Below are 230,686 nucleotides of genomic sequence, written 5' to 3' on the forward strand. Positions count from 1 at the left end.
AGGGCGGCCTGACGAGCTTGCAGACCGACCAGCACGTCCGCCACCGTGTCACCGGGATCGATGAGTACGCGCACCGGCACCGTATTGATGAACAACCCGACCATCGCATCGACACCGATGATCGACGGCGGCCGACCCGACACCGTGGCACCGGCGATCACATCGCGGCGGCCGGTCGTTACGGCCAATGCCATTCCCCAGCCACCTTGCACGATGGTGTTCACGGTGACCCCCAGCGCCGAGGCTTGCCTGCTCAGCGCCGAAGCCACGGTCGCGGACAGGGGCACTTCGACCCGCTCGACGCCGACCTCGGGAGAAGTACCGCCGACTGTGTCGGCGCCGTCGGCGAGGAGGGTGGGTTCCCGGACGCCTCGTAGCTCGTGGGTCCACGCCTCGAGACCGGATTGGGAACCTTGGCGGTGCAGCCATTTCAGGAAGTCCGTGTACTCCGGACCCTGCGACATGGCGGTGCTGTCGCCGTCGGAACCGTAGAGGCGCAACAGGTCCTGGATGAGTAGCGGCAACGACCAGCCGTCGAGCAGCACATGATGGGCGGTGACCACCAGCTCGCTCCGTTGATCGGTCATCGGTACGAGCGTCAAGCGCAGCAGGGGTGCGACGGCGGTGTCGAAGTGCGCGTTCTGGTCTTCGGTCAGCACCCGATCCAAGGCTGCGGCTCGTGCGCCGGGGTCGATATCGCGCAGATCGATTATCCGCCAAGGCAATTCGACGCCATCGACTACTACTTGGATCGTGTTTCCGGCACGATCGTCGGTGAAAGCCACCCGCAGGTTGGGATAGCGGTCCAGCAGAGCCTGCCCGGCTACCCGCAATCGGGCAGTGTCCACTCCGCCGGTCAGGCCGAAGACGACCTGCATGTGGTAGGCGTCGAAACCCGACCCTGCCATCTCCTGGTGGAACAGCAACCCCGACTGCATCGGCGTCAACGGCCACACATCCACCAACCCCGGATACCGCTGTTCCAATACCTCGATCTCGCTTTGATCCAGGTCGACCATCGACAAGTCGGACGGCGTCAGACCGCCCGCCGCCGCGGTCGTGGCGTGGCGAGCCAGACCGAGCACCGCGCTGTGCCACAGCTGCGCCAACTCCCCGATCTCGTTCTCCGACAGCACTCCCGTCGGCGCGGCGAACACCGCCCGCAGGACCGGTCCGTCCTCGGTGTCGACGACCATCGCGTTGACATCGAGTACCGCCAATGCGGGCATCGCCGACGTCGCCGGATCCAGCGGGGTGATCAGCTGTCCGGCATCCACCGACGGCGTCCAGCCCGCGCCGCGCAGTCGCTGCGGCAGCAGATCGGTGGAGGTGAAGCGCCCCAGATAGTTGAACCCGATCTGGCCGGCCGAGAACCGTCGCAGATCAGCAGCGGTGTCCGGATTCAAATACCGCAGCATGCCGAAGCCGATGCCCTTGTCCGGCACCGCGCGCAACTGCTCTTTCACCGACTTGACCAGCGTGCCGACAGCGGGACCGCCGGCGCAGACCTGGTCCCAGTCCGTCGAGTCCGCACGGAACCGCACCGGGAACATGCTGGTGAACCAACCCACGGTGCTCGACAGATCGGCACCGGTGACAGCGCCTTCTTCGCGACCGTGACCTTCCAGCCGGACCAGCACCGACTTCTCGTCCACGCCCCTGCCACGGCGCCAGCGGGTGACCGCCGCGGTCAAGGCCGCCAGCAGGCCGTCGTCGACACCACCGTGGAACAGGGCGGGCACGGTGGTCACCAAGATTTCGGTCTCGGCCGGCGGAATCCGCACGCCGACATTGCGGGCGGTGGCCATGACATCGACAGTCGGATCCAACGGCCTGGTGCCCAGCAGCGGATCAGGCCCGTCCAGGGTCGCACGCCACCAAGCCAGTTCCGCCACTCGCTCCGGTCGGCTCGCCTGCTCGACCAAACCATGTGCCCACCGCCGCAACGAAGTTCCGGCGCCCACCGTGCTCGGCACCGACCCCGCGGATGCGGCCTGCCAGGCCATCGCCAAGTCCGGCAACAGGATTCGCCACGACACCCCATCGATGGCCAGGTGATGCGCCACGATCGACAACCTGCCCGGCTGCGCGGGTCCGGCATCGAACCACACGAACTGCACCATCACCCCCGCCGAGGGCGCCAATCGGCCCGCGGCCGCCGCCAGTTGCTCGACGACCGCCGCGGCACCGTCGTGCCGGTCCAGGACGCGGTGCAGCAGCCGGTCGACGTTCACCGCTCCCACGGGCGCCACCTCTAGTCCGGCGCCACGCTCGTCGTCGACCAACCGCGACCGCAGCACGTCATGACGATCGAGCACCGCCGTCAATGTGGTCACCAGTCCGGGCCGGTCTATGCCGAGCGGCAGATCGAGCAGCAACGATTGACTGAAGCCGTCGAATCCCGCCCCGCCCATGTCACGGACGAAGCGCGCCACCGGCAGCAATGGCATCCATCCGACCCCGCCGCCGGGCAGCTCCGCCAAAACCGGCGCCGAACCGGCCCGGTCGATCGATATCGCGGCCAATGCCGCTGCCGTCCGGTGCTCGAACACCTCCCGCGGGCTGATCTCCACCCCCAGTTCCCGTGCCCGCGACACCACTTGAATCGACCGGATACTGTCTCCGCCCAGTTCGAAGAAGCTGTCGTCCACGCCGACGCGTTCGAGTCCGAGCACTTCGGCGAAAACACCCGCCAAGACCTGTTCGTGTTCGGTGCCCGGCGCGCGATAGTGCGCCGACGAACTCAATTCCGGCTCCGGCAGGGCAGCGCGGTCGAGCTTTCCGTTCGGCAGCAACGGCACCGACTCGATCACCGTCACCGCCACCGGCACCATGAAGTCCGGCAGCAGCTCGGCCACGAAGGCGCGCACCAGTTTCGCGTCGAGCCCGACCACGCTGGTCCGATCGGCGACCACATACCCCAGCAGTTGCTTACCGGCGCCGATGTCACGAGTGATCACCACCGCTCGTGATACCGACGGGTGTTGTGCCAGTGCGGTTTCGACCTCGCCGGGTTCGACACGGAACCCGCGGATCTTGACCTGATCATCGGCTCGGCCCGCGAACTCCAATTGCCCGTCGGCGTTCCAGCGCACCACGTCGCCGGTGCGGTACAGCCGACCGCCACCGGTGGCGTCGAAGGGATCAGCGACGAACCTGGCCGCGGTCGGACCGGGCTTGCCGTGATATCCGCGCGCCAACTGCGCACCGGCGACGTACAACTCACCGGCCACTCCGACGGGCACCGGCGCCAACCACGAATCCAGGACATAGACACGCGTATTGGCCACCGGGGCACCGATCGGCACCACCGGGTTCACAGTGTCGGTGGGCACCACCAATGCCGTCACGTCGACCGTCGCCTCGGTCGGGCCGTAGAGGTTATCGATCCGAAGACCGTCGCATCGGGCTGTCAGTGCCTCGACCAACCCGCGGGTCAACGTATCGGCCCCCGTGTTCACCTGTCGCACAGTGCGCAGCGGATCACCTGGCACCGACCCGAGGTGCTCGACCACTGCGCCCAGCAGCGGCGGGGTAGCGAACATCATTGTCACCGAATGGTTTTGGATCAACCGGGTGATCTCCACCGGATCCGATCGCTGCTCGCTCGCGATCACCAACGTCGCGCCACCGCACAGCGCGGGCCAGATCTCGTAGGTGGAGGCATCGAAGGCGACCGAGGAGTGCATCAGCACCCGATCCCCCGGCCGCGCCGTCCATGCCTGAGCGATCAGATTCGCGACATTGCGGTGGGTGATGCCAACGCCTTTCGGCACGCCGGTGGAGCCGGACGTGTAGATCACGTACGCCAAGTTCTGCGGTGCCGCCACGGCGAACAGGCTCATTCCCTGTGCCACGTCGATGGTGTCGATGGTGTCGAGGCAGAGGCGCGCAACGGCATCGGGCAGCAGATGTGCGGTGACGGTGTCGGTGACCACGACGACCGGGGCGGCGTCGGTGAGGGCGAACGCCACCCGGTCGGAGGGGTAGGCCGGGTCGATCGGTAGGTAGGCGCCGCCGGTTTTCAGCACTGCCGACAAGGCCACGATGATCTCTGGTGACCGGGGCAGGGCGACCGCGACGATGGTGTCGGGGCCTACGCCGCGCTGCCGCAGGATGTGTGCGAGCTGCTCCGCGCGTGTGTCGAGTTCGCGGTAGGTGATTTCGGTGTCCGCGTATATCACCGCGACCGCGTTCGGAGTGCGCGCGACCTGTGCTCGCAACAGCTCGTCCAGGGTGCGGTCCGGGACATCGAGGGTGGTGTCGTTCCAGCGATGCAGCACCGCGTCGCGTTCCTCGGCGCCGAGAAGGTCGATCGACCCCACGGGTACGCCCGGATCGGTTGCGACTTGCCGCAGTATCCGGGCCAACCGCGCCGCGATCGCCTCGACCGTGGGTCCGTCGAAGGCGTCGGTGCGGTATTCGAGGCGCAGTTGCAGGGTGGGGTTCGCGGCGGCGAAGACGGTCAGCGGATAGTGCGTCGGAGCGTCCGAGCTCAGATCGGCGATGGCGATGCCGCTGGTGGTGGCCGCCGCACCGATTCCGGCCTGGTCGACGGGATAGGACTCGAATCCGATCAGCGTGTCGAACAGGACGTGCAGCCCGGTCGCCTGATGGATGTCGCTCAATCCCACATGGTGGTGATCGAGCAGGGCGACCTGACGGGCTTGCAAGCCGGTCAACACCTCGCCCAGGGTGTCGTGGGGACCGAAACGTACCCGCACCGGCACCGTGTTGATGAACAACCCGACCATCGCATCGATATTCGCGATCGACGGTGGACGACCGGAGACCGTGGCGCCGACCACGACGTCGTGCCGACCGGTCAACGCGCAGAGCAGAATTCCCCACGCGGCCTGCACAACGGTGTTCGCGGTGACCCCGAGCTCGCCGGCCCGCTTGCTCACCAGGGAGGCTGTTTCCGCGGACAGGGGTACCTCGACCCGTTCGACGCCCGCATTCTCGGCACCGCCGGTGTCGACCGCCAGCAGGGTGGGTTCATCGACACCGTCGAGTTCTTCGGTCCAGGCCCGCACCCCTGCGTCGGGGTCCTGACTGCCCAACCACTTCAGGAATTCCTGGTAGTCGGGCGCCTGCGGCATGTCCGTCGCATCGCCACCGGAGGCGTAGAAACGCAACAGGTCTCGAATGATCAGCGGCAGCGACCACCCGTCCATCAGTGCGTGGTGGGAGGTCAACACCAGTTCCGCACGGTGGTCGGCCATCAGCACCAGTGTCAGTCGCAGCAACGGCGGCGCTGCCGTATCGAAATGCGCGTCCCGGTCCTCGGCCAGCAATCTCCGCAGGGCCGCGTGGCGATCGGCGTCGTCGCGGTCACGCAGATCCAGGACATGCCAGGGCAATTCGACGTCGTCGACGACAACCTGCACGAGCTTGCCCCGAGAGCCTGCGACGAAGCCCGCCCGCAGATTCGGATACCGGTCCAGCAATGCTTGTCCGGCCGTGCGCATCCGGGCGGCGTCGACTCGGCCGGTCAATCCGAAAACGACCTGCATGTGATACGCATCCGCCATCGCCTGGTGGAACAGCAGGCCGGACTGCATCGCGGTCAACGGCCACACATCCACCAGGCCCTGGTATCGCTGCTCCAGCACGTCGATCTCGCCTTGACGCAGATCTACCAAGGGAAGGTCCGAAGGCGTCCAACCGCCCGGCGACGTCGTGGCGTATCGGGCCAAACCGAGCACCGCGCTGCGCCACAGGTCGGCCAGCTTCTCCGTGTCGGCCCGCGCCAGCACTCCATCAGGTGCCGTGAATCCCGCTTGCAAGACTGGACCCTCACCGGTATCGACGACGAGGGCGGTGACGTCGACCACCGACATCACCGGCATCGCCGGATCCGGGGCAGCGTTGGCTCCTGTCCCGACCGGGGTCCAGCCCGCTCCGCGCAGGCGTTGGGGCAGCAGGTCCGCGGCGGTGAAGCGACCCAGATAGTTGAATCCGAGCTGACCGGTCGAAAACTGTCGCAGCTCTGGGGCGGTATCGGGATTCGTATACCGCAGCAAGCCGAAACCGAGGCCTTTGTCGGGCACCGCACGCAATTGCTCTTTGATCGACTTGAACAAGGTCCCCGCTGCGACGCCGCCGGCACACACGTCGTCCCATTCCGGCGTGGTCGCGGTCAACCGCACCGGGTACACACTGGTGAACCAACCGACAGTGCTCGACAGGTCCGCCCCGCTGACAGCGTCCTCTTCGCGACCGTGACCTTCGAGTCGGATCAGCACAGAGTCTTCGTGCACGCCGCTGTCATAACGCCAGCGACTGACCGCCGCGGTCAACGCCGCCAACAAGCCGTCCTCCACGCCACCGTGGAACAGCGCGGGCAGTGTGGTCAACAATGCCTCGGTATCGACCGCCGAGAGCTCGACACCGACGCGGTGCACGGTTCCCATGACATCGACGGCCGGATCCAACGGGCGGGCGCCCACCAACGGGTCGGGTCCTTCCAGCGTCGAACGCCACCACGGCAATTGCGCCACCATCGCAGCCGACGCTGCCCGGTCGACCAGTCCGTGTGCCCACCGCCGCATCGATGTTCCCGCGGCCGACAACACCGGCGCCGACCCCGTCGACACCGCCTGCCACGCCGAAGCCAAGTCCGGCAACAGGATTCGCCACGACACCCCATCGATCACCAGATGGTGCGCCACGATCGACAACCTGCCCGGCTGCGCGGGTCCGGCATCGAACCACACGAACTGCACCATCACCCCTGCCGACGGCGCCAACCGACCCGCGGCGGCGGTCACCTGCGAGGCAATCGCACCCTGATCGTCGGACTCTGTTGCGACAGTGTCGATCTCGACGCGGCGGACGAGCCCGTCCACGTCGATCGCCCCGACCGGCGCCACCTCGAGTCCCGCGCCACGTTCGTCCTCGACCAACCGCGACCGCAGCACGTCGTGGCGACCGAGTACCGCCGTCAACGTCGCCACCAGCAGTGCCCGGTCGATACCCACCGGCAGATCCAGCAGCAGCGACTGCGTGAATCGATCGAATCCGGCGCCCGATTCGCGCACGAATCGAGCCGTCGGCAGCAATGGCATCCAGCCCACCGCGCCACCGCTCAACTCCGCCAACGGTGCGTCCGCGCCGTCACGGCCACGTGCGACGGCCGCCAATCCCGCCGCTGTGCGGTGCTCGAACACCTCACGCGGGCTGATCTCCAGCCCTGCTTCCCGCGCCCGCGACACCAGCTGAATCGAGCGGATGCTGTCCCCGCCCAATTCGAAGAAGCTGTCGTCCACGCCCACCCGGTCCAGTCCGAGTACGTCGGCGAACACGGCGGCCAGGATCTGTTCCCGGTCAGTACGCGGCGCCCGATAGCGCGCCGACGCGGTGAACTCGGGATCCGGCAAAGCGGCACGATCGAGTTTGCCGTTCGTGGTCAGGGGGAGCGCGTCGATCACCATCACCACCGCGGGCACCATGAACTCCGGCAATCGGTCGGCGGCGAAACCGCGCACCTGGGCACCGTCGAGTGCATCGCCGGACGGGCCGGCCTCGGCCACCACGTATCCGATCAGCTGATCGCTGTCGGCGACGACCACCGCCTGGGAGACCGAACGATGTTGTACCAGTGCGGCTTCGACCTCGCCCAACTCCACTCGGTATCCGCGGATCTTCACCTGATCATCGACACGGCCCCCGAACTCCAACTGCCCGTCTGTCGTCCAGCGCACGATGTCGCCGGTGCGATACATCCGGCCACCACCGGTCGGATCGAACGGGTCGGCCACGAACCGGGCCGCGGTCAGACCCGCCCGCCCCTGGTAGCCGCGTGTCACCTGCGCCCCGGCCACGTACAACTCGCCGGGCACACCGATGGGCACGGGCGCCAGCCACGCGTCCAGCACGAACACCCGGACGTTGCCCAAGGGCCGCCCGATCGGCACCGTTCCGTCCAGGTCGAGCTCTGCCACATGGTCGGTCACGCATGCTGTCGTCTCGGTGGGGCCGTATCCGTTCACCACCTGGATATCGGCGTACTGAGCGTGTACTCGGCGAACGATCGCCGCTGTCAGCTCGGCACCGCCTGCCACGACCCGCCGCAGACTGCGCAACGGACTGCCCGGCACGGATTCGGCGTGCTCGAGCAGCGCCGACAGCAGCGGCGGTGTGGCGAACATCTGTGTGACCGAACGCGATTCGACCACCTGGACGATCTCGTCCGGATCCGAGCGCTGCTCAGCGGCGATCACCAGCGTCGCGCCACCACACAGCGCGGGCCAGATCTCGAAGCCCGATGCGTCGAAGGCGACCGAGGAATGTGCGAGCACCCGGTCCCCCGGCTCCATCTGCCATGCCCGGGCAACGAGATTGACCACGTTCCGATGCGTGACCCCAACACCTTTCGGCACACCGGTGGACCCGGACGTGTAGATCACCTGCGCCAAATTCCGCGGGTTCACCGCAACGCGATCGAGGACAGAGCGGTCCCCTCGGTCGACACTGTCGAGCGTCGCGACGAGATCGGGGGCGTCGAGGCAGACCTGTGGCACCGTCGTGGGCGGCAACAACGCCGCGGTCCGCGAATCGGTCACCACGACGACCGGTGCGGCGTCGGCGAGGATGAACGCCAACCGATCCGAGGGGTATCCGGCATCGATCGGCAGGTACGCGCCGCCTGCCCGCAGGACTGCCGAGATGGCCACGATCAACTCTGTGGACCGCGGCAATGCCACTGCGACGACGTGATCCGCGCCGATCCCGTATGCGACCAGAACGTGCGCGAGCCGATCCGCACGGGCACCGAGTTCCCGATAGGTCAGCTCGGTGTCACCGCAGACGACCGCGACCGCATCGGGAGTCAGGGAAACTCGCGCCCGGAACAGGTCGATCAGGGTGGTGTCGGGGGTTTCCCCGGCGGTGTCGTTCCAGCGGCGCAGCACCGCATCGCGTTCGTCGGCATCGAGAACGTCGAGCGCTCCGACCACGGCATCGGGCTCCGACACGACCTGATGCAGCAATCGCACCAACCGGGCCACCATCGACTCGACCGTGGACCGATCGAACAACTCGGTCGCGTATTCGACCAGACCACTCCACCGATCGCCCGCGACACTGTCGGCGATGTTGAAGAACAAGTCGAACCGTGACGCCGCAACAGACGCGCCGTAGGGCTCGAATCCCGCGCCCGGCAGATCCAGGGCGGGCAAGGAGTTGTTCTGGAAGGCCAACGACACCTGGAACAGGGGATGGTGCGCCGCCGAACGAGGCGGGTTGAGCAACTCTACGAGCAATTCGAACGGAATATCCTGATTCTCGTAGGCCGACAAGGCCTTCGCTCTGACCTGACCGAGGACCTCGGCGAACGACATCGTCGCCGAGACCCTCGCGCGCAGCACCCAGGTGTTGACGAAGAAGCCGACCAGATCGGCGAGGTTCTCGTCGGTCCGGCCCGCGATCGGCGAGCCGAGCGGAATATCCTCGCCCGCACCGAGTTTCACCAGCAAGACGACCAAGGCCGACTGCAACACCATCGACACCGTCGCGTTCTCACGGCCCGCCAGACGCTCGACGGCGGCACGGAGCTCGGGATCGATGTCGAACGCCACCACATCGCCCCGGTGGCCGGCGACCCGCGGGCGCGGGCGATCCGTCGGCACTGACAACTGTTCGGGCAAACCTGCCAGTTCAGCGCGCCAGTAGTCGAATTGCCGCGACAGCATGCTGTCGGGGTCGGCCGAGGAGCCCAGCATTTCCCGCTGCCACAGTGTGTAGTCCACGTACTGGACCGGCAACGGTGTCCACTGTGGTTCCCGACCGGTCGAGCGGGCCGCGTAGGCCACGGAGAGATCGCGCAGCAGCGGGCCCATCGACCAGCCGTCACCGGCGATGTGGTGGATCAGCAAGACGAGAATGTGCTCGTCGTTGCCGCATCGAAACACGTCGGCACGCAACGGGATCTGCGATGCCAGGTCGAAGGTGTACCGCGCCGCGGAGGTCACCGCCGCGTCGACCTCGGCAAGGTCGGGTTCGGCGACGGTGAAGGGGACCTCGACGCTGTCGGTATCGAGGACCTGCTGGCGGGGCACACCGTCGGTATCGACGAAGACGGTGCGCAGACTTTCGTGGCGAGCGACGACATCGCCGATCGCCGCCCGCAAGGCCGCGACATCGAGCCCACGCAACCGCACCGCCAGCGGGATGTTGAACGTCGCGGAGGGGCCCTCCAGCCGGTGGATGAACCACAACCGCCGCTGCGCGAACGACAGCGGAACCACCTCCGGTCGAGGTAGCGCCGCCACAGGTGGGCGCATCCGAATTCCCGCATCGAGGCGGGTCGCCAACTGCGCCACTGTCGGAGCGTCGAAGATCGTTCGAATCGCGACCTCGGCGCCCAGTTCCACCCGGATCCGGCTCGCCAGGCGGGTGGCCAGCAGGGAATGGCCCCCCAGAGTGAAGAAGCTGTCGTCGACCCCGACCCGGTCGAGCCCGAGCACACCGGCGAACAACTCCGCCAACTTGCGTTCCTCGTCAGTGCCCGGCGCGCGGTAGGGCACCGACGATCCGAGCTCCGGCACGGGCAACGCGGCGCGATCCACTTTGCCGCCTACGGTCAACGGCACCGCGTCGATCACCATCACCACCGCGGGCACCATGAAGTCCGGCAGCCGTTCGGCCACGAACCGGCGCACCTGAGCGCCGTCGAGCCCGTCGTTCCCGTCACGGTCGGCGACCACATACCCGACCAATTGCTTGCCACCGGTGTCGGTGTCACGGGTGACCACCACGGCCTGAGATACCGACTCGCAGTGGGCCAGGACAGATTCGACCTCGCCCAACTCGACCCGGAACCCACGGATCTTGACCTGATCGTCGCTTCGGCCCGCGAATTCCAGCGTGCCGTCGGCGTTCCAGCGCACCACATCGCCGGTCCGGTACAGCCGGCCGTCTCCGGCCGGGTCGAACGGATCGGCGACGAACCGGGCAGCGGTCGATCCGGGTCGTCGGTGATAGCCGCGAGCCAGCTGCGCACCGGCCACATACAGCTCGCCGGCCACCCCGACGGGTACCGGCGCAAGCCACGAATCCAGCACGTATACCCGCGTATTGGCGACCGGCGCGCCGATCGGCACGACCGCGTCCACGTCGCCGGCCGGCACACGGTAGGACGTCACATCGACCGTCGCCTCGGTCGGGCCGTACAGATTCTCGATTCGGATATCGCCGAAGGTGGCGCGTATCGCGCGCACCAGGCCCGGGGTGAGCGTGTCAGCCCCGGTGTTCACCTGCCGCACACTGCGAAACGGGTCACCCGGTGTGGATCGCACCTGCTCGACCAAGGCCGACAACAACGGCGGCGTCGCGAAAAGTTCTGTCACCGAGCGGGTTTCGACCAACCGGGTGATCTCCGCCGGATCCGACCGTTGTTCACCGGCGAGCACCAAGGTCGCGCCCCCGCACAGGGCGGGCCAGATCTCATAGGTCGAGGCGTCGAAGGCGATCGAGGAGTGCACCAGCACCCGATCCCCCGGCTCCACCGTCCACGCCTGAGCTACCAGGTTCACGACATTGCGGTGGGTGATCCCGACTCCCTTGGGCACACCGGTGGAACCGGACGTGTAGATCACATACGCCAGGTTGTGCGCTCCCGGCGCATTCCGGGCGCCGGCACCGGCCGCGTCAGCTTCCGAGGGCTCGACGTCGGTGAGGTACAACTGCGGAATATCTTGGTGCGGCAGCAGATTCGCCGTAGCCCGGTCGGTCACGACGACAACCGGTGCGGTGTCCGCGAGGACGAACGCCAACCGATCCGACGGGTACGCCGGGTCGATCGGCAGATACCCACCACCTGCCTTCACCACCGCCACCAACGCCACGATCAGGTCCGCGCTTCGCGGCAAGGCGACTGCGACGATGCTGTCGGCGCCCACCCCCCGGGCGACCAAAGCCCGCGCGAGCAGTTCAGCCCGGCTGTCGAGTTCGCCGTAGGTCAGCTCGGTGCTACCGCAGACGAGCGCGACCGCCTCCGGTGTTCGGCCGACCCTGGCCTCGATCAACCCCGCGAGGGTGGTCTCGGCGAGGTCGACGGTGGTCTCGTTCCACCGATGCAGCACGTCCTCGCGTTCCTCGGCGTCGAGCACGTCGATCGCGCCCACCGGCCGGTCGGCGTCCACGGCGATCGAGCCCAGTATCCGCACGAACCGCGCCGCCATGGCCTCGACGGTGGTCCGATCGAACAGATCCGTCGAGTATTCGAGGTGCACGTCCCACCCGGGAGCGTCACCGCTGCCGGACACCGAATCGGTGATGGTGAAGGTCAGATCGAAGCGGGATGTCGTGGCGGGCATGGCATAGGGCTCGAACCCGACTCCCGCCAGCTCCAGGGTGGGTGCGGTGTTGTTCTGCATGCTCAGCAGCACCTGGAACAGGGGGTGGTGTGCTGCCGAGCGTGCCGGGTTGAGCAATTCCACCAGTAGTTCGAACGGGACATCCTGATTCTCGTAGGCGGCGAGGGCCTTCGCGGCGACCTGGCCGAGGATCGCGGTGAACGACGTCCCCGGCGAGACCCGCGTCCGCAACACCCACGTGTTGATGAAGAACCCGACCAGGTCGTTCAGTGCGTCATCGGTGCGGCCCGCGATCGGTGACCCGATCGGAATATCTTCTCCGGCACCGAGTTTGAACAACAGCACCGCCAAGGCTGCCTGCAACGCCATCGCCGCGGTCGCGCCTTCTCGGGCCGCGCAACGTTGCAGTCCCGCCCTGATCCGGCCGTCGATGCCGACGACCACCAGATCGCCCGCGTAGCTCGCCACCCGTGGCCGTGGTCGGTCTGTCGGCAGTCGCAGCTGTTCGGGCAGATCGTCGAGTTCGGCTCGCCAGTAGTCGAATTGGCGCGACAGTACGCTGTCGGGGTCGGTCGGCGAACCCAGCAGTTCCTGCTGCCACAGCGTGTAGTCGACGTACTGCACCGGCAGTGGCTCCCACTGCGGCTGCCTGCCCGCTCGACGTGCCGCGTACGCCTGCGACAGGTCACGCAACAGCGGCGTCATCGACCAGCCGTCGCCGGCGATGTGGTGAATCAGCAGCACCAGCACGCACTCGTCGGCGCCACACCGGAACACGGTGGTGCGTATCGGGATCTCGCAGGACAGATCGAAGGCGTAGCGCGTGGCCGCGGTGACGGCCCGGTCCAACTGCTCGGCCGCGACATCGGTGACCGTCACCGGCACCTCGACGCTGTCGGTGTCGAGTACTCGCTGGGTGGGCACGCCGTCGGCTTCGACGAAGATCGTGCGCAGGCTTTCGTGCCGGGCCACGACATCACCCACCGCGGCCGCGAACGCCGATGCGTCGAAGACACCGGCCAATCGAACCGTGACCGGCATGTTGTAGGTGGCGGAAGGCCCTTCCAGCCGATGGATGAACCACATCCGGCGCTGGGCGAACGACAACGGAATCATGACTAGCTCACCTCTCGATTCATCCTGCGCAGAGCTGGTCGCCGAGTGGGAGCCAGTTGGGACCACCTGGCGGCGAGTTCGGCCACGGTGGCAGCCTCGAACATCACCCGGATCGGTACTTCGACGCCGAGCACCGACCGGATCCTGCTGGTCAGTCGAGTCGCCAGCAGCGAATGCCCGCCGAGGGCGAAGAAGCTGTCGTCGATGCCGACTCGGCCCACGCCCAATATCTCGGCGAACAGTTCGGCCAGGGTCTGTTCATGGTCGGAGCGTGGGGCCCGATACTTGCCGGCCGACACCCATTCCGGGGCGGGCAGCGCCGCGCGATCGAGCTTGCCGTTGGTGGTCAGCGGCACCGAGTCGATCACCATCACCACCGCGGGCACCATGTAATCGGGCAATCGCTCGGCGACGAACGCGCGGACTCCGGCAGGAAGCAACGTGTCCTGCGGGTTGTTGGCGTACTCGCCCGGCTCGCCCACGGCGGCCGACGGCAGGTACACATCGGTCAGTGCTCGCCCCTGCGCGGAGGTGGCTTCGAGGAAGACCGCCTCCATCCGGCCGGGCTCGGCCGACCAGGTGACCGCGGTCCGGTATCCGAGTTCCTGGCCCAGCGCGTGCAGGTCTTCGGGCAACAGCCCGTCACCCTGCCGGTCGGCAGCGTCGAGGGTTGCTTCGAAACCGGCGCCGAGCAAGACGGTCCGCTCACCGGCCGACACCGGACACCCGGCCCGGATCCGGTCCGCCACCGCGATCTGACCGATGAGTCCGACGTGCGGGATCCCGGTGACGCGAACACCACCGGGATGTCCGTCGCGCAGCAGCGTGTCGAGTGAATCCCGGTCGCAGAACGCGACTCTCGGGGTCTCGGCGACCGAGAGCGGCTCCTCGGCGGGCTTTCGCAGGACGACGTCGTAGCGGTATCGGGTCAGCTCGTTGACCGAGAAGCCACGCTTGAGCTCGATATCGACAGCGCCGATTCCCAGCTCGCGACCCAGCGCGAGGAAGTACTCCGGTGCCAGCAGGAGTTCCTTCTCCGCAGCGATGTCGCGGCGGACCCGGTCCTCGACCACCGCGGGGTCGTCGCCACCCTCACGGGTGACCTGCACGGCGGTGGTGAACTGCTCCAGCAATGCCAGGTTACGTACGTCGCCGATGAACACCGCGCCGCCGGGAGCGAGCAGTCGCAAAATCTGCTCGATCACTCGCCGCAGATAGCGTTCGCCCGGGAAGTACTGGGCCACCGAGTTCACCACCACGGTGTCGAAATAGTTCTCCGGCAGCCCCGCCACCTCGTCTGCCGCGCGGACGCTGAGCGACACTCGACCAGCGAACTCCGCGTCGAGTGCGTCCAGTTGCTGTTGCAGCGTGCTGATGGTCGCGGCCGAGAAGTCCGTCGCCCAGTACTCGGCGCAGTCCGGCGCCAACTGCGACAACAGCAGCCCCGAGCCCACCCCGATCTCGAGCACCCGATCCGGCCGCAGGGCGCGAATCCGGTCGACGGTGGCCGAGCGCCATTCCCGCATCTGCTCCAACGGAATCGCCGCCCCCGTGTAGCTACTGTTCCAGCCGCCGAAATCGGCGCCGAAACCCGTAGTCGCGCGCTCGAGGTTCGCGCCGTCGGCGGCATAGACGTCGTCGTATACCTGGCGCCACTGCCCCACCAGTTCGTCCTCGCCGATGACCGGGCCCGCCCGGTCGGCGACCACGTATCCGACCAGCTGGGTTCCGCCGACGTCGCCGCCGTGCGCCACCACCACAGCGCGAGACACCGCCGGATGTTGCGCGAGAACAGTTTCGACCTCGCCCGGTTCGACGCGGAACCCGCGAATCTTCACCTGATCATCGACCCGGCCCGCGAACTCCAGCACGCCGTCGGCCTTCCAGCGCACGACGTCGCCGGTGCGATACAGCCGCCCACCACCGTCCGGGTCGAACGGATCGGCGACGAACCGCGACGAGGTCAGCCCCGCGCGTCCCTGGTATCCGCGCGCCAATTGTGTTCCCGCCACGTACAACTCGCCTGCCACGCCGACAGGCACCGGCGCCAACCACGAATCCAGCACGAACACGCGGGTATTCGTCACCGGAACACCGATCGGCACGGCGCCGTCGTCCTCGCCGCCCGCGTGGTAGTCGGTCACACACGCTGTCGTTTCGGTGGGCCCGTAACCGTTGATCACCTGGACGTCGGGGTATTCGGCGTGCAGCCGGTGTACGAGAGCCGCGGTCAGCTCGGCGCCACCGGCGATGATCTCGCGCAGACTCCGCAAGGGGTTGTCGAGCTGGGGTTCGTCGTGATCGAGCAGCGCCGAGAGCATGGGCGGTGTCGAGAACATCTTGGTCACCGACCGGGATCGCACCAGGTGGGTGATCTCGGCCAGGTCCGAGCGCGGCTCGGCGGTGAGCACCACCGTCGCACCGCCGGTCAGGGTGGGCCAGATCTCATAGGTGGAGGCATCGAAGGCGATCGAGGTGTGCACCAGCACGCGATCGGCCGGGTTGATCGCCCATGCCTGAGCGACCAGGTTCACCACGTTGCGGTGGGTGACGCCGACGCCCTTCGGCACACCGGTGGAACCGGACGTGTAGATCACGTACGCCAGATTCTGTGGTGCGGCACCGACGACCCGGCCGACGTCGTCGGGCACAACAGCCGTGTCCGAGCAGAGGAGGTGCTCTGCCCGGTGCGGCAGCACGTTCGCGGTAGCCGAATCGGTGACCACGACCACCGGTGCGGCGTCGGCGAGGACAAAGGCCAGCCGGTCCGAGGGGTAGGCCGGGTCGATCGGCAGATACCCGCCGCCTGCCTTCAGCACGCCGAGCAGGACGACGATCAGTTCCGCGGTCCGGGGCAACGCCACCGCGACGATGCTGTCGGGCCCCACCCCGCGCGAGACCAGGGAATGGGCGAGCCGGTCGGCCCGAAGGTCGAGCTCGGCGTAGGTCAGTTCGGTATCACCGCAGACGACCGCGAGCGCATTCGGCGTTCGTCGGGCCTGTGCCTGGAACAGGTCGACGACAGTGGTGTCGACGATGTTGTGGGCGGTGTCGTTCCACCGCCGCAGTACCCGCTCGCGCTCCTCGGCATCGAGCACATCGATCGAACCCACCGGGCTGTCCGGAGCCGAGGCGATCTGGCGCAGAATCCGAACGAACCGCGCCGCCATCGACTCCACGGTGGACCGATCGAACAACTCCGTCGCGTACTCGACGTAGGCGTCCCACCCGGCGCCGGCCGGCGCGTCGGCGATATTGAAGAACAGGTCGAACCGCGCCGCCGCGATGGACGCGTTGTAGGACTCGAACCGCACGCCGGACAGTTCCATGGCGGGCAGCGTGTTGTTCTGGCATGCCAGCGACACCTGGAACAGCGGGTGGTGCGCTGCCGAACGAGCGGGGTTGAGCAATTCGACGAGCAGTTCGAACGGCACGTCCTGGTTCTCGTACCCGGCCAACGCCTTCGCCCTGACCTGGGCGAGGACTTCGGTGAACGAGGCTGCCGGCGCGACCGCGGCACGCAACACCCAGGTGTTGACGAAGAAGCCGACCAGATCCGACAGGGCGTCGTCGGTGCGGCCCGCGATCGGCGAACCGATCGGAATATCCTGCCCGGCACCGAGTTTGAACAACAACACCGCCAGGGCCGACTGCAACACCATCGACACCGTCGCGCCCTCGCGACTCGCCAATCGCTCGACGGCGGCACGGGTCTCGGGATCTATCCCGAACAGCGCCATGTCGCCGCGATAACTCGCCACGCGTGGGCGCGGCCGATCCATCGGCAATCGCAACTGCTCGGGCAGCCCGTCGAGTTCGGTCCGCCAGTACTCGAACTGGCGAGACAGCACACTGTTCGGATCGGTGGCCGAACCCAGCAATTCCTGCTGCCACAACGCGTAGTCCACGTACTGCACCGGCAGCGGCGGCCACTGCGGTGCGCGGTATTCCAGCCGGGCCGCGTACGCCTTCGCCAGGTCTCGCAACAACGGTGTCATCGACCAGCCGTCACCGGCGATGTGGTGGATCAAGAACACCAGCACGCAGTCGTCGACGCCGTGGCGGAACACGTTGGCGCGGATAGGCAGTTCCGAGGACAGATCGAATCCGTACCGCATCGCCGCGGCCAACTGGCCGTGATCGACGACTGTGGTGTGCATATCGGTCACCGTGACCGGAACGTCGATATCGGTGGCGGCGAGCACCCGCTGGGCCGGGACACCGTCGGTTTCCTCGAATACCGTCCGCAGGCTTTCGTGCCTGGCGATCACGTCGCCGACCGCCGCGGTGAACGCCGAGGCGTCGAACGCGCCGGTCAGTCTGACCGTCAACGGCATGTTGTAGGTCGCCGACGGGCCTTCCAGCCGGTGGATGAACCACAACCGCCGCTGCGCGAACGACAGCGGAACCACATCGGGGCGTGCCCGCGCGGACAGTGCCGGGCGTACCTGGGCACCGGGGTCGAGCCGGGTCGCCAGTTGCGCCACCGTCGGGGCGTCGAAGACGGTCCGGATCGGCACCTCGACGCCGAGGACCGCCCGAATACGGCTGGTCAGGCGGGTGGCCAGCAGGGAGTGGCCGCCCAGTGCGAAGAAGTCGTCGTCGGCGCCGACCCGGTCGAGGCCGAGGACTTCGGCGAACAGATCGGCCAGGGCCCGCTCGCGCTCGGTGTCGGGCGCGCGGTACTGCCTGGTAGCGGCGAACTCCGGATCGGGGAGCGCGCCGCGATCGAGTTTGCCGCCCGCGGTCAGCGGCATCGAATCGAGCACCGTCACCGTCGCGGGCACCATGAACTCCGGCAACCGTTCGGCCGCCCAGCGACGCACATCGGCGGCCAGCAGACCCGCTCGCGGGTTGTTCGCGTATCCGGTGGGAGAGCCCTTGGTGGCCGGTGGGAGGTACACGTCCGTCAGTGGACGGCCCCGCGTCGCTTCGGGTTCGACGAACACGGCATCCATCAGGCCAGGCTCGGCGGACCAGGTCACGGCCGTCGTGTAGCCGTGTTGCCTGCCGAGCTCGTACAGATCCTCCGGCAGCAGGCCCGGCCCTGTGCTGGTATCGAGCAGCCCTTCGGAACCGACGTCGAGGGTGTCGACGCCGGGCAGGCCCGCCTGGATTCGCCGTGTCACTTCGATCTCGTCCGTCAGCCCGGCGTGCGGAATGCCGGTGACACGGATGCCGTCGGAATGGCGAGTGGACAAGAGTGTGCTCAACCAATCCTGATCGCGGAAGTTGACATTCGGCGCGGTGGCGACCGAGAAGGGGTGCGCCGCGGACTTGCGCAGGACGATGTCATACCGGTAGCGCGTCAACTCGTTCACCGAGAGTCCGCGCTTGAGGCGAATATCCACGGCATTGAATCCGCCTGCCACACCGCACAATCCGGAGAAGTACTCCGGCGCCAGCAACAACTCCTGCTCAGCGGCGATGTCGCGCCGAACCCGATCACCCACCGCGACCGGATCGTCCCCTCCATTGCGCCTGACCTGTACCGCCGTGGCGAACTCCGTCAGCAACGCGAAATTTCGCACATCGCCGACGAACACCGCACCACCTGGAGCCAACAACCCCGACGCCCGCTCCAGAACCGTCCGCAGGTAACTCTCACTCGGGAAGTACTGAACGACCGAGTTCAACACCACGGTGTCGAAATAGCCGCTCGGCAGCCCCTCGATGTCGTCGGCCGCCTGCGCGCGCAACACCACGCGGTCGACCCAGTCGGTGTCGAGCTCCCCCAACTGTTCACGCAACGCCGAAATCGTGGCCCCGGACAAGTCTGTGGCCCAATACTCCTCGCACTCCGGCGCCACCTGCGACATCAACAACCCCGACCCCACACCGATCTCGAGCACCCGGCCGAGATCCAACTCACGAATCCGATCGACCGTCACCGACCGCCATTCCCGCATCTGTTCCAACGGAATCGGCGCACCGGTGTAACTGCTGTTCCAGCCACCGAAATCCGAACCGAACTCGGGTGCGGGCTCGACGTCGGACCGGGCGCTGTCGTCGTTGCCGATGTCGGTTCCGGAGTAGAGGTCGTCGTATATCCGACGCCACTGGCCGACCAACTCGTCCTCCCCCACGGCGGGCCCGGACCGGTCGGCGACGACGTACCCGGCCAGTTGCTTGCCGCCGGTATCGGTGTCACGCGCGACCACCACTGCCCGGGAGACCGAAGGATGCTGTGCCAGTACGGTTTCGACCTCGCCTGGTTCGACTCGGAAGCCACGGATCTTGATCTGGTCATCGCTGCGGCCGGCGAACTCCAACTGGCCGCCGGCATTCCAGCGCACCACATCGCCGGTCCGGTACAGCCGACCACCGAGCGGGTCGAACGGGTCGGCGACGAATCTCGTCGAGGTCAGCCCGGCCCGCCCGTGGTAGCCGCGGGCCAGCTGCGCACCGGCCACGTACAGCTCACCGGCCACCCCGACAGGGACCGGTGCCAGCCATGAATCCAGTACGTACACCCGGGTATTGGCGACCGGCACGCCGATCGGCACTGTCGCGCCCGCTTCGTCCGCATCGCTGGGAACGGCGAAGCTCGTCACGTCGACCGTCGCCTCGGTCGGACCGTACAGATTCTCGATCCGGGCGTCGGCGAACCCGGATTTCATCGCGCGCACCAGTCCCGAGGTGAGCGTGTCAGCACCGGTGTTCACCTGCCGAACGCTCCGAAACGGGTTGTCCGGCAGGGTTTGCGCGTATTCGAGCAAGGCCGAGAGCAACGGCGGTGTCGCGAACATCGCCGTCACCGATCGGGTCTGGACCAAGCGCGCGATCTCGACCGGATCCGAACGCTGCTCACCGGCGATCACCACACCGGCGCCACCACACAGCGCGGGCCAGATCTCGTAGGTGGAGGCGTCGAAGGCGACCGACGAATGCACGAGCACGCGGTCACCCGGGTTCACCGGCCATGCCTGGGCAACCATATTCACCACGTTGCGGTGGGTGATCGCCACGCCTTTCGGCACACCGGTGGAACCGGATGTGTAGATCACATAGGCCAGATTCTGTGGTGACACCACGACATCGCAGCGCGGCTGCGCCTCGTCGGGATCGGTGTCATCGAGATGGACGTGCGGCACCCCGGTGGGCGGCAACTCCCGCGCAGTGGCCGGGTCGGTCACGACGACGACCGCCGCGGCGTCGGCCAGGATGAACGCCAGCCGGTCCGACGGATAGGCCGGATCGATCGGCAGATACCCGCCACCGGCCTTCAACACACCGAGCAGTGCCACGATGAGCTCCGCGGATCGAGGCAACGCGATGGCGACGAGGGTGTCGGGCGCCACCCCCTGCGAAACCAGCGAGCGCGCCAACCGAGCTGCACGAGAGTCCAATTCGCGGTAGGTGAGCTCGGTGTCGGCGCAGACCACCGCGACCGCATCCGGGGTTCGACCGACCTGTGCCTGGAACAGGCCGACCAGGGTGGTGTCGGGGACAGCGACGGTGGTGGCGTTCCAGCCATCGAGCACCAGCGCGCGTTCGCGCCCGTCGAGGGCGTCGATCGCCCCGATCGCAACACTCGGATCCGCGACCATCTGCCGCAGCAACCGCACCCATCGGGTCGCCATCGTCTCGACAGTGGACCGATCGAACAACTCCGTCGCGTACTCGACGAATCCGTCCCACCCGGCACCGGCGGGCGCGTCGGCGATATTGAAGAACAGATCGAATCGTGAGGCCGCCAGCGACGCGGGGTAGGGCTCGACATCGACCCCGGACAGCCGCAGGTCGGGCAGCGTGTTGTTCTGAAAGGCCAAGGACACCTGGAACAGTGGGTGGTGGGCCGCCGAGCGGGTGGGGTTGAGCAACTCGACGAGCAACTCGAACGGAACGTCCTGATTCTCGTAGGCGGCCAAGGCTTTCGTCCGTACCCGGTCCAGGATCTCGGTGAACGATGCCGCCGGTTCCACGTGTGTGCGCAGTACCCAGGTGTTGACGAAGAAGCCGACCAGGTCGGTCAGGGCGTCGTCGGTGCGACCTGCGATCGGGGCGCCGATCGGAATATCTTCCCCCGCACCGAGTTTGAACAACAGCACCGCCAAGGCCGACTGCAAGACCATCGACACTGTCGCGCCGGTACCGGCGGCCAGCCGCTGCACCACGAGACGTGTCTCGGCGTCGATCTCGAACGGCACCGTGTCGCCGCGGTAGCTCGCCGCCCGTGGCCGTGGCCGATCCATCGGCAACCGCAACTGCTCGGGCAGACCGTCGAGTTCGGTGCGCCAGTATTCGAACTGATGAGCCAACACGCTGTCGGGATCGGTCGCCGATCCGAGGAAATCCCGCTGCCACAGCGTGTAGTCCACATACTGCACCGGCAGCGGCGCCCAGGCGGGCGCCCGGTCCCGCAGGCGTGCCGTGTACGCCGCCGACAGATCGCGCAACAACGGTGTCAGCGACCAACCGTCACCGGCGATGTGGTGGATCAGCAGGACCAGCACCGACTCGTCGGTGCTGTGCCGAAAAACGCTGGCGCGGATGGGAATCTCGTCGGACAGGTCGAATCCGTACCGCGCGGCGGCGGTCACCGCCGCGTCCAGGTCGGCGCAATCCTGCGTTTCCGCGAACGGCACCTCGACGCTGTCGGCATCGAGCACCCGTTGCGATGGCATGCCGTCGACGTCGACGAAGACGGTGCGCAGGCTCTCGTGCCGGGTGACGACATCACCGATCGCGGCGCGCAACGCCGACGAATCCAGTCCACGCAGCCGGACCGCGAGGGCCATGTTGTAGGTGGCCGACGGCCCTTCGAGCCGGTGGATGAACCACAGCCGCCGCTGGGCGAACGACAACGGAACCACCTCGGGACGCTGCCTGGCCGACAGCATCGGACGCACCCGAACGCCGGTATCGAGCCGCGTCGCCAATCGGGCCACGGTCGGTGCGTCGAACACTGTCCTGATCGGGACCTCGACCCCCATGACGGCCCGGATCCGGCTGGCCAGTCGGGTCGCCAGCAGCGAATGACCGCCCAATTCGAAGAAGTTGTCGTCCAGGCCGATTCGCTCGCGTCGCAGTACTTCGCCGAACAACTCGGCCAGTGCTCGCTCGCACTCGGTGCCCGGCGCCCGATACCCCGCCGAGGACACCAGTTCCGGTTCCGGCAAGGCCGCGCGATCCAGTTTCCCGTTCGCGGTCAACGGCACCGTCTCGATGACCGTCACCACCGTAGGCACCATGAACTCCGGCAATCGATCGGCGGCGAAGCGGCGCACTTCCTCGCCGGTGAGAAGGGCTGGTCCGTTGTCGCCGACAGAGTCGGCCGGTTCGGCGACCACGTAGCCGATCAATTGTTTACCGTCGGTGTCGGTATCACGTGCGATCACGACCGCCTGGGACACCGAGGGATGCTGCGCGAGCGCGCTTGCCACCTCCCCCGGCTCGACCCGGAATCCTCGGATCTTGACCTGGTTATCGGCTCGCCCGACGAATTCCAGCACACCCGCCGCGGTCCAGCGCACCACGTCTCCGGTTCGATACAGCCGGCCACCACCCGCCGGGTCGAACGGATCGGCCACGAATCGCTCCGCGGTGGGCGCGGGGCGGCCGTGATAGCCGCGCGTGACCTGGTCACCGGCCACATACAACTCGCCGGGGACTCCCACGGGCACCGGCGTCAACCATGAATCGAGCACGTAGGCAGCCATATTCGCCAAGGGAGACCCGATCGGCACCGAGGTTCGGCCGGTCGCGCGCCCGTCGGCCGTGAACATCGTGGCGAAGACGGTGGTCTCGGTCGGTCCATAACCATTGGCGACCACGACATCGCCGACGTGGCTCTTCAGGCGACCGACCAAGCCAGAGGGAAGTTCCGCGCCGCCGACGATCACGTGCGTCAGGCTCTGAAAAGAGTTCTCTGGCAGCGATGCCGCGTAGTCGAGCACTGCCGAGAGCAGGGCCGGTGTCGCGAACATCTTGGTCACCGCGTGTTCGGCGATGAGTTCGGCGATCTCGGCCGGGTCCGAGCGCTGCTCACCGGCGATGACCAGGGTGCCACCGCTGATCAGCGCGGGCCAGATCTCGTAGGTCGAGGCATCGAACGCGATCGAGGAATGCACGAGGACTCGCTCGCCGGGACCGGCAGACCACCGCTGCGACGCGAGATTGGCGACGTTACGGTGGGTGACTGCAACGCCTTTGGGCACACCGGTCGAGCCGGACGTGTACATCAGATAGGCCAGTTCGGCTGGACGCACCGTGGTGGACCGGTGGCGCGCAGCCACCTCGTCGATCGCGAGTGTGTCGAGGAGCAAGGGCGGCGTCGCGGTGCGGGGCAGGACCGGTGCGGTGGCGGCATCGGTCAGGACGACGGCGGGGGCGGCGTCGGCGAGGATGAACGCCAGCCGATCCGAGGGATAGGCCGGATCGATCGGCAGATACGCGCCGCCCGCTTTCGACACCGCGAGCAATGCCACGATCAGGTCCACGGACCGGGGCAGCGCGACAGCGGCGACGACACCGTGGCCGACGCCCTGTCCGATCAGTAGCTGGGCGAGGCGATCAGCACGGTCGTCGAGCTCCCGATACGTCAGCTGCCTGTCCGCGCGGACAACGGCCACCGCGTCCGGAGATGCAGCGACCTGCGCCCGGAACAACTCGACGACGGTGGAGTGCTCACCGAGCGGCACGGCGGTGCCGTTGCGCCTGTGCAACAACAATTCTCGTTCGTCGGGGTCGAGAACGTCGATGGACCCCACCAGGATGTCCGGGGCGAACGCGACCTGGCGCAGTATCCGTACCAACCTCGCCGCCAACGCCTCGACCGTGGACCGATCGAACAGTTCGGTGGCGTATTCGATGAAGCCGTCCCAGCCGGTCGGGCCGTCGCCGATATCGAAGGTCAGGTCGAATCGCGACGTGGTGGTGGACGGCGTGCGGGATTCGACCTCGACGCCGGGGAGGGCCAGCGCGGGCAGCGGGTCGTCCTGCAAGGTCAGCAGGACTTGGAACAGTGGATGATGGGCCGCCGAACGGGCGGGGTTGAGCAACTCCACCAGCAACTCGAAGGGTGCGTCCTGATTCTCGTACCCCGCCAGCGCTTTCGCCCTCACCTGGGTGAGAATCTCGGCGAACGAGGCTCCCGGAACGACCGAGGCCCGCAAAACCAAGGTATTGACGAAGAAGCCGACGAGTTCGGTCAGCGCGTCGTCGGTACGGCCGGCAACGGGTGTCCCGATCGGGATGTCTTCGCCGGCACCGACTTTGAACAACAGCACGGCCAAAGCCGACTGCAACACCATCGAGACCGTCGCGCCCGACTCAGCGGCCAAGCGCTGTACCGCGCTACGGATCTCGTCGTCGATCTCGAAGACGACCATGTCGCCGCGATAGCTCGCCACCCGCGGACGCGGCTTGTCGATCGGCAATCGCAACTGCTCGGGCAGGCCGTCGAGTTCCGCACGCCAATATTCGAACTGTTGCGCCAGTAGGCTTTTCGGATCATCTGGCGCACCGAGCAACTCCTGCTGCCACAACGCGTAATCCACGTACTGCACCGGCAACGGCGACCACCCCGGCGCGCGATCCTCGAGGCGCGCGGCATAAGCCGCCGACAAGTCCCGCAACAGCGTGGTCGCCGACCAGCCGTCCCCGGCGATGTGATGGATCAACAGCACCAGCGTCCAGTCCTGCGCACCACACCGGAAGACACTGGCCCGGATGGGCAGCTGCGCGGACAGGTCGAACGGGTATCGCGCCGCCTCGGCGACGGCCGCCGCCACCTCGGCGGGATCGATGTCGATGACGGTTGTCGGCACCTCGACGCTGTCGATATCCATTACCTGCTGGGCAGGGACGCCGTCGGTTTCGACATATACCGTGCGCAAACTCTCGTGCCTGGCAACCACATCGCCGATCGCGGCGGCGAAGGCAGCCGCGTCGAAGGCGCCGGTCAGCCGTGCCACCAGCGGGACGTTGTAGGTGGCGGAAGGCCCCTCCAGTCGGTGGATGAACCACAATCGCCGCTGCGCGAACGACAACGGAACGACCTCGGGACGCTGCCTGGCCGACAGCATCGGGCGCACCCGGACACCGGTATCGAGCCGGGCCGCCAACCGCGCCACAGTCGGCGCGTCGAACACCGTCCGGATCGGGACCTCGATCCCCAGGACCGCCCGAATCCGGCTGATCAGATGAGTCGCGGACAACGAGTGTCCGCCCAGTTCGAAGAAGCTGTCGTCCGCCCCGACCCGGTCACGGCCGAGTACTTCGCCGAACAGCCCGGCCAACACCGGTTCCCGGTCGCCGCGCGGCGCACGGTACCGCGACGACGACACCATCGACGGATCCGGCAGCGCGGCACGATCGAGCTTCCCGTTCGCGGTCAACGGCACCGAGTCGATCACGGTCACCACCGCGGGCACCATGAACTCCGGCAGCCGTTCGGCCGCGAACCGACGCACCTCCCGGCCGAGCGCGACCGCGCCGTCGGCGCCGCGGTCGGTCACCACATACCCGAGCAACTGCTTGCCGCCGTCGATGTCTCGCGCGACCACCACCGCTCGTGACACCGCGGGATGTCGAGCGAGCACGGTGGCGACCTCGCCGGGCTCGACCCGGAAACCACGAAGCTTGATCTGGTCATCGGCACGACCGACGAACTCGAGCACGCCTTTCGCGGTCCAGCGCACGACATCGCCGGTGCGATACAACCGACCGCCTCCGGACGCGTCGAACGGGTCCGCGACGAACCGCGCCGCGGTCAGTCCCGCTCGGTTTCGATAGCCGCGGGCGAGCTGCGCACCGGCGACATACAACTCACCCGCGGTGCCCACCGGGACCGGCGCCAATCCCGAATCCAGCACGAACACCCGCATATTGCCCAATGGCGTCCCGATCGGACTGCCGCCCCGAGTGTCTTGTGCCGCAACCAGTTCCAGTTTCGTCACGTGCACAGTGGTCTCGGTGATCCCGTACATATTGACCAGCGTCGGCCCCTCGCCGCCGTCGGCGGAATACCAACTCCGCAAGTGGGCGGGATCGAGAGCTTCGCCGCCGAACACCACCGTGCGCAGCGCGGAATCGGCGTTGCCGCCGACCGCGCGAGCTTCGGCCAGCGCGTGAAAGGCCGACGGCGTCTGATTGAGGATCGTCACCCCCGCGTCGATCACCAGTTCCCACAGTTGTGCCGGGGTACGCACCACGTCCCACGGCACGACCACCACCCGGCCACCGTGCAGGAGTGCGCCCCAGATCTCCCACACCGAGAAGTCGAATGCCGCGGAGTGACACCACGCCCAGACATCATCGGCGCCGAACTCGCACCACTGCGCGGTACTCAGGAACAGCGACGCGACGTTGCCCTGGGTGACGGCGACGCCCTTGGGTATTCCGGTGGATCCGGAGGTGTAGATCAGGTACGCGAGGTTGTCGGGCCGTGGCGTCACGGTGCGGGCGGGACCGGTCGGGGTCGCCTCCGCTTCCTCGAGCAGGATCCGCGGAACACCACTGTCCGGCAGCGTTCTCGATGTGGCGCAGTCGGTGAGGACCGCGACCGGTGCGGCGTCGCCGAGGACGAACGCCAGCCGCTCCGGCGGATACGTCGGGTCGATCGGCAGAAACGCGCCACCGGCCTTCACCACGGCCACGATCGCCACGATCAGCTCCACCGACCTCGGCAGGGCTACCGCCACGACACTGTCCGGGCGCACACCGTGCGAAATCAGCGTTCGCGCGACCTGTTCAGCTCGGCGGTCGAGCTCGTGATACGACACTTCCACCCCACCGGACACCACCGCCACCGACTCCGGCACCTGGAACACCCGGTCTTCGAACAAGCCGAGCAGGGTGGCCTCCGGTTCGACCGCGACTGCTGTGTCGTTCCACATCCCGAGCACCCTGGCGCGCTCCGCACCGAGCAGGTCCACCGCCCCGATCGGGGCTGCCGGGTCGGCTACCGCCTGCTCGAGGTAGCGAGCGATCGATGCCAGATAGCCGTGCAGATCATCCTCGGTGTAGAGCTGCGCGTCCCCCTCCAACCGCAGGTAGCCACCCCGAGAAGCCTGTCGTTCGTAATAGAACACGATCGACAGATCGCCGCTGCTGCCTGCCGAGAAGAGCTGGAGATCGGCGGCACCGCCCACCATCCGCAATGCACCGAAGAACGACATGATGTTGACGACCGGACCGAGAGCGACAGCCTGAGCGTCGGACAACTTCAGATCTCGGCGGATGTTCGACATCCCGTAGCGCAGATGATCTTTGGCGCTGGAAACGCTGTCCCGGATCCGCTCGGCGAGCTCTCCCAGCGAGAGGCTTCGGCTCGAATTCACCAGCAGCGGCACAGTATCCGAGAGCTGACACGGAGTTCGCCGGGCAATCGCCATCTGATTGGACACCGGCATCTGCACGCAGAATTCGTCTCGCGCCGAATGCCGGGCAATAGCGGCTGCCGCCACCGACATCAACAGATACGGCAGCCGGACACCGATCGATTCCGCGGCGCCCAACAAGTCCTCCAGTTCCGCACCGGAGACACTGCGTGTGCAACCGACTCGCCCTGGCTTCGCACCGTTCTCGGCATTGCCCGGAAGTCGCAGCGGGTCGATCTCGGCCGGGATCTGTCGGCTCCAGTACGCACGATCGACCGACTGCTGGTCGCGACGGTAGGACCGGTCACTGTCGAGGACATCGTCGATGCTCACGAATCCGGCTGGTGCGACGGGGGTCTCGCACACCGAGGCGCAGTAGACATCGAGCACTCGCTGCGCCCAGGTGGCTACGCCGACGCCGTCCATGATGATGTGGTGGAAGCACATCGACAGCAAGTACTGTTCGGCACCGATTTTGAGCAATGCCACTCTCAGCAACGGGTCGAGCTCCAGATCGAAACCCCGCTCACGTTCTCGGGACATGAATTCGAGCGCGGCTGATTCAGGATCGTCTCGGTCGGTGAGGTCGAGAGATGTCGGCGCCCAATCACCGATTTCACGCTGAACCTGCATCGGCCCATCGGCATCGTGGACGAAATTCACTGCGAGCGATTCCGATTCGGCGAACACTCGATGGAGCGCGTCGACAAATCGGCCGAGTTCCAACTCGGCACGGATGTCGACATAAACGATGCAGTTGTTGGGAGTGTCGGAGAGTTCGTGGGCCAGCCACAGTTCTTTCTGAATCGAAGTGAGATTGCGCAGCAATGAATTCTTACCGGGTCGCATGGCAGTTTCCCCTCGCTTATCACCTTGGCTGAGCGATACTGATCGTCGGCCGGCCGATCACGTACGTAGAGCAGGACTCATACGACGGTGGTGGTCTCCGTCCCACACACCGACGGTAAGCAGTGCTGTACACCAAAACTGTTGCGTTGCTTGAGAACCCAGCGGCAGCAGCTCGGATGGCACGGCGGCACGCACTCGCTCGAACCATCCGGGATCCGGTGGATCACGTCGCGGCCACAGGCGGCGACGTCGGGACGAAAAGCCTCGGCCGACACACCCATCGACCGGGTTTCCAAAATGGACACTTGATCACTACTGGCCGAACTGTTGAAAATTGGACAGTCGATCGACCGGCTCTGAAGCCGAAGCCCCGGAATCATGTCGCAGCTCACCCGATCAGTATGTCTCAGTTCGCGCAAATCTCGATGTACTACCGCCTAATTCGCCGGACGAAGTGGTAACTATTCAGCGTCCCGGCGATTACATGACACGTAAATTTCGGCCATACCGAATGGCCGGTTCGCTCACTCTCGCCCAGGCCGTGAAATCGTATCGGCCGACCGGCCCATCGGGCGGCGCACCCTTGTGGAGATGAAACCGGACGGTAACGATCAGAACACCCTCGACCCCTTCCACCACGGCATCCGAGCGCTATCGATATGTCAGCAACTGTGCGGCAGCGGCCCCGATTACCTCGTACACCGCCTCGTGGCACGACCGGAACATCGACTCCGGCCGCGGCACCCACGCCACCGCATCGGCGCTTCGGCGACGGCGTCGCGAGTACCGCGGTGCCGGCGCGGCACACCTCACCGCGCATGGACTCAGCGTAGGCGCGCGGAGATGACGGTGGCGATGTCGATGGTCTTGGCGCACACGTCCCAGTCGACGCCGGTAGCGATCCCCGGCGCGGCGGTCCCGAGGTAGAACGAGCCACCGGAGGGCACCGCTACGCGCACACTGCAGCTGCCGTTTCGGCCATCGGGACGAACCTCGGGTTTCAACACCGCGCGCTGCCCCGTGATCGTGATTTGCTGTTCGGACGGATTCGTCACCCTGCGCTGCGCGAGATCGGTGAGGTCGCTTTCGGCCGGTTCGAATCGGATGTTGAAACTCCCCGACAGCGACGTCTGGATCGAGAACCACGAACACGCGGGCAAATCCTGCGGGGGTGTGTCGGCTCTAGCGGCGGGGTCGAGCACGAAACGCGCGAGATCCTCGCTGTCCAGCACGCTGCACGGATGGTAGGTGAGATCGGCCAAGGTCCACGGCTGCGGTGCCAACGCGGGAGCTTGCGAGGTCGGTGTACTCGCCGTCGTCACTGCCGCCGGCTCCGAGCCGACACCGATGCCACACCCGGCTGTCGCTACGACAACCATCCCCACCGCCGACCATCCCAGCCACCACGGGCGGGCACAGGAACCTATCGCCATCAGACATCCCTCCCACCACAATGAAACCAGAGCTCGCTCCTTGGCGCACAGATCGCCTCTCCGACACCGTTTCCGGTGCGGCAGCAACGATCCCGAAGCAGCCGAATGCCCGAATCGCGCTGCCTGCCGACAGCGCGCGCACCACGACCGCAGCACGTCCGGGACGGACGGCTACCTGAGTCGCTGCACGTTGTCCCGGAAGTGCTGGTTGTTGTCGCCCATCATGTTGCCGGCCGGGTTGTACTGGGCGACGACGTATTGCCCACCTCGTCCGCCGGTGTTGCAGGCGACCCCGACCCCGAGCTTCGTGCTGGCCTTCCAGACCACCTGTGTGAAATGCCCGGTCTGCAGAGAGAACCCGGTCGGTGTGTCGAAGTTGTAGTCCTTGATCTCGTCGTACCAGGCTTTCGTCGCCGAGTATCCGGTGTGCCTACCGCCCCACATAGCAGCGATGTTCTCACCGTTGCCCGAGCCCTTCGAATGCGCGAAATTCTGTGTGTTGGCCAGATTCTCGGCCCACTTCTGGGCCGAAGCCGACACCGCCGGATCGAGCACCATCTTCGGCGAGCCGTGTTTTGCCCGGTACGTGTTGTGGGCGTTGAGCATATCTTGGGCGAACGACGCCCCGCCGCAGGTGGAGTCCACTCCGGCGGTGGCCTCACCCGCCCCGCCGAGCGCGGCGGCCATCAGCACAGCCACACCAGCCGACAAAAACCGTCCACAACGCATACCGATCTCCCGGGTGAGTAGGCGAGACGAGCAGGAAGCCAACGATTCAGCAGAAGACCACCGGTAAATCCGGCAAAAGCGCTCAGATGTTCGGCGATCACCCTACCGTGGCTGCTGGCGGAACCGCCGACGAAACACCGCCCCGATGAAGCCCGGACCGGACACCCGCGGATAACCCTCACCCTCGAACCCGCAGGTCTGCGGCTCCGCACACATCGTCGACGCCGTTAGGTAGCGGGCTGGCAGCAGCGACCCGAACCTGGCAGCGGCAACCGCCCGACCCGATGCCAGTGGATCAACCCGGCCACCCTCGCACCACATCCTCCGGAAAGGGACCACGATGAACACCGACGCACATTCGCTGACTGCCAGAGACATCGAGTTCCTCGGCCGCCCCCTCTACGGGTTTCTGACCGTGGCCGCCGGGCCGACACCGCCCCAACCCCGGCCGGTGTGGTTCGAGGTCACTACCGAGCCCACGATCCAACTGTTCACCCACCCGGATTCGGTGAAGGTCTCGCGATTGCGGAGCGACCCTCGCGCCTCGATCGTCGTCGCCGCCCCCGTGGGTGAACGCGAGCGCTGGGTTTCCGTCGCCGGCCACACCACCGTCTCACCCGACGGAGCCCACGATCTGCTCTCCCGCCTGGCCGCTCGCTACTGGGACCTCGACGACGACGGCCGAGCCGACGACCTCACCGCGATGCTGGCCGAGGACTGGGTGCGCATCACCATCGAGCCGGAGAAGGTCAGCCGGTACATGATGTGACGGCCATTTTCCCGCCACTCACAAGAGCGCCGGCGCAGTTGGGTGCGCCTGGTTGATCGGAGATCGTCGACTGCGGTGGCACCGACCGGTTCGGGGTTCCGAACCACCGACGAAGATGTTGTGGCGGTTGGTAGTGCAGCGCTGCTACGACGAGAAGACAGGACAAGCCCGCAACCATCGACACCTGTCAGTGCGTCCGCCGCAGTGCGCGTTGGGCCGCGTTGGCACCGCACATGCCGTGCGCGCCGGGGCCTGGCGGGGTCGCGGCCGAGCACAGATAGTGACCGGGCAGGCCGATGTCATAGGGCTGCAAGGTTTTTCGGGGTCCGAACAACAGTTGGGGGATGTTCTTGGCGCCGGTCATGATGTTGCCGCCGACGTAGTTGGGGTTGTATTCGGCGAATTCTGTTGTGGTGCGGGTGGTCAGGCCCACTACGCGCTCCCGGAAGCCTGGCGCGAAGCGTTCGATCTGGGCGATGATCGCTTCGGTGGCATCACCGGTGTAACCGTGGGGAACGTGCGCGTAGGTCCACACCGGATGTACCGTCCCCGCGGAGCGCTGAGGGTCTGCGAGGTACTGCTGGCCCACCAGAACGAAGGGACGCTGCGGCATTCGGCCCGCATGGATGTCGCGTTCGCCCGCGGCGATCTCGGCGAAGGAGCCACCCAAGTGCACTGTGCCCGCGCGGCGGGCGGCCTCGCCGGCCCACGGGACGCCACCTTCGACGGCGAAGTCGACCTTGAAAGCGCCGGGGCCGTACCGGAATCGGCGGTAGGCGCGGGCAATTCGTGTGGGGAGTAGGTCGCCGAGGATCTCCGCGACCGCTGTCGGGGCGAGGTCCCAGATGGTGATGTCGGACGGCGGCAGGTCGGCGAGGGAGCGCACACGGACGCCGGTCTCGACCTTTCCGCCGTGATCGGCCAGAACCGCGACCATGCTGTCGGCGATCTGCTGGGACCCGCCGACCGCGACCGCCCAGCCGTATCGGTGCCCCGCCGTCAGGATGCCGAGCCCGATGCTGGCGCTCAACGGGCGCTCGAGGGGGTGGAAGGCGTGTGCGGCGACACCGCCGAACAGCGCCCGTCCCGCTTCGGTGCGGAAGGCTCGCGCCAGCAGCGCGGCCGGCGCGGTCGCTGGAATACCGAAGCGCGCCAGGCGGATCGGATGGCGGGGAATCCGCAGCAGGGGGCGCATGATGTCGGCGCCGATCTCGTCGTAGTTCGCGACCGGGCGTTCGAACAGCGCGCGCCACAGCCGTTCGTCGGCCCCCAGGCCCGTGGCGGTCTCGGCGACCGAGCGATGCAGCACTGCGGCCGTGCCGTCGTCGAGCGGATGGACGCAGTCGAGTTCTGCCCACGCCCACCGCAATCCGTACCGTTGCAGGTCGATGCGCCGCAGGAACGGCGAGCCCACGGCCATCGGGTGGATGGCCGAACAGTGGTCGTGCAGCAGACCGGGCAGGATCGCCTCGCTCGAGCGGGTGCCGCCCCCGATCGTGTCCGCCGCTTCCAGGACTGTCACCGCCACCCCCGCACGGGCCAGGGTGATAGCCGCGGCCAGTCCATTGGGGCCACTGCCGACCACTGTCGCCGTTGTCATCGACTTTCCTTTCGTGTGTTCGAGATACCCTGCGGTACCGGCCTATTCGGCCGGAGCCACCACGTCCTGGTGCGGTGCGGCGACCGCATGGGTGATGTCTTCACGCCGCCAGGTCACGGTGTGCGGAATCGGTCCGTCCGGCAGCCACGGCATCGCCTCGACCGCGTCGGCGACCTTCCATGTCCCGCGTTCGATGACACCGAGAGCCGCGTCGATGACCATGTATTCCTGGGTACTCTTGTGCACCGGCTGCGATTCCACCCACACTACGATCCACTCCCCCGGGGCGAACCCGACCCGGGCCTGGACCGCGTTGATGAGGTCGAGGTTGTGCAGGTGGCCGTCGCCGAAGTTGAAGCCGATCAGCGAGTTGCAGGCGAACTCGGCTTCGCGCACGGTCCGGCGATCGATGTCGGGGAGGTGCTTGTACAGCAGGGAGAACAAGCCGCGGCCCTGACTGTGCATGGAACGCCAGGCGATGGTCTGCTGCATGGTGATCTCGGCGACCGCGGGCGGATACCCCATGGCCAGCAACTGGTCGACCTGGTTGTCGGCAGGGCGGTGCGCGATGGTGTTCAGCTTGGCCTCGGCCCCCGGTGCGAAGGCCCACAGTGCCGAGGCCCAGTTGCCGGCGTACTGGCGCATGGACGGCAGGAACGACACCAGGTCGGGGCGCAGGTTACCCAGTACAGGGAAGAAGGCGAGCCCTGCCGCGATCACCACCGTCAGCCACGGAGACGACATGTCGAATACGCCGTACCCGTGCGAGTTCGGGAAGCCGAGGAACAGGAACACGGTGAGGTAGGCGAACAGGATGTTCCACTCCAGTGGCACGGCCAGTGGGAAGGTGGAGGTGATGAACAGGTGGAAGATCACCATCATCGCGACACCGGCCAGGGTCAGCCAGTGGTTCGTCGAGAACAGCAACACGATCGGGACGATCACCTCGATGGTGGTGCCGCCGACGTGACCCATGAGCGAGGCAACGCGCGAGGGTCGGATATCGCGCGGGAAGTCGCGGTAGTGGGCTCGCTTGATCGACCGGAACGGCATCGACGGGCTGTTGGACACCATCGGGGGCACCACATTGGTGAAGTGCTTGCCGAACTTGGAGGCACCGGCTCCGACCCACACGATCACGATCAGCAGTTTGGCCGCGATGATCATGTCGGTGAACGGCAGCACGGCGAAGAACAGCAGGGCGGGCAGATACTGTTCGCCGCGAGCCGCCAGGAAGATCGTCTTGTCCCGCAGCCCGCACAGGATGTAGAGCGCGATCGGCGCGATCAGCAGCGCGGGTCGGACCAGGCCGGAGGTGTTGTCCGGCAGGGCTTCCAGCAGCGAGGCGGTAGTCCGGCCCGGTGCCAGCAGCGCGACCAGCAGGGATGCGAGGAAGCCGAGATACAGCCCCACATCCAGCAGGGTGCGTGCGTCACCGTTGGTGAACGGCACCCGATGCCACGGTCGCAGGCGGATGCTGCCCGGCCGGGCGAAGTACGCAATGCCGCCGGTCATCGGCTTGAATTTGCCTGCCAGCGGGCCCCACGAGCCGGCGATATTGAGCGCTTCGAGCAGCACGGTCCACAAGACCAGCTTCTGGTAGACGATCGGCTGGTTCCACCACTGCGCCACATCCCAGAACGGGCCGGTGCCAGAGGTGGAGGTAGCGACTAGGACACCGCCGAACATGTACAGCACAAGCAATTTCGCGATGTAGATGGTGTGGATCATCTTCGGTGTGCCGAATCCGTACTCGGCCCAATGCAGTGCCAGTGTCCGAACACGTTCCCGCAGGGGTAGGTCCAGAAATGTGTCGGTGTCCACCGGCGGGAAATCTCCCGTCTTGAATCCCATGGCTCGATCCCTTTCTTCCTGCTTCCGGGCGCGAGTGATCGCGACCGAAAGACTGTCTTTCGTTCGAATCGGGTTGTGCGGATCCGCTCAGGCGCGCGCGGCCATGACCCGTAGCTGCTTCTTGTCGATCTTGCCGACCGGATTGCGTGGCATCTCCGCGGTCAACACGATCGCGGCGGGAACTTTGAATGCCGCGAGTTCCGCACGGCAGTGCTCGATCAGCTCTTCGACGGTGACCGTGGCCTGTGGCGCGGCGACCACGTGAGCGACCGGCACCTCGCCCAGCACGGCATCGGGAACACCCACCACCGCGGCTTCGTGGACGGCCGGATGCCGGTAGAGCGCGTTCTCGATCTCCTTGGGGTACAGGTTCTCACCGGCCCGGATGATCATGTCCTTGATCCGGTCGACCAGGACCAGGTAGCCGTCGTCGTCGAAATAGCCGACGTCGCCGGTGTGCAGCCAGCCGTCGACCACGGTCGCGGCCGTCTCCGTCGGCTTGCCGAGATAGCCGCGCATCACGTTCGGGCCCCGGACTACCACTTCGCCTGGTTCGCCGAATACTGACAGCTGGCCGTCGGGGTCCATGATCGCCACCGTCTGGCCGGGCAGCGCAAGCCCGACAGTGCCCGGCTTCCGTTGGCCCGCTACCGGATTGAGGGTCGACGCGCAGGTTCCCTCGGACAGACCGTAGCCCTCGACGATCGGCACACCGTAGCGCTGCTCGAAGCGGGCGATGAGCTCGGCAGGCATGGGGGCAGCGCCGCAGATCGCCAGCCGCAGCGACGACGTATCAGGACGCTCTCCGCCGGGCTGGGCTACCAGCATCGCGTAGATGGCGGGCACCGCCGAGAAGTAGGTGGGCCGGACCCGGTGGATGGTGTCGAAGAACCCGGACGCGGAGAACTTGCCCGCGAGGGTCGTGCGCCCGCCCGCCAGCAACGGGGAGAGCACGCTGACAACGATGCCGTTGACGTGGAACAGCGGCAGAATCAGCAGGCTGTGATCGTTCTCGTCCAGGACCAGAGCGTCGATGATCATCGTGCACATTGCGGCGAGATTGTCGTGCCCGAGCACCACGCCCTTGGGTCGGCCCGTGGTCCCGCTGGTGTAGATGATCAGCGCCGGGCCGTTGGACGGCGCGGCGACCGCGACCGAGCCCGTCGGCTCTGCCAAGGCGGCGACATCGAGGGTGACCGCGACCCGATCGGGTTCACCGATCACGACCTCGGCGCCGGAATCCTCGATCTGGTAGGAGATATCGTCGTCGGTGAGCCCTGGGTTCACCGGAGTGACCGCGGCGCCGAGCCGCCAGGCGGCGAACAGGGTCACCACCAGTTCCACGCGGTTCGGCAGGACTACCGCGACGACATCGCCGGCCCGTACGCCCGCCTCGCGCAAAATCGAAGCGGCAGCATCGACGCGCACCCGGAACTGCGCGTTCGACAAGGCGACGGTCTCGTCGGCCACGCTGTGCCCCTGCGGGTCGGCGGCGGCTCTGACGTCGGGCAGTTCGGCGATGTGTCGCATGATTCCTCATCGAAGACGTATGTGATCTGGATTACATATCCCAAGCTAGGGCTCGGAGACGAAGCCAGCTACGGGCCACCGAACCAGCGTTGCGGCGACATGTTGTGCCACGAGCACAAACGGCGCCGCCCGACCGCGCACCGGGGGTACTGTCTGCGCCCATGGCTGCCGACAACGATCCGCTCGTGCGGGAGGTGGCGTCCCGGATCAAAGCCGACCTCCACCGGCTGGCACCGACGATGATCGCGATGTTCGTCGAGGTCATCCCCGAATTCCGGCACGACGACGAGGCTCGCAGGCTGATGGTCGCCAGCACCGAGTCCAACCTCACCGCGATCCTGGACATGCTCACCCTGGCCATCGGCCTCGACGACATCACCGTGCCGCCCGCCGCGGCCGAATACGCCCGCCGCTTCGCCCAGCACGACCTGTCACTCGAGGCGCTGCTGCGCGCGTATCGGCTCGGCGAGAACATGTTCGTCCAGTGGACGATGACGCAGCTGATCGAGCTGAACCCCGCCACCGACGTCGCCCTGGCCGCCGCGGCGCGGATGGCCGACGTGGTCAACAGCTATATCGATCAGGTGATCGAAGGCTTGATCGACATCTATGCGAGCGAGCGACGTCGCTGGGACGCGCGGACCGACGTTGCCCGCGTCGCGCAGGTGCGCGCGGTCCTCAACGCTGACGACCTGGATGTGGCCTCAGCCGAACAGATGCTGTCGGTCTCGCTGCGCGGTTGGCACCAGTTCGCGATGTTGTGGACGCCGCCCGAGGCGAGCGATCCTCGCGCATCACTTCGCGCAGGCACAGCACTACTCGCTGCCGCGACCGGCAAGACCCCGATGACTGTCGAGGTCGACGACCACAACCGGTGGGTGTGGATCTCCTCGGTGGCGCGACCGGTGCTCGACACCGAACAGCTCGCCCATGACCTACGCACTCACTCGAAACTGTCCATCGCACTGGGCGATCCCGCGACCGGCCTCCAGGGATTTCGCCAGACCTACCGCGACGCCCAGCAGGCTCGTGCGGTCGCGCTGACTGGGCACGGACATGGCCTCACCGCCTATGCCGACGTGGGATTGGCCGCCTTGTTCGCTGACCGTATCGCCGACGCGCAAGCGTGGGCCGTACGCGTGTTGGGCGCGTTGATCGGCGCCGACGAGACCGCTGCCCGGTTGCGCGAGACCGTTCGCGTGTTCCTCGCGGCCCGCGGCAGCTACACCGATGCCGCCACCCGACTGCACGTACACAAGAACACCGTCCACTACCGGGTACGCAAAGCCGAAGAGCTACTGGGGCATCCGCTCAGTGAGCGCAGACTCGACATCGAGGTCGCTCTACTGACCTGCGCGCAACTGGGCATACCCGCGATGGGCCACACCCACTTCGATCGAGGTCGCAGCTAGCCTGGCGCGCTCACAACCCCGGAGAGCTATCGCATGCAGCAAGCCGACCATAATCCCATCTGCCGAGCGCAGAGCAGAGAATCCTCCTCCGACGCAAATCAGTTCTTCCCCTTCCATCTTCGGATTCGCACCTGTGAACTTGGTGCGGACGACGTGGAAGCGGCGACCCGGTCGTTCGGTAAATCCGGCTGGATCCCAAGCGTCCCCCAGGAGGGCAGGTAGTTGTCTACAGTGCGGAGGTGGCCGTGGACATCGGTCGGTTGACGGCCCGGGGCTACGGACTCGAGACCGGTACTCGCCCCTGAGTATTCAGGACTCGCACCGGCCCCGACCAAATTCCTCATCGACGCGACAGCACCGCGATCTGTCGGCCGGATACTAGGCCGCCTTCTCCACCGGGTGACGTCCGCGCGAAGCGATCGGCGTACCGATCAGCGGCCGTCCGGTAGCGACCGCCAGCGCGGTACCGACGACACCGAACAGTCCGCGCCGACTCGGCGCCGAGATGCTCGACGACAGCACGGTTCGTGTGCTCGGTGGCGCCAAGGGCTCGGCAGCGATGCGGTCCGACAACCAGCCCAGACTCAAGGGGGTCGACAGCGGAAGCAACGTGAAGTGGTCGCTCAAGCGGTCGCGTACGTAGGTGACGTGCGTGCCCGCGGCCCGGTACCGTTCGACCTGCTCGTCCACACTGCCGCAATGGATCACCTGATCATTGACCGGCTGCATCACCAGCAACGGGCAGGCCGGGGCGGACAAACCCAACCGCAGATCGTCGAGCACCGCTCGAACCTTCGGCTCGGCGAGAATCTCCTCGAGCGGGCGTCGTAGATGGTCGTCGAAACTCTGCCCCGACATCCGCAGCAGCGCGACGATCGGCGGTAGCTTCTCGACGGCTGCCAGCAACGCCTGCCCCTCGGGCAAGATATCGGCATCGAGGGCGGCGTCGAGGTCCGGATACAGCCGACGCAGTGCCGCCACGACCATCAGCGGAAAACCGGAATATCGGCTTCCGTGCAGCCGAAGGAACACCTCACCGGGATCGCCTACCGGTGCGCCGAGCACCGCACCGACCAGGTTCAGCTCGGGCGCGTAACTCGGAGCCATCTCGGCGGCCCACGCGCTGGCCATGCCACCACCCGAGTACCCCCACAGCGCGATCGACGTTCGCGGATGCAGACCGAGCGGCGCGAACGACAGCGTGGCCCTTGCCCCGTCCAAGCTGCGATAGCCCGGTTCCCGTGGCGCGCCGAAACTTCCCTTCATGCCGCCGTGATCGGCGATACTGACCGCCCAGCCACGACGGAGCGCGTTCGCGATCAGGGGCCATTCGAGGCGGGTGATCGAACCCGGTGCTCGCGTATGGTGGCGCAACACGTAGGACGGCGCGCAACGCTCGGTCACCGAGTCGATCGCGGACTGGAACAACAACAGCGGGCGGTCCTGGTCGGGGACGGCACCAGCGGGGAGCACAACGGTTGTTATCGCGATCTCCGCCCGGCCGAACAGGTCGTTGCTGCGGTAGGCCAACTGCCAGGCTTGGACCTGCTGGCGGACCGATCCGAACAGCGACAGTTCGACTCGCCTGCTACGGATCAGCGCGCCCGGTGCGTAGGCGGCGATATCGCTGGGACAGCGCATGAAGGGGTCGACAGAGAGCAGCTGCGGGACATCCCACAGCAGTCCTGTAGTTCTCGGCCCTTGCGAATGATCAGTTTCTGACACGATTCCACGGGTCTTCCTGGGTTCGATAAACGAGCTGTGCGATATCGGAGCCCAGGTCCACAGACCTCATCTCACAAACGGCCGAAGGCGACCTTGCCCACTACCGAGCCTAGGCAGCTCCCACCCACTTCGTGGGACGCCTGACATCAATTGTGTTACCTCACAACATGTTCAGTGAGGCACTTGTATCGCGACGCAACGTTCATCCACACAGCGGTCTCGCGTGCCCATTACGCCCCAGGGCGCATGAAAGGCAACGGTTCGCTTCCGGCTGACACGTAGCCCTCGCTGACTCCCCCGCCACGGGCACCCCGGTCGCGGCGTTTCATGACGGCGGACCCGGCCCAGATCATCTGCCGGCGACGGCATCGCCGTGTGGACCGCATCGTGGTCTCCCATCGATCCTCACTCCGGCGGCACCGCCGCCATCCGGGAACGCGCTCACCTTCCCTGTTTCGCCCGGGAGGGCGCCGGACTCACCATGAACTCGACCAAACAACGTCGAGGTCGTCGAAATCGGCACACCCACAGTCGGTACGTGGAGGATCGACGTGATCGCCACCGCCTCTGGCACTCTCGCGCCCGCGAACCTGATGATCATCGCAGCCGCCAGATGTCGCTGAAATCAGCGCTTCCAGTCACACAGCAGTCGGCTGTCATGCCCGCAGTGCTGCGGTCATGGGGGGACTGCCGCAGGGCTAGTGACAACCGAGATGGCTTGCCGAGAGGCAGGCTCGAGAGGATGTCGCAGTGCCCGAGCCGTATCCGAAAGAGTTCCGCGACGAGTCGTGCGGGTCGCCTGAGAATCTGTTCGACGAATCGGTTGTGGAGCGCGACCGGCAGGCCTCGGCGCGGCAAGGACGGCAAACCAGGGCCGCCCGTCCATGACGACACGGGTACAACGCAAATTCCGCAATGGCGCACCGAATCAGTTGTGGCTCAGTGGTATCACCGAATATCAGACCGGCGAAGGCAAGCTGTACTTGTGCGCGATCAAAAGGCGTCTTCTCCGATCGGATGACGTGTCCGGTTGCCCGGTGCACACCGACGGCGGATCTCAGCGCACCTACCGCCGGCGTCGCCGACAAGCCCGACTGGGCCGGTCGACCCCGATCGAATTCGAAACCATCATGTTTCCAGCAGTCCGCCAGGCTGCTTACGCTGTCACCAGATCCTGCAGCAGCCCCACGGCCCCGGCGAGCGTGGCTACTGTGCGAAACTGCCGAGACCAATCCAGGTTGCTGTCATGACGCTTTGTGGACCGGCGGCGGGGTCCAGGTTCCGTCGAGGGCTTCGGCGTCGGGCGCGTAGAGGCGCAAGGTGATACCCATCGGGCCGGCCGGCGCGGGCAGCCAATTCGATTCGCGATCGGGGCCCGGGTTCTTGTGTGAAATGTAGATGTCGAGCGATCCGTCGGAGTTGTAGTTCAGCGGATCGCGGTCGCCGAGGGCGTAGCGGTCGAGTTCATTGGCGATCTGGAAGCCCTCGAGGTCATACATCGTGACCGACCAGAACGCCGCGACCGGCGGCAGCTTCCCGGCATCGAAGTGGAGCACGTAGTCGTCGCCGCCGGCAAGCGGGTTGCCCGCCGCGTCATGTACCAGCAGCGGGTAGATCGCATCCTCGGCGGGATTGGCACCGAGGCCGACCAGAGTGATCGCAGACCTGCGAAAGTAGTCGTTGCCGTAGACGCCGATGGCGTACAGGATGCTCATCCAGCCGTCGATGGGCGGGATCATCGTGGTCCGCGCGGCGAGGAGATCGACACGCGCCGCACTGACGCCCGCGTCGATCTCGGCGAGGTCGGCGGCGGAGAACCGGTTCGCGTCGAAGTCCTGGCCGACAACGATACCGAGCAACGAGATGCGCGCGAGGATGGAGAAGTCGGTCGGGTGAGCGGGGATCGTCTTCAACACGGCGGCAGCGTGGCTGAAGAACTCCGTCGCGGTCATCTCGTTGACCTTGCGCAGCGGTTCGATCTCGCTGACCAGGGCCGGATCGGGTACGAATGGCGGCCGATCGCCGAGCTCGGTAATCCGGAGTCCGGCCTGGAACTCGTTGACCGACGCGTAGTCATCGGGGCCGTTCGCCTGAGTTCGCCCGATCACCCACACGATCGGGGTCGGCGCCTGAATCACCGGGATGCCGGCGGGTAACTGTCCGCGATAACTCGGCCCGACGACGACATAGTCCTGCGCCTCGGTGCCGGTTGTTCGCTTCCCGGGTGTGGCGAACGCGTCCGTCCAGGCGTCGAGCATCGGCATCATGTAGTACCGGCCGTGACTGTCGGGAATATGAATGTGGACCGGACCGGCGGTGAGGTCCAGCCACGCCGACGAGTACAGCGTGTCGAAGTTCGGGCGTACGACCGCGCGGAAAACTACATCAGGCAATTCGCGCATGTGATGGAACTGGTTCGGCGGTCCGAAACCCGGGGTCGAACCGGCCGGAGAGTTCGTCTGCTGCCGCCGAGTGACATCCATCGTCACCAGCGAGTACAAGTAGACATACGCCCCATAGCTCAAGGTTTTCAGATCGCTGGACAACACGCTCATTACGCCTCCATCGCAGATCATGATCCCGGTGAGATCAGCCGCATCCATCGTCGGTGTCGGCCCCGCGAGAAACATCACCCACAGGGGGTGAATTGAGCGAAGGGGTCCGCGCCATCGACAGCTTCTGGTCACTGCGAACCGGGCACCAGCGAGTACACCCGTCCGCTCGCCGCGACGTCGCCGCGGCGAGCAGGTGGGTGAGGCGGGCCGCGACCGCCGACTGGAAGCCGCCGGTGGTGTGCAGGGTCGACGATCCGTTGCGGCAGGCATCCCGCACCTCGCCCAGGAGAGGGCTTCGAGAGGCAGCGCGTCACCAGTCGCACAGCGGCTTCGATGCGATGATCGCGGCTGGCGGGCGTAAGGGGTTCGACGGCGTCCCGGCAGTAGGGCACGTCGCCTTCTGTGGGTCGGCTAGCCCGATTTACCCTGGCCGAGCCCGCTAGCGGTTGTTCACCTCGCTGAAGCACTCCACGACACTGGACCGCGAGAAGCGGCCCTGCGTCGTCACTCTCGGTGACACCGGATTCGCCGCTACCCCGGCCCAATCCGAAGCGTGAGCGAACCGCTCCATCCCGGCATTGAATCTTGTTGCGCTGAAGAGAGCGCGCCGGTTCCGCGTGGACGTGGCGAACATGACTCACCGCGTATACGGCGGCGCCTCAGGGCCAGGCTCAGCAGGTGCCGTTCTGCACCGGAAAGTGGATGACGACCGCACCACCGGTGGCGTAGTTGGCGACATCGGCAGCCGCCTGCTTACCCTGCGGAGACGCCCTCGCCGCAGTCATTGCCGCAGCGTCAGCGAACTCGGCCTCGAAGATCGCGAAGTACGGCGTCTGTCCCTGTGTCGCTGCCACCTCGAAGCTGTAGCGGAACGCCAGCAGGCCGGGCATGAGCCTGACCAGCGGAAGATGGTTGTTCACGTAGTAGTCGCGGAAGTGGTCGGGATCGGCGGGTTGTGGATACAGGACCATCAGCTTGTGCATAACAACCTCCGTTGAGCGGCGAGCGACCAGCACGGTGGGTACGTCGAAGTCGGTGGACAACACCCCCGGAGTGCGCGATCAATGCGAGGTGGACAGTAGGTCAGACTTCACGCCAAGTTCAAGCGCATTGCGAATGAGCCGCTCATCGGACCGGCGGTCATGCCGATGAGCGGGTAGCTGAGCCCGCACTACGCGGCGGTCACGCTCCGGCTCAGGTTGACCAACCACATGACGACAAGCTGGTCATGATCTGGCTGGTATCGGCCAGTGTGTTCCTCGGGGTGTGCGACGGCCCGCTGGATCGCACAAGTTGCTCAGGGCGACTGTTACCGCGTGCGGTTGCATGATCGGTGGAATCGGTGGCGCGTGGGCGGTGACAGGCGGTTGTGGATTCGGCGCGGGCCCTGCCGGTTCTGCGGTTCCCGAGCTCACTGTCTCCATAGCGTCGCTCACTGGATACTGCTCTGGGCTGTCGCTGGGCCTATCCACCGGCAGAGCCCAACCTCGTGAAGCTTGTACGACGGTTCGGTACTGGTGACTTGATGGCCACGCCGCGGTTCGAGTACGACGACGCGGGTTTTGGCGGCGAGCAGGCTGCTGGGTGTCAGGCCGCACATCGCATGGAAGGTATTGCTGAAGTGCGACGGGCCGGCGAAACCCGCATCGGAGGAGGCGGTGGTGAAATCGGCGCCTGCAACGATTGCGCGCCCGACACTGAGCATGCGTGATTCGGTAGCGCCGAAAGCTTGTCCCGGCATGGGCGGAGAAGACCCGGCGACGTAGCTGTACCCCGAAGTCGCGCACAGTCATCATGACTCGACGCAGCCAGGAATCGGACGCTGCCAGCCGATGCCCGACTCGGATGGATCAGCGCGACGTGGTCGCATCCGGGTTCAAGTCGAGACGGCGCAGCAGCTGTGCGTTGACAGCGACAACGACCGTGGAGGCGGACATGAGCAGCGCGCCGACCTCCATGGGCAGCGTGATCCCCCAGGGCGCAAGCACCCCCGCAGCGAGGGGAACGGCGATGACGTTGTATCCAGCAGCCCAGGTGAGGTTTTGGATCATCTTGCGGTAGGTCGCTTTCGACAACGTGATGACCGAGACCACCGAACGCGGGTCGTCGCTGGCCAAGACGACTCCGGCCGAGGCGATGGCGACGTCGGTGCCCGCACCGATGGCGATGCCGACGTCGGCGCGGGCAAGGGCCGGGGCGTCGTTGACGCCGTCACCGACCATGGCGACCTTGTGACCGGCGTCCTGCAGGGCTTGGACTTCGGCGCCTTTGTCTTGTGGCAGAACTCCGGCGAAGACTTCGTCGATGCCGAGCTTCGCGGCCACGGTGTGGGCAACGGGTTCGGCGTCGCCGGTGATCATGGCGACGTGGATTCCGTGATCGTGCAACGCTCGGATCGCCTGAGCGGATTCAGGACGGATCTCATCTGCCAAGGCCAGGGCGCCCACGACCTCGCCGTCGCGCAGGACGTGCAGAACAGTCGATCCCTGCTCAGCCCATTTCGCGGCTTCTGGTGCGGGGCTGAGGTGGCGCTCGGTGAGCATTCCCGGTCCGCCGACGCTGACCGTCGCCCCACCGACGGTAGCCGTGACGCCGATACCGTTGCGGGCGGTGAAGTCGGTGGCCGAGGCCACGTCGAGGCCGCGATTGGACGCGGCGGTGACAATGGCACGGCCCAAGGGGTGTTCACTGTCGCCTTCGGCCGCCGCGGCCAGTGCGATGACCTCGTCTTCGCCGGTTGACGTCGTGGTAGCGGTCGCGGCCACGACGGCAGGTTCGCCGCGGGTCAGGGTGCCGGTTTTGTCGAACAAGACCGCGTCCACGGTGCGCATCTGTTCGAGAGCGCGGCGGTCGGTGATCAGGATGCCTGCCGTGGCCGCCCGTTCGGTCGCGATGGAGACCACCAGCGGAATCGCCAAACCGAGAGCGTGGGGGCAGGCGATCACCAGAACGGTAATGGTGCGGGTGATCGCGGCTTCGGGTTGACCGAGGATCATCCAGGCCACCGCGGTGATGACCGCGGAACCGGAGGCGAACCAGAACAGCCAGCCCGCGGCGCGGTCGGCCAGAACCTGAGCGCGCGAAGTGGAGTTCTGAGCTTCGGCGACCAGTCGCTGAATGCCGGCCAAGGCGGTGTCGTCGCCGACGGCGGTGATACGCACCCGCAGTGCGGAATCGGTGGTGACGGTTCCGGCGACGACGTGGTCACCGGGTCCGCGGCGCACTGGCCGGGATTCACCGGTAATCATGGATTCGTCGACGTCGGCGGTGCCGGATTCGACCTCGCCGTCAGCGGGCACCCGTCCTCCAGGCCGGACCACCACCAGATCGCCGGTCTGCAATCCGCTTGATGCGACGGTGCTGACCGCCCCGTTGTCGTCGACACGTTCGGCTTCGTCAGGGAGCAACGCGGCCAGCGATTCCAGCGCGCTCGATGCCTGCCCGAGCGAGCGCATCTCGATCCAATGCCCCAGCAGCATGATCACGATGAGCAGCGCCAGTTCCCACCAGAAGTCCAGCTCGTGAGCCAGCAACCCGAGCGTGGAACCCCAGGACGCGACGAAGGCCACGGTGATCGCCAACGCGATCAGCAACATCATCCCGGGCTGTCGCGAACGGATCTCCGACACCGCACCGGTCAGGAACGGGCGCCCACCCCACAGGTACATGACCGTGCCGAGGACGGGCGATACCCATGACAACGCGCCCGGCACGGTGTAGCCGATCAGGTCGGCGAACATCATGTCCGCGGTCACCACCGGAATCGCGATGACCAGCATCACCCAGAACAGTCGCCGGAACACCGCGACATGGTCACCGTGTCCGGCGTGCTCGCCGTGACCAGAGTGCGAATCATGACCGGCCGAGCTTGTCTCGAGTTGGTGGCCGGTGTGACCAGGCTTGTTGTCGTGAGACAGCGCGGGCATCTCACGACCCTCGTGTCCGTGATGCTCGTGGCCGATATCAGGCGAGTCTGAGCCGCCGCCGGAGGATGAGGAATCAGTGGACATAGTCGCGACTATATACCCTAGGTGGGTATATACGCAGGGATGACCCAGGTCGAGCGGCCTGCCGAGGTCGCTACCTGACTCGCGACGAGAGGAGTCGGTCGCACCCGAAACGGGCGATACCAGTTTCGCTGGTTCACTGCTGTTCCGATAGAAGCCGAACAGTTGCGCAACATCGTGGCGATCAGCACCGCGGCGAGCACGACCAGGGTCGCGGCAACGGTGAGCGCGTAGGCGAACCCTTCGGTCGAGGCCTGCTGGCGTCGATTGCCTCGGGAAAGTGCGTCGCCGTGGCGCGTGGCGAGGTTGACCAAACCCGCCAAACCTACTGCGCCGCCTAGTTGTTGGACCGAGCTCAGCAGGGCGGAGCCGATTCCGGCATTGTCCTCGGTGGTGCCGGTAAGCGGTAACCGTCAGGGCGGGCAGACTCATTCCGCAGCCGAGTCTGGTGACGAGCAACGCCGGAAGCACTCCCCAGGCGTAAGTGTCGGCGCGGTCGATGCCGGACATCAGGAGCAGGCCCGCCGCGCTGATCAGCAACGACATCACCAAGGCCAAGCGGTCACCGAGCCTGTTCACCACCCGGAACGACAGCCACATCCCCGTGAGAATGCCCGCGGCGAACGGGAGATACGCCCAGACCAGCGGTGAACGGCTCGTAGCCGAGGACGGTCTGGATGTGCAGCATCAGCAGGACGCCATGGCGTAGAACGCCGCGGCAAACAACAACGTTGCGCCATTGGCCACGGCTCGAGGCCTGCCCAATACCGAACGGTTGACCGAGACCGAGATCCGCAGGCTCATCGGATCACTTGGCGACGTTCGGCTCGTGCTGGCCAACGGTGCGCCGGCGCACAAGCAGGAGCTCTAGGAAACAATGATGCTCCAGGTGCGGTATTCGCCCCTGGAGCATCGAGTTAATATATGTGCACACATAGTTGTGTTGAGCACTGGTGTCCGGAGGGGGACTTGAACCCCCACGCCCTAATACGGGCACTAGCACCTCAAGCTAGCGCGTCTGCCATTCCGCCACCCGGACTTGCTGGTGTGCCAAAAGATTATCCGACGCACTGTCGGAAACCAAATCGCCTAGATGACCTGCTGTTTTGTGTGCAGCCGGCACACTCCGCCGATCCGTCTATACGCCACCCTCGAGGGCTGCCGAGGAGGGTCGAGGGGCGGATCCGTTCGTCGGATGGGCAGTCGCCGAGCCAGAGCCCCCGCGGGGTGACCTGGCCCGGCAACTGCCCTCAGCCGGCGGCCCTATTCGCCAGGGGCCCCGGGTTTGCCCTTGCCCTTGCCCTTACCTTGCCCCTTGCCCTTACCTTTGCCCTTCCCCTTGCCTTCGGCGTCTTTTCCGGACTTGGCGCCGCCATCGCCTTCGTCCGCACTGATTTCGGTCGCGCGTAGGCCATCATTGCCGTTTTCGGTGCCGACGCTGTGTGGCAGCGGCGGCTGAGCGGGTGTGTGCGGCTGGGCGGTCGCGGTGCCCGCGGCCAGGAGGGCGGCGATGGCGCCGATTGCGGCGGTCGTCGCGATTTTGTGTGTCAACAACGTGTAAGCCCCTTCTCGTCATGGAAGTGCTACGTGTGTGATGAACCGATCCAGCCTACAGACGACAGCGTTCGGCGCGTGGATCTCTCCCGGTCAGGAAGCGTTCCTATATGCCGCGACGACAGGGATGGTTTGCGCGAACACCGAGGCGATATCGGAGGGATGGTTTCCGCCGCGCCGGCCGAAGGATTCGCCGTCGACGGTGACGTCGGGGTTCGAGTAGTAGGGCTTGCGCTGACATTTCGTCGTACACAGGGGTGAATTGTTGTAGGCCATGATGTCCACGTGACCGGCGGCGGTGACATGACCGTGGCGTTCGGGGTGTGCGCCTCCGGTGCCCGGGGTGGTGCCCCAGTCGTGCATCCCCCCGAGGTTGTGGCCCAGTTCGTGGGCGAAGACTCCGGCCTCGCCGCGAGCGAGATCGGGTTCGAGCCAGTCGTTTCCGACGACGCTCCAGGCCGCGCCGGACGATGCCTGGCTCACCGGCACGCTGGGCAGATTCGCGACACCTTCTCCCCCGGTGATAACCAAGGAGACGAGGTCGGCTTTGTACTCGTCCCGGGCTTGCTGAACGGCCGTGTTACCACGGAGCCAATCCAGGGCCGTACCACCTCGGCCGGTGACGGCCTCGCCGCTACCGGCCTTCAGCGCATGCGTGACGCGCACCTGACCGGCGATCTCGCTGCGAGACAGTGCGTCGTTCATCCCCTGCACGCTGCTGTTGATCGCGGTCAGGACGGCCTGCTCGCTGCCACGCGCCGCGAGTACCTCCGGCGTGTAGAAGACGAGCAGATCGATGACCGGTCCGCCGACTACGGGGTTCGAGCTCCCCGGTGACCCCGACCCGGTGTCGAGTCCGCCGGGAGCGGCAGACGCTGCGCCTCCCAGGCAGACCGTGGCCGCCAGCGTCGCCGCCAGCGACGCACCGAACCGGGCTAGATGTGACCTGGAAACATTTCTCATTCGTGACCTTTCGTAGCGATGACCGACAACGGTCGGTTGGCGCACGAAACAGTAGTCGGACCAGGGCACGTCAACGCCAGAATCAGAAACATCAACATTTACAATTCTCGGACGACGCACTTCTGCGCTGGTCAGGGCTCGATACGCACCGATGACCGAACCGGGCGGTCGAATACGTCACGCGCCTGGTTGAGCGCGAAGATCTTGTCGGCGACATCGCTGGCGACGACCCGTTCGGGCAGGGAGAAACCTTCCGGGATGTCGGTGCGCCGCTTCTCGAGTTCGGGGTCGGAGTAGAGCGGCGGATTGTCCAGCGGCAGGTACCCGACAAAGACGCCGGCCGGGCCGAGTTCGTCGTGGAGATGTTGGGCGAGCATGCGCAGCGCTGCCTGCGGGGTACCGATGAGCCCGGTGCCCGCGTACGCGTTCCGGTCGGATCGACCGCTGGTGAACAGGACCGAACCCTTGGCCTGCTCGAGGAACGGACGCCCGGCTTGCACTACGGCCAAAGCGCTGACCACGCGCAGAGTCAGGAAACTCTGCAGCGCCGACAGCGGGGTGTCGATGATCGGGCCGTAGGCCTCGCGCAAGGGCCCTGGCACGTTGTAGACGAGCACGTCGATCCCGCCGAGCTCTCGGCCCAATTCGGTGACCGCCGCGGCCAGTTCCTGCGGCTCGTGCGCGGTGGCGGCGGTCGTTGCGACGTGAACTCCCAGTGTGCGCAACTTTGCAGCGAATGCATCGAGTTGTTCGACGTTGCGGCGGATGAGACCGACCGCGTACCCGGCCCGGCCGAACCGCTCGGCGGTTTCGTACCCGACTCCCGGCCCCGCTCCGATGATGATGATCGTTGGCTGCGACATCGGCTTGTCCTCCTACTGATTCGGATCGAGTGATCGATGATGGCTCTCGACCATCTCCACAATGGCACAACGTGCCAACTAGGCAATTTATGCCTAGAGTGGGGTGATGGACCTCACCCAGCGCCGCAAAGCCGAGACCGAGCAGCACATCGCCCGCGTAGCGGCGGAACTGTTCGCGGCGAAAGGCGTCTCCTCGACCACGGTCGAGGAGATCGCCGCCGGCGCCGGTATCGGCGTTCGCACCTTCTATCGCTACTTCCGGACCAAGCAGGAAGCGGTCGGTCCGCTTCTCGCCTTCGGCGCTCGTCGGTGGCGGGAGCTACTGGCAGCCGTACCGCCCGACGTCGAGTTGCCCGCCGCGCTCGAACAGGCGGCGCGCCGGTCCATGGCGGAATGCGATGCCGACACGGCAGCGTCGTTCGCCCGAACCCGCGGCCTGCTCGCGGCCGCCGCGGCAGACGCCGAGCTGCGCGCGGTGTGGGTGCGGGTCAACGACTCCTCCGAGCGACAACTCGTCCGGGTGATCACCGAACGCGCGGCATCGACCTACGACGCCTTCGACATCGCGCTGCTCGCCGCCGCGGCGACCACCGCGATCCGGGTAGCGATGGAAACCTGGGCGGGCGACCCGAACGGAACCGCCGACACCGCTGCCCAGCTGACCGGCGGGGCCGTGCGGACGCTCACCGCGGGTTTGCGCAGATGAGCGCGACCCGGACTTCCCGCTCGCTGTGTTACCGCCCGTGAGCGGTGCCATGGCGACGCGGTCGCGCCAGGCGTGGCGGGACACCGCGACACCCCCGAGACTCCATGCTCGGTCGATTGAGACGACGATCACCCATACTTTGCCGTGACGATGTCCTGCGTGTCGGTGTCCATCACAGGAACAGCGGAGGAGGTGCCGTGTGACTACGACGTCACCCGCGACCGAGACAGAGCTGGATGACGCGACCCTCGCAGGTCGGGCGCGCGACGGCGATGTCCGCGCATACGAGCAGCTGGTGCTGCGCTACCAGGGACCGATGTTTCGTTTGGCGGCCAAGATGCTGGCCGACCGCGCCGAGGCCGAGGACGTCACCCAGGAGGTCTTCCTCAAAGCCTGGCGAACGATCGGGCGACTACAGGACGACGGCGCGTTCGCCGGCTGGCTCTACCGGATGACGACCAACCGGTGCCTCAACGTGATCCGAGCCCGCCGGCCGGCTTCCGAGGTCGATCCCGAAACGACGGCCTCGACCCACACCGATACCCGCCCCGACCACGCCACCGAGGTGAGCAGTCAGATGGCGGCGCTGACCGAAGCGCTGCAGCTGCTCACGCCCGAACAGCGGGCCTGCTGGCTGCTGCGCGAAGTGCACGGCCGCTCCTATGACGAGATCGCCGAGATCGTCGGCGCCAACAGCACAGCGGTGCGCGGGCGGATCGCGCGCGCCCGAGCCCAACTGGCAGAGGTGATGAAGCCATGGCGGTGACCCACAGCACCGACAACGACTACCTGCTCCCGTGCGGACGCGGGCTGGAACAGGTATGGGAACGACTCGACGACGGCGATACCGACGCCCACGAATCGTCGTGCCCGCACTGCGCGGCGGCCAGGGAAAGCCTGCTGACGTTGCGGTCGGCCACCCGCGAACTCATCGAGGAACCCGATCCGCCACCACCGGACCTGTTCGGGCGCATCATGTCCGCCGTGCGCGCCGACGTGCGCCGCGGGCGAACCCTCGGTGTCGACACCCCACATCCCGGCGCGATCCAGGTCAGCGAACAGGCCGTTGCCGTGGTCCTGCGGTTCGCGGCCGACACCGTCGACGGGGTGCGGGCTCGCGGCTGCCGCGTACAGAGCAGCGACACCGACGAGAACGGCGAGCAGGTGATCGCCGTGGACATGTCCCTGTCCGTGCGGCACGGCGGGCCGAGCATCGACGACATCGTCTCGGTGGTGCGGGCCCGGGTGGGTGCCGCGGCGACCGCCCGGATCGGCGTGCGGCTCGGCGCGTTCGACGTCACCGTGGTCGATATCTACCAGGAGGACCGGTGACCGGCACCCTGCCCGAGACCGAACTGATCGTCGGCGACGCCGTGATCGCCGGGGTGGCCGCCCGGGCGGCGATCCTGGTGCCGGGGGTGGCTCGGCTGGAGCCCGGTGTGCTCGGGCTGGTCGGCCACTTGGCCCGCACCGGCCGCCAACTCTGGATCGGGCAGGAGCCGGTCCCCTCTGCCGGGGTACGGATCCGGCGCGCCGGTGGGCTGCTCGCCATCCAGGTCGATCTGGCGTTGACGGCCTCGGGGCACGTCGGCGAGGTGGGCCGAGCCGTGCAAGAGGCTGTCGCCGGCGCGGTGACCGAGCAGACTGGCGCCGACGTCGACGAGGTGACGGTGTGGGTGCTCGATATCGAACCGGGGCGATCGTGATCAGTGAGACCGAATTGATCGACCGGATCGTGGCCACGGTCGATGCCGTCGACAACGTGTATCCCGCGGTCCCGATGGGCCTGCAGAACAGCCGGTGGTTGCCGTGGAACGCGGGCAGTGCCGCCGTCGACCTCGGCGACACGGTGGTGGAGATCCGAGTCGTCGCCGCGAGCTTGCCGCTGAATCCCCTGCTGGATGAACTCGACGCCGCGGTACGGCCGCTGCTCGACGGGACCCCCTGGGCCACCGCACGATTGCGGATCCACGTCGTCGACCTGCACACCGACGTGTTCGCCGATCGTAGCGATCCAGATCACCATCTCGGCCCGTGACGAATCCCTGGCCGCGGTGTCCTACCAATGTCCGTTCGACAACTGTTGGAGCACAACACAACCGGGAGTAGCTATGAGCAGCACGACCACCGAGAACAGCAGCAAGGCCGTCGAGAAGACCGCCGAGGCGTCGAACCGCCCCGGCGCCCTGGTGACCGATCAGGGCACGACCACCATCGCCGACACCGTGGTCCAGAAGATCGCGGGTCTGGCGGCGCGGGAGGTGCGCGGAGTCTACGAACTCGGCGGTGGCACCGCTCGCGCGATCGGCGCTCTGCGCGACCGCATTCCGGGCGCGTCCTCCAGCATCGGCCAGGGTGTGTCGGTGGAGGTCGGCGAGAAGCAGGCCGCGGTCGATCTGGAACTCGTCGTCGACTACGGGGTCGCCATCGCCGAACTGGCGCGCGCGGTGCGCCGCAACGTGATCACGGCCATCGAGCAGATGACCGGACTCGAGGTCGTCGAGGTCAACATCAACGTCAACGATGTCTACATCGAAGACGACGCCGACCAGCAGCAGCCGACCCGCGACCGGGTGCAGTGACATGAACGCCACCATGATCTGCCTCGTCATGGGGCTGTCGCTCGGATTCGCCGCCGCGTTCGGCGGGCTCGGCGCTTTCGCGGTCGTGCTGATCTTCGGTGGCCTCGGTCTGCTGATCGGGCGCTGGCTCGACGGTGAAGTCGACCTGTCCGGCCTCCTGCGTTCGGCGCAGGATCGGAGCAGGCGATGACCAGCGCCGCCGCCGAGTTGCCCGGCGCGACCACGATCGACGAGCGCGCCGTTCGGCGCATCGCCGCTCGGGCCGCGACCGAGGTGGCCGGGGTGGAGCGGGACGTGCAGGTGAGCGCCCAGGTCATCGGGGCCGGCGCCACCCTGCGCGTCCGACTCCCGATCCGCTATCCGCTGCCGGTCGCGCGCGTCACCGACGAGTGCCGCGCGCATCTGATCGCCCGGACCGAGGAACTGACCGGACTGGCCGTGCCGCAGGTCGACATCGAGGTGTCGGCCTTGGTCCCGGAACCGCCGGAGAGGAGAGTTCGATGACACGCCATCCCCGCCGGGTCGTCCCGGCTGTCATCGTCGCGCTGCTGCTGTGCGCGGCCGCGGTGCTCGTCGCGGTGTCGCTGATCCAGCGGCTCAGCGGCGCCCGGGAGTGGGTCTCCTACGACAGCATCGCCGCCCGGCTGCACGACACGTCGTGGGGCAGTGTGTGGGTGCTGGGCACGGGCATCGTCGTGGTCGTGCTGGGGCTGGCGCTGTTGGCGACGGCGGCGCTCCCCGGTAAGCCGGTGCTGCTCGCGCTGGAGCCCGGCGACGGGATCGACGCGGGTATCGCGCGACGCAGCCTGCGACACGCGCTGGCCGATGCCGCGGGCGGCGTCGACGGTGTCGACAAGGCACGAGTTCGGCTGCGTCGCAACAAGATCCACGTCACCGGACACACCCGGTACACCGCGGAACAGACCGCGCGGGACGTGGGCGAGGCCGTGGCCACCAGGTTGGACCACATCAAGCCTGCCCATGTTCCCCGCCTGCGCACCAGTCTGCGCACGATCGGGCCCGGAGGTGCACGATGACCAGCGCCAACCGGCCCGCCCGCCTGAATCGTGGTCTGCTCGGGCTCCTCGGCATTCTGCTCGCCGGGGCGGGTGGGGTGCTGATCGCGGTGCATCTGGGCGCGTTGGGCGGGGTTTCGCGCGATTCGCCGCTGGTCCCCGGCACCGAGGAGCCACCGCGCTGGGTGTTCTACCTCGCCATCGTCGGTGCCGTCGTCCTCGGGCTGGCGATGCTGCGGTGGCTGGCCGCTCAGTTCACCCGGCTGCCCAAGCGCACGGTGTGGCAGCTCGGGCAGGCGGGCGAGCAGGGCCGCACGCAGCTCGGATCCAGCACGGCCGCCGAACCGGTGGTCGCCGATATCGAGAGCTACGACGGAGTCCGGTCGGTCACCGCCCGGCTCTCCGGCAACGCGCTCGCACCCGATCTGCACCTGCTGGTCAGCACCGACCCCGATACCGATCTGACCGCGTTGCGCAAACAGATTCTCGGGCACGCCGTTTCGCGACTGCGTACGGCATTGGACCTCACCGCTGTTCCGGTGACGGTCGAATTCCGGATCGCCGATCGCGGGCGCACTGCACGCGCGCAGTAGTAGCCGACCCGACCAGCGAAAGCCCCCGTGCTCACCACAACAGTGGGCACGGGGGCTTTCGCCTCGCGCCGCCCTGGCGTCTGTGTCACCTGCTCGCGTCGAGAACTTCACGCAGCGTGCGCGCGAAGGCTTCGGGCTGACCGGGGTATCCGAATTCGCCGCCGGCGAATCCGCCGTGGTGGCTCGGGAACACCGTCGCCTGTTGACCGAGCAACTCGGCCACGGCCACGGCGGTGCGAGCGGTGAAGGTGCCCGCGGATTCCTCCCCGGCGGCGATCACGATCCGGGTCGGTGCCGCGGCGAGTGCGGCGATGTCGGGGCGATAGCTGCTCACCGCCCAGGACAGGTCCGACAGCAGCGGGTCCTCGCGTAGGCCGTCATCCTCGGTCGGCAGCCCGAACTGAGCGGGATCCGGGTCGGGCTGGGCGAAGTAGTCCTCGGTGAACTCCCCCTGCCACGAGGTCATCGCGATGAAGGCCGCCATCCCGGCACCGAAGCCCTTGGCCATATAGGCATCCCGAAACCCCGTGCGAGCCCGCTCGGCCGCCGCAGCGTCGGGAAGTACCGGGATCAGCGGCGGCTCGTGCGCCACCAGCGTCGTCACATCGGCCGGGTAGGCGGGCACGAGCGCGAGCGCCACGATCGCCCCGCCGCTGCTGGCGAACATCTCGACCGAGTCGACGCCGAGCGCCCGGATGACGGCGTGGACGTCGTCGGCGTGGACCGAGGGGATGTTGTCGATCCGCCCGTCGTTACGGGTGCTGCGGCCCATACCGCGGGGATCGTAGGTGATCACCGTGCGATCGCCGAAGTACGAGGTCAACGTGGTGAAGCCGCTGGCGTCCATCGGCAGACCGATCATGAACAGCGGCGGCCTGCCGTCGGTGGTGGGCAGCGGCCCGTGCACGTCGTAGGTGAGCAGGCTGTCGCCGGTGTCGAGCGTCTGTGTGGTCATGTCAGTATCGACGTCTTCCGCGCCCGAAACTCATCGGCGGCTCGGGCGCGTGACTGCCGAGGAACGTCAAGGCCGACTCGGCGGGAGCGGATTTCTCAGACCGCCTCCCGCGGAATCCGGCGGTGCCGGTTCCGGTAGTACGCCCGTCTATTCAGCGCCCTCTGGTCCGAATCGGGGTCCTCGCGCTCATCAGTGGGTGTGCTCGCCTGTTTCGACGAGATGCGCTCGGGTATCGCCCGGTTGTAGCTCGAACCACAGACCGCCACCGGGGACGGGATGGCCGAACTCCTGACCGGCTGGCGAGCGGTTGCCGGAACCAGCGCGTCCTCGCCTGGACGCTGTCCCTGACGACGGTCCCGGCAACCGCTGTCCACCGAGGCCGACCGGGCCCGGATTGAGACCCACGGCTTCGGGTAAGGCCACCTCATACCCGACTAGCCGGAGGGAAGACTGATGGCATCCTCGAATCAGGATCATGGTCCCTTGGACAAGAAGACCGAAGGGGCGGGCGGTGGAGTCCCCGACCACGCTCGCACGACCCGCAGTCACGCCGGTGAGGGCCTCGAAGACGGCTACAACTTCCCCGGCATCATCCTGTGCGCGATGGGGATCATCGCGTTGGCACTGTGCCTGACCGCCACCGGATACGGATTCGCCGGCTGGGCCACCATCGGCGCGATCGCCGCGGTGACGCTCGCCGGAGCGGGCATCACGTGGTTGCTGCTCGAGCATCGGCGCATCAAGGCCAAGGAAGGACTGTCGCTCACCGATCCTCGCGGGCACTGATCTCGACGCTGATCAGTCGGGTGGTTCCTGCGCGCCTTCGGTTTCGGCGATGTCGGCGGCGAGCTCGCGCGTAGCCATCCCGCCTTCCTTGCCCTGATCGGTCGGGCCCGGTCGGCCGCCTTTGGGTTCGGTGGATTCGTCGTTGTGGTGATCCTTCGTTCCTGACATGGGAGTCCTCCTTCGTCCTTGCTTCGCAGTACCCGTTTCCGGCCGCTTCACCGCGCCGCCGCGCCGGGCACGGACCGCGTTCACCATCGCGAGCACCACCCCCGAGCCGACGAGGACGAGGCCGCGCACCCAGACCTCGCCGTCGATGCGTGTGAACAGGAACAGACACGATCCGAGGCCGAGCCAGGGTATGACCGTCGGGATGCGGAAGTGGCCTGGTTCGCCGGGCTGGGTACGCAGCGCCAGCACCGCGGCGTTGACGGCCGCGAAGACGAACAACAGCAACAGCACCAAAGTGGCAGCCAGCGAGTCGACTTCGCCGGTCGACGCGAGGATCAAGGACACGCCCGACGTCGCGAGAATCGCTACCCACGGTGTACGCCGTCCCCGCAGGATCCGGCCCAGAACCGGCGGCAGCAGACCGTCGTTGGCCATCCCGTAGGCCAGCCTCGACGACATGATGCCGGTGAGCAGCGCGCCGTTGGCCACCGCGACCAGGGCGATCACGCTGAACAGCCAGTCGGGGAAGTCACCGGCGACGCGCACGACCTCGAGCAGGGGCCCGCCGGACCGCGCCAGCTGATCGGTGGGCACGACGGCACTGGCGACCACGCCGATCAGCACGTACACCACCCCCGCGGTGAGCAGGGCCCCGAACAGCGCCCTGGGATAGGACCGCCGCGGATCCTCGACCTCCTCGGCCAGATTCACCGAGGTCTCGAATCCGACGAACGAGTAGAACGCCAGCACCGTGCCTGCCAGCACCGCCCCCACGGCGCCGTGGTCGGCGGTGCCGACCTCGGTGAGTCGGTCGAGATCGCCGTCACCGCGCAGTATCACCCAGGCCCCGAGGCCGATGATCAGCAGCAGGCCGCCCAGTTCCACCAGAGTGGCCACCACATTCGCACCGAGGGACTCCTTGATCCCGCGAATGTTGAGCGCGGCGAGCAGCATCAGGAAGACCACCACGACCGCCAGGGTCGGCACCGTGATCAGCGCTTGCAGGTAGTCTCCGGCGAACGCCCTGGCCAGCGCACCCACCGACACCACGCCCGCGGCGAGCATGCAGAAACCGACGAACGACCCCGCCGCGGGACCGAACGCGGTGGTGACGTAGTGGGCCGAGCCGCCCGCACGCGGATATTTGGTGGCCAGTTCGGCGTAGGAGCCCGCGGTGAGCGTGGCCAGCACGAGTGCGGTCAGCAGCGGCAGCCAGACCGCGCCACCGGATTCCCGCGCGACCGATCCGACCAGGACGTAGACCCCCGCGCCGAGAATGTCGCCGAGGATGAAGAAGAACAGCAGGGGCGTGGTCACCGCTCGTTTCAGCACGACAGCCATGCCGGTCTCATACCCCGTTGATCACGGTCGAAGCAGGTTGTGCGCAGAGCCAAGGAGCTGAGAATCAGCGTCTGACGCGGCGCTGGTCATCGGTGGCCTCGCGCGGCGATCGGACGAGCTTGTACAGGGGTCGGCCGAACCAGGTCCCGATGAACAGCGCACCGAACCCGACCCCGGCGACGACCGCCGCTACCCTGCCCGCGACGACATCGAAGAGCAGAACTGATACACCGACCAGCGCGATACCGAGCAGCGTCATTCCGATGAGCGCGAGTCGATTCGACGCCGACACCAGCCACGCGAGCTGATGTCGGCGAAACAGCAGCCGATGCGCCGCGACGGGGGCGACCAGCAGGGCGGTCGCGGCGATCGAGGCCGTGAGTACGACCAGATACAGCGCCCGCATCGAGGTACTCAGCGATTCGAATCTCGACTGGAACGGCAAGATCATCAGAAAGCCGGTCAGTAGTTGAACGCCGGTCTGCACCACGCGCAATTCCTGCAATAACGACGCCCAGTTCCGGTCGAGCCGCTGGGTCTCGGTCTCACCGCGCACGCGGAAGTTCCAGGAAGAGTCATCCATGGGAGGACCTCCTGTCTCGGCCGCCCCGAACCACCGATCATCTGCGACGGCAATACCCGGTTTGGGCGCGCGCAACCGAGGCAGACCCTGTTCGAGTGACATCGCCACCGTTTACCCGGCGCGGCAGCGGGCATGCGTTCGTCATCCAGGCCACTCGGCACTCGCGGGCGGTCGACCCGCCCCGACGAAAGGACAATGCAGTGTCCACTCGTGTGCGCAGTTCTGGGACCGCCCGCTCGCCGATCCAATGGGCCGCGCTGGCTGTCGGTGCGGTCTTCCTGCTGGTGGGTGTCCTCGGATTCATACCCGGGGTCACCACCGACTACGACAGCCTGCGGTGGGCGGGCCACCGATCCCATGCCCAGCTGTTCGGCATCTTCACGGTCTCGGTGCTGCACAACGTCGTTCACCTCGTCTTCGGCATCCTGGGCCTGCTCGCGGCCACCGGCGCGGCAGCCGCGCGGACATTCCTGCTCGGCGGCGGCGTGATCTATCTGGCGCTGTGGCTCTACGGCCTGCTCGTCGACGAGCACAGCGACGCCAATTTCGTGCCGCTCGACGACGCCGACAACTGGCTGCACCTCGGCCTCGGCCTCGGCATGATCGCCCTCGGCCTGATTCTGCCGCGCCGACCGAAAACCACGACAACGACAGGAACTCTCGCCGATGATCGATAAGCACACCATCACCGCCCTGCCCAACGCCGTCATCCGCGCCGCCTTCGAGACCGGCGCGCGGGTCCGGGACGCGCGGGTGTTCCACCCTCGCGGTATCCGCCTCTCCGGCCGGTTCCGAGCGACCCCCGACTTCGAGCCCTGGTTCGGCGCGGGCGATCGAGCCGTGATCGCCCGGCTGTCGAAGGGACTCGGCAGCCCGGTGGGTGTGCCCGACGTGCTCGGTCTGGCCTTCCGGGTCCTCGACCGCGACCAGCACCCCTGGGACTTCGCACTGGCTACCACCGGGCGCAGCACACTGGGCCGATTCGTCATCACCCCCGCCCGCGGCTGGGCAGGCGCGCGCTTCGGCAGCCTGCTGCCCTACCGGTTCGCCACCGCTGCCCCGGTCTGGCTGTTCGCCGAGCCCCTCGACGCCGAAGACCTTCCGAACACGGCGTCGCTACAAGCACTCGACGACTGTCTCGACGACCGGGTGATCCGGTACTCACTCATCGCCGACGGCATCGGCCGACCCGCCGAAGTGATCGGTGAACTGGATCTTCGGCGGGCCGAACCCGGCGAGCACCGCACCGATTTCTTCGATCCGGTGCTCAACCGTCCCGCCGACGTCGCCATGGTCCCGAATGTGGTGAACCGTCTGCGTGAATCCGCCTACACGGGAAGCCGACGCGGCCGCACCGGCGGCGAGGACCAGCCCTCGACGTGATCGACGTGTCGAAGCGCGCCGAGCTCTAGGTCGAGACCAGGTCAGGGCCGGCCGTGACGCGACGGTTCTCGCGGGTGTCCGGCGCGAACGAGGTCAGGCCGACCTTGCGGTACCGGCCGACGAGTTGTTCGTACTTGCGCCGGTTGCGCGCCATCGGGGAATCGGTGAGCGTGGCGGGCAGCCGGGTGTAGGCGATGCGCAGAGCGGTGGTGAGTGCTCGGAACTGCCGGTCGTGACGCGCGGTCCAGATGATCGGCATCTTGGCTCGGACCTCGGGGTGCATGATGCCGCAGCCGAGGATCATCGCGACATGTCCGAGGGCGGGGGCACTCACCCGCCAGAGTGGGGCGGTGACGCCGGGCAGGAAGTCCGGGCGCGGGGAGCGCCGTACGGCGCTGGTGGCGGCCTCGAGCGCCGGGGTGGTGCGCAGTTCGGCGATCATGCGGTCGTAATGGACGGTGAGGTCGGCGTAGTTCGCGATCGGCTGCGAGTTGCCGGGCAGATGTAGGCCGCGTGTCTTGGCGAGGTAGTGCTCCCAGATGGCCTGGTCGGCAGCTGCTGACGGGGTGTCGCCGGTCAATGCCAGGTAGGCACCGCGCTGGACGAAGAAGGTGGAGTAGAGGATCCAGTTCCATGCCTGCGGGTTGAACGCCGAATATCGCTCGCCGTCCGGCCCGACGCCTTTGACATCGCGGTGCAGGAGCATGAGACGCTGCGACTCGGCGTCGCGATCGGCGTCTTCGCCGTGGTAGATCAGCTGGTCTGCCGCCGCAGTGCGCACCGCCCGTGCCCAGGGCTGATACCGCGTACGTCCGGTGGCCTCCAGCGCCGCCGACACCGGCGGCAGCATCGGCTGGTCGAACAGTCCGACACCGAACAGACCGAACAGGACCGATCCGCCGACACGTTCGAATCGTGCGACAGCGCTGCGGGATTCGCTCGAGGACGCCGAGGTGACGTCGACCGAGCGGGCTCCCTGGGGTGACACAGGACAGGTCATCGGTGAACTCCTTTGTTCCGCCGCGAGTTTTGGTGCAGCGTGGCACCACAAACTGATCTGGTGTCAGATTGCACCAGAACTGGCGGCTGGTCAAGAGTGCCGGTGGACTATCCTGACGCGACGACTAGGGAAGGCGGTCATGCACACAGACTCCGATGGCACGACGCCCTCGCGTGTCTACGGCGGTGTGGCCGCGGACGAACGCCGATCCCGCCGCCGTGGCGCGCTGTTCGATGCCGCACTCGACCTGCTCGCCGAAGGCGGGGCGCCCGCTGTCACCAAACGGGCGGTCTGCGCGAAAGCCCGGCTCAACGATCGCTACTTCTACGAGCAATTCACCGATCGCGACGCCCTGCTCACCGCCCTGATCGCGGAACACACCACCCTCGGCATCGCCGCGGTGATCACCGCCACCCACGAGGCCGCACCGGACCTGCACAGTCAGGTGCGCGCGGCCGCGGACGCCTCGCTCGGATTCCTGCTCGCCGACCCCCGCCGACCGGCCCTGCTGCTCAACGCGCACAGCACCGAGTCACTGCAGGACGCGCGACTGGCCACCCAGCACGCGATCGCCCGCGCCATGTCGGCGATGGGCCGCGAGCTCTTCACCGAACCCGCCGATCCACTCGACGCCGATATGACCGCCTACACCGTGGTCAGCGGCGTTCTGGAACTGGTCGCCGCCTGGATGCGCGACGAATTCGACACCACCCGAGAACATCTCACCGACCTCATCGCCGGACTACTGCTGCGCTCGGACCATCGCGCCGTTCCCCCTGCCATCGGGGCGAAGTCGACCGGCTGACGCGCGTCGAGCGAGATCCGTTGCCTCGGTCTCCGTTCGGCCGTCGCCGGTCTTCGCGAAAGTGGCCCACGCACGCACGACCACGATGCCCGCGGCATCGGCGCCGACCAGGGTGACGTCGACCCGCGCTTCGCCGTCCTGCACATAGCTCTGCGTGACACGGCCCGAACAGGACATGACATCGCCGGGCGACAGGGGACGCACCGACCTGGTGCGGAACCGGCGAATCGCCTCGGCGCCGAGCCAGTCGGTGGCGTAGGTCGCCAACAAGGCGGCCGCCTGTGTCGAAACCCGCTCTCCCACAAAGGTTTCGGCCGCCGCCCACGACTCGGCGACGAGACCGCCGGTGCGGTCGAAGTATCGGGTCAGCGCCTCCGCGGCGGCAGGCTGCTCGGCGGTGCCGCCCGCGCGGATGGCGGTCAGCCGGTCACCGGCGCGCGGCGGCGGACCGAAGAACCGATGATCGGTCTCGACCCGCTCCCCCACCCCCTTCCCGAATCCGTCGGCGGGCAGAAAGGTCGGCGGAACCACCGGGCGGTCGGCGAGCCGGTAGGCCGGGTTGTCGGAGCGCGCCGCCTCGGCGAACAGCCGGATGGCATCGGTTTCCAGGAGCACCGCGACGTTACCCATGTTCATTCCTCTCGACCTGCAGATGCCGTCACGGTAAGGGCGCTCGCCCCGCTGTGATCGGTTCCGCTCCCACTGATCGGGACACCGGGTCGACCGCGCCGAAAACATGTCCGCTGACCGGGAACGCGACAGCGCGAGGACCCGCTCACGGCGCGACCATCGGCGCAGATCATCCCCACTCCGTCCGAACATGGAGGTTTCGATGCCGGAGAACCCGCCGAACGGCCGAACACTGGACGCCGCCGATTACCGAAAGATCGAGGCCGCTGCCGCGCCGACCCGCTTCGCCCGCGGCTGGCACTGCCTCGGCCTGCTCTCGTCGTTCCGCGACGGCACCCCGCACGAGGTGAAGGCCTTCGGCACCATGCTCGTGGTGTTCCAGTCCGAATCCGACGGCGCGTTGAACGTGCTCGACGGCTACTGCCGCCACATGGGCGGCAACCTCGCCCACGGCACCATCAAGGGCGACTCGATCGCCTGCCCGTTCCACGACTGGCGCTGGGGCGGCAACGGCAAGTGCACGGCCATTCCGTACGCGCGCCGGGTTCCGCCGCTGGCCAAGACCCGCACCTGGCCGACGCTGGAGCGCAACGGCCAGCTCTACGTCTGGCACGACCCGCAGGGCAGCCTGCCCACCGACGAGGTGACCATTCCCGAGATCGAGGGCTACGGCACCCCCGAATGGACCGACCTGACCTGGAATTCGATCCTGATCGAAGGCTCACACTGCCGTGAGATCGTCGACAACGTCGTCGACATGGCGCACTTCTTCTACGTGCACTACTCGTTTCCCCGCTATTTCAAGAACGTCTTCGAGGGCCACGTCGCCACCCAGTACATGCGCTCGACGCCGCGCCAGGACGTCACCGTCGGCACCAGCTACGACGACCCGGACTCGGCGCTGCGTTCGGACGCCTCGTATTTCGGTCCGTCCTACATGCTCGACTGGTTGTGGAGCGAGGCGCAGGGGATGACGATCGAGACGGTGCTCGTGAACTGCCACTACCCGGTCGACGAGAACTCGTTCGTGCTGCAGTACGGCGCGATGGTCAAGAAGCCGCAGGGCATGTCCGACGAGGACGCGGCCGCGATGGCGGCACAGTTCGCGCAGGGCGTCGAGTACGGCTTCGAGCAGGACGTCCAGATCTGGAAGAACAAGGCGCCCATCGACAATCCGCTGCTGTCGGAGGAGGACGGTCCCGTGTACCAGCTGCGCCGGTGGTACAAGCAGTTCTATGTCGACGTCGACGACGTCACCGAGGACATGACCAAGCGGTTCGAGTTCGAGATCGATACCGAACGCGCGGTGACGAGCTGGGAAGCCGAGGTGGCCGACAACATCGCCCGCGGCGCCGTCATCGACACCATGTCCTGACCCGCCCCCCGAACAGAAAGCACCACCCGAGATGACCAGAGTTCTCGACAACATCGCCGCGATCGCCGATCAGCTGCGCGAGCAGGCTCCCGAGGCCGAACGCCTCGGGCAACTTCCCGATGCCACGGCCCGGCTACTGAAGTCGGCGGGCCCGATCCGCCTGCTGCAGCCCAAGAAGTACGGCGGGTTCGAGGTACACCCGCGTGAGTTCGCCGAAACGGTGATGGCCACCGCGGCACTGGATCCGGCCAGCGGGTGGATCACCGGCATCGTCGGCGTGCACCCCTGGCAGCTGGCCTTCGCCGATCCGAAGGTGCAGGACGAGGTGTGGTCCGACGACCACGACACCTGGATGGCCTCGCCGTACGCGCCGACCGGTATCGCCCGCCCGGTCGAGGGCGGCTATGTGTTCAACGGCCGCTGGCAGTTCAGTTCCGGTACCGATCACTGCGACTGGATCTTCCTCGGCGCCATGCTCGGTGACGCCGAGGGCAAGATGGCGCTGCCGCCGAAGATGCTGCACATGATCCTGCCGCGCCAGGACTACCAGATCGTCGAGGACTCCTGGAACGTGGTGGGCCTCAAGGGCACCGGTTCCAAGGACATCATCGTCAAGGACGCGTTCGTGCCCGACTACCGAGTGATGAGCGGCGACGATGTCATCGACGGCACCGCGCAGCGCGAGTACGGCGTCACCGAGACCCTCTACAAGATGCCGTGGTCGACGATGTTCCCGCTCGGCATCAGCTCGGCGGTGGTGGGCATCGCCGAAGGCGCCCTGGCCGCGCATCTGGACTATCAGCGCGACCGCGTCGGTGCGCAGGGTACCGCGGTCAAGGACGACCCGTACGTGCTGTTCTCGATCGGCGAGGCCGCCGCCGACATCAATGCCGCCCGCCAGGAACTGCTCGCCAACGCCGACCGGATCTACGACGCCGTCGACGCGGGCAAGGAGATCAGCTTCGCCGACCGCGCCGCGGGTAGACGCACGCAGGTCCGCGCGGCCTGGCGCGCGGTGACGGCCGTGGACCAGATCTTCGCCCGGTCCGGTGGCAACGCGTTGCGGATGGACAAGCCGTTGCAGCGCTACTGGCGTGATGCCCACGCCGGCCTGGCGCACGCCATCCATGTGCCGAGCACGGTGTATCACGCGTCGGCGGTGAGCTCCCTCGGCCTCGAGCCGGCCGCCAATCTGCGTTCGATGATCTGATCGAAACCCTCAGAAGGACAACGGAAATGACAGATATCAAAGGCCTCGGTTACGTCAAGATCCAGACTGCCGACATGGACCGGTGGCGCAAGTTCGCGTTCGAGGTACTCGGCTTCGCGCAGGGCAGCGGCCCCGACGAAGACGCGCTGTACCTGCGGATGGACGAGCGCGCGGCGCGGATCACGATCGTGGCGGGTGACAGCGACGCCATCGTGACGATCGGCTGGGAAGTTCGCGACCACGCCGCTCTGGTCCGCGTACAGGAAGCCGTGACGGCGGCCGGGATCGCGGTGAAGCCACTATCGGTCGAGGAGGCCGATGCCCGCCGGGTAGAGGAGGTCATCACCTTCCAGGATCCGACCGGCGCCACCCTCGAGATCTTCCACGGCGCGGTGCTCGACCACAGTCCGGTGGTGACACCGTTCGGCGCGCGATTCGTCACGGGCGCACAGGGTTTGGGCCACGTCGTGCTGCCCACCATGGACCCCGACGGCGCGTTCGGTTTCTACACCGACGTGCTCGGGTTCTTGCCGCGTGGTGCGTTCCGGATCCCGGCGCCGCCGGAGTTCGGTCCGATGCGGGTGCGGTTCCTCGGTGTGAACGAGCGCCATCACAGCCTGGCGCTGTGCCCGGCGCCGCACGGCGGCGCGCCCGGCCTGGTGCACATCATGGTGGAGGTCGACAGCCTCGACGCGGTCGGTCAGGCGCTGGACCGGGTGACCAAGGACGGCTTCTCGGTGTCCTCCACGCTGGGCAGGCACACCAACGACAAGATGGTGTCGTTCTACGTGCGCGCGCCCGGCGGTTGGGACATCGAGTTCGGTACCGAAGGCATGCGGGTCGACGAGACGTCTTACAGCGCCGAGGAGATCACCGCCGACAGCTACTGGGGCCACGACTGGTCCGGTAGTGAGCCGCTCGCGGCGATGTAACCGCGCAGCCGATTCACGAAGGCCCCTGGCCCGAGCCCATCGCTCGGACCAGGGGCCTTCGTGTTGATATCGGCCTGTCGATTCATGTGACAACGACCACAGCGGATGGTATGAATAGGTATATGCCTAATCGAAATATGCGAGTGGGCATCAGCTCGTAGATCCGAATGGAGAGCTCATGGTCATCCAGGCCGAGGCCACCACCCCGAGCGCGATCCTCGATCGCGCGTCCCTGCTGCTCGACGCCTTCGACGGTCCGGGCAGGCTCACGCTCGCCCAGATCGTCCGACGCACCGGTCTCCCCCGGTCCTCGGCGCATCGCATGCTCGACCGGCTGGTGCAACTGCGCTGGCTACGGCGCGAGGGGCGCGACTACGAACTGGGCATCCGGCTGATGGAACTCGGTTCGCTGGCGGTACACCAGGACCGGCTGCACCGTGCGGCGATGCCGTTCCTGCACGAACTGCACCGGGTCACCGGGTTCGTCGTGCACCTGGCCGTGCTGGACGGTCCCGATGTCGTCTATCTCGACAAGGTCGGCGGTGAGCTGTCGGCGGTGGTGCCCACCCGCGTCGGCGGCAGGCGTCCCGCCGCGTGTACCGCGGTCGGCAAAGCGATCCTGGCCTACTCCGACGAGCACCGCGTCGCCGACGCACTCGCCGGACAGTCCACCGCGCGGACCCGCTACTCCATCGCCACCAAGGCCCAACTCGACACCGAACTGGGCAAGGTGCGCGCGCACGGAATCGCCGTCGAACGCGAGGAATCACTGCCCGGCTTCGGCTGTATCGCGGCACCCATCGGCGATCTCGGCGAGTCTGCCGTGGCAGCGGTGTCGGTGTGCGGGCCCGTGGATCGGATGCTGTTCGATCACCGCCTCAGCGCGCCGGTGCGCACCACCGCGCTCAATATCTGGCGCCATGTCGACGACGGCCGGGTGCGGGTCCATCCGACGCTGCAGCAGCATCCCCGTCCGCTCGGGGCGACTCGGCCGTATGCGGACCAGCGTGGTCCACGCATGGCGTGATCGCACTCCTCGCGCAGTCGCCGCCGGCACGAAGGCGGGCGGCGGCCGCAGTGAGATGCCGGACCGCGCGCCCAGCGGGCGGGCGGCCACGAACGCCTCCCTCAGTGCGGACTGTTCTCGCAGAAGCTGTGGCAGATACGTTCGCGGACAATCACTTCCGGGCATTCGGGATCGAACCATCGGTCGACGTGCGCCCAGTGGACGGGATGCATCAGATAGGGGCCGGTGAGTCCACCCAGATCGGTGAACTCCTGTTCCCAGACGTGTGTCCACGGCGAGGATCCGGTGCCGCGCGTGACCCTGCTCAACTGCCAGGACCGGATGCTCGGGAGATAGCGGGGCATCCGCAGCAGGTCGGCCTCGAACCGGTCGATCGTCGCGCGTGGTGTACTCGCCGCCACCCGTAGCAGCAGGACCCGATACACCGATCCGGTGGCAGCCCGCTCAGCGGCACCCGCTGTGCCGGAATGATATTCGGCACCGTCGACATGGGCGACCGGCCTCTCGCTCAGCAGCGCGTCCACCTCGCCCGCGGGCCCGACTCCCTCGGCGGCACGCTCGAAGCGCAAGTGCACCAGGACATCACCACCGTTGCGTACTCCCGGCAACGTGGGCTCGACCAGCACGCGGCGCGCCGCCGGGGCGGCAGTTCGACGCACCCGAGCCATCAGCCGCTCGCGCGCCGTGGCGTCGGTATCGGGTGCGAGATGGACCAGCCGAGTCACCTCAAACATCGCCGAGCCTGTCGACGTCGTCGGCGAGCGCACCGGTCGAGCGAGTCCGCTCCACGATCAACTCCTCGGCGAACGCCCACCACTGCCGCACCGATTCGTCGGAACGCCCCTGCCAGGTCATCTCCCACCAGCCCTGCGCGCCGGCGAGCACCCAGCTCGCGATGACCGTGTTCGACTCGTCCGGGAACCACACGGGCGGACTCACCACGATCCTTTCCAGTGTCATGCCGCGCTCCCGGGCACCCGGCGCGTAGTCGCGCAGATAGGCGTCCACGAACTCCCTGGCCCGCCCGGGTTTCGTCACAACGGTGTCGATCACGTAGACCTTCGTGGCTTCCATCCGCCGACCGTAGGCAGCCCGCCGACAGGCATCGACCTGGTGTTTCCGCCCAGTGGGAGAACGCGGTTCGGATCGCCGGGCGTCGGTTCTACGGTGAGGGCCGACGACGTGTTCGACCGCTCCGTCGCCGAATTCCAGGAGGACCAGTGACTGTGCGAACCTTTCCGACCACCGGGCCGGGTGCGGTTCCTGATCCGGAAGTCGCGGCGATGCTCATCGCGCTCGACGCCGGATTCCCCGATGTCGCCACGATGGCGGCGGCCGACGTGCGTGCCGCGCTTCGCGCCAGACGCGCTCCGCCGCAACGCCTTCCGGAGATGGCCCAGGTGCGCGACGTCACGATCGACGGCCCCGGCGGCCCGTTGCCGCTACGGGTGTTGCGGCCGCATCACGACGGCGGGGTACTGCCGGTGATCGTGTTCGCGCACGGTGGCGGGTTCGTCTTCTGCGATCTCGACAGCCACGACGAGTTGTGCCGCTCGATGGCGGCCGGTGTCGGTGCGCTGGTGATCTCGGTCGACTACCGGCTCGCGCCGGAGCATCCAGGCCCCGCGGCGCACGACGACATGTTCGCGGCGCTGCGGTGGGCCGCGGACAACGCCGGTGCCTACGGCGGTGATCCGTCGCGGATCGCGGTGGCCGGTGACAGCGCGGGCGGCAATCTCGCTGCCACCGTGGCCATCGCGGTCCGCGACGCAGGGGGCGCTGAAGTCGCCGCGCAGATCCTCTTGTATCCGGTCATCGACGACGATTTCGATACCGACTCCTACCGTCGCTACGGCACCGGCCACTACAACACCACCAGCGCGATGCGGTGGTACTGGCAGCAGTACGCCCCACACGGCACCGACGACGTTCGCCTGGTACCGACCCGGGCCGATTCGCTGGCCGGGCTACCGCCCGCCGTCGTCGTCACCGCCGAACTGGACCCACCCTGCGCGTCAGGCGATGCCTATGCCCAGCGCTTGGCAGCCGACGGTGTCGCGGTCCGGCATCGGCGCTACACCGGGCTGTTCCACGGATTCCTCAGCATCCCGTCCCTGTCCGCCACCGTGGCCGCGCGCACCGAGATCTGGGCGATGGTGCGCGAGATGCTCGGTTGCCACTCGGCGCCGACCGCGAGTCCGTGACGGGATGCCGGATCGAAGCAGGTGATCGCACCCGGCGTGGCAGTTCGAGTTCAGACCGCGGTGAAGTACTCGATCTTGGGCGCGCCCGCCAGCAAGGGAGCCATCAACTTGCCCGCCGCGCGGAAATGCTCCGACCGGCCGTGGGCTTCGACAGCGGCGTCGTCGGAATACAGTTCGAAGAACCGGTAGTGCTCGGCATCGGTGCGCGAACGCACCAGCTGGTAGGTCAGATTGCCCGGCTCGTTGGCCTTGATCTGTTCGATGAGATCGGCGACGACGGATTCGAACTCCGCACCCGCACCGGCCTTGACGGTGACCTCGGCGATGACTGCGATCATGATTTCTCTCCTTTTCCGTGCGACAGTACCGGCCATCGGTAGCCGCTGGTTCGACAAAGATTCGCCCGCCCGCCCCGCTCAGGGTTGGAGGTAGGCCACGATGCTGCCGGTGAGCCCGGCGAGGGCATCCTCGAGGTTGCCGTAGGTGCCGAGTGTGCGTTCGGAGGTGATGCCGCGCATCGCCGCGGGAATCAGCGCGGCCACCTGCCGCACCCTGACGGGGTCGACCCCCAGATCCGCGAACGCGCGGTGGCAGGCATCGTCCCAGTTGGGTTTCCACGACGACAATTCCGCGGCGGTGAGCGGGAACTCGCGCTCGAGCTCGGCGTGCTCACGCGGGAGCGCGGCGCGCAGCGTCTCGATGGCCAGTGATTCCGGCGTGCGCAGGCCGACGGCCATGGCCTCGACAAGGGCACCGACGCGTTCGTGCAATGTCCCGTCCGGCCGCAGGTTCGCCGGCAGGTCGCCGCGTTTGTCGGCGGTGTAGCGCAGCACCGCGGCCCACAGGCCGTCGATATCACCGAACTGGTACTTGACCACACCCCAGGTGGCACCGATATCGCGAGCGATGCGGTTGCCCGATACCGCCGCGGGATCGCCGGTGGCCAACGACGCGACAGCCGCCTTGATCATGCTGTCTCGCGATTGGATACCACGCCTGTTCGCGCGTCGCCCACCGATCGCCGCTTCCGTCACGAGGATCGACTATAGCCTCCCTGAGCTGCGCGATCCAGTTTCATCGAACCCTCTTGTATTTTTTGATAGAGGGTTCTACTCTAATTCCGTTCTGTGGTCGGCATCACACCGAACAGCTCATCGCCACATCGGCACGCGCCGGGTGCCTCTGGAGGATTCCCATGGCCAAAACACCCCTGCCCATGGAACCGACGGGCTGGTTCCAAGTGGCGTGGTGCACCGAGATCACCGTCGGCGCCGTCCATCGGATGAAGTACTTCGGGCGCGAAATGATCGCCTGGCGTTCGGCTTCCGGCCAGATCGCCGTCTTCGACGCCTATTGCGAGCATCTGGGTGCGCACCTCGGTTACGGCGGGCATGTCGAGGGCGAGAATCTCGTGTGCCCGTTCCACGGCTGGGAATGGAACCGTGAAGGCCGCAATGTCTGCATCCCGTACGAGAGCCATCCGAACAAGGGGCGCCGCATCCGCAGCTATCCCGTGGTGGAACGCAACGAGGCGGTGTGGATCTGGTACGACACCCAGGGCCGGGCACCGCATTTCGAGGTGCCCGATATCTTCGCGGACTTCGGCGACGACAAGACCGCCGACGACTACTACCCGCCGGTCCCCGTCGCGACGCTCTATCGGCAGCAGCTGGAACTTCATCCGCAGTACGTGTTGGAGAACGGTGTCGACTTCGCCCACTTCAAGTTCGTGCACAAGACACCGTTCGTCCCGAACTTCACTCGCCATGACTTCTCCGGGCCGGTGTCGTTCGTGGACTTCACCATCGCCTTCGACGCCGGCATCGCCGAGAACGACGTCAACAGCGGAGTCGAATCGATCAACGCGGGCTTGGGCTGCACGGTCACCAAGAGTTGGGGCATGGTCGACAACCGCACCATGCCCGCGGTGACACCGGTCGACGATGCCACCTCCGACGTCCGCTTCACCGTCTGGATAGGACGCGAATCCGGCGACGACAGCCCCGAGATCACCCACTACGGCAAGACGATGGCCGCCTACATCATCGAGCAGTTCGAAGCCGACATCCACATCTGGGCGCACCAGCGCTACTCCGACCCACCGGCGTTGTCGCGCAAGGAATTCGACGGGTTCACCGCGCTGCGCGCGTGGGCCGCCCAGTTCTATCCCGACAACGGCGCAGTCACAGATCCCGACCGACAACCCGCAACACGAGGACGTAGCGCATGAGCACCTCCGGCAAAGTCCGTGTATTCCAAGTGGCGACCGGCAATCTCGGCACCGAGATGATCGGACGCATCCGCCGGCATCCCGATCTCGAACTGGTCGGACTGCATTGCTACTCGCCCGACAAGATCGGACGCGACGCCGGCGAGATCGTCGGTATCGGTCCGATCGGAGTAACCGCTACCGGCTCGATCGATCAGATCATCGCCGCACGACCCGACGTCCTCACCTTTCACGGCGTATTTCCCGACGAAGACCTCTACGAGAAAGTCCTCGAGGCAGGCATCGATGTGGTGACCACCGCGGACTGGATCACCGGCTTCCACCGCGACACCCACCATTTACACCCTTCCGGCAGGAAGGTCAGCGAGGTGATCGCGGCCGCGTGCGAGCGCGGCAATTCCACCTTCTACGGCACCGGCATGAATCCGGGACTGAGCCAGATCCTCGGAATCGTGCACACCGCCGATGTGTCCGAGATCGAGAACATCACCGTCACCGAATCGGTCGACGTCTCGTGTCACCACTCGGTCGACACCTGGAAGGCCGTCGGGTACGGGCGCCCGATCGACGATCCCACGATCGGGGAATCGCTGCACAAGTACACCGCGGTCTTCGCTGATGCCGTCTACCTGATGGCCGATGCCTTCGGACTCGAACTCGACGAAGTGAGGTTCGGGTACGAACTCGGCGCCTGCACCGAGGACGTCGATCTCGGCTGGTACTTCCTGCCGAAAGGGTCGTTGGGCGCCAACTACATCAAGTACCAGGGCATGGTCGACGGAGTCGCGCGGGTGGAATCACATCTCGAATGGCAGATGACCCCACACACCGATCCGGCGTGGAATATCAAGGGCTGCTACATCACTCAGGTGACCGGCGATCCCAACATCTACAGCAAGCACATGATCTTCCCGCGCACAGGGTTCGACCTGTCGGATCCGAGCAACTTCGCCTCGATCGGCATGACTGTGACCGGGCTGCCTGCACTCAACGCCATCACATCGGTGGTCGCGGCACCCGCGGGAATCATCACCAGCGCGGACCTTCCCTTGCGCGCCTTCGCGGGACGCTTCAAGATCTGAACCAGCACACGAGCTAGTCTGCCGGGCGGCCGTGCTGCTCGAGCTCCTCGGCACGCACTCGCTGCTCGATCTCGCGCCAGCGGCCCGGCGTGGGATGGGGGTATTCGGCGCGGTCGTCGTGCTCGGCGTCCGCCAACAGCGTGGCCGCGTTGTCGATATCATCGATCAACTGTTGAGCGAGGTCGCGTTCGGTCGCGTAGTGGCGCTGCGCCCATTGCAGCACGAGCTGGGAATAGGCCCAGCCGGGTTCGGATTTCGCGGCTTCGGCATCGATCGCGGCGCGTTGGGCGAGTGTGTCGACGTCGGCGATATGGTCGTGCAGGATCTGCTTGAGCCGATCCGGGGACCCGAGGTGGCCGAACATGACGCGCAGCAGCACGTGGTGCTTGAGTACCGACGGATCGACGGGTGCCTTGTTCCACCACGTTGTCACCGCCGCCCGACCCTCCGCGGTGATCTGGTACAGCCGCCTGGCACGCGTGGTGTTGTCGGGATCGAGCCGCGAACTCGCGTAGCCGTGCTGCTCGAGCTTCTTCAGCTCGGCGTAGATCTGACTGTAGGACGGGGTCCAGTAGATGTAGCGCAAGCTCCAGTCGGCCCACTTCTTCAGGTCGTAGCCGGAGATCTCCTCCTCGTAGGAGAGCATGGCGAGCACCGCCCAGCTGGTCGGCGGCAGGTTGGGCACGTCGGGGTCGCTGGTCGCCATCGCAGCATGTTAGCAATCGGGCTTGCCGGAATTCGCCCGTCGACAACCACTGACCGGGAGGTCGTCTTGAGTCGTTCCCCGATCGTCACCGATCGTGGGGAGTATCGGATTCCGTTCGGAAGGACCTCTATGAATGCGGACAACGTCGTCGTCGACGCGGGTATCCCAGCTCCCGCGGACCTGCGCAGGGTGCTCGGGCACTTCGCGACCGGCGTGGCGGTGATCGCCGCCCACGACAGCACGCGACCGCTCGGCTTCACCTGCCAGTCGGTGGTGTCGGTGTCGCTGGACCCGCCGTATGTGTCGTTCTGCCCGGCCAAGAGTTCGACCAGCTGGCCGCTGCTGCGCGCGGCGGGCGCCCTGTGTATCAACATCCTGGCGCAGGAGCAGAGCGCGCTGTGCCGTCAGTTCGCGGTGAGCGGGGCGGACAAATTCGCGGGCGTCGAGTGGGACAGGGCGGGCAACGGCGCGCCCGCGCTGGCCGGGGCGCTGGCCCAGATCGAGGTGACGGTGGAGCTCGAGCACGACGCGGGCGACCACACGATGGTGCTCGCCCGCGTCGGTGACCTGCGAGCCCGCGAGGGCGCCGCGCCGCTGCTGTTCTACAAGGGCGGCTTCGGCGGCTTCGCGGCCTGACACGACGACGGGGTGGTCCACACCGGAGCACCCCGTCGTTGTCTCCTCACGCCTCGATGATGTCGAAACCCTTGTACCCGGCGGCCGCGACCTCGGCGATGATCTCGCCGTACACGCCGAAGCCGCCGACGAACGGCATGAACACTCGCGGCCTGCCCTCGATGTTCGCACCCAGGTACCACGAATTCGCCTGTGTCATCAGCGTTCCCGCGGCCCGGTTGGCGCATTCGAGCACCCACTCCGACACCGCGTCCTGGCGTGCCTCCAGCGCCACCGCTGCCCTGCCGTCGAGGAAGCCGATCGCCTCGGCCACCCAGTCGACGTGCAGTTCCGAGTGCAGCACCATGTTGGCCAGCACCGACGGACTGCCGGGACCGGTGAGGTTGAACAGGTTCGGAAAGCCCGTCATCCCCAGTCCCAGATAGGTTTTCGGTCCTTCCCGCCACGCCTGACCGAGCGTCCGGCCACCCCGTCCGACGATGTTCATCCGCGATACCGAGCCGGTCATCGCGTCGAATCCGGTCGCCAGCACGAGGGTGTCGAGCGGGTAGTGCGCGTCGGTGGTGTGCACGCCCGCGGCGTCGATCCGGGTGATCGGTGTCGCCTTCAGGTCGACCAACTCGACATTGTCGCGGTTGAAGGTCTGGTAGTAGTTCGTGTCGGTGCAGATCCGCTTGGTGCCGATCGGATGATCGTGCGGGACGAGCAGATCGGCCACGCGTGGGTCCTCGATGACAGCGCGCACCTTCTCCTCCCAGAATTCCCGGGCGGTGTCGTTGGCGGCGAGTGTCGTCAACTGGTCGGGGAAGGTCTTGCTGAACAGCACACCGCCCAGCGCCCAGCGCTTCTCGTAGGCCTCGCGCCGTTCCTGCTCACTCACCGCGACCGCCGATTCCGGATGCGCCTGATGCGGCGACCCGCCGCCGCTGGCCATCGACAACCGCCTGCGCTCGGGATAGTTCGCCTTCTGCGCCGCTCGGTCCTGCTCGGTCAGCGGCGTATTGCCTGCGGGCACACTGTAATTGGCGGTGCGCTGGAACACGTGCAACCGCTCGGCCTGTTCGGCGATGCACGGGATGGTCTGGATGCCGGAAGATCCGGTGCCGATGACGCCGACCCGGCGGCCGGTGAGATCGACCCCGTCGTGCGGCCAGTGCGAGGTGTGCAGGATCTGCCCGGCGAAGGTGTCGAGTCCGTCGATGGCCGGGGTGTTCGCGTTCGACAGCGGGCCGGTGGCCAGCACGACGAATCGCGCCGAGACCGCGCTGCCGGTGTCGGTGTCGACTCGCCAGCGCAGCGTCTGCTCGTCGAGCACGATATCGGTGACGCGAGTGCTGAATTCGATGTCGCGGCGCAGGTCGAAGCGATCGGCGACGTGCTCGAGGTAGGCCAGGATCTCGGGCTGGGTGGCGTACTTCTCGCTCCAGTTCCACTCCTGCTGCAGCGCGTCGTCGAAGGAGTACGAGTAGTCCACGCTCTCCACATCGCAGCGCGCGCCGGGGTAGCGGTTCCAGTACCAGACGCCGCCCACGCCGTCGCCTGCTTCGAACACCCGCACGGTGAGGCCGCTGCCGCGAAAGCGGTGCAGCGCGTAGAGGCCGGCGATGCCCGCGCCGACGACGACCACGTCGACGTCGGCGGGGCCTTTCGCTGGTGCCGATGAGGTCTCGGGGTTCACAGTGCCTACCTTTCGATGGAGACCGGTTTCTCTGCGGGCGACGCTAAGGACGCGCGCACCGTTCGAGCAGGTCCCCTTCCCGCTGACCGGCACATTCACGTGTCGATGCCCTCCCGGTGATCGGGAGATCCACCCCACCACCACCGGCACCGGGCCTACCGTCGAAGCCACGTCGAGGTGGTATCAGGAGGAAACAGTGGTGGACTGGAACGACGAGGTGGACGTGGTGGTCGCGGGCTCGGGTGGCGGCCTGGCCGGCGCCTACACCGCCGCCCGCGAGGGGCTGAGCGTCGCGGTGGTCGAGGCGACCGACAAGTTCGGCGGCACGACGGCGTATTCGGGCGGCGGCGGGGTGTGGTTCCCGTGTAATCCCGTGCTGGAGCGGGCGGGCACCGACGACACCCTCGACGACGCGCTCACCTACTACCGTGCCGTGGTCGGTGACCGCACCCCGGACGCGTTGCAGCAGACCTACGTCCGACGAGGGCGCGATCTCATCGAATACCTCGAAGCCGACGACCATTTCGCGTTCATGATGCTGCCGTGGCCGGACTATTTCGGTAAGGCGCCCAAAGCTCGGCTCGACGGTCAGCGACACATCATGCCGACTCCGCTCCCGGCCGCCGAGCTGGGCCCGCTGCGCGAATCACTGCGCGGGCCCCTCGACACCGACCGACTCGGCGCTCCCCTCCCGGAGCTGCTCATCGGCGGTCAGGCACTGATCGGGCGGATGCTGCGCGCGATCTCGAGCTACCCGCACGCGCGGCTGCACCTGAACTCGCCGCTGGTGGAACTGGTGGTCTCCGACGGCGTGGTGACCGGCGCGATCGTCGAACGCGACGGCGCCAGGGTGGCGATCCGCGCGCGGCGCGGCGTGATCCTCGCGGCCGGCGGCTTCGAGCAGAACGACGAACTGCGCAAGCACTACGGTGTGCCAGGCGAGGCGCGAGACACCATGGGCCCCTGGGGAAATCAGGGCAAGGCCCACACAGCGGGCATCGCGGCGGGCGCCGATACCGATCTGATGGATCAGGCGTGGTGGTCGCCGGGGCTGACCCATCCCGACGGGCGTTCGGCGTTCGCGCTGTGGTTCACCGGCGGCATCTTCGTCGACCAGCAGGGCAATCGGTTCGTCAACGAGTCGGCCCCCTACGACCGGCTCGGTCGCGACGTCATCCGGCAGATGCGTGAGTGCGGACTGACCCTGCCGTTCTGGATGATCTACGACGACAAGGAAGGCGAGGTGCCGCCGATCAAGGCCACCAACGTCTCCATGGTCGAGACCGAGAAGTACGTCGAAGCCGGTCTGTGGCACACGGCCGACACCCTCGCCGAGCTCGCGGTGAAGATCGGCGTGCCCGCCGCGAACCTGGAATCCACCGTCGAGCGGTTCAACGCGATGGTCGCCACCGGTGTCGACCCCGATTTCGGGCGCGGCGACGAGGCCTACGATCGCGCGTTCTCCGGTGGTGAACCGCCGCTGGTGACCATCGAGAAGGGCCCGTACCACGCGGCCGCCTTCGGCATCTCCGATCTGGGCACCAAGGGCGGCCTGCGCACCGACAGCGCCGCGCGGGTGCTCGGTCGTGACGGCGAACCGATCCCCGGGCTCTACGCCGCGGGCAACACCATGGCCGCGGTGAGCGGCGAGGTGTACCCGGGCGGCGGCAATCCGATCGGCGCGTCGATGCTGTTCAGCCACCTCGCTGTCCGGCACATTCTCGGCGAATGACCTACTCCCCGGTCTCTCCCGCTGGTCGGGAGGGACCGGGCACCCGGGCCACCGGATGTGGTTCGGTTCACCTACTCATCCTTACGACATTTCAGGAGCGACACGATGGCTTCAGCGGACGATATTCGCGCGACGGTGCGCAGGTATGTGGAGGCCGTCGGCAGCGGTACGGCCGCCGACGTCGTCGCCCTCTACCGTGCGGACGCGACGGTGGAGGACCCGGTCGGCACCGAACCGCACGTCGGGCACGCCGCGATCACGAAGTTCTACGAGAACATCGAACCACTGGATCGTTCGACCGAACTGTTCACGATTCGCGTCGCGGGCGACAGCGCCGCGTTCAGCTTCCGGGTGGTCACGAAGTTCGGCGAGCAGACCTTCACCCTCGATCCGATCGATGTCATGACCTTCGACGAGGACGCCCGCATCGTGAGCATGCGCGCGTTCTGGTCCCAGGACGACATGGTCGTCAGCTGAGCGAGGCGAGAATGACTGCTACCGAACAACAGTGGGATCATGAAGTCGGCTTCCTCGTCGTCGGCAGCGGGGCGGGCGGGCTGACCGGCGCACTCGCCGCCGCCGACCGGGGCCTGGACACCCTGGTCATCGAAAAGGCCTCGGTGTACGGCGGCAGCACCGCGCTGTCGGGCGGCGGAATCTGGGTGCCCAACAACCCGACGTTGCTGCGCGAGGGCCTCGGCGATTCCCGCGCCGACGTGCGCGCCTACCTCGACGCCGTCGTCGGCGACCGCGTGCCGACGAAGAACCTCGACGCGTTCATCGACGAAGGGCCGCGCATGCTGGCCTTCCTCGAGACCAGCCCGCACCTGCGTTTCCAGTGGTGCACCGGCTATTCCGACTATCACCCCGAAGCACCGGGCGGACGGCCGGCAGGCCGGTCCATCGAGCCGCTTCCGGTCGACCTCAAGCAGCTCGGCGCGGACGAGGAGTCGCTGCGTCCCGCGGCACTCGCGACACCGCCTGGGCTGTTCATCACCTCCAAGGACTTCGTCCAGCTCAACATGGTGACCCGCACCTGGAAGGCGCGCTGGACAGCCCTGCTGACCGGGCTGCGGGCGATCAAGGCGATCGTGTTGCGCAGGCACATGGACACTCTCGGACGGGCACTGATCGCCCGGCTGCGACTGGCGGTGCGCGATGCCGGGGTGCCGCTGTGGCTCGACACCCCGCTGCGCTCGCTGATCACCGACGACACGGGCGCGGTGCTCGGCGTTCTCGCCGAACGCGACGGCCGCGAGATCCGGATCAGGGCGCGCGAGGGCGTGCTGCTGGCCACCGGCGGTTTCGAATACAACCAGGCCATGCGCAAGAACCACCTGCCCGAGGGTGGGCGCGACAACTTCAGCGCCGCGTCGGCGGACAACACCGGCGACGGCATCGTCGCGGGCGAAAGGATCGGCGCGGCGGTCGATCTCATGGACGATGCGTGGTGGATGCCGTCGTTCCAGCGCCCCGAGGGCATCAACCAGGTGCTGGTCTCGGAGCGCTCGATCCCGCGCTCGATCATCGTCGACGGCACGGGCAACCGCTTCACCAACGAGGCGTCGCCGTACGTGACATTCGTGCACGCCCAACTGAAGGGCAGCCATGATCCGGCCTGGCTGGTCTTCGACGCGAAAGCCAAGAGCCGCTACCCCATCGGCGGCATCGTGCCCGGCCAGAAATTCCCGGCCTCGTGGACGACTTCCGGCCTGATCCGGACCGCGCCCGATATCGAGGGCCTCGCCGCCGCGATCGGCGTGCCCGTCGACGCGTTGCGCGAGACCGTCGGCCGGTTCAACGGATTCGCCCGCGAGGGGCACGACGCGGACTTCGGTCGCGGTGTCAGCGCCTACGACAACTACTACGGCGATCCGACCCTGGCCACACCCGCGCTCGATGTACTGGACAAGGGACCGTTCTACGCGCTGCGGGTACGGATCGGCGACCTCGGCACCAAGGGCGGACTGGTCTACAACGCCGACGCCCAGGTGCTGCGCGTCGACGGCTCCCCCATCCCCGGCCTCTACGCCACGGGCAACACCTCGGCCGCGGTGATGGGCAACGACTACGCCGGTGCGGGCGCGACAATCGGTCCGGCCATGGTGTTCGGCTACATCGGTGCGCGCCACGCCGCCGGCGAGCGATGAGGAAGGCGACCATGCAACCCGTCGAATGCGCCACCTGCGGTAACAGGGTGCTCGCCGAGAAGTTCAGTCCGAGCCACACCAGTATTCAGTGGCTCGACGACGCCGAGTCCGCGTGCCCCGAGTTCGCCCGGCGCGCGGCACTCGGAGAGCACAGCAGCTGGATCCCCACCTGTCCCGCCCTGCGCGATTCCATCGAGAACGCCGTCCGCGCAGGGGCATTGGCGACCGATCAGCTGCGCCACGAGCCGGTTCCCGGCCGGCTCGGCTGACACCGACGACGAGGAGACACCCCATGAACAGACTCGACAATCACCGGACCCTGGTCACCGGCGCCGCGTCGGGCATCGGCCAGGCCACCGCGCTCCGACTGCTCGACGAGGGCGCCAGGGTGGTGGCCGCCGACGTGTCGGCCGACGGCCTCGCCGTGACCGGCGCGCAGGCCGCCGAGCGCGGCACGGCGGACCGGCTCACCACGCTGACCATCGACATCGGCGACGAACAGTCGGTGATCGCGGGCGTGCGGTCCTCGGTCGAGACGCTCGGCGGACTGGACTCGCTGGTGAACGCGGCCGGCATCCTGCGTGCCTCGCACACCGAGCAGACCTCCCTCGACCTGTGGGACCTGATCATCCGGGTGAACCTCACCGGCACGTTCCTGGTGGTCCGCGAGGCACTGCCCGCCCTGCTGGCGAACCCACGCGCGACCGTGGTGAACTTCAGCTCCACCTCGGCCGCGTTCGCGCACCCGTACATGGCGGCTTACGCGGCGAGCAAGGGTGGCATCCAGTCCTTCACCCACGCCATCGCGCTCGAGTACGGCGGCCAGGGCCTGCGCGCGGTCTGCGTCGCACCCGGCAGCATCAAGTCAGGAATCACCGACGCCACACCGGGATACCTGCCCAGCGACGCGAACTGGGCCCTGTTCTCCAAGCTGTCCCCCGTACTTCCGACCGACCGCGAATCCGGTGGCGCGGGCATGGGTGACCCGAGCGCGGTGGCGGGTGTGATCGCGATGCTCGTCTCCGAGGACGGCGCGTTCATCACCGGCACCGAGATCCGCATCGACGGCGGTACCCACGCGTGACCGACCTGAGCTACGAGGGCACACTGCGCGAGATCACCACCGACGCAGGCGTGTTGCGCTATCACGAGGCGGGCGAGGGGCCGCCGCTGCTGCTCCTGCACGGATCGGGGCCCGGCGTCACCGGGTGGCGCAACTTCCACGGCAACCTCGCCACCTTCGCGGACCGATTCCGTTGTCTGGTCCTGGAATTCCCCGGCTTCGGCGTGAGCGACGACTTCGGCGGACATCCGATGATCACCGCGCTCGACGCGGTGGTCCGTTTCGTCGACGCGCTCGGGCTCGACAGCGTCGACATCATCGGCAACTCGATGGGTGGCGGGGTGGCGCTCAACTACGCCATCGCCCACCCCGAACGCGTCGGCAAGCTGGTGACGATCGGCGGCATCGGCCGCAACCTGTTCAGCCCAGGCCCTGGTGAGGGCATCAAGCTGCTGCAGGAATTCACCGAGGAACCCACCCGCGAGCGGCTGGTCCAGTGGCTGCACTCGATGGTGTACGACCCGGCGATGGTCACCGAGGAACTGATCGAGGAGCGTTGGGCCCAGGCCACCGATCCGGCGACCCTCGACAGTGCCCGCCGGATGTACAGCAAGGCCGCGTTCGCGATGATGATCAAGGCGATGGAGGCCTCCGACGCGCCGCCGCCGTGGGCGATGCTGCACAAGGTGGCCGCGCCCACGCTGATCACCTGGGGCCGCGACGACCGGGTGAGCCCCCTGGACATGGCGCTGATCCCGATGCGCACGATTCCGCGCGCCGAACTGCACGTGTTCGCGAACTGCGGGCACTGGGCGATGATCGAGCGCAAGAACGAATTCGAGTCGGCCGTACTGGCTTTCCTCACCCGCGAGGACGCCAGACGCTGACCATGGAAATGCGCGGGCTGCCATCTGGTAGCCCGCGCATTTCCGTGTTCGCGGTCGGCTTCGCGCAACCGACGGGTGGCGGGGCTAACGCTGGGTGCTGCCCGCGTCGACGGGCAGCGTCACCGCGGTGATGTAGCGGCCCTCGTCCGAGCCGAGGAACAGGGCGGCGTTGGCGATGTCGACCGGGTCGACCCACGGGATGGGCAGCATGTTCATCGACACGGCGGCCTGCGCGAACTCCTCGCGGGTGGGATCGTCGAGGTCGGGCCGGAACACTTTGCGCACCATGTCGTTCTGGATCATCGGGGTGTCGACATTGGTCGGGTGCACCGAGTTCACCCGGACATGGTGCGGGGCGAGCTCTTTCGCGAGCGAGCGCATCAGCCCCACCACCCCGTGTTTGGCGGCGGTGTAGTGCGCGACGCCGACCAGGCCGCGCAGCCCGGCGATCGAGCTGGTCAGGATCATCGCGCCGCCGCCGCGCGCGATCAGGTGCGGAGTGGCGGCCTTGCACGTCTGCCACACGCCCGTCAGATTGACGTCGATCATCGTCTGCCATTGCTGTTCGGTCAGCTCCAGTGCGGCACCGCTGGAACTGATTCCCGCGGTCGCACAGACGATATCGAGACCGCCCAACTGCTCGACCCCGGCGTCGACCGCGGCCCGCAACGCCGCACCGTCGCGAACGTCGACCGTCGCGGCGACGATCCGCGCACCGGTCGCCTCGACCGCGCGCACGGTCTCGGCGAGGTCGTCGGGCGTAGCGCCCGGCGACACCACCGTCTCGACCGGTCCGCAGATATCGACGGCGACGATGTCGGCGCCCTCCTCGGCCAGCCGGATCGCCTGTGCGCGCCCGATACCGCGCGCGGCGCCGGTGATCAGCGCGATCTTGCCCGAAACCCGTCCCATGTCACACCTTCTGAGTAAGTCCGGCATCCACCACGAGTTGGATTCCCGTCACGTAACGGGACTCGTCGGATGCGAGAAAGAGCACGGCGTTGCTGACGTCGACCGGGTCCACCCACGGCACGGGCAGAATCGTGCGACGGGCCAGCGCCTGCGCCGCGTCCGCCTGAGTTGGATTCGGCAGGTCGGGGCGCAGTTTCGCGTACACCGTGTCGTTGAGGATCATCGGCGTGGCGACCGAGCCGGGGTGCACCGTGTTCACCCGGATCCCGCGCGGGCCGAGTTCGTTGGCCAGGGTGCGGGCGAGCCCGACCACGGCGTGTTTGCTCGCCGAGTAGTGCGCGGCCGCGGCCGCGCCGATGATGCCGTTGGTGGAGCTCACGATCACGACCGAGCCGCCGTCGGACAGGGCTGGAACGGCCGCGCGCACGGTGTGCCACATGCCGGTGAGATTGATGTCGATGGTGCGTTGCCAGGCCTGATCCGTCAGTTCCCAGGACGCCCCGAGGTCGGTGTAGACGCCGGCATTGGCCACGATCACATCGAGGCGGCCCAGCGCGGCGACGCCGTCGGCGACCGCTACGTCCAGCGAAACCTGATCGCGCACGTCGGCGAAGCCGGTGACGCACTGGCGACCTGTTGTCTCGACTTCCTGTGCCGTCTCGGCCAATTCGGCTGCCGCGGCCTCGATGTCGAGTGCGATGACGTCGGCGCCTTCCTCGGCCAGCCGACGGCAATGGGCCCTGCCCATTCCCCCGGCCGCGCCGGTCACCAGCGCGACGGTGTGCTGCATGCGGTTCATCGGGCGCCCCCGGAATATCTGGTGTCCACGAGCCCGACGCTAGGGTCACCGCCCGCGACATCTGCCCTGGTCCTCCCGGTCAGCGGGCGGTACACGGCGATCTCCCGACCACCGGGAACCCCGGGCTCCGTACCGACGCCGGGCCTGCGACGGTTGCTCCGCAACGCCGGTTCTGTGATCGAGGAGGACACCAGTGACGAGGGCGACTGTCGACGTTTCGCGTGGCTCGCGGGTGGTGACGCTGCGGATATCGGCGGTGATCGAGGAGACCGCCGACGCGCGCTCGCTGGTGTTCGATGTGCCCGACGCGGTCGCGGAGCGCTTCGCCTACCGGCCGGGCCAGTTCCTCACAGTGCGTATCCCGAGCGAGCGGACCGGACCCGTGGCACGCTGCTATTCGCTGGCGAGTTCGCCGTTCACCGGCGATCAGCCGCAGGTCACGATCAAACGCACGGTCGGCGGCTACGGCTCGAACTGGTTGTGCGACAACATCTCCGTCGGCGACACCCTCGATGTCCTGCCTCCGCAGGGCACCTTCACCCCGGCTTCCCTCGACAGCGATCTGCTGTTGTGGGCGGCGGGCAGCGGCATCACGCCGGTCATGTCGATCCTGCGCTCCGCCCTGGCACACGGCGCGGGCCGGGTGGTGCTGTTCTATGCCAACCGCGACCAGGAGTCGGTCATCTTCGCCGATGCTCTGCGCGAGCTCGTCGCGCGATATCCGGACCGAATCAGCGTGACGCACTGGCTCGAATCGCTCCAGGGGCTACCGACCGCGGCTCAGGTGGCCGACTTCGCCGCGCCCTGGTCGGCCTTCGAGTCGTTCGTGTGCGGACCGGGCCCGTTCATGTCGGCGGTGACGGGGGCGCTGTCCGGTGCCGGGTGGCCGCGCGAGCGCGTCACCACCGAGGTGTTCGTCTCGCTGTCCGGTGATCCCTTCGCCGAGCCGGAGCCGCTCGACCCCGTCGACGCCGAGGACGCCGCCCGCGTGGAGGTGGAGCTCGACGGGACGGTGCATGCGCTGAGCTGGCCGCGTTCGCGGACTCTCGTCGACGTCATGCTCGCCGATGGGCTCGATGTTCCCTATTCCTGCCGCGAAGGCGAATGCGGTTCGTGTGCGTGCACCGTTGTCGACGGCGAGGTCACCATGACCGACTCGGCGATCCTCGATCAGGACGACATCGACGCCGGTTACACCCTGGCTTGCCAGGCTCGCCCGCGCACCGATCAGGTCCGCATCCGCTTCTAGGGCGAAAGGTGTTCTGTGGCGACCGATACCGCAAGCTCCGAGGTCGGATTCAGCTCGGAGCGCGGACCGGTGCTCGCTTCGCTGATGCTCGCCACCGGACTCGTCGCGCTCGATTCGACGATCCTGGCGACCGCGGTGCTGTCGATCACCGACAGTCTCGGCGATTTCACACTGTTCCCGTGGCTGTTCACGAGCTATCTGCTCGCCCAGGCGGTCACGGTGCCGATCTACGGCGCGCTCGCGGACACGTTCGGCCGCAAGCCGGTGATGCTGTTCGGGATCGCGGTGTTCGCGCTCGGCTCGTTGCTGTGTGGGCTGGCGAGCAGCATGCTCGCCCTGATCGTGTTCCGCGCGATTCAGGGCATCGGTGCCGGCGCCATCCAGCCGACGACCATGGTGATCGCAAGTGACCTGTACACGCTGGCCGAACGTGCCACTGTCCAGGGCTATCTGGCCGGGGTGTGGGCGGTGGCGTCGGTCACGGGCCCGCTGCTCGGCGGCATCTGTGCCGACTACCTGGGCTGGCGGTGGATCTTTCTGGTGAACCTGCCGCTGGCCGCGCTCGCCGCGTGGATGCTGGTCCGTCATGTCCACGAGTCCGTGCCCCGGCATCACCGCAGAGTCGACTACCCGGGGGCGGTGCTGCTCACGCTGGGCGCGGGGGCGCTGGTGCTCGGGCTGCTCGAGGGCGGTCAGGCCTGGGCGTGGGGATCGCCGGTCGGCTTCGCGGTCTTCGGTTGCGCCGCACTGTCGCTCATGCTGTTCGTCGTTGTCGAAGCGCGGGCCGCGCAACCGATTCTGCCGCTGTGGGTGTTCACCCGGCGGGTCGTGATCGCGAGCAGCGTCGCCGCCATGCTGGGCGGGGCACTGCTGTTCGGGTTCACGACGTACGTACCGATGTTCAATCAGGGTGTGCTCGGCACCAGCGCGCTGGTCGCGGGGCTGGTCACCGGAGCTCTGACCCTCGGCTGGCCGCTGGCCGCTGCCAAGGCGGGAAAGGTATACCTGCGCTTCGGATTCCGTACGTGTGCGGTGCTCGGCAGTACCGTCGCGGCGATCGGTGCGGCGACGACTCTGCTGCTCGACGAGAATTCGACGCTGTGGCAGGTCGCCGCGTCGTGTTTCGTGGTCGGCGCGGGGATGGGTTTGGTTGCCACACCCACGCTCATCGCGGCGCAGACGAGCGCGCGGTGGGCCGAACGTGGTGTCGTCACCTCTGCCACCATGTTCGCGCGGTCGCTCGGCAGTGCGGTCGGCGTCGCCGTTTTCGGCGCGATCGTCAACGAGCGCCTCGATGGTGCGGGCGTGCCGACACCGCAGACCCTCTCTGCCGCAATACATCTCGTGTTCGCGAGCATCGCGGTCACGACCGTCGTGCTGGTGGCCGCGTGCGCGGCGATCCCCGGTCGGGCTTCGGAGAATCCTGTCCATCCAGCGGGAAGGCGCGGCCCGGTGCGCGGTCTCGACCACGAGCATGGGGTGGCAACATCAGACGAGAAGAGGGAACCAGGATGCTGACAACCGGCATGCGCACCGAGCTCGCCGCCGAACTGGCGCGGGCAGAGCTGGATCGGGTGGCCGTGGCCCCCATTCTCGACCGGTATCCGGGGATCGATGTGGTGGACGCGTACGAGGTCCAGTTGCTCAATATCCGGCGCAGGCTGGATGACGGCGGGAAGGTCGTCGGGCACAAGGTGGGGCTGTCGTCGAAAGCAATGCAACAAATGATGGGCGTCGACGAGCCCGACTACGGTCACCTGCTCGCCGACATGGAAATCTACGAAGACGTCCCCGTCGACACCTCGAAGTTCCTGCTGCCCCGGGTGGAGGTCGAGGTCGGATTCGTCCTCGGCGCCGACCTGCCCGGCGAAGACTGCACCGAAGCCGACGTGTTGGCCGCGACTGTCGCCTACGCCCCATCGATCGAGCTGATCGATTCCCGGATCACAGACTGGAAGATCGGGCTGACCGACACCATCTCCGACAACGCCTCCTCGGCCGGGTGGGTGCTCGGCAAGGCGCGTGTCGCGCCCGCTGACATCGATGTCACCGCGATCGACGCCGTGCTCACCCGCAACGGTGAGGTCATCGCCGAAGGCCGCAGCGACGCGGTACTCGGTGATCCAGCGATCGCCGTCGCGTGGCTGGCCCGCAAAGTCGCGCGCTTCGGTGTCCGGTTGAAAGCCGGTGACATCGTGTTGCCCGGCTCCTGCACCCGCGCCATCGACGCCCGCCCGGGTGATGCCTTCCATGCCCAGTTCACCGGGCTCGGTTCCGTCCGCCTGAACTTCGCATAGGCCATCGCTGTGCACAGGTGGACCGCAATGTTCGACACCACACCGTCGCCGCGGATACCGCAGTCGACGTCTTCGGATTCGGTTCCTTCCGTTCGTCTTCCACCTGAGCCGTCCATCTCGCCGGCCAACGCCGGCCGCCCCTAGGAGGCCGACCGTGTCCCACGGGAACGTCACCGCCGCGATCGTCGGATCCGGCAACATCAGCACCGACCTGCTCTACAAACTCCTCCGCAGCGAATCCATCGAACCCCGCTGGATGATCGGCATCGACCCCGACAGCGAAGGACTCGAACGCGCCCGCGGACTCGGCTTGGAAACCTCCGCCGACGGCGTGGACTGGCTGCTCGCCCAAAACGAGAAGCCCGACATGGTGTTCGAAGCGACTTCGGCCTACGTCCACCGCGCCGCCGCACCCCGCTACGCCGAACTCGGCATCCGCGCCGTCGACCTCACCCCCGCCGCTGTCGGACCCGCGGTGGTGCCGCCGGTGAACCTGGCCTCACTGCTGGATGCACCGAACGTCAACATGATCACCTGCGGTGGACAAGCCACCATCCCGATCGTCGCGGCCGTGTCCCGGGTGGTACCGGTGCCCTATGCCGAGATCGTCGCCTCGGTGTCGTCGGTCTCGGCCGGACCCGGCACCCGCGCCAACATCGACGAGTTCACCAAGACCACCAGCCGTGGCGTGGAAACCATCGGTGGTGCCCAGCGTGGCAAAGCGATCATCGTCTTGAACCCCGCCGAACCACCGATGATCATGCGCGACACCATCTTCTGCGCGATCCCCGACGACGCCGACCACGACGCGATCACCGCCTCCATCCACCAGATGGTCGCCGACATCCAGCAATACGTGCCCGGCTACCGGCTTTTGAACGAACCACAGTTCGACGAACCCTCGGTGGTATCCGGGGGGCTGGCGAAGGTCTCGGTCTTTGTCGAAGTCGAAGGAGCCGGCGACTTTTTGCCCCCGTACGCGGGAAACCTCGACATCATGACCGCCGCCGCGACCGAGGTCGGCGAGGTCATCGCCGCCCAGATCCTTTCGGCCCGGGTGTAAGGAGCTTGTGAAACCATGGTCTATTCAGCAGAACTCGACATCCGGATCACCGACACCTCCCTGCGTGACGGCTCCCACCACAAACGCCACCAATTCAGCACCACCGAAGTCCGCGACATCGTCACCGCCCTCGACAACGCCGGTGTCCCCGTCATCGAAGTCACCCACGGCGACGGTTTGGGTGGTTCCTCGTTCAACTACGGATTCTCCACAACCCCCGAACAAGAACTCATCAGCATCGCCGCGCACACCGCCAAGAACGCCAAGATCGCGTTCCTCATGCTGCCCGGCGTCGGCGTCAAAGAAGACATCAAGATCTCCCAGGACAACGGCGCCTCCATCTGCCGCATCGCAACCCACTGCACCGAAGCCGACGTCTCCATCCAACACTTCGGCTACGCCCGCGACCTGGGCTTGGAAACCGTCGGTTTCCTCATGATGTCGCACACCCAACCCCCCGAAAAACTCGCCGAACAAGCCCGGATCATGGCCGACGCCGGCTGCCAATGCGTCTACATCGTCGACTCCGCCGGAGCGCTTGTACTGGAACAGGTCTCCGATCGTGTCTGCGCCGTCGTCACCGAACTCGGCACCGACGCCCAAGTCGGCTTCCACGGCCACGAAAACCTCGGCCTGGCCGTCGCCAACTCCGTCTACGCCGTCCGCGCGGGCGCGACCCAGATCGACGGGTCCACCCGCCGCTTCGGAGCGGGCGCGGGTAACACCCCCGTCGAGGCATTCGTCGGGGTCGCCGACAAACTAGACATCACCACCGGTGTCGATTTCTTCGCCATCGCCGATGCCGCCGAAGACGTCGTGCGCCCCGCCATGCCGCAGGAATGCCTCCTGGACCGGCAATCACTGATGATGGGCTACGCGGGCGTGTACTCCAGCTTCCTCAAGCACGCCGAACGCCAGGCCGAACGCTACAACGTCTCCGCCGCCGAAATGCTCGTCCGCGCGGGCCGACGCAAACTCGTCGGCGGCCAAGAAGACCAACTCGTCGACATCGCCTTGGAACTGCGACGCGAAGCGTCGATCACCCCCTGACCCACCCCGATGCGATGGCCGCTTCGCAGCGGCGCGTCCGATCACGATGTCCCCACGGAGTACCCGCGTGGGGACATCGTGACTTTCCACGAAGAATGTGACACCGGCATAGTGTTGCTCGCGGGATCCGCTGTCCGGCTGGACATTTCGAAACTGTCGGCTAGCGTCTCCTGCACGCCGTTCGGGGCAGGGTCGACGTGCGAACACCGCACACCGTGCTCCGATGAAGTGGGGGATCATGGCCCAGCGGAGTCATCGCGGACGTAAGACCGGTCAGCTGATCACGCCCGAGGCCGCGGCCTCCTACGGTGTGGATCAGGTCCTTGTCAGCGGCGGGGTCTCGCTGCCCGTTCCGGCGGAATCGCTGTGGGCTCTGCTGTCGCGGCCGGAGGATATCGCCTCCTGGATGTCGGAACTCCATACCTGGGCCTGCCCGGCACCGGATCGATTCGGTGCCGGTGACGAACTCGCCGCACAGGTCCAGATGTTCCACATGCTCCACGACGTGCGCCTGGTGGTCACCGAGTTCCGACCGGCTCGGAGCTGGACGATGACGTGCGCCACGGTGTCCGGGATCGCGGTCACCTTCACGGTGGAACTCGAACACCTGCCCGAGATCTCGCGTGCCACGCTTCGCACCGGCCTACACGGTCGGGTTCTCCGGGATACCGATGCGGGCGTGCTTCGTCACGCGATCCAGACAGCGCTGGACGCGAGCGTTCAGCGGCTGGCCGAGATCGCCGACCCCGACAGAATCACCACCCGACTCCCGGTAGCCGCCGCTCCCCGTCCGACACGGGAGCGGGCCCCCGGTTTCGAGTGACGGCCTACCTGCGCCGACGACCGGATGCGACCGAGCTACCCGACGCGCACCGGCTCTTCGACCACCGCGGGCTCAGCCACGGCTTTCGCGGGGCGACGTCGGGTGACCAGGAACAGGACCACCAGCACGACAGCCAGCCACACGTAGGTGTCGCCGATGATGTGCTGATTCCACGTCCATGAGGTCTCGCGGTGTTCACCGTCGGGCAGGAAACTGTGCGGCGCGATCACGAAGACCGCGGCGACGACCACCGCGGTGACGTACCAGCCTCGCGCACCGGCGGCGGGCAGGGTGCGGGCGTGGCAGACCATCGCGAGCAACGCGGGGGCGATCCAGACCCAGTGGTGCGACCACGAGATCGGCGACAGCAACAACGTGAAGACCGCGTTGAGCGACAGCGCGATCACGGGGGCGTCGGCGGCCTTGCGCATCGCGGCGACGACGAGGACGAGCAGCAGCGCGCCCAGCACGAGCCACAGGACGTCGAAGGGCAGGCCGGTGATGTGCAGGCGGGCCATGACGGCCTGGATCGACTGGTTGGTATGGAAGGCCGAGCCGCTCAGGCCCGAGACGTTGCCGAGCCCGCCGAACCAGTAGCGGGTGGACTCGGTGGGGAGCAACGCGAACGACGCGATGGTCGCGATCGCGCCGGTCGCCGCGGCGGTCGCGGCGGCCTTGTAGTCCTTGCGGACCAGGAAGTAGAGCACGAACGCGGCGGGGGTGAGTTTGATGGCGGCGGCCAGGCCGATCAGCATGCCGCGGGGGTAGCGGGTTTTCGGGAGCAGGCAGTCGGTGGCGACCAGCGCCATCAGCAGCAGGTTGACCTGACCGAAGTCGATGGTCGAGCGGACCGGCTCGAGCAGCATCGCCAGCGGTAGCGCACAGGCGGCGACGAGCAGGGCGGCCTGCTTGCGGTCCGGGTGGTAGCGGCGCGCGACCAGGTACAGCGTCCAGGCAACGGCGGCGACCGACACCACGACGTAGAGAATCTTCGCCGCACCCCAGGGCAGCAGCGCGAACGGCGCGAGCGCGACGGCCGCGAACGGCGGGTAGATGAAGGGCAGGCCGATGCCGATCGAGGTCTTGGGCAGCTGGCCGTACATGTCGGCGCCGTCGCGCATCGCCTCGATGCCGAGGCGGTAGACCTGAAGGTCGATGAACCCGTCGGAATAGCGTTCGAAGGGCCAGATCGGCGTCCTGACACAGACGACCGAGACAATGGTGAGCAATACCGGCACCAGCCACCATGCTCGATTGATCGGGCGTGGTGAACGCTCTTGCTCGGGGTGGGTGGTGTCACTACTCATCCGCGGCGACTATACCGACTCGCGCGCGTCATCGGGGCATCGCCCGTCGTCGGGAGTGATGCGCGCAATAGCCAGGTGGATGCCGACCAGCAGAGGTCGCGCACGCGATCCCGGGTTGGTCAGTCGCCGTGGTTGTAGCGGCTCAGGTATCTGGCCATGGCCGCGACATCCTCGTCCGACCAGTCGGCGAAACGCTCCTGGAAGGCCTCGCGACGACGGCGTTCGGCCTCTTGGGCCACCGTTCGACCCGCGACCGTGGCGTGCAGGACGTGATTGCGCCGATTGCCGGGATCGACCGCGCGTTCGAGATAGCCCAGCTTCTCGAGCGCGCCGACCTGCCTGCTGACGGTCGACTTGTCGAGCAGGAACTGTTCGGCCAGATCGGTGGCAAGGCAACCGTCGCGCTCGAGGATCAGGTCGAGAATGCTGTAGGCCACCAGGCTCAACTCGGGGTGCAGTTCGACGGCGCGGCCGCGGGCTCGGCGGGCGAAGGCGGTGAGTTCCCGCTGAATGGTGTCGACAGCCTGGGTTCTTGTGTTCCGCACATTCATAGTTGTACCATACAACCATACTTAGTTGCATTTACCAACTGTTTGGAGATTTCCCTCGATGACTCGCGCACAGTTCCGGCACATCGCCGGCCATCTGCTGACCCCCCTGCTGATGTGCCTCGGGATGGCTTTCGCCTATCTCGGCGCGTTCCACCAGCCCGAGCCGAACAATCTGGCGCTCGCGGTGGTGGGCGACTCCCCGCAGTCGATGGTGCTCGCGCAGACGATGAAGGACAAGGGCGGCGCCGGCCTGGACATGGTCACCGTGCCGACCCGTGAAGCGGCCGTCAGCGCGCTCCAGAATCGCGAACTCATCGGCGCCTACGTGCCCGACGCCGCGGTGCCCGAACTGCTCGTCGCCACGGCGAGCTCCGATACCAGCGCGATGGCCGCGGAGGTCGCGTTCCGATCGGTGTCCGATCATCAGGGCGTGCCGCTGGTGGTCACCGATGTGACGACCAAGGCCGACGGCGATCCGACGGGCCAGGGCATCTTCTTCCTGCTCGTCGCGTTGAGCGTCGGCGCGTACGGCAGCGTCGCCGTGATCGGCGCGGCGGGCGCGATGTTGCGGATGCGGGTGCGCGCCACGATCGGTGTGGCGACCGCGCTGGTCGTCAGCCTCATCGGCGTCCTCGTCGCGGGTCCGGTGTTCGGCGTGATCGACAGTGCTGTCGCGAGCGTGTTCGGCATCGCCTGGCTCTACACCTCGGGCATCATCCTGATCGGCATCGGGCTGCACACGTTCTTGAAGCGCTGGACCACCCTGGCCCTGATCACCCTGTTCGTGATGCTGAACTTCACCACCTCCGGCGGCGTCTACGGACCCGAGCTCCAGAACGGCTTCTTCGGTGCCCTGCACTCGTTCTGGAACGGCGCCGACTTCGTCGAAGGCCTGCGCGATCTGCTCTACTTCGACGGTGGCGCCGGGTTCGGGTCACGCCTGTTCGGGCTGTTCGCGTGGCTGGCCGTGGGTGTGGTGCTGGTCGTGGTGGCGGGGCGGTACGAGGCACGCCACGCGCCGACGCCGATCGCGCCCGCCGCGGTCGAGGAGGAGATCGGCGAATCGGTCGCCGTCTGATTCCCCGCCCGATCAGTCGGGTCGTGCCCCGGCGAATTCCTGTGCCCGACATCCGAACACGCGGATCCGGACCAGGTCAGCAGGCCGCCGGGGGCACTGTCGCATTCCGTGGTGGTGTTGTCGTGAATCGGCCACGCCCGCACGTAGACGCGAGTACGGTGTAGCGCGCAACCGCGGACCGTCTGGCGCCGCGAGGGGGTGTGACAGCGGAAAGGGTGGGTGCCACCGATGAATGATCCCGGCGCGCAACGCCCTGGCGACCCGATTCCGCTCGATCAGCGCTATCACGGCGCCGATCCGATCGAATGGTGTGGCGCGGCGGTGTATCCCATGTACACCGAAGCCCTGCCCGTCGGGACGACGGCGGTACACCTGCGCGCGCTGTCGGTCATGGCACCCGAGGACGTGACGGGGCTCGGCCTAGGGCTGTCCGTGCACGACGGGCACGTGAACCTCGACGGGAGATCGCTGGCGGGCGTCGACATCTGGTACGAAGCCCTCGCCAGGGGCATCGACATCTCGGTGACCGCGCACGCCCCGGACGCGCTGTTCACGCTCACCCCCGTCTGGGTGGCAGGGTCGGGCACGCATCAGTCCTGGACCGGGAACTACGGGATGGTCGTCGACCTGCTCCCCGGCGGGGCATCGACGCTGTGGTGCAGCACCGGACCCGGCACCCCCGATTTCAACGAACTGGTCGTCGAACTCACCACGGGCCCGGCCGACCCGCCGAGGCCCGTCACACCCCTCATTTCCGCCGATACGACTACGCCCGTCGGTCCCACCGCAGTCACTCCCCCGGTGGCTTCCCCCGAGCCGACTGCCCTCATGGTTTCCCCCGAACCGATTACCCCGGTGATTTCGGTATCCGCCGAGCCCGAACCGCTCACCACGGATTCCGGCCCCGCGCCGACCATCTCCAGCACACCTGCCGACCCCCCGCGCTCCCCCGACCACGGTGTCGGCGGCGCCCTCCACGACCTCGGCACCGCCATGCACGCCCGCGGTGACCACGATTCGGCCCGCGCCCTGTGGACCCAGGCCGCGCAGGCAGGCCACAGCGGCGCAGCCTACGACCTGGGTGCCTTGCTTCTGCAACACGGCGAGCGCGCTGCGGCCGAACAATGGTGGAAGGCCGCCGCCCACGACGATCCGCGGGCGGCGGCCTCCCTCACCGCATTGTCCGAGCTGCCCTAGCGAGCCTGATCCGCGAGCACGGCATCAGCGTCCGTACGCAACGGGGTGAAGTCGCGGGCGGCGATGTGCTCCGGGCGGCGCTGGGGGGCCGCGAAGGGCTCCACCAGCGCGTTGTCCACGCTGTTGAACACCATGAAGATGTTCGAACGCGGGTACGGGGTGATGTTGTTCGACGAGCCGTGCATCATGTTGGAGTCGAACAGCAGCGCCGACCCGGCCTGCCCGGTGAACTGGGTGATGCCGTAGCGGGCGGCGAGGAACGTGATGTCGTCCGGCGTCGGAATCCCGATTCGCTGCTCGCGCAACGACTCCCGATAGTGCCCGCTGGGCGTTTCGCCCAGGCACGGCACGAAGGTGCGGTGCGAACCGGGCATCAGCATCAGGCTGCCGTTGAACGGGTAGTTGTCGGTCAACGCGATCGACAGGCTCACCGCGCGTGGGGCCGGCATGCCGTCCTCGGCATGCCAGGTCTCGAAATCGGAGTGCCAGCCGAAACCGCTACCACCGAAACCGGGCATGTAGTTCACCCGGGTCTGATGCAGGTACACCGGCGAACCGAGGATCTGCTCGGCGAGCCCCATGATCCGCGACTCACCGATCAGCTCCGCGATCGGCTTGCTGAGCTGGTGCACCTGGAACACCGAACGCACTTGCCCCGCAACGGGTTCCACAACCACCCGTTCGTCGCCGTAGAGCACCGGGTCGGCCGCCAGATGGCCGACCTCGGCACCGAACGCGGCCACCTCGTCGGGGGTGAGCAGGTCGGGGATCGTCGCGAATCCGTTCGTCTCGAATCCGGCCAGCTCCGGCGAGGTGACCGTGCCGGAGAGCGGGCCACCCGTCAGCGGGTCGGGTGTCGCGGCCCACACCGTCGGATCGGTGCGTTCGATGTGCGGGACCGGTTCGGACAGCCGGGTCGGGTAGCGGTCGAGCTGATCAGACACTGGCGCTGTCCTCCTCGATGATCAGTGGATACACCCCGTTCTCATCGTGTACCTCGCGGCCGGTGACCGGCGGGTTGAAAACACACAGCATCCGCAGCTGGGTGCGGGCGGTGACCTGATGACGTTCGTGGCCGTCGAGCAGGTACATCGAGCCGGGGCCCAACTCGTAGGTGGTCTCGTTGTCGAGATCGAGGAGGCTGCCCTCACCCTCGACCAGCCACACCGCCTCGACGTGATTCTGGTAGTGGAACCGGTGGACGGTACCCGCCTCGATCGTGGTCTCGTGGAACGAGAAGCCGACCTTGTCACCGCCGAGCACGATGCGCTTGCTGCGCCAGCCCGGCCCCGCCACATCCCGTTCGGTACCGGTGATCTCTTCGGTGGTACGCACGATCATGCGGCACCACCACAGACTGTGTCGATCGAGGAAACCAGCACCGACAGGCCCTGGTCGAGCTCGTCGCTGCCGAGCGTCAACGGCGGCAGCAGTTTCACGACCTCGTCCATCGAGCCCGAGGTCTCCACGAGCAGACCCTGCTCGAACGCGGTGCGGCACACCTTGCCCGCCTGCGACGGGTCGTCGAAGACGATGCCGTGCACCATGCCGCGGCCCCGGGTGGTCACCCCGGCGTGCCGGTCGGCGACCGCGCTCAGCGTGCGGCCCACGTGGGCGCCGTTCTCGGCGGTGCGCTGGGCGAGCTTGTCATCGGACCAGTACTCGCGCAGGGCGGCGGTCGCGGTGACGAAGGCGGGGTTGTTGCCGCGGAAGGTGCCGTTGTGCTCACCGGGCGACCACTGGTCGTGCTCGGGCTTGAGCAGCACCAGCGCCATCGGCAGGCCGTAGCCACCGATCGACTTCGACAGCGTCACGATGTCGGGGGTGATACCCGCGATCTCGAAGGAGAAGAACGGGCCGGTACGGCCACAGCCCATCTGCACGTCGTCGACGATGAGCAGGATGTCGCGCGCGGCGCACAGGCCGGCCAGGTGGCGCAGCCATTCGGCGCGAGCCAGGTTGACGCCGCCCTCACCCTGCACGGTCTCCACGATCACCGCGGCGGGGCGATCGAAACCCGAGGAGCTGTCGTCGAGGACGCGCTGCATCCAGCCGAAGTCCTCGATGGTGTTGTCGAAGTAGCCGTCGTAGGGCATCGGGGTCGAGTGCTCGAGCGGCACACCGGCGCCGGCGCGCTTGGCCGCGTTGCCGGTGACCGACAGCGCACCCAGGGTCATGCCGTGGAAGGCGTTGGTGAAGCTCAGGATGGTCTTGCGGCCGGTGACCTTGCGGGCCAGCTTCAGCGCGGCCTCGACGGCGTTCGCGCCGGTCGGGCCGGGGAACTGCACCTTGTAATCGAGGCCACGCGGCGACAGGAGATTGTCGCGGATGGTCTCGAGCAATTCACGCTTGGCCACGGTCGACATGTCGAGCCCGTGGGTGATGCCGTTGCTGCCGATGTATTCGAGCAGCGCCTTCTTCAAAATCGGGTTGTTGTGCCCATAGTTCAACGCGCCGGCGCCTGCGAAGAAGTCGAGGTATTCGCGGCCCTGCTCGTCGCGCAGCCAGGCGCCTTCGGCGGTGCTGAAGATGGCCGGCCAGTCACGGCAGTATCCGCGCACGTTCGATTCCATGGCCTCGAAAATGCTGGTGTCGGTGGTCGTGATCATCGTCGTTCCTCCTGGCGCTGAGCCGGTGAAATCACATACAGCAGCTCTGCCTCGTGTGAATCGGGGAAATCTTTTTCGTCGAACAGGTCGACGGTGCGCAATTCGGCACCGCGTTCCCGGGCCACCGCGGAGAACAAGGCCTGTGAGGCGGTGTTTCCGGGCGAGATCGTGGTTTCCAAGGTGGTGATGCCCGCTTCCGCTACCGAATCGAGCAGCGCGTGCAGGATGGCGCCCGCCAGGCCACGGCCACGGAACTGCGCGTCGACGGCGATCTGCCAGACGAACAATGTGTCCGGAGCTTCCGGACGCACATATCCGATGACGAATCCGACGGGCTGGCCGTTGCTGTCGGCGACCAGCGAGGTTGCGGCGAAATCGCGACACCACAGCAGGTAGGCATAACTGGAATTGACGTCGAGTACCTGCGAATCACGAGCAATCCGCCACAGCTGCGCGCCGTCGCCCAGCCGTGGATGACGCAATCTCGGTTCCGAACCAGGGGCGGCCGTATTCGCTGCCGACTCGATGGACATGGTGGACGTTGTCATATCTCTAAGGTGCCCAGCCGACTTTGCGGTCTTTGTGTCGAGCTCTTTGCGGTTGTATGACGAATCGTTGACTACGACTGCACATCGACGCGATACCCGAGACCGCGCACGGTAACCACGATGCGCGGGTCAGAGGGGTCGCGTTCGATCTTGGTGCGCAGTCGTCGCACGTGTACGTCGACAATGCGCTCGTCACCGAAAAAGCCCTGATCCCACACTCTTTCGAGCAACACGGACCGACTGAGCACCCGGCCCGGCGTCTCCGCGAGTTCGCACAGCAATCGGAATTCGGTGACTGTGAGATGGACCTCCTCGGTGCCGCGGCGCACCGCTCCCGCGTCGGCGGCGAGCACCAGCGGAGCGTGTGGATCGGCGTCGAGCACCGCCTCGACGGCGGTGTCGCGATCGGCGGTGATGCGGGCGCGACGGCGGAGCGCGCGCATCCGGGCAGTGATCTCCTTGATTTCGAACGGCTTGCTCACGAAGTCGTCGGCCCCCGCCTCCAGGGCCGCGACCACGTCGTGGGTGTCGTAGCGGGTGCTGATCACGATGATCGGCACGTCGTGATCACGCCGGATCTCCCTGATGCAGTCGAAGCCGTCGGCCTCGCCCCGCATGAGGTCGACGATCATCAGATCGGGTGGCCCGTCGTTTCGCAGCCGATCGAGGGCGTCGGAAGGCACGCCCGCCTCGGCTACGGCATAGCCTTCGTCTTCCATCGCGCGACGCAGGTCGCCACGCATCTGGACGTCGTCGTCCACAATCATGAGGTTCGCGCTCACTGTGCACATCCTTTGCTGACATGCCGGATGTGTGCCGGTGCGCTTGGGGAGTTCGCGTCCCCAAACCGACACGACATCCCGCCTTCGAGCTTGTTACCGTTCTGTTATGTACCCAGACTGGCCCCGGCGTAAACCCGTCGTAACAATTCGCCCGGTCATCAGGCCGTTCAGCGAGGCCGCTCCGATGGCATAGTCGTGGGCGTGACCACGACTTTTGCCGACATCGACGCCGCCGCGGACCGCATCGACGGATTCGTTCGCCCGATCACCGTCGCACCCGCGGCACCCGGCCCGGATCCGCTCTGGTTCGCACTGGAGTTCTTGCAGTTCACCGGCACTTTCAAGGCGCGCGGCGCGCAGAATTTCGTGCGCGCGCACGCCGCTGCGGGGACGTTGCCGGACGCCGGTGTGACGATCGCCTCAGGGGGCAATGCCGGGCTGGCGTGCGCGTGGGCGGCACGCGAGGCGGGGGTGCCCGCGACGGTGTTTCTGCCCGAGACCGCGCCCCCGGTCAAAATAGGTCGACTTCGTGACTACGGCGCCGAGGTTCGACTGATCGGTCCGGAATACAAGCAGGCGCTGGCGGCGTGCCGAGAATTCGCCGAGACCAGTGGGGCGCTGGCCGCGCACGCCTACGACCATCCGCTCGTGGCGGCGGGTGCGGGCACGTTGATGCGCGAGATCCAGGCGCGGCTACCCGGCCTGGATACGGTGCTCGTCGCCGTCGGTGGCGGCGGGTTGTTCGCCGGAACGGCGATCGCCGCACAGCACTTCGGGATCCGCACGGTGGCCGTGGAACCGCACGGCGCTCGATCGCTCAACGCGGCCCTCGAAGCAGGCCGCCCGGTCGATGTCACGGTCGACTCGATCGCCGCGGACTCCCTCGGCGCACCGAACGTGTCCGCGACGGCCTTGGCCGCCGCCCGACATCCGAGTGTGCGGTCGCTGCTGGTGCCCGACGAGGCGATCCGCGCGGCCAGGCAGCAGCTGTGGGATTCGCATCGCATCGCCGTCGAGAACGGCGCCGCCACCGCGATGGCGGCGCTGCTCGACACCGGGTCGGGCCCGATCTACCAGCCCGAACCCGGCGAACGGGTGTGCGTGATCCTGTGTGGGGCCAATACCGACCCCAGCGATCTCGTCTGACAGGCACAGACGCGCCGGCGTTGCCTGCCGCGCATGGCCACAGCGAAGCCGGAAGTACGCCTAGCGGACCAGGGCGTTCTTGGTGGCGTAGTTGGTCATCGCGGTGTTCAGGCCGCGCATGGCCAGGGTGTAGCCGTACGGGAAATAGCGCTGCCCCCAGTGCGCGAACTGGATGTCGCGGGAGGTGTAGACCCAGTAGCGGTTGCGCTCGACACCCTTGATCACCGCGGTGGCGGCTTGATCGGGGGTGACGGCGTGGCGCATGAACAGTCCGATCGCCTTCTGCAAGGCGGCATTGTCACGGTCGACACCCGCGATGTCGATGGTGTCGGCCATCGGGGTGGCCATCGCGCCGGGGCAGACCAGGCTCACGCCGATCTTGTGGCGGCGCAGGTCGAACCGCAGCACCTCCGAGACGCCGCGCAGACCGAACTTGGTGGCGCTGTAGGGGGCGTGCCACGGCAGGCCGAAGATGCCCGCCGCCGACGACACGTTCACCAGGTGACCGCCGCGGCCCGCGGTGATCATCGGGCGCACGAATTCCTCGATGACGTGGATCGGACCCATCAGGTTGATGTCGACGGTGCGCCGCCACTGCTGGTGCGTGAGCTTGTCGACGGTGCCCCAGGTGGCGATGCCCGCCACGTTCATGACGATGTCGACATGGCTGACGGCGTCGAAGGTATGGGCGGCCAGGCCGACGACCGCGGAATGGTCACTGACATCGGCCGCGTGCGCGAGGTGCACCGTCGCTCCGGTCGCGCGTAGTTCCTCGGCGGTGGCGGCGAGCGCGTCGGCCGTGATGTCGGTGAGGACGAGAGACGCCCCTTTGGCGGCGGCCGCGAAGGCTGTGGCGCGGCCGAGGCCGCTGGCGGCGCCGGTGATCAGGCAGGTCTTCCCGTCGAACTTCGTCATGGTCCCGACCCTACGGTTTGGTGAACAGATGCGTCTACGGTTCGGTGGTGATCGCGATGGTGGTCCAGCCGCCGACGTGGATCCGGCTGCCTTCACGCAGGGCGACCGCCTGCTGTGGAGCGATCGGTGTTTCGGCGCCGTCCAGGCTGGTCCCGTTGGTGGAACCGAGATCGGTGACGGTGAGCGCGCCGCGCTGATCGACCTGGATCATCGCATGCGCGCGCGAGACACCGATATCGGCGGGGGCGATGCCGAGGTCGATCTCGGGCGCGATTCCTTGCGAAGCCGATCGCTTTCCGATCAGAAACTGACTGCCGCGCAAGATGATTCGACGTTCGGGATAGAAGTCCGGAAATTCGACACGATCGGCATCGGGGCCCTTGCGGGCTTGGACGCGCGCGTAGAACTCGCGGTCGGCGAAGACGCGAGCGACCCATGTGCCGGACCGACCACTGTCCGCGATCGCCTCGGGCGCGACCGGCGTCGAGTCGATCCCACCCCGGTGATCGGGTGGTGCACCGGCCCGTGTCGGATCGGCCGACGAGCCGGACCCGGACGGGTCGCCTCCCGACACAGCGGCGGCAGCCGAATGTCCCCCTGCCCGTACCGGGTCGGGTCGCGCACCAGCGGCCGCGGCGGGTCGGTCCCCCGCGCGTGGCGGCAGGGCCGAGTCATGGCCGCAGCCCTCGCAGAAGCGGCCGCTCGTCGGCGCGTGGCACTGTGCGCACACGCGCAGCGATGCCGGGTCGGGCGCGGGCGCTGCGCCGAATGCCGAACCGCACACATCGCAGTAATCGGTCGACCGCGACTGGTGTCCGTCCGCGCACATCGGCATGTCAGCCGCCCTCCGGCCGCACCCGAGCGGTCTTGGTCGAGCGGATGTCGAGGGCGAGTTCGTCGGCCGCGGCGACCTGGCCGCGCAGCTTCACGGTGCCGTCGTGCTCGACCTCGACCACCCCGCGCAACAGTTTGGCGGTGGACTCGTGGCCGGACGCGGCGGCCAGTTCCACCGCGCGCCGCAGCTTCGCCGTCGCGGTCGTGACGTCACCGCTGCGGCGGGCCGCCAACCCTTCCTGGACGGCCTGAGCCAGTTCGACCTGACCGGTGTAGTGCGCGACGCGGGTGCTGATGCGGGTCGACAGGGTCGAATCGGTGGTCCACACCGCGCGCACCAGCCCCTGGCCGAGCACCTCGGCACCGGCCAGCACACTCAACCGCGCGGCCAGCTTCTCCCGGCCCGGCGCGGCGGGTTCCAGCTCGATCTGCACGTGGTATTCGCGTTCCTCGGCCGCCCACGACGACAGCGGATACTCCCCCACCTGCGCGCCGGCGTCGGTGCGGCGCCCGGTCAGATCCTCGAGCACCGGCGATACCTGCTTGACCATCCGTACCCGCGCGCCGACGGGAGTCCATACCCTCAGGGTCAGCTCCGGAATCACGCGAGCGGCCGACGAACGCATCATCGCGGCGAAATCGGCGGCCAAGTCCTTCGGATCGGCGACGATGTTCGCGTCGCCGGACAGCTTCGAAGCGATCTTGCGCAATTCCTCGGCGACCCAGTCGTCGCCGACACCGCGGCAGTCGCAGACGAAAAGCCCTTCGGCACGGTCGAGTTCGGTCGCGAGCGCCTGCGGCGTCTCGTGTTCGTTCTTGCCATCGGTGAGCAGGATCGCGTGCGCCTGCGCGCCGGGGTGCGCGGCGGCGACCTGGCGGGCCAACGCCAGCCACGACCCCATCGCGGTGCCGCCGTCGGGACGCAACCGATCCAGCGCCCGACGGGCCGCGCCACGGTGCGCGCGATCGGCGGGCGCGGACACGGTGTTGTCGGTCGGGTAGATCATCCGGGCCGATTCGGTGCCCTCGATGATGGCGAACGCGGTCCCGTCGGGGATCTCGTCCAGGGCGGTGCGGGTGGCATTGCGCGCGTTCTCGAATTTGCGCTTGTTGCCCATCGAGCCGGAACAGTCGATGATCAGGATCTCGAGCCGCGGCGGTGGTGCCGCGACGGCGGCGAGTTCGGGACCGGTGGTCACCGTCAGCACCGCGTCCACCACGCTCGCGCCTTCGGAGAGGAATTCGTTCTGGTCGACGGCAATCGCAATACCGCTTGTCTCAGCAGAACTCATGACACTCCTGGTGGTTGCGGGGCGGCGGCGGGCACCGGAGCCAGCGCGACCGTGATGTTGTCGCTGCCCCCACTGTTGAGGGCGAAGTCGGCGAGCGCGCGCGCCGCGGCCTGCGGTGAGGTCTCGACGGTGAAACCGGCGAGCGCGACCGCTTCGGGCAGGTAGTTCCACAGTCCGTCGCTGCACAGCAGCAGCGTGCCCGGTTCGGTGGCGAGCATGCGCTGCAGGCAGTTCGCCGACCACGGCGCTTCGCCACCGTCGGCGCCGAGCCAGCGCAGCAGCGTGTGGGCGCGCGGGTCGTTCATGGCCGCGGCTTCGTCGAGGGCACCCGCGTCGACGAGGGCTTGGGCCCACGAATCGTCGACGCTGAGCCGGCGTGAGGCGGTGGGATCGCCCGCGGCGAGCCAGAAGGCCCTGCTGTCCCCGACATTGGCCACGGTGATGTCGGTGCCCAGGCTCGTCTCGCGCACGATCGCGGAGACGTAGGTGCACGACGGCGCGTACTCGGGGGTGCGTGACATACCGCGTACCGCCGCGGTCGCCGCCGCCAGGCCCGCCATCGCGGCGTCGGAGTCGGGGCGCCCCTCGGCGAGGGCGGCCAGTGCGGCGTCGACACCGGTGCGCGCGGCGTTGCCGGAGGCCGCTTGCGGATCCTGGGAGGTGGAGACGCCGTCGCTCACCACGATCACCCGGATGCCGTCACCGTCGCGCACGGCGGCCGCGACGGCGTCCTCGTTGCGGGAGTGAGTGATTCCGCGGTCGGTGAGCACATACACCGCGCCGAGGTCGTCCTCGAAGCGGTCCGGGATGGGCTTGGGGCTGCCGCACTTGACGCAGTAGCCGCCGTCGTAACGACGTTCGCCGCACGTCGAGCACTGCGGCACCGCGACCGGATCATGCACGGGCAGTGCGACTTTGCGCACCCCGAGCTCGCGACCACAACCTTCACAGAAACGGTGACCCGCCCGCGCCGATCCCGCGCAGTCGGCGCAGCCCGGCGCGGTCACAGGGTGGTCCTCGGGCGCACGGTGTTCGCCTGGTCCACCAGGACGAACCGGGTCCACATGTCGTCGGCCTCGCGCGCCAGTGTCCGCAAGCATCGTTCCAATCCTGTCCGCACGCCCTGCTCGGTGAATTCCACGTCCAACAGCTTGCCTGGTGTACTCGGCCGCTGTCCCGCCCGGATCCAGTTCAGTGCCGCCTCGAGGACGAACATCCGCACCTGCGCGGTGCGTTTGCGCGAGTCGAGGCGCAGTTGGTCCACGCGCTCGCCGGTCAGGCGTAGCAGCGCTTCGTCGACGTCGGCCGGATCACGGTGCCTCAGCAGGGTTTCGACGGCAGCGACCCGTGCCTCGGTGAACATCGAGGAGGTGCGCTCGACCTGGTCGAGGACCGCTACCGCGCCCGCGCGGTCACCGGCGGTGCGGTGCAGTCGTGCGGCCCCGAACGCGGCGGACAGGTAGGTGTGGTCGGTTCGCCAGACCATGTCGTAGAGCGCCAGCGCGCGGCGGAGCTCGAGCGAGCCGGTGTCCGGGCTCTCGCCGTGAGCGTCGGCCCCGAGCTCCAGTGCGGCGGCCAGGGCGAGCTTGGGAGCGGGCTCACCGGGCAGGGCCGCGTAGACGGACTCGAAATCCGCTGCCGCGGCCGCATATTCGCCGGACAGCAGAGCGGCCTGGGCTCGGTACCAGACGGGACGCCAGTCGAAATCGAGCTCGGCGTCCAACGCGGCGAGACGGTCCAGTGCCGCGCTCGCCTCGCCCGCTTCGAGTTCGGCACGGACCAGTCGCAACGGGATCTCGACCGACTCGTTCGACCCGGTGACCACCGCGCGCAGTCCCACCGTGAGTGCCTGCTCGAGTTCGGCGGGGGTCGCGGCATCGGTGGTCGCCAGCAGGGCGGCGCCGCTGTCACCGGGGTCGACCAGCGGGGCGGGTAGACCGGTGACGAGCGCGATGGGTTCTGGTGTGGCGCTGTCGATTCCGAACACAGCGCGAGCGGGACCGAACTGGGTCGACATACCGGGACGCGGGATGCCGTCGCCGGTTGCCAGTACCTCACGCAGGACCCCGGTGAGCTGGTCGGCCATTTCGCTCATGGAGGCGAACCGCGCCGACGGGTCGGGGTCGGTGGCGCGCCGCAAAAACCGGTACAACGAATCGTGTTCGGCCAGCAGCGGTTCGGTGTCGGGGCCGGGTATCGGCCCGAGTCGGCCGTCGACGGAGGGCACTCGCATCATCAACACGGCCAGGGTGCGGCCCGCGGTGTAGATCTCGGTGGCCACGGTCGGGCCGGTGTCGGCGATCTCGGGTGCCTGGTAGCCGAGGGTGCCGTAGATGGGGCTGGTGCGGTCGTCCATCGAGATGACCGCACCGAGGTCGATCAGTTCGAGGCGTTCCTCGGTCTGCATCACATTGTCGGGTTTGAAATCGCAGTAGGCCCAGCCACGAGCGTGCAGATAGCCCAAAGCGGGCAGCATCTCCAGCACATAGGCGATCGCCTGCGCGGGCGGCAGATACCGCTGTGTTTCGGCGCGATGGGTGCGCAGGATCTGCTTGAGCGAGGTGCCGCCGACGTATGCCATGACGATGTAGCCGACGGGTTCGCCGTCAGCGTCGGCGTGTTCGGTGAAATTGTGGATCTTGACGATGTTGGGGTGGTCGACCTCGGCGAGGAACCGGCGTTCGGCCAACGCGGCGGCCAACGCGTCGGTGTCGCCGGTATCGATGAGGCCCTTGAGCACCACCCAGCGCTTGTTGACGGCGCGGTCGGTGGCCAGATAGATCCAGCCGAGACCGCCGTGGGCCAGCGCCCCCGCCACCTCGTACTGGCCGCCGACGAGATCACCCGCCCGCAATCGGGGCACGAACGAATACCTGGTGCCACAGTGCGGGCAGAACCCGGAGGTGCGGCCCGGGGTACCCGATTGGCCGCGGCCGACGGGCTTGTCGCACTTGCCGCAGAAACGATCGGATTCGGGCACCTGGGGGTCGGCGAGCACCGCGGTGGCCGGGTCGACGCGCGGAACCGGCGGTACTTCGACGAGCCCGGCACCGAGCCTGCCGCGCGCGGCCGACCGGGCCGATCCCGACCGGGTCCGGACCGAACGCCCCGAGGCGCGCCCGCTCGCGCTGACCGTCGACGCGGACGGGCTGTGCATCGGACCCGTCATCGTGGCCGGAGCGGTGCCGCAGGTGTCGCAGTAGCCGTCCACGACCGTGCCGCCGCACTCGGGTTCGCCGCAGGCACCGGGGACCGGCACCGGTGACACCGAACGGTTCCCACCGCGCGGTTGCGCTGTCGTTCGCCCCGACCGACCGTGCCCCGCGGGGCGCGCCTGCCGCACCGGCGGCGCGCTCGCGACGGGCGCGGTACCGCACAGCGCGCAGTAGCCGTCCTCGATCCTGCCGCCGCACCCCGGTTCACTACACGTCATGCCGTCCGCCCCGCTTTCTCCCCGATGATCGAACGATAGTCCGCGACCGCTCGCGTGACAGCGGCCAGATCGCACGGTGTGCGGGTGAGCAATCCGGTCGCGATCCGGTCGGCGGCCAGCACGTCACGGTGCTCGCTCACCCCCAGCCGAGATGCCTTGGCGCGGTAGGCCGTGAGTCTGCCGCGGAGTTCGGCGCGCCGATCGAGCAGGCCACGCGCCAATTCGTCGCGTCGCGTGGCTTTTTCGACAGCTCGGTCGGTACGCGCACGCAGCGCGAGCAGACGGTGCACCGTCGGACGGTCGGGGGCATCGCCGACAGCGTCGAGTTCGGCACGCAGCCCGGCCGCCGGTTCGCCGCCGTCGGGTAGCTCGCCGGTCGCGACCTTGTGCTCGGCCTCGGTGGCGGTGGTGTCGGCGCGGCGTTGGTGTTCGTCGAGTTCGGCCAGTCGCGCGCGCAGGGCGGCGACAGCGCCCGCGAAGTCCGCCGCGACTGCGAGATATTCGGCGTGGCGGGCCGATTCGGTGTCGATCAGCGCTGTCAGCGAAGCGAGTGCGGTGTCGATCTCGCCCGGGCCGAAGCCGAGCGGATCGGTGCCCGCGCGACGCAACAGTGCGGTCAGGGGGTCACCGGCCGCCTCCAACGCGCCCCGGGCTCGTTCGACGCGCTGTTGCAGCGGGGCGAGCGCGCCGAGCACCTGCCCGTCGACCGCGGCGACCTCGTCGGCGAACGGGGCGATGAAGGCGAACGCGGCGCGCATCCGGTCCAGGCAATCGGCGATGCCGACCGTCACGACGGTCTCGCTCGGCCCGGTGAGTCCGCGCTGGGCCAAGGGGATCGGAATCCTCGCCACTTCGTGGGGGCGGCCACGCAACAGTTCGGTGAGTCGACCCCGCGACCGGTCGTCGAGCCTGCCGCGCCCGGCACGCACCGTTTCGGCGTCGGCGAGGATCGCACGCACCCGCCCCAGGTCCTCCCACAGTTCGCTCAGCGCCTGCTGCACCGGCACCCAGCGGCGCGCGGTCTCCCCCGTCGGCGGATACCGGCGGACCAGCGCCAGGCCGGGGTGGCGGTCCAGTTCCAGCAGCGTGGTGGTCACCTTCGCCAGTTCCGCTGTGCGCTCGGCCAGTTCACGATCGATCTCGAGCGCGCCGAGCACCGGCCAGGTCATCCGACGTACCGGGGCACCGGCTGACCTTGGGAGGGGCCGAGTGTCGACAGGTGCTGGGTGTAGATCCGCTGCCAGGTGCCGTCGTTGCGGGTGCGGTCGAGTACGCCGTTGACGAACCGCACCAACTCGTCACTGCCGCGCGGCACGCCGACCGCGTACGCCCCGGCCCCGATCGGTTCGCCGACGACCTCGAGGTTGTGGTCCTGGGCGACCAGACCCGCCAGGATCGGCTCGTCACCGCTGATCGCGTCGACAGTGCCCTGCTGCAGGGCCACCAGGCAGTCGGTCCAGTTGGTCACCCCGAGCACCGTGGGCCGCGTCGGCAAACCGAACAGCGGAGCGGCCGCGGTGGTGCCCTTCGCCACGCACACCCGCTTGCCGGCGAGCCCGGCACCGTTGGCGATCCCGGCGCCGCGTGGGGCCGCGATCCGCTGCGCCGCACGGTAGTACACGCTGGAGAAGTCGACCTCGCGACGGCGCTCACACGTCGCCGAGAAGGTGCGCACGATCATGTCGACCTTCTTCTCCTGCAGCAGCGGGATGCGGTCGGCCGCCGTGACGGAGCGCAGTTCGATCTTGTCCGGGTCGCCGAACAGATCGCGCGCGATCTCCCGGGCGAGGTCGATATCGAAACCTTCGAGTCGGCCGGTCGAGGGATTGCGGAACCCGAACATGTAGGTGTTCTGGTCGACGCCCACCCGCAGTCTGCCGTTGGCGACGATCGCGGCCATCGCCGATCCGGCGGGCATCGCACCCGGCCTCGGCTGGGTCGTGGGCGCCAGCGTCGCTTCGGTATCGCAGGTTCCGGTGCCCTCCGCGGTCGGCGCCGAGTCGATCGCTTCGGCGCCGGGCAGCGGCGGCGCGACCGCCGTGGCAGCGATGGTCGACGGTTCGGGGGCGTCGGCGCAGCCCGCGACCAGTGCGACGGCCGCGACGAGCGCGACCAGCAAGGAGCGCCTCACAGGAATTCCTTCAGTCGTGGCCAGAGTCCGGAGATCACCGCGGCGGCCGCGGCCAGGAGCAGCACCAGCGTGCCGAAGGGGCTGAGGGTCAACGACATCGCCGCGGCGGCGACACCGTCGCGCAGGTCGTCGCGAGCCTGGGCGAGGTCCTCGCGCAGTTCCTCGTCGAGGCGCGCGAAGCTGCTCGCCGAGCTGTCGGGGCCGGTGCCGATCGACTGGGTGACCGCGCCGCGATAGTCGGCCTTTTCATAGGCGGTGCGCTGGGCGTTGTGGCCCGCGTTCCAATTGGTCAGCGCCCGTTCGGCATCGGAGTCGCCGCCACCGGCTGCGGTGAGGCGCCCTCGCAAGTCGTCGCTGTGGGATTGGAAGGCCTTCTCCGAGGCGGTGATGTCACCGCGGGTGATCAGCGCCAGGGTTTCGTCGGTGCGGGCCTGCTGGGCAAGGATGCGAGCCCCGGCCAGGTTCTCCACGCGTGCTCCGGCACCGGAACTTCCGCTGTCGAGCAGTTGCGCGGCTGTGAGGGTGGCGCCCACGGTCCACAGCAGTGCCACCACGGCGGCCAGCGCCGCCATGGCCATACCGGTGTTCACCAGCCGGTTGGTCCGGCGCAGCAACACGATCGAGCCGATCGAGCACACCGCGAGGACGAGCAGCAGTGCCAGGATGCTCGTCCACGGCAGTGCGCCGATGCGCTGTTGGTCTTCGCGCACAGCGGCGAAGCGGGCGTCGCTGAGCTGTTCGGCATTGGGCAGCAGCGAGGTCTGCATCAGGTCCGAGGCTTGGCGCAGATAGGCCGACCCGACCGGGAAACCCTGGCGATTGTTGGCACGCGCGGTCTCGACCAGGCCCGTGTAGGTCGGCAGGTCGGCGGCGATGCGGGCCACGATGGCCCGGGTCTGCGCGTCGGTGGCACCGGCGGTCGCTTCGGCCAGTGCGGCGGCGGCTTCGGCGAGCGCCTGCTCGTAAGTGTCTCGCACCTGCGGTGATTCGATCCCACCGGACAGGAAGGCCGTCGCCGCGCCCGCGTCCGCCGCCGAGAGCGACACGTACAGACTCTGCGCGGCGAAGGCCAGCGGCTCCGTCCGATCGAGCACCTGTTCGGTGCACACGATCTTGGCGTCGAGCTGTTGTCCCGCGGTCGGTCCGGCGACCAGACAGGCCACCGTGGTCACGAGGAGGACCACGCCGATCGCCCCCGGCGTCGTCGCGGCGAATCGCCGTAGCCACGTCCCCGCGTCACGGATGGTCGCCGGTAGGCGAGATCCCACACCGTCCTCCTTCATCTCCCCGGGCGGTGTCTTCGATCGCGATAGTACGGGAGCCGCTGAAAGTTCGCCCGGGTGAAGGAAACCGGTTGATCCGGGGCAGCGAAAAGGCCCGCCACGGTTCGGTGTGGCGGGCCTTGTCGGGTTGGTTCGGCTACGCTCCGGCGACCTTCTCGCCGGGCTTGACGGTGGTGCCGGTCTTGCTGAACTGCAGCACACCGTCTTCGATCGGCGCCTTGTGCATCAGCGTGCGATCCCGGTAGTAGTTGTTGACCAGCTTCCAGGCACCCCGCGCACCCTGGCGGGGCATCGCGGCGTTGCCGCGCTGGATGTAGCCCGAGGTCAGCGCGCCGCCCATGAGCGACTCGTCGGCGATGTCCTCGGGGTTGGCGTGCACCTCGAAGGTGGTGTAGCCCCGGTCGCGCATGATGTTGAGTACGCGGCACAGGTACGCGGCGGCGAGGTCGGCCTTCAGGGTCCAGGAGGCGTTGGTGTAGCCGATGATCATCAGGAAGTTCGGGATGTCGGAGTACAGCACGCTCTTGTAGGCGACGGTCTCGTTGAACTTCACCGGCGTGCCGTCGACGCTGAGCGCGATGCCGCCGATCATCTGCACGTTCAGTCCGGTGGCGGTGACGATGATGTCGGCCTCGAGCTCCTGGCCCGACTCGGTCAGGATGCCCTTGTCGGTGAACTTCGCGATGCGGTCGGTGACGATGTCGGCCTTGCCGCTCTTGAGCACCTTGAACAGGTCGCCGTTGGGGACCACGCACAGGCGCTGATCCCACGGGTTGTAGCTGGGGGTGAAGTGGCGCAGGTCCACGTTCTTGCCGAGCTGCAGCCGCACCTGGGCGAGCATCAGCTTCTTGGCCAGCTCGGGGTTGGTGCGCGAGAGCTGGAAGCTGGCGCGCTGCAGGGCGATGTTGCGGGCGCGGCCGATCTTGTAGGCGATCTGGTCGGGAACACGCGACTTCTTGAAGCCGATGGCGACCGGGTCGTCCGACGGCAGTGCCTGGATCCAGGTGGGCGAACGCTGCAGCATGGTGACGTGGGCCGCGGTGTCGGCCATCGACGGGATCAGCGTGATCGCGGTGGCGCCCGAACCGATGACCACGACCTTCTTACCGGTGTAGTCCAAGTCCTCCGGCCAGTGCTGGGGGTGCACGATCTGGCCCTTGAAGTCGTCCTGACCGGGGAAATCGGGCTGGTAGCCCTTGTCGTAGTTGTAGTAGCCGCTCGCGCCGACGACGAAGTTGGCGGTCCAGGTCTCGGTCTCACCGGTCGCCTCGACCAGTGCCTGCAGGGTCCACAGGGCGCTCGCGCGGTCGAAATCGGCGGTGACGACCTTGCGGCCGAAGGTGATGTGGTCGGTGACGCCGTATTCCTTGGCGGTGTCCTCGACGTACTGACGGATGCTGGCGCCGTCGGCGAGCACCTTGGTGCCGATCCAGGGGCGGAACCCGAAGCCGAAGGTGAGCATGTCCGAATCGGAGCGGATGCCCGGGTACTTGAACAGGTCCCAGGTACCACCGATGTTCTCGCGGCGCTCCAGGATCGCGTAGGTGCGTCCGGTCTGCTCGCGAGTGAGGTGACAGGCCGTGCCGATTCCGGACAGGCCAGCGCCGATGATCAGTACGTCGACATGCCGCGTCATTGAGGAAACTCGTTTCATAGGGTCGCCGACCCGAGCACCGTCGCCCGAGCGTCCTTCGAGGTTACGTGTTTCGCATAGTTACGTCTAGTTAGGCGTGGTGGGGCCGTGGCGTGTCGCGGGGTTACGCGCACGCTGAGCGGAAGCCGTGACGGGGGCATGCGCACCGGTCAGCATCGTGGAATGACTGAGCACGGACTGTCGTTGCACTGGTTCCTCCCCACCTACGGCGACTCGCGCGAGCTGATCGCGGGCGGACACGGCAGCTTCATGTCCGGTGATCGTCCCGCGACACTGCGCTACCTGAACCAGCTCACCGCCGCCGCCGAGGACAACGGCTTCGAGGGCGTGCTCACCCCGACCGGCGCCTGGTGCGAGGACGCGTGGCTGACCACCGCCATGCTGGTGCAGACCAGCGAGACGCTGAAGTTCCTGGTCGCGCTACGCCCCGGCCTGACCAGCCCCACCCTGGCCGCGCAGATGGCGGCGACCTTCCAGCGTCATTCGGCCGGGCGGCTGCTGCTCAATGTCGTCACCGGCGGCGAGCAGCGCGAGCAGCAGGCCTACGGCGACTTCCTCGACAAGACCGAGCGCTACGCGCGTACCGGCGAATTCCTGCACATCGTGCGCGAGCTGTGGTCACGGACCGAGCCGTTCAGCTTCACCGGTGAACATCTGCGGGTGAAGGACGCGATCCTCAGCGCCCGCCCCGACCCGATTCCGCCGGTGTTCTTCGGTGGCTCGTCCGGACCGGCCGGGCCGATCGCCGCCCGCTACGCCGACACCTACCTCACCTGGGGTGAGCCCGTGGATGCCGTCGCCGCGAAGCTGGACTGGATTCGCGGACTGGCCGCGATCGAAGGCCGCACGGTCGACTTCGGCCTGCGCATCCACGTGATCAGCCGCGATACCGCCGCCCAGGCGTGGGCCGAGGCCGACCGCCTGCTCGACGGCATCTCCCCCGGCGAGATCGCACGGGTGCAGGCGAATCTGGCCAGCAGCGATTCCGAGGGGCAGCGACGCATGGCGCGGCTGCACAACGGTCGCACCGACGGACTCGAGATCGCCCCGAACCTCTGGGCGGGCGTCGGCCTGGTGCGCGGCGGTGCGGGTACCGCGCTGGTCGGCTCGCACGCCGAGGTGGCCGAGCGGCTCCTCGAATACGCCGCGATCGGGATCGACCAATTCATCCTGTCCGGGTACCCGCACTTGGAGGAGGCGTACTGGTTCGGCGAGGGTGTACTGCCGATCCTGGAGCGTAAGGGTGTGTGGACGCATCCGTCGCGACCGGTCTCGGTACCCACGATCGCGCCGTTCACCGCGGCCGCCAGTAGCTGATGCGCCGGAGCGCGGCCTCGATCCGGTCGCCGCACAGGGCGAGTTCCCCCGTGCCGAATGGCAGTCGCTGCACCGTTGCGTCATCTGCCATCGACCGAGCGGCCTGATGGCTCAACACCTTTCGCCCCCTCTCGATGCCGGCGTGACCTGCAGGTTCTCCGATTACCAACTGGTAGGTCCGAAATGCCATGACGCACAGCATGCTTCGCTGCGCCGCACTGCCCCATCGTTTTCGGCATCGAGTGCAGCCGGGGTTCCACGTGAATCAGCGCGGTTCGGGGCAGGTTCAGGCATCGATCGACAGAGCTGGAGACAGTCGGCGATAGGCTCGGCGCCGTGGCTCTCACCGTCGGCTTCGACCTGGACATGACTCTCATCGACTCACGTCCGGGCGTCGCCCTGGCGATCGACACCCTCGCGCGCGAGTTCGACCTTCCGATGGACGGGTCGCGCTTCGCCGAGCACCTCGGCCCGCCACTGGCCACACTGCTGGGTGAGGCGGGCGCGCCCGATGATCTGATCCCCCATCTGGTCACCCGCTATCGCGAGCTGTACCCGGACGTCGTCGACCACATCGCCGCGCTGCCCGGGGCCGACGAGGCCTTGGCCGCCGTGCGCGCGGGCGGTGGGCGAATCCTGGTCGTCACCGGCAAGTTCGAGCCACACGCGCGACTACACGTCGATCACCTCGGCTGGCACGTCGATCGTCTCGCCGGTGATCTGTGGTCGACAGGGAAGGCCGATGTACTCCGTGCCGAGGCCGCGCATGTCTTCGTCGGCGATCACGCGGGTGACATGCGCGGGGCCAAGGCCGCGGGCGTGGTGGCCGTCGGCGTCACGACCGGACCCTACGACGCCGAGGGTTTGTGGGCTGCGGGCGCCGATGCGGTGCTCGACGACCTCACCCAGTTCGCCGGGTGGTTGGCCGCCCATCCGGCGCTCGAGCGGTAGTTCGTCGAATCAGCTTGTTACGCAGCCCAGTTCCGGAACCCATCCGGGACCCGGCGCGTTGACCGGTCATGTCGACCGACCCCTACTGGAACCACAACACGCACTACCACCCCTGGGTACTCGATCAGGTGCCCGCCAATGCCCGCACGGCATTGGACATCGGCTGCGGTGACGGCCTACTCGCGCGCAAACTGGCGACCCGGTGCGATGCGGTACTCGGGGTCGACATCGACGACCAGGTCATCGCCAACGCGCCTGCCGCGCCCAACGTCCACCTCGAGCACGCCGACTTCCGCGACCTCGATCAAACCTTCGACGTGGTCACCGCCGTCGCCACGCTGCACCACGTCCCGGTGCGGGACGGCATCACCGCCCTGCGCCATCTCGTCGCCCCCGGCGGCACCCTCGCGGTGGTCGGACTCTGGAAGATGCACCCGGTCAGCGACTTCCACTACCTCCCACTGCTCCCCGCGATCTGGGGTATCGACCGCTGGCGACACCGTTCACTCGGCGGACCCGATGTCACGTTGCACGATCCACGGGAAACCCTGGCCGAAATCCGTTCCGCGGCGCGCGAATACCTGCCGGGCGCCGAGATCCGGCGCCGCCTGATGTGGCGGTACACGCTGCGCTGGCATCGGCCGCGCTGAGTTGCTTTTCGGCACCGTGGGGTAGGCGGCTACGAGCATCGCGCCCGCCGACATCGGGGGTGACGACGCAGCCTCGTGCCGGCCACCGACCCGACTCCGCGGATCCCGTTTGTCCGGATCGATGCGGGGTGTTCGTCTGCTCGGGTGATAAAGTCCGGCAGGATTTTTCGATGGGGAGGGACAGACATCAACGCATCACGGACAGTTGTGTGGCGCAGCGGGTTCGGGGGGTCGGGTCGATGAATCGCACCAAATGGATCATCGCGGGCGTGGTCGCGGTGGTTGCGGCGATCGTGACCGTGCTCGTCGGTGTCGCTGTCACGCGCGACGACGATCCGCGGGAGTTCGTCTCCGAGAACTACCAGCGGGCGAAACAACTCGATCAGCCGAACGACGGCGTCGCCTACCTCGCGGCCGGGGCACCGGCGGTCGTCGCCGCGGCGATCGCGAAGGCGACCGACCCCAAAGACCGTCGCAACACCGGCGACAACCACTACCTGCGGTTCCCCACCAAGGATTTCATCGCGGTGACCCCCCACGCGGGCGGCTCGATGGTCCTGCTCGACAGCTATTCGAACGGCAACCGTCGCCATCACGGACACATCAGCGGCTACGGCTGGACCAGCGGTTCGGCGGCGGGCGACTACCGCGGCGGCGGCAGCGACAGCGGCGGCAAGTAGTTCATTCGGGCATCTCGCCCACACAGCACAGGAGGACACTCATGCTCGCCGACCTGGCGGCGGACGCGGGCGCCGCGCTCGCCTATTCCGCGGTGGGAATTGTATTGCTGGCCGTCGGTTTCGGCGTCGTCGACCTGCTCACCCCCGGCGACCTGCGCGCGCAGATCTGGATCGAACGCAACCGCAATGCCGCGATCCTGCTCGCCTCGAACCTGTTCGGGGTCGGGATCATCGTGGCCGCGGCCATCTGGACCTCGGAAGGCAAGATCGCGCAGGCACTGCTGTCCAGCGCGATCTACGGCGTGATCGGGCTGGCCGCGATGGCGGTGGCCTTCGTGCTGCTCGACGCGCTCACCCCCGGTGACTTCCGGGCCGTCGTCGCCGAGGCGGAACCGCATCCGGCGGTGTGGGTCACAGCGTCGGCGCACGTCGCGGTCGCGCTGGTGGTGGCCGCGGGCCTCACCTGATGCCACGACACCGCCTGGCCAGGGCGGCGCTGCTCACGACGGTGTTCGTGTGCGCGGCTTGTGGTTTGGTGTACGAGCTGTCACTGGTCACTCTCGGGAGCTATCTGATCGGCGACACCGCCGCTCAGGCGTCGATCACGTTGAGCGTGATGGTGTGTTCGATGGGTATCGGCGCGCTGGTGGCGAAACCGTTGCGGTCCCATGCCGCTGCCGCTTTCGTGGCGGTGGAATTGGCGCTGGCTGTCGTGGGTGGGCTCTCGGTGGCTGCCCTGTACGCCAGCTACGCGTGGCTCAACATCTATACGGGCACGCTGGTGCTGGCCGCGGCGGTGATCGGCATGCTGGTCGGCGCGGAGATTCCGCTGCTGATGGAATTGCTGCAGGACATCCGTGAGCAGGAGGCCGGCAGCGCGGTCGCCGACCTGTTCGCGGCCGACTATGTGGGTGCGTTGCTGGGCGGATTGGCCTTTCCGTTCCTGCTGCTGCCGGTATTCGGGCAGATCCGCGGCACTCTGGTGGTCGGGGTCGTGAACGCGATCGCGGGGCTCGCCTTGGCGTTCTTCTTCTTTCGCGACAGGATGACGCGCGGCGCCCGCCACACGCTGATCGCCGCCACCGTCGCGGTCGCCTGCGGTCTCACCGGCAGCTACCTCTACGCCGACCGTTTCGAGGCGACCGCGCAGCAGGCCCTGTTCGCGCACCCGATCGTGTGGCAGACGCGCACGCCCTATCAGCGGATCGTGCTCACCGAATCGTTGTCCCCGTTCGCCACCACCGATACCCGGCTGTATCTCAACGGCGGACTGCAGTTCTCCTCGGTCGACGAATACCGCTATCACGAGGCGCTGGTGCATCCGGTGCTGGCAGGCCCACACCGTTCGGTGCTGGTACTCGGCGGCGGCGACGGCCTCGCGCTGCGCGAGATCCTGCGCTATCCCGACATCGCCGAGGTGACACTGGTCGAGCTCGACCCGGCGATGATCGACCTCGCCCGGACCGACGACCGGCTGACCGACCTCAACCAGCACGCCTTCGACGACCCACGGGTCACCGTCGTCAACGCCGACGCGTTCACCTGGTTGCGCAGCGCACCAGGCCTTTTCGACGCGGTGATCGTCGACCTGCCCGACCCCGACCAGACCTCGATCGCGAAGCTGTATTCGCAAGAGTTCTACGCGATGACCGCCAACGTGTTGGCGCCCGGCGCCCGCATGGTCGTCCAGTCCGGCTCGCCCTTCTTCGCCCCGCGCTCCTTCTGGACCATCGACGCCACTGTGCGTTCCGCGGGTCTGCACACCACTCCGTACCACGTGGACGTGCCGAGCTTCGGCGACTGGGGATTCGTGCTGGCTTCGGCCACCGCGACCCCCACCCCCTCCCTACGCAGTCCCGGCCCCCTGCGTTCCCTGGACGACAGCACTCTCACCGCGGCCACCGTCTTCCCCCCGGACCGTCGGGCGGTCGACCCTGAGGTCTCGACCCTGATGCGGCCGGTGATTCTGGAGCTGCAACGCCGAGAATGGCGTTGACCCGCTCACCGTGTTCGGACCGCGGCGCGCGATGACGTCACCGACCGGTCGGGGGCGGTGACGATGCCGAAGGCGATCAAGCTGTCGGCCGTGTCGCGGATGGTGTCCTCGATCGGGCGCATGGTCCAGCCCAGTTCGCGGTGGGCCTTGTCTGCACTGACGTGTTCGGTGCGGCCGAGGACCGGCACGGTCAAGCGGACACCCTTGTCGAAGATCGCGACGAGGCGGACCAACCAGTTCGGCAGGACACGGGTGGGGACGCGGAAGCCCTCGGCGGCGAAGTCGCGGGCGAGCAGATCGGCCATATCCCCCATCCACAGCGGGTCGGTCGCGCAGATGTATCGGTTGCCCGCCGCCTCGGGGACCTCCATCGCCAAGCGGTGCGCGACAGCGAGATCGCGTACGTCGACGGGAGTCCAGCCGGTCTTGACGGAACCGGGCACATCGCGGGCCAGCAGGCGGCGGACCGGTTCGTGGGAGGTGCTGGTGCGGGCCTCGAGCAGCGGGCCAAGGATCATGCCGGGGTTCAGCACCACGAGTTCGGTGGTGGCGGAGGTGGATTCTGCGAATTCCCAGGCCGCCCGTTCGGCGAGGGTCTTGCTCTTCTGGTAGGCGGGGATGCGGTCGACCACCGACCAGTCGTCCTCGGTCCGCACGGCGTCCACCTCGTGGCCGTAGGCGACGGCGGCGACCGAGGAGGTCAGCACCACGCGGCGGACGCCGGCGGCCGCGGCGGCGCGCAGCACTCGCAGCGTGCCCTCGACGGCGGGTTCGATGAGCTCACGCTCGTCGTCGGGCGGGGTCGCGGGGAACGGGGACGCCACGTGCAGCACGGTGTCGCAGTCGGCGACCGCCTCGGCCCAGCCGGCGTCGTCGTCGAGGGAGGCCGCGACGAATTCCAGATCGCCACCGGTGCGGCGAGCGAGGTCGGTGAGGTGGGCGCGCTTGGCGTGGGCGGCGAGGTCGCGCACGGTGGCGCGGACGACGTAGCCGTGGTCGAGGAGTTCGGCGATGCAGTGGCCTGCGACGAAACCTGTCGCGCCGGTGACGAGTACCCGGGTGGTCATGGTGGTCATCCATTCCGTCGATTGGTGAAATCAGGATCTAAGCGATGCTCAATTAATCTAAACACCGCATAGTTTTGCTGTCCAGTGCCAATTTCGACCGGGGTCTCGCCTACGCTCTTCAAGGTGAAGCGCACCCGTTACCACCACGGCGACCTGCGCGCCACGCTGATGGACGCCTGCCTGCGCCTGATCGAGAGCGAGGGCCTGGCCGCGGTGAGCCTGCGCCGCGTCGCCAGGGAGGCCGGGGTCAGCAGCGGCGCGCCCTACCACCATTTCCCCGACCGTGCCGCACTGCTCTCGGCGCTGTCGGTCGACGGATTCCAGCAACTGGCCGGCTATATGGTCACCGCCAGGGCCGCCTCGGCCGACCCGCTGGCAGCACTCACCGAACTCGGCGACGCCTACGTGCGGTTCTCCCGCGATCACCCCGCCCAGTTCCGGCTCATGTTCCGACCCGAGCTGTCCCAGCCGGAAAAGCACCCCGACGCCCACGTCGCCGGTGATGCCGCCTTCGACGTCTTGGTCGACACCGTCGCCGAATGCGTCGCGGCCGGCGCACTGCCCGCCGACCGCGCCGACACCCTCGCTGTCGCGTGGTGGGGACTGGCGCACGGGCTGGCATCACTGTGGCTCGATGGACATCTCGAGAAGCGCAGCGAACAAATGGGCACCCACGCGCCCGAACTCGTCGACGCGATCATGCGCACATTCACCGCGCTGATCACGCCGGGCCCACCGATCGCCTGACGCGCCGACGATATTCCGACGACCGGGCGTGTTCGCTCACCTACAGTGGGTAACACCGTGTTTGTCCGTGCGCAGCCGTTTCGAGCAGGAGGCCCGATGTCTGGCACCGCGAAACTCGATCCCGTGGTCGAGGCGTTCGTCGACGCGCTCAACGCGCAGGACACCGACCAGTTCTACGGTGTACTCACCGAGGACGCGACCATGTCCGACGACGGTGTCGAACGCAATCTCGCACAGTGGACCGAGGCCGAGATCTTCAGCAGCAACGGACACCTCGTCGTGGACACGGTCGACACCGAAGACGGCCTCGCCCTCACCGCCGACTACACCAACAGCCGGTGGGGTTCGATGCGTACCACCTGGCAGTTCGTCCTACGCGACGGGCTGATCAGCCGATTCGAAACAGGGCAGGCGTGAGCGACGATCTCCTACTGACACCGCGTTACGGCACAGCCGCACTCTCCGATCTGCTCCCCTCGGTACTGACCTGCCTCGGAGCGCCCGGTGACACCGACCGACTCGGGCTCGCTCTCGATGTCGACCGGGTCTGCGTGCTCCTGGTCGACGGGCTCGGCGCGCAAGCCCTGGCCGCCGAATCCGCTGCCGCGCCGTTCCTGTCGAGCTTGCCCGAGGCCACTCTCGATGCCGGTTTCCCGAGCACCACGGCCACGAGCTTGACCACCCTCGGCACCGGCCTACCGTCGGGCGAGCACGGCATCGTCGGCTACAGCATGCGGCTGCCCGACGAACAGCGCCTGTTCAACTCGCTGCGCTGGCAACTCATCGGTGCCGGACCGAAGGTCGACGCTCTCACCGCCCACCCGCCCGAGCGGATTCAGCCGTGCCGCACCATCTTCGAGCGCGCCACCGACGCGGGCATCGCCGCGATCCAGGTGGCGCCGAGCTACCAGGACGGCTCCGGCCTGACCCTGGCCGGGTGGCGCGGCGGTGGTTTTCGCACCGCGTATTCGGTGGGCGATCTCGTCGACGGAGTCCTGACCGCGCTCACCTCGGCACCGAAAACCCTGGTCTACACCTATCATTCAGAACTCGACACCACCGGCCACGCCCGCGGGCCCGCCAGCCGGGCCTGGCGGTTCGAGCTTGCCAACGTCGACCGCATCGCCGCCGAGATCGCCGCCCGTCTGCCCGCGCGCTCGGCGCTCGTCGTCACCGCCGATCACGGCATGGTCGAACTGGTCGAGCGCGTCGACTTCGACACCCACCCCCACCTGTCCGACAACGTCGCGGCGCTCGCCGGTGAACCACGCGCCCGCCACGTCTACACCGACAGCAGCGCCTCGGTCGCCGACACCTGGCGGGGCGTTCTCGGGGACCGGTTCCTGGTGCGCACCCGCGACGAGGCGATCGAGGCGGGCTGGTTCGGTCCGACGGTCACCCGCGATGCCGCCGCACGTATCGGCGATCTCGTCGTGATCGCCCGCGGCGACGGCGGTGTGGTGCGCTCCGGCGCCGAACCACTGCAATCGCTGATGGTGGGTCATCACGGCTCGCTCACCCCCGCCGAGTTGTGGGTACCCCTGCGAATCCATCGGACCTGAGCACCACCGCATAAGCTGTCACCGACGCGCAGGTGCGCGACTCGAACCATTCCAGGAGGAAACATGGCTGCCAACACCCGAACCGGCGCCGTGGCGGTGGGCGTCGCGGTGCTGGCGGCACTGGCCACCGGTTGCGCCGAGGTCGAGCGAGTGCTCAACCAGGGCGGCGACACGAGCTGCCGCGACTACGTCAACCAGGACGCGAACACCAAGCGGATCACCATCACCAAGGCGATCAAACAGCAGAGCGGCAACGACAACGAACCGGCGGGCACCGTGGTCGATTCGATGATCGTGCAGGTCGACCTGTTGTGCGCCACCCAGCGCAACGTCGACACCCCGATCAAGAACGCCGACATCGCCGGAATCTTCCTGAACAAGTAGTCGGCGTCAAGGCCGCGCGACAGGCCGGCCACCGGCGCCCTCGTCGACCTCGACACAAACGTTCCCACGGCGGTGGCACAGCTGATAGACAATAAGCGCCACACCCGTTCTCGTCGCAGGAACGGTGCGTCACCGACGAGCAGGGAGCGAACGTGGGCGAGAATTCAGGAAGGGCTCGTCCCGGCGCCCACGACGACCCGATCGCCGGACCGCAGCGCCCCGAGCAACTGTCGGACTACCGCGTCGAGCTCGAGAAACAGTGGAACCGGCTCGCGGCGCCGTCACGGCCACTGACCCTGCCTCGCGACACCGGGGCCGTGCGCAACGACGTGGCCAAATCCTGGCAACGCTCGCTGCACACCGTCGACCCCGCCACCGAAGTCGCGCCCGGACTCAACGACATCAGCGACCGCTGGTCGGAGTCTCCGCTGCGCAGGCCGGTCACCGAACTCGCGGGCCAATTGCGCGGAATGGCCGAGGAATCGGGCTATCTCGCTGTCGTCAGTGACGAATCGGGCACCATCCTCTGGACCGCGGGTGATCGCACGCTGCGCCGCCAAGGTGAAGCGGTGAACTTCGCGCCGGGCGGCGTCTGGGACGAAAGCCACATGGGCACCAACGGGTTGTCGCTGGCCCTGCACGACGACAGGGCCGTCACGGTGTTCTCCGCCGAACATCTGGTCGCCGCGTTGCACGGTTGGGTCTGCTACTCCGCGCCCATCCACGGGCCCGACGGACGCACGGTGGGCGTGCTCGACCTGTCCTCGACCTGGGAACGCTCGCATCCGATGGTGATGACCTCGGTCCGCGCGCTGGTCACCGCCGTGGAGACGATGCTGCGCGCCGAAGCACCCACCCCGGCGCCCGGTGTGCGGCTCGAATGCCTCGGCGCGGCAAGGCTTTTGCGCGACGGCCGACCGGTGCCGCTGCCGCCGCGCCAGCTCGAAATCCTGGCCTTGCTGGCACTAGAGCCCGACGGGTACACCCCCGAACAGTTGCACGCCGCGGTCTACGGCGAGCGGTCGGTGTCGCTGAACACGCTCAAAGCCGATGTGTCACACCTGCGCCGCGCCACCCGCGGCGAGATCGCGAACCGGCGCTACATGCTCACCGGCGCGGTGTCCTGCGACGCGGTGGACCTGCTCGCCGCCATCGAGGGCGGCGACCTCACCTCGGCGCTGTGGCTCTACCGCGGGCCGCTGCTGCCCGGTTCGGAACTGCCCGGCGTCGAACAGTGGCGCGCCCACCTCGACGTCGGCATCCGCAACGCGGTGCTGGGCAGTGACCGTCCCGAACACGCCGTCGCCTTCGGGCAGCGGTGTCCCGGCGATGTCGCCGTGCACGAGCACGCGCTGCGGCTACTGCCCCGCGACGATGTCCGCCGCGCTGTCGTCACCGCCCGACTTTTCACCGCACGACAGAGCTGACCAGCACAAACGTGCTCACCAACCTCGTACCAACCTTCTCCGACAATAGTGTGGGACACCACGCAGAGGTCGCGAGGAGCGAGACGCATGATCTACGGCAAACCCGGATCGGACACCGGCATAGTCAGCTATGCCCCCCGATACGACAACTTCATCGGAGGTGACTGGTCCCCTCCTGTCGAAGGCCGCTATTTCGACAACACCTCACCGGTCGACGGTGAGACCTTCTGCGCGGTAGCCCGTTCCACCGCCGCCGACATCGATATGGCACTCGAGGCGGCCCACCGTGCCACTGAGCGCTGGGCCGCGACCTCGGCCACCGAGCGCTCCGACATCCTGCTCAAGATCGCCGACCGGATCGAGAACAGTCTCGAACCGCTGGCGGTGGCCGAGACCTGGGACAACGGCAAACCGGTGCGCGAGACCCTGGCGGCCGACCTACCCCTTGCCATCGACCACTTCCGCTACTTCGCGGGGGTGCTGCGCGCCCAGGAAGGATCGCTGTCCCAGATCGACGCCGAGACCGTCGCCTATCACTTCCACGAACCGCTCGGGGTGGTCGGGCAGATCATTCCGTGGAACTTCCCGATCCTGATGGCCGCCTGGAAGCTCGCGCCCGCGCTGGCGGCAGGCAACTGTGTGGTCATCAAACCCGCCGAGCAGACTCCGGCCTCGCTGCTACTCGTCGTGGAACTCATCGCCGACCTGCTGCCCGACGGAGTTCTCAACGTGGTCAACGGGTTCGGCGTCGAGGCGGGCAAACCGCTGGCGCAGAGCCCGCGCGTGGCCAAGATCGCGTTCACCGGTGAGACCACCACCGGTCGGCTGATCATGCAGTACGCCAGCGAGAACATCATCCCGGTCACCCTCGAACTCGGCGGCAAGAGCCCCAACATCTTCCTGCCCGATGTGATGGCCGCCGACGACGACTACCTCGACAAGGCCGTCGAGGGGTTGGTCATGTTCGCCCTGAACCAGGGCGAGGTGTGCACGTGCCCGTCGCGGGCGCTGATCCACTCGTCGATCTACGACGAATTCCTCGCCCGCGCCATCGCCCGCACCGAGGCCATCGTGTCCGGTCATCCGCTCGACACCGAGACGATGATCGGCGCGCAGGCCGGCAACGACCAGTACGAGAAGATTCTGTCCTATTTCGACATCGGCAGAGCCGAAGGCGCACGCGTGCTCACTGGAGGGGAAGCACGCAAGGTCGAGGGCCTGCCGGGTGGGTATTACATCGAACCCACCATCTTCGAGGGTGACAATACGATGCGGATCTTCCAGGAGGAGATCTTCGGCCCGGTCGTCGCGGTCACCCGCTTCGATACCGTCGACGAAGCGATCCGCATCGCCAACGACACTCTCTACGGTCTCGGTGCGGGCGTGTGGACCCGCGATCTCAACACCGCCCACCGACTCGGCCGCGCCATCAAGGCGGGCCGGGTGTGGACCAACTGCTACCACGCCTACCCCGCGCACGCCGCGTTCGGCGGCTACAAGAAGTCGGGATTCGGCCGGGAGAACCACGCGATGATGCTCGAGCACTACCAGCAGACCAAGAACCTGCTGGTCAGTTATTCGACGACGAAACTCGGGATGTTCTGATGCAGAATAGGATCCACCGGGTCGAGATCACCGAGCGCGCCCAGACCCTGCTCCGCCGCCTCATCGAGGACAACGGTCCGGTGCTGTTCCGCCAGGCAGGCGAGTCCTGCGACGACGACACCGCACCGGTGTGCCTGTCGACCAAGCAGTTCCAGATCGAGAAGGCCGACATTCTGCTCGGCCGGCTGAGCTGGCACACCGAATTCTGGATCAGCCCGCGACAATTCGAGTGCTGGAAAGATACCCACCTCACCGTCGATGTCGCGCGCGGTGAGGCCGCCGAGGACTCGCTAGAGGCAGGCCACGGCATGCGCTTCGTGTTGCGCGCCAGGCTGCTGACCGAGGCGGAGAACGCGGCGCTGGCGGCCGCACCGCCGCCACGCACCGGCGCCGACCGCACACTGTAGCGGCGCCGTCGAAAACCTGATCTGGCAGCATCTTTCCCGGCGCTGCCAGGTCGCGGCGAGCCCCCGCCGACTGGGCACATCGAGGCTCAGCCGGCGGGGTGAGCTCGCCGTTTTTTCGTCTTGGCCCCATATAGCAAAGGTGTTCCAGCACAGACCAAATCGCGTCTCGCTCACTGAGACACACACGGCAACAGTGCAACGATTCCGTTACGTTATGGCGATGTTCTTAGCGAGACTCGGTGTGCGCACCCGGATTCTGGCGATTGCTCTCATCCCGAGTTTAACTTTGGTGGTCGTCGGCGTCGGTACCGCAGGCTATCTGGTCAACGAGAGCAACAAGGCCAAAGCGTGGGCCACCGAGCTCCAACAAGCCGGCCCCTCGACGCAGGAGATGGTCGAGTCGATCCAGTCCGAGCGCCATCTCACGATGTCGCTGGTCGCGGGCGACACGACCGCGACACTCGCGCTGCCCGCCGCGCGGACGCGGACGGACGCCGCGTTCGCGAAGCTCAATCAGATCGTGCAGCAGATGCAGGCCGTCGACAACGCCGATATCGGCGACAGTCAGGCCGAATTCGCCGCCTCCCAGCAGCATCTCAAAGCCATGCGCGGCGGCGCCGACGCGGGCATGCTGCCTGCCCCAGACGCCTACATGTTCTTCAATCTGGTGGTCGACAAGTTCATCCAGGGCACCAAGGTCGCCGTGCTCGCCGCGCCGGACGCGACCGTGTCCTCCGGTGTGGGTGAGGGTTTGCGCCTGCTCAACATCATCGAGGCGATGTCGCGCGGGAACGCGCTCGGTTCGGCGTTGGTCGCCTCCGACGGTGACTTCGCTGTCGGGGTCGACGAATTCATCCGCCAGAGTGGCTTCTACCGGACCGAACTGGCCAACCTCACCTTCGAGCTCCCCGAGGCCGAGCGCAATGCTGTCGTCGCGCTGACCGCCTCGGCGCAGTGGCAGCAAATGACCCAGATGGACAACGCGATCATCGCGCGTTTCGCCACTCCCGCGGTCACCACGAGCACCGCGAGGGCGGCCACCCCACCCGCGCTGCCGATGCCCGCGGCCGAATGGCAGAGCGCCGCGGCGGGCGTCAACCGGGCGCTGCTCGATATCTACACCGGTCACAACAGGTTCATCCAGACCCTGGCGAAGGATTCCTCGCAGCGCGCCGAGGCGACCGCTGCCGCGGCGGGCGGCGGCGTGATCGCCCTCAGTGTGCTCGCCTTCCTGGTCGCGCTGATCCTCGCCAATCGGATCATTCGCCGGCTGCGCCGCCTGCGTACTGCCACGCTGCAGCTCGCCGACGAAAAGCTGCCTGCCACCATGCGCAGCCTGCGTGATGGTGGCGAGGTCGACGCGAGCGATACCTCGCCGACCCTGGACTTCGGGCACGACGAGATCGGTCAGGTCGCCAAGGCCTTCGAGCACGCCGCCGCGGCGGCGATCGGCGCCGCGGTCGACGAGGCCCGCACGCGCGAAGGTGTCCGCGCGGTGTTCCTCAACATCGCCCACCGCAGCCAGATCGTGGTCCACCGCCAACTCGAGATCCTCGACGAAGCCGAACGCCGCCAAGAGGATCCGGCGCTGCTCGAGACGCTGTTCCGGCTCGACCACCTGGCCACCCGCGAACGCCGCAATGCCGAGAACCTGATCATCCTCGGCGGCGGACGGCCCGGGCGTCAGTGGCGTCAGCCCGTGCCCGTGATGGACGTGGTGCGCAGCGCCATCGGCGAAACGCTCGACTACGCGCGCGTGCGGGTCACCAAGCTGCCCGAGGTCAGCATCGTCGGCACCGTCGTGGCCGACCTCGTGCACCTGCTCGCCGAGCTCGTCGACAACGCCACCGCGTTCTCCCCGCCGCAGTCGCGGGTCGAGGCGGGCGGCAATGTCGTCGGCAAGGGCGTGGTCGTCGAGATCACCGACCAGGGCATGGGTATGAGCCCCGACGACCTGGTGCGCTACAACAACATGCTGGCCGATCCGCCGGACTTCGGTGTCGGCACGCTGTCCTCGGACTCGCGCCTCGGCCTGTTCGTGGTCGCCCGCCTCGCCCTCGCGCACGGCGTGTCGGTACGGCTGAGCGAATCCGACTACGGCGGCATCCGTGCCATCGTGCTGATCCCCCAGCAGCTGCTGGCAGGCGAGCCCGACGTGGCGGGAACACCGCCCGCGACGACCGGCCCGCTGCGCCGCGGTCTGCCCACCGCGCAGGAGTCGGCATCGGTCACCGCGCTCGACGCGGCGCCGGCGCCCGTCGCGACCTTGGTCGCCGATCCTCCGACACCGCGTCCGATGGCACCGGCCCCCGAATTGCCCGCCGCGCCCAACCCGCGCTACGACACCGGCTCCGATGAACGACCCGCACTGCCGCGGCGCAGCAGGCAGACGAACCTGGCGCCCGAACTGGCCGAGCCCGCCGCCGAGCCCCCGAGCGCGCCCGAGCGCCCCCGCTCCGCGGAACAGGCGCGCGACATCATGTCCGCGATCGAGAACGGCACCCGCCAGGGTCGCAAACCACAGACCACATCGAATCAGGACGAACAGGAAGGCTGAGGTGAACTCTTCCCCCGGTGATCTCAACTGGCTACTCGACGATCTCGTCGACCGGCTGGCAGGGGTCCGCTACGCGGTTGTGCTGTCCACCGACGGACTGCTGCTCGGACGCTCCTCGCAGATGAAGCGTGAAGATGCCGAACACTTCGCCGCCATGTCCTCGACCCTCTACGGGCTCGCGCGCAGCGCGGGTAACCGGTTCGACGGTGGCGGCGTGCGCCAAGCGGTGATCGAGCTCGATCGAGCCGTGCTTTTCGTCACCTCGGCAGGCGAGAACGCTTGCCTGGCACTGCAGGCCAACGAGTCGGCAAATCTCGGCATGGTGGCGTACGAAATGAATCTCACTGTGCAGCGGGTCGGCAGCTATCTGTCGACGGAGCCGCGGCACGGGCATGCGCAGCTATAGAAAGTTTCGACAATGACTCGACTCGGCGATCCGTGGTTCGACGACGCGGCAGGACCCCTGGTCCGGCCGTACGCGGTGACCCGCGGCCGCACCATGGGCGCGGCGCACGACCTGGACATGCTCACGGTGGTGGTAGCAGTACACCCAGCCCCCACCCTGCGCAGACCAGAACCCGAGTACACGACGATCGCACGGTTGTGCAAGCGTCCCCAGTCGGTGGCCGAGGTCTCGGCCGTGCTGAAACTGCCTCTGGCGGTGACCAAGATCCTCGTCGGTGATCTCATCGCCGAGGGCCACCTCATCTTCCGGGCTCCGGTAGCGGCCGAGGCCGGTGCCGGTGACCTCAACATATTGCGAGCGGTTCTGGATGGCATCCGAAAACTTTGACCCGATATCCGTAGGCGACCAGCACATGGCCGCCTCGGTCAAGATCCTCATCGCCGGCGGCTTCGGCGTCGGCAAGACCACCATGGTGGCCTCGATCAGCGAGATCGCGCCGCTGCGAACCGAAGAGCTGATCACCGAGGTCAGCACCGGTGTCGACGACCTGTCGGGGGTGGAGCAGAAGCACACGACCACGGTCGCGTTGGACTTCGGGCGCATCACCATCGACCAGGATCTGGTGCTGTACCTGTTCGGCACGCCCGGGCAGGACCGCTTCTGGTTCCTGTGGGACGAGCTGTGCCGTGGCGCCCTCGGTGCGATCGTGCTGGCCGACACCCGGCGGTTGAGCAATTCGTTCGCCGCCGTCGACTTCTTCGAGCGGCGCGGCTTGCCGTTCCTGATCGCGGTGAACTGTTTCGACGGTGCGCCGCGCTACACGGTCGACGAGGTGCGCGACGCGTTGGACCTGGATCCGAACACGCCGGTGATCCTGTGCGACGCGCGCGATCGGCCCTCCGCCAAGGCGGTGCTGACCCACCTGGTCGAGTACCTGATCGATCGCGCCGCACGGACGCCCGTCACCACCTGAGCTCTCAGGCCGAGCCCGGCGCGGCTACTGCCCGCTCCGCGGCTCGGCTGGTCTGCTCCCATGCCGACCAGGTGGCCATCTTCGCGCGCGCCAAATCGAAGGCCAAGTCGTACACCATGTTTCCGAGCAGCAGGCGCAGCGGCGGTTCCTCGGCACCGACGAGCGTGAGCAACGCCTCGGCGGCGAGGGCAGGCTCGCTGTCGACCGAACCCTCGGCCCATTGCGCCTCGAGCTGGGCCCGCAGCGCGGCGTAGTCCTCGATCGGCGTGGTGTTCGCCATCGCCGAATACAGGTCGGTCCAGTAGCCTCCGGGTTGCAGGATACTCACGCGTACACCGAATTCCGCGGCTTCCATGGCCAACGCCTCGCTCATTCCCTCGAGTGCGAATTTGCTCGCGGCGTACATCCCCGACAGGGGGAACCCGGCGAGGCCGCCGATACTGGAGACCTGCACGATGTGGCCGTGGCGCTGGGCGCGCAGATGCGGGAGCACAGCCTGGCTCACCCACAGCGCACCGAAGAAGTTGACCTCCATCTGGGCACGGGCTTCGGCTTCGGTGAACTCCTCGATCATGCCCATCGACAGGGTGCCCGCGTTGTCGACCACGATGTCGAGCCGGCCGAAACGAGTGACAGCGGCGTCGACCGCCTCGTGCACCGCACCGCGATCGGTGACGTCGACAGTCACCGGTAGTACCCGGCCCGGATACGCCTCGGCGAGTTCGTCGAGCGCGAATCCGGTGCGAGCGGCGGCGGCGACCCGGTCCCCCGCCGCCAGCGCGGCCTCGGCGAAGGCGCGGCCGAGACCGCGGCTCGCTCCGGTGATGAACCAGACGCGGGATCCGGTGGTAGCAGCGGCGGTCATGGCGATCCTCCTTGCTTAGACAAGACGTTGCGTCTCGCCTCATGCGTCGAGGGTGCCACCCCCGCAGGGTTTCGTCAAGACGCAACGTCTCGTTTTGGTGATTGCTACCATGACCTCATGAGTCAGCAGATCCACCCCACACCCCGGCCGTCGGCCGACGCGACCCGGCGCAACGAAGGGTCCCGGCGCGCGATCCTGTCCGCCGCCTTCGAGTTGGCCGGCGACATCGGTTACGACAAGCTGACCATCGAGGCGATCGCCGCCCGAGCCGGCGTCGGCAAGCAGACGATCTACCGATGGTGGCCGTCCAAAGGCGCCGTCCTGCTCGACGCCTTCCTGATGCTCAGCGAAGCCGACGACACGGCGCCGGGCCTGCCCGACACCGGAGATCTGGAAGCCGACCTGAAACTCGTCCTGCGCGCCACCGTCGCCGAACTCGCCGACCCCCGCTTCGACCTGCCCCTGCGTGGCCTGACCAGCGCGATCATGCACGACACCGCCCTGGCCGCCACCTACGTAGAACGCCTGCAGGGGCCCGTCGACGAGCTCAAGCGCCGCCGATTGGAAGCCGCCCGAACAGCGGGCCACATCGCCGAAGACACCGACCTCGACGTCGCGATCGCGATGATCTGGGGGCCGCTGATGGAGCGATGGTTGCTCCGCAACGGCACGCTGACCACCGAATTCGCGGATCGCGTCGTCGAGACCGCCCTGCGCGGTTTGCGCGGCTGATCACATCGTCAGCCCCGGGTCGCCGGATCGGGGACCGGGCGCCCGGCTGCGCGGAAGCGGAAATCCGCCCGTAGACGGATTGCCGGGCCCGCCGATCGCGATACCGTGGCGTGAGGGGTTCGGCGAAAGTGGGAAAAGCTGTGGACAGCACGACAATCGCACGACAGTGCACACTGTGCGAAGCGCACTGCGGGATTCTGGTGACGGTCGAGGATGCGCGGGTCACCCGCATCGAAGGCAACCCGGACGACGTGCTGTCGAAGGGCTACATCTGCCCGAAGGCGACAGCTATGGGCGGCCTGCACCACGATCCGGATCGCCTCCGAACACCGATGCACCGCGTCGGCGACACCTTCCAGCCGATCGGCTGGGACGAGGCATTCCGCGAGATCGGGCAGCGCTTGCGCGCGGTGCGGTCCGCGCACGGTCCCAGCGCGATCGGGATGTACATGGGCAACCCGGCGGCGCACAGCTCCTCGGTGATGTACGGAGCGCTGCTGCGGGCCGTGCTGCTGACTCGCAACTTCTTCACCGCGTCCTCGATCGACCAGTTCCCGCAGGAATTCGTCGCGTGGCGGATGTTCGGTTCGAACGTCCTCATGCCGATCACCGATATCGACCGCACCGACCGGCTGGTGGTGCTCGGCGCCAACCCCGCGGTATCCAACGGATCGATCACCACCATGCCCGGGGCGAAGCTGCGCATCAAGGAGGTCCGCACCCGGGGCGGGACAGTGGTCGTGATCGACCCGCGGCGCACCGAAACGGCCCGGCTGGCCGACGAGCACATCGCGGTGCGTCCCGGCGGCGATGTCTATCTGCTGCTCGCAATGCTGCATGTGCTGGTCACCGAACAGTTGTGTGACGAGCGAGCGGTGCGCGCGCTCTGCACCGGGTGGGACGAGCTCGCCGAGCTGGTCGCCGATACCACCCCGGAACGCATGGCGCCCCTGGCCGGCGTCGATGCCGAGACCCTCGCACGGCTGGCCCGTGACCACGCCGCGGCGCCGTCGGCGGTGCTGTACGCGCGGATCGGAGTGTGCCAGCAGGTGACGGGCACGCTCACCCACTGGCTGGTCAACACGATCAACGCCGTCACCGGAAACCTCGATCGCGCGGGCGGTCAGATGTTCGCGAGCCCCGTCGTCGACGCCGCCCGATACGCGAAATACCTGCCGATGGGACACGGCGCGTGGACCGACCGCTCGGGCGCGCACAAGTCGTTCCGCAGTGAACTCCCGGTCGCGGTACTCGCCGAGGAGATCCTCACCGGCGGGCCGGGCCAGATCAAAGCGATGATCACCTACGCGGGCAATCCGGTGCTCTCGACACCGCAGGCGGGCAAGCTCGATGCCGCGCTGGAATCGCTGGACTTCTATGTGGCCGTCGACATGTACATCACCGAGACGACCCGCCACGCCGACATCATCCTGCCGCCCGTCTCGGCGCTGGAACGCGAGGAACTGGGCCTGCTGTTCCCGGTGTTCAGCGTTCGCAACAACGCCCGCTACGACGCCAAGGTCTTCGAACCACCGGCCGACGCGCTGGAGGACTGGCAGATCCTGGCGCGGCTGGTGACCGAACTGGTCCCGCTACCGGTCCGACGATTCACCGGACGGGCGCTCACTGCCGCGTTCGAACAGCTCAGCCCGCTGCGGTTGACGGCAGCGGCCGTCGCCACCGGCCCCTACGGCGTCCTGCGCCGCGGACGAAACGGGCTGACGATCAAGAAGATTCGTGACACGGCGGGCGGTGTCGACCTCGGGCCGTTGCGACCACGACTGCCCGAACTGATCGGCACCAGCGACCGCAAGACGCACCTGGCGCCCCCGGATTTTTTGGCGGCGGTCCGCACGGTCCTCGACGACACGAACGCGGCGCCCGAGCCCGGCTACGACCTCCAGCTCATCGGGCGACGACACCTGCGCAGCAACAACTCCTGGCTGCACAACATCCCCTCGATGGTGAAGGGCCGCGACCGCTGCACCGTGCTCATCCACCCCGACGACGCCGCAGCCCGTGGTCTCGCCGACGGCGATCCGGCGACGATCGAATCGCCGGTCGGTTCGATCGTGGCGCCGGCGGAGATCAGCGCCGACATTCGGCCCGGGGTGGTCGCGATCCCCCACGGATGGGGACATCGCGAACCCGGGGTCGGCTGGACCGTCGCGGCCGCGCTGCCGGGCGTCAATGTCAACCTGCTGCACGACCCGGCCCGCACCGACCCGCTCTCGGGTACGTCGGCGGTCAACAGCACGTGGGTGCGGGTGAGCCCGGTCGCGGCCGAAACCGCCTATGCCACACCACGATCCGAGGCCGACGCCGCGACGCGGTGAACCCGTCAGGAAGTCGGGTCCACCGCGGCGGGTTCAGCGAAAGCGCAGGTTGGCGGTGGCGAGGCCGAAGATCTTGCGACCGCCGGACTTGGCGATGACGGCGATGACGGCGCTGCGAGTGGCCGGGTCGAGCGACTTCACACGGCCGGTGTACTCGATCTGGCCGCCCTCCCTACCGACAAGGGTGTAGTTCGACAGGCGCACGCCGTAGCGGGTGACGGCGCCGGGGTCGCCGGACCAGGTCGAGAGGACGCCCGCGCCCAGACCCATGGTCAGCATGCCGTGGGCGATGATGTCGGGCAGGCCGGCCAGCTCGGCGATCTTCTCGTCCCAGTGAATCGGGTTGCCGTCACCGGAAACGCCCGCGTAGTTGACGAGGTCACCGCGCGAGACGCGGGCGTCGCGGAGCGGGAGCTCGTCGCCTACGGTCAACTCGTCGAACGACATCGTGGTGTTCGGGACGCGCGCGGCACCGTCGACGGACAGGCGCACCTCGCCCTCGGGGCGCAGCGTGGTCTCCACCGCGGCGCCCTTGTCCTGGCTGAACACTTTCACGCCGTGGAGCATGATGTTCTCCACCGCGGCGGTGATCGCGGGATCGACACCGTCGTCACCGGTGATGCCGACGACGGTGGTGTGCATGATGTGCACCGTCTCGCCGGACTCGTCGACGAAGGTATTGGTGACGGTGATCAGGTCCTTGCCCGCGATCGTGCGCACCGAGGACAGCTCCACGTCGACGACGAGGCGGTCACCGGCCACGATCGGCTTGTGCTGTTCGAAGACCTGCTCGGTCTGCACGAACATGTCGTAGCCGACGACCACCGTTTCGAACAGCAGTTTGTTGGCCGCCATAGCCGGGATGGACACGAAGGTCAGCGGCGCGACCAGACCGGGGTAGCCGAGCGCGGCGGCGGCCTCGTCCTCCCAGTGCGCGGGGTGGAAGTCCTGGACGGCGCGAGCGTATTCGCGGATCTTCTCGCGGCCGACCTCGTAGACGCCCTCTACCCGGTAGTAGTGCCCTACCTTCGACGCGACATCAGGGCCATCGACGGGCGGAGCATCGACTACGGAAGTCACTATGTATCACCTTCGTTCGGGGAACGGACACCCGGCAGGCTAGTCGACGCGCAGGCGGACCGGGCATTCCTTGGCACAGTTCACAGTTCTGACGCGCCCGCCGCGGTCAGAAGGAGGGTACGTCGCTGGTGCTGGCATTGCCACCGATCGAGGGCTGCAGCGTGATCGTCCAGGAGGAATCGGCATCGAAGGAGTCGTCGAACTTCTGGAAGTCACGGTCGCGGGTGAAGCCGAGCGCGGCCTGGTCCCAGTCTTTTCCGGTCTTCATGTAGACGTAGTAGGTGCCGTCGATACCGCTGAGCGTGGCCGTGGAATCGCCCTGCACATAGATCGTCGCCTGTGGCCGCTTGGGATCGCCGTTGGTGACCACCACCGCGACATCGCTGCTGTTGCCGTTTTCGATCTCCAGCGTGCCCGAGCCCACCAGCCCGTCCTGCTGGACCACCGCGCCGTTCTCGGCCCGGCGATTCTGCACCGGCGCCGCAGCGGTGGTCGTGGCCTTCGCCGTGCTGCTCGTCGGCGCCGCGTCGACGGACTGCCCCGACTCGCATCCGCCCACCAGAAGGGCCGCGGCGATCGCGGACACGGCATACCACTGACGATTCGACATTGTTCCCACCCCGAGTTCATGGACCGGGCTCCCCGCGCCGGTCTGCTCCGCCAGTATTGCGCGAAGTGTCCGATATGTCATCACGAAAACATCGCGAAACCCTTCCGTAGTTATCTGGAATGAGTCATAATTTGGAATGTGTCCACACAATCGGACTTCGAACAGATGCTGCGCGCAGCCTCCCTGCGCGTCACCGCGCCGCGCCTGGCGGTCCTCACCGCCGTGCACCAGCATCCGCATGCCGATACGGACACCATCCTGAGCCGAGTCAGAACCACCCTCGGGGCGGTGAGCCAGCAAGCCGTCTACGACGTACTGCGGGCACTCACCAACGCCGGACTGCTCCGGCGGATCCAACCGATGGGCACCGTCGCACGCTATGAGACCCGCGTCGGTGACAACCATCATCACCTGGTGTGCCGCTCCTGTGGGGTGATCGTCGATGTCGAGTGCGCTGTCGGCGACGCGCCCTGTCTGACTCCTCTCGATGATCGCGGTTTCGTCGTCGACGAGGCCGAGGTCATCTACTGGGGCCGGTGCCCCGATTGCACGACATCACCATCACCCTGCTGAAAGGATCCACCGTGCCCGAGGAACACCCACCTATCGCGGAAGCCCAAACGGAATACGGTGACAGTGGCTGCCCCGTCATGCACCGTCCGTTCGCCGCCACCGACGCGCGTGGCAGCAACAGCGACTGGTGGCCGAACCAGCTCAATCTCACACTCCTGCAGAAGAATCCGCCCGCCGCCGACCCGATGGGCGCCGACTTCGACTACGCGGCCGAATTCGCCACCCTCGACCTGGCCGCGGTGAAGGCCGATATCGAGCAGGTCATGACGACCTCGCAGCCCTGGTGGCCCGCCGACTTCGGCCACTACGGCCCGTTCTTCATCCGGATGGCCTGGCACTCCGCGGGCACCTACCGTGTCGGCGACGGTCGCGGCGGCGCGGGCGCGGGCCTGCAGCGCTTCGCCCCGCTCAACAGCTGGCCCGACAACGCCAGCCTCGACAAGGCGCGCCGCCTCCTGTGGCCGGTGAAGAAGAAATACGGCCGTAAGCTGTCGTGGGCCGACCTCATCGTCTACACCGGCAATGTGGCGCTCGAATCGATGGGCTTGCCGACCTTCGGGTTCGGTGGCGGCCGCGTCGACGCGTGGGAGCCCGAGGAGGACGTGTTCTGGGGTCCCGAGCGCACCTGGCTGGGCGACGAACGCTACACCGGTGACCGCAACCTCGAGCGGCCGCTCGCCGCGGTCCAGATGGGGCTGATCTACGTCAATCCCGAAGGCCCCAACGGCAATCCGGATCCCCTCGCCGCCGCCGTCGACATCCGCGAGACCTTCGCCCGGATGGCGATGAACGACGAGGAGACCGCCGCGCTCATCGCGGGTGGCCACACCTTCGGCAAGACCCACGGCGCCGGCCCCGCCGACCACGTCGGTCCCGAACCGGAAGCCGCGCCGCTGGAGGAGCAGGGGCTGGGCTGGAAGAGCAGCTTCGGCACCGGCGTCGGGGAGCACGCGATCACCAGCGGCCTGGAAGGCATCTGGAACAGCACGCCCATCACCTGGGACAACAACTTCCTCGAAACCCTCTACGGGTTCGAGTGGGAGCTGAGCAAGAGCCCGGCGGGTGCGCACCAGTGGATCCCCAAGGACGGCGCGGGCGCCGACACCGTGCCCGATCCGTTCATCCCGGGTAAGAAGCGCACACCGGTCATGCTGACCACCGACCTGTCGCTGCGGTTCGACCCCGTCTACGGGCCGATCACCCGGCGCTGGCTGGACAACCCCGCCGAGTTCGCCGACGCGTTCGCCCGCGCCTGGTACAAGCTCACCCACCGCGACATGGGACCGGTCGTCCGCTACCTCGGCCCGCTGGTTCCGTCCGAGGAACTGCTGTGGCAGGACCCGGTTCCCGCCCAGAACGGTCCGGTCATCGATGAGTCCGAGATCGCCTCGCTCAAGGGTCAGATCCAGGCCTCCGGCCTGTCCATCGCCCAGCTGGTGTCGACCACCTGGGCGGCGGCCTCGTCCTTCCGCGGCAGCGACAAGCGCGGCGGCGCCAACGGTGGCCGGATCCGGCTGCAGCCACAGGCGGGCTGGGAGGTCAACCAGCCCGACGAACTCGCCCAGGTGGTGCGGGTCTACGAGGCCATCCAGGACACGTTCAACGCCGGCGGCGGTGCCCAGGTGTCCTTCGCCGACCTGGTCGTCCTCGGCGGCGCGGTCGGTGTCGAACAGGCCGCGCAGGCCGCCGGTTTCCCGGTGACGGTGCCGTTCACGCCGGGCCGCACCGACGCGACCCAGGACCAGACCGACATCGAGTCGTTCGACGCGCTCGAGACCCCGGCCGACGGATTCCGCAACTACGTGGCCAAGGACGCGCAGGTTCCCGCGGAGTTCCTGCTCATCGACAAGGCCAACCTGCTCACGCTCAGCGCGCCGGAGATGACCGTGCTGATCGGTGGGCTGCGGGTGCTCGGCGCGAACTACCAGTCCTCGCCGCTCGGCGTGTTCACCGAGACCCCGGGCGCGCTGACGAACGACTTCTTCGTCAACCTGCTCGACATGGGTACCGAGTGGACACCGTCGGCCACCGACGACGGTGTCTACGAGGGCCGCGATCGCGCCTCCGGCACGGTCACCTGGACCGGCAGTCGGGTCGACCTGGTGTTCGGCTCCAACTCGCAGCTGCGGGCCCTCGCCGAGGCCTACGCCACCGACGACGCGAAGGAGAAGTTCGTGCACGACTTCGTCGCCGCGTGGACCAAGGTGAGCAACCTGGACAGGTTCGACGTCGCCGCCTGATCCGGACGACACAACACCCTGCGGCTCATCGTGAGTCGCAGGGTGTTTCGCTGCCCCCCAACGCCCTGTCCACGGCATATGCGCCGAAGTCGTGACTTACTCTAACGTTGCGGGGTGCTAGGACATTCACATGCGACGAGTGGGGCGCTGGCCTGGGCAGGTACTGCCGCAGCGTTACCGCTCACGGTTGCCGCGTTCCCTCTGTTCGACAGCGAGACAACGAAATTCGGCATCGCCGAGCTCATCATGGGCACGCTGCTCACCGCGGGGGCGGCGCTGCTGCCGGACGCGGATCATCCCAGTGGCACCATCTCCCACGTGCTCGGACCGGTGTCACATCACCTGTGCCGGTTGATCTCCTGGGCCTCGGGCGGGCATCGTCACGGCACGCATTCGCTGCTGTTCGTCGTGGTCGCGGTCGCGGCGACCTGGGCAGGCGAGCACTATCTCGGTAGGCCGTTCACGTTGGGCCTGGTGTTCTTCCTCCTCGCACTGGCCGTGCGTTCGCTGCACCTGTGCCCGCCGGGTAAGAGCTTTCGGACCTACGGGACGGTGATCGTGCTGGCGACGGCGGGGACGTTCGCCGTGGACCACTGGATCGTCGATCGGCCCGCGTGGCTGCCGATCTGCGTGGGCCTTGGGTGCTTGGCACACCTGCTCGGCGACTGCCTGACCGATCGGGGCTGCCGATTGCTGTGGCCGTTTCCGTTGCGCACACGGGTGCCGCTGATCGAACGGACCGGGAACCGGGTGGAGACCTGGGTCCTGTCTCCCCTGTTCGTCCTCGGCGCGATGGGCGCGCTCTGGTACGCGATCATGCACCGGCCGTGATCATCGGGACGGCGGGGGCTCCCGCCGTCCCGAGCTCGGCCGGCGCAGCCGGTTCTCCTTATCCATGATTGACGCATTGTCATGCATTAATGCGCATATCGCTGTAACCAGATGATTATTTGTGATCGATCCCAGCCCCGGACGGCCAGTTGTCGTCGCAGGTCTCGAAGCCGCCCCGATCCCGCCACTTTTCAGTGCACAGTTGTACTCTCAAGTCTGTGACGGAGCAGCTCCCCCAACCTCAGGCCGAAGTACAGGCGCTCACACGGCTCGCCGGTGACGAGTTCGTCGGCGCGGTCGACGGGATCGCGGCGATCCACCGCGCCGTCTCCGACCGCATTTTCGCCGCGGTGCGGTGGGGCATCGGACCTGCCGCGGCTCCGGTGAAGACCGTGCACGACGCCATCACCGACAGCGTGTACGCGGCCGTCACCGGCAGTGGCTTCGTCGTCGGCGAGGTCGCGAGCGCGGTCCACCTGCCCGGCACCACCGCACCATCGCGCACCGTCTGGGGTGCTGGGATACTGGCCGCGATCCAGGGACTGATCGGTGACACCCTGGAAGACCAGACCCCGATCCTCGCCTCCCCCATGACCTTTCGCGTCGACGGCGCACCCGTGCCGCCCGAGGAGTTCGCCGCCCACGTCCCGGTGCCGACCACCCGGCTGGTCGTGCTCCTGCACGGACTCGTGGAGACCGAACACTCCTGGCGCCTCGGTGGCCGACCCACCTATGGCGAGCGACTGGAAGACGAGCTCGGCTACACCCCGGTCTTCGTCCGCTTCAATACCGGCCTGCACATCTCCGAGAACGCCGCCCAGCTCAGCGCCCTGCTGACCCGCCTGGTCGACAGCTGGCCGATGCCGGTGCACGAGATCTGCCTGATCGGACACTCGATGGGCGGCCTGGTCATGCGCAGCGCCTGCCATCAGGCCCAGGAGTCGGGCCACTCGTGGGTGCGATCGGTGCGACAGGTGGTGTGTCTCGGTTCGCCGCACCTCGGTGCGCCGCTCGAGCAGTTCGTGCACTACGCGTCGGCCGCGCTCGATCTACTGCCCGAGACCCGGCCGCTGAGCACCCTGCTGCGCAGGCGCAGCGCGGGCATCCGGGACCTGCGGTACGGCTCGCTGGTCGACGAGGACTGGCGCGACCTCGACGTGAACACGCTGCGCGCACGAGCGGTCAAGGAAGTACCGCTGCTGCCCGGCGTCGATCACTACTTCGTCACCACGACCATCACTCACAGCCCCAAGCACCCACTCGGCGTGATCATCGGCGACGGCATGGTCCTCACCGGTAGCGGGTCGGGGCGCGGGCGGACCAGGCGCCTCGATTTCGACGCCGTCAACGGCCTGCACGTGCCCGGGGCAAACCACTTCAGCCTGCTCAATCACGACGCTGTCTACGATGCGCTGCACGGCTGGTTGACGAGCTCGCCCCGCCGCTCGCGTCCGGTGGATACGCTGTGACCATGACTCTCGACCACGGCGATCCGGGCGACGCACCTGCCATTCCGCTGCCGACCGCTCCCCTGGCCAACGAGGCCCGCCCCTCGCCGGCCGAGGAAGCCAGAACCATTGCGGCGGGCACCAATACCGGCACACTGGCCAGCCTCACCGCCGACGGCGCACCGTGGGCGTCGTTCATCACCTACGGACTGCTCGACGGCGCTCCGGTGCTGAGCGTGTCGCGCCTGGCCGAACACGGCCGCAATCTGGCGGCCGATCCGCGCGCCAGCATCGCGATCGTCACGCCCGATATCCCGGCCGATCCCCTCGCGGGCACCCGGATCACGCTCGCGGGTTTCGTGGAACGCCCGACCGGCGCGGAGGCCGAAGCAGCCCGCGCGGCCCACTTGGCGGCGATTCCGGCGGCCAAGTACTACATCGACTACAGCGACTTCACCCTGTGGGTGCTGCGGATCGAACGAGTGCGCTGGGTCGGCGGCTACGGCCGGATGGATTCGGCCTCGGCCGCCGAATATCTTGCCGCACAGCCGGACCCGATCGTCGCGCACGCCGCACCCGGCATCGCGCACCTCAACGCCGACCACGCCGAAGCACTGCTGGCGATGGCCCAGCAGCTCGGCGGCTTCCCCGACGCGATCGCCGCCACCTGCGAGCGCGCCGACCGATACGGTCTCGACCTGCGCGTGGAATCACCACGCGGAGTGGCCCGCACCCGAGTCGGCTATGCCGCACCGCTGTCGGAGATCAGCGAGTTGCGCGCGGCGACAGTGGAACTCGCGCGGCGGGCCCGCGCGACACCCTGATCACCCCTGGTACAGCTCGAGCGGTAGGTCGTCCGGATCGAAGAAGAAGGCCATCTGCTTGCCGGTGTGTTCATCGGTGCGCAACTCCTCGGTCCGCACGCCCCGTGCCCGCAGCACCTCGAGTGCGGCGGGCACGTCCGCGACAGCCAGGGCCAGGTGCCGCAAGCCCGCCGCTTCCGGTCGAGTCGGTCGGGCAGGTGGGTCGGGGAACGAGAACAGTTCGATGCGAACTCCGCCGGCCAATTCGACGTCGAGCTTCCACGAATCGCGATCGCCACGATAATTCTCGTCGAGGACGACGCCTCCGAGGATTTCGGTATAGAAGCGTTTCGACCGGGCGTAGTCGGTGGCGATGATCGCGATGTGGTGGACGCCGAGAAATCGCACCCGGGTCAGGTCCACAGCACGGCGACGAGCACGTTCACGATCGCGAGTCCGCCCGCGGCATCGGTCATCCAGTCGATCTGCTTGCCCCGCTTCGCATCACCTCGGCCCATCTCGGCGAACGCGGCCACCGCGACCGCGACGACGAGCTTCACAGCCAGCTTCGTGGTATCCGGATCCTTGTCGAGCGAGTCGATTCCCGAAGCCATCCCGGCCAGGATCACGCCGGTGATCAGCTGCGCGCGAGCACCCCACACCATCAGCTCGGAGACCACCGGACGCGACGCGACATAGCCACCGACTACCGCGGCCATGCCGAGCAGATGGCTGACGACCACCAGGTTGTAAACCAATTCCATGGGTGGCAAGCGTAGTTCAGACGACACCGGCCGGTGCCCGAAGGCACCGGCCGGTTCAGACGAACTCTCCCGTGGGGAAGTCAGCCCATCTGCTGGTCCAGCAGATGGGCGTCCTTGCGGACACCGAAGGCGGTGATGACCTCCATGACACCGATGATGATCAGGAAGATGCCGACCACCCAGACCAGGGTGGCGATGGACGAGATCGGCCACACGATCAGAACGACACCGGCCAGCGCGCTGATGATGCCGTAGAAGATCTGCGCGCCCCGGCCGGGCACGCCCGGCTCCGAGAGCGCCGCGAACAGCACGGCGACGCCGCGGAACAGCCAACTGATGCCGATCCACAACCCCAGCAGCACAATCGAGGCGAGGTCGTCGCGGAAGCAGAACACACCGATGATCAGCGACAGCACACCGCTGATGAAGGACAGCACGCGAAAGCTGGTGCTCGGCAGATGGGTGAAGGCGGCGATCAGCTGGAAGATGCCGCTGGCCACCATGTAGATACCGAACAGCACGCCCGCCACGAGCAGCGACGGACCGGGCCACACCAGCACGATGATGCCGAGAACCACCGCGAGCAGGCCGGTGACCAGAATTGTTTGCCAGGTCTTCTTGGCAAGAGCCGTCAACGGGCTCCCTACCACGGTATTTGTCGTCATGACGAGATGTTATGCCTGCTCGCTCCGGTTTTCCCGAAATTAGCTGGGGTGGATATCGTGTCGCGACCGGGACTGGTGCGGCCGGCGGGCATCGAACCGGTCCGCCACATCGTTGCGCTCGCGAAAGTTTGGTTCGCGCCAGTCTCGGGTAGATGAAGAATGTGTCGGTTGTACTCGTGCTGCAAGCTCGGGGCCTCGGTGAGCTTCTCGCCGCGGTCCCGGCTCTGCGTGCCCTGCGCCGGGCCGAACCACAGAGCCGGATCGTCCTGGCGGCGCCGCATCGGCTGGAGCAGATCGTCGACCTGATCTCCTCGGTCGACGAACTCGTCGCCACCGCCGATCCGGCCGCCTTGATCTGGGACGGTCCCGCGCCCGAACTGGCGGTGAACCTGCACGGCGCCGACAGCGCCAGCGCGCGGGCGCTGGCCGATACGGGAGCCGCCCGGATCATCGGTCATCGGACGCCCGCCCTGCCCAAACTGGCCGGACCGCGTTGGGATCCCGACGCCCATGTGGTAGACCGCTGGTGCCGACTACTCGAGAGCGAGGGCATCGACGCGGATCGGCGCAACCTCGGGCTGGTGCCGCCGGTGGCCTCGATCAGCCGTCGGGACAGCGTCGTCGTCCACATCGGCGCGGGTTCGCCCTCGCGCCGGTGGCCGCCGGAGCGATTCGCCGCGGTGGTGCGCCATCTACTGGTCCTCGGCCGTGACGTGGTGCTCACCGGCGACCCGTTCGAGCACGACATCGCTCGTCAGGTGGCCGCGCAGGCGGGCTTGCCCGACGACCGGGTCCTCGCGGGTCGGCAGAACCTCACCGATCTCGCGGCGACGGTGGCCGAGGCCGCGCTCGTGATCAGCGGCGATACCGGTGTCGCGCATCTGGCAACCGCGTTCGGCACGCGCACGGTGTTGCTGTTCGGTCCTACGCCACCGCGCCGGGGCGGTCCGCCCGCACACCTGCTCGGCAGGCACGCGGTGCTGTGGGCCGGACAGGTCGGCGACCCGGACAGCTTGTCGCCCGATCCCGGCTTGCTGCGCATCGGCGTGCCCGAGGTGATCTCGGCGGTCGATATGCAGCTGGACAAGCAGGCATGGGCCGAATCCGGCCGGTCGCGTTACCGCCGGGTGGGCTGAGCCGGGTCCGCACCGGCCGCGTCCCGCAGCGCGGCGGCGTGGGCGGCCAGGGCGCTGGGCCGGAATTTGTCGAGATAGTCGCGAGCGTCGCTGAGGCCGCGTGGGTCCAGGGAGTAGAGGTGCCTGTTCCCGTCTCGGCGCATGCGGACCAGATGGGCTTCGCGCAGCACACGAAGGTGCTGGGAAGCGGCTGAACTGGTGATTCCGGTGGCGGCGGCGAGGTCGGCCACCGAGCGGGGCCCCTGCGGCAAGGATTCGAAGATCGCGCGCCGGGTGGGATCGGACAACGCCGCGATGGCCCGGACTCCGTTAGCGTCCACTGAATCAGTGTCCCCGGGTCGCGGGGTTTCGGCAATGATCTTGCCCTCCGGAATTTCGCCCGGTGAGTACCTGGATGCCGACTTTCGTTAGAGTATCGTTATAGATCAACTGGGGTTATAGCGCTTCGTGATCGCAACCACAGGATTGGCTGCGAAGGTTACGGTTTAGCTACGTTCATATCCATGTTCGTGACCAACCCGTTATCTGCTCGAGTCTCCGACGCCTTCGCAGGTCGTTGGGGAGGCGTGGTCGCGGGTGCGGTGGCTTTGTCCGCACTCGTGGGTACCTCCGTCGCCACTTTCGGTGCGCCCGAGAGCCCTGTTCCCACTACCACGATCGCCGCGGACGCCACCGAGGCCATCAACGCCGGCCAGTCGCCGTACCGCTTCACCGCGTACACTCCCGCCGAGGCCCAGGGCCCGCAGGGCGAGATCCCCGCGTCCGCTCCGATCCCGTGGGAGGAGCACCGCGAAGCAGTCGGCCTCGAGCTGCCGCCGCTGCCGTTCATCGCTCCCCCGCCGCCGCCGCGCCCGCAGACCGTTCGCCCCGTCAACGGCAGGCTGACCTCCTACTACGGCGCCCGCTGGGGCACCGCGCACAACGGCATCGACTTCGGTGACCCGATCGGCGCGCCTGTCTTCGCGGTCACCGACGGTACCGTGATCGAGACCGGCCCGGCCTCCGGCTTCGGCCTGTGGGTCCGCGTACAGCAGGACGACGGCACCATCGGCGTGTTCGGCCACGTCAACGACATTCTGGTCGTCCCCGGCCAGCACGTGAACGCCGGTGACACCATCGCCACCGTCGGTAACCGCGGCAACTCCACCGGCCCCCACCTGCACTACGAGGTGCACGTGCCCGACGGCTCGCAGTACGGCGCCCCGATCGACCCGCACCCGTGGCTCGCCGCGCGTGGCGTCGACGCCGGCGTTGCCCAGGACTGACACTCACCCGCTGATCGCCGCCCGGCGCGCGATCAGGAACTGCCGAAGCCGCGCGACCGCGAGCGTCGAGTCATGGTCTCCCGAGACCAGACCGACCTCGCGGTCGCGTTCGCCATCGATGGGTACCACCGCGAGGTCGGGGTTCTCGACCTCGGCGGCGGGCAGGAGCGCGACGCCCTGACCGAGGGCGACCAGGGCGCGCAAGGTCTCGAACTCGGTGATCTCGAATACCACCCGTGGCGTGAAACCCGCTGCGGCACACCAGCTGTCGAGCAATGCGCGCAGCTGATAGCTGGGCGGGTTCGCGATGAAGGCCTCGTCGGCCAGCTCGGCGAGGTCGATGCGGGCGCGACCGGCCAGTGGATGGGTGCGCGCCACGTGCAGGTCGATGCGTTGTCGTCCGAGGTCGACCGTCGGCAGGTCGGGTGGGGGCGGGATCATCACCGCGAGGTCGAGCCTGCCGTCGCGCACCTGCTCGGCCAGCGCCTCCCCGTGTGCCTGCACCAGGTGCAGCCGGATCCGCGGCGCGCGCGTATGGAACTGCGCGAGCAGCGAGGGAATGCTCACCGGGCCCAGCGTGAGCGGGAACCCGAAACGCACCAACCCGCTGTCGGGGTCGGCGTCGGCACGCACCCGGCGCACCGCGTCGTCGAGTGCGCGAACCAGGCCGCGGGTGTGCGCGTAGAGGTCGCGGCCCTGCGGCGTGAGGGCGACGCCGCGCCCGACCGGCTGGAACAACGCCACTCCGAGCAGGTGCTCGATCGTCTTGATCCGGCGACTGAGCGAGGACTGCGGCACCCCGAGTCGCTGCGCGGCCCGGGTGACATGGCCTTCCTCGGCCGCGGCGTCGAAGGCCGCCAGCAGCGGAGCCAGCGCTTGGGCTCCCCCTTCCGTTGAATCATCCATATTCGGATCATATAGTCGGCGATTCCGTGTTGGACGGATCACTGCTCCCGGCGTGAGGATGGCGGTACACAGCTCACGGGAGGTTCGACAATGAACGACACCACAGCCCCACGGCCCGAATCCGGCAGTGGCGAAGACATTCTCGACGCAGTGCTGATCGGCGGCGGCATCATGTCGGCCACACTCGGCGCACTGCTGAGCACGCTGGCGCCGGACTGGTCGATCGCACTGTTCGAACGGCTCGGCGAACCGGCGGCCGAGAGCAGCCATCCCTGGAACAACGCGGGCACCGGGCACTCCGGGTTGTGCGAGCTCAACTACATGCCCGACCCCGGCGACGGAGCCAAGGCGGCCGGGATCGCCGACGAGTTCGCGCTCTCGCGACGGTTCTGGTCCGCGCTGGCCCACCGTGGCGAGCTCGCGCCCACCACGTTCCTCACCCCGACACCACACATCACGGCGGTGTTCGGCGAGCGCGACATCGCCTACCTGCGACAGCGGTACGCCACGCTGCGGGCACTGCCCGCGTTCGCGGGGATGGAGTACACCGAGGACCGGGCGGTGATCGCGGAGTGGGCGCCGCTGCTCGTGCGCGGCAGAGCCGACGGAGAGGCGATGGCGGCCACCCGGCACACCGCGGGCACCGATGTCGACTTCGGCGCGCTGACCAGGTCGTTGTTGTCGACGATGAGCGCGGCGGGCAACGCGGTTCGGATGCATCGCGAGATCACCGGGCTCACCCGCGGCAAGGACGGCTTGTGGACGGTACGCGGGCGCGACCTCGACAGCGGGCGGCGGTTCCGGGTGCGGACCCGGTTCGTCTTCGTCGGGGCGGGCGGATACGCGTTGCGCCTGTTGCAGCGCGCCGGTCTGCCCGAGGTGCGGGGCTACGGGGTGTTTCCGTTGGGCGCGCAGTTCCTGCGCACAGACGATCCCGCGGTCGTCGCCGAGCATCACGCCAAGGTCTACAGCCAGGCCGCGCTGGGCGCCCCGCCGATGTCGGTGCCACACCTGGATCGACGTGAGGTCGACGGCGCGGGCGCTCTGCTGTTCGGTCCCTACGCCACCTTCAGCACCCGACTGCTGCGCCACGGCAAACTCACCGACCTGTTCACCACCCTGCGCCCGCACAATATCGTCCCACTGGTCGCGGTCGGCTTGCACAACTTCGATCTGGTCCGCTACCTCGTCACCGAACTACTGGCCTCACCCCGGCGCAAGTTCGCGCAACTCCAGCGCTTCTACCCGACCGCCGACCCCGCCGATTGGACCCTGGTCCAAGCCGGGCAACGCGCGCAACTGGTGAAGCCCGATCGTCGGCGCGGTGGCGTACTCGAATTCGGCACCGAACTGGTCACCGGTGCCGACGGCAGCGTCGCCGGCCTCCTCGGCGCCTCCCCCGGCGCTTCGATCGCACCCTCGATCATGCGCGACCTGCTCGAGCGCTGCTTCCCCGCACGTCGCTACGAGTGGGCTCCACTGCTCGCGCAACTGCTGCCCGCCGACGCCTCGACCACCGAGGTAGCGTCCTGAATCAGTTGTCGGACAAGCAAATCCGCACCTCGGCCCGCAGCCGGGGTGCGGACCGCGTTCACCGGGGGGCCGTCACGAGCGCGCCGATCAGGCGATGGCTGCGCGCGGTCATCTGCTCGGCCGTCTGATCGGGGTGGCGCAACCACCACAGGACCAGCGAGGTCACCGCACCCATCCAGACATCGGTCAGTGCGGACACGTCGGTCGGGTCGCTCAGGTCGACGGCACTGATGGCGTCGGCGACACCGCGCGCGGCTTGGGCGGCGATCCGGCGGCGGGCGGCGCGGACGGTGTCGGCGGCGGGCCCGTCGTCGGGGTGGGAGCGGTCGAAGAGCACGGTCCAGTCGTGTGGGCGCGGCTCGAGGGCGACGAAGATCGCGTCGAGGGTGCGTTCGGCCTTGCTGAGTCCACCCGCCCCGGCTATGGCGGATTCGATCGCGTCGAACAGAAGCGTTGCCGCGCGATCGACGCAAGCGATGTAGAGCCCGTCCTTGGACTGGAAGTAGGTATAGACCAGCGGCTTGGATATTCCGGCGCGCTGCGCGACGTCGGCGAGGGAAAGCCCCGCGTACCCCACGCGGCCGATCTCGGCGACGGCCGCGTCGAGGATCTGCTGTTCGCGCTCGGGGCGCGGGACGCCTTTGGTGCCGGCTGTGCTCACCGGTCCATCCAACCATCGACCCACGCGCCGGTTGACACTCAATCGGCCACTTTGTAATTTACTATTCAGTCAATTACCTGCTCGCCCCGCCGCACGATCGACAGGAGTCCCCGTGTTCACCGAAGTCGCACAATCGGTGCTGCTCAACCCGCCCGCGCTTCCCCGCCTGCTGGCGCGGGTGTTCGGGGGTGAGGTCCAGGAGATCGCGGGCAAGACCGTGGTGTTGACGGGGGCCTCCTCGGGAGTCGGCAAAGCCGCGGCGCACGCACTCGCCCGCGAAGGGGCGCGGGTCGTTCTCGTCGCCAGGAACGCCGAGCCACTGGCCGAGGTTCGCGACGCGGTCCGCGCCGAAGGCGGCGACGCCGAGATGATCACCTGCGATCTCGCCGACGGCGAGCAGATCGACGCGCTGGCGAAAACCTTGCTCGAGCAGTTCGGGACCATCGACGTGCTGGTGAACAACGCGGGCCGATCGATTCGCCGCAGCGCCGCCGACACCACCGACCGGTTCCACGACTACGAGCGCACCATGGCACTGAACTACTTCGGGGCCACCCGGCTCACGATGGGGCTGTTGCCGTCGATGCTCGACGCGGGCGCCGGGCACATCATCAATGTCGCGACATGGGGTGTGGCCGCCGGGTCGATGCCGCTGTTCACCGCCTATCACGCGTCGAAGGCGGCGATCGGCGCGTTCGGGCGCAGTCTCGGCGCGGAGACCAGGGGACGCGGCGTGCACGTCACCACCGTCGGCTACCCGCTGGTGCGCACGGAAATGATCGCGCCCACCGGTAAGTACGCCGACGCTGCGGCGCTGACGCCCGAGGAGGCGGCGGACTGGATCACCACCGCGATCCGCACCCGTCCGCTCGAGCTGTACCCGACCTACACCCGCGTCCTGCAGGCGCTCGCGCTCGTCTCGCCCCGCGCGGTCGATGCCGCCGTCTGGCGCATGGGAATCTGACGACACCCCTAGAACCCGAGTAGGCCGACCCGTACCCCGGTATCGGAGTCGAACCGTTCCGCAGCGGGACGTGGTGTGGCGCACCGAATTTCTATTTTCGATTCATGGCGACGATCGACCTCACCCACACGCTGTCCCGCTTCAAGGTGCGCACCGCGCACGAGGGCACCGACCGTGCCCCCTGGCACGGCCCGCTGCTGGTGAATTCCGCGCTCATGGCCGCACTGGTCGTGGTGTCGATCGTCGGGATGGCGCTCGACGATCGGTTGCTGCTCGGCGAATCGGTGTGGCTCAAGCCGGCCAAGTTCGGCCTGGCCTTCGCGCTCTACGGCATGACACTGGCGTGGATCCTGCGGCTGCCCCACCGCGGTCGGCGCGCAACCTGGTGGCTGGGCACCGTCTTCGCGATCACCGGGATCGCCGATGTGGGTTTCATCGCGCTGCAAGCCGCCCGGGGGACGTTCAGCCATTTCAACGACTCCACCGACCCGATCAACGAGATCGGCCAGCAGGTGTTCGCCTCCGGCGTACCCGGCCTGTTCGTCGCGAATCTTGTTCTGGCGGTGATCATCTCCTGGCAGAAATTGGCAGACCGGCCGACCAGGATCGCGTTGAAGGCGGGGCTGTGGCTGGCGGTGACCGGGATGGCGCTCGGCTACCTCATGGGGTTCACCGGACCGCAACTCGTCCAACGCTCCGACGGCACCGTGGTCGGGCTGGTGGCCGGGCACACCGTACGGCCCGGCGATACAGCACGTGACAGTGCCGCGGGCATGCCGATCACCCACTGGAGCACCATCGGCGGCGACCTGCGCATCCCGCACTTCGTCGGCCTGCACGGCATCCAGGTGCTGCTGCTGCTCGCCGTCGTCTTGGTCGCTCTCGCGCCTCGCTATCGCTGGTTGCGCTCCGAAACGACGCGCGCGGCCCTGCTCGTGGTCGCCGTCCTCGGCTACTTCGGCCTGCTCACGCTGGTGGCCTGGCAGGCCCTGCGCGGACAGGCTCTCACCAGTCCCGACCTCGCGACGGCCGGCGCCGCCGCGGCCCTCGCGCTGCTCGTCACCGGCGGCGTGACGGCCGTCTACCTGCGTGCTCGCGAGGCACTGCCCGCCTAGTGCCGACGTCGCCTACCGATGCCGAGGCCCCGGGTTTCCCGCCGATTCACGCTGGGAGACACGGGGTTTCGCACGTTCAGCGGAGCCGTTCGGCCTCGCGCGCCAGCTGGACCAATGTCGCGCTCAACTGCGCCAACTCCGCCGGGGAAGCCTGCTCCCCCACCGCCGTGGCCACATCCTCGGCCGCGCACCGCGCCGCGAACCACCGATCGGCCAGATCCGCGGCTTCCTGCGCGGTCAGCACCACCGCGTCCTCGGGGATGCCGGTCCCCTTGAGACTGCTGCGGTGCTCGTAGGCACGTTGGCGACACGACTGGCGGCAATAGCGGCGACGCCGACCCGACTCCGAATCCACGATCTCCCGCCCGCACCAGAGGCAGGACAGCAGGCGACTGCGCGACATGATCGGAAACCCTATCGGCCCGCGAAACAATTCGCCGGTTCAGGTCTCGCTGAGCGGGCACCCTCCCGATACCGTCCGGCCGTTACCGCGGATTCGGGGGTCGATCCCCCCGTATTCCCGTACGACTACAATGGAACAGTTCAGACCTCCCGCGCGTTGAGGTAGTACTACGTCCTGTTCTCGGCGCGCCTCCGCCGTTGGACTGACCGAAGGGTGCGACGAAGGAGTGCCCGTAGGGAGGGAAGAGGTGGAGTTCAGCGCCGAGAACTGCGGCCCCGGCCGCCAAAATTACAGGAGCACACATGGCAGATCGCGTACTCCGGGGCAGTCGGCTCGGAGCGGTGAGCTACGAGACCGATCGCGACCACGACCTGGCCCCGCGCCGGATCGCCCGCTACCGCACCGACAACGGTGAGGAGTTCGACGTCCCGTTCGCCGACGACGCGGAGATCCCGCCCACCTGGCTGTGCCGTAACGGCCAGGAGGGTCAGCTCATGGAGGGCACCTCCGTGGAGACCAAGAAGGTCAAGCCGCCGCGCACCCACTGGGACATGCTGCTGGAACGTCGCAGCAAGGAGGAGCTCGAGGAGCTGCTCAAGGAGCGCCTCGACCTCCTGAAGACCCGCCGCCGCGGGTAACAGTTCGAGGGCATGACGCCGAAGGCCGCCTCCCCACTGGGAAGGCGGCCTTCGGCGTTCGCAGCCAGTTCAGTGACTGGCGACCTTGCGGTACTGCAGTAGCGCCGCGGGCATGGCGATCGCCAGGATGACCAGCGAGCAGATGATCGCGTAGAGGATGCAGTTCTCCGCGGCCCACCCGGTGGCCGGGACGAAAGCCGGCGGTGAGTCGTTCTCGAAGAGCTTGCGGCCCGCGGCCGAGACCGCGGTGATCGGATTCCACTCGGCGATGGCGCGCAGGGGGCCGGGCAGGGTTTCGGCGGAGATGAACGCCGAGGAGATGAACGTCAGCGGGAACAGCCAGATCAAGCCCGCGCTCTGCGCCACCTCCACCGTCGGGGAGACCAGGCCGGTGAGCGCACCGACCCACGACATCGCGAACGCGAACAGCAAGATGATGGCGAAGGCGATCACCGCGTCGCCGAAGCTGCCGTGGATGCGCCAGCCGACGATGTACCCGCAGATCGACATCACGCCCAGGCTCACGATATTGACGACCAGGTCCGAGAGTGTGCGGCCCATCAGCACCGCCAGCCTCGACATCGGCAGCGTGCGCATCCGGTCGATGATGCCCTTCTGCAGGTCGCCTGCCAGCCCGACGGTGGTGAACGCGGCGTTGAACGCCACGGTCTGGGTGAAGATGCCCGCCAGCAGGAACTCCCGGTACTGATCCCCGCCGAGGGAGGCGCCGAAGATGTAGGCGAACAGGAACACGAACATCAGCGGCTGGATGGTGGCGGTGACCAGCAGCGTCGGCACGCGCAGGATGGTCAGCAGGTTGCGGTAGGCCACGATCGCACTGTCACGCACGAACCGGGCCCGCGGTTCCGTCTCCTCGGGGGCGGACGGCCGGGGGGTGGTCGGCGAGATGGGCAGGTCGCGGGTTTCGTACTCGTCCACCGTGACATCGGGGGCACTCACGACAGGACCTCCTCTTGCACGTCGTCGGTTTCGGGTTCGGGGATCGGTTCGGCCGGGGTGCCGGTGAGCGAGAGGAACACATCGTCGAGGGTCGGGCGCACCACGTTCGCGTCGAGGACGCACACTCCGGCGTCGTCGAGGCGGCGCAGCGCTTCGACCATCGTGCGTGAGCCGTTGCCCACCACCACCGACACCTCGTCGCTACCGGGTTCGTGGATGGGTTCGCCGACGCCGACCTGCTGCAGGACCTGCACCGCGGGCCACGGACTCTGTCCCGCGGCGAGGGTGACCGTGAGCCGGTCGCCGCCGATCGAGCTCTTGAGTTCGTCGGCGGAACCGCGGGCGATCACCGTGCCCTTGTCGATCACGGTGATCCGGTCGGCGAGCAGGTCGGCCTCTTCGAGGTACTGGGTGGTGAGCAGGACGGTGGTGCCGTCGTCGACGAGATCACCGATCACCTGCCACATGTCGAGGCGCCCGCGCGGGTCAAGGCCCGTGGTCGGTTCGTCGAGCACCACCACCGGCGGCCGCGCCACCAACGCACCGGCCAGGTCGAGTCGACGCGCCATGCCACCGGAGTAGGTTCCCGCTCGCCTGCCCGCCGCGTGGTCGAGCCCGAACGCGGTGAGCAGTTCCTCCACGCGGGCGACGGATTGCTTGCGCCCCATGCCGTACAGACGCGCCACCATCCGCAGGTTCTCGTAGCCGGTCAGATTGGCGTCGACCGCCGCGTACTGGCCGGACAACCCGATTCTGGTGCGCGCGGTCGCCGGGTCGGCCAGCACGTCGATACCGGCGACGCGCACCGAACCGGCATCGGGTCGCAACAGCGTGGTGACGATCCGCACGGTGGTGGTCTTGCCCGCGCCGTTGGGCCCGAGCAGGCCCAGCACGGTACCCGCCGGGATCTCCAGGTCGATTTCCTTCAGTACGCGCACCTTGCCGTAACTCTTGGCAAGACCGCGCACTTCTACCGCGAGGCTCACGGTCGCATCTCCTTCTGGCCGCCGCCGCATACGGTGATCTCCGGGACGGCGTCGAGGTGGCGATGCAGCACGGGGCCGATCGCCGCCAACGATTCCGGGGTGGTCATCGCCGCGTGCCTGCAGGGCAGGTCGTGGTTGTGGATGTTGCCGGTGACGAACGGCTGCCAGGCCTGCGCGCACCGGCTCGGGTCGGCGGCGTTGATCTCGTCCGCCGCGGCGGTGAAGAACACGAGGTCACCGTCGAAGGTGCGCGGCCGGAACCGGTTGGCCATGACGGTGCCGTCGGCATACCCGGTGTAGAGGCGTTGCAGGTGGTCCACCGAGAGCGCGGCGAACGGGCCCGCCTGCGCCCGTAGCAGATCCGCCGCTTCGTGCAGGTCGAGGTCGGCGGGCAACGGTGCGCCGTCGACCACATCGGCGCCGAACTCGCCGAGGATGTCGGCGACGCTGGGCATCGAGGTGTCGAGCCAGCGGTCGCCGAGTTGGTAGCTGTCCATCATCGCCAGGAGCGCGACGTCTTCGCCCGCGTCCTGCAACTGCACGGCGATCTCCTGCGCGATCAAGCCGCCGAGCGACCAGCCGAGCAGGTGGTAGGGACCGTGCGGCTGGATCGACTTGATGTGGGCCACATAGTGTCCGGCGGCTTCGGGAATCGAGGTGAAGCCGTCGTCGCCGGACACGTGCGGTGCCTGCAGGCCGTACACCGGGCGCTGCGGGGCGAGATGAGCGAGCAGTCCGGCGTAGCACCAGGCCAGACCGATCGCCGGATGCACGCAGAACAGCGGGGTGTCGTGCGGGCTGGTGGACGGGCGGATGGCCAGCACCGGGCTGGTGGCCGCTTCGATCACCGCCGCCGGGTCGACGCCGTCGAGCTTGGCCGCGATCGCCGCCGGGGTGGCGTCGCCGAACATCATCTGCACCGGCATCTCGTAGCCCTGCTCGCGCAGTGCGGCAACGACTTTGGTGGCCAGCAGGGAGTTGCCGCCCAGTTCGAAGAACCCGTCGTCGACGCCGACCCGCTCGACCCCGAGCACCTCGGTGAACACCGCGCACAGCGCCCTCTCGGCCGCGGTCACCGGCGCACGGTAACCACCCGACGCGGTGAACACCGGCTCGGGCAGCCGAGCGCGATCGAGCTTGCCGACCGGACTCAGCGGCACCTCGTCGAGCAGCATGATCGCTTGCGGGACCATGTAGTTGGGCACGTGCCCGGCGACGTGCTCGAGCAGGTCGGGCACGCTCGGCGCCGACCCGTTGCGCGCCTTCACATACGAGACCAGGGCGGTGACCCCGGCCTGCGTGGTGTGACCGATGGTGAGCGCGAGCTCGACATCGGCGTGGCGGGCGAACGCGACGTCGATCTCGCCGAGTTCGATCCGGAAACCGCGGACCTTCACCTGATGGTCGGTGCGGCCGACGTATTCCACAGCCAGTGCCGACTCCGCGCTGTCCCGCCAGCGCACCAGGTCGCCCGTGCGGTACATCCGTGCGCCCGGTGCACCGTAGGGATCGGCGACGAACCGCTGGGCAGTGAGACCCGGGCGGTTGAGGTAGCCGCGGGCCAAGGCCGCGCCCGCCAACTGCAATTCGCCGGTGACACCGATGGGTGTCGGATGCAGTCGCCGGTCCAGCACGCTGGCCGCGACTCCCCGGATCGGCCCACCGATGGTGATCGGCCCCCGCGGGCTCATCGGCTGCGGCATCAGCGTGACGATGGTCGTCTCGGTGGGGCCGTACACGTTGTAGAAGTTGCGTCCCGGCGCCCAGCGGGCGAGCAGTTCCGGCGGTAGCGCTTCACCACCGGTGAGCACGTGGGCCAGCGAGTGCACGCCCGTCGGGTCGACGGTGCCGAGCGCGGCGGTGGTGATGAACGCGTGGGTGATCCGTTCCCGGATGAACACCTGCCGCAGGTCCTCGCCGCCGACCACCCCGGCCGGGGAGATCACCAGCGTCGCCGCACCGCCGAGCGCGAACAGGATGTCGAGCATGGCGGCGTCGAAGCTCGGGGTGGCGAAGTGCAGCACCCGGCTGCCGGGCCGCACATCGAAACGGTCGGCGGTCTCGGCGGCGAAGTTCGACAGGCCGCCGTGGGTGACGACGACGCCCTTCGGCGTGCCGGTGGAGCCCGAGGTGTAGATCACGTACGCCGGATTGTGCAGGCGCAGTGGGCGAAGACGGTCGGCGTCGGTGATCGGCGAGTCGTCGGTGCCCAGCACGGTGGCCCGGGTCTGCGGGTCGTCCAGGACCAGCCAACGGGTGTCGGTGGGCAGCCGATCGCGGTGGGCGAGCAACGTCAAACCCAGTGCGGCGGCGGAATCGGTGAGCATGTGACTGATCCGCTGGGGTGGGTAGTTCGGGTCGACGGGCACGAACGCGGCCCCGGCCTTGGCGACGGCCAACATGGTCGCCACCGACTCCACCGAGCGCGGAATGCCGAGTGCCACGAGGGTTTCCGGCCCCACGCCCTGGCTGATGAGCACGCGGGCGAGCCGGTTGGTCCACCGGTCGAGCGCGTCGTAGGTGACGACCGTGTCGCCGGCGCACAGCGCGACCCCGTCGCGGGAACGAGCGACGGCCGCACCGAAGACCGCGGGCAGGGTCGTCGGCGGCTCGGCGCGGGTGCCGTGTACCGGTGCCAGCGCGGTCCACTCGACCGCGTCGAGCAGCGCCAGGTCGCCCACCGCGGTGTTCGGATCGGCGGCCACGGCGGTGAGCAGCCGGACCAGGCGGTCGCCGAGCCTGCGTGCGGTGACCTCCTCGAACAGGTCGGCCGCGTAGTTCACCGACAGGTTGATGCCGTCGCCCACCCGCTCGTCGGTCTGGGTTTCGGTGAAGGTGAACTGCAGGTCGAACTTGGCGATGCCGGCGTCGGCGTCGACCGCTTCGATCCGCAGGCCGGGCAGCTCCAGCATCCGCACGGGAGTGTTGCGCACCGACAGCATCACCTGGAACAGCGGGTGATGTGCCTGTGAGCGCGCCGGATTGACCACTTCGACGAGCCGTTCGAAAGGCAGGTCGGCATTGGCGAACGCGTCGAGGTCCCCGTCGCGGACGGTGCGCAACAGGTCGATGAACGCGCGCTCGTCGGCCACCTCGGTGCGCAGCACCAGGGTGTTGACGAACATGCCGATCATCGCGTCGAGCGCGGGATGCCCACGGCCCGCGCTGGCGGTGCCCACGGCGATGTCCTCGGTGCCGGTGACCCGATGCAGCAGGACCGCCAGTGCCGCGTGCAGCACCATGAACATGCTGACGTTGTTCGCGGTGGCGATACCGCGCAACGCGCGATGGGTTGCCGCGTCGACCGTGCAGTCGACGGTGCCGCCCCGGTAGGAAGGCACCGGCGGGCGCGACCGATCGGCGGGCACGGTGAGCAGTTCGGGCAGACCGTCGAGCACGCCGCGCCAGTGATCGAGCTGCTTGCTGATCAGCGAGTCCGGATCGTCTTCGGTGCCGAGCAGTTCCTGCTGCCACAGGGTGTAGTCGGCGTACTGGATCTGCGGGATCTGTTCGCCGAACGGTTCACCGGTCTGTAGGCCCCGGTAGGCGGCGGCCACTTCGGCGGCGAGAGGTTCGAGCGACCAGCCGTCCATCGCGATGTGGTGCACGACCAGCACCAGTACGTGCTCGGTCGACCGCGCGACGGCGTATTTGGCCTTGGCGGGCACCGCCTGCCCGGTGTGGTCGACGCTGATCAGCGCCGCCCGCATCGGCACCGAGGACGACAGATCGAAGCCCGGGGTGACGAAACGGGTCACGGCGGTGTCGACCTCGCTCGCGGTCGCCGTCGCGTGGAACAGCGTGACGGCGGCGATGGCCGGGTCGAGCACCAACTGCTCGGGCTCCCCCGAGCTTTCCGGGAACACCGTGCGCAGCGTCTCGTGCCGACGTTGCACCGTGTGCAAAGCGGCAATGAGTGCATCGAGATCGACGGTGCCGTGCAGGCGCAGCACCACCGGGATGTTGTAGGCGCCGGCCGACTGGCCTTCGCCGTCGGCGCCCGCGTTGAATCGGTTGAGGAACCACAGCCTGCGCTGCGCCGCCGACAGCGGGATCCGCTCCGGCCGGGGTCGGGCCACCAGGTCCGGCCGGTTCTCGTCACCGCACGGCCCGGATTCGATGAGCGCGGCGAGTTCTTCGACGGTCGGCGTCGCGAACACGGTGCGCACTTCCAGGCGCACATTGCTCACGGCGGCCAGGCGGGCCACCAGCTGGGTGGCCAACAGCGAGTTGCCGCCGATGTCGAAGAAGCTGTCGGTGGCGCACACCGCGCTCGCCCCGACCAGATCCTCGAACACCCGCGCGACCGTCCGCTCGGCGTCGGTCTGCGGCGCCCGGCCCGCGGTGGCGGTGAATTCCGGTTCCGGCAGCGCGGTGCGGTCCAGCTTGCCGACCGGTGTGAGCGGCACCCGATCGATCAGGTTCAGCGACGCCGGAACCATGTGCCCGGCCAGCCGGACCATGGCGTGGCGTTTCACCTCGGCCAGTTCGGCCGGGTCGATGCCCTCGTTCAGCTGGATCCAGGCGACGATCCGGTCGTCGCCCGCGATCCGCCGGACCTCGGTGTGCGCGAAGCGGACCTCGGGATGGCTACCGAGGACGGCGCTGATCTCGCCCAGTTCGATTCGGAAGCCACGCACCTTGACCTGGTGGTCGCTGCGGCCGAGGTAGTCGATCTCACCGCCCGCGGTCCAGCGCACGACGTCGCCGGTGCGGTACATCCGGCTGCCCGCCGGGCCGTACGGGTCGGCGATGAAGCGTCCCGCGGTCAGGCCGTAGCGCTCGTGATAGCCCTGGGCGATGCCCGCGCCACCGATGTAGAGCTCACCCGGAACACCGGTGGCGACCGGTCGCAGGCGTTCGTCGAGCACGAGTGCGCGTGAACCGCGCACCGGCGTTCCGATGGCCACCGGGACACCCACCCGCAGCTCCGACATCGCCGCGATGACGGTGAACTCGGTGGGCCCGTAGGCGTTGACGAACCGTCGGCCCGGCGCCCAGTTCTCCACCAGGTCCGGCGGCACCGCTTCGCCGCCGGCCATCAGACCGCGCAACATCGGCAGCGGCCAGCGGGTGGCATCGATCGAGGCCAGCACCGCCGGGGTCAGGAAGGTGTGGGTGATCTGCTCGCGTTCGAGCAGTGCCCCGAGTTCGTCGCCGCCGTAGATGTCGATCGGGCCGATCACCATCTCGGCGCCCGAGTAGACGGCGAGGAGCATATCGAGGACGGACACGTCGAAACTGGGCGTGGAGAAGAAGAACGTTCGGGAGAACCGGTCCAGGCCCATGCGTTCACGCAGGTCGAGCGCGAGGCTGGTGAGGCCACCGTGGGTGACGGTCACGCCCTTGGGCAGGCCGGTGGAACCGGACGTGTAGATCTGATAGGCCAGGTCGGCGGTGTGCACCGGACGGATGCGCTCGGCGTCGGAGATCCGAACGCCCTCGTAGCCGGCCAGTTCCGCGTTCAGCTCCTCGTCGTCCATCAGCAGCCACTGGGTGTCGAGCGGTCCCGCGGCCTCGCGCAGGGCATCCGCGTCGGCGCGGGCAGTGATCACCGCGCGGGCGCCCGAGTCGGTGAGCATGTGCCGCACCCGGTCGGCCGGGTAGCGCGGGTCGACGGGGACGAACGCGGCGCCGCTGGCCGCGACACCGAAGATGGCCAGGGCGCAGTCCAGTGACCGGGTCAGGCCGACGGCGACACGGTCGCCGGTGCCGATGCCACGCGCGATCAGCGCCCGTCCGAGCCGGTGTGCTCGATTCGCGACGTCGACATAGTCGAGCTCGCCCACCTCCCCGGCGACGCTGCCGTCGGCGAACCAGCGCAGCGCGGGCCGGTGCGGGTACTTCGTCGCGGCACCGTCGAGGATGTCGGCCAAGATGACCGGCGTGACCGCGGCGGGTCCCTGTGCGGGGACGTGGTCACGATGTTCGAGCACGGTGAGCGGGTCCAGATCGCACACCAGTCGCCGTGGGTCGGCACTCACCTGGGTGAGGATCCGTACGAACCGATCGGCCATGGTCTCGACGGTGGCGGCGTCGAACAGTTCGGTGGCGTAGACGAATTCGAAGCGCAGCCCGTTCTCGTCGGCGGGCGCCACCCGCAGTTCCAGGTCGAACTTGGCCAGGGCGATGTCGAGCTCTTGCGCGGACAGCCGCAGTCCGGGCAGCGCCAATTCGGGTGTGCGGTTGTTCTGCATGCTCAGCGCCACCTGGAACAGCGGGTGGCGGTTGCTCGCTCGGCTCTCCCGGCCGAGTGCGTCGACGACCCGTTCGAACGGCACGTCGGCGTGGGCGAGGGCAGCCAGTTCGGCGTCGCGGTCGGCGTGCAGCAGTTCGGTGAAGCTGCGTCCGGGGTCGACGTCGGAGCGCAGCACCAGGGTGTTGACGAACATGCCGACGAGGTCGTCGAGCTGGATGTCGGTACGCCCGGCCACCGGGGTGCCGATCGGGATGTCACGTCCGCCGGTGACGCTGCGCAACAGCACGGACAGGGCGGAGCGCACGACCATGAACAGGCTCACGCCGGTTTCGCTCGCAAGCTCGTCCAGTGCTTGTTGTAGCGGTACCGAGACCTGGCAGGTCACGGTGCCCGCCGTCCCCGTCGGTTCGACGGGGCGGGGCCGGTCGAACGGCAGTGGTAACTCGTCGGGCAGTTCGGCCAGGGTCTCGCGCCAGAACGCGAGCTGGGTGGCGGCGATGCTCTCCGGATCGTCCTCGGTCCCGAGGACCGTGCGCTGCCACAGGCTGAAGTCGGCGTACTGCACGGGCAGCGGCGCTCGCTCGGGTGCCGCGCCCTCGGTCCGCGCCACGTAGGACAGGGCGAGGTCGCGGGTCAGCGGGCCGAGCGACCAACCGTCGGCGGCGATGTGGTGCACGACAACGCCGAGCAGGTGCTCGTCGGATGCGGTGCGGTGCAACGACACTCGCAACGGCGTCTGCCGGGTGAGGTCGAATCCCTGTCGGGCCAGCGTTGTCAGCGCCGTGCGCGCCCGCTCCGGTTCGGTGTCGACGACCTCGATCGCCGGCACGGCCTGCGCGAGCGGCAGGACCACCTGCTGGGCACCCGAGAGATCTTCGGGGAAGACCGTACGCAGGACTTCGTGGCGCTCGACCAGGTCGGTGACGGCCGCCCGCAGCGCCTCGACGTCCAGATCTCCGCCGATTCGCAAGACGAACGCGATGTTGTAGGCGCTCGATTCGGGGGACAATCGGTTCAGGAACCACAGCCGTTGCTGCGGCAGCGACAGTGGTAGGCGTCCCGGGCGCGGGGTGTGTACCGCCAGCGCCACCCGCTGCGTCCGGGGCGCTTCCGTGATCAACCCAGCGATGCCTGCCACGGTCGGGGCCTCGAAGATCTGCCGGACCGGCAGGTCCACCTCGAAGTCGGCGTGCAGCGCCGCGGCGAGCCGGGTGGCCAGCAGCGAGTTGCCGCCGATGTCGAAGAAGCTGTCCTCCGCGCCGGGGATCGGGCGGCCGAGAATCTCGGTGAAGACCGCGGCCACCCGCATCTCGAGGTGCGTGCGCGGCGCCCGCGATCCACCGCTGACCACGAATTCCGGTGCGGGCAGCGCCTTTCGGTCCAGTTTGCCCGCCGGGGTGACCGGCATCGCGTCGAGCACCGCCAGCGCGGCGGGCACCATGTAGCCGGGCAGCCTGCCGCGGGCGATCTCGAGCAGGGCCGCCGGGTCGATCGGGCCGTCGGCGGTGACATAGGACGCGAGCCGCTGCTGTCCCTGCTCGTCGACATGGACGACGGTCAGCGCCGACCGCACACTCGGGTGCTCACGCAGCACGTGATCGATTTCGCGCAGTTCGATGCGGAAACCACGAATCTTGATCTGGTCGTCGGCGCGGCCGAGGAAACGCAGTCGGCCCGTCTGGTCGGCGACCACGAGATCGCCGGTGCGATACATCCTTTCGCCGACTCGCCCGTGCGGATTGGCGACGAATCGCTGCGCGGTGAGGCCCGACTTGCCGAGGTACCCGCGGGCCAGACCGGGCCCGGAGACGTAGAGCTCGCCCGGTGTTCCCGGCGGCACCGGATTCATCCTGGCGTCGAGCACGAACAACCGCATGCCGCGCACGGGGGCGCCCAGCGGCACCGGCTCCCCCGGCACCATGGCCGCGCTCGCGGTGACCGCGACGGTGGCCTCGGAGGGGCCGTACATGTTGTGCATCCGGTACTTCGTGGCCCACGCCTCGACGAGCTCGTCCGAGCAAGCCTCGCCACCGACGATGACCGTGCCGAGGGCCGGGAAGTCGCCCGTGGGCACGGTGGCCAACGCGGCCGGGGTGATGAAGGCGTGGGTGATGCGTTCCGAGCGCAGGAAACCGGCCAGTTCGGCGCCGCCGTAGAGATCGGCCGGAGCGACCACGATCGTCGCGCCCGCGGCGAATCCGAGCAGCAGTTCGAGTACCGAGGCGTCGAAGCTGGGCGAGGAGAAGTGCATGGTGCGCGCGTGGTCGGTCACCTTGAACAGCTGGGTCTGTTCGCTGGCCAGTGAGGCGATACCCGCGTGGGTGACCACGACGGCCTTGGGTGTGCCGGTCGAGCCCGAGGTGTAGATGAGATACGCGGGCTGACCCGCCCGCATCGGACGCCTGCGATCGGCGTCGGAGAGCGGGGTGGCCGAGCGGATGGCGCAGTCGGCCTCGAAATCAGCCGTCCCGAACACCATCCAGTCCGGTGCCCGCCGGTGCTTTCCGGTGGCGGAGGGCAGGGCGGCGAGGTGCTCGGGCAGGGTGAGCCCGAGCGTGGCACCGGAGTCACCGACCATGTGCGCGATGCGCTCGGCTGGGTAGGCGGGGTCGACGGGCACGTAGGCGGCACCGGTTTTGGCCACCGCCCAGATGGCGATGATCGATTCGAGACTGCGCGGCAGCGCCACGGCGACCACCGATTCGGGCGCGGCACCGTGCGCGATGAGGCTGCGCGCCAACTGGTTCGAGCGTTCGTCGAGTTCACGGTAGGTGGTGTCGAAGCCGAGATAGCGCACCGCCACCGAGTCGGGCAGGCGTTGTGCGGTGTCGCCGAGCAGCCGGGCCAGGGTGCCCGCCGGTTCGGCGGGCGCACCGGCCACCGGCACCAGCCTGGCGATCTCCCTGCGGTCGAGGATGTCGTGATCACCGAGCGCCGTGACGGGTGCCGAGACGGCGGCGGCGAGCAGTGTGGTGAATCGCCGGGCGATGGACTCCACCGTGGCGCGATCGAAAACGTCGGTGGCGAAACCGAATTCGGCGTGCAGTGGTCCGTCGTCGTGGTTGTCGCGGACCTCGAGCTGCAGGTCGAACTTCGCGACGCCGACCTCGATCGGCACCAGTTCCGCTGTGACACCGGGCAGTTCGATGCGTAGCTCGGGGGTGCGGTCGTAGGACAGCATCACCTGGAACAGCGGATGCCTGGTGGTCGAGCGATCGGGGTTGACCAGTTCCACGAGCCGTTCGAACGGCACATCGGGGTTGGCGAAGGCATCGAGGTCGGTTTCGCGGACCAGATCGAGCATGCGGTCGAAGCCCGCGCCGAGGTCGACTTCGGTACGCAACACCAGGGTGTTGACGAACATGCCGACCAGCTCGTCGAGCGCCGGATCGGACCGGCCCGCGATGGGCGTGCCGATGGTGACATCGGTACCAGCGCACAGCCGGGCCAGCAGGGTGGCCAGCGTCGCGTGCAGCACCATGAACATGCTCACGCCGCGGCTGGTCGCGAGTTCGGCTGCGGCACGCCGTGTTTCGGCATCGATGACGAACTCGACGGTGTCCCCGCCGGTGCCGCGTTGCTGTGGTCGCGGCCGGTCGAAGGGCAGGTCGAGCTGATCTGGCAGCCCGGCCAACGTGCCGCGCCAGTGCCCGAGCTGTCGCGCGATGGGCGCTTCGGGGTCGGTTTCCTCACCGAGCAGTTCCCGCTGCCACATCGCGAAATCGGCGTACTGCACCGGCAGCCCCGCCCACTGCGGTTCGGCCCCGCCCGCGCGCGCCGACACCGCGACCATCAGGTCCCTGGCCAGCGGGGCGACCGACCAGCCGTCACCGCTGATGTGGTGCAGCACCACGAGCAGCAGGTGTTCGCGCGCGCCGACCCGGTACAGCGCGACCCGCAGCGGCGTCTCGGTCCGCAGATCGAAACCGCGCCCGGCCACCTGGGCGGCCAAGGCGGTGATCTCCTCGGCGGCCACGTCGATCGGCACGAGTTCGGGTTCCACCCCGGCCGCGTGATGGATGAGCTGGTACGGGCCGTCGGGTCCTTCGGGGAAACTGGTGCGCAAGCTCTCGTGGCGGTCGAGCACGTCACGCAGACCCGCGCGCAACGCGTCGAGGTCGAGATGGCCGGTGAGGCGCAGGGCCAGGGGCATGTTGTAGGCAGCGGCGTGTTCGGCGAACCGGTTGAGGATCCACAGCCGCTGCTGGGCCAGCGACAGCGGAACCCGTTCGGGCCTGCGCACGGGAACCAGTTTCGGCGTCGACGTCTCGGATCGGTGGGTGCTGATGTAGCCGGCCAGCGCGGCGATGGTGGGCGCCTCGAACATTTCCCGGATGGTGACGTTCGCGTCGAGGGTGGTGTTGATCCGGGCGACCGCGCGGGCGGCGATCAGGGAATTGCCACCGAGGTCGAAGAAGCTGTCCTCGACGCCGATCGCGGTGCCGTCCAGGGCGAGCACCTCGGTGAAGATCTCCGCGAGTGCGCATTCCAGGTCGGTCTGCGGTGCGGCGGCACCGGTGGTGACCCGCACACCCACCTCCGGCGCGGGCAGCGCTTTGCGATCGACCTTGCCGTTGGCGCTCAACGGCAGTTCGTCGAGCACGACCAGCGCCGAGGGCACCATGTAGGACGGCAGACTCCGGCGCAGCGCCGAGAGCAGGGCGGTGGGATCGGGAGCCGATGTCTGCGGCGCGGCGACCACATACGCGACGAGTTCGTCGTCACCGGTGCGGCCGCTGCGGGCCACACAGACCGCACGGGCGATGCCTGCCTGGGCGAGGAGCGCGGACTCGATCTCGCCGAGTTCGATGCGCAGTCCGCGGATCTTCACCTGGAAGTCGGTGCGGCCCAGGTATTCCAGGACACCGCCGGCGATCTGCCAGCGCGCCAGGTCACCGGTGCGGTACATGCGCTGCCCCGGGGTGAAGGGGTTGGCGACGAACCGGTCGGCGCTCAGGTCGGGACGCCCCAGGTAGCCGCGGGCCAGCTGCACGCCGGCCAGGTACAGCTCACCGACGACGCCGGGTGGCGCCGGTCGCAACTGCGGGTCGAGCACGTAGGTCTGGGTGTTCCACACCGGCGAACCGATCGGCACCGTCGTCGCGTCGGCGGGACACGGCCAGTAGGTGACGTCGACCGCGGCCTCGGTGGGCCCGTAGAGATTGTGCAGCTCCGGGCCGCCGTCGGGACCGTGCAGCGCCGCATGGAATGCGGCGACGGTGGCGCCGGGCAGCGCCTCACCACTGCAGAACACCCGTCGCAGTCCCGCGCCCCCGCGCACCCGCGGGTCGGTGACGAACAGCGACAGCATCGACGGCACGAAGTGCGCTGTGGTGATGGACTTTTCGGTGATGACCCGAGCGAGATAGGCCGGGTCGCGATGCCCTTCGGGAGCGGCGACAACCAGGCGCGCACCGACCTGCAGCGGCCAGAAGAACTCCCAGACCGACACGTCGAAGGTGGCCGGGGTCTTCTGCAGGACCGCGTCGGTGTGATCGAGGGGGTATTCGGCCTGCATCCAGCGCAACCGGTTCACGATCGCGGCATGGGTGACGCCGACGCCCTTGGGTTTACCCGTGGAGCCGGAGGTGAAGATGACGTAGGCGAGATGATCGGGCCGCAGCGGCGTGCGTCGGTCGGCATCGGTGATCGGCGCGACGTCGTTGCCGCTGACGTCGACGGTGTCCAGATCGATCCGAACCGTGCCCGCCGGCAGGCGGACCCCGTCGCGGTCGGCGGTGAGCACACACACCGGCTGCGCCTGCGCCACCACCGCGTCGATGCGATCGACCGGATGATCGGGATCCAGCGGCAGGTAGGCGGCGCCGGTCGCGAGCACCGCGTAGATTCCGACCACCAGGTCGATACTGCGGTGCAGGCACACGCCGACGGTGGTCTCCGGGCCCGCGCCACGCGCGATGAGATCGCGCGCCAGCTGGTTCACCCGGTCACCGAGCTCGGTGTATCCGAGTGTGCGGTCACCGAATTCGAGACCGATGGCGTGCGGGCTACGGCGCACCTGATCCTCGAACAGCGAGACCAGGGTCGCGGTCTGCACCGACATCTCGGTGGTGTTCCACTCCCGCAGCACCCGATCGTTCTCGTCGGCGGTGATCGCGGTGAGCGCGTAAGTGGGGGTGGTCGGCTCGGCGGCCAGGAAGCGCGCGAGGAAGTCGAGGTAGCGGGAGTGGTGGGCGGCGTTCTCGGTCTCGCCGTAGAGCTTGGGGTTGGCCTCGAAGTCGAGTTGGATGCGGCCGCCGTCGCCGTTGTAGATGTTGATCGAGAGGTCTTCGACGGGTCCGGTGGCGAGAACGTTCAGCTGACCGGCGATGTCGTCGAACTTCAGCTCGTCGTGGAACAGCATGATGTTGACCATCGGCCCGAAGAATCCGCGCGCGTCACGGGAGTAGCCACAGTCGCGACGGATGTCGTCGGAGCGGTAGCGCTGGTGGCGCAGGGCGCCGGTGATCTGCAGTTCGGTCTGGCGCACCACGTCGGCGACGGTGGTGTGCTCGTCGAACCGTAGCCGCAGCGGCACCACGTTCGACACCACGCCCGCCGACCGGCGCAGCGCGACGGTCGTGCGAGCCGAAACCGGAAGACTCAGTACGACATCCGGGTCGCCGGTGACCGAGCGGACGTAGGCGGCGAGCGCGGCGACGATGAGTGCGGAGTTCGCCGACCCGTGCGTGGCGATCGCGTCGGTGAGCAGGGTGTCGAGATCGGTGTCGAGCACCGCGGTGGCGCGGTGACGCCCCGCGTCGTGGGTGTCGCCCGCGGCGATGACCGACGACAGTGTCATCGGCTCGCCCACGCCGGCGAGCTGTTCCATCCAGTACTCGCGGTCGGCGCGGAACCGGCTGGACTCGCGGTAGCGGGATTCGTCGGCGTAGAGGTCGACGAGCGCGGCGGCGCGGGAGACCGACGGTTCGCGCTGCTCGCCGATGGCGGTGTAGATCTCGGCGGTGCGGGACAGGGCGTTCATCGCACCGTAACCGTCGATAACGATGTGGTGTCCGCGCTCGTACCAGAACCATTCCCGGTCACCGACCCGCAACACCACATTGATGGTGAGCGGTTCGCGCTCCATGTCGATCGGGGTGCTGGCGTGGTTGTTCATCCAGGCCAGCGCGGCGGCCCGTGGGTCGGCTTCACCGCGCAGGTCGATCCGAGCCCAACCGGGACGCCAGGTCGGGTCCACTCGCTGGTGGGGTACGCCGTCGATCTCGAGTAGGCGGACGTGTCCCACCTGGGATTCCGCGCCGTAGCGTTCGACCGCGTACAACAACCTGCCGACATCGAGGTCACCGTGCAGTTCGACGTAATGAGCGATGGTGAGCGGAATGTCGGGCCGGATCCGTTGCGCGTACCACAGTGCTGTCTGACCGGGCGAGAGGGCGAACGGTTGGCCCGGGTCCTCGTCGGTGATGCTCGAGCTGACGTGGTCGGTGGCCAAAGAACTCATCAAGCACTCCGTTTCTGCCTTGTGTCACAACTCCCCGAGCAGCGCCCGGGCACACGTCGGCCCAGGGCGTGGCTAATCCACGCCCATGATTCGGAGTACTACGGCGGCCGGATGGCTACCAATGTGGATTTATTTCGAGCTCAACGGATTACACCCCTGCAACAGCAACTCAATGCCGCTTCCCCCCGGTTAAAACAAACCGCTTATTCAGAATTGTCCGAACTCCGCACAGGCTGCGTCGGATTCGCTCCGCGACGTCGGACAAATAGCAATCCAACACCAATCGCGGTCAGGATAACGGAAGCGAGTTCGGGCCACGCCCCGATTCGAGTAGCGATTGTCATCGTGTCGCGCAAAGGTAGCTGGGCCACCAGCGCGGCGGGGACGACCTGCTCGGTGTGCTGCCTGAGCACACCGTCTGCGGTGATGATGCCACTCACGCCGGTGGTTGCTGAGACCACGAGCGCCCGCCCGTGTTCGACCGCCCGCACCCGTGACATGGCCAGCTGCTGGTAGGTCATCTCGCTCTCGCCGAAGGTGGCGTTGTTGGTGGGCACCGTCAGCAATTGGGCGCCGGCGGCGAGGGATTCCCGAAATGCCCGATCGAACGCGACCTCATAGCAGGTGGCCACACCGATCGGTATCCCGGCCGCCGTGACCGTTCCGTCACCATTACCCGGCACGAAATAGCCCGCGCGGTCGGCGTAGGAAGAGAACACACGGAAGAAACTCCGCATCGGCAGATATTCGCCGAACGGCTGGATGATCTTCTTGTCGTGGCGCTCCCCCGGGCCCGCCGCACCGTTCCACACGATCACCGAGTTGGTGGTCGTGCGGTCACCGTTCACCAGGACTGCGCCGACCAGGATCGGGGCACCGATCTTCACCGAGGCATCGGTGATCTCGGCAGCGGCGTCGGCATTGCGCAGTGGATCTATATCGGAGGAGTTCTCGGGCCAGATCACGATGTCGGGCCGCATGGCCTGACCGCGGGTGACGGCGTCGGCCAACTCCTCGGTGCGCCGGACGTGGTTGTCCAGCACAGCGCGGCGCTGGGCGTTGAAGTCGAGCCCGAGCCGCGGCACACTGCCCTGGATGGCGGCAACCGTGATCGTCCGGATGCCTGCGTCCGGGGCGGGCAGTGTCGGCCGCAGGATCACTCCGGCCAGGGGCATGATAGCCACGGCCACCGCCGCGGTGGCAAATCCGGTGCGCGCGGCGCGGGTGTTCGCGCGCGGCGCGGGGGTGTTCACCCAGGCGAGCAGGCGCAGCGTCAGGGCCGCGAGTCCGGTGCCGGTGAGCGCCACGCCGAAGCCGACCAGCGGCGCACCGCCGTACGCCGCCAGCGGTAGGTACCAGCCATCGGCTTGGCCGAATGCGATACGACCCCAGGGGAATCCGCCGAACGGCACGTTCGACCTCGCCCATTCCGTGGCGGTCCACGCCAGCGCGAGCCACACGGGCCACCCCGGCAGCGCGCTCGACACCCGGGCGAGCACACCCCACATTCCGAAGAACACCGCGCAGGCAGTCGAGAGCGCCAGCCACGGCACCGGACCCACATAGATCCCGGTCCACGGCAGCAGCGGCACGAAGAACGCCAGCCCGCCGAGCATCCCGTAACCGAACCCGCCGCGCAGCTTGCCCGGCCCGCGTACCGCCAGGGTGAGCAGGGCGACGGCCACCGGCGCGAGGAACCAGAACGGACGGGGTGGAAAGCTGCCGAACAGCAACAGCCCACCCGCGAGGGCCGCGAGCACCCGCAGTGCCGTCGGGGAGAACCGAGAGGATGCGGCGTCGGGCCGGTTCACACCGGGATCCACCGCGGGGGCTGACGGCGGCTCGGCCGAGGAGTCGGTGCGGTTACCCGTCGCGGGGTCGAACATGGTGTGTCGCTCCGTGATTCGTCGCTGGCGGCGGGGTCAGGCGGTGTAGATCGTGGTGCCGTTGTGCACGGTGCGCAGGCACGTGGGGAGTTCGGCGCCGGGATCGAGGCGCGGAAGGCCGGGAACCCGGGAGCGGGGGTCGGTGGACCAGCGCTGGACGGTGTCGGCCGCCGCGGCCACGACGAGCTCGCCCGCGTCCCAGAGGGCGTAGGAGGCGGGGGCGCCGGGCACCAGGGTTCCGGCCATACCGTCGCGCACGCCGCCCGCGCGCCAGGCACCGCGGGTGGCGGCGGCGAAGGCGGCACGCGGGGACAGCCCGTGACCGGGGGTGCGGTGGTGAACGGCCGCGCGCACCTGTTCCCACGGGTTCATGGCGGTGACGGGCGCGTCGGAGCCGATGGCGAGGGAGATGCCCGCCGCCGCCATCGCCGAGAACGGATTGAGCCCGGCGGCGCGCTCGGAGCCGAGTCGGTGCGCGTACATGCCGTCGGGTCCGCCCCAGGCGGCGTCGAAGCCCGGCTGCACGGACGCGATCACGCCGAACGCGGCGAGTTGGGCGATGGCGGCGGCGTCGGTCATCTCCGCGTGCTCGACCCGATGCCCGCGTGCGGCGATCACCGGACCACCGAGTTCGGCTGCGACACGGGCGAATCCGGCGACGACGGTGTCCACCGCGGCGTCACCGATCGCGTGGAAACCCGCCTGGATTCCGGCCTCGGTGCACGCGCGGATATGCGCGGTGACCGTGTCTTCGTCGAGAAAGCCCTGCCCGCAGCCCGCCGTGTCGGCGTAGGGCTCGCGCAGCAACGCGGTATGCGAGCCGAGCGAGCCGTCCACGAACAAGTCGCCACCGAGTGCGTGTACGCCGAGTTCGTCGATCAGCGCGCGGGCCTGTTCCGCGGTACGTACGGCCTGACCCCAGTAAGCCCGCACGCCGACGCCGTGTTCGAAATCGAGGAGTTCGCGAATGTCGTCGCGGCCGGAGATCTCGGGGCCCGCGCATTCGTGAACAGCCACGATGCCGTGTGCTGCCGCCGCGTCGAGGGCCGCCTCGCGTGCCGAATCACGCTGGGCGCGGGTGAGTTCCGCGAGTGCGGTGGTCCGCACCCGGTGGTGGGCGTCGGCACGCAGCAGTTCGCCACGCCGACAACCCTCGCCGAGGTCACCCGCCGCGTCGAGCAGTGCCGACGAGGCGACAGCGGAATGTGCGTCGACGCGCGCGAGGTAGACCAGCCTGCCCGGACCGACGGCCTCGTCGAGTTCGGCGGCCGTCGGCGGGCGCTGTTCGGGCCAGGCGGTGTCGTCCCATCCTTCGCCGATGATCACCCCGTCCGGCTGCCGCTCGGCGTGCGCGCGCACCGTCGCGAGCAGTTCGGCCAGCGATCCGGCGCCACTGACGTCGAGCCCGTTCAATTGCAGCCCCAGCGCGGTGACGTGCACGTGCGGGTCGACGAACGCCGGCGCCACGAACGCACCGTCGAGGTCGATGATTTCCGCGTCGGCGTGCATCGCGCGCCCGGGCGCCTCGGCACCCAGCCACACCACGGTGCCGTCGGTGACGGCCATCGCGGTCGCGTCCGGGGAGCTGGAACTGTAGAAACGACCGCCGATCAGCAACTGGGTACTCACGGTGCCAGTCTGCCGTATCGACGGATCACGACCTCGGCAGGGACAGCGTCAGGTCGGTGGCGACAGTGTCAGGTCGGCAGCGACAGCGCGGCGCGCACTTCGGCGTCGCCGAACCCGGCGGGATTTCGTCCGCCCGCCTCCACGGCGATCAGTTCCAACCGCCATGCGGCGGTGGTGAAGTCCGACATCGACTGTCCGGCAGCGGCGCTCGCTCTGCGCACCGCGTCGGCCAGTTCCTCGCTCACCGTGACGGTGATCTGCTCGGTGGCCATGCCGGTACTGTAGACCCTTCGCCGCCGAGCGCGGGCGTGTCGGTGCGAACCGTCGCGAATCAGGCGGAGCCGAGCGCGCGCGGCCCCGTGGTGTGACCGTCGTCGTACCACTGCCCGACCACCGTGCCGTCGACCACATCGCCGTCGGCATCGACGACCATCCCGCGATACGGCGACGGCGCGAACGAGGGCAGCGGGCCGAAGCGTCGGGTACCGAGCTTCTCCAGCGCCGGTCGCAGCAGCGCCCGGGTCGGCGGGAACAGCGCGAGCAGGCCGACGAGTCCGGTGACCAGGCCCGGCACGAACAGCAGCACCGATCCGGTGGCGACGATCACCCCGTCGGCGACCGCGCTCTCGGCGCTCACCTCACCGCGCGAGGCCCGGCGGAATCGGTCGAACACCCGCCTGCCCTGGCGGCCGAGCAACACCAGACCCACGCCTGACACCGCGACGAGCACGACCAGCGCCCAGCCGATACCGATCAACTGGGCGAGACCGATGAGGGCGGCGATCTCGACGACGAGGTAGAGCACGAACAGCAGGGCGGTCATGGCGATCCTTTCGGACGATCTGTCCCTTCAACGCACGAGCACTCGATTTTTCTCCCGAGCGGGTCGACGCGCTCAGGCACCGGGCCGCACCAGTCCGGTTTCGTAGGCCAGCACCACCGCCTGCACCCGATCACGCAAGCCGAGTTTGGTCAGCACCCGGCCGACATGTGTCTTCACGGTCGCCTCCGACAGGAACAGCGCGGCGGCGATCTCGGCATTGGAGCGACCGACCGCGATCTGTTCGAGCACCTCGCGTTCGCGCGCGGTGAGCACATCGAGGATCTTCGGGTCGCGCAGACTCGTCGGGTCCTCGGCGACGAGCCGGTCCAGCAGTCGCTTGGTGACCTTGGGCGAGACCACCGCGTCACCGGCGGCGACGCTGCGGATGGCCGAGACGAGGTCCTCGGGCGGGGTGTCCTTGAGCAGGAACCCACTCGCGCCGGCGCGCAAGGCTCCGAGCGCGTGTTCGTCGAGGTCGAAGGTGGTCATCACGAGCACGCGCACGCCCTCCCCCGCCGCCACGATCCGCGCGGTGGCGGTCACGCCGTCGACAACCGGCATCCGCACGTCCATCAGCACCACATCGGGACGCAGTTCGCTCGCCCGCCGCACCGCCTCGTCCCCGTTGCCCGCTTCGCCGATCACGTCGATGTCGGGGTGCGCGCCGAGCACCATCTTCAGGCCCATCCGCATGAGTTCCTGATCGTCCACCACGAGCACGCTGATCGGCATTGCCCCACCCTAACGGCACCGTCGCGCGGCGTTGCCCCGCGTTTCGCGCAGGGCCGCAGCGGGATCAGTCCGATTCGGTGCGCAACGGAAGGTCGGCCCGTACCCGCCATCGGCCGTCGTCGAGCCTGCTCGCGCTCATGGTGCCGCCGAGCACCGCGACCCGTTCCCGCATCCCGACCAGGCCCATCCCCGCGCCGGGAATCTCGGCCACCGCGCTCATCTGCGCGGGAACGCCGCCGCTGTCGGTGACTTCGACGAGGATGTCCTCGTCGCGCCGGTGTACCCGGACCACCGCCTTCGGCTCCGCCCCCGCGTGGCGCAGGGTGTTGGTGAGCGATTCCTGCACGATGCGGTGCACGCCGAGGCTCACCTCGGGGGCGATGTCGTCGAGTTCACCGGTCAGTTCCAGGTCCACGGCCAGACCCGCCTCGCGCATCATCTGCGCCAGCTTCGCGATGCCGGCGCTGCCGTGTTGGGGCAGCAGTTCCGGTGCGTGCTCGGTGCGCAGCAGGGCGACGGTGCGACGCAGTTCGCGCAGGGCGTCGCGACCGGTGCCGGCGATGGTGGCGAGCGCGCGTTCGGCGGTGTCGGGGTCTTGGCGCAAGGCGTATTTGGCGCCGTCGGCCTGCACGATGATCACGCTCACCGCGTGCGCGACCACATCGTGGAGTTCGCGGGCGATGCGGGTGCGTTCGGCGGCGACCGCGTCGTGCGCGCGACGTTCCTTGTCGTAGTCGGCGACCGCGAGCCGGGCCGCGACCTCGGAGTCGTAGGCGTGCCGGGCGCCGTTGAACTCGGCCAGCGTCCAGCACAGCGCGTAGACGAGCCCGGCCATCGCCAGGTCACCGCCCGACGGCATGTCGAGCAGGGAGACCGACAACACCATGTCGAGCGCGAGGAAGGCGAGGTAGAGCAGACCCTCACGGCGCCCGACGTAGGCGACGAGCGTGTAGAGCATCACCCCGAGCCCGATCAGCGCGACGTGGTCGGCGGCCTGATCGTCGATCAGGTAGGCGATCAGGGTGCTCAGCAACGACAACACCAGCATCGCCGCCGCCACCGACCGCGGGTACACCCGCCGCAGGATCAGCGGCAGCGGCAGAATCACCGAGAAGATCAGGTAGACGACCTTGTTGTTCTCGTCACCCACGCCGAGGGCGTCGAGGAACAGGAGCAATCCCGCGAGAATCGAGTCGGCGACGATGGGTCGTCCGCGTAGCCACAGGCTGAACCGGCGCACGGGGCCCAGCGTAGCCCGGTTGGCTTTCCGGCCGTGATCTTGATTGCCTGGACAGGTGCAACTCGGAGACTGGGCGGTCCTACTGGTGGCCGCGGCGGCGGCGGGCTGGGTCGACGCCGTGGTCGGCGGCGGCGGTCTGATCATTCTGCCGACACTGTTGCTCGTCGTCCCCGGCATCACACCGCAGTCGGCGCTCGGCACCAACAAGCTCGCCGCCCTGGCGGGCACCGCGACCGCGGTGGCGACCTTCGCGCGCAAGGTGCCGATGCATTGGAAGGTGCTGCTGCCCGGTGCGGTGATCGCCGCGATCACGGCCGCGTGCGGCGCGGCGGCGGTATCGCTGATCGACCGCGACCTGTTCATCCCGCTGGTGATGGTGGTGCTCGTCGCGGTGGCGGTGTTCGTGACCGTGCGCCCCTCGGTCGGCCTGACGATGGCCACCCATCCGCCGACGCGGCGCAAGGTGATCCTGGTGGTCGGCCTCGCGTCCGGCCTGATCGGCCTCTACGACGGCCTGCTCGGCCCGGGCACCGGCACCTTCCTGATCATCACCTTCGCGACGCTGCTCGGCACCGAGTTCGTGCGGGCGGCGGCGATGGCGAAGGTGATCAACTGCGGGTCGAACGTGGGCGCGCTGCTGTTCCTCGGTGCGACCGGCCACATCCTGTGGGGTCTCGGCGCGGCCATGGCGGTGGCGAATGTGCTCGGCGCCCTGGTCGGTTCGCGGATGGCGCTGGCCAGGGGCGCCGGGTTCGTCCGGGTCGTGTTGCTCGTCGTCGTGGTCGTGATGGTGATCCGGTTGGGCTGGCAGCAGTTCGGCTAGTGCACCGGTTCGGGTGGCACGGAGGCGGCGAGCCAGGGCTGCAGGACCCGCGAGGTGGTCTCGTGGATCTTGCGATGCAGCCGTTCACCGTCGTCGACGCCGTGCTGGGGCTGTTGGAACAGCACCGTCAACGCGCCGGAGACTGCGCCGACCACGGCACCGACCAGCGCCGCGGCGCCGACCTCGTCGAGTTCGTGGGGGAACGCGATGTGCAACTGGTGCGCGATCTCGCGTTGCGCGAGCAGTTGCGCGTGCGCGGCGCGACCGCTCACCGAGGGGACGGTCCGGGAGACCCGCGCGCGCAACGCCGCCACGCGCGAACTCACATCGTCGACGAGGTGTTCGCCGGGGTTGTCGCCCGCGGCCCGCAAGGCGCGCAGCAACACCTCCACCGGTCGCTCGCCGGGCCGCCGCGTGGCGATGGCGGCGACAGCCGCGCGCACCCGTTCGTCGGGCTCGGGGAAGAGTAGATCTTCCTTGCTCGCGAAGTAGTTGAAGAAGGTCCGGGTTCCGACCTCGGCGTCGGCCGCGATGTCGGCAACGGTCGTCTCCTCATAGCCTCTGGCCTCGAACAATTCGACGGCGGCCACGAGGATCGCACGTCGGGTTCGTTCCCTTTTTCGATCGCGCAGGGCAGATGGCGGCACGGCGGGCACCCTACGGCATTTTCGGCACCGCTCGCGGGAGGAGGCGGAGTCCGCGCGTCACGCCGAAGGGCTTCTGGCACACATGTGTCGGTGGTACCGGTTAGCGTGGGACCGGTGAGTACCACGACTTCCAGAGATGTGGACGAGGAGTTCCGCGGGCTCGGTCTCGCCACCCTGGCCGAGGCCGCGCTGTCGGCGGCCCGCGCGGCCGGTGCCGAGCATGCCGATCTGCGCGTGCAGCGGTTGGTGACGCAGTCGATCCGGCTGCGCGACGGTCGCGTCGAAGCGGTCACCGACGCCACCGAGCTGGGCCTGGCGGTGCGCGTGATCGTCGACGGCACCTGGGGTTTCGCCTCGCACGCCGCGCTCACACCCGAGATCGCCGCCGAGGTCGCGCGCCGCGCGGTGACCGTGGCGAGGGCGTTGCGCTCGCTGAATCGGGAGCGGGTCGAACTCGCCGACGAACCACGCTACGACGACGTCTCGTGGGTCTCGGCCTACGACCTCGACCCGTTCGCGGTGCCGACAGCCGACAAAGTGGCGCTGCTGCAGGACTATTCGGAGCGACTGTCCGCCGCCGACGGTGTCGACCACGTCACGGCCTCGGTCCTGCAGGTCAAAGAGCAGACGTACTACGCCGACACCGCGGGTTCGTCGATCACCCAGCAGCGGGTGCGCTTGCACCCACAGTTGGAGGCGGTCACCGTCGATTCCGCGTCCGGGGTGTTCGAGACGATGCGCACCCTCGCCGCACCGGCGGGCCGCGGCTGGGAGTACGTCACCGGCGCCGACCGAACATGGGACTGGACGGGCGAACTCGCGCGGATTCCCGGTTGGCTGGCCGAGAAGGTGAAGGCGCCCAGTGTTGTCGCGGGCCCCACCGATCTGGTGATCGACCCGACCAACCTGTGGTTGACGATCCACGAGTCCATCGGCCACGCCACCGAGTACGACCGCGCGATCGGCTACGAATCCGCGTATGCGGGAACCTCGTTCGCGACGCCCGATCAGCTCGGCACGCTGCGGTACGGCACGCCGATCATGCACGTCACCGGTGACCGCACCCAGGTCAACGGCTTGAGCACCGTCGGTTACGACGACGAGGGTGTAGCGGGCCAGCAGTGGGACCTGGTGCGCGACGGAATCCTGGTCGGCTACCAGCTGGACCGGGTTTTCGCCCCGCGCCTCGGCCTCGAGCGCTCCAACGGTTGCTCGTATGCCGATTCGCCGCACCACGTTCCGATCCAGCGCATGGCGAACGTGTCGTTGCAGCCCGACCACGACCACGACACCAGCACCGCCGACCTGATCTCCCGGGTGCAGGACGGCATCTACATCATGGGCGACAAGTCCTGGTCGATCGATATGCAGCGCTACAACTTCCAGTTCACCGGCCAACGATTCTTCCGGATTCGCAACGGCGAGTTGGACGGGCAACTGCGCGATGTCGCCTACCAGGCGACGACCACCGATTTCTGGGGGTCGATGGAAGCGATCGGCGGGCCGAGCACCTGGCAGCTCGGCGGCGCGTTCAACTGCGGTAAGGCACAGCCCGGTCAGGTGGCGGCGGTGAGCCACGGCTGTCCGTCTGTGCTGGTGCGCGGGGTCAACATTCTCAATACCCGGACGGAGGGCGGTCAGTGAACGAGGGTCTGTTCCCGGCGGGCGCGGTGGTCGAGCGTGCGCTGGCGGCGTCGAGAGCCGACGAGGCGATCGTGATCGTCACCGACGCGCACGAGGCGTCGCTGCGGTGGGCCGGCAACTCGATGACCACCAACGGCTCGTCGATTTCGCGCGACTGGGCGGTGATCTCGGTGTTCCGCGACGGCCCGAACACCGCGCGGGTCGGGTCCATCAGCTCCACCAGCGTCGATCCCGCCGAGATCGAGGCCGTGGTGCGGGCCAGCGAACAGGCTGCTCGCACCGCGGCTCCGGCCCGCGACGCGATGCCGCTGCTCGAACCCACCGACAACGACACCGCGACTTGGGACCAGGCGCCCGGCGCCACCGAGATCGGGGTGTTCACCGGATTGGCGCGTGACCTGTCGACCGGTTTCGACGGCACCGACCGCCTCTACGGTTTCGCCCACCATCAGGTGCACACCACCTGGCTCGGCACCTCGACCGGCATCCGCCGACGGTTCAGTCAGCCGACCGGTTCGGTGGAGATCAACGGCAAGCGCGGCGAGGGCAAGGATCTGGCCAGCGCGTGGGTGGGGGTCGGCACCGCCGATTTCACCGACGTCGACACCCCGGGCCTGCTCGGCGAACTGTCCCGCCGGCTGGATTGGTCCACCCGACGCATCGAGCTCCCCGCGGGCCGCTACGAAACGCTGCTGCCCCCCTCATCGGTCGCCGACCTGATGATCTACCTGGCGTGGAGCATGGAGGGCCGCGGCGCCCACGAAGGCCACACGGCGTTCTCCCGTGCCGGTGGCACCCGAATCGGTGAGCGGCTCAGCGACATCGCGCTGACCCTGTACTCCGACCCGAACGCGAGCGGCCTGGAATACCGGCCGTTCGTAGCGACGGGGTCGTCCTCGGAATCACTGTCGGTGTTCGACAACGGCCTGTCCGCGCGACGCGTCGACTGGATCGGCGACGGTGTCATCGAATCGCTGGTCTACCCGCGCGCGACCGCCGCCGAATTCAGCGCCCCCGCAACGATTCCCGGCGAGAACCTGCTCCTCACCGGCGGCGGCGACGCCTCGCTCGACGACATGATCGCCCGCACCGAACGCGGCCTGCTGCTCACCTGCCTCTGGTACATCCGTGAGGTCGATCCGGCCACGCTGCTGCTCACGGGCCTGACCCGCGACGGTGTCTACCTGGTCGAAGACGGCCAGGTGACCGGCGCGGTCAACAACTTCCGGTTCAACGAAAGCCCGCTCGACCTGCTGCGCCGGGTCTCGGAGGCCGGTGCCACCGAGATCACCCTCCCGCGCGAATGGAAAGACTGGTTCACTCGCACCGCCATGCCGCCGCTGCGGATCCCCGACTTCCACATGTCCTCGGTGAGCCAAGCGACCTAGTGGTGCGGCCACGAAGCATTCGCCGGTCCGCACGCAGGACAGCGGCGAAGGTGGACAGACGCCGCGACCGCACAGCCGCCCGGCCCGGTTGTCGGCACGGTGCATGACAGCATGGCCGAGTGACTCTCATCCGGATGTTCGCCACCGACCTCGACGGCACCCTGCTGCGCTCCGACCGCACCGTGTCCGCCCGCACCGCGGCGGCCATGGCACGTGCGCAAGCGGCGGGCATCGAGGTGGTGTGGGCGACGGCGCGGGCCCGCCATTCGGTGCACGAGTTGGCCCGGTCGTGTGGTTTCCGCGGTAAAGCGGTGTGCGCCAACGGCGCTGTGTTGCTCGACCTCGCCGACGGCTCTCCCGAGATCCTCGACACCGTCTCGATCGACAACGGCGCCGCGGGCGCGGTGATGGAGCAGATCCGCGGCCTCATTCCGGGTGTCGTGTTCGCCAATGTCGGCGCCACCCGGTTCGTCGCCGAGCCCGCCTATGCCGCGCTGTGCAAGTTCAGCGATCATCACCGGCATCCGCACGAGATGGAGTTGTCGCAGACTCTGCCGACGGGTCTCGAGGCGATGGTGAAGATCGTGGCCCGCCATCCCGAACTACCCGGTGCGGAGCTGTATCGCAAGGCCGTGGCGGTCGGGATCACCGGCGTGGAACTGACCCATTCCGGCGCCGCGTACATGGAGATGGCCGCGGAAGGCGTGTCCAAGGCCAGCGCCCTTGCCCGGTTGTGCGCGCTCGACGGGATCGACCTGTCCCAGGTGGCGGCCGCGGGCGACGCGCTCAACGATGTCGCCATGTTGACGTGGGCGGGTACCGCGCTGGTTCCGGCCAACGCGGTACCCGAGGTCATCGCGCTCGCCGACCGGGTGCTCCCGACCAACGACGAGGACGGCGTCGCCGCCTATCTGGAGGAATTGGTGGGTTCGTCACCGCACGGGTCGACTAGCTGACAGTGGTGGACGCCCGACCCACGCTCAGATGCAAGATCGTGTCGGCCGCGTTCACGGTTTCCGCGTCGAGCGGAAAGTATCCCTGCTCCAGGGTGGCATCGGTGCGGGTGTGTCCCGGCTCGAGTTCTGCCGCGGGGATCAACCCCCACGTGCCGAACCGGTCCTGCAACGGGTGCTCGAAGGTACCCGGTTCGGGTTCGGCGAGCTCGAGGCCGTCGCTGCGTCCCAAGCTGCCGAGGATCACCCCGTAGTGCTCCCCCAGCAGCGATCCGACGATCGCCCCCGCGCCGGACCAGACGAGCTCCATCTGCCCCATCTCCATGATGCTGGTGTTGCGCCGTAGGTGCAGGTTGTGCGAGTACACCAGGGTCGGCCCACGGCGGGCTTCGATGGAGCGGATATCGAGAAGGTTCTGGGCCATGAGCGCGTCACGCGAGGCTGCCAAGCTGTTCCAACGCACACCGTCCTCGGTCGGCGCGGCGGCCTGGCGGTGATAGCGGAGCAGGCCGAGTCCGGCGGTGAGATGAATTGCCGCCCTTCGCCACTCGGCGAGCGAGGTGGCCGCGATCCGTTCCGGGGCGCGAGTGTAGAGGAGGGTGAGCATGTCGTCGGCCATCGCGCGCAACCGCTCGGCCTCGGGGGTTTCACCGGGCGAGACCTTCGCATCCAGGACTGCTTCGCTGCGGCTCCATCGCTCGTCGCTGCCCGCGGGCCCGGCGATGTCGAAGTCGAGTTCCAGGTAGTCGCGGGCGAATTCGAGGTAGGTGCGAGGGCTGGGAGCACTCATCGTTTCCATCGCGGCGTCGAATCCGTGGAAGCCGACCTGATCCTCGGTCGACCGGCCGGTGTTGTAGTCGCGCAGCCACACGACCAGTTCCCGATTGCCGGCGAGTTCGCCGAAGTCGTGGGAGAAGCCTGTGCGCATCACCTCGTCGAGGGTGCCGTGGCCACCTCGCACGAATTCGTCCACGGCGAGCGCGGCGACCCGATCCGTTTCGAGGGCGATCGATCGGAACCCCCTCGCCACCAATTCGACGAACAGTTCGTTGCGGACCGCGGCGAACCCGGGCTCTTTGTGCGTCGGTTCCCCGAGCGCAAGCAGTTCACAGGAGGATCGGACGAAGTCGCTGATTTTCTGACTCATATCCATCAATCGTATCGTTGAAAGAACGGTGGAGACTCGAGCCGTAGTTCTCCGCCGAATGTGTCGTAAAGTATCAACTCAGTGAGAACCTTCCGACCATCCGACCTGGCCCGCGAGCACGCGATCTCGACCCAGGCGGTCCGCAACTACGAACACGACGGCTGCCTCCCACCGGCCGCGCGCACTCCCGCCGGCTATCGGATCTACACCGAGCTGCACGCGAGCGCGCTGCGCACCTACCTCATCCTGATCCCCGCCTACGGCCACGCGACCGCGGGCGACATCATGCGCGCACTGCACGGCGACGACCTCGACAAGGCCCTCACGATCATCGACCGCGGCCACAGCCAACTGCTGCGCGACCGCGAGACCCTCACCGCGGTGCGTCGAGCCGTCGACCACCTGCTCGCCGAACCGGGTTCGCGCACCACGCGTTCGGCACCCACCAGGACCATCGGCGAACTCGCCCACCACCTCCAAGTCACCCCGGCCACCCTCCGGGCCTGGGAAGCGGCCGGCATCCTCACCCCCGACCGAGACCCGACCACCGGCTACCGCCACTACGGCCCCACCGACCTCCGCGATGCCGAACTGGCCCACATTCTGCGCCGCGGCCACTACCGCCTCGACCACATCGCCACCGTCATCGGGCAGATCCGCGCCGCGGGCAGCACCGAAGCGCTGGCGAAGGCCATGGCCGACTGGCGAGCCGGACTCACCGCCCAGGGCATCGCCATGCTCGATGCCGCCGCCGCGCTGAGCCGATATTGCGCCGAACTGCGCCGCTAGCCCGGTACGACCGTGCCCGACCTTCGCGGAACCGTTGGACGCCCAATGGGCATCCGGGCGCGCCGTCCCCGCCCCGGCGCGCCCGACCTAGCTCCTCAGACGCGCTCGAGCACCGCCGACGCGCCGATGCCGCCTGCCGCGCAGATCCCCAGCAGCGCGGTCTCTTTCCCCGTGCGGACCAGTTCGTTGGCCATGGTGGTGACCATGCGGGCGCCGGTGGCGCCGAAGGGGTGGCCCAGCGAGATCGAGCCGCCGTGCACGTTGAGCTTGTCGATGTCGACGGTACCGACCGGCTCGTCACGGCCGAGACGGATCTTGGCCCAGTCGGCGCTGTCCAGCATGCGCAGCACCGAAAGAGTCTGTGCGGCGAAGGCTTCGTGGATGTCGACCAGGTCGATGTCGGCCAGGGACATGCCCGCCTTGTCGAGGGCGCGCGGCATCGAGATCGCGGGGCCGATGAGCACCTGGTCGGCGGGGTCGACGCTGACGAAACTCCAGGAACGGAAAGCGGCTTGCGGCGTGAACCCGAGGGCGCGCGCCTTCTCTTCACTCATCAACAGGACCGCGGACGCGCCGTCGGTGAGCGGGCTGGCGTTGCCCGCGGTGACCGTGCCGCCCTTCGCGAACACCGGCGGCAAGGTGGCGAGTTTCTCGACGCTGGTGTTCGCGCGCACCAGTCCGTCGGTGTCGATCAGCGTGCCCGACGGCGTGGTGACCCCCACGACCTCGTCATCGAAACGCCCCGAGGCGATCGCGGCCGCGGCACGCAGATGGGAGCGGGCGGCGAACGCGTCCTGATCGGCGCGGGAGATGCCGTTGATCCGGGCCATCTTCTCCGCGGACTCGCCCATCACCTCGCCGGTGGTGCGCTCGGAGATCTTGGGCTGGCGCGGCAGGATGTCGGTGAAGGGCGCGAGCTGGCGGACCACCTCGAGGTAGTCCTTCGGCGTGGGTTTGCCGAGCGCGACCGGCGCGACCGCGTGCACGACCTTCTGCGGCAGCTTGATCTCGGCATTGCTGGTGGAGTCGCTGCCGCCGGCGATCATGATGTCGTATTCACCGCGTTCGATGGCCGCGGCCGCCGAGGTGACCGCCTGCAGTCCGGACGCGCATGCGCGGGTGACCGTGTATCCCTCGCACCCGAAGTCCAGCTTCAGGTCCAGGGCGATCTCGCGCGCGATATTCGGCGCGTGACTGGGCAGCACCACGCCGCCCCAGACGATGGACTGGATCTCGCCGGGCGCGATCCCGGTTCGCTCGATCAGCCCGCGCACGGCCGCTCCGGCCAGGGCGATGCTGTCGAGGCGGGTGAAGTCGGTGAACGCGCGCACGAACGGGGTGCGGGCGCCCGCGACGACAACGGCGCGGCGGCGCTTCTGGGCCATGGGGGTCCTCTCGGAAAGCGATGGAACCCCCACGGTATCCGATACCAGCGGTACTAGATACTATTTCCCGGAAAGGGATCAGGCAGGGGTGATCTCGATGCCGATCGTGCCCGTCTTCCCGCGGCGCAGGTTGCTGGCAAGGATCACCAGCGGACCGGTCAGCCAGTACTTACGTCGAATCGCCCCCCGCACCTGATCGGTTTCGGCGGCGTCGAGCAGTCGCGCGGTTGCGGGCACGGTGGCACCGTGCGCGGCCCCACGCGCGTTGCACGGCTGCAGCGTCACCTCCGGGTTGCGGCGGATGCGCTTCACCTTCCAGCTGTCGGTGACCGTCCAGACGTAGAGCTTGTCGTCACGGGCGGCGGCCCACAGGGGCGTCCCGACCGGTGTCCCGTCCTTGCGGAAGGTGGTGAGCAGTACGTAATTCGCGGTCGCCAGTTCGCCCAGCCGGTTCGTCATGACCGCAGCCTAGTGGTCGATCCCGTCCGCGAAAACCGCACGGGCGCCTCACCGAAATCATTCGTAGGCTCGATTCGTGACCGATACCGCAGTGCCGATGTTGTGGAGTGGCGACCTCACGAGCACCCTCGAGTTCTATCGCGCCCTCGGCTATACCGTCGTCTACGAACAGACCCGCCCCTATACCTACGGTGCGGTGGAGAAGGACGGGTACGCCCTGCACTTCGCCGCCGCTCCGGCCGGTGTGGAGCTGCCCACCGAGCACGTGGGGGCGCTGGTGATGGTCGACGATGTCGCGGCCCGCCATGCCGAGCACACCGCCGCGTTGCGCGCGCACTACGCCCAAGGTGCCCGCCACGGGCTGTCCGCGGATCACCCGGTTCCGATCCGGCCAGTCCCGGTTCACCCTCGTCGACCCGGTCGGCAACTCTCTCATCGTCATCCAGCGTGACGAACCCGAGCAACTCGAATACGGCGGCTCCCGCGGCCTGGCCGGTTTGGCACGGGTGCTCGACAATGCCCGGACTCTGCGGGATTTCAAGAACGACGACCGTGCCGCCACCCGCGTGCTGGAGGTGGGCCTGCACCGCTTCGGTGCCACCGCGGACTCGGTCGACCGAGCCCGCGCCTACGCCGCCCTCGCCGAGCTCGCGGTCGCCGCCGGAGATCCCGATCGGCTCGCCCGGTGGAAGTCCGCACTCGATGCCATCGACCTGACCCCCGACGAGCGCACGACGATCGCCGCCGACGCTTCCGAGCTGCTCGCGGCCTGGCTCGGCGCCGCCGACTGATGCTGTGCCGCAGCTGTTCTCGCCATCATCGCGGCGAACCTCGATGGCCTACCGATCGTCGGTACACTGTGTCGGCCCGTAGGCTTCGGCCATGCGAGGACGAAGCTTTACGCACACCGTCGGGCGACGAACAATCCGCTGTCTGGCCACGGCACTCACCGTGACCGCCGCCCTCGGACTGTCCCCCGCGGGGACGGCACACGCCGGTGCGCCGTCGTGCGCCGACGGCTGGCTCGCCGATGTGGTGGCCGCCGATCTCGGGGGCTTGGAGAACCTCGAATACGACGGCCACGGCGGCTTCTATGTCAGCGGCATCGTTCGCGGTGAGATCCTGCACGTGGCAGGCGACGGCCGGGTCACCACCGTCCGTACCGGCCTCGACCATCCCGCCGGCCTGCGACTGGTCGGCAACGGCCTCTATTTCCTCACCGGCGACGGCAGCACACCGAACGGCGGCGGTACCCTGAGCCGACTGGACCTCGACACCGGCGAAGTCACCGTGGTGCTGGCGAACCTGGTGCAGCCCAACGGATTACTCCTGCTCCCCGACGGCGATCTGCTCATTTCCCAGCTCTCCATCCCGTGGCCACCGGTCGGGATCAGCCGCTACCGCCCCAGCACCGGCGAATTCACCCTCGCCTGGTCGCCCGTCCCCCGACCCAACGGTCTCGCCCTCTCCCCTGACCGCCAGGCAGTGATCACCGAGGACGTTCTCACCTCGCAACTGCTCCGAGTACCGCTGAATGCCCCCGACCTGCCCACCCCCGTGGCGGCCGTGAACGACGGCCTACTCCCCGGGCTCGACGACCTCGACGTCACCGCCACCGGTCTCGCCTACGTCACAGGCGACTATTCCGGCAGTGTCTACCAGGTGGACACGACCACGGGCGCGTGGTGCACCATCGCCACCGGCTGGACCACTCCCCGCGGCGCCCTGCCCACCCCACCTCCGATCGGCCCCACCTCGGCCCGCCTCGCCCCCGACCCGACCACCGGCACCTGGTCCCTCTACGTCACCAGCATCGACGGCACCCTCCGCCGCCTGCGCCCTCCGACCACACTCGACCTCACGCCTTCCTTCGTGCGCTGAACTGCGAAATCAATCAGGAGGCCAGCGTGCGATCGACACCGCAGCGGGCACGGCAGGACGGGTTCGGGATTCGCGTGGAGTGGGGGCGAGCCGGGGCCACGGCGCTCGGGCCGGGCGCCGGGTGCCTCGTGGTGATCGACGTGTTGTCGTTCACCACGTCGGTGTCGGTGGCCACGGCTGCCGGAACCGCAGTGGTCCCGTATCGGTGGCGTGACGACTCGGCGCGGGCCTTCGCCGAGGAGAACAAAGTGCAGCCGTGGATCCGACTCGTCAGTCGTGTGCGGTGAGGATTCGCGGGCCGTCGGCGGTGACGGCGATCGTGTGCTCGCTGTGCGCGCAGCGGGACCCGTCGGCGGAGCGGATGGTCCACCCGTCGGCGTCGGTGTAGACCTTCGCGGTGCTCGCCGCGAACCAGGGCTCGATCGCCACCGTGAGCCCGGGCCGCAGCCGGAAGCCACGACCAGCCCTGCCGTCGTTGGCGATATGCGGATCCTCGTGCATCGTCCGCCCCAGCCCGTGCCCACCGAATTCGGTATTGACCGGGTAGCCGTACCCGCGGGCGACATGCGCGATGGCCGCGGAGATGTCGCCGATCCGGTTGTCCGGTTGCGCGGCCGCGATCCCGGCACTCAGCGCTTCCTCGGTGGCCCGTACCAGCCGCTCGTCCGCGGGCGCCGGGGTGCCGACGACGAACGAGATCGCCGAGTCGGCGACCCAGCCGTCGATCGACACGGCCAGATCCGCCGTCAGCAGGTCGCCGTCACGCAGCGCGTAGTCGTGCGGAAGCCCGTGCAGCACAGCGTCGTTCACTGCCAGACACACCGTATTGCGAAACGGCCCGCGCCCGAACGACGGCGAGTAGTCCCAATAGCACGACACCGCCCCGCGCTCGCGAATCCGTTCCCGCACATACGCTTCCAGCTCCAACAGGTTCACCCCGACCGCCGCACGGTCGCGCACCCCGGCCAGCACATCGGCGACGAACCGGCCGGTCACCCGCATGTGCTCGATCTCCGCGGGTGATTTCAACTCCACCATCACGCCTCCACTCGGTATTTTCATACCGACACTAGCCGTGCCGGTATAAAAATACCAACGTCAGCGATTCAGGTTGCCCATGTCCACGGGAATCTGCGCGCCGGTGATCTGACCAGCCTCGTGCGAGCACAGCCATGCCACCGTCGCCGCGATCTCCTCCGGCTGGCAGATGTAGCTGGGCAGCGCGTTCATGAAGATGGGGGCCAGGGTGGTCCCGTACTCCTCGAACAGCGGCCCCATCTCGTGGATCTGCATTCCGGTCTCCACGCCCGCCGGATGCACGGTGTTCACCCGAATCCCGTGCGCGCCGAGCTCGTTGGCCATCGTCTTGGCCAGCCCCGTGATCGCGTGTTTGGTCGCCACGTAATGGCCGGTGAACGGAATCCCCTTGAGTCCGGCCACCGAACTGGTGAACACCATCGCACCGCCCTGACCCTGCGAGATCAAATGCGGCACAGCGGCTTTGGCGGTGTGCCACACGCCCGTGAGGTTCACGTCGATGGTCTCGCGCCACTGCTCGGCGGTGATCTCCCACGACATCGCCGCCGAACAGATCCCCGCGTTGGCCACGACCACGTCGAGCCTGCCCAACTGCTCGATCCCCGCGGTCAGCGCCGCCGAGAGCGCATCGAAATCGCGCACGTCGACCTTGCTCGCGACGATCTTGCCGCCTGCCCCTTCGACAAGCTTCACGGTCTCGGCCAGATCCGCCTCCGTCGCGCCCGCGTAGCTCGTGCTGGCGAATTCCGCGCACGCGTCGATCGCGATCACGTCGGCGCCTTCTTCAGCGAAACGCACCGCCTCCGCCCTGCCCTGCCCGCGCGCCGCTCCCGTGACGAAAACGACCTTGCCTTCGAACCGTCGTGTCATGCCCATACCTTTCGAACCTCGATGTCCTCCTCTGACACCTACCATCGCCACGAACCGGGCGAGGCGAAAACGGAGATCCCTACTCAACTTGGCCGCGACTCACCTTGGCGAACACGGCGGCGAGGACATACCATCGGTCACATGGTCCGTCTCCCGCTCAGCCCCGCGCAGGTCGAAGCAGGCCGCCGCCTCGGCCGCCGCCTGCGCACGGCGCGCGGTGATCGCGATCTCGCCGAGGTCGCGCTCCGAGCGGGCATCTCACCGGAGACGTTGCGCAAGATCGAGTCGGGTCGCCTGCCCTCCCCGGCGTTCGGCACCGTCGTCGGCCTCGCCGAAGCCCTCTCGATCCCCCTGGCCGAACTGGCCGAGTCCTACCGAGCCGAGCAGGTCGCCGAGTCCGCCTGAGCGTCGGTATCGACCTGGCGTCACCGGTCGCGGCATTCGTCACTGCCCGAAATCGTTCGCCGACGCACCGCTCATGCCGACCAGCCGCGCACTGTCGTTCCACAGCCGTCGCCGAAGATCGCCCCGACGGGCGAGGTCCGAGAGCGCGGGAGAGGTCAGGCGGCCACGACGCAGCGCGAGCAGAACCGGCGCCGTGGCCTCGCCCTCGTGCGCGCCACCGTCGAAGGCCAAGTGCGCCAGGCCGGTTCCCGCGGCGGCCCGCGTGTTCATCGTCGGCTGGAGCAGGCGCAGCGGGGCGCCGAGCGGCGTTCCGAAGATCGACCAGACCAGCCGCGACGGTGCGGCCAAGTCACGCACCAAGCCGGTACCGAACACCTGCCCCGGGTCGTAGGCGACGGCGGTGATGCCACGCGACCGCGGGTCGACCAGCTCGCGCAGCGCACCTGCTGTCAGCACGGCGCACAGCTTCGACGCGGTGTAGGCGTGCTGGCCCGCCACCTTCGGGTTCGAGTCGCGACCCGGATCACGGTCCGTGTGCGCCAGCAGCTCGGCATCGGCATGTCGTGGTGTCGCCAGCCCGGCACCGTGGCGGGGTCGTAGGTGCCGCTGGTGGTGAGCACGATACGTGCGCCATCGGCAAGGACGGGCAGCAGCAGCCGGATCAACAGGTAGTGCGCGAGGTGATTGACCGCGAACGTCGTCTCGTAGCCGTCAGCGGTGCGCCCGTCGGCGTCGGGGCGGATCACGCCCGCGTTCAGCACCAGGGCGTCGATGCGCTGGGTGCCGAGGGATCGGCGAACCGTCGCGGCGAACGCGCGCACCGAAGCCAGGCGGCCGAGATCGAGTGCGAGCGTGTCGCCGACGGGTGCCCTGGTGCCCACCAGCAGCCGTACGACGTCTCGATCGGCGAGCCGCCGGGCCGCGATCGCCCCGAATCCCGCACTGCCTCCGGTCATCACCACGATTGTCATGGCAACCCCTTTCCGGGGACCGTATCGGCGCACAAGCCGCCGGGGCGAGCAATTTACTGAGTCCACACTCATTATATCGCTTTACTGAGCCAACACTCAAGAAGTAGTGTTCCGAGTATGACGACGTCCCGACGAGGCCGACCACCCGCCGGCGGCCGCGCACAGATCCTCGACGCGACCTACGAACTGCTCCGCGACAAGGGCATCGCACGGCTGACGACCAAGGACATCGCCGACCGTGCGGGCACCTCCGAGGGCAGCATCTTCTACCACTACCGAACCCGCGACGGCTTGCTGTCGGCAGTCATCGAGCAGGCCCTCGAACCGCTGGTGGCATTGCGTGTGCACGGCGTCGGCGGTGCGCCACTGCCCGAAATCCTCGACATCTTCACCGCGACGGTCGAGGAGTTCCTCGACCGTGCGGTGGTCGTCCTGTTCGCGGCACAAGCCGACGTCGATCTGCGGGCCGGACTGCACGCCTTTTTGGCCGCGAACGCGGACCGCAAGCCGCAACGCGGTGTCGAGCTCATCGGCGACCATCTCGCCGCACTGCAGGCGGCGGGTCGCGTCCGCGCGGGCATCGATGTCCACACGGCGGCGTTTCTCTTGGTGAGCAGTTGCGTGCTCCGGGTGAGCCAGCCGTGGCTGATCGGCGACACCGAGGTGCCCGCCCGCGAAGCGACCGTCGGCACCTTCCTCGCCATGCTCGCGCCGTGACCCGGGGTCAGCGGCGGTTCATCGACTCCTCGCTGTCGTAGCCCAGCGTCACGTCGTGCGTGATCTCGCCGCGGGTCACCGATACCTGGCTCGCGACGGGTGGGTAGCCACGGGCGACCACCGTGTACTCCCCTTCCGGCAGGTCGGGAACCTGGTATCGGCCCTTCTCGTCGGTGCGCGCCGTCGCCGCCGGATCGCCACCGGAATCCAGGACGGTGATCTGGACGTCGGCGACGGGACGGTCGCCGTCCACCCAGGCCGAGCCGAGCAGGATCGCCATCGGTTCGAGGTCGATGTCGCGATGGAGCGAGCCCGTCTCCGGCACGGTCAGCGCGACCGCCGAGGGACGCATGTGGTCGGCCACCGCGACCAGGGTGTAGGTGCCACTCACGACATCGCGGCACACATACGTACCGTCCTCACCGGTGATCGCCGCGCCCACCACCTCGCCCTCGGGGTCGGTCAGCGTGATCGTGGCTCCCCAGAGCGGTTCGCCGCGGCGTGCCGATCGGACGATCCCGGTGAGTTCGCCCGCACCGGTCAACATCAGATCGACGTGCTGGGCGCGCTCCCCGATCGACACGCTCACCGCCTCGGGCTGATGACCGGCCGCGGCGGCGATGAGCACATAGTTGCCGGGCCGTGGCGCCTCGATCACATACGCGCCGTCGGCGTCGCCGTTGCCGCGGGCCACCTGACGCCCGTGCTGGTCGATCAGGGTGAGCGTGGCGGCGGGCACCGGACGCTCGTCGTCGCGACGCAGAAGTCCCGCGATCACCCGACCGGTCGCGGCGGTCCGCAGTTTGCCCGCCATCTCGTGCGCGTCGTGCAGGCTCACATCGCGCAGCAGGGTGCCCTCGACCGACTCCTCGGGCGTCGGATCCTCCTGCAGCGGAATCTCTTTCATGAACACCAGCACCAGGCAAGCCACGACGGCGAGATCGGCGGCGAGCAGGAACACGCTGCCCATCGAGTCGGTGAAACCCTCGAGGATCGGGATCCGCAACTCGTCGGGAAGTGTGGCTATGCCGCTGGTGTCACTGAGCAATGCTTCCAGTCGGGTGCCGTCGAGACCGGGGGGCAGACTCCCCCCGAACGCCGCCAGGATCTCGCCGGGCAACTGGTCGAACAGCACAGTGAGGAACACCGCGACACCGAGCGTCCCGCCGAGCTGGCGGAAGAACGTCGCCGCCGCGGTGGACACGCCCATCTCGGTGCGCCCCACCGCGTTCTGCGCGGCGATGATCAGCGTCTGCATGCACCCACCGAGCCCGAAACCCATGACCGCGCTGTAGGCGAGCGGCTGCCACAGCGGACCGTCGTAGGTGATCCTGGCGAACAGGGCGCACCCGATCGCCAGGATCAGCGCACCGAGCACCGGCAGCACTTTGTAGCGTCCGGTGGCTTTCGTGATCAGCCCGGAGATCTGCGCGCCCACCATGATCCCGACGACCAGCGGCAACATCAGCAGTCCTGCCTCGGTCGGCGAGAAACCGCGCACGACCTGCAGATACTGCGGCACCATCGTGATCGCGCCGAACATCGCGACACCCACGAGGAACCCACCGAGGATCGCGATGCTGAACGTGGAACTGCGGAACAGACGCAGCGGGATCAACGCCGAGTCCTTCATCAGGAACTCGACCAGGACGAACAGCAGCAGACCACCCGCGCTGATGCCGTAGCAGAGCAGCGATTTCGGCTCGGTCCAGCCCCAGATCCGCCCCTGCTCGGCCACGATCAGCAGCGGCACCACGCCCACGACGAGCGTGAGCGCACCCAACCAGTCGATCCGGCTGCGTTGACGCGTGTGGCCCACGTTCAGCACTTTCGCGACCACGAGGAACGCCAACACGCCGACCGGCACGTTCACCAGGAACACCCAGCGCCAGCCCTCGATGCCGCCCAGGCTCTCGTACTCGGACAGGAAACCGCCGACGACCGGGCCGAGCACCGTCGCGATGCCGAATACCATGAGGAAATACCCCTGGTAGCGGACTCGTTCGCGCGCGGGCACGATGTCACCGACGATGGTGAACGCCAGCGACATCAAGCCGCCCGCGCCCAAACCCTGGAAGGCGCGGCACCCGGCCAATTGGTACATGGTGGTCGCGAAGCAGCAGGCCGCCGAGCCGATGACGAACAGGGCTATCGCCAGCAGATAGAACGGTTTACGCCCGTAGATGTCGGCGAGTTTGCCGTACAGCGGCGTGGTGACGGTGGCGGTGATCAGATACGCCGTTGTCGCCCATGCCTGTTCGTCGAAACCGTCGAGACTGTTCGCGATCCGGACGATCGCGACGCTGACGATGTTCTGGTCGAGCGCGGCGAGGAACACTCCCAACAGCAGGCCGGACAGAATCGTGAGTGTCTGGCGGTGCGTGAGGCGTGATTCGGCAACGACGGTATCGGTCATGGAGAAGCCCTGGTTCTGATCGGCTGGCAAGTGGGGGTCGATCATTCGGCCCACACGAGGGCCGACAACCCCGCTGCGAGGAAAACTTTGCGCCGCGGGTGGAACTCTTCATGCACTGGTGCGCAGAGCTTACCCACGCCGGATTCGCCGCCGTCACCGAGGGATCAAGTTATCGATCATTTCACTAGGAAACGAGAGGGGTCCGCGCTCGGAACCGTCGGTTCGCAGGACGGGAATTCAGCTGCCGAGTTCGGCCAGCGCCCACAACGTTTCCGAGCAGCCCACATCGATTCGCAGGGTGGCGAGTTCGTCGCCGCGGGTGCGTCCGCGATTCACGATCACCACCGGCACTCCGTTCTTCGCGGCTCTGCGCACGAATCGCAGGCCGGACATCACTGTCAGTGAGGAACCCGCCACCAGCAGCGCCTGCGCTCGGTCGACCATCCCGAAAGCGGCCTCGACCCGGTCGGGCGGCACATTCTCGCCGAAATACACGATGTCGGGTTTGAGCATTCCGCCGCAGGACAGGCAGTCGACCATCCGGAACCGATCGGTATCGGTCACCACCGCGTCCGCGTCGGGCGCCACTTCGATTCCGGTCGCTGCCGCCGAAACATTTTCCGCGAAACCGGGATTGGCGGCTTCGAGGTATTGCGCGAGTGTCATTCGAGAGATCAGATTCGCACACCGCAGACAACGCACGCGCGCATAGGTTCCGTGCAGATCGATCACCCGGCGCGCCCCCGCTTTCATGTGCAGCAGGTCGACATTCTGGGTGATCACCCCCGAGACCACACCCGCCCGCTCCAGCCGCGCGACGGCGCGGTGGCCGGCGTTGGGCCGGGCGGCGTCCATCCGCCGCCAGCCGATGTGATTGCGGGCCCAATACCGCTGCCGGAAGACCGGATCGCCGACGAACTGCTGGTAGGTCATCGGGGTGCGCGGCGGCGAATCGGGCCCGCGATAGTCGGGAATGCCGCTGTCGGTGCTCAGCCCCGCGCCGGAGATCACCACGGTGCGCCGCCCGCTCAGCAGCTCGGCCGCGCGTTCCACCGCGTCGGTGGTGTTGTCGTCCACCATGGGATCCACTCTACGAGCGCCGCGGCGCCGGGTCGGGTGGGGGACGAACACGCCGGGGCCGAGTTGCGTGCGGTGGACGCGCGGCGACATGATGTCTTCTCCGCCCGGTATCGACCGCTGCAGAGGAAAACCTATGTCCGACACCGAGGAACACGGCCGCACCGCGCTCAACGCCGCGGTCGACGGGACGATCGTCACCGTGCGCCGGATGTTCTATGTCCTCGGCGACGAGGTCGACCGCACCGAGGGCCCGATCGAATTCACCTTTCACGACGGCTCGACCCTGCTCCTCGACGCCGGTGTCGACGGCGCGGAGTTGCGCATCGGCGGTGCACCGTGGCGGGACCCGTTCGAGCCGCTGGTCGACCCGGTCAATATCGAATACGTCGCCAATTCCGGCAAGTACACCGCCTTCGACGTCACCGACGAGGCGCCCTACGACGAGCTCGCGGGCCGCCGCGTCGACGCGGTCTCGGTGGTGCCCTTGGCCGACGGCCGCCCCCGCGCGGCAACCCTGTACCTGGGCACCGGCATGGTGAAGGCCGAGTCGATCGCCGACGAACTCATCGTGACCCTGATCTCCGCGTAGCTCCCCGCGCTCGATCGCGCTGGGTTATCCGCTGAGCACCGCGACGGTCGGCGCGGTGCTCAGCGGCACGACCGTCGCGATGGCGTTCACCGGGCTTGCGGCTGTCCGAGCGCGTCGGCCATGAACGACTCCGACAGTTCGTCGATCACGTCGCCGCGGATCTGTCGGCGTTCGTTTGCCAGGGCGGTGGTCGTGCAGATGCCGAACGCACCCTGCTCGTCGTAGAGCACCGCGGCACCGGCCGCGATCCCGTCGTCGCTGAGGTGGCTTTCCGCCTCGAGACCCATCTCGTCACCGACGGGCATGCGCGAGAACGTGATCGACACGTCGGTGTTGATGAAGCCGATGCCCTCGGTACCCCAGTTGGTGACCAGACTGGTCTGCTCGCCGGTCATCGCCGCGTAGCAGAACGGGGACGACGGCTCCCCCGCGACCACCGCGATATTGCGCACCCACTTGCGTTTGCGGGTGTCGTTCTGGTGTTCGGTCATGTTCGCCGACCAGCCCTGCCCGTCGCTGCCGAACAGGTGCATCGCCTCGTCGATGGTGGCCAGCACGCTCGGCGGCGGCAGGGGACGATCCCGATCGAGGCGCCAGACCTCGCCCGGCGGCTGGGTCGAACGCTTCAGCAGCAGCGCGCTGCCGCGGGCGACGATCTCGCCGTCGGCGCGCACGAGGATCGACACCGCGCGGACCCGGTTGCCGTCGCGCACCACGTCGCTGGCGATGGTCAACGGTACGGCGGGTACCGGACGGTGCAGGTCGACGGTCAAGCGCGCCGGGACGAACCCGTCGGCGCAGTAGCGTGCTTGCACCTCGCGCGCCATCAACCCGCAGACCGGTGGCCCCGACAGCGTGCTGGGCGACCACAGGCTCAGCGAGTACCGCATCGGCGTGTACACCCCGTCCGCGTGGGTGAAATAGCCAGGGGAGGTGCTCATCGTGACCCTTTCCTCCGCGGGTGCCGGGCGGGATCGCGGCGGCACACCGACCTTCACACTAGAACGTGTTGCAGTTTTACGGCAAGTGGGTCACTCCAGCTCACCCTCGGTTTCCAGGTACACCTGCCGCAGTTTGTCCAGCGTCTCCTGCTCGGGGTGCTCCCACAACTTGCGCTCGGCCGCCTCCAGCAGTCGTTCGGCGATGCCGTGCAGGGCCCACGGGTTGGACTGCTCCATGAACTTGCGGTTCACATCGTCGAAAACATAGCTCTCGGAAAGCTTTTCGTACATCCAGTCGGCGACCACATTGGTGGTGGCGTCGTAACCGAACAGATAGTCGACAGTGGCGGCCATTTCGAAGGCGCCCTTGTAGCCGTGGCGACGCATCGCCTCGAGCCAGCGCGGGTTCACCACACGCGCGCGGAAGACACGAGCGGTCTCCTCCGACAGCGTGCGGGTGCGCACGGCGTCGGGGCGGGTGGAGTCGCCGATGTAGGCCTCGGGGTTCTTGCCGGTCAGCGCACGCACGGTGGCGACCATGCCGCCGTGGTACTGGAAGTAGTCGTCGGAGTCGGCGATGTCGTGTTCGCGGGTGTCGGTGTTCTTGGCGGCGACCGCGATGCGCTTGTAGGCGGTGCGCATGTCGTCGGCGGCGGGGGCGCCGTCGAGGTCGCGGCCGTAGGCGTAGCCGCCCCAGGTGGTGTACACCTGCGCCAGATCGTCGTCGGTGCGCCAGCTCTTGGAATCGATGAGCTGCAGCAGGCCCGCGCCGTAGGTGCCGGGCTTGGAACCGAAGATGCGGGTGGTGGCGCGACGGGTGTCGCCGTGTTCGGCGAGATCCGACTGCGCGTGCGCGCGAACGTAATTCGACTCCGCGGGCTCGTCGAGGTCGGCGACGAGGCGGACCGCGTCGTCGAGCAACGCCAGCACATGCGGGAAGGCGTCGCGGAAGAAGCCGGAGATACGGACGGTGACGTCGATGCGCGGGCGGGTGAGTTCGTCGAGGGAGATCACCTCGAGGGAGGTGACGCGCCGACTCGCCTCGTCCCACACCGGCCGAACGCCCAGCAGCGCGAAGACTTCGGCGATGTCGTCGCCGGAGGTGCGCATCGCCGAGGTGCCCCACACCGACAGGCCGACCGACTTCGGGTACTCGCCGTGATCGGCCAGGTAGCGGGCGAGCAGCGATTCCGCCATCGCCTGACCGGTCTCCCATGCCAGCCGCGACGGGACGGCCTTGGGGTCCACGGAGTAGAAGTTGCGGCCGGTGGGCAGCACATTGATCAGGCCACGCAGGGGTGAGCCACTCGGTCCCGCGGGGATGAAACCGCCGTTGAGAGCGTGCAGGATGCGGGTGATCTCGATGTTGGTTTCGCGCAGTCGGGGCACGACTTCGGTTGCGGCGAAACGCAATACGGTCGACACCGCGGCGAGGCGGGTCGAATCGTCGGCCGTGCCGGTGACGACAGCTTCGGGGGCGGCCCCCACGGACCCGGCCGACGACGCCACCGCATTGCCCACTCCCCCAGCGAGAATCGCGGTGGCGTAGTCGTTCACCAGGGTCTCGACGGCATCGGCCGACCAGTCCGTCGCCTGGAGCGCGGCGAGGATCTCGCGGGCGCGGGCCTCCACCACGTCGACGCGATCGCGCGACTCGTCACCGGCTTCGCTGAGCCCCAACGCTTCTCGCAGGCCGGGGACGTTCTGTTCGCCGCCCCAGAGTTGGCGGGCGCGCAGCATCGCCAGGACCAGGTCGAGTTCCATCTCGCCCTCGGGTGCCTGGCCGAGAATGTGCAGGCCGTCGCGGATCTGGACGTCCTTGATCTCGCACAGCCAGCCGTCGACGTGCAGGAGCATGTCGTCGAAGACGTCTTCCTCGGGACGTTCGGCGAGGCCGAGGTCGTGGTCCATCTTGGCCGCGCGCATCAGCGTCCAGATCTGCTGGCGGATGGCGGGCAGCTTGGCCGGGTCCAGGGCCGAGATGTTGGCGTGCTCGTCGAGCAACTGCTCCAGACGGGAGATGTCACCGTAGGTCTCGGCGCGCGCCATCGGCGGGATCAGGTGGTCGACGAGGGTGGCGTGGGCGCGCCGCTTGGCCTGGGTGCCCTCACCGGGATCGTTGACCAGGAACGGGTAGATCAGCGGCAGATCGCCCAGCGCCGCGTCGGTGCCGCAGGAGGCCGACATCCCCAACGTCTTGCCGGGCAGCCATTCCAGGTTGCCGTGCTTGCCCAGGTGCACCATCGCGTCGGCACCGAAGCTGTCGGGAGCCGACAGCCACCGGTAGGCGGCGAGGTAGTGGTGACTCGGCGGCAGGTCGGGGTCGTGGTAGATCGCGACGGGGTTCTCACCGAACCCGCGAGGCGGCTGCACCATCAGTACCACGTTGCCGAAACGCAGTGCGGCGATGACGATCTCACCTTTGGGATCGCCCGACCGGTCGACGTAGAGTTCGCCCGGCGGCGGTCCCCACGCCTCGACGACGGCCTCGCGCAGGTCCGCGGGGAGCGATTCGAACCAGCGGGTGTAGGTGGTGGCGCCGATGCGGATCGGGTTGCCTTCCAGCTGTTCGGCGCTCAACCACTCCGGATCCTGACCGCCCGCGGCGATCAGCGCGTGGATCAGCGCGTCGCCGTCACGCTCGGCGAGGCCGGGGATGTCGGCGTCATCCCCGAGGTCGTAACCGGCGCAACGCAATTCGGTGAGCAGGCGGATCGCGCTGGCGGGAGTGTCGAGGCCGACGGCGTTGCCGATGCGGGCGTGTTTGGTCGGATAGGCCGAGAGCATGATCACGATCCGCTTGTCGGCGGCCCGGATGTGGCGCAGGCGGGCGTGGCGCACGGCGATCCCTGCCACGCGGGCACAGCGTTCGGGGTCGGGAACATAGGCGGACAGACCGTCGGCGTCGAACTCCTTGAAGGAGAACGGCACCGTGATGATGCGACCGTCGAATTCGGGCACCGCTACCTGCGTCGCGACATCGAGCGGCGAGAGGCCGTCGTCGTTGGCCTCCCACTGCGCGCGTCCGCTGGTCAGGCACAGGCCCTGCAGGATCGGCACGTCCAGCGCGGCGAGCGCGGCCACGTCCCAGGCTTCGTCGTCGCCACCGGCCGAGGCGGTCGCGGGCTTGCTGCCGCCGGCCGCGAGGACGGTCACCACGAGGGCGTCGGCACGGCCGAGCAGCGTGAGCAGTTCGGGTTCGGCGGTGCGCAGCGAGGCCGCGTAGACCGGCAACGGCCGCGCGCCCTTGGCCTCGATCGCCTTGCACAGCGCCTCGATGTAGGCGGTGTTGCCCGCGAGGTGCTGGGCGCGGTAGTACACGACGGCGACGGTCGGGGCGTGCGGTTCGAGGATGCGCGAAGACCGGGCCAGTTCGCCCCAGCTGGGCAGTTGCGCGGGCGGTTCGAATCCGTGACCGGTCAGCAACACCGTGTCGGACAGGAAGTTGTGCAGCTGACGCAGGTTGTCGGCCCCACCCGCGGCGAGGTAGTTGTGCGCGTCGGCCGCCACACCTACCGGCACCGTCGAGCATTCCATCAGCTCGGCGTCGGGGGCGATCTCGCCGCCCAGCGCCACCATCGGCACCCCGCTCGCCCGAAGCGCGTCGAGGCCCTCTTCCCAGGCCCGCTTGCCACCGAGGATCCGCACGATCACCAGATCCGCGCCGTCGAGCAGCTGCGGCAGATCCTCCACCAGCAGCCGGGCGGGATTGCCCCAGCGGTACTCGGCGCCGCTCGCGCGCGCGCTCAGCAGATCGGTGTCGGAGGTGGACAGCAGCAGGATCACAGGGTGAGACCTTCCTCGGGTTACGCGCCCATCGGGGTTGCGGTGCTCGCCGGAGAGGGTCTGGCTGTTCACAGTGGCGCGACCGCACCGGATTTCCACCGGTTTCCTCGACGCCCGCCGAGCAAGACGATGCTACTGGGCCCACCGGGCCCGCAACTTTTCAGCCCGCTCCCCGCCCCTGGACAATTGATCAGCGGGCACTGGCGCGGGGCATCGCCGGAGAGTTCGTCGCGTCACTCCCCCGATGTCGATCGGAGCGTCGCGCGCCGATGTTCAGCGCGCGACGCGCCGTGATGGGGCGGGCAGCCGGTCAGTGGGTGGGTCGACGGGTGGTGTCACCGGCGGCGATCGCGGCGGCGACCTCCGCGCAGACTCGGCGGATCAGCGCGCCGTAGTCGTCGTCCGGGAGTACGTCTAGGCGTTCGCGGGCCGCTGCGATGTGGTGGGTCGCGGCGGGGAAGGCGCCGAGGCGGCGGAAGTTGTCGGCGAGGTTCAGGTGCAAGGAGGGGTAGAACCCCGAAACCCGCAGGCCCGCGTGGTGATCGGCCAGCCGGGTGTCGGTGAGGACATCGGCGGCATCGAGGGCGCGAACGTCCCAGACGAGGGCCTCGGCCGGGTCGTCGTAGGTATCGGCCAAGTAGTGGGCCAGGGTGCAGCGATGCAGCGGATCCCCGGCGGGGCCGATCTCGGCCCAGACTCCGAGCAGGGCGGCGCGGGCCCGATCGGGATCACCGGTGCGAAAGTCGGTGATGCCCTCGGTGATTCGGGTCATGATCGGGTCGGCGACGTTCATCACGGGGTCTCCTCGGTGGGTTCGGGCTTGCAGGGCATGGCCGAGGTCGACAGGTCGCCGTCGTCGGCGGAGCGGACCCGGACGGGCATGTCCGGGGCGATGAGGTCGAGCATCACGTCGGGGCCGAGAGCGCAGGCGACGGCCGGGTGCAGGGTGGTGACGGCGAAATGGATCGTCATCGCCGGGCCGGTGACCACCGCGGGTATCGATCGCGCGATCTGGGCCGGACCGACCCCGGCGACCACCACCGTGCCGCCCGGGTTCACCTCGAGTGCCACCGTCGGCGCATCGGCGTTTTCCAGCGCCTCGAGCAGACCCGCCCGGGCGAGGACGACTCTGGTGCGCACCGACGGCAACGCGGCCAGCATGGCTCGGTAGTCGGGAAATTCCGCGCTCGCACGGCGGCAGCGACGGGAATCGGAATCGCCGCTGATCCGGTGTGCCTGCCCGGTGTGCACGGTCGGGAGTTCGTCCGACCCAGGATCCGCGGCAGCCGTAGCGAATTCGACCGCTGAGGATCCTGGTCGAATCGCCACGCAATATCGGCGGCGCAGCCAGGAGACCGCCGAGCGGAGGTCACCGGCGTCGACCGTGACCGCCCACACCGCGTCGCAGGCGTGCGTCGGTCGCACGGTGCGGGTCGTGAGCCGGTAGCGATCCGTGGCGGTGAGGATCAGTTGCTGCCCGTCCGCCTCGAACAGGATGGTGTCGAGCACCTGGCGTTCAGGATCGGCGACGGTGGCGGTCGCGACCTGGTCGATCGCGGCCGCCAGCGCCGGACCGCTCACCCACAGTTCGCCGCGGACTTCTTCGGGTGTGCGCGCCGACCCGTGCGTGGCGCGGAGTGCGGCGCGGGCGGCCGTCGCGGCGGCGCGGACCTCGCCCTGGTGGCGGTCGAGATCGGCGAGGTGGTGGTCGAGAAGGGTGATCGCGCGGGCAGCGTCCGGTTCGGCGAGCAGGGCGGTGACCGCGGGCAGCGGCATGTCGACGGCGCGCAGGTGGCGCAGGAGGCGGGCGGAGGCGAACTGGTCCGGGCTGTAGTAGCGGTAGCCGGTGACCTCGTCGACGACGGCGGGGACGAGAACGCCTGCGTCGGCGTAGAAACGCAGGGCGCTGGCGCTCAAGCCGCAGGCGCGGGCGAAAGCTCCGATGGTGATCAGTTCGGTGTCGGGCACCGTCTCATCGTCGGGGTTCGAGTGCGTCGAAGGTCAACTCATCGATCGGTCGGTGCCCGCGGCGACCATCTCCGGCGAGCCGGTGTCGAGATGGCGGTACACGTTCGCGATCACCAGTCGGCCGAGACCGTTGTTGCCGACCCCGCCGATCACCGCACCGATCCCCGCGGGAATCAGGGTGCCGAACAGCAGCAGGGTGCGCTTGACCAGGTAGTTGACGATGAAGCGTTTGGCCGGGGAGTCGGGCATGCTCGCCAGGCCCGGAATGTGGTCGGTGACGACCGAGATCCACTGACCCGTCTTGTGGCCCGCGGTCTCGTCGAGCATCTTCGTGCCCGCCTCGCCGAGCACGACCTTCGACACCAGGTGCGCCTGCCGTGGGTCGTCGGGGTCGAGACCGTACGCCGCGGCGGCACCGACCGACAGCGCCGACGAAGCCTCGAGGAACACGACGGTGTCCACACCGGTCGCGGCCAGCCCGAGCAGGGTGCCGACCCCGGGCACCGCGGCGGTGAGCCCGACCGCCGCGCCGCTGGCGGTGACGACGACCAGGTACTGGCGCGACAGTCGCTGCACGATCTCCACCGGAGCATCCTCCGGGTGTCGGCGGCCCAACCAGTCGACGTAGCGGTTCATCACCGGCGCCTGGGCCTGCGCGACCCTGTCGAGCGCGGGAACGACACGCTTGTCCACGAATTCACGCAGCATGCGGCGAATCTCCTGTCAGTACTCGGCTGGCGAAGGATCCGCCACTCACCCTAAGCGATTACCCCCGAACCGTGCCGTCACGCGAGAGGGCCTCGTCACATCGGCCGGGCCGCGCGGCTGGTCGACCTCGCCGTGGCCCCGGCGTTCGGTGGCCCGCCCTCGGTCCATCCCGGTGGGGTTCGGGGCGCCACGGGTGGGTCGTAGGCTTGAGCATCATGACCAGGAGTGCGCCCGATTCGTGTCCAGGGGTTCTGCGGTTGCATCAGGCCGCCGACGGGCCGTTGGCACGGATTCGTGTGCCGGGTGGACGGTTGGAGCCGGCGCAGTTGCAGGTCCTGGCCGATGCGGCGCGTGATGTGGGCAACGGAAACCTGGAGCTGACCTCGCGCGGCAACATCCAGCTCCGGCAGGTACGTGACGCGTCCGAACTCGCCCTCCGGCTGGGCGCGGCGGGCCTGTTGCCCAGCGAGAGCCACGAACGAGTGCGCAATATCGTCGCCTCCCCCCTGTCCGGTCGCGTCGGCGGGTTCGCCGATGTCCGGGATCTGACGGTCGACCTCGACGCCGGGCTCCGGGCCGATGCGCGGCTCGGCGACCTGCCGGGGCGGGTGCTGTTCACCCTCGACGACGGTCGCGGCGACGTGAGCACGCTGCGCGGCGACATCGGGATCCACGCTGTCGGCGGCGACGAGTTCGCCCTGCTGCTGGCCGGTGTCGATACCGGGCTTCGGGTGAGTGCGGGTGCGGCGGTCGAGGTGATGCTCGACGCGGCCCGTGGCTTTCTCGATCTACGGGGAACCAGCGAGCGCGGGCAGTGGCGACTGCACGAGATCCCGGGCGGGGTCGAATCGGTGGTCGAGGCACTGGATCGCTCCCCTACCGGTGAACCTCTCGAACTCGGTGCGACACACGATGTTCCGATCGGGTGGCTCGACCAGGACAACGGCTTGGTCGCACTCGGCGCCGCCGTCCCGCTCGGCACCCTGTCCGCCAGGACCACCGAATTCCTGGCCGCGGTGGAACGGCCCGTCTTCGTCACCCCCTGGCGCAGCCTGGTGATCACCGACCTCGACGAAGGGCCCGCCGAAACCGTGGTGCGGGTACTCGCGCCGATGGGGCTGATCTTCGACGCGAATTCGCCGTGGCTGCAGGTCAGCGCCTGCGCCGGACGCCCCGGCTGCGCGAAATCACACACCGACGTCCGCGCCGACCTCGCCGCCGCCGTCGACTCCGATCGTGTCCTGGCCGAGGTGACCGATGTCGAGCGCTCGGCCGTGGCGGTCGAACTCGTTCCCGCCGCAGCCGTCACCGTGGCGGGTCGCCAGCACTGGTCGGGCTGCGACCGACGCTGCGGCCGCCCACGCGGACCCGTCACCGATGTCGTCGCCACCGACCACGGCTACCGGGTCGAGACCGACGAGGCGACGACCGCACCCTGACCTGCTTCGGCGACCGAGCGGACAGCGATCGACGATCAGCTTCCCGCAGCAGTTCCGCGTCGTAGGCACCGCAGACGAGCAAGCCCCCGCCAGCTGCGCGTCCGCCGCACCGACCCGGCTACCCGATGGCCGTGTCACGGCGGGTGTGCAGCTCGAGCACGCAGCACTTCACGCCGCCGCCACCCTTGCGCAGTTCGGACACGTCGACCGGCACGGGGACGAATCCGCGTTCACGCAACCGCGCGAGGAGTCCGGTGGCGCCGGGGTCGAGGAAGACGTGTTCGCCGTCGCTGAGTCCGTTCAAGCCGAAGGAGATCGCGTCGTTGTCGTCGGCGAGGATCGCGTCCGGGTACAGCGCGGTCAGGACGTCGCGGGCGGCCGGGCTGAACGCGGGCGGATAGTAGGCGATGGTGGTGTCGTCGAGGACCATCAGCGCGGTGTCGAGGTGGTAGAAGCGTGGGTCGACCAATTCGAGGGAAACCACCGGCACCCCGAAGTACCGCTCGACCTCCGCGTGCGCGGCCAGCGAGCACCGGAACCCGACACCGGCCAGGATTCGGCGCCCGGCGAACGCGAAATCGCCCTCCCCCTCGTTGGTTTCGGTCGCGGTGGCCAGCTCGCGCAGTTCCCGAGCGGCGAACCAGCGATGGAAGGCGGGGCCCTCGGCCGCCCGTTGCGGGTGGGCGAACCGTGCCGAGAGCGCGTGACCACCGATCACGATGCCGCTGTTGGCGGCGAAGACCATATCCGGCAGACCGGGCTCGCCGGGAACCGTCTCGACCGTGTGTCCGTGCGCTTCCAGGGTCGCGCGCAGGATTTCCCACTGGGCGAGCGCGCGCGCCCGGTCGACCCCGACGGCCGGATCCATCCACGGGTTGATCGCGTAGGTGACCTCGAAATGGTCGGGGCGACACAGCACGTAGCGACGCGGCGAGGCAGTCCGCGCGGGTGCGGATACGCGAAGGGGGCTAACGGCGGTCATCAGGACTCCTGGTGGCTGCGACGGTTTCCACGACCGTAATTGCCGTTGCATTCCACGCGTAACACCGATTCGTTGTGCATTTCGATGCCAGAATGACGAATCATTGCGCGATCGAGAGGACTGACGTGGACGAGATCGATCGACGTATTCTGGCGGAACTGCTCCTGCGTGCCCGCGCCTCGTTCCAGGACATCGGTTCGGTGGTCGGACTGTCCGCGCCCGCGGTGAAACGCCGAGTGGACAAGATGGTCGCGAGCGGACAGATCACCGGGTTCACCGCCCAGGTCAACCCGGCCGCCCTCGGCTGGACCACCGAGGCCTATGTCGAGGTCTACTACCGCGACAACATCTCCCCCGCCGAGCTACGCCGCACCCTGGAGCCGATTCCCCAGGTCGTCGGGGTGTGGACGATCGCGGGCGAGGCCGACGCGCTGGTTCATGTGATGGCCACCGATATGGCCGAGATCGAGGTGACGGTCGAACGGATCAGGGAGAACGCGCGAGTCGGGCGCACCCGTAGCTCGTTGGTGATGTCGCGCATTCTCGAACGCCCCCGCACCTGAGCCGGGCGGCGCCACGTCAGGCCCAGGTTCTAGGGTTGTGCGCATGTCCGACGTGCGTGCCAGCTACCTCACCGACGGGGCCGAGATCTATCGGCGCTCGTTCGCGACGATCCGCGACGAGGCCGATCTCGCCGGTTTCCCCGCCGATGTGGAGCGGGTGGCGGTGCGGATGATCCACGGCTGCGGTCAGGTCGACCTGGCCGCCGATATCGCCTACTCCCCGGGAGTGGTCGCCGCGGCACGGGCCGCGCTGCGCGCGGGCAAACCGATCATCTGCGATGCCAACATGGTCGCCTCGGGAGTGACCCGCAAGCGCCTGCCCGCCGACAACGCGGTGCTGTGCAACCTCACCGACCCACGGGTGCCCGAACTCGCCGCGCGACTGGGCAACACCCGCTCGGTGGCGGCGCTGGAACTGCTGCGCGACCAGCTCGACGGTGCGGTGGTGGCCATCGGCAACGCACCGACCGCCCTGTTCCACCTGCTCGACATGCTCGACGCCGGTGCGCCGAGTCCCGCCGCGATCATCGGCATCCCGGTCGGGTTCATCGGAGCCGTGGAATCCAAGCAGGCGCTGATCGACTTCGGCGGCATCGAATACTTGACCGTCCGCGGCAGGCGGGGCGGCAGCGCGATCACCGCGTCGGCGCTGAATGCGATTGCGAGCGAACAGGAGTGAGTGAGATCAGCACCGGCAAACTCTGGGGTATCGGCCTCGGTCCCGGCGATCCGGAACTGGTGACGGTGAAGGCCGCCCGGCTCATCGCCGAAGCCGATGTGGTCGCCTTCCACAGCGCCAAGCACGGGCGCAGCATCTCGCGGGCCATCGCGGAACCGTATTTGCGCGCGGGCCAGATCGAGGAGCACCTCGTCTACCCGGTGACCGTGGAGACCACCGATCACCCCGGCGGGTACCAGGGCGCGATCGACGAGTTCTACGAGCAGGCCGCGGCACGCCTGGCCGCCCATCTGGCGGCGGGGCGCACCGTCGCGTTGCTCGCCGCCGGCGATCCACTGTTCTACTCGTCCTATATGCACATGCACCGGCGGCTGGCCGATCGATTCGAGACCGAGATCGTTCCCGGCATCACCTCGGTCAGCGCCGCCTCCGCGGCGCTGGGCACTCCCCTGGTGGAAGGTGAGCAGGTGCTGACGGTGCTGCCCGGCACCATGCCCGTCGACGAGCTGACCCAGCGACTACGCGACACCGACGCGGCCGCGATCATGAAGCTGGGGCGCACCTTTCCGGGTGTGCGCCGGGCACTCGCGGATTCCGGCCGGTTGGACGCCGCCTACTACGTCGAACGCGCGAGCAGCACTCGCCAGCGGGTACTCGCCGCGGCCGACGTCGACGAGGCGGACGTGCCGTACTTCTCGATCATGCTCGTGCCGGGCCCGACACCCACCACCACCATCCCGGCTCGTGGCGCTTCCATCCGCACCGACACTTCGATCAGCTCGGCGTCCGGTGCCGACACGACCGCGCCGCGGGTCTCGACTGCCGCCGCGTCGGCGCAGCTGCCGGGCGAGGTCGTCGTCGTCGGCCTCGGCCCCGGCGATGCGGATTGGACGACGCCGCAGGTCACCGCCGCCCTGGCCGAGGCCACCGACCTCGTCGGCTACACCACCTATATCGACCGCGTTCCCGAGCGCGCGGGTCAGCGACGGCACGCCAGCGACAACAAGGTCGAGTCCGAGCGGGCCGCGATGGCGCTGGACCTGGCCAAGCGGGGCGCTCGCGTCGCGGTGGTGTCCTCCGGCGATCCGGGCGTCTTCGCCATGGCGGCCGCGGTACTCGAGGTGTCGGCCGAACCGCAGTTCCAGGATGTCCGCGTGCGGGTGCTGCCCGGGCTGACAGCCGCCAACGCGGTGGCGAGCCGGGTCGGCGCGCCACTCGGGCACGACTACGCGATGATCTCGCTCTCGGATCGACTCAAGCCCTGGGATGTTGTCGCACAACGCCTCTCGGCGGTGGCCGCGGCCGACATGGCGATCGCGATCTACAACCCGGCTTCCTCGCAACGACGCTGGCAGGTCGGCGCCATGCGCGAGCTACTGCTCGAACACCGCCCGCCGGTGACGCCGGTGGTACTCGGCCGCGATGTCGGTGGACCGACCGAGTCGGTCCGGGTGACCACCTTGGGCGAGCTCGATCCGGACGAGGTCGACATGCGCACACTGCTGATCATCGGATCGTCGACCACCATCACCTTCGACACGCCGGAAGGCACCCGCGTTTTCACCTCGCGCAGGTACGGGGCGGTACCGAGCCGGTAGTCCGCCGCGAGCAATCAGCGAACCGCGCGGTCGGTACCCCATGCGGCCCCGACGACCGGTCACCGAATCCGCACGGCAACCACTGCGGTGCCTCCAGGGCCGACCGCGATTCTCGGCGACCCGCGCGGTCGGCGAGACCCCTCGATACGCGCGTGCGGTGGCACACTGGTTCCGCGGGCATGCCCGCGAGCACTACAGCGTGACATCTCGTTTCCTGGTTCGATTCCCCAACACGTCCACAGCGGACGATGAAAGGACTCACCACGATGAGAGTTCAGCACCACGCACGGCACACCGTCGGTACCCGATTACGGCGCGGGGTGACAGTCGGCCTGATGGTCGCCGCCATGGCGGTTCCCGTCGCCGGGATCCTGCCGGGCGCCTCGGCCCAACCAGCCCCGCCTGCCCCACCGGCGGCACCCGCCGCGCCCGCGGCACCGGAGGCGCCGGCCGCCCCGGCGGCACCCGCCGCGCCCGCATTGCCCGCGTTGCCCGCCCTGCCCGGGGCACCCCTGTCCACGACCAGCATCACCCTGCTGGTCAACGGCTTGGACGGCGAGCCCATCGAGGTCAGTGTCGACTCCACGGCCACCGTGAAGGACCTCAAGACCCGCATCGAGGAACAGACCGGGGTTCCGGCTGCCGACCAGCAGCTCATCACCGAGAGCGAGGTCGCACTCGAGGACGCCGCGACCTTGGCGTCCTATGAACTGGCCGACGGCGACATCGTGAACCTCGCGTTGGCCTGAGCCCGGCGATCGATCTGCGCGGCGGTGGTGCTCAGCGCGCGAGCACCACCGCCGCACCCCCCGGGTCGGCGAACTCACCGCAACACCGGCACTATTGGCGGACCGCCCACCCAGGCGTAACATTCCACTTAGGAATGTAGTTCGAAGGGAGTTGACCGTTGACCGACATCGCGACTCGACGCCGCCCACTGAACTCCACCGCGGCCTCGCTGCTCGGGTTCCTGCACGAGGGCCCGAAGTCGGGCTGGGATCTCGCCACGCAGGCCCAGCAACGCATCGGCGACTTCTGGACCATCACGCAGAGCCAGGTCTATCGCGAGCTGTCCACCATGGACGCCGCGGGCCTGGTGACCAAGGGCGAACGCGGCGCCAGGGAACGCACGCCGTACCGGATCACCGAGATCGGGCGCGAGGCCTTCGCCGAGTGGATCGGGCGCGACCCCGGCGCCGAAACCATCCGGGTGCCACTGCTGCTCACCCTGTCCTTCGGCGAGCACCTCGATCCAGCACATCGCGATCGGATCATCGCCGCCAACAAGAATATTCACCAGGACCGCCTCGACCGCTACCTCGACGAAGACGAAACCGCGCTGGCCCCCCACCAGCGGGCCACCCTCGAATTCGGCATCGCCTACGAGCGTGCGGTCCTGCACTGGTTCGACCAGTTGCCGACGATCTTCACGCCACCGCATCCACGCTGACAGCGTTCTCCGGCAGCCGGATTCAGCGCACCCGGTGCGACTCGGACTCGCGCAACCACTCGACAGCGTCGCCGACCTCGGCCACGGTGCGCGCGCCCGCGGGCAGCGGCGGTCGGTCGATCATGATCACCGGCAGACCCGCGGTGCGCGCCGCGACGATCTTGGCCTCGGTCTGCGCGCCACCGCTGTTCTTCGTGACCAGTACATCGATGCGATGGCGCGACATCAGCACGAGCTCTTCGTCGAAAGTGAACGGCCCACGCGCCAGCAACAGCTTCGAGCGCGGCGGCAGCGGGACCTCGGGGGCGTCGATGGAGCGGATGACGAAGCCGTGCCCCGTGCAGCCGACGAACGCGCCGACGCCTTGGCGGCCGATCGTCAGCAGAACCTGTTTGTCGCGCGGGGTCAGGGCCGCGGCCGCCGACGCGAGATCGGGCACCCGGGTCCACAGGTCACCGGGTCGTTGCACCCATTCCGGGCGGCGCAGATGCAGCGCGGGCAGGTTCAGATCAGCGGCGGCGGCGGCCGCGTGCGCGCTCACCTGCGCGGCGAAGGGGTGGGTCGCATCCACGACAGCGTCGATCGCGTTCTCACGTAGCCAGGTTCGGAGACCTTCGACACCGCCGAACCCACCCACGCGGACCGCACCCACCGGCAACCGCGGATTGGCGACCCGGCCGGCCAGGGAGGACACGATGTCGAGCCCACGCTCGCCGGACGCTCTGCGCGCCAACTCCCTGGCTTCACCGGTGCCACCGAGGATCAGAACTCTCAGGACAGCCCTCCGAAATCATCGGCACCGGCACAGCCATCGCCATCGAACGTCGAGTACTTCATGTAACTCTCCATCATGGAAAACGCACCGGGAAGATTACCCCGAACGGCAACGACCCTACCCCCGAGCCTGGGGTTCTACACCTTCGGTCTGAAACTATTCCGGCGCGCGAACCCTGCGACAACGGATTCACCGTGATCTGCGCGTGATCTGCGCGTGATCGGACCTATGGGTCGATGCTCTGTCGACCAGCGGGTTTTCGGACAACCCACTGGGCGACCGGCAAGTGCGGACGCCAGGCCGTGAACCCGCCCAGTGGTTCGCCGCGATAGATCTGAAACTTGCGCAGCATCCCGCCGAACCCGGCGGACCAGTCGAGCAGCAGCGCTTCCGATTCCGCGGTGACCGCGTTGGCGACGAGGCGACCACCGGGGCGCAGGCGTTGCCAGCACTGTTCGAACATGCCGTCCTGAGTGAGTCCGCCGCCGAGGAATATCGCGTCGGGCGCGGGCGCCAATTCTTCGGCTAACTCTGAGCGCACCTCGCCGCGGATCGTTATTCCCGGTACCCCGAGTGCATCGATATTGGTCGCGATTTGTTCTCGACGGGTGGCCAGTCGTTCGAACGTGACGGCCCGGCACAGCGGATGGGTGCGACACCATTCGATGGCGACACTGCCCGAGCCACCGCCGATATCCCACAGCATTTCCCCCGGTGCGGGGGCGAGAGCGGTGACGGTGAGGGCGCGCACCTCGGCCTTGGTGAGCTGGCCGTCACCGGCGAAGGCGGCGTCGGCCAGGCCAGGCAGGCGGGTGTCGCGCCGGGTGCCCGGATCGGCGCGACAGTCGATGGCGACGATGTTGAGCGGGTCGCCGGGCGGGTGCGGCCAGGTGGCGGCGAGGCCGGTGCGCCGACGTTCGGTGGGACCGCCGAGTTGTTCGCAGACAGTCAGCATCGAGGCGCCGAATCCGTTGTCACGCAGCAGTTCCGCGATCCGGCTCGGGGTCGTCTCATCCTCGCTGAGGACGAGGATCCGACGATTTTCCGACAATTCGGGCAGGATGGTGGGCAATGGCCGGGCAACCACGCTCATCACCGGAGTTTCGGCCAGCGGCCAGCCGAGCCGGGCGCACGCCAGCGATGCCGACGAGGGCTGGGGGTACACCCGCAGCGCCGCCGGGCCGAACCGCCGCGCCAGGGTGACGCCGATGCCGTAGAACATGGGATCGCCGCTGGCCAGGACACCGACACGGCGAGCGGCATTGCGCGCGAACAACTCCGGCAGTGCGGGCACCAGCGGCGACGGCCACGGCACGCGTTCGAGATCACCGGCCGGGAGCAGGGCCAGCTGCCGCGGGGACCCGAACACCACGTCACAGTCGCCGATAGCGCGGCGGACCGTGTCGCCGAGCCCGGCCCATCCGTCGGCCCCGATTCCGGCGACCACGATCGGGTGGCCGGTCCAGTCCGTCCCGGTCACCGTGGCATCCGGCGCCAGACGGATTGCGGGAGCAGGCGCATCACGAAGAACGCCAACGCCAGGCGGCCGGGGACGGCGACGCGGGTGGCGCCCTTGCCGAGGCTGCGGACGACGGCGTCGGCGACCTGGCCAGGGGTGCTGGACATAGGGGCGGGGTCCATGCCGGTGGTCATCCGGCCGATCACGAAGCCCGAACGCACCAGCAGCAGTTGGACGCCGGTGCCGTGCAGGGCGTCGCCGAGGCCGCTCGCGAAGCCGTCGAGGCCCGCTTTGGCCGACCCGTAGACATAGTTCGCCCGCCGCACCCGCACGCCCGCGATAGAGCTGAACACGACGATCTGGCCGGACTCCTGCGCGCGCATCAGGGTCGCCAGGGTGGTGAGCACACTGACCTGGGCGACATAGTCGGTGTGCACGACCGCGACCGCGTGTGCCGGGTCGTGCTCGGCTCGGTCCTGATCGCCGAGCACACCGAAGGCGAGCACCGCGGTCGCGATGCCACCGTGCTCGGCGGCGAGCTTTTCCAGCAGGGGCGCGTGGGCGGCGATGTCGTCGGCGTCGAATTCCACGGCGTGTACGGCACTCGCACCCGCCGCGCGCACCTGCTCGATCTCGGCGGCCAACGTATCGGCCCGGCGCGCGGCCAGGATCACCACCCGCCCGGAGGCCAGCCTGCGCGCCACCTCGAGCCCGATCTCACTGCGCCCACCCAGGACCAGCACCGGACCGTCGTTCTGCATTCCCATAGCGCCAGTCTGTCATCCGGTCGTGGTGGCCTGTTCCGGCCCGCCTCGGTGGCCGCCCCCGCGCTGCCTCCGACGACCGAATCGACACGCTTTCTCGACGTCCGGCGACAGTTCGCCGGTGGAGCAAGCTCACCACGGCCCGCGGAGTCCGCCGTCGTTCGGCCCGACTACCGTTTCCGGCATGTCGACCGCCACCGCACAGCTGTCCCCCGCCGCCCTCGAGTTCGTCACCCAGCGACACCTGGCCACGTTGACCACCCTGCGCGCCGACGGCACTCCGCACGTGGTCGCGGTGGGCTTCACCTGGGATCCGGCGAGCGGGCTCGCCCGCGTGATCACCGACGGCGCGTCGGTGAAGGCGCGCAACGCCCGACGGGGTGGGTACGCGGCGGTGAGCCAGGTCGACGGCGCGCGCTGGCTCACCCTCGAAGGACCGGCGACGGTGCTCGACGACAGCGCCGGCGTCGCCGAGGCCGTGCGCCGCTATACCGAGCGCTACCGGGTGCCCCGCGAGAATCCGACGCGGGTCGTCGTCGCGATCCAGGTGCGCCGGGTGCTGTCGTCGAGCACGCTGAAATAGACTGCCCCGCCCGGTCGACACCGCACCGGACGCCCCGACATTGCCTGTGCGCGACGCGCTTACAGCACCGTCAAACCGTGCGGCCGGTTGTTCATCGACTCCACGCCGTCCTCGGTGACGACCACGATGTCCTCGATCCGCGCGCCCCATTCGCCGCCGAAGTAGATTCCCGGTTCGATACTGAACGCCATGCCCGCTTCGAGCACCAAGTCGTTGCCCGCCACGATGTAGGGCTCCTCGTGCACCGACAGGCCGATGCCGTGGCCGGTGCGGTGGATGAAGGCCTCGTCCAAGCCCGCGTCGGCGAGCACGGCGCGCGCGGCCGCGTCGATGGACTCCGCGCTCACTCCCGGCCGCACAGCCGCGACCGCGGCGGCCTGGGCGGCCTCGAGCACCGCCATCCGCTCGACGATCTCCGGGCTCGGGGTGCCGAGCACGTAGGTGCGGGTCGAGTCCGAGTAGTAACCGGGTTCGACCGGGCCACCGATATCGATCACCACCACGTCGCCCTGTTCGATCACGCGATCGGACACCTCGTGGTGTGGGTCGGCGCCGTGCGGGCCACTGCCGACGATGACGAACGCCGCCTCGGTATGGCCCTCCGCGAGGATCGCGGCCGTGATGTCGGCGGCCACCGCCGCCTCGGTGCGACCCGCCGAGAGGAATTCACCCATGCGCGCGTGCACCCGGTCGATCGCCGCACCCGCGCGGCGCAGCGCGTCGATCTCGGCCTCGTCCTTGATCATTCGCGACTCCCGCAGCACCGGCGTCGCCGACGCGGGCAGCCCCGTGGTCGACTCGGCGAGCGGGATCAGGTGCAGCGCGGGCATCGCGTCGGCCACCGCGATGCGCGAACCCGCGTGCAATGTCGAGCGGACCAATTGGTACGGATCGACGCCGTCGACCCAGTCGAGTACCCGCAGGCCGAGTTCGCCCGCGGCGGAATCCGCGAGAGCGGCCAGCTCGAGTTTCGGGATGACCACCGACGGTGTCGATCCGTCCGCCGAGATCACCAGGCAGGTGAGTCGCTCGAAGGATTGCGCCGCCGAGCCGATCAGGTAGCGCAGATCGGGGCCCGGGGTGATCAGCAGGGCGTCCAGATGCGCCGCACGCATCAATTCGACCGCCCGTTCCAACCGCTGACCGTAGACCTTCGCAGCGAACCTGGCATCCGTGTGCGCGCTCATAGGATCCGACGTTACCCGCCCGGAGCCGGCGGCTGCCACCGACGAGACCCCGTCGGCACCGCCATCGGCACGGTGTCGGTGCTTCGGGGCACAATCACCGGGTGACCGCTGACGAGAGCACCCGTGGACCCCTGTTGATCCTCGACGGCGCCAGCCTCTGGTTCCGCGCCTACTACGCGATTCCCGACAAACTCCGGGGGGCCGACGGACGCTCGGTGAACGCGGTGCGCGGGTTCACCGACATGGTGGCCTCGCTGGTCACCAAGCATCGCCCGAGCAGGCTCGTCGTCGGGCTCGACCTCGATTGGCGGCCGCCGTTCCGCGTGGCCCTCGTGCCCTCCTACAAGGCCCATCGGCTCGACACCAGCACCGCGGCCGCACCCGGCGCGGAAGAGGTGCCCGACACCCTCACCCCGCAGGTCGAGATGATCCTCGAGGTGCTGGCCGCGGCGGGCATCGCCACCGGCGGCGCGGAGGGTCTCGAGGCCGACGATGTGCTCGGCACCCTCGCGAGCACCGAACGCGTCGATCCGGTCGTCGTCGTCAGCGGCGACCGCGACCTGTTGCAGTTGGTCCGCGACGAGCCCGGCCCACCGGTTCGGGTGCTCTACGTCGGTCGCGGCCTGGCCAAGGCCGAACTGTTCGGGCCCGCGGAGCTCTCGGCGAAATACGGTGTGCCCGAACAGAACGCGGGACCGGCCTACGCCGACATGGCGACGCTGCGCGGCGACGCCTCCGACGGCCTGCCCGGCGTGGCGGGCATCGGCGACAAATCCGCCGCCCAGCTGATCACCAAGTTCGGCTCGCTCGACGCGCTCATGGCCGCCGTCGCCGATCCGAGTTCCGATATCGCCAAGGGTGTGCGCGCGAAACTCGTTGCCGCGCAGGAATATCTGGAAGTGGCCGCGCCGGTCGTGCGAGTCGTCCGCGACGCCGATGTCGTCCTGTCCCGCCCGGACATCCTGCCCGCCACCCCGGCCGACCCCGACCGGTTGCTCGCCTTGGCTGCCGCCTACAACGCCGAGAGCCCGATCACCCGCCTGGTCACCGCACTCACCGCGGCACACGCCGACTGACCCGCCGCGGCGAGATCTCGGCAAGGCATCGTTGATCAGGTCCGCGACACCGGAAACGACACCGGGCCGCCCGCGTACTCGCGGACGGCCCGGAAAACGTAGTGCGAACGCCTAGTTCGGGCGGCCGACCTCGTAGGTGCCGTCTTCCTTGGTGATCTTGACGGTGACCTTCTTCGCCTCGCCACTGACCTTCAGGTCGCAGGTGAAGGTCGCCTCGACCTCCACGGCCTGACCGGAGGGGCAGCTGACGTCGGAGACGTCGGCGATGTCGTAGGACTCCTTCAACACGCGCGCGACACCGTCCTGCACGGCCACGTTGTCGAGTTCGTCCGAGGAGAACACCACCAGGAGCAAGCCGACGACCGCGGCGACCACGAGCACGCCCGCTGCGACGAGGCCGATGATCAGGCCCTTGCCCTTACCACCGGAGGACTGCTGCGGCTGCTGGCCCCACGGCTGCTGCGGCCCGGACTGCTGCCCCCACTGCTGCTGCGGCGCCGGCTGCTGGCCCCACGGCTGCGCGTTGGCGGCCTGGTTGTTCCAGTCCTGCGGCGGCGGCTGGGTCTGGCCCCACTGCTGCTGCGGCCCGGTCGGTTGCTGCGGCTGCTGACCCCACGGCTGCTGCGGCTGCTGGGGTTGTTGTCCCCACTGCTGCGGAGGCTGCTGTGCGTTCGGGTCCCCCCACTGCTGGGTGGGCTGGGCGCCCTGAGGCGGCGGCTGTTGCGCACCACCCCAGTGCTGGGTGGGACCGGCGCCACCGGCCCCCTGCTGACCCCCCCAGTGCTGGGTGGGATCGTTGTTCCCCTCCCCGGGGTTGTTCGGTCCGTAAGGGCCGCTCATCCACTCGCCTCCACTCGCATTATTAGTCCATACGGTAGCCCCCCGCGCCGGGCCTGCCGCATTCGCACGACATCCGCCTCACGGTCGGTACGCGAAGAAATCAAATCACAGACGTCGCGACTACGCGGCGTCCACCGCGACGACACCCCGCCGCACCGCACGCACCGCCTTGGCCGCGGTGGACGCGACCTCGGGGTCGTCGGCGGTGTTGCGGATCTGATCGAGCAGGTCGATCACCTGCCTGCACCACCGCACGAAATCGCCCGCCGACATCGTCGTGCCCTGGTCGCCGCTGGCCAGCAACGCCTCGGCCAACGCGTCGCCGCGCGCCCACTTGTACACCCCGGTGACGAATCCCAGGTCGGGTTCGCGGGTAGGCGGAAGTTTGTGCCGCGCCTCGTCGGAGCGCAGGTCCGACCACACGTCGATGGTGGCCGCGATCGCCCGGCGGATCGGATCGGTGGGCCCCGCCGGTGTCAGCAGACCGGTCTCCTGCCGCGATTCGTAGACCAGCGTCGACACCACCGCGGCGAGCTCGGCCGGACCGAGCCCGCGCCACAGGCCCTGACGCAACGCCTCGGCGACCACCAGATCGCTTTCGGCATAGATCCGGGCCAGCCGCCTGCCGTCGGCGGTGACCTCCCCGTGGGCGACGAAACCGCGCTCCTCCAGCAGCCCGACGATCCGATCGAAGGTACGCGCCAGCGAATTCGTGGTCGCGGCAACCTTCTGGCGCATCGTCTCGGTCTCGCGGGCGAGGCGCGAATACCGCTCGCCGGTCCGGCTCAGTTGTTCCCGGTCGGGACGGTCGTGTGCGGGATGGGAGCGCAGACTGCGCCGCAGCGTCGAGAGTTGGCGATCCTCGCCGCCGCGAACACGGTCGTTGCGCTTACCTCGGCGCGGCGCCGAGATGCCGGTTCCGCGCAGCGCCGAGGCCAGGTCGCGGCGGATGCGGGCGGTCCGATGGTCGACACGGCGCGGCAGGTCCATGCGCCCGAGTGCTTCGGCGGGCTCGGGGAAATCGGCCGCCGAGACCCGTCCGGCCCAGTGGTCCTCGGTCAACACCAGTGGACGCGGGTCGCCGGGCGTCTGATCGGGTTCCAGGATCACCGCGAGCCCCGAACGCTTACCCACCGGGATGGCCACCACGTCACCGCGGCGCAAACCGATCAGCGCCTTCACCGCGGCACCACGCCGGTCGGCCCGGCCCTGCTGCTGGATATCGCGCTCACGCTGCTTGATCCGATCACGCAGCGACAGGTACTCCATGAAGTCGCCACCGACGCCACCGAGCTGACTCTCCAACTTGCGCAGCGCGCCCTCGTTGCGTTCGATGCCACGGACCAGCCCCACGACCGACCGGTCGGCCTGGAACTGGGCGAACGACCTTTCGAGCAGCGTTCGGGCCTCCTGAGCGCCCATCCGGTCGATCAGGTTGATCGACATGTTGTAGCCCGGCCGGAACGAGCTGCGCAGCGGGTAGGTGCGGGTGGAGGCGAGGCCGGCGACCGCGCTGGTGTCCACCTCGGGCTGCCACAGCACCACCGCGTGGCCCTCGACATCGATGCCGCGCCTGCCCGCACGACCGGTGAGCTGGGTGTACTCGCCGGGAGTCAGCTCGGCGTGGGTTTCACCGTTGAACTTCACCAGGCGCTCGAGCACCACCGTGCGAGCGGGCATATTGATGCCGAGCGCCAAGGTCTCGGTGGCGAACACCGCGCGCACCAGGCCTTTGACGAACAGCTCTTCGACGGTGTGCCGGAACGCGGGCAGCATGCCGGCGTGATGGGAGGCCAGGCCACGGTGCAGCGCCTCGCGCCATTCCCAGTAACCGAGGACCTCGAGATCACCCTTGGGCAGATCACCGGTGTGCTTTTCGATGATCTCGTCGATCTGCTCGGTCTCGCCGGGACGGCTCAGATCCAGGCGTGCGCGCAGGCACTGGGCCAGCGCGCCGTCGCAGCCCGCGCGGCTGAAGATGAACGTGATCGCGGGCAGCAGGTTTTCCTCGTCGAGGCGAGCGAGCACGTCCGGTCGCGGCAGCGGACGGAAGTTGCCGCCGCGCCCACCGCGCCCGCGCGGACCGCCGTATCCGTGCATCCGGTCGGCGCTCTCGCGCTGGCGGATGAAGCGGACGAGGTCTTCGTCGACCACGACCTTGTGGTCGCTGGATTTGTTGTCGAACAGGTCGAACATCCGCCGACCGACCATCACGTGCTGCCACAGCGGCACCGGCCTGGTCTCGTCGACCACCACCGCGGTGTCGCCGCGCACGGTTTCCATCCACGCGCCGAACTCCTCGGCATTGGACACCGTCGCCGACAGGCTCACCAGACGCACGTCCGGCGACAGGTGCAGGATCACTTCCTCCCATACCGCGCCGCGGAACCGGTCGGCCAGGTAGTGCACCTCGTCCATCACGACGTAGGACAGCCCGTGCAACGAGTCCGAGGACGCGTAGAGCATGTTGCGCAGTACCTCGGTGGTCATCACGACCACCGGTGCGCCGGGGTTGATCGACTGGTCACCGGTGAGCAGGCCGACACTGTCGCGCCCGTAGCGGGCGGTCAGGTCGGCGAACTTCTGATTCGACAGTGCCTTGATCGGCGTGGTGTAGAAGCACTTTCCGCCCGAGGCCAGCGCCATGTGCACCGCGAACTCACCGACGATCGTCTTGCCCGCACCGGTGGGGGCGCACACGAGCACGCTGTGCCCGTCTTCCAATGCCGCGCACGCGGTGCGCTGGAAGGGGTCCAGTTCGAAGGAAATCTCGCCGGCGAATTTCGCCAGTTCGCTGGGCAGCCCCGGAGTGTCGGTCACCCCTCAGAGCGTATCGGAGTAGTCCGACACCGGGCGCGGGGTTTTCTCCGGCTCGCCCATCGGATCGGCCGGTGCCACCGGTTCCGGATTCTCCAGCGGAGACGCTTGCTCGTCGTCGAGCGGACCCCAGCCCGCCTTCGCCTCCCGGCGGGCCTTGCGCGCGTCGCTGAAACGCGAGAACTGCACCGCGAACTCGAACAGCACGGTCAACGCGATCGCCAGCGCCAGCATCGAGAACGGGTCCTGCGGTGTCACGATCGCGGCGAAGACGAACAGGCCGAAGATCATCCCGCGCCGCCACGCCTTGAGCTTGACGTAGGGCAGCACCCCCACCAGATTCAGCCCGATGATGATCAACGGCGTCTCGAAACTCACGCCGAAGATGATCAGCAGTTGGATGATGAACCCGAAGTACTGGTTACCGCTGAGCGCGGTGATCTGGACGTTGTCGCCGATCGTCATCAGGAACGACAACGCGTGCGAGACCACCAGGTAGGCCAGGATGGCGCCGGTCACGAACAGCACCGAGCCGGTCACCACGAAACCGACGGCGAGCTTGCGTTCCTTCGCGTACAGGCCGGGGGTGATGAACGCCCACAGCTGATACAGCCAGAACGGGGTGGCGATCACGACGCCGGCGGTGAGCCCGACCTTCAACCGGAGCATGAACTGGTCGAAGGGCCCGGTGGCGAGCAATCGGCACGCGCCGTCGGGGCTCAGGCTGGCCCGCGACGATTCGGGCAGCGCGCAGTAGGGGCCACGCAAGATCTCGCCGAGGCTCTCCAGCCCGAAGAGGGTGTGCGCGTACCAGAAGAAGCCGATCAGCGTGGTCACCGCGATCGCGGCCAGCGCGAGCAGCAGTCGAGTGCGCAGTTCCTGCAGGTGCTCGACCAACGACATGGTGCCGTCGGGATTCGTCCTGCGCTTGGTGCGCCGGGGATCGAACGGAATGCGCATGGTGGGTGGTGGCCTCTAACCCTCGGTACGGCGGATGCTCGGCGACAACTTTTGACGAGACAGCACTTCGCCCCGGAGCGGTCGCTACCGCCCCGGGGTGATGGCCGAGGTCAGAGGGTTTTGTGGCCCTGCTGCGTTTCGACGATCGGGGTCTGCGCCTGCGTCGCCGACGCGGACAACTGCTGCGGCGGCGCGGGGGTGGCCGGGGTGGCCGACGCCGGTGCGTCCGATGTCGAGGATTCCGCCTGCATCTGCCCGACCTCGCTCTTGAAGATGCGCAGCGAGCGGCCCAGACCGCGTGCCGCGTCGGGAAGCCGCTTCGCGCCGAAGAGCAGAACGAACAGCAACGCGATGATCAGCAGGTGCGTCCAGCTGAACGTGCCCATTATCAGATACCTCCAAAGACTGTGGTGACTACCGATGCTACCCGGGACCGGACCCGGATGAACGGCCAGCCGCAGCGGTGTTCGCCACGCGTTCAATCCGCGACGGCGGCCGCCGCCCCGGTCAGCACCGCGAGTAACCGGCTTCCGGTGAACCGCGCGGTGTCGCCGGATTCGGCGATTCTGATCAGCTCCGTCAGCCGCCGGTTCACCGGCGTCGGGTGCCCGACCATCTCGCCCAGGCGCACGATTTCCCCACACAACCACGCGATTTCGGTGCGCCGGCCCAGCGCGAGATCATCGGCCATCGACGAGCGGGCGAGCGGATCGATGGCGAGCACCCGGCCGAACACCCGCCGGAAGACCGCGTCGGGAACTCGCAGCAAATGCACCATCAACTCGGGCGGAACGGGGGTGAGCTGGGCGGGCCGAATTCGCGCAGTGTTCATCACGGCGAGGGCTTCGGACTGGGTCAACGCGAGGCAACGGCGATAGTCACGCTCGGCGAGTTCTTCGCGCAGCGGCCTGCCCGACAGCGCGTTGATCGGGTTGTTCAAATTGAGCAGCAGTTTGGCCCACTGCACCGGACGGAGGTCGCGGTGGCGGCGCAGTGGCAGGCCCGCGGCGCGGAAACGGTCGGCGAAGCGGTCGACGACCTGGTCGTCCTGGATCGCGAGGTCCCCGCCGCTGGCGCGGTGGAAACACCCGTGACCGCGATGCACCACGTTGAACATCACCATCCCCGCCAGGACGATGCTGGTCGGCAGGATCTCTTTGATCACCGAGTCGTTGCCGATGCCGTTCTGCAGGCTCACGACCGGGGTGCCGGCGCGCAATCGGCCCGCGACGGCCCGAACCGCGGTGGCAGTGGCCGCCGATTTCACGGTGACCAGGACCAGGTCGGCCAATTCGGGCTCGTCGGGTTCGAGTGCCAGACCGAACCGGTCGGGTGCTACCTCGGTCGAGCCGCCGTCCAGATCGGTCAGGCGCAGGCCGTGTTCGGCGATGTCGTCGAGGATCCGCTGACGGCCGACGAAGATCACTTCCATGCCCGCGGCGGCCAGGTGTCCGCCGATGAAAACCCCGACGCTGCCCGCGCCGAGGACCAGTACTCGCTGACTCACGCGGGTTCGGTCTCCCCTATCAGTCCGGCGGCCGCGTAGGCGGCCAGGGCGGCGTCGGCGCGCGTGCGTACGGCCGCCACCAGTTCCGGTGGTCCCAGCACGGTGACGCCGGTGCCGAAGCCGAGCAGCAGCCGGGCCATCCAGTCCGGCGAGGCGAAGCGCATGCCCGCCTCGATGCTGCCGTCGGCGCGCGATTCGATGCGGTGCATGGGGTACTGGTCGAGCACCCACACGTAGTCGGCGCGGATGCGCAGGCGCGCCAGCGGCACGTCGGGGTCGTCCTGGAACAGGTCGAGCGCGGCCGCGTCGGCGGCGGCGTGGCTCGGCGGCCGGGCCGGTTCGTCGAGTTCGGTCGCGTCCTCGATCCGGTCGAACCGGAACAGCCGCACGCCTTCGGCCTGCCTGCACCAGGCCTGCAGGTAGCTGTTGTTGTCGACCAGCACCACGCGAATCGGGTCGACGATGCGTTCGGACACTTCGTCTCGGCTGGCCGAGTAGTAGACCAGGCGCAGGGCCCGCGCGTCGGCGAGCGCGGCGCGCACGGTCGAGACCACCGGCTTCTCGAGGGGAACCTCGACCGGTCTGCCGGTGACGACGGCGTCGGTGCTGGCGATCGCCGATTCGATCTTGGCGATGGCGGCGTGCGCGGCGGTTGGGTCGACCATGCCCGGCATCTCCACGATCGAGCGCAGGGCCACCAGCAGTGCGGTGGCCTCGGTGGAGGTCAGCCGCAGCGGCCGTTCGATGCCTGCCGAGAAGGTGACCTCGATGCTCTCCTCGGAGAACGAGAGGTCGATCAGATCACCGGGACCGTAGCCCGGCAATCCACACATCCACAGCTGATTGAGGTCGCTCATCAGCTGTTTGGTGGTGACACCCAGTTCGGCGGCGGCCTCGGCCGCGCTGATACCCGGGTGCGCGAGTAAGTACGGCACCATGTTCAGCAGGCGCGAAAGGCGTAGGGACAGACGCGAACTCACGACGTGACCTCCGTGTGGTCGAGTACCGACCGTAGCCGGTCCATCACGTCGGCGCGCAGTTGCGGCGGTTCGAGTACGAGGACGTCGGGTCCGAGCCCGGTGATCAACCGAGCTACCCAGTCGCGGGATCGAACCGGTAGCTCGAGCACCGAGCCGGGGCGACCACCCAGATCGCGGGTGTCGACCTCGGTGCCGATGCGGCGCAGTTCGCGACCGCGACCCTTGGCGACCCAGACGGTGGCCGATCCGGTGACGGGAGCGTCCCCGGTGACCCGGTCGACGATCGCGCGCAGGTCGGTGTGCGCGGGCTTGTGGACCGCGTCGACCGGACCGTAGGGGCGCACCTGTCCGCCGATCCGCGACAACCGGAACGTCCGGACGGCGTCGCGTTCGCGGTCGTGGCCGACGAGATACCAGCGCCCGTGCCTGGTCACCACACCCCACGGTTCGACATCGCGGGTCACGAACGGATCGGTGACCGCGCTGTGGTGGCCGAAGCGCACCGCCTGCCCCGCGTCGATCGCGGCCAGCAGTTCGCGCAGCACCGGCTCCGACCCTCGGGTGCGGGCGGGCACCGCGGGCACCGATACCCCCACGTTGTCGGTTTCGACAGTGACCCCGGCCGCGCGCAGCTTCAGCAGCGCGCCCTCGGCCGCGCCCGCCAGTTCCGGGGATGCCCACATCTGCACGGCGACGGCGACCGCCGCGGCTTCTTCGCTCGACAGATCGATATCGGGCAGTTCGTAGGCGTCCCGGTTGATCCGGTACCCCTCGAGTGTCGAGAACCTCCCCACCGGACCGACTTCCAAAGGGATGCCCAGATCGCGCAATTCGTTCTTGTCGCGCTCGAACATCCGGCTGAACGCCTCGTCGGTCGCGGAGTCCTCGTAACCGGCCACGCTGGCGCGAATACGTTCCGCGCTCAGGAACTGCCTGGTCGACAGCAGCGCGATGACCAAATTCATCAGCCGCTCGACCTTGGATATCGCCACTCGATAGAGGGTAATGGTCGCCACCCCTGCCCCGCGCGTCGGCGCACAGTTGCACCGCGGCCCGGCGAGGATGAGACCTACCCACCGAAAGGACCTCGATGCTCGTCGCCTTCTCCGTAGCGCCCAGCGGATCCGCCCACCACGACGGCTCGGTCGGCGAAGCGGTCGCCGCGGCCGTGCGCGTGGTCCGCGCGTCCGGTCTGCCGAACCGCACCGACGCGATGTTCACCACGATCGAGGGCGAATGGGACGAGGTGATGGCGGTGATCAAGGCCGCCACCGACGCCATCCTCGTCGCCGCGCCCCGCTGCAGCCTCGTCCTGAAGGCCGATATCCGACCCGGCGTCACCGACGCACTCGACAGCAAGGTCGCCACCGTCGAGCGATATCTCGCCGACGGCTAGTCGGCCCGATCGCGAGTTCGTGCCTGTTGGGCGGACACGCCCGACGCCGACGGATGCGAGAATACGAGGGTGGAACTCCGCCGGGCATGTCGTGGCGCGGGCATCGGCGTGGTGGCGATCAGCGAGCACGCCGGGCGAGCTCGGCCGCACCGGGCTGTGCCCGCGCTGTCCGCCCGGCTGGTTTTCAGCCTCGGGGCGCCGATCGAGGTCGACTACGACGGCCGGACCCGCCATGCCACGGCCGTGGTGGCCGGTTTGATGAGACCGGGGGTCGCCACGCCCGTCACCACTCTGCTGCCGCGACAGCCGACTGCCTATGTCGAGTTGTCGCCGGCGGCGCTGCGACGGTTGAGCGGAATGCCGCTGAGCGAGGTGGACGCGGGCGGAGTGCACGCCGACGCTGTTCTGCCATGGATGGGCTCGCTGTGCGAGGAGTTGACGAACCGTCCGGTCGAGCAGCGCGAGGCCGTCCTGCGGCTGCGGCTGCTCGAGCGGCTGTCGCGGGCCGATCACCGCACGGCGGTCGACGACGCCCTGCGCACGCTGGAACTGATCAGAGCCGGTCGTGGGACCGCTTCGGTCGAGGATCTGGCGCACCGGGCGCACCTGAGCCCCCGCCGTCTTCGCGAGGTGATGCGCCGGTCACTGGGGATCACCCCGAAGTTCGCCTCTCGGGTGGCCCGCTTGGAGTCCGCCGTAGGTCGGGTCGGCACGGGCGCGGCCTCCTGGGCCCAGGTCGCCGCGGAGTCTGGCTACCACGACCAGAGCCACCTCGTGCACGACTTCCGCGACCTCATGAACACCACGCCGACCGAGTGGCTCGCGGAAGAGGGCCGAAATCTACAAGGCCGACGGCCCACCGCCGTCCGACCATGAGGGCATGAACAGCCAACTGGTTCCCAAGCTGCTGGTCGCCGACGCGGACGCGGCGATCTCCTTCTACACCCAGGCGCTCGGCGCCGAGGTGACCCTTCGAGTCGCCGATGACGACGGCGTGGTGAACCATGCCGAACTCACCGTCGACTCCGTCGTGTTCGCTGTGGCACAGAGCGTCGAGGACTGGGGCTGGACCGATCCCCGATCAGTGGGCGGCTCGCCCGTCCTGCTCGTCCTCACCGTCGCGGACCCCGACGCGACGGCCCGCCGGATGGTGCAGTTCGGCGCCGAGGTCGTTATCCCCGTCGACAATCGTCCCTACGGCAAGCGACAGGGTCGGGTCGAGGACCCGTTCGGCCACCTCTGGGTCCTCAGCGGAGAGCTCCGACAGCTCACGTGATCCGCCGTGGCGAACGCGGGGTGCGCTCGCCGCGGCGGGAGTTCACAGCAGGCAGCGGGCGATGGAGTCGGCCACACACGCCGGTCTGTCGGCGTTTTCGAGTTCCACGGTGACGTGGCGGTGGATTTGGACACCGCCGGGCACCTCGGTGACCTCGGTCAGGGTGAGGTGCGCTCGAATGCGGCTGTCGACCGGAACGGGAGTGAGGAACCGAACTCGGTCGAGGCCGTAGTTGATCCCTGCCTTCGCGGCGCTGACACTCATGATCTGCTGGGTCATCGGCACGATCAGCGACAGCGTGAGGAAGCCGTGGGCGATGGTGGCGCCGTAGGGCCCGTCGGCGGCGCGCTGGGCATCGAGGTGGATCCACTGGTGGTCGCCGGTGGCCTCGGCGAACAGGTCGATACGACGCTGGTCGATGGTGACCCAGTCGCTGGGACCGAGTTCGGTTCCGATCGCGGCGCGCAAGGCGTCGACATCGGCGAAATCCGTGGTCATGCCGCTCCTCCGAAACGTTGGCGCAGTTCGCGTTTGAGAACCTTGTGGGTGGGGCCGAGGGGTAGCTCGGTGACGAACTCGACGCGGCGCGGGTACTTGTACTTCGCGACCTGCAGCTTGGCGAAGTCGATCACCTCCTGCGCGGTCACCGCACCGTCGGGCACCACGACCGCCACGATCTCCTCACCGTAATGCGGGTCGGGCACGCCGATCACGGCGACCTGCGCGATGTGCGGGTGCCGGATCAGGGCCGCTTCGACCTCGGTCGGATAGACGTTGAATCCGCCGCGCAGGATCATCTCCTTGATCCGGTCGACGATGCGCACCCGGCCGGTCTTGTCGCGGGTTCCGAGGTCGCCGGTGCGGAACCAGCCGTCGACCACCGCGGCCGCGGTCGCCTCCGGCCTGCCGGTGTAGCCGCTGAACACGTTGTGCCCACGCACTACCACCTCCCCGACGTCACCGATCGGCAGCAGTTCGATGCGGTCGGCGATCGCGGGATCGGCGATCTCCACGTCGACACCCCACACCGGATGCCCCACGGTGCCCGCCTCGGTACCGAAGCACGGCTGGTTCACCGCCGCGGTCGGCGAGGTCTCCGACAGGCCGTACCCCTCGAGCACCGGTGCGTGGAAGATCCGCTCGAATTCCTCGAGCACGGCGACGGGCAGCGCGGCGCCGCCGCTGACGCACAGTTTCAGCTCGGGCATGGCCGGCGCCGAAGCCGCCGCCTCGATCAGCGACAGATACATCGTGGGCACACCGTGGAACAGGTTGACCCGCTCGGCCGCCATCAGCGAAATGGCGGCGGCGGCATCGAATCTCGGCATCAGCACCAGGGTGCCGCCGACTCGCCAGTGCGAATTCATCGACACCGTCTGCCCGAACACATGGAACAGCGGCAGCGCGCCGAGGGCGATGTCGTCGCGGTGGATCTCGTTGGCGTCGAAGGTGTTCACCGTCGCGCACATCACCATGTTGAGGTGGCTCAGCTCGGCGCCCTTGGGTGTGCCGGTGGTGCCGCTGGTGTAGAAGACGACCGCGGTATCGAGGGGGCCACGGGAGACGAAGTTCGAGATCGCCTCGCCGACAAGATCCTGCGGCGCCACGACGTCGATGCCCGCGCTGCTCGCGGCTTCGGCGCCCGTGGCCGCGACCATCGGATGGCAGATCAGCAGTGAGGCACCGCTGTCGCGCAGCACGTACTCCATTTCCGGCGAGGTGAGCAGAAGATGCACGGGCACCACGGTCGCGCCCGCCGCCAGGATCGCGAAATAGGCGCGCGGGAAGTCGACGGTGTTCGGACACAGCAGCCCAACCCGGTCACCGGGTTTCACGCCACGCGCGATCAGGGCACCGGCTTGCTCGCGGGCCTGCAGCCACAGATCGGCGAAGGTGACGCGGGTGTCGCCCTCGATCAGTGCGAGGTGATTGGGTCGGCGGCGGGCGGGTTCGGCGAGAATGCTGGCCAGGGAGAGGGTGGCGTTCACGGGTGGTTCCTAACGACAGCGATGGCGAGAAGCGGGGGCGGCCACCGCGGGGAGCGGGGGCGTGGATGCGGTGATCACCAGCGGCGATCACCGCACCGTTCAGCGGTGGAGGTGGACGGCGAGACCTTGGCCGACACCGACACACAGGGTCGCGATCCCATGGCGGGCATCGCGTTCGGCGAGTTCGAGCGCGACGGTGAGCGCCAGCCGCGCACCGCTGGCACCGAGCGGATGACCGAGCGCGATCGCACCACCGTTGGGGTTCACGTGATCAGCATCGTCGGGCAGGCCGAGCCCGCGCAGAACCGCGAGCGCCTGCGCGGCGAAGGCCTCGTTGAGCTCGAGCACATCGATTTCGTCGATGCCCAAACCGGTTCGAGCGAGCAGTTTTTCGACGGCCGGGACCGGACCGATGCCCATGGTCCGCGGTGCTACGCCCGCCGCCGACACCGCCCCGACTCGCGCGAGCGGTGTGAGACCGTACCGGCGAACGGCATCCTCGGAAGCCAGCAGCAGCGCCGCGGCGCCGTCGTTGATCCCCGAGGAATTTCCCGCGGTGATCGAGCCACCGGGTACCACCGCCCGCAATGCGGCGAGCGCGTGCGCGCTGGTCTCGCGCGGATGCTCGTCTTGATCGACGAGTACCGGTTCGCCACGACGCTGCGGCACGGGGACCGCGGTGATCTCGCGAGCCAGCCTGCCCCGGGCGATCGCCGCCGCGGCCCGCTGCTGCGAGCGCACGGCGAACGCGTCCTGATCGGCGCGCGTGATCGCGTACTCGTCGGCGATGTTCTGCGCGGTCTCGGGCATCGTGTCGGTGCCGTACCGTTCGCGCATCCGCGGATTCACGAACCGCCAGCCGATCGTGGTGTCGGCGAGCTGAGCCGACCGATCCCAGGGTGCACCGCTTTTCGGCAGAACATAGGGCGATCTGGTCATCGATTCCACACCACCGGCGATCACCAGGTCCGCGTCACCGGCCCGGATCGCCCTGGCCGCGTAACCCACCGCGTCCAGACCCGAAGCGCACAGCCGGTTGACCGTCACACCGGGCACAGTCACCGGCAGGCCCGCCAGCAGTGCGGCCATCCGCGCGACATTGCGATTGTCCTCACCGGCCTGGTTGACACAACCGAGCACCACATCGTCGACCGCGTCGAAATCCACGCCAGGAAGCCGTTCGACCAGGGCGGAAATCGCGTGCGCGGCAAGGTCATCGGGACGCACCCCGGCCAGTGCGCCCCCGTACCGGCCGAACGGCGTTCGCACACCGTCGACCAGATACGCGGTGCCCGTCACAAGCCCATGTCCTTGGCGATGATCATCTTCATCACCTCACTGGTGCCGCCGTAGATCCGGTTCACCCGGTTGTCGGCGTAGAGGCGAGCCACCGGGTACTCGTTGATGTAGCCGTAGCCACCGTGCAGTTGCAGGCAGCGGTCGATCACGCGCGAGGCCACCTCGGAACAGAACAGTTTGGCCGAGGCCGCGTCGGCGGGGGTGAGCTCATCGCGGTCGAGGGCCTCCAGGGCCCGGTCGACGACGGCCTCGGCCGCGTCGACCTCGGCCTGGCAGGCGGCCAGTTCGAACTTGGTGTTCTGGAACTGCGCGACCGGCTGACCGAAAACGGTGCGGCCCCTGGTGTATTCGAGGGTGAACCGGATCGCCGCCTTGGCCTGGGCGTAGGCGCCGAGGGCGATCGAGAGCCGTTCCTGCGGCAGATTCTGGCCCAGGTAACTGAAGCCCTTGTGCGCCTCGCCCAGCAGATCCGACACCGGAACCTCGACGTCGGTGAAAGACAACTCCGCGGTGTCGGACACCTTCAGACCCAGCTTGTCGAGCTTGCGGCCCACCGCGTATCCCGGCGACTTCGTATCGACGACGAGCAGCGAGATCCCGTGGCGGCGATCGGTGTCCGATGCCGGGGCGGTGCGCGCGCAGACGATCACCCGGTCGGCGTGCACACCACCGGTGATGAAAGTCTTCGAGCCGTTGAGCACATAGTGCGTACCGTCCTCGGACAGCTGCGCGGTGGTACGCATTCCGGCGAGGTCGGAGCCGGTGCCCGGCTCGGTCATCGCGATCGCGAACATGATCTCGCCCGAGACGAACCCCGGCAGCCAACGCTGCTTCTGCTCGTCGGTCGCGAGGTTCTTCAGGTACGGCAGGCACAGCCCGACGTGCACGCCCGAGCCACCGAAAGACACTCCGGCGCGGGTGGTTTCCTCCACCAGGATCGCCTGGAACTTGAACGATTCGATGCCGGCGCCGCCGAATTCCTCGGGCACCTCGATCCCGAACACGCCCAGGTCGGCCAGCTTGCTGTAGAACTCGCGCGGCACGATGCCCGCCTCGTACCACTGGTCGTAGACCGGCGAGACCTGCGACTCGATGAACGCGCGCGCGGTCTTGCGGAATGCTTCGTGCTCTTCGTTGAAAACTGTTCTCTGCATGATGTTTCTCCGAAATCTAGAGACGGCGTCCGCCGTCGACGTACACGGTCTGTCCGGTGACGAATCCGGCATTGTCGGAGGCCAGAAACGCGACAACATTCGCGATATCGGCCGGCACGCCGACCCGCCGCAGCGGGGTGATCTCGGCGGTTTTCGCCTGCAGCTCCTCGGCGCTCACGCCCATCCGGGCCGCGGTGGCCGCGGTCATCTCGGTGGCGATGAATCCGGGGGCGACGGCGTTGACGCGAATCCCGAACGGGCCCAGTTCCATGGCGAGGGTGCGGGTCAGGCCCTGGATGCCTGCTTTGGCCGCCGCGTAGTTGGCCTGGCCACGATTGCCGAGCGCCGAGACGCTCGAGGTGTTGACGATGGCGCCGCCACCGTTGTCCACCATGTGCTTCTGCGCGGCCTTGCTGCACAGGAACGCACCACGCAGGTGCACCGCCATCACCAGATCCCAGTCCTCGACCGACATCTTGAACAGCAGGTTGTCGCGCAGCACGCCCGCGTTGTTCACGAGCACATCGAGCGAGCCGAGGCCGGCCACGGTGCGGGCGACGGCATCGGCCACCTGCGCCTCGTCGGCGACGTCGCAGCCGAGGCCGATCGCGGTGCCGCCCGCCGCGGTGATCTTCTCGGCGGTCGAGGCCGCGGCGTCGGCGTCGAGATCGACGACGGCCACGGCGAATCCGTCGTCGGCCAGGCGGGCCGCGGTCGCCGCGCCGATACCGCGGGCCGCCCCGGTGACGAAGGCTGTTCTCTGGGACATGGGTCGTACTCCTGTGTCAGACAATGGCGTTCACGCCGGTGAGGGCGCGCCCGATGAGCAGTTTCTGGATCTGGCTGGTGCCCTCGTAGAGGGTCAGCACGCGCGCGTCGCGCAGGTACTTGGCCACGGGGTATTCGTCGATGTAGCCGTAGCCGCCGAACACCTGGATCGCGTTGTTGGCCGCGGAGACCGCGGCTTCGGAGGCGAACAGCTTCGCCATCGACGCGGCGGTACCGAACGCTTCCCCGCGGTCGGCGAGATCGGCGGCGCGCCAGGCGAGCAGGCGCGCGGCGTCGGTTTCGACGGCGATATCGGAGAGAAGTTCCTGGACCAGCTGGTAGCCGGCGATCGGCTTGCCGAACTGCTCCCGCTCACCGGCGTAGCGCACGGCGGCTTCGAGGCAGGCCCTGGCCACACCGACGCACCCGGACGCGACGCCGATGCGCCCCTTGTCCAGGGCCGACATCGCGATACGGAAGCCCTGCCCCTCCGAACCCAGGCGCAGCGCGTCGGGCACCCGAACGCCGTCGAGGACGATTTCGGCGGTGGCCTGGCCGCGCAGCCCGAGCTTGCCCTTGATCTCGGTCCGGCCCAAGCCCGGTGCGTCGGTGGGCACCACGAACGCGGTGACGCCCTTGGGGCCCGGCCCGCCGGTCCGCGCGAACACCAGCGCGTGATCGGCCCAGGTGCCGTTGGTGATGAAGATCTTGGTGCCCGACAGGACCCAGTCCGATCCGTCACGGGTCGCGCGGGTGTCCAGGTTCGCCGCGTCGGAGCCGGTCCCGGGCTCGGTCAGCGCGAAACAACCGACCAGCGAACCGGCGCAGATCCCCGGCAGCAACTGCCGCTTCTGCTCCTCGGTGCCGTACGCGGCGATCGACTTGCCGAACAGGCCGAGGGAGACCGACACGATGCCGCGCACCGCACTGTCACCGCGGCCGAGCTCTTCGAGCAGCAGGCAGTAGTCGAAGGTGTCGCCGCCCGAGCCCCCGTACTCCTCGGCGATCCCGATGCCGAGGAAGCCGAGCGCGCCGAGTTTGCCGACGATCGCCGGATCCACCGATTCGTCGCGATCCCATTGTGCGGCGTAGGGCACGACTTCCTTGTCCACCCATGCGCGGGCGAGGTCGCGCAGGTCGGACTGCGCGGGGGTGAGCTGGAAATCCACGGAACCACTCCTGAACCAAACGGCGTTAGGTTTACCCGGGCACCGTATCCTAACGCCGTTCGGTTAATCAAGGGGTGGTTTCGGCATCGGTGATACCGTTCGATTCCCGACCAGAGATTGGAGTGCCGCATGGCGAGGCCGCGCGTACCGCTGTTGAGTCGTGAGCGCATTCGCGACGCCGCGCTGGTCCTGATCGACCGCGACGGGCTCGCCGAGGTCTCCATGCGCAAGCTGGGCGCCGAACTCGGCGTGCAGGCCGCCTCGCTCTACGGCCACTATCCGAACAAGGACGACCTGTTCGACGACATCGCCACCGGCATCATGACCCTGGTCGACACCTCGGCCTTCGACACCATGAGCTGGGATCGCGCCCTCGCGGACTGGGCCCGCAGCTATCGCACCGCGCTGGCCACCCACCCGAATTTCGTGCCGTACCTGGCCACCGGCCCCGGCCGACGAGCCGAGAACCTCCGCGCCGCCGACGCCGTGCACGGCGGCCTGGTGGGTGCGGGCTGGCCACCGCGCTACGCCACCATGATCGGCGCCGCCACCCGCTACCTGGTCATGGGTTCGACGGTGGGCTCGTTCGCCGGCGGCTTCGCCGATGATGTCCAGGTCTACCGCGACCGCTACCCACACCTGAACCAGGCGCACCTGCTCCGCGCGATCGCCGACGAAATCGACGACGACAGCTTCGAATTGGCGCTCACCGCCTTCATCGCAGGCCTGAGCGCCACCTACGCCACGGTCGTCACCCCGGACTGAGCCGCCCCACACACAACAGAACCGGTGGCGCCTACGCGATCGCTCCCATGCGCCACCGGTTCCGTCGTCGGTCCCCCCGTCTGAGGGGTTCGCCTACATCGAGGCGATCAGCCGGTCGACCCGTTCGTCGACCGATCGGAACGGATCCTTGCACAGCACCGTGCGCTGGGCCTGATCGTTGAGCTTGAGGTGCACCCAGTCGACGGTGAAATCGCGGCCGGCTTCCTGAGCGGCGGTGATGAAGTCCCCACGCAGCTTGGCGCGGGTGGTCTGCGGCGGGGTGTCCACGGCGGCGTCGACCGCGTCGTCCTCGGTGATCCGCTTGGCCAGACCCTTGCGCTGGAGCAGGTCGAAGACCCCGCGACCGCGCTTGATGTCGTGGTAGGCCAGATCCAGCTGGGCGATCTTGGGATCCGACATCTCCATGCTGTAGCGGTCCTGGTAGCGCTGGAACAGCTTGCGCTTGATCACCCAGTCGATCTCGGTGTCGACCTTGGCGAAGTCCTGCGCCTCGACCGCGTCGAGGGTGCGGCCCCACAGGTCCACCACCGCGTCGACCTGCGGATCACGGTCGCGGTTGCGCAGGTGCTCGACGGCGCGGGCGTAGTACTCGCGCTGGATTTCCAGCGCGCTGGCCTGGCGTCCACCGGCCAGGCGGACGGGACGACGACCGGTGAGATCGTGGCTGACCTCGCGAATGGCCCGTATCGGGTTGTCGAGCGCGAAATCGCGGAACGACACCCCCGCCTCGATCATCTCCAGCACCAGCGAGGCGGTACCCACCTTGAGCATGGTGGTCGGCTCGGCCATGTTGGAGTCGCCCACGATCACATGCAGGCGCCGGTACTTCTCGGCGTCGGCGTGTGGCTCGTCGCGGGTATTGATGATCGGGCGCGAGCGGGTGGTCGCCGAGGAGACGCCCTCCCAGATGTGCTCGGCGCGCTGCGACAGGCAGAACGTGGCGGCCTTGGGCGTCTGCAGCACCTTGCCCGCGCCGCAGATGAGCTGGCGGGTGACCAGGAACGGGAGCAGCACATCGGAGATCCGGGAGAACTCGCCTGCCCGGACCACGAGGAAGTTCTCGTGGCAGCCGTAGGAGTTGCCCGCGGAGTCGGTGTTGTTCTTGAACAGGTAGATGTCGCCGCCGATGCCTTCTTCGGCGAGGCGCTGTTCGGCGTCTATGAGCAGGTCTTCCAGTACCCGCTCGCCCGCCCGGTCGTGGGTGACCAACTGCACCAGGCTGTCGCATTCGGCGGTGGCGTACTCGGGATGCGATCCGACGTCGAGGTACAACCTGGCACCGTTGCGAAGGAAGACATTGGAGCTACGGCCCCAGGACACGACCCGGCGGAACAAGTACCGGGCTACCTCGTCGGGGGACAGCCGACGGTGACCGTGGAAGGTGCATGTCACACCGAACTCGGTCTCGATCCCCATGATTCGTCGCTGCACCCTTTCGACACTACAGCCATGACCAGTGCCCGCGCGGCGCTCCTGACATCCCATTCGCATACGTGTTCACAACGATTCGAACAGCGAACGACCTCCGCGCACACGACGAGATCAGGCCTGTGAACCACGGTGGTTCACAGGCCCGATCATGATCGTGACGGCGGGTTATTCCCCCGCGCCGTCGTCGGGTTCGGGCAGCTTCGCCTCTTTCACCGCTTTCGGCTTCGACGCGGCGAGCGCGGACTCCAGAGCGGGGCCCTGCAGTCTGCGAAACGCCCGGCGCGGCCGTTGCTGTTCGAGCGTGGCCACCTCGAGGGAGGCCTCGCCGAGGGCGCGCTTGTCCTTGTCGGCCTCGGGCTGACCGGCCAGCAGTGCGCCGATCGCGACCTTCAGCGCGTCGTCCAAGGACAGACCCGGCTTGTAGGCGGCCTTGAGCTGGGTCAGGATCGGCTCGGTGGTACCGCCCATGACGACGTACTCGCGTTCGTCGACGATGGACCCGTCGAAGGTGATCCGGTACAGCACCGAGGTGGGTGACTGTTCCGGATAACCGACCTCGGCGACACACAGCTCCACCTCGTAGGGCTTGAGCTGATCGGTGAAGATCGAACCCAGGCTCTGCGCGTAGAGGTTGGCCAGCCCACGCCCGGTGACATCGCGCCGGTCGTACTGGTAACCCTTGAGGTCGGCCTGCAGGATGCCGCCGCGGCGCAGTGCCTCGAACTCGTTGTACTTGCCGACCGCGGCGAATCCGATGCGGTCGTAGAGCTCGCTCACCTTGTGCAACGTCGCGGAGGGGTTCTCCGCGACGAACAGCACACCGTCGGCGTACACCAGCACGATCACACTGCGACCGCGACCGATGCCCTTGCGGGCGAGCTCGGTCTTGTCGCGCATGATCTGCTCGGCCGAGGCGTAATACGGCAGCGTCATCGGACGGCGCCCCCTTCTTCCGCGGCTTCCCGGTCGGCGATCACGCCGCGGGCGATCTCGGCCAGACGATCCTCACCGATCTCTTCTGCACCGTCGGCGCCGATCACCACCGCTGTCGGGTAGATCCCGCGCAACATGTCGGGACCACCGGTGGCGGTATCGTCGTCGGCGGCGTCGAACAGCGACTCCACCGCGATTCGCAAGGCCCGGTCCTGGTCGATGCCACGCTGGTAGAGCTTCTTCAGCGACGACTTCGCGAACGTCGACCCGGATCCGACGGCGGTGTAGCCGAACCGCTCCTCGCTGCGCCCGCCGACCACGTCGTAGGACACGATGCGGCCGGAACGGTCGAGGTCGAGGATCTGATCGTCGAAACCGACCAGCAGCGGAATCGCGGCCAGCCCCTGCATGGCAGCGGGCAGGTTGTCGCGAACCATCTTCGACAGCTTGTTGGCTTTACCGTCGAAGGTGAGCGGCACGCCTTCGATCTTCTCGTAGTACTCCAGCTCCACAGCGAACAGCCGCACCATCTCGATCGCGATGCCCGCGGTGCCCGCGATACCCGCGGCCGAGAAGGTGTCGGTGATGTACACCTTCTCGGTGTCGCGGCTGGCGAGCAGGTTGCCCATGGTCGCCCTGCGGTCGCCCGCGATCAGCACGCCGCCACGGTAGGTGACCGCGACGATGGTGGTGCCGTGCGGCGCCAGGTCCTTCGTCGCGGTCAGATCCGAGACCGGAAACCTGTTGGCGGGCAACAGGTCCGGAGCGTGCATGCGCAGATGTTCGGTGAACGAGGAGAGAGCCCGCCCCGCGTGGAGGCGCAAGGGGTCACCTGAGGTCACTGGCCGCCCTTCTGCACATACGCCCGCACGAAGTCCTCGGCGTTCTCTTCGAGCACGTCATCGATCTCATCGAGCAAGTCGTCGGTTTCCTCCGCCAGCTTCTCGCGGCGTTCCTGCCCTGCCGCGTCGACGCCCTCGGGGCCCTCGTCCTCGTCGCCACCCCCGGCGCGCTTGGTCTGCTCTTGTGCCATGGCAGCCGACCTCCTCTTCCTCATCACGATGATCGTGTGTGTCCCACAACCCTACCGAGCCGATCCGACAAGGTGGTCGATAGCGATCGGATTGTCGCGCAGTCGAGCTGCGAATCGCGTCAGTGGGTGAGCTGTTCGACCAGTTCCGCGGCCGTGCGCGAAGCGTCGAGCAGCTTTCCGACGTGCGCTTTCGTACCCCGGCGCGGTTCCAGCGTCGGAATCCGCACCAGCGAATCACCACCGAGATCGAAGATCACCGAATCCCAACTGGCGGCGGCGATATCGGCACCGAACCGGCGCAGGCACTCACCGCGGAAGTAGGCGCGGGTATCGACGGGCGGGTTGGTCATCGCGTCGAGCACCTGCTGTTCGCTGACCAGCCGCTGCATCGACCCGCGGGCCACCAGGCGGTTGTAGAGACCCTTGTCCAGGCGCACATCGGAGTACTGCAGGTCCATCAGGTGCAGTTTGGGCGCGGCCCAGCCCAGGCCCTCACGGCTGCGCATGCCCTCGAGCAGGCGCAGTTTGGCGGGCCAGTCGAGCAGGTGCGCCGCGTCCATCGGGTCGCGCTCGAGCAGGTCGAGGACCATCGCCCATTTGTCGAGGATGTCGAGCACCCGCGGGTCCTCGTTGCCTTCGCGCTGGACGAATTTGGCGGCGCGTTCGTGGTAGAGCCGTTGCAGCGCAAGGCCGGTCAGCTCGCGGCCGTCGGCCAGCGCGACGCTGGCGCGCAGCGTCGGGTCGTGGCTGATCTGGTGCACGGCGGTGACCGGCCGGGCCAGCTGGAACTCCGAGAGGTCCTCGCCCCCTTCGATCATGTCGAGCACCAGCGCGGTCGTTCCGACCTTGAGGTAGGTCGACATCTCGGCGAGGTTCGCGTCACCGATGATCACGTGCAGCCGTCGGTACTTGTCGGCGTCGGCGTGCGGCTCGTCGCGGGTGTTGATGATGCCGCG

The 230,686-nt window shown here is 68.1% G+C and carries 197 protein-coding genes, 1 tRNA gene and 1 pseudogene (2 of these 199 only partly in view); 97 read left to right on the forward strand and 102 right to left on the reverse strand.

Annotation, left to right across the window (positions count from 1 at the left end; genetic code table 11):
• The 4 genes from ACFWUR_RS02475 to ACFWUR_RS02490 form a co-directional block, all read right to left on the reverse strand.
• On the reverse strand, window positions 1-13,436 hold the 5' portion of the coding sequence (locus tag ACFWUR_RS02475) for a non-ribosomal peptide synthase/polyketide synthase (RefSeq protein ID WP_378900712.1). Its footprint begins 7,309 nt before the window's first position; the window shows 13,436 of its 20,745 coding nt (coding positions 1-13,436); it begins with the start codon at window positions 13,434-13,436; its stop codon lies off the left edge, out of view.
• A 2-nt stretch (window positions 13,437-13,438) separates the two neighbouring features.
• Entirely contained in the window at window positions 13,439-28,609 is a 15,171-nt protein-coding gene (locus tag ACFWUR_RS02480; RefSeq protein ID WP_378900715.1) for an amino acid adenylation domain-containing protein, read from the reverse strand.
• An 824-nt stretch (window positions 28,610-29,433) separates the two neighbouring features.
• Entirely contained in the window at window positions 29,434-30,042 is a 609-nt protein-coding gene (locus ACFWUR_RS02485; RefSeq protein WP_378900718.1) for a DUF3558 family protein, read from the reverse strand.
• Between the two features lie 171 nt (window positions 30,043-30,213).
• Entirely contained in the window at window positions 30,214-30,741 is a 528-nt protein-coding gene (locus tag ACFWUR_RS02490; protein WP_378900721.1) for a CAP family protein, read from the reverse strand.
• Between the two features lie 370 nt (window positions 30,742-31,111).
• Between ACFWUR_RS02490 and ACFWUR_RS02495 the strand changes: the two genes are divergently transcribed.
• Window positions 31,112-31,540 carry a pyridoxamine 5'-phosphate oxidase family protein gene (locus tag ACFWUR_RS02495; protein WP_378900724.1) on the forward strand — a complete coding sequence of 143 codons (429 nt, stop codon included), beginning with the start codon at window positions 31,112-31,114 and terminating at the stop codon, window positions 31,538-31,540.
• 187 nt (window positions 31,541-31,727) lie between these two features.
• Here the strand turns inward: ACFWUR_RS02495 and ACFWUR_RS02500 are convergent, their stop codons facing one another.
• The 3 genes from ACFWUR_RS02500 to ACFWUR_RS02510 all read right to left on the reverse strand — a co-directional run bounded on the left by ACFWUR_RS02500 (window position 31,728) and on the right by ACFWUR_RS02510 (window position 36,524).
• Window positions 31,728-33,140: a phytoene desaturase family protein gene (locus tag ACFWUR_RS02500; protein ID WP_378900727.1), complete on the reverse strand. Its 1,413-nt coding sequence runs from the start codon at window positions 33,138-33,140 to the stop codon at window positions 31,728-31,730.
• Between the two features lie 42 nt (window positions 33,141-33,182).
• Window positions 33,183-34,994, reverse strand: coding sequence for a DUF3556 domain-containing protein (locus ACFWUR_RS02505; RefSeq protein ID WP_378900730.1), 1,812 nt, complete (start codon window positions 34,992-34,994; stop codon window positions 33,183-33,185).
• 87 nt (window positions 34,995-35,081) lie between these two features.
• Complete coding sequence (locus ACFWUR_RS02510) at window positions 35,082-36,524, reverse strand: class I adenylate-forming enzyme family protein (protein ID WP_378900733.1); 1,443 nt, start codon at window positions 36,522-36,524, stop codon at window positions 35,082-35,084.
• A 161-nt stretch (window positions 36,525-36,685) separates the two neighbouring features.
• Between ACFWUR_RS02510 and ACFWUR_RS02515 the strand changes: the two genes are divergently transcribed.
• Complete coding sequence (locus tag ACFWUR_RS02515) at window positions 36,686-37,936, forward strand: PucR family transcriptional regulator (RefSeq protein WP_378900736.1); 1,251 nt, start codon at window positions 36,686-36,688, stop codon at window positions 37,934-37,936.
• Window positions 37,937-38,314: 378 nt separating this feature from the next.
• On the opposite strand, the gene ACFWUR_RS02520 is transcribed toward ACFWUR_RS02515, so the two are convergent.
• Window positions 38,315-39,661, reverse strand: a complete 1,347-nt coding sequence (locus ACFWUR_RS02520) for an alpha/beta fold hydrolase (protein ID WP_378900739.1) — start codon at window positions 39,659-39,661, stop codon at window positions 38,315-38,317.
• Between the two features lie 871 nt (window positions 39,662-40,532).
• On the opposite strand from ACFWUR_RS02520, the pseudogene ACFWUR_RS02525 reads away from it, so the two are divergent.
• A pseudogene (locus ACFWUR_RS02525) lies at window positions 40,533-40,659 on the forward strand (IS3 family transposase); the annotation flags it as partial.
• Window positions 40,660-40,905: 246 nt separating this feature from the next.
• Here the strand turns inward: ACFWUR_RS02525 and ACFWUR_RS02530 are convergent.
• Both ACFWUR_RS02530 and ACFWUR_RS02535 read right to left on the reverse strand, forming a co-directional pair.
• The gene (locus ACFWUR_RS02530; RefSeq protein ID WP_378900742.1) at window positions 40,906-42,216 is read right to left on the reverse strand and encodes a DUF1254 domain-containing protein; all 1,311 of its coding nucleotides are present in this window, start codon (window positions 42,214-42,216) and stop codon (window positions 40,906-40,908) included.
• Between the two features lie 671 nt (window positions 42,217-42,887).
• Window positions 42,888-43,199 carry an EthD family reductase gene (locus tag ACFWUR_RS02535; protein ID WP_378900745.1) on the reverse strand — a complete coding sequence of 104 codons (312 nt, stop codon included), beginning with the start codon at window positions 43,197-43,199 and terminating at the stop codon, window positions 42,888-42,890.
• 542 nt (window positions 43,200-43,741) lie between these two features.
• On the opposite strand from ACFWUR_RS02535, the gene ACFWUR_RS02540 reads away from it, so the two are divergent.
• Entirely contained in the window at window positions 43,742-43,927 is a 186-nt protein-coding gene (locus tag ACFWUR_RS02540) for a hypothetical protein (RefSeq protein WP_378900748.1), read from the forward strand.
• A 139-nt stretch (window positions 43,928-44,066) separates the two neighbouring features.
• On the opposite strand, the gene ACFWUR_RS02545 is transcribed toward ACFWUR_RS02540, so the two are convergent.
• Window positions 44,067-46,226, reverse strand: a complete 2,160-nt coding sequence (locus ACFWUR_RS02545) for a heavy metal translocating P-type ATPase (RefSeq protein ID WP_378900750.1) — start codon at window positions 46,224-46,226, stop codon at window positions 44,067-44,069.
• A 496-nt stretch (window positions 46,227-46,722) separates the two neighbouring features.
• Between ACFWUR_RS02545 and ACFWUR_RS02550 the strand changes: the two genes are divergently transcribed.
• Window positions 46,723-46,932 carry a hypothetical protein gene (locus tag ACFWUR_RS02550; protein WP_378900753.1) on the forward strand — a complete coding sequence of 70 codons (210 nt, stop codon included), beginning with the start codon at window positions 46,723-46,725 and terminating at the stop codon, window positions 46,930-46,932.
• A gap of 30 nt (window positions 46,933-46,962) precedes the next feature.
• The gene (locus ACFWUR_RS02555) at window positions 46,963-47,094 is read left to right on the forward strand and encodes a hypothetical protein (protein ID WP_378900756.1); all 132 of its coding nucleotides are present in this window, start codon (window positions 46,963-46,965) and stop codon (window positions 47,092-47,094) included.
• Between the two features lie 80 nt (window positions 47,095-47,174).
• Here ACFWUR_RS02555 and ACFWUR_RS02560 read toward each other — a convergent pair.
• The 4 genes from ACFWUR_RS02560 to ACFWUR_RS02575 all read right to left on the reverse strand — a co-directional run bounded on the left by ACFWUR_RS02560 (window position 47,175) and on the right by ACFWUR_RS02575 (window position 49,603).
• A tRNA-Leu gene (locus ACFWUR_RS02560) sits at window positions 47,175-47,262 on the reverse strand.
• Between the two features lie 224 nt (window positions 47,263-47,486).
• Window positions 47,487-47,777, reverse strand: coding sequence for a hypothetical protein (locus ACFWUR_RS02565; RefSeq protein ID WP_378900759.1), 291 nt, complete (start codon window positions 47,775-47,777; stop codon window positions 47,487-47,489).
• A gap of 93 nt (window positions 47,778-47,870) precedes the next feature.
• On the reverse strand, window positions 47,871-48,740 hold the full coding sequence (locus ACFWUR_RS02570) for a M12 family metallo-peptidase (protein WP_378900762.1): 870 nt from the start codon (window positions 48,738-48,740) through the stop codon (window positions 47,871-47,873).
• A gap of 131 nt (window positions 48,741-48,871) precedes the next feature.
• Window positions 48,872-49,603 (reverse strand): SDR family NAD(P)-dependent oxidoreductase, encoded by a 732-nt coding sequence (locus tag ACFWUR_RS02575; RefSeq protein ID WP_378900765.1) that lies wholly within the window; start codon window positions 49,601-49,603, stop codon window positions 48,872-48,874.
• A 106-nt stretch (window positions 49,604-49,709) separates the two neighbouring features.
• Here ACFWUR_RS02575 and ACFWUR_RS02580 point away from each other — a divergent pair, with 106 nt between their 5' ends.
• The 10 genes from ACFWUR_RS02580 (at window position 49,710) to ACFWUR_RS02625 (ending at window position 54,500) form a co-directional block, all read left to right on the forward strand.
• Entirely contained in the window at window positions 49,710-50,309 is a 600-nt protein-coding gene (locus tag ACFWUR_RS02580; RefSeq protein WP_378900768.1) for a TetR family transcriptional regulator, read from the forward strand.
• Between the two features lie 199 nt (window positions 50,310-50,508).
• Entirely contained in the window at window positions 50,509-51,075 is a 567-nt protein-coding gene (locus ACFWUR_RS02585) for an RNA polymerase sigma factor (protein WP_378900771.1), read from the forward strand.
• The gene (locus ACFWUR_RS02590) at window positions 51,066-51,641 is read left to right on the forward strand and encodes an Asp23/Gls24 family envelope stress response protein (protein ID WP_378900774.1); all 576 of its coding nucleotides are present in this window, start codon (window positions 51,066-51,068) and stop codon (window positions 51,639-51,641) included. Before ACFWUR_RS02585 ends, ACFWUR_RS02590 begins: the two co-directional genes overlap by 10 nt.
• Window positions 51,638-52,015 carry an Asp23/Gls24 family envelope stress response protein gene (locus ACFWUR_RS02595; RefSeq protein ID WP_378900776.1) on the forward strand — a complete coding sequence of 126 codons (378 nt, stop codon included), beginning with the start codon at window positions 51,638-51,640 and terminating at the stop codon, window positions 52,013-52,015. Before ACFWUR_RS02590 ends, ACFWUR_RS02595 begins: the two co-directional genes overlap by 4 nt.
• Entirely contained in the window at window positions 52,012-52,347 is a 336-nt protein-coding gene (locus ACFWUR_RS02600; protein ID WP_378900779.1) for a hypothetical protein, read from the forward strand. The genes ACFWUR_RS02595 and ACFWUR_RS02600 overlap by 4 nt, the downstream gene beginning before the upstream one ends.
• Before the next feature lie 73 nt (window positions 52,348-52,420).
• Entirely contained in the window at window positions 52,421-52,891 is a 471-nt protein-coding gene (locus ACFWUR_RS02605; RefSeq protein WP_378900782.1) for an Asp23/Gls24 family envelope stress response protein, read from the forward strand.
• 1 nt (window position 52,892) lies between these two features.
• Entirely contained in the window at window positions 52,893-53,081 is a 189-nt protein-coding gene (locus tag ACFWUR_RS02610) for a hypothetical protein (RefSeq protein WP_358114335.1), read from the forward strand.
• Window positions 53,078-53,395 carry an Asp23/Gls24 family envelope stress response protein gene (locus tag ACFWUR_RS02615; protein ID WP_378900785.1) on the forward strand — a complete coding sequence of 106 codons (318 nt, stop codon included), beginning with the start codon at window positions 53,078-53,080 and terminating at the stop codon, window positions 53,393-53,395. The genes ACFWUR_RS02610 and ACFWUR_RS02615 overlap by 4 nt, the downstream gene beginning before the upstream one ends.
• Window positions 53,392-53,928 carry a DUF6286 domain-containing protein gene (locus tag ACFWUR_RS02620; protein ID WP_378900788.1) on the forward strand — a complete coding sequence of 179 codons (537 nt, stop codon included), beginning with the start codon at window positions 53,392-53,394 and terminating at the stop codon, window positions 53,926-53,928. The genes ACFWUR_RS02615 and ACFWUR_RS02620 overlap by 4 nt, the downstream gene beginning before the upstream one ends.
• Window positions 53,925-54,500, forward strand: a complete 576-nt coding sequence (locus ACFWUR_RS02625) for an alkaline shock response membrane anchor protein AmaP (protein WP_378900791.1) — start codon at window positions 53,925-53,927, stop codon at window positions 54,498-54,500. Before ACFWUR_RS02620 ends, ACFWUR_RS02625 begins: the two co-directional genes overlap by 4 nt.
• Before the next feature lie 85 nt (window positions 54,501-54,585).
• Here the strand turns inward: ACFWUR_RS02625 and ACFWUR_RS02630 are convergent, their stop codons facing one another.
• Window positions 54,586-55,455, reverse strand: a complete 870-nt coding sequence (locus ACFWUR_RS02630; protein WP_378900794.1) for an alpha/beta fold hydrolase — start codon at window positions 55,453-55,455, stop codon at window positions 54,586-54,588.
• 453 nt (window positions 55,456-55,908) lie between these two features.
• On the opposite strand from ACFWUR_RS02630, the gene ACFWUR_RS02635 reads away from it, so the two are divergent.
• Window positions 55,909-56,241 (forward strand): hypothetical protein, encoded by a 333-nt coding sequence (locus ACFWUR_RS02635; RefSeq protein WP_378900797.1) that lies wholly within the window; start codon window positions 55,909-55,911, stop codon window positions 56,239-56,241.
• A gap of 12 nt (window positions 56,242-56,253) precedes the next feature.
• Here ACFWUR_RS02635 and ACFWUR_RS02640 read toward each other — a convergent pair whose 3' ends face one another.
• Window positions 56,254-57,750, reverse strand: a complete 1,497-nt coding sequence (locus ACFWUR_RS02640; RefSeq protein ID WP_378900800.1) for an APC family permease — start codon at window positions 57,748-57,750, stop codon at window positions 56,254-56,256.
• Window positions 57,751-57,814: 64 nt separating this feature from the next.
• Entirely contained in the window at window positions 57,815-58,333 is a 519-nt protein-coding gene (locus tag ACFWUR_RS02645; protein ID WP_378900803.1) for a DUF6328 family protein, read from the reverse strand.
• 200 nt (window positions 58,334-58,533) lie between these two features.
• On the opposite strand from ACFWUR_RS02645, the gene ACFWUR_RS02650 reads away from it, so the two are divergent.
• The gene (locus ACFWUR_RS02650; protein ID WP_378900806.1) at window positions 58,534-59,010 is read left to right on the forward strand and encodes a DUF4383 domain-containing protein; all 477 of its coding nucleotides are present in this window, start codon (window positions 58,534-58,536) and stop codon (window positions 59,008-59,010) included.
• Window positions 59,000-59,716: a phosphodiesterase gene (locus ACFWUR_RS02655; RefSeq protein ID WP_378900809.1), complete on the forward strand. Its 717-nt coding sequence runs from the start codon at window positions 59,000-59,002 to the stop codon at window positions 59,714-59,716. Before ACFWUR_RS02650 ends, ACFWUR_RS02655 begins: the two co-directional genes overlap by 11 nt.
• 25 nt (window positions 59,717-59,741) lie before the next feature.
• Here the strand turns inward: ACFWUR_RS02655 and ACFWUR_RS02660 are convergent, their stop codons facing one another.
• On the reverse strand, window positions 59,742-60,716 hold the full coding sequence (locus tag ACFWUR_RS02660; RefSeq protein ID WP_378900812.1) for an oxygenase MpaB family protein: 975 nt from the start codon (window positions 60,714-60,716) through the stop codon (window positions 59,742-59,744).
• A gap of 139 nt (window positions 60,717-60,855) precedes the next feature.
• Here ACFWUR_RS02660 and ACFWUR_RS02665 point away from each other — a divergent pair, with 139 nt between their 5' ends.
• Window positions 60,856-61,521, forward strand: coding sequence for a TetR/AcrR family transcriptional regulator (locus ACFWUR_RS02665; protein WP_378900815.1), 666 nt, complete (start codon window positions 60,856-60,858; stop codon window positions 61,519-61,521).
• On the opposite strand, the gene ACFWUR_RS02670 is transcribed toward ACFWUR_RS02665, so the two are convergent.
• The gene (locus ACFWUR_RS02670; RefSeq protein WP_378900818.1) at window positions 61,459-62,151 is read right to left on the reverse strand and encodes a hypothetical protein; all 693 of its coding nucleotides are present in this window, start codon (window positions 62,149-62,151) and stop codon (window positions 61,459-61,461) included. The genes ACFWUR_RS02665 and ACFWUR_RS02670 overlap by 63 nt on opposite strands.
• A 190-nt stretch (window positions 62,152-62,341) precedes the next feature.
• Here ACFWUR_RS02670 and ACFWUR_RS02675 point away from each other — a divergent pair, with 190 nt between their 5' ends.
• The 4 genes from ACFWUR_RS02675 to ACFWUR_RS02690 all read left to right on the forward strand — a co-directional run bounded on the left by ACFWUR_RS02675 (window position 62,342) and on the right by ACFWUR_RS02690 (window position 66,695).
• Window positions 62,342-63,526, forward strand: a complete 1,185-nt coding sequence (locus ACFWUR_RS02675; protein ID WP_378900821.1) for a Rieske 2Fe-2S domain-containing protein — start codon at window positions 62,342-62,344, stop codon at window positions 63,524-63,526.
• Between the two features lie 31 nt (window positions 63,527-63,557).
• Window positions 63,558-64,736: an acyl-CoA dehydrogenase family protein gene (locus tag ACFWUR_RS02680; RefSeq protein WP_378900824.1), complete on the forward strand. Its 1,179-nt coding sequence runs from the start codon at window positions 63,558-63,560 to the stop codon at window positions 64,734-64,736.
• Between the two features lie 26 nt (window positions 64,737-64,762).
• A complete protein-coding gene (bphC, locus tag ACFWUR_RS02685; protein ID WP_378900826.1) occupies window positions 64,763-65,668 on the forward strand; it encodes a biphenyl-2,3-diol 1,2-dioxygenase in 906 nt (301 codons plus the stop codon).
• 178 nt (window positions 65,669-65,846) lie between these two features.
• Window positions 65,847-66,695 carry an IclR family transcriptional regulator gene (locus ACFWUR_RS02690; RefSeq protein WP_378900828.1) on the forward strand — a complete coding sequence of 283 codons (849 nt, stop codon included), beginning with the start codon at window positions 65,847-65,849 and terminating at the stop codon, window positions 66,693-66,695.
• 101 nt (window positions 66,696-66,796) lie between these two features.
• On the opposite strand, the gene ACFWUR_RS02695 is transcribed toward ACFWUR_RS02690, so the two are convergent.
• Entirely contained in the window at window positions 66,797-67,429 is a 633-nt protein-coding gene (locus tag ACFWUR_RS02695; RefSeq protein ID WP_378900830.1) for a Dabb family protein, read from the reverse strand.
• Window positions 67,422-67,769, reverse strand: a complete 348-nt coding sequence (locus tag ACFWUR_RS02700) for a hypothetical protein (protein WP_378900833.1) — start codon at window positions 67,767-67,769, stop codon at window positions 67,422-67,424. Before ACFWUR_RS02700 ends, ACFWUR_RS02695 begins: the two co-directional genes overlap by 8 nt.
• A gap of 146 nt (window positions 67,770-67,915) precedes the next feature.
• Between ACFWUR_RS02700 and ACFWUR_RS02705 the strand changes: the two genes are divergently transcribed.
• Window positions 67,916-68,899 carry an alpha/beta hydrolase gene (locus ACFWUR_RS02705; protein ID WP_378900836.1) on the forward strand — a complete coding sequence of 328 codons (984 nt, stop codon included), beginning with the start codon at window positions 67,916-67,918 and terminating at the stop codon, window positions 68,897-68,899.
• A 50-nt stretch (window positions 68,900-68,949) separates the two neighbouring features.
• On the opposite strand, the gene ACFWUR_RS02710 is transcribed toward ACFWUR_RS02705, so the two are convergent.
• Both ACFWUR_RS02710 and ACFWUR_RS02715 read right to left on the reverse strand, forming a co-directional pair.
• Window positions 68,950-69,237, reverse strand: coding sequence for a putative quinol monooxygenase (locus tag ACFWUR_RS02710; protein WP_378900839.1), 288 nt, complete (start codon window positions 69,235-69,237; stop codon window positions 68,950-68,952).
• A gap of 78 nt (window positions 69,238-69,315) precedes the next feature.
• Window positions 69,316-69,870: a TetR/AcrR family transcriptional regulator gene (locus ACFWUR_RS02715; RefSeq protein WP_378900842.1), complete on the reverse strand. Its 555-nt coding sequence runs from the start codon at window positions 69,868-69,870 to the stop codon at window positions 69,316-69,318.
• A 224-nt stretch (window positions 69,871-70,094) separates the two neighbouring features.
• Here ACFWUR_RS02715 and ACFWUR_RS02720 point away from each other — a divergent pair, with 224 nt between their 5' ends.
• Both ACFWUR_RS02720 and ACFWUR_RS02725 read left to right on the forward strand, forming a co-directional pair.
• Window positions 70,095-71,129: a Rieske 2Fe-2S domain-containing protein gene (locus ACFWUR_RS02720; protein ID WP_378900845.1), complete on the forward strand. Its 1,035-nt coding sequence runs from the start codon at window positions 70,095-70,097 to the stop codon at window positions 71,127-71,129.
• Window positions 71,126-72,211, forward strand: a complete 1,086-nt coding sequence (locus ACFWUR_RS02725; protein WP_378900847.1) for a dihydrodipicolinate reductase — start codon at window positions 71,126-71,128, stop codon at window positions 72,209-72,211. Before ACFWUR_RS02720 ends, ACFWUR_RS02725 begins: the two co-directional genes overlap by 4 nt.
• 13 nt (window positions 72,212-72,224) lie before the next feature.
• On the opposite strand, the gene ACFWUR_RS02730 is transcribed toward ACFWUR_RS02725, so the two are convergent.
• Entirely contained in the window at window positions 72,225-72,917 is a 693-nt protein-coding gene (locus ACFWUR_RS02730) for a PadR family transcriptional regulator (protein WP_378900850.1), read from the reverse strand.
• A gap of 129 nt (window positions 72,918-73,046) precedes the next feature.
• Here ACFWUR_RS02730 and ACFWUR_RS02735 point away from each other — a divergent pair, with 129 nt between their 5' ends.
• Window positions 73,047-73,553, forward strand: a complete 507-nt coding sequence (locus tag ACFWUR_RS02735; RefSeq protein WP_378900854.1) for a flavin reductase family protein — start codon at window positions 73,047-73,049, stop codon at window positions 73,551-73,553.
• A 46-nt stretch (window positions 73,554-73,599) separates the two neighbouring features.
• On the opposite strand, the gene ACFWUR_RS02740 is transcribed toward ACFWUR_RS02735, so the two are convergent.
• The gene (locus tag ACFWUR_RS02740) at window positions 73,600-75,231 is read right to left on the reverse strand and encodes a flavin-containing monooxygenase (protein WP_378900857.1); all 1,632 of its coding nucleotides are present in this window, start codon (window positions 75,229-75,231) and stop codon (window positions 73,600-73,602) included.
• Window positions 75,232-75,427: 196 nt separating this feature from the next.
• On the opposite strand from ACFWUR_RS02740, the gene ACFWUR_RS02745 reads away from it, so the two are divergent.
• The 6 genes from ACFWUR_RS02745 to ACFWUR_RS02770 all read left to right on the forward strand — a co-directional run bounded on the left by ACFWUR_RS02745 (window position 75,428) and on the right by ACFWUR_RS02770 (window position 81,063).
• The gene (locus ACFWUR_RS02745) at window positions 75,428-76,963 is read left to right on the forward strand and encodes an FAD-binding protein (protein ID WP_378900859.1); all 1,536 of its coding nucleotides are present in this window, start codon (window positions 75,428-75,430) and stop codon (window positions 76,961-76,963) included.
• 105 nt (window positions 76,964-77,068) lie between these two features.
• Window positions 77,069-77,440, forward strand: coding sequence for a nuclear transport factor 2 family protein (locus ACFWUR_RS02750; RefSeq protein WP_378900862.1), 372 nt, complete (start codon window positions 77,069-77,071; stop codon window positions 77,438-77,440).
• Window positions 77,441-77,451: 11 nt separating this feature from the next.
• Window positions 77,452-79,113 carry an FAD-binding protein gene (locus ACFWUR_RS02755; protein ID WP_378900865.1) on the forward strand — a complete coding sequence of 554 codons (1,662 nt, stop codon included), beginning with the start codon at window positions 77,452-77,454 and terminating at the stop codon, window positions 79,111-79,113.
• An 11-nt stretch (window positions 79,114-79,124) separates the two neighbouring features.
• The gene (locus ACFWUR_RS02760; protein ID WP_378900868.1) at window positions 79,125-79,382 is read left to right on the forward strand and encodes a hypothetical protein; all 258 of its coding nucleotides are present in this window, start codon (window positions 79,125-79,127) and stop codon (window positions 79,380-79,382) included.
• 23 nt (window positions 79,383-79,405) lie between these two features.
• Complete coding sequence (locus ACFWUR_RS02765) at window positions 79,406-80,197, forward strand: SDR family NAD(P)-dependent oxidoreductase (RefSeq protein ID WP_378900871.1); 792 nt, start codon at window positions 79,406-79,408, stop codon at window positions 80,195-80,197.
• Window positions 80,194-81,063 (forward strand): alpha/beta fold hydrolase, encoded by an 870-nt coding sequence (locus ACFWUR_RS02770; protein ID WP_378900874.1) that lies wholly within the window; start codon window positions 80,194-80,196, stop codon window positions 81,061-81,063. Before ACFWUR_RS02765 ends, ACFWUR_RS02770 begins: the two co-directional genes overlap by 4 nt.
• 84 nt (window positions 81,064-81,147) lie before the next feature.
• Here the strand turns inward: ACFWUR_RS02770 and ACFWUR_RS02775 are convergent, their stop codons facing one another.
• Window positions 81,148-81,975, reverse strand: coding sequence for a mycofactocin-coupled SDR family oxidoreductase (locus tag ACFWUR_RS02775; RefSeq protein ID WP_378900877.1), 828 nt, complete (start codon window positions 81,973-81,975; stop codon window positions 81,148-81,150).
• A 1-nt stretch (window position 81,976) separates the two neighbouring features.
• Window positions 81,977-82,774 carry a mycofactocin-coupled SDR family oxidoreductase gene (locus ACFWUR_RS02780; protein ID WP_378900880.1) on the reverse strand — a complete coding sequence of 266 codons (798 nt, stop codon included), beginning with the start codon at window positions 82,772-82,774 and terminating at the stop codon, window positions 81,977-81,979.
• A gap of 193 nt (window positions 82,775-82,967) precedes the next feature.
• Here ACFWUR_RS02780 and ACFWUR_RS02785 point away from each other — a divergent pair, with 193 nt between their 5' ends.
• The 6 genes from ACFWUR_RS02785 (at window position 82,968) to ACFWUR_RS02810 (ending at window position 89,256) form a co-directional block, all read left to right on the forward strand.
• Window positions 82,968-84,023: a 2Fe-2S iron-sulfur cluster-binding protein gene (locus tag ACFWUR_RS02785; RefSeq protein ID WP_378900883.1), complete on the forward strand. Its 1,056-nt coding sequence runs from the start codon at window positions 82,968-82,970 to the stop codon at window positions 84,021-84,023.
• A 15-nt stretch (window positions 84,024-84,038) separates the two neighbouring features.
• Entirely contained in the window at window positions 84,039-85,541 is a 1,503-nt protein-coding gene (locus ACFWUR_RS02790; protein WP_378900886.1) for an MDR family MFS transporter, read from the forward strand.
• Window positions 85,535-86,320, forward strand: a complete 786-nt coding sequence (locus tag ACFWUR_RS02795) for a 2-keto-4-pentenoate hydratase (protein WP_378900889.1) — start codon at window positions 85,535-85,537, stop codon at window positions 86,318-86,320. The genes ACFWUR_RS02790 and ACFWUR_RS02795 overlap by 7 nt, the downstream gene beginning before the upstream one ends.
• Before the next feature lie 154 nt (window positions 86,321-86,474).
• Window positions 86,475-87,383 (forward strand): acetaldehyde dehydrogenase (acetylating), encoded by a 909-nt coding sequence (locus ACFWUR_RS02800; protein WP_378900892.1) that lies wholly within the window; start codon window positions 86,475-86,477, stop codon window positions 87,381-87,383.
• 15 nt (window positions 87,384-87,398) lie between these two features.
• Complete coding sequence (gene dmpG / locus ACFWUR_RS02805) at window positions 87,399-88,433, forward strand: 4-hydroxy-2-oxovalerate aldolase (protein WP_378900895.1); 1,035 nt, start codon at window positions 87,399-87,401, stop codon at window positions 88,431-88,433.
• A 223-nt stretch (window positions 88,434-88,656) separates the two neighbouring features.
• Window positions 88,657-89,256, forward strand: a complete 600-nt coding sequence (locus ACFWUR_RS02810) for an SRPBCC family protein (RefSeq protein WP_378900898.1) — start codon at window positions 88,657-88,659, stop codon at window positions 89,254-89,256.
• A 35-nt stretch (window positions 89,257-89,291) separates the two neighbouring features.
• Here the strand turns inward: ACFWUR_RS02810 and ACFWUR_RS02815 are convergent, their stop codons facing one another.
• Complete coding sequence (locus ACFWUR_RS02815; protein ID WP_378900901.1) at window positions 89,292-90,563, reverse strand: glycosyltransferase family 87 protein; 1,272 nt, start codon at window positions 90,561-90,563, stop codon at window positions 89,292-89,294.
• 119 nt (window positions 90,564-90,682) lie between these two features.
• Window positions 90,683-91,114, reverse strand: coding sequence for a MarR family winged helix-turn-helix transcriptional regulator (locus ACFWUR_RS02820; protein WP_378900903.1), 432 nt, complete (start codon window positions 91,112-91,114; stop codon window positions 90,683-90,685).
• 58 nt (window positions 91,115-91,172) lie between these two features.
• Here ACFWUR_RS02820 and ACFWUR_RS02825 point away from each other — a divergent pair, with 58 nt between their 5' ends.
• Window positions 91,173-92,192 (forward strand): hypothetical protein, encoded by a 1,020-nt coding sequence (locus ACFWUR_RS02825; protein ID WP_378900906.1) that lies wholly within the window; start codon window positions 91,173-91,175, stop codon window positions 92,190-92,192.
• A gap of 228 nt (window positions 92,193-92,420) precedes the next feature.
• On the forward strand, window positions 92,421-93,389 hold the full coding sequence (locus ACFWUR_RS02830) for a hypothetical protein (RefSeq protein ID WP_378900909.1): 969 nt from the start codon (window positions 92,421-92,423) through the stop codon (window positions 93,387-93,389).
• Here ACFWUR_RS02830 and thpD read toward each other — a convergent pair.
• The 5 genes from thpD to ACFWUR_RS02855 form a co-directional block, all read right to left on the reverse strand.
• Window positions 93,386-94,333 (reverse strand): ectoine hydroxylase, encoded by a 948-nt coding sequence (gene thpD / locus ACFWUR_RS02835; RefSeq protein ID WP_378900912.1) that lies wholly within the window; start codon window positions 94,331-94,333, stop codon window positions 93,386-93,388. The genes ACFWUR_RS02830 and thpD overlap by 4 nt on opposite strands.
• Window positions 94,326-94,730 carry an ectoine synthase gene (locus ACFWUR_RS02840; RefSeq protein WP_378900915.1) on the reverse strand — a complete coding sequence of 135 codons (405 nt, stop codon included), beginning with the start codon at window positions 94,728-94,730 and terminating at the stop codon, window positions 94,326-94,328. Before ACFWUR_RS02840 ends, thpD begins: the two co-directional genes overlap by 8 nt.
• Window positions 94,727-95,995 (reverse strand): diaminobutyrate--2-oxoglutarate transaminase, encoded by a 1,269-nt coding sequence (gene ectB, locus ACFWUR_RS02845; RefSeq protein ID WP_378901545.1) that lies wholly within the window; start codon window positions 95,993-95,995, stop codon window positions 94,727-94,729. Before ectB ends, ACFWUR_RS02840 begins: the two co-directional genes overlap by 4 nt.
• Window positions 95,995-96,546, reverse strand: coding sequence for a diaminobutyrate acetyltransferase (gene ectA / locus ACFWUR_RS02850; RefSeq protein WP_378900918.1), 552 nt, complete (start codon window positions 96,544-96,546; stop codon window positions 95,995-95,997). Before ectA ends, ectB begins: the two co-directional genes overlap by 1 nt.
• A 71-nt stretch (window positions 96,547-96,617) precedes the next feature.
• Window positions 96,618-97,328, reverse strand: coding sequence for a response regulator transcription factor (locus tag ACFWUR_RS02855; protein ID WP_378900921.1), 711 nt, complete (start codon window positions 97,326-97,328; stop codon window positions 96,618-96,620).
• A gap of 201 nt (window positions 97,329-97,529) precedes the next feature.
• Here ACFWUR_RS02855 and ACFWUR_RS02860 point away from each other — a divergent pair, with 201 nt between their 5' ends.
• Window positions 97,530-98,474 (forward strand): threonine/serine dehydratase, encoded by a 945-nt coding sequence (locus ACFWUR_RS02860; RefSeq protein WP_378900924.1) that lies wholly within the window; start codon window positions 97,530-97,532, stop codon window positions 98,472-98,474.
• Window positions 98,475-98,534: 60 nt separating this feature from the next.
• Here the strand turns inward: ACFWUR_RS02860 and ACFWUR_RS02865 are convergent, their stop codons facing one another.
• The 9 genes from ACFWUR_RS02865 to ACFWUR_RS02905 form a co-directional block, all read right to left on the reverse strand.
• A complete protein-coding gene (locus ACFWUR_RS02865) occupies window positions 98,535-99,389 on the reverse strand; it encodes an SDR family oxidoreductase (protein WP_378900927.1) in 855 nt (284 codons plus the stop codon).
• 34 nt (window positions 99,390-99,423) lie between these two features.
• Entirely contained in the window at window positions 99,424-100,224 is an 801-nt protein-coding gene (locus tag ACFWUR_RS02870) for an FHA domain-containing protein (RefSeq protein WP_378900930.1), read from the reverse strand.
• A 1-nt stretch (window position 100,225) separates the two neighbouring features.
• A complete protein-coding gene (locus ACFWUR_RS02875) occupies window positions 100,226-101,515 on the reverse strand; it encodes a VWA domain-containing protein (RefSeq protein WP_378900933.1) in 1,290 nt (429 codons plus the stop codon).
• Window positions 101,512-102,522, reverse strand: a complete 1,011-nt coding sequence (locus ACFWUR_RS02880) for a PP2C family protein-serine/threonine phosphatase (RefSeq protein ID WP_378900936.1) — start codon at window positions 102,520-102,522, stop codon at window positions 101,512-101,514. The genes ACFWUR_RS02875 and ACFWUR_RS02880 overlap by 4 nt, the downstream gene beginning before the upstream one ends.
• Entirely contained in the window at window positions 102,519-104,774 is a 2,256-nt protein-coding gene (locus ACFWUR_RS02885) for a tetratricopeptide repeat protein (RefSeq protein ID WP_378900939.1), read from the reverse strand. Before ACFWUR_RS02885 ends, ACFWUR_RS02880 begins: the two co-directional genes overlap by 4 nt.
• A gap of 170 nt (window positions 104,775-104,944) precedes the next feature.
• Window positions 104,945-106,117: a hypothetical protein gene (locus tag ACFWUR_RS02890; RefSeq protein WP_378900942.1), complete on the reverse strand. Its 1,173-nt coding sequence runs from the start codon at window positions 106,115-106,117 to the stop codon at window positions 104,945-104,947.
• On the reverse strand, window positions 106,114-107,085 hold the full coding sequence (locus ACFWUR_RS02895; RefSeq protein WP_378901548.1) for a glutamate ABC transporter substrate-binding protein: 972 nt from the start codon (window positions 107,083-107,085) through the stop codon (window positions 106,114-106,116). Before ACFWUR_RS02895 ends, ACFWUR_RS02890 begins: the two co-directional genes overlap by 4 nt.
• Window positions 107,076-108,347: a hypothetical protein gene (locus ACFWUR_RS02900; RefSeq protein WP_378900945.1), complete on the reverse strand. Its 1,272-nt coding sequence runs from the start codon at window positions 108,345-108,347 to the stop codon at window positions 107,076-107,078. Before ACFWUR_RS02900 ends, ACFWUR_RS02895 begins: the two co-directional genes overlap by 10 nt.
• Before the next feature lie 151 nt (window positions 108,348-108,498).
• A complete protein-coding gene (locus tag ACFWUR_RS02905) occupies window positions 108,499-109,998 on the reverse strand; it encodes a flavin-containing monooxygenase (protein ID WP_378900948.1) in 1,500 nt (499 codons plus the stop codon).
• Window positions 109,999-110,178: 180 nt separating this feature from the next.
• On the opposite strand from ACFWUR_RS02905, the gene ACFWUR_RS02910 reads away from it, so the two are divergent.
• From ACFWUR_RS02910 to ACFWUR_RS02935, 6 genes are all read left to right on the forward strand, one after another.
• Window positions 110,179-111,333 carry an LLM class flavin-dependent oxidoreductase gene (locus tag ACFWUR_RS02910; RefSeq protein WP_378900951.1) on the forward strand — a complete coding sequence of 385 codons (1,155 nt, stop codon included), beginning with the start codon at window positions 110,179-110,181 and terminating at the stop codon, window positions 111,331-111,333.
• Window positions 111,334-111,669: 336 nt separating this feature from the next.
• A complete protein-coding gene (locus ACFWUR_RS02915; protein WP_378900954.1) occupies window positions 111,670-112,284 on the forward strand; it encodes an HAD family hydrolase in 615 nt (204 codons plus the stop codon).
• Window positions 112,285-112,352: 68 nt separating this feature from the next.
• The gene (locus ACFWUR_RS02920; RefSeq protein WP_378900957.1) at window positions 112,353-112,934 is read left to right on the forward strand and encodes a class I SAM-dependent methyltransferase; all 582 of its coding nucleotides are present in this window, start codon (window positions 112,353-112,355) and stop codon (window positions 112,932-112,934) included.
• A gap of 239 nt (window positions 112,935-113,173) precedes the next feature.
• Window positions 113,174-113,614: a DUF4247 domain-containing protein gene (locus ACFWUR_RS02925; RefSeq protein ID WP_378900960.1), complete on the forward strand. Its 441-nt coding sequence runs from the start codon at window positions 113,174-113,176 to the stop codon at window positions 113,612-113,614.
• Between the two features lie 41 nt (window positions 113,615-113,655).
• Complete coding sequence (locus tag ACFWUR_RS02930; protein ID WP_378900963.1) at window positions 113,656-114,081, forward strand: DUF350 domain-containing protein; 426 nt, start codon at window positions 113,656-113,658, stop codon at window positions 114,079-114,081.
• Complete coding sequence (locus ACFWUR_RS02935) at window positions 114,081-115,610, forward strand: polyamine aminopropyltransferase (RefSeq protein WP_378900966.1); 1,530 nt, start codon at window positions 114,081-114,083, stop codon at window positions 115,608-115,610. Before ACFWUR_RS02930 ends, ACFWUR_RS02935 begins: the two co-directional genes overlap by 1 nt.
• A gap of 5 nt (window positions 115,611-115,615) precedes the next feature.
• On the opposite strand, the gene ACFWUR_RS02940 is transcribed toward ACFWUR_RS02935, so the two are convergent.
• The gene (locus ACFWUR_RS02940; RefSeq protein ID WP_378900969.1) at window positions 115,616-116,677 is read right to left on the reverse strand and encodes an NAD-dependent epimerase/dehydratase family protein; all 1,062 of its coding nucleotides are present in this window, start codon (window positions 116,675-116,677) and stop codon (window positions 115,616-115,618) included.
• A gap of 123 nt (window positions 116,678-116,800) precedes the next feature.
• On the opposite strand from ACFWUR_RS02940, the gene ACFWUR_RS02945 reads away from it, so the two are divergent.
• From ACFWUR_RS02945 to ACFWUR_RS02995, 11 genes are all read left to right on the forward strand, one after another.
• The gene (locus ACFWUR_RS02945; RefSeq protein ID WP_378900971.1) at window positions 116,801-117,424 is read left to right on the forward strand and encodes a TetR/AcrR family transcriptional regulator; all 624 of its coding nucleotides are present in this window, start codon (window positions 116,801-116,803) and stop codon (window positions 117,422-117,424) included.
• A 96-nt stretch (window positions 117,425-117,520) separates the two neighbouring features.
• Entirely contained in the window at window positions 117,521-117,841 is a 321-nt protein-coding gene (locus ACFWUR_RS02950; protein WP_378900973.1) for a nuclear transport factor 2 family protein, read from the forward strand.
• The gene (locus ACFWUR_RS02955; RefSeq protein ID WP_378900975.1) at window positions 117,838-118,986 is read left to right on the forward strand and encodes an alkaline phosphatase family protein; all 1,149 of its coding nucleotides are present in this window, start codon (window positions 117,838-117,840) and stop codon (window positions 118,984-118,986) included. The genes ACFWUR_RS02950 and ACFWUR_RS02955 overlap by 4 nt, the downstream gene beginning before the upstream one ends.
• A 63-nt stretch (window positions 118,987-119,049) precedes the next feature.
• The gene (locus tag ACFWUR_RS02960; protein WP_378900978.1) at window positions 119,050-119,370 is read left to right on the forward strand and encodes a hypothetical protein; all 321 of its coding nucleotides are present in this window, start codon (window positions 119,050-119,052) and stop codon (window positions 119,368-119,370) included.
• A gap of 200 nt (window positions 119,371-119,570) precedes the next feature.
• Window positions 119,571-120,797, forward strand: coding sequence for a transcriptional regulator (locus tag ACFWUR_RS02965; RefSeq protein WP_378901551.1), 1,227 nt, complete (start codon window positions 119,571-119,573; stop codon window positions 120,795-120,797).
• Between the two features lie 87 nt (window positions 120,798-120,884).
• Complete coding sequence (locus tag ACFWUR_RS02970) at window positions 120,885-122,402, forward strand: aldehyde dehydrogenase family protein (protein ID WP_378900981.1); 1,518 nt, start codon at window positions 120,885-120,887, stop codon at window positions 122,400-122,402.
• Window positions 122,402-122,809: a DUF779 domain-containing protein gene (locus ACFWUR_RS02975; RefSeq protein WP_378900984.1), complete on the forward strand. Its 408-nt coding sequence runs from the start codon at window positions 122,402-122,404 to the stop codon at window positions 122,807-122,809. The genes ACFWUR_RS02970 and ACFWUR_RS02975 overlap by 1 nt, the downstream gene beginning before the upstream one ends.
• A gap of 220 nt (window positions 122,810-123,029) precedes the next feature.
• Complete coding sequence (locus ACFWUR_RS02980; RefSeq protein ID WP_378900987.1) at window positions 123,030-125,366, forward strand: nitrate- and nitrite sensing domain-containing protein; 2,337 nt, start codon at window positions 123,030-123,032, stop codon at window positions 125,364-125,366.
• Window position 125,367: 1 nt separating this feature from the next.
• A complete protein-coding gene (locus tag ACFWUR_RS02985) occupies window positions 125,368-125,772 on the forward strand; it encodes a roadblock/LC7 domain-containing protein (RefSeq protein ID WP_378900990.1) in 405 nt (134 codons plus the stop codon).
• A 12-nt stretch (window positions 125,773-125,784) separates the two neighbouring features.
• On the forward strand, window positions 125,785-126,159 hold the full coding sequence (locus ACFWUR_RS02990) for a DUF742 domain-containing protein (RefSeq protein ID WP_378900993.1): 375 nt from the start codon (window positions 125,785-125,787) through the stop codon (window positions 126,157-126,159).
• The gene (locus ACFWUR_RS02995) at window positions 126,140-126,745 is read left to right on the forward strand and encodes an ATP/GTP-binding protein (protein ID WP_378900996.1); all 606 of its coding nucleotides are present in this window, start codon (window positions 126,140-126,142) and stop codon (window positions 126,743-126,745) included. Before ACFWUR_RS02990 ends, ACFWUR_RS02995 begins: the two co-directional genes overlap by 20 nt.
• Before the next feature lie 4 nt (window positions 126,746-126,749).
• Here ACFWUR_RS02995 and ACFWUR_RS03000 read toward each other — a convergent pair whose 3' ends face one another.
• Window positions 126,750-127,610, reverse strand: coding sequence for an SDR family NAD(P)-dependent oxidoreductase (locus ACFWUR_RS03000; protein WP_378900999.1), 861 nt, complete (start codon window positions 127,608-127,610; stop codon window positions 126,750-126,752).
• A gap of 117 nt (window positions 127,611-127,727) precedes the next feature.
• On the opposite strand from ACFWUR_RS03000, the gene ACFWUR_RS03005 reads away from it, so the two are divergent.
• Together ACFWUR_RS03005 and ACFWUR_RS03010 are read left to right on the forward strand one after the other, a co-directional pair.
• The gene (locus ACFWUR_RS03005) at window positions 127,728-128,342 is read left to right on the forward strand and encodes a TetR/AcrR family transcriptional regulator (protein WP_378901002.1); all 615 of its coding nucleotides are present in this window, start codon (window positions 127,728-127,730) and stop codon (window positions 128,340-128,342) included.
• 140 nt (window positions 128,343-128,482) lie between these two features.
• Window positions 128,483-130,678, forward strand: a complete 2,196-nt coding sequence (locus tag ACFWUR_RS03010) for a molybdopterin oxidoreductase family protein (protein ID WP_378901005.1) — start codon at window positions 128,483-128,485, stop codon at window positions 130,676-130,678.
• 33 nt (window positions 130,679-130,711) lie between these two features.
• On the opposite strand, the gene ACFWUR_RS03015 is transcribed toward ACFWUR_RS03010, so the two are convergent.
• Entirely contained in the window at window positions 130,712-131,758 is a 1,047-nt protein-coding gene (locus ACFWUR_RS03015) for a fused (3R)-hydroxyacyl-ACP dehydratase subunits HadA/HadB (protein ID WP_378901008.1), read from the reverse strand.
• Between the two features lie 106 nt (window positions 131,759-131,864).
• The gene (locus ACFWUR_RS03020; protein ID WP_378901011.1) at window positions 131,865-132,368 is read right to left on the reverse strand and encodes a hypothetical protein; all 504 of its coding nucleotides are present in this window, start codon (window positions 132,366-132,368) and stop codon (window positions 131,865-131,867) included.
• Window positions 132,369-132,506: 138 nt separating this feature from the next.
• Between ACFWUR_RS03020 and ACFWUR_RS03025 the strand changes: the two genes are divergently transcribed.
• The 5 genes from ACFWUR_RS03025 to ACFWUR_RS03045 all read left to right on the forward strand — a co-directional run bounded on the left by ACFWUR_RS03025 (window position 132,507) and on the right by ACFWUR_RS03045 (window position 138,284).
• The gene (locus ACFWUR_RS03025) at window positions 132,507-132,941 is read left to right on the forward strand and encodes a Fur family transcriptional regulator (protein WP_378901014.1); all 435 of its coding nucleotides are present in this window, start codon (window positions 132,507-132,509) and stop codon (window positions 132,939-132,941) included.
• 11 nt (window positions 132,942-132,952) lie between these two features.
• Window positions 132,953-135,181 carry a catalase/peroxidase HPI gene (gene katG, locus ACFWUR_RS03030; protein WP_378901554.1) on the forward strand — a complete coding sequence of 743 codons (2,229 nt, stop codon included), beginning with the start codon at window positions 132,953-132,955 and terminating at the stop codon, window positions 135,179-135,181.
• A 114-nt stretch (window positions 135,182-135,295) separates the two neighbouring features.
• The gene (locus tag ACFWUR_RS03035; protein WP_378901017.1) at window positions 135,296-136,012 is read left to right on the forward strand and encodes a metal-dependent hydrolase; all 717 of its coding nucleotides are present in this window, start codon (window positions 135,296-135,298) and stop codon (window positions 136,010-136,012) included.
• A gap of 218 nt (window positions 136,013-136,230) precedes the next feature.
• Window positions 136,231-137,481 carry a lipase family alpha/beta hydrolase gene (locus ACFWUR_RS03040; protein WP_378901020.1) on the forward strand — a complete coding sequence of 417 codons (1,251 nt, stop codon included), beginning with the start codon at window positions 136,231-136,233 and terminating at the stop codon, window positions 137,479-137,481.
• A gap of 2 nt (window positions 137,482-137,483) precedes the next feature.
• Entirely contained in the window at window positions 137,484-138,284 is an 801-nt protein-coding gene (locus ACFWUR_RS03045; protein WP_378901023.1) for a HugZ family protein, read from the forward strand.
• Here the strand turns inward: ACFWUR_RS03045 and ACFWUR_RS03050 are convergent, their stop codons facing one another.
• From ACFWUR_RS03050 to ACFWUR_RS03060, 3 genes are all read right to left on the reverse strand, one after another.
• Entirely contained in the window at window positions 138,285-138,686 is a 402-nt protein-coding gene (locus ACFWUR_RS03050) for a VOC family protein (protein WP_378901026.1), read from the reverse strand.
• Window positions 138,677-139,027: a hypothetical protein gene (locus tag ACFWUR_RS03055; protein WP_378901029.1), complete on the reverse strand. Its 351-nt coding sequence runs from the start codon at window positions 139,025-139,027 to the stop codon at window positions 138,677-138,679. Before ACFWUR_RS03055 ends, ACFWUR_RS03050 begins: the two co-directional genes overlap by 10 nt.
• A gap of 80 nt (window positions 139,028-139,107) precedes the next feature.
• The gene (locus ACFWUR_RS03060) at window positions 139,108-139,692 is read right to left on the reverse strand and encodes an HdeD family acid-resistance protein (RefSeq protein WP_378901032.1); all 585 of its coding nucleotides are present in this window, start codon (window positions 139,690-139,692) and stop codon (window positions 139,108-139,110) included.
• A 161-nt stretch (window positions 139,693-139,853) separates the two neighbouring features.
• Between ACFWUR_RS03060 and ACFWUR_RS03065 the strand changes: the two genes are divergently transcribed.
• A complete protein-coding gene (locus tag ACFWUR_RS03065) occupies window positions 139,854-140,828 on the forward strand; it encodes a glycosyltransferase family 9 protein (protein WP_378901557.1) in 975 nt (324 codons plus the stop codon).
• Here the strand turns inward: ACFWUR_RS03065 and ACFWUR_RS03070 are convergent.
• Window positions 140,810-141,148 (reverse strand): ArsR/SmtB family transcription factor, encoded by a 339-nt coding sequence (locus tag ACFWUR_RS03070; RefSeq protein ID WP_378901035.1) that lies wholly within the window; start codon window positions 141,146-141,148, stop codon window positions 140,810-140,812. The two genes, ACFWUR_RS03065 and ACFWUR_RS03070, sit on opposite strands and share 19 nt — an antisense overlap.
• Before the next feature lie 279 nt (window positions 141,149-141,427).
• Between ACFWUR_RS03070 and ACFWUR_RS03075 the strand changes: the two genes are divergently transcribed.
• Window positions 141,428-142,093 (forward strand): M23 family metallopeptidase, encoded by a 666-nt coding sequence (locus tag ACFWUR_RS03075; protein WP_378901038.1) that lies wholly within the window; start codon window positions 141,428-141,430, stop codon window positions 142,091-142,093.
• A 3-nt stretch (window positions 142,094-142,096) separates the two neighbouring features.
• Here ACFWUR_RS03075 and ACFWUR_RS03080 read toward each other — a convergent pair whose 3' ends face one another.
• Window positions 142,097-142,999: a LysR substrate-binding domain-containing protein gene (locus tag ACFWUR_RS03080; RefSeq protein WP_378901041.1), complete on the reverse strand. Its 903-nt coding sequence runs from the start codon at window positions 142,997-142,999 to the stop codon at window positions 142,097-142,099.
• Window positions 143,000-143,089: 90 nt separating this feature from the next.
• Here ACFWUR_RS03080 and mqo point away from each other — a divergent pair, with 90 nt between their 5' ends.
• Entirely contained in the window at window positions 143,090-144,532 is a 1,443-nt protein-coding gene (mqo, locus tag ACFWUR_RS03085; protein ID WP_378901044.1) for a malate dehydrogenase (quinone), read from the forward strand.
• A gap of 58 nt (window positions 144,533-144,590) precedes the next feature.
• On the opposite strand, the gene ACFWUR_RS03090 is transcribed toward mqo, so the two are convergent.
• Window positions 144,591-145,193 carry a TetR/AcrR family transcriptional regulator gene (locus tag ACFWUR_RS03090; protein WP_378901047.1) on the reverse strand — a complete coding sequence of 201 codons (603 nt, stop codon included), beginning with the start codon at window positions 145,191-145,193 and terminating at the stop codon, window positions 144,591-144,593.
• 112 nt (window positions 145,194-145,305) lie between these two features.
• On the opposite strand from ACFWUR_RS03090, the gene ACFWUR_RS03095 reads away from it, so the two are divergent.
• Both ACFWUR_RS03095 and ACFWUR_RS03100 read left to right on the forward strand, forming a co-directional pair.
• Window positions 145,306-146,157: an SDR family oxidoreductase gene (locus ACFWUR_RS03095; protein WP_378901050.1), complete on the forward strand. Its 852-nt coding sequence runs from the start codon at window positions 145,306-145,308 to the stop codon at window positions 146,155-146,157.
• 104 nt (window positions 146,158-146,261) lie between these two features.
• Window positions 146,262-147,272 (forward strand): hypothetical protein, encoded by a 1,011-nt coding sequence (locus ACFWUR_RS03100; RefSeq protein WP_378901053.1) that lies wholly within the window; start codon window positions 146,262-146,264, stop codon window positions 147,270-147,272.
• Window positions 147,273-147,348: 76 nt separating this feature from the next.
• On the opposite strand, the gene ACFWUR_RS03105 is transcribed toward ACFWUR_RS03100, so the two are convergent.
• On the reverse strand, window positions 147,349-147,675 hold the full coding sequence (locus ACFWUR_RS03105; protein WP_378901055.1) for a hypothetical protein: 327 nt from the start codon (window positions 147,673-147,675) through the stop codon (window positions 147,349-147,351).
• A 302-nt stretch (window positions 147,676-147,977) separates the two neighbouring features.
• On the opposite strand from ACFWUR_RS03105, the gene ACFWUR_RS03110 reads away from it, so the two are divergent.
• Complete coding sequence (locus ACFWUR_RS03110) at window positions 147,978-148,313, forward strand: RNA polymerase-binding protein RbpA (RefSeq protein ID WP_067453486.1); 336 nt, start codon at window positions 147,978-147,980, stop codon at window positions 148,311-148,313.
• A gap of 69 nt (window positions 148,314-148,382) precedes the next feature.
• On the opposite strand, the gene ACFWUR_RS03115 is transcribed toward ACFWUR_RS03110, so the two are convergent.
• The 9 genes from ACFWUR_RS03115 to ACFWUR_RS03155 form a co-directional block, all read right to left on the reverse strand.
• Window positions 148,383-149,162 carry an ABC transporter permease gene (locus ACFWUR_RS03115; RefSeq protein WP_378901560.1) on the reverse strand — a complete coding sequence of 260 codons (780 nt, stop codon included), beginning with the start codon at window positions 149,160-149,162 and terminating at the stop codon, window positions 148,383-148,385.
• A gap of 107 nt (window positions 149,163-149,269) precedes the next feature.
• Window positions 149,270-150,259, reverse strand: coding sequence for an ATP-binding cassette domain-containing protein (locus ACFWUR_RS03120; protein WP_378901058.1), 990 nt, complete (start codon window positions 150,257-150,259; stop codon window positions 149,270-149,272).
• On the reverse strand, window positions 150,256-163,923 hold the full coding sequence (locus ACFWUR_RS03125) for an amino acid adenylation domain-containing protein (protein WP_378901061.1): 13,668 nt from the start codon (window positions 163,921-163,923) through the stop codon (window positions 150,256-150,258). Before ACFWUR_RS03125 ends, ACFWUR_RS03120 begins: the two co-directional genes overlap by 4 nt.
• A 203-nt stretch (window positions 163,924-164,126) precedes the next feature.
• Window positions 164,127-165,809 (reverse strand): apolipoprotein N-acyltransferase, encoded by a 1,683-nt coding sequence (gene lnt / locus ACFWUR_RS03130; RefSeq protein WP_378901064.1) that lies wholly within the window; start codon window positions 165,807-165,809, stop codon window positions 164,127-164,129.
• Between the two features lie 36 nt (window positions 165,810-165,845).
• Window positions 165,846-167,438, reverse strand: coding sequence for an amidohydrolase (locus ACFWUR_RS03135; protein ID WP_378901067.1), 1,593 nt, complete (start codon window positions 167,436-167,438; stop codon window positions 165,846-165,848).
• A gap of 68 nt (window positions 167,439-167,506) precedes the next feature.
• Window positions 167,507-167,710 (reverse strand): hypothetical protein, encoded by a 204-nt coding sequence (locus ACFWUR_RS03140; RefSeq protein ID WP_378901070.1) that lies wholly within the window; start codon window positions 167,708-167,710, stop codon window positions 167,507-167,509.
• Between the two features lie 59 nt (window positions 167,711-167,769).
• Window positions 167,770-168,261: an FxsA family protein gene (locus tag ACFWUR_RS03145; RefSeq protein WP_378901073.1), complete on the reverse strand. Its 492-nt coding sequence runs from the start codon at window positions 168,259-168,261 to the stop codon at window positions 167,770-167,772.
• 72 nt (window positions 168,262-168,333) lie between these two features.
• Entirely contained in the window at window positions 168,334-168,993 is a 660-nt protein-coding gene (locus ACFWUR_RS03150) for a response regulator (protein WP_378901075.1), read from the reverse strand.
• 64 nt (window positions 168,994-169,057) lie between these two features.
• Entirely contained in the window at window positions 169,058-170,233 is a 1,176-nt protein-coding gene (locus ACFWUR_RS03155) for a sensor histidine kinase (protein WP_378901078.1), read from the reverse strand.
• Between the two features lie 55 nt (window positions 170,234-170,288).
• Between ACFWUR_RS03155 and ACFWUR_RS03160 the strand changes: the two genes are divergently transcribed.
• The gene (locus ACFWUR_RS03160; RefSeq protein ID WP_378901080.1) at window positions 170,289-171,056 is read left to right on the forward strand and encodes a TSUP family transporter; all 768 of its coding nucleotides are present in this window, start codon (window positions 170,289-170,291) and stop codon (window positions 171,054-171,056) included.
• Here the strand turns inward: ACFWUR_RS03160 and ACFWUR_RS03165 are convergent.
• The gene (locus tag ACFWUR_RS03165; protein WP_378901082.1) at window positions 171,053-171,703 is read right to left on the reverse strand and encodes a TetR/AcrR family transcriptional regulator; all 651 of its coding nucleotides are present in this window, start codon (window positions 171,701-171,703) and stop codon (window positions 171,053-171,055) included. The genes ACFWUR_RS03160 and ACFWUR_RS03165 overlap by 4 nt on opposite strands.
• Before the next feature lie 114 nt (window positions 171,704-171,817).
• Here ACFWUR_RS03165 and ACFWUR_RS03170 point away from each other — a divergent pair, with 114 nt between their 5' ends.
• From ACFWUR_RS03170 to ACFWUR_RS03180, 3 genes are all read left to right on the forward strand, one after another.
• On the forward strand, window positions 171,818-173,347 hold the full coding sequence (locus ACFWUR_RS03170) for a TldD/PmbA family protein (protein ID WP_378901084.1): 1,530 nt from the start codon (window positions 171,818-171,820) through the stop codon (window positions 173,345-173,347).
• 8 nt (window positions 173,348-173,355) lie between these two features.
• Window positions 173,356-174,735, forward strand: a complete 1,380-nt coding sequence (locus ACFWUR_RS03175) for a metallopeptidase TldD-related protein (protein WP_378901563.1) — start codon at window positions 173,356-173,358, stop codon at window positions 174,733-174,735.
• 119 nt (window positions 174,736-174,854) lie between these two features.
• Window positions 174,855-175,691, forward strand: a complete 837-nt coding sequence (locus ACFWUR_RS03180; protein WP_378901086.1) for an HAD family hydrolase — start codon at window positions 174,855-174,857, stop codon at window positions 175,689-175,691.
• On the opposite strand, the gene ACFWUR_RS03185 is transcribed toward ACFWUR_RS03180, so the two are convergent.
• A complete protein-coding gene (locus tag ACFWUR_RS03185) occupies window positions 175,684-176,835 on the reverse strand; it encodes an erythromycin esterase family protein (protein ID WP_378901088.1) in 1,152 nt (383 codons plus the stop codon). The genes ACFWUR_RS03180 and ACFWUR_RS03185 overlap by 8 nt on opposite strands.
• Window positions 176,836-176,916: 81 nt before the next feature.
• Between ACFWUR_RS03185 and ACFWUR_RS03190 the strand changes: the two genes are divergently transcribed.
• Window positions 176,917-177,624: a TioE family transcriptional regulator gene (locus ACFWUR_RS03190; protein WP_378901091.1), complete on the forward strand. Its 708-nt coding sequence runs from the start codon at window positions 176,917-176,919 to the stop codon at window positions 177,622-177,624.
• Between the two features lie 95 nt (window positions 177,625-177,719).
• Here ACFWUR_RS03190 and ACFWUR_RS03195 read toward each other — a convergent pair whose 3' ends face one another.
• Both ACFWUR_RS03195 and ACFWUR_RS03200 read right to left on the reverse strand, forming a co-directional pair.
• Window positions 177,720-179,009, reverse strand: a complete 1,290-nt coding sequence (locus ACFWUR_RS03195) for an acetyl-CoA C-acyltransferase (protein ID WP_378901093.1) — start codon at window positions 179,007-179,009, stop codon at window positions 177,720-177,722.
• Window positions 179,010-179,087: 78 nt separating this feature from the next.
• A complete protein-coding gene (locus ACFWUR_RS03200) occupies window positions 179,088-179,468 on the reverse strand; it encodes a PPOX class F420-dependent oxidoreductase (RefSeq protein ID WP_378901095.1) in 381 nt (126 codons plus the stop codon).
• Window positions 179,469-179,544: 76 nt separating this feature from the next.
• Between ACFWUR_RS03200 and ACFWUR_RS03205 the strand changes: the two genes are divergently transcribed.
• The 4 genes from ACFWUR_RS03205 to ACFWUR_RS03220 all read left to right on the forward strand — a co-directional run bounded on the left by ACFWUR_RS03205 (window position 179,545) and on the right by ACFWUR_RS03220 (window position 181,636).
• Complete coding sequence (locus ACFWUR_RS03205; protein ID WP_378901098.1) at window positions 179,545-179,919, forward strand: hypothetical protein; 375 nt, start codon at window positions 179,545-179,547, stop codon at window positions 179,917-179,919.
• Window positions 179,816-180,259, forward strand: a complete 444-nt coding sequence (locus tag ACFWUR_RS03210; RefSeq protein WP_378901100.1) for a hypothetical protein — start codon at window positions 179,816-179,818, stop codon at window positions 180,257-180,259. Before ACFWUR_RS03205 ends, ACFWUR_RS03210 begins: the two co-directional genes overlap by 104 nt.
• Window positions 180,260-180,350: 91 nt before the next feature.
• The gene (locus ACFWUR_RS03215; protein ID WP_378901102.1) at window positions 180,351-181,349 is read left to right on the forward strand and encodes a hypothetical protein; all 999 of its coding nucleotides are present in this window, start codon (window positions 180,351-180,353) and stop codon (window positions 181,347-181,349) included.
• Window positions 181,350-181,375: 26 nt separating this feature from the next.
• Window positions 181,376-181,636, forward strand: coding sequence for a hypothetical protein (locus tag ACFWUR_RS03220; protein WP_378901104.1), 261 nt, complete (start codon window positions 181,376-181,378; stop codon window positions 181,634-181,636).
• Here ACFWUR_RS03220 and map read toward each other — a convergent pair.
• A complete protein-coding gene (gene map, locus ACFWUR_RS03225) occupies window positions 181,620-182,387 on the reverse strand; it encodes a type I methionyl aminopeptidase (RefSeq protein ID WP_378901107.1) in 768 nt (255 codons plus the stop codon). The two genes, ACFWUR_RS03220 and map, sit on opposite strands and share 17 nt — an antisense overlap.
• Before the next feature lie 60 nt (window positions 182,388-182,447).
• Window positions 182,448-183,263, reverse strand: a complete 816-nt coding sequence (locus ACFWUR_RS03230; RefSeq protein WP_378901109.1) for a mycofactocin-coupled SDR family oxidoreductase — start codon at window positions 183,261-183,263, stop codon at window positions 182,448-182,450.
• A 135-nt stretch (window positions 183,264-183,398) separates the two neighbouring features.
• On the opposite strand from ACFWUR_RS03230, the gene ACFWUR_RS03235 reads away from it, so the two are divergent.
• On the forward strand, window positions 183,399-183,662 hold the full coding sequence (locus tag ACFWUR_RS03235; RefSeq protein ID WP_378901111.1) for a helix-turn-helix domain-containing protein: 264 nt from the start codon (window positions 183,399-183,401) through the stop codon (window positions 183,660-183,662).
• A 39-nt stretch (window positions 183,663-183,701) separates the two neighbouring features.
• On the opposite strand, the gene ACFWUR_RS03240 is transcribed toward ACFWUR_RS03235, so the two are convergent.
• Together ACFWUR_RS03240 and ACFWUR_RS03245 are read right to left on the reverse strand one after the other, a co-directional pair.
• Complete coding sequence (locus tag ACFWUR_RS03240; RefSeq protein ID WP_378901113.1) at window positions 183,702-184,118, reverse strand: hypothetical protein; 417 nt, start codon at window positions 184,116-184,118, stop codon at window positions 183,702-183,704.
• A complete protein-coding gene (locus tag ACFWUR_RS03245; protein WP_378901116.1) occupies window positions 184,112-184,633 on the reverse strand; it encodes an SDR family NAD(P)-dependent oxidoreductase in 522 nt (173 codons plus the stop codon). The genes ACFWUR_RS03240 and ACFWUR_RS03245 overlap by 7 nt, the downstream gene beginning before the upstream one ends.
• Window positions 184,634-184,750: 117 nt before the next feature.
• Here ACFWUR_RS03245 and ACFWUR_RS03250 point away from each other — a divergent pair, with 117 nt between their 5' ends.
• Window positions 184,751-185,350 (forward strand): TetR/AcrR family transcriptional regulator, encoded by a 600-nt coding sequence (locus tag ACFWUR_RS03250; RefSeq protein WP_378901119.1) that lies wholly within the window; start codon window positions 184,751-184,753, stop codon window positions 185,348-185,350.
• Between the two features lie 7 nt (window positions 185,351-185,357).
• Here ACFWUR_RS03250 and ACFWUR_RS03255 read toward each other — a convergent pair whose 3' ends face one another.
• Both ACFWUR_RS03255 and ACFWUR_RS03260 read right to left on the reverse strand, forming a co-directional pair.
• Window positions 185,358-187,766: an MFS transporter gene (locus tag ACFWUR_RS03255; RefSeq protein ID WP_378901121.1), complete on the reverse strand. Its 2,409-nt coding sequence runs from the start codon at window positions 187,764-187,766 to the stop codon at window positions 185,358-185,360.
• A 237-nt stretch (window positions 187,767-188,003) separates the two neighbouring features.
• Entirely contained in the window at window positions 188,004-188,846 is an 843-nt protein-coding gene (locus ACFWUR_RS03260) for an NAD-dependent protein deacetylase (protein WP_378901124.1), read from the reverse strand.
• Window positions 188,847-188,979: 133 nt separating this feature from the next.
• Here ACFWUR_RS03260 and ACFWUR_RS03265 point away from each other — a divergent pair, with 133 nt between their 5' ends.
• On the forward strand, window positions 188,980-189,435 hold the full coding sequence (locus ACFWUR_RS03265) for a hypothetical protein (protein ID WP_378901126.1): 456 nt from the start codon (window positions 188,980-188,982) through the stop codon (window positions 189,433-189,435).
• 86 nt (window positions 189,436-189,521) lie between these two features.
• Here ACFWUR_RS03265 and ACFWUR_RS03270 read toward each other — a convergent pair whose 3' ends face one another.
• The 5 genes from ACFWUR_RS03270 to ACFWUR_RS03290 all read right to left on the reverse strand — a co-directional run bounded on the left by ACFWUR_RS03270 (window position 189,522) and on the right by ACFWUR_RS03290 (window position 196,838).
• A complete protein-coding gene (locus ACFWUR_RS03270) occupies window positions 189,522-190,376 on the reverse strand; it encodes an acyl-CoA thioesterase domain-containing protein (protein WP_378901128.1) in 855 nt (284 codons plus the stop codon).
• 90 nt (window positions 190,377-190,466) lie between these two features.
• The gene (gene cobN, locus ACFWUR_RS03275) at window positions 190,467-194,162 is read right to left on the reverse strand and encodes a cobaltochelatase subunit CobN (RefSeq protein WP_378901130.1); all 3,696 of its coding nucleotides are present in this window, start codon (window positions 194,160-194,162) and stop codon (window positions 190,467-190,469) included.
• Window positions 194,163-194,472: 310 nt separating this feature from the next.
• Window positions 194,473-194,955 (reverse strand): hypothetical protein, encoded by a 483-nt coding sequence (locus ACFWUR_RS03280; protein WP_378901132.1) that lies wholly within the window; start codon window positions 194,953-194,955, stop codon window positions 194,473-194,475.
• Window positions 194,955-196,130, reverse strand: coding sequence for a MerR family transcriptional regulator (locus ACFWUR_RS03285; RefSeq protein WP_378901134.1), 1,176 nt, complete (start codon window positions 196,128-196,130; stop codon window positions 194,955-194,957). Before ACFWUR_RS03285 ends, ACFWUR_RS03280 begins: the two co-directional genes overlap by 1 nt.
• Before the next feature lie 33 nt (window positions 196,131-196,163).
• On the reverse strand, window positions 196,164-196,838 hold the full coding sequence (locus ACFWUR_RS03290) for a hypothetical protein (protein ID WP_378901136.1): 675 nt from the start codon (window positions 196,836-196,838) through the stop codon (window positions 196,164-196,166).
• A 215-nt stretch (window positions 196,839-197,053) separates the two neighbouring features.
• Between ACFWUR_RS03290 and cobG the strand changes: the two genes are divergently transcribed.
• Window positions 197,054-198,277, forward strand: coding sequence for a precorrin-3B synthase (gene cobG, locus ACFWUR_RS03295; protein ID WP_378901139.1), 1,224 nt, complete (start codon window positions 197,054-197,056; stop codon window positions 198,275-198,277).
• A 118-nt stretch (window positions 198,278-198,395) separates the two neighbouring features.
• On the opposite strand, the gene ddaH is transcribed toward cobG, so the two are convergent.
• Window positions 198,396-199,259 carry a dimethylargininase gene (gene ddaH / locus ACFWUR_RS03300; RefSeq protein ID WP_378901142.1) on the reverse strand — a complete coding sequence of 288 codons (864 nt, stop codon included), beginning with the start codon at window positions 199,257-199,259 and terminating at the stop codon, window positions 198,396-198,398.
• Between the two features lie 125 nt (window positions 199,260-199,384).
• Here ddaH and ACFWUR_RS03305 point away from each other — a divergent pair, with 125 nt between their 5' ends.
• The 5 genes from ACFWUR_RS03305 (at window position 199,385) to ACFWUR_RS03325 (ending at window position 203,549) form a co-directional block, all read left to right on the forward strand.
• Window positions 199,385-199,822, forward strand: coding sequence for an Lrp/AsnC family transcriptional regulator (locus ACFWUR_RS03305; protein WP_378901145.1), 438 nt, complete (start codon window positions 199,385-199,387; stop codon window positions 199,820-199,822).
• 43 nt (window positions 199,823-199,865) lie between these two features.
• Window positions 199,866-200,501 carry a precorrin-8X methylmutase gene (locus tag ACFWUR_RS03310; RefSeq protein WP_378901147.1) on the forward strand — a complete coding sequence of 212 codons (636 nt, stop codon included), beginning with the start codon at window positions 199,866-199,868 and terminating at the stop codon, window positions 200,499-200,501.
• Window positions 200,502-200,506: 5 nt separating this feature from the next.
• On the forward strand, window positions 200,507-202,099 hold the full coding sequence (locus ACFWUR_RS03315) for a precorrin-2 C(20)-methyltransferase (RefSeq protein ID WP_378901566.1): 1,593 nt from the start codon (window positions 200,507-200,509) through the stop codon (window positions 202,097-202,099).
• 266 nt (window positions 202,100-202,365) lie between these two features.
• The gene (locus ACFWUR_RS03320; protein WP_378901149.1) at window positions 202,366-202,848 is read left to right on the forward strand and encodes a ubiquitin-like domain-containing protein; all 483 of its coding nucleotides are present in this window, start codon (window positions 202,366-202,368) and stop codon (window positions 202,846-202,848) included.
• Between the two features lie 158 nt (window positions 202,849-203,006).
• Window positions 203,007-203,549 carry a PadR family transcriptional regulator gene (locus ACFWUR_RS03325; protein ID WP_378901151.1) on the forward strand — a complete coding sequence of 181 codons (543 nt, stop codon included), beginning with the start codon at window positions 203,007-203,009 and terminating at the stop codon, window positions 203,547-203,549.
• A gap of 22 nt (window positions 203,550-203,571) precedes the next feature.
• Here ACFWUR_RS03325 and ACFWUR_RS03330 read toward each other — a convergent pair whose 3' ends face one another.
• From ACFWUR_RS03330 to ACFWUR_RS03340, 3 genes are all read right to left on the reverse strand, one after another.
• Entirely contained in the window at window positions 203,572-204,324 is a 753-nt protein-coding gene (locus tag ACFWUR_RS03330) for a cobalt-precorrin-6A reductase (RefSeq protein WP_378901569.1), read from the reverse strand.
• 226 nt (window positions 204,325-204,550) lie between these two features.
• A complete protein-coding gene (gene cbiE, locus ACFWUR_RS03335; protein ID WP_378901572.1) occupies window positions 204,551-205,822 on the reverse strand; it encodes a precorrin-6y C5,15-methyltransferase (decarboxylating) subunit CbiE in 1,272 nt (423 codons plus the stop codon).
• The gene (locus tag ACFWUR_RS03340) at window positions 205,801-206,550 is read right to left on the reverse strand and encodes an SDR family NAD(P)-dependent oxidoreductase (RefSeq protein ID WP_378901153.1); all 750 of its coding nucleotides are present in this window, start codon (window positions 206,548-206,550) and stop codon (window positions 205,801-205,803) included. Before ACFWUR_RS03340 ends, cbiE begins: the two co-directional genes overlap by 22 nt.
• 181 nt (window positions 206,551-206,731) lie before the next feature.
• Between ACFWUR_RS03340 and ACFWUR_RS03345 the strand changes: the two genes are divergently transcribed.
• The gene (locus ACFWUR_RS03345; RefSeq protein ID WP_378901155.1) at window positions 206,732-207,130 is read left to right on the forward strand and encodes a PPOX class F420-dependent oxidoreductase; all 399 of its coding nucleotides are present in this window, start codon (window positions 206,732-206,734) and stop codon (window positions 207,128-207,130) included.
• 59 nt (window positions 207,131-207,189) lie between these two features.
• Here ACFWUR_RS03345 and ACFWUR_RS03350 read toward each other — a convergent pair whose 3' ends face one another.
• Window positions 207,190-208,317 (reverse strand): M24 family metallopeptidase, encoded by a 1,128-nt coding sequence (locus ACFWUR_RS03350; protein ID WP_378901157.1) that lies wholly within the window; start codon window positions 208,315-208,317, stop codon window positions 207,190-207,192.
• A 101-nt stretch (window positions 208,318-208,418) separates the two neighbouring features.
• Between ACFWUR_RS03350 and ACFWUR_RS03355 the strand changes: the two genes are divergently transcribed.
• Window positions 208,419-209,393, forward strand: coding sequence for a 5'-3' exonuclease H3TH domain-containing protein (locus ACFWUR_RS03355; RefSeq protein WP_378901160.1), 975 nt, complete (start codon window positions 208,419-208,421; stop codon window positions 209,391-209,393).
• 111 nt (window positions 209,394-209,504) lie between these two features.
• On the opposite strand, the gene ACFWUR_RS03360 is transcribed toward ACFWUR_RS03355, so the two are convergent.
• The 7 genes from ACFWUR_RS03360 to ACFWUR_RS03390 form a co-directional block, all read right to left on the reverse strand.
• Window positions 209,505-210,233: a DUF4333 domain-containing protein gene (locus ACFWUR_RS03360; protein ID WP_378901162.1), complete on the reverse strand. Its 729-nt coding sequence runs from the start codon at window positions 210,231-210,233 to the stop codon at window positions 209,505-209,507.
• 120 nt (window positions 210,234-210,353) lie between these two features.
• The gene (locus ACFWUR_RS03365) at window positions 210,354-213,053 is read right to left on the reverse strand and encodes a DEAD/DEAH box helicase (RefSeq protein WP_378901164.1); all 2,700 of its coding nucleotides are present in this window, start codon (window positions 213,051-213,053) and stop codon (window positions 210,354-210,356) included.
• Window positions 213,054-213,056: 3 nt separating this feature from the next.
• Complete coding sequence (gene tatC / locus ACFWUR_RS03370; RefSeq protein ID WP_378901166.1) at window positions 213,057-214,010, reverse strand: twin-arginine translocase subunit TatC; 954 nt, start codon at window positions 214,008-214,010, stop codon at window positions 213,057-213,059.
• Window positions 214,011-214,120: 110 nt separating this feature from the next.
• A complete protein-coding gene (gene tatA / locus ACFWUR_RS03375) occupies window positions 214,121-214,396 on the reverse strand; it encodes a Sec-independent protein translocase subunit TatA (RefSeq protein WP_378901169.1) in 276 nt (91 codons plus the stop codon).
• 92 nt (window positions 214,397-214,488) lie between these two features.
• Window positions 214,489-215,517: a 2-dehydropantoate 2-reductase gene (locus ACFWUR_RS03380; RefSeq protein ID WP_378901171.1), complete on the reverse strand. Its 1,029-nt coding sequence runs from the start codon at window positions 215,515-215,517 to the stop codon at window positions 214,489-214,491.
• Complete coding sequence (locus ACFWUR_RS03385) at window positions 215,514-216,497, reverse strand: helix-turn-helix transcriptional regulator (RefSeq protein ID WP_378901173.1); 984 nt, start codon at window positions 216,495-216,497, stop codon at window positions 215,514-215,516. Before ACFWUR_RS03385 ends, ACFWUR_RS03380 begins: the two co-directional genes overlap by 4 nt.
• Entirely contained in the window at window positions 216,494-217,489 is a 996-nt protein-coding gene (locus ACFWUR_RS03390) for a helix-turn-helix transcriptional regulator (protein WP_378901176.1), read from the reverse strand. Before ACFWUR_RS03390 ends, ACFWUR_RS03385 begins: the two co-directional genes overlap by 4 nt.
• Before the next feature lie 98 nt (window positions 217,490-217,587).
• Between ACFWUR_RS03390 and ACFWUR_RS03395 the strand changes: the two genes are divergently transcribed.
• From ACFWUR_RS03395 to ACFWUR_RS03405, 3 genes are all read left to right on the forward strand, one after another.
• Entirely contained in the window at window positions 217,588-217,893 is a 306-nt protein-coding gene (locus tag ACFWUR_RS03395) for an MTH1187 family thiamine-binding protein (RefSeq protein WP_378901179.1), read from the forward strand.
• 69 nt (window positions 217,894-217,962) lie between these two features.
• Window positions 217,963-218,769, forward strand: coding sequence for a helix-turn-helix domain-containing protein (locus ACFWUR_RS03400; RefSeq protein ID WP_378901182.1), 807 nt, complete (start codon window positions 217,963-217,965; stop codon window positions 218,767-218,769).
• A gap of 4 nt (window positions 218,770-218,773) precedes the next feature.
• Window positions 218,774-219,169 (forward strand): VOC family protein, encoded by a 396-nt coding sequence (locus ACFWUR_RS03405; protein WP_378901184.1) that lies wholly within the window; start codon window positions 218,774-218,776, stop codon window positions 219,167-219,169.
• A gap of 42 nt (window positions 219,170-219,211) precedes the next feature.
• Here the strand turns inward: ACFWUR_RS03405 and ACFWUR_RS03410 are convergent, their stop codons facing one another.
• The 6 genes from ACFWUR_RS03410 to ACFWUR_RS03435 all read right to left on the reverse strand — a co-directional run bounded on the left by ACFWUR_RS03410 (window position 219,212) and on the right by ACFWUR_RS03435 (window position 225,547).
• Window positions 219,212-219,667 carry a MaoC family dehydratase gene (locus tag ACFWUR_RS03410; RefSeq protein WP_378901186.1) on the reverse strand — a complete coding sequence of 152 codons (456 nt, stop codon included), beginning with the start codon at window positions 219,665-219,667 and terminating at the stop codon, window positions 219,212-219,214.
• On the reverse strand, window positions 219,664-221,157 hold the full coding sequence (locus ACFWUR_RS03415; protein ID WP_378901189.1) for a long-chain fatty acid--CoA ligase: 1,494 nt from the start codon (window positions 221,155-221,157) through the stop codon (window positions 219,664-219,666). The genes ACFWUR_RS03410 and ACFWUR_RS03415 overlap by 4 nt, the downstream gene beginning before the upstream one ends.
• 99 nt (window positions 221,158-221,256) lie before the next feature.
• Entirely contained in the window at window positions 221,257-222,456 is a 1,200-nt protein-coding gene (gene pcaF, locus ACFWUR_RS03420; RefSeq protein WP_378901191.1) for a 3-oxoadipyl-CoA thiolase, read from the reverse strand.
• A complete protein-coding gene (locus tag ACFWUR_RS03425; protein ID WP_378901194.1) occupies window positions 222,453-223,610 on the reverse strand; it encodes an acyl-CoA dehydrogenase family protein in 1,158 nt (385 codons plus the stop codon). The genes pcaF and ACFWUR_RS03425 overlap by 4 nt, the downstream gene beginning before the upstream one ends.
• Before the next feature lie 16 nt (window positions 223,611-223,626).
• Window positions 223,627-224,379, reverse strand: a complete 753-nt coding sequence (locus ACFWUR_RS03430; RefSeq protein WP_378901197.1) for an SDR family NAD(P)-dependent oxidoreductase — start codon at window positions 224,377-224,379, stop codon at window positions 223,627-223,629.
• A gap of 16 nt (window positions 224,380-224,395) precedes the next feature.
• On the reverse strand, window positions 224,396-225,547 hold the full coding sequence (locus ACFWUR_RS03435; protein WP_378901200.1) for an acyl-CoA dehydrogenase family protein: 1,152 nt from the start codon (window positions 225,545-225,547) through the stop codon (window positions 224,396-224,398).
• A gap of 129 nt (window positions 225,548-225,676) precedes the next feature.
• Between ACFWUR_RS03435 and ACFWUR_RS03440 the strand changes: the two genes are divergently transcribed.
• Window positions 225,677-226,312 carry a TetR/AcrR family transcriptional regulator gene (locus tag ACFWUR_RS03440; protein ID WP_378901203.1) on the forward strand — a complete coding sequence of 212 codons (636 nt, stop codon included), beginning with the start codon at window positions 225,677-225,679 and terminating at the stop codon, window positions 226,310-226,312.
• Between the two features lie 93 nt (window positions 226,313-226,405).
• Here ACFWUR_RS03440 and pafA read toward each other — a convergent pair whose 3' ends face one another.
• The 5 genes from pafA to dop form a co-directional block, all read right to left on the reverse strand.
• Window positions 226,406-227,764 (reverse strand): Pup--protein ligase, encoded by a 1,359-nt coding sequence (gene pafA, locus ACFWUR_RS03445; protein ID WP_194824832.1) that lies wholly within the window; start codon window positions 227,762-227,764, stop codon window positions 226,406-226,408.
• Between the two features lie 165 nt (window positions 227,765-227,929).
• Window positions 227,930-228,697 (reverse strand): proteasome subunit alpha, encoded by a 768-nt coding sequence (gene prcA / locus ACFWUR_RS03450; RefSeq protein WP_378901206.1) that lies wholly within the window; start codon window positions 228,695-228,697, stop codon window positions 227,930-227,932.
• Entirely contained in the window at window positions 228,694-229,539 is an 846-nt protein-coding gene (prcB, locus tag ACFWUR_RS03455; RefSeq protein ID WP_378901208.1) for a proteasome subunit beta, read from the reverse strand. Before prcB ends, prcA begins: the two co-directional genes overlap by 4 nt.
• The gene (locus ACFWUR_RS03460) at window positions 229,536-229,730 is read right to left on the reverse strand and encodes a ubiquitin-like protein Pup (RefSeq protein WP_019047503.1); all 195 of its coding nucleotides are present in this window, start codon (window positions 229,728-229,730) and stop codon (window positions 229,536-229,538) included. The genes prcB and ACFWUR_RS03460 overlap by 4 nt, the downstream gene beginning before the upstream one ends.
• A 119-nt stretch (window positions 229,731-229,849) precedes the next feature.
• Window positions 229,850-230,686: the 3' portion of a depupylase/deamidase Dop gene (gene dop / locus ACFWUR_RS03465; protein ID WP_378901210.1), read on the reverse strand. 663 nt of this gene lie beyond the right edge of the window; the window shows 837 of its 1,500 coding nt (coding positions 664-1,500); its start codon lies beyond the right edge, outside the window; the stop codon is at window positions 229,850-229,852.

Source organism: Nocardia sp. NPDC058633, from assembly GCF_042717045.1.
Taxonomy (GTDB): Bacteria; Actinomycetota; Actinomycetes; order Mycobacteriales; family Mycobacteriaceae; genus Nocardia.

Coding starts and splice junctions, on each gene's coding strand:
- ACFWUR_RS02995 (WP_378900996.1), top strand. CDS start 126,140: ATGGCATCCGAAAACTTTGACCCGATATCCGTAGGCGACCAGCACATG.
- ACFWUR_RS02760 (WP_378900868.1), top strand. CDS start 79,125: ATGCAACCCGTCGAATGCGCCACCTGCGGTAACAGGGTGCTCGCCGAG.
- ACFWUR_RS02575 (WP_378900765.1), bottom strand. CDS start 49,603: ATGTCGCAGCCAACGATCATCATCATCGGAGCGGGGCCGGGAGTCGGG.
- ACFWUR_RS02635 (WP_378900797.1), top strand. CDS start 55,909: ATGGCATCCTCGAATCAGGATCATGGTCCCTTGGACAAGAAGACCGAA.
- ACFWUR_RS03320 (WP_378901149.1), top strand. CDS start 202,366: ATGAGAGTTCAGCACCACGCACGGCACACCGTCGGTACCCGATTACGG.
- ACFWUR_RS02825 (WP_378900906.1), top strand. CDS start 91,173: ATGACTCGCGCACAGTTCCGGCACATCGCCGGCCATCTGCTGACCCCC.
- ACFWUR_RS02730 (WP_378900850.1), bottom strand. CDS start 72,917: ATGGCGACCAGCGACCCCGACGTGCCCAACCTGCCGCCGACCAGCTGG.
- tatC (WP_378901166.1), bottom strand. CDS start 214,010: ATGCGCATTCCGTTCGATCCCCGGCGCACCAAGCGCAGGACGAATCCC.
- ACFWUR_RS02870 (WP_378900930.1), bottom strand. CDS start 100,224: ATGCCGATGTGCGCGGACGGACACCAGTCGCGGTCGACCGATTACTGC.
- ACFWUR_RS02700 (WP_378900833.1), bottom strand. CDS start 67,769: ATGGAAGCCACGAAGGTCTACGTGATCGACACCGTTGTGACGAAACCC.
- ACFWUR_RS02535 (WP_378900745.1), bottom strand. CDS start 43,199: ATGCACAAGCTGATGGTCCTGTATCCACAACCCGCCGATCCCGACCAC.
- ACFWUR_RS02750 (WP_378900862.1), top strand. CDS start 77,069: ATGGCTTCAGCGGACGATATTCGCGCGACGGTGCGCAGGTATGTGGAG.
- ACFWUR_RS02920 (WP_378900957.1), top strand. CDS start 112,353: ATGTCGACCGACCCCTACTGGAACCACAACACGCACTACCACCCCTGG.
- ACFWUR_RS02590 (WP_378900774.1), top strand. CDS start 51,066: ATGGCGGTGACCCACAGCACCGACAACGACTACCTGCTCCCGTGCGGA.
- prcA (WP_378901206.1), bottom strand. CDS start 228,697: ATGACGCTGCCGTATTACGCCTCGGCCGAGCAGATCATGCGCGACAAG.
- ACFWUR_RS03280 (WP_378901132.1), bottom strand. CDS start 194,955: ATGAACGTCGCCGACCCGATCATGACCCGAATCACCGAGGGCATCACC.
- ACFWUR_RS02695 (WP_378900830.1), bottom strand. CDS start 67,429: ATGTTTGAGGTGACTCGGCTGGTCCATCTCGCACCCGATACCGACGCC.
- ACFWUR_RS03245 (WP_378901116.1), bottom strand. CDS start 184,633: ATGACAATCGTGGTGATGACCGGAGGCAGTGCGGGATTCGGGGCGATC.
- ACFWUR_RS02480 (WP_378900715.1), bottom strand. CDS start 28,609: ATGCGACCCGGTAAGAATTCATTGCTGCGCAATCTCACTTCGATTCAG.
- ACFWUR_RS02620 (WP_378900788.1), top strand. CDS start 53,392: ATGACACGCCATCCCCGCCGGGTCGTCCCGGCTGTCATCGTCGCGCTG.
- ACFWUR_RS02670 (WP_378900818.1), bottom strand. CDS start 62,151: ATGGGTAACGTCGCGGTGCTCCTGGAAACCGATGCCATCCGGCTGTTC.
- ACFWUR_RS03020 (WP_378901011.1), bottom strand. CDS start 132,368: ATGTCGAATCGTCAGTGGTATGCCGTGTCCGCGATCGCCGCGGCCCTT.
- ACFWUR_RS02960 (WP_378900978.1), top strand. CDS start 119,050: ATGGCTGCCAACACCCGAACCGGCGCCGTGGCGGTGGGCGTCGCGGTG.
- ddaH (WP_378901142.1), bottom strand. CDS start 199,259: ATGACCGCCGTTAGCCCCCTTCGCGTATCCGCACCCGCGCGGACTGCC.
- ACFWUR_RS02930 (WP_378900963.1), top strand. CDS start 113,656: ATGCTCGCCGACCTGGCGGCGGACGCGGGCGCCGCGCTCGCCTATTCC.
- ACFWUR_RS02975 (WP_378900984.1), top strand. CDS start 122,402: ATGCAGAATAGGATCCACCGGGTCGAGATCACCGAGCGCGCCCAGACC.
- ACFWUR_RS02980 (WP_378900987.1), top strand. CDS start 123,030: ATGTTCTTAGCGAGACTCGGTGTGCGCACCCGGATTCTGGCGATTGCT.
- ACFWUR_RS02875 (WP_378900933.1), bottom strand. CDS start 101,515: ATGAGTTCTGCTGAGACAAGCGGTATTGCGATTGCCGTCGACCAGAAC.
- ACFWUR_RS02680 (WP_378900824.1), top strand. CDS start 63,558: ATGACCAGAGTTCTCGACAACATCGCCGCGATCGCCGATCAGCTGCGC.
- ACFWUR_RS02815 (WP_378900901.1), bottom strand. CDS start 90,563: ATGAGTAGTGACACCACCCACCCCGAGCAAGAGCGTTCACCACGCCCG.
- ACFWUR_RS02715 (WP_378900842.1), bottom strand. CDS start 69,870: ATGATCAAGGCGGCTGTCGCGTCGTTGGCCACCGGCGATCCCGCGGCG.
- ACFWUR_RS03150 (WP_378901075.1), bottom strand. CDS start 168,993: ATGCCGATCAGCGTGCTCGTGGTGGACGATCAGGAACTCATGCGGATG.
- ACFWUR_RS03060 (WP_378901032.1), bottom strand. CDS start 139,692: ATGACGACAAATACCGTGGTAGGGAGCCCGTTGACGGCTCTTGCCAAG.
- ACFWUR_RS02910 (WP_378900951.1), top strand. CDS start 110,179: ATGACTGAGCACGGACTGTCGTTGCACTGGTTCCTCCCCACCTACGGC.
- ACFWUR_RS03145 (WP_378901073.1), bottom strand. CDS start 168,261: ATGACCGCCCTGCTGTTCGTGCTCTACCTCGTCGTCGAGATCGCCGCC.
- ACFWUR_RS03255 (WP_378901121.1), bottom strand. CDS start 187,766: ATGACCGATACCGTCGTTGCCGAATCACGCCTCACGCACCGCCAGACA.
- ACFWUR_RS03425 (WP_378901194.1), bottom strand. CDS start 223,610: ATGCAGAGAACAGTTTTCAACGAAGAGCACGAAGCATTCCGCAAGACC.
- ACFWUR_RS02810 (WP_378900898.1), top strand. CDS start 88,657: ATGAAGTGGGGGATCATGGCCCAGCGGAGTCATCGCGGACGTAAGACC.
- ACFWUR_RS02795 (WP_378900889.1), top strand. CDS start 85,535: ATGCTGACAACCGGCATGCGCACCGAGCTCGCCGCCGAACTGGCGCGG.
- ACFWUR_RS02665 (WP_378900815.1), top strand. CDS start 60,856: ATGCACACAGACTCCGATGGCACGACGCCCTCGCGTGTCTACGGCGGT.
- ACFWUR_RS03440 (WP_378901203.1), top strand. CDS start 225,677: ATGGCGAGGCCGCGCGTACCGCTGTTGAGTCGTGAGCGCATTCGCGAC.
- ACFWUR_RS02610 (WP_358114335.1), top strand. CDS start 52,893: ATGAACGCCACCATGATCTGCCTCGTCATGGGGCTGTCGCTCGGATTC.
- ACFWUR_RS02500 (WP_378900727.1), bottom strand. CDS start 33,140: ATGACAACGGCGACAGTGGTCGGCAGTGGCCCCAATGGACTGGCCGCG.
- ACFWUR_RS02495 (WP_378900724.1), top strand. CDS start 31,112: ATGAACACCGACGCACATTCGCTGACTGCCAGAGACATCGAGTTCCTC.
- ACFWUR_RS03460 (WP_019047503.1), bottom strand. CDS start 229,730: ATGGCACAAGAGCAGACCAAGCGCGCCGGGGGTGGCGACGAGGACGAG.
- ACFWUR_RS02830 (WP_378900909.1), top strand. CDS start 92,421: ATGAATGATCCCGGCGCGCAACGCCCTGGCGACCCGATTCCGCTCGAT.
- ACFWUR_RS02540 (WP_378900748.1), top strand. CDS start 43,742: ATGGCCACGCCGCGGTTCGAGTACGACGACGCGGGTTTTGGCGGCGAG.
- ACFWUR_RS02925 (WP_378900960.1), top strand. CDS start 113,174: ATGAATCGCACCAAATGGATCATCGCGGGCGTGGTCGCGGTGGTTGCG.
- ACFWUR_RS03410 (WP_378901186.1), bottom strand. CDS start 219,667: ATGACCACGGATTTCGCCGATGTCGACGCCTTGCGCGCCGCGATCGGA.
- tatA (WP_378901169.1), bottom strand. CDS start 214,396: ATGGGCACGTTCAGCTGGACGCACCTGCTGATCATCGCGTTGCTGTTC.
- ACFWUR_RS02765 (WP_378900871.1), top strand. CDS start 79,406: ATGAACAGACTCGACAATCACCGGACCCTGGTCACCGGCGCCGCGTCG.
- ACFWUR_RS02820 (WP_378900903.1), bottom strand. CDS start 91,114: ATGAATGTGCGGAACACAAGAACCCAGGCTGTCGACACCATTCAGCGG.
- ACFWUR_RS02510 (WP_378900733.1), bottom strand. CDS start 36,524: ATGCGACACATCGCCGAACTGCCCGACGTCAGAGCCGCCGCCGACCCG.
- ACFWUR_RS03290 (WP_378901136.1), bottom strand. CDS start 196,838: ATGCTGCGTGAATTCGTGGACAAGCGTGTCGTTCCCGCGCTCGACAGG.
- ACFWUR_RS02655 (WP_378900809.1), top strand. CDS start 59,000: ATGATCGATAAGCACACCATCACCGCCCTGCCCAACGCCGTCATCCGC.
- ACFWUR_RS02580 (WP_378900768.1), top strand. CDS start 49,710: ATGGACCTCACCCAGCGCCGCAAAGCCGAGACCGAGCAGCACATCGCC.
- ACFWUR_RS02485 (WP_378900718.1), bottom strand. CDS start 30,042: ATGGCGATAGGTTCCTGTGCCCGCCCGTGGTGGCTGGGATGGTCGGCG.
- ACFWUR_RS02625 (WP_378900791.1), top strand. CDS start 53,925: ATGACCAGCGCCAACCGGCCCGCCCGCCTGAATCGTGGTCTGCTCGGG.
- ACFWUR_RS02570 (WP_378900762.1), bottom strand. CDS start 48,740: ATGAGAAATGTTTCCAGGTCACATCTAGCCCGGTTCGGTGCGTCGCTG.
- ACFWUR_RS03080 (WP_378901041.1), bottom strand. CDS start 142,999: ATGGATGATTCAACGGAAGGGGGAGCCCAAGCGCTGGCTCCGCTGCTG.
- ACFWUR_RS03270 (WP_378901128.1), bottom strand. CDS start 190,376: ATGAGCACCTCCCCTGGCTATTTCACCCACGCGGACGGGGTGTACACG.
- ACFWUR_RS03230 (WP_378901109.1), bottom strand. CDS start 183,263: ATGGGCATGACACGACGGTTCGAAGGCAAGGTCGTTTTCGTCACGGGA.
- ACFWUR_RS03265 (WP_378901126.1), top strand. CDS start 188,980: ATGTCCGACACCGAGGAACACGGCCGCACCGCGCTCAACGCCGCGGTC.
- ACFWUR_RS03100 (WP_378901053.1), top strand. CDS start 146,262: ATGGCGACGATCGACCTCACCCACACGCTGTCCCGCTTCAAGGTGCGC.
- ACFWUR_RS02780 (WP_378900880.1), bottom strand. CDS start 82,774: ATGAACCGCATGCAGCACACCGTCGCGCTGGTGACCGGCGCGGCCGGG.
- ACFWUR_RS03125 (WP_378901061.1), bottom strand. CDS start 163,923: ATGAGTTCTTTGGCCACCGACCACGTCAGCTCGAGCATCACCGACGAG.
- ACFWUR_RS03105 (WP_378901055.1), bottom strand. CDS start 147,675: ATGTCGCGCAGTCGCCTGCTGTCCTGCCTCTGGTGCGGGCGGGAGATC.
- ACFWUR_RS03250 (WP_378901119.1), top strand. CDS start 184,751: ATGACGACGTCCCGACGAGGCCGACCACCCGCCGGCGGCCGCGCACAG.
- ACFWUR_RS03360 (WP_378901162.1), bottom strand. CDS start 210,233: ATGAGCGGCCCTTACGGACCGAACAACCCCGGGGAGGGGAACAACGAT.
- ectA (WP_378900918.1), bottom strand. CDS start 96,546: ATGACAACGTCCACCATGTCCATCGAGTCGGCAGCGAATACGGCCGCC.
- ACFWUR_RS03110 (WP_067453486.1), top strand. CDS start 147,978: ATGGCAGATCGCGTACTCCGGGGCAGTCGGCTCGGAGCGGTGAGCTAC.
- ACFWUR_RS03005 (WP_378901002.1), top strand. CDS start 127,728: ATGAGTCAGCAGATCCACCCCACACCCCGGCCGTCGGCCGACGCGACC.
- ACFWUR_RS02935 (WP_378900966.1), top strand. CDS start 114,081: ATGCCACGACACCGCCTGGCCAGGGCGGCGCTGCTCACGACGGTGTTC.
- ACFWUR_RS02545 (WP_378900750.1), bottom strand. CDS start 46,226: ATGTCCACTGATTCCTCATCCTCCGGCGGCGGCTCAGACTCGCCTGAT.
- ACFWUR_RS03000 (WP_378900999.1), bottom strand. CDS start 127,610: ATGACCGCCGCTGCTACCACCGGATCCCGCGTCTGGTTCATCACCGGA.
- ACFWUR_RS02940 (WP_378900969.1), bottom strand. CDS start 116,677: ATGACCACCCGGGTACTCGTCACCGGCGCGACAGGTTTCGTCGCAGGC.
- ACFWUR_RS02660 (WP_378900812.1), bottom strand. CDS start 60,716: ATGACCTGTCCTGTGTCACCCCAGGGAGCCCGCTCGGTCGACGTCACC.
- cobG (WP_378901139.1), top strand. CDS start 197,054: ATGACCAGGAGTGCGCCCGATTCGTGTCCAGGGGTTCTGCGGTTGCAT.
- ACFWUR_RS02725 (WP_378900847.1), top strand. CDS start 71,126: ATGAGCACCTCCGGCAAAGTCCGTGTATTCCAAGTGGCGACCGGCAAT.
- ACFWUR_RS02710 (WP_378900839.1), bottom strand. CDS start 69,237: ATGATCGCAGTCATCGCCGAGGTCACCGTCAAGGCCGGTGCGGGTGCG.
- bphC (WP_378900826.1), top strand. CDS start 64,763: ATGACAGATATCAAAGGCCTCGGTTACGTCAAGATCCAGACTGCCGAC.
- ACFWUR_RS02640 (WP_378900800.1), bottom strand. CDS start 57,750: ATGGCTGTCGTGCTGAAACGAGCGGTGACCACGCCCCTGCTGTTCTTC.
- ACFWUR_RS02675 (WP_378900821.1), top strand. CDS start 62,342: ATGGAGGTTTCGATGCCGGAGAACCCGCCGAACGGCCGAACACTGGAC.
- ACFWUR_RS02615 (WP_378900785.1), top strand. CDS start 53,078: ATGACCAGCGCCGCCGCCGAGTTGCCCGGCGCGACCACGATCGACGAG.
- ACFWUR_RS03185 (WP_378901088.1), bottom strand. CDS start 176,835: ATGAGTCAGAAAATCAGCGACTTCGTCCGATCCTCCTGTGAACTGCTT.
- mqo (WP_378901044.1), top strand. CDS start 143,090: ATGAACGACACCACAGCCCCACGGCCCGAATCCGGCAGTGGCGAAGAC.
- ACFWUR_RS02735 (WP_378900854.1), top strand. CDS start 73,047: ATGAATGCGGACAACGTCGTCGTCGACGCGGGTATCCCAGCTCCCGCG.
- ACFWUR_RS03195 (WP_378901093.1), bottom strand. CDS start 179,009: ATGGCCCAGAAGCGCCGCCGCGCCGTTGTCGTCGCGGGCGCCCGCACC.
- ACFWUR_RS02530 (WP_378900742.1), bottom strand. CDS start 42,216: ATGAGCGTGTTGTCCAGCGATCTGAAAACCTTGAGCTATGGGGCGTAT.
- ACFWUR_RS02690 (WP_378900828.1), top strand. CDS start 65,847: ATGGTCATCCAGGCCGAGGCCACCACCCCGAGCGCGATCCTCGATCGC.
- ACFWUR_RS02970 (WP_378900981.1), top strand. CDS start 120,885: ATGATCTACGGCAAACCCGGATCGGACACCGGCATAGTCAGCTATGCC.
- ACFWUR_RS02990 (WP_378900993.1), top strand. CDS start 125,785: ATGACTCGACTCGGCGATCCGTGGTTCGACGACGCGGCAGGACCCCTG.
- ACFWUR_RS03340 (WP_378901153.1), bottom strand. CDS start 206,550: ATGGGAATGCAGAACGACGGTCCGGTGCTGGTCCTGGGTGGGCGCAGT.
- ACFWUR_RS03395 (WP_378901179.1), top strand. CDS start 217,588: ATGCTCGTCGCCTTCTCCGTAGCGCCCAGCGGATCCGCCCACCACGAC.
- ACFWUR_RS02605 (WP_378900782.1), top strand. CDS start 52,421: ATGAGCAGCACGACCACCGAGAACAGCAGCAAGGCCGTCGAGAAGACC.
- ACFWUR_RS03200 (WP_378901095.1), bottom strand. CDS start 179,468: ATGACGAACCGGCTGGGCGAACTGGCGACCGCGAATTACGTACTGCTC.
- ACFWUR_RS03405 (WP_378901184.1), top strand. CDS start 218,774: ATGAACAGCCAACTGGTTCCCAAGCTGCTGGTCGCCGACGCGGACGCG.
- ACFWUR_RS02840 (WP_378900915.1), bottom strand. CDS start 94,730: ATGATCGTGCGTACCACCGAAGAGATCACCGGTACCGAACGGGATGTG.
- ACFWUR_RS03235 (WP_378901111.1), top strand. CDS start 183,399: ATGGTCCGTCTCCCGCTCAGCCCCGCGCAGGTCGAAGCAGGCCGCCGC.
- ACFWUR_RS03215 (WP_378901102.1), top strand. CDS start 180,351: ATGCGAGGACGAAGCTTTACGCACACCGTCGGGCGACGAACAATCCGC.
- ACFWUR_RS02865 (WP_378900927.1), bottom strand. CDS start 99,389: ATGACGAAGTTCGACGGGAAGACCTGCCTGATCACCGGCGCCGCCAGC.
- ACFWUR_RS02755 (WP_378900865.1), top strand. CDS start 77,452: ATGACTGCTACCGAACAACAGTGGGATCATGAAGTCGGCTTCCTCGTC.
- ACFWUR_RS02630 (WP_378900794.1), bottom strand. CDS start 55,455: ATGACCACACAGACGCTCGACACCGGCGACAGCCTGCTCACCTACGAC.
- dmpG (WP_378900895.1), top strand. CDS start 87,399: ATGGTCTATTCAGCAGAACTCGACATCCGGATCACCGACACCTCCCTG.
- ACFWUR_RS02950 (WP_378900973.1), top strand. CDS start 117,521: ATGTCTGGCACCGCGAAACTCGATCCCGTGGTCGAGGCGTTCGTCGAC.
- ACFWUR_RS02505 (WP_378900730.1), bottom strand. CDS start 34,994: ATGGGATTCAAGACGGGAGATTTCCCGCCGGTGGACACCGACACATTT.
- ACFWUR_RS03140 (WP_378901070.1), bottom strand. CDS start 167,710: ATGGCCACCGAGCAGATCACCGTCACGGTGAGCGAGGAACTGGCCGAC.
- ACFWUR_RS03055 (WP_378901029.1), bottom strand. CDS start 139,027: ATGGAATTGGTTTACAACCTGGTGGTCGTCAGCCATCTGCTCGGCATG.
- ACFWUR_RS02905 (WP_378900948.1), bottom strand. CDS start 109,998: ATGACGCGGCATGTCGACGTACTGATCATCGGCGCTGGCCTGTCCGGA.
- ACFWUR_RS03045 (WP_378901023.1), top strand. CDS start 137,484: ATGACTCTCGACCACGGCGATCCGGGCGACGCACCTGCCATTCCGCTG.
- ACFWUR_RS03430 (WP_378901197.1), bottom strand. CDS start 224,379: ATGTCCCAGAGAACAGCCTTCGTCACCGGGGCGGCCCGCGGTATCGGC.
- ACFWUR_RS03345 (WP_378901155.1), top strand. CDS start 206,732: ATGTCGACCGCCACCGCACAGCTGTCCCCCGCCGCCCTCGAGTTCGTC.
- map (WP_378901107.1), bottom strand. CDS start 182,387: ATGGTGGAGTTGAAATCACCCGCGGAGATCGAGCACATGCGGGTGACC.
- ACFWUR_RS02550 (WP_378900753.1), top strand. CDS start 46,723: ATGCCGGACATCAGGAGCAGGCCCGCCGCGCTGATCAGCAACGACATC.
- lnt (WP_378901064.1), bottom strand. CDS start 165,809: ATGTTCGACCCCGCGACGGGTAACCGCACCGACTCCTCGGCCGAGCCG.
- ACFWUR_RS03350 (WP_378901157.1), bottom strand. CDS start 208,317: ATGAGCGCGCACACGGATGCCAGGTTCGCTGCGAAGGTCTACGGTCAG.
- ACFWUR_RS02890 (WP_378900942.1), bottom strand. CDS start 106,117: ATGACCTGGCCGGTGCTCGGCGCGCTCGAGATCGATCGTGAACTGGCC.
- ACFWUR_RS02515 (WP_378900736.1), top strand. CDS start 36,686: ATGGCTGCCGACAACGATCCGCTCGTGCGGGAGGTGGCGTCCCGGATC.
- ACFWUR_RS02720 (WP_378900845.1), top strand. CDS start 70,095: ATGGCCAAAACACCCCTGCCCATGGAACCGACGGGCTGGTTCCAAGTG.
- ACFWUR_RS02645 (WP_378900803.1), bottom strand. CDS start 58,333: ATGGATGACTCTTCCTGGAACTTCCGCGTGCGCGGTGAGACCGAGACC.
- ACFWUR_RS03310 (WP_378901147.1), top strand. CDS start 199,866: ATGTCCGACGTGCGTGCCAGCTACCTCACCGACGGGGCCGAGATCTAT.
- ACFWUR_RS03260 (WP_378901124.1), bottom strand. CDS start 188,846: ATGGTGGACGACAACACCACCGACGCGGTGGAACGCGCGGCCGAGCTG.
- ACFWUR_RS02775 (WP_378900877.1), bottom strand. CDS start 81,975: ATGGGACGGGTTTCGGGCAAGATCGCGCTGATCACCGGCGCCGCGCGC.